The organism is Micromonospora profundi, assembly GCF_011927785.1.
Taxonomy (GTDB): Bacteria; Actinomycetota; Actinomycetes; order Mycobacteriales; family Micromonosporaceae; genus Micromonospora; species Micromonospora profundi.
This window is the reverse complement of sequence record NZ_JAATJK010000001.1, coordinates 2,354,419-2,582,841: the sequence shown is the minus strand read 5'-3', so window position 1 is coordinate 2,582,841 and position 228,423 is coordinate 2,354,419. Positions and strand designations below refer to the sequence as shown.

Sequence of the window (228,423 nt, the reverse complement as noted above, 5' to 3'; positions counted from 1 at the left end):
GCCATCGCGCCGGCCGCCGCCGCCGCGCTGGCCGCGCTTGATCGCGGCGACCTGGCGGCGTACGACGAGATTTTCGCGCCGACCGTACCGTTGGCGCGGCACCTGTTCGCGGCACCGACCTGGCACTACAAGACGGGCATCGTGTTCCTGGCCTGGCTTGCCGGCCACCAGGACCACTTCACGATGGTCGGCGGCGCGCAGTCCGGCCGGTCCCCGGCGCACCTGGCCACCCTGCTCACCCTGGCCGACGCGGCAGCGCTGCTGCCCGACGCCGACCTGGCCGCAGCGCGGGCGCGGGCCTTCTTCACAGTGGCGGGGGTGGCCCAGTGAGCGGGGCGGCGGACCCATCACCGGTCGCCGGTGGGCTGGAGCGGTTCTCGTTCAACCAGGCGACTGCCCAGCGCTGGCCTCTGCCGGACGTGGTGGCCGGTTGCGTGGCCGCCGGTGTGCCGGGTATCGGGTTGTGGCGGGAGCCGGTGGCGGAGTACGGGCTGGCCCGGTCGGCGAAGCTGGTCCGCGACGCCGGCCTCACTGTCACCTCGCTGTGTCGGGGCGGCTTCTTCTCCGCCGACGACTGGCGCTCGGAGAACCTGCGGGCCATCGAGGAGACCGCCGTTCTCGGAGCCGGTGAGTTGGTGCTCGTCTCCGGTGGGCTGTCGCCGGGCAGTCGCGACATCGACGGGGCGCGGCGCCGGGTCGCCGATGCGATCGGCGAGTTGGCTCCGCACGCGGCGGCGGCCGGTGTGCGGCTGGCCATCGAGCCGCTGCACCCGATGTTCGCCGCCGACCGGTGTGTGATCGCCACGCTCGGGCAGGCGCTGGACATCGCCGAGTTGTTCGACCCCACTGCGGTCGGCGTGGTGGTGGACGCGTACCACGTGTGGTGGGACGACACGGTGTATGCGCAGATCGCGCGTGCCGGCGCGCGGATCGCCGCGTTCCAGGTCTGCGACTGGGTGACGCCGCTGCCGGAGGGGGTGCTGCTCGGTCGGGCGTTGCCCGGCGACGGCTGCATCGAGCTGCGTCGGCTGCGCGAGGCGGTCGACGCGGCCGGTTATGTCGGCCCGATCGAGGTGGAGGTCTTCTCCGCCGAGGTCTGGGCGCGTCCGGGCGCGGAGGTGTTGGACGCGGCGGTGACGGGGTACCTGCGCCACGTCGTCTGAGGGAGCCCGCCCGCGCTGCCCGCTGCCCGTCGCTGGCGCCGGGACCATGCTGACGCAGTTGCGGGATTACCTGCCGGCGGATTCCAACATCATCCGGTTCCAGCGGAGGTTCGAGGTGGAGCCACTGCCGGGAACGGTCACCGTCGCCGTCCGGAGGACGCGGCACCAGCTCGCGGCGCTTAAAAGACGCACTTGTCGCACGCACGGTGATCTTGCAGGTACCGGCGTTTCGTAACACCGCGCAAACCCTCGTTTAACCGTGACTGCCTTAGGTGTGGGAGCGCTGACAACGCACAAGTTGTGCAGAATGATCTTCGCTCCACAGGGGAGCACTCGAAAGGAGTCTCGTGACCAACAGCACGAGCAGAGCCAGGCTGCGGCGATTGGCGATACCGACGCTGGTCGTCGCCATGATCACCGGCACAACCGGTGTCGCGGCATCGGCAGCCCCCGGCGACCAGCCGGCCACCAGCGGCCCGGGTTACTTCTCCGCCGGGTCCGACCGGACTGTCACCCTGACCGACGGCAACGACCGCCGGCCCGGCGGCGCCGACGCGGCCAACCGCCAGGCCGCCCCGGGCGAGACCGTCCCCGGCATGTACGTCGTCGAACTGACCGACGAGCCGCTGGCCACGTACACCGGTGATGTTTCCGGGCTGGCCCGGACCCGCCCGGCGGCGGGCGATCGTCTGGACGTGACGTCGGCGCCGTCGAAGGCGTACCGGGGACACCTGGACGCGCAGCGGGCAGCCGTCGCCAAGGCGGCCGGGGTCAAGGTCAACGGGGCCTACACGACCGCCTTCAACGGCTTCTCGGCGAAGCTGACGGCCCAGCAGGTGACCGCCCTGCGGGCGGACAAGCGCGTCCGTGCCGTCACCGCTGCGCGAGCGCTCGACATCAGGACAACGTTGCCAAGCGCGACCGATGCCACCTCGACCGCTGCCGTTCCCCCCGGGGCCGCCGCTGTCGATTCGCCGACGCCGACCACGGGTGCGGACCGTCCCGGGCCGGACAAGCCCGGCAAGCCGGCCGAGCCGGTCAAGCCCGGTCCCGGCACGGGCGCGGGCATGGTGATCGGCGTGCTGGACACCGGCATCTGGCCGGAGAGCGCGTCGTTCGCCAAGAAGATGCCCGCTCCGGCGGGTTGGCGCGGCACCTGCCAGACCGGTGTCGCCTTCGTGGCTGAGCACTGCAACGGCAAGATCGTCGGTGCCCGGTACTTCGCCGACTCGTGGCTCGCCTACGGCGGCTCGATCCCCGAGGGCGAGATGTTGTCTCCCCGTGACATGTCCGGGCACGGCACCCACACCGCCTCCACGGCGGCGGGTCTGCCGGTGCGGAACGTCACGATCGACGGCCGCGACTTTGGTCCCGTCTCGGGGGTGGCGCCGGACGCCCAGATCGCCGTCTACAAGGTGCTCTGGGCCGGCACCGGCCTCGATGCCGACATCATCGCCGGCATCGACGCGGCCGTCGCCGACGGCGTGAATGTCATCAACTACTCGATCGGCTCCCAGTTCGGCGACTTCGAGGCCAACTCCCCGATCAACTTGGCGTTCCTCAACGCCACCGTGGCAGGGGTCTTCGTGGCGGCGTCGGCGGGCAACACCGGCATCGTGAGCGGGGCGATCAGCAACGCGGCGCCGTGGGTGACCACTGTCGGCGCGGCGGTGACGAAGCTCGACGAGGCGACCGCCACGTTGGGCGACGGCACGAAGCTCGTCGGCGGCTCACTCGACGCCATGCCCGGTGGCGGCTCGCGGCCGCTGGTCTTCGGCGAGCAGGCCGGCTCACCCGGGTTGGGTGCGGTCTACTGCGAGCCCGGCAGCCTCGACCCGGCCAAGATCAAGGGCAAGGTTGTCGCCTGCGCGCTCTCCGACCTGTTCGGGTCGGCCGCCGAGATCAAGGCCAAGGGCGGAGCCGCGATGGTGGTGTTCGACCCGGCCGGCAACTACCGGATCAACTCCATCTTCAACTTCCCGGTGCTCTACCTGCCCACCAAGAAGCAGGCCGGCACGTTCTTCACCTATCTGGTGCGCCACCTGACCGACGGGACTGTCACTCTGCGCAACGGCGGTGACGGCTCCAGCGTCCCGGGACTGCCCAGCGTCGCGGACTTCTCCTCCACCGGCCCGACCGGGACGGCCATGGGCGTCTCCAAGCCAGACCTGGTGGCGCCGGGGTCGAACATCATCGCGGCGGTGTCCCCGGCCGGCAACTTCGGGCGGAACTACGACGCGTACTCGGGCACCTCGATGGCCTCGCCGTACGTGGCGGGCGCGGCGGCGATCCTGCGCGCCACCCACCCGGACTGGTCGCCCGGCGCGGTCGCCTCGGCACTGCGCACCACCGCCACCGACACCGTCGGCACCAGCAGCCCTCTGGACCAGGGCAGCGGCTTCATCAACCTGGCCAAGGCCGCCGACCCCGGAGTGGTGATCGAACCGGCGGCGGCTGACCTGGTCAAGTTCAGCCAGACGGCACAGCCCGACGGCAGGGAACTCAACCAGCCGGCCATCTCGTTGCGCGAGTACGACGGCACCCGGCAGGTGACGCTGACCCGCACCCTCACCAACGTCGGCACGGCCCGGGAGACGTACCACTCGTCGGTGTCCGGCCTGGACGGCATGAAGGTCAACGTGACGCCGGCATCGGTGTCGCTGCAGCCGGGCCGGTCCGCGACGGTGACCATCACCCTGCGCCGGGGCAACGCGCCCTGGGACAGGTACGTGACCGGTGCGATCACCTGGAGCGGCAAGGCACACAGCGCCCGGATTCCGGTCGCCGCCCGGCCGTGGGGTATCAGCCCTCGGCCGTACGGCGACGACGGCGAGGAGTTCGGTCGGATGGTCAACGGCGCGTTCGGCTCGATCCAGCCGGGCTTCACGGGGCCGCTCGCCGCCCGCAGCACCGGCTACACGCCGATGGTGCGCAAGGCGTACTCGATGCCGGCCGGCGTCGACGGCGGGGTGTTCGACCCGAACGCCACCGGAGTGAAGAAGGTCGACTTCACCGTGCCGGCGAACACCGCCGGCATCGTCGTCCAGCTCAAGACCGACAACCCGAACGCGAACCTGGATCTGTACCTGTACAAGGGTGACACCCTGATCCATCGCAGCGACAGGGGCTGGACCAGCGACGAGCAGGCGTACAAGTTCCTGCCCGAGCCGGGGCGCTACACGGCGTACGTGTTCGCCCAGGTGCCCGGTGGTCCGGTCGTCAACTTCGAGTTGGCCCACGCCATCATCGGCCGTAACGCCACGTACTCGCCGGCCACGCTGACCGTCCCTCGCACGGCGGAGCGCGGCATGACGACCAACTTCACCCTGACGCCCAAGACGCCGCTGCCCGCCGAGGGCGAAGTCTGGGGCTACACCGAGTGGAGCACCAACGGCACGGTCATCCCCGGAAACCTCGTCTACACGCAACGAAGCTCCTGGGAGTAACAGGTACCGACCGGTGGGGTGGTGCGTCCCGCACGCGCCACCCCACCGGTGTGTCATCCGCGCCAGACCAGCGGCTGCGCCGACCGGCCGCCGTCGACGGCCACGCCCGTGGGCGGCAGTGCGAGCGTCTAGCGCTGCCAGGCGTCGAGGGTCCGCACGCCGTCGCGTACCGCCTGGTCGAGGACTGCCGGGTTGCCGCTGGTGCCCTCCCAGCCCTGGTCGTTGAACACAGCGACCGCGCCGTCGACGCGCGCCACCGCGATCTGGCTGGTGGCGGTGTCACCGGTGCGGTCTCCGTTCAGGCTCGTCTCGGCCCACGTCCGGGTCAGCAGCAGGGCTTCGTCGCCGGCCCCGGGCAGCGCGCGGCTCTCGACCTTCACCGGGTTGTCGCCCTGCTTGTAGGTGGGGCACGCCTGCACGGCGCTGCGAACGCGCTGCATGTAGTCCGAGGCGCCGTCGCCGTCGAAGGTGAAAATGGTCTGGTGGATCATGCCCTGCGGAACGTTGGAGGGTGGTTCGTCGGCCTTCTTGTAGGTGACGGTCATGGCGGCGCTCGCGGTCACCTGCCGCCCGCCCGTGCCGAACTCGTTGGCGCACAACTTCGGTAGGGCGTTGGACACGGGCGTTGTCTGTCGAGGGGACTTGCGCAGCTCGGGAGGCAGCTCGAAGAAGGCCGACGTGGGAATCGTCGTCGGCCGGGCGCTGGCCGTCGGTGATGGTTGGTCGCTCGGGTTCGTCGAGGTCACCACTGCCGTCGGTGACGGCGCCGCCGACCCCGAACCGGTCGGAGGCGCACCGTCGGTGCAGGCCGTGCCCATCGTGACGGTGCCGAGCAGTGGCACGATCAGCGCGAGGACCTTCGTCGCCCGGGTGGTCGGTGGTGCGTACCGGCTCATGGTTACCCCCATCTCCACACCAGCAGTTTCCGTCGATCGGTACGCCGAAACGCGCACGGCCGCATCGACACGCCGCACGACGGCGCGTTCGCGCCTCGCGTCCCCGAGCCCGCCGTCCCGGTGCCTCAGGCCAGTGGCAGCTCTGGGGTCCGCTCACCGTCACCGGTCGCGCGCACCCCGGCCGGCGCCGTGATCGGGGCCGTGATGATGCGACTCGGCAGCACCGGCGCGTCCCGGCCCGTGCCCCGCGGCCCGCCGCCATTGGACTGCTCGTGGTAGTCCTGCTCCACGTTCACCGACCAGACGTCGTGCGTACTGCCGGTGGCGATGTTCTCGACGGTGAGCATCGCGGTGAGCATCGAATGGTCCTGGTTGTTGTAGCGGTGCATGCCGTTGCGCCCCACCGGGTGCACGTTCGGCACAGCCCCGGCCAGCCACGACCGGATCACGTCCACGTTGTGCTGGTAGCGCTCGTCGTACACCGGGTAGGCCTTCGGCATCCGCACCACGTGACCGGCCTCCACCACGCCGGGCCGGACCAACCCCAACCGCTCCAGCTCCGCGCTGGCCAGCGCCACGAGGTCGGCGTCCGGGGTACGCCACATCTCGTCGTCCTCGAACACGAAGTACTCCAGGCCCAGGCAGGTGCGGCCGTCCTTGACGAGGTACGGCGACCAGGAGCCGAAGTTCTGGATCCGGCCGACCCGCACCGCCGGATCGTGCACGTAGATCCAGTTGTCCGGGAACGAGAACTCCGCGGGCACCACCAGTGCGACAGTCAGGAAGTCCCGGTAGCGCAGGTCGGCGGCGCAGGCCAGCACCTCCGGCGGCGCGGCCGGGCGCAGCGCCGCCACCAGCTCCGAGATCGGCATTGACGAGATCACGTCGTCGGTGGGCACTGTGCGCTGCCCGCCCGTGCCGTTGACCGTCACGCTTATCGCCCGCCGTCGCACTGGGTCGCGGTGCACGGCCGTCACCCAGGTGCCGGTGGACAGTTGCCCGCCGCGCTGGCGTACCTGCTCGGCGCAGCGTTCCCACATCATTCCCGGCCCGTACTTCGGGTACTGGAACTCCTCGATCAGGCTTGTCACGTCGGTGCGCCGCCGCCGGGGCAGCACCGCGTTGCGGATCGCCGTGGCCAATGACAGGTTCTTGATTCGCTGCGCGGCCCAGTCGGCCTGCAACCGGTCCGCGGGCATACCCCAGACCTTCTCGGTGTACGTCTTGAAGAAGATCGAATACAGCCGCCAGCCGAACCGGGCCGACACCCAACCCTCGAAGTGCGACTGGTCCTTCGGCGGGCGCAGCCGAGCCCGGGCGTACGAGCCGAGACAGCGTACGGCCTCCGGCAGCCCCAGGTTGCGCAGCGCGTTCGTGGCGCTGAGTGGGTAGTTGAACAGGGCGCCCCGGTAGAAGATCCGGCTCATTCGGGGTCGGGTCAGGAAGTCCTCGTCCGGCAGGATCTCGTGCCAGAACGCCTCCACCCGGGCGACCTTTGTGAAGAACCGGTGCCCGCCGATGTCGAACCGCCACCCGTCGCGCTCCACGGTCCGGCTGATTCCGCCGACCACCTCGTCGGCCTCGAAGACCTGGACCGGCCGGCCGTGTCGGAGCAGCTCGTAGGCGGCGGTGAGCCCCGCCGGCCCCGCACCGATGACCACTGTGCCGTGCTGCTCGCTCATGTCGCCGTACTCCCTGCTCACTGCCGTTGTTGAGGCACGGCGCGTACCCGCTTTGCGGCAGTTGTCACCTTCGCGACGTTGCGGTCCTGAGTTTCCGCTCCGTCCGCGCGCGATGGGGCGTACAACAGAAAGGGGCGAACCCCCGCGCGGCGGATGGGCCGGTCGGACCGGGGGAGCGGGCGGATGCACCGGTGGCGAAGGGGCCGGCGACCGGCGGCGCTGGCCGCGCGGGTGGTCGGCGGGGCCGACGCCGCCACGCGCCTGGCCCGCCGGGTGCCGGCGCCCTGGCCGTACGTGATCGGACTGTTCCTCGGCGCGAAGCTGCTGTTCACGCTCGTCGGGCTGCTGACCCTGCACGCCTGGGACGGCGTCCCCGGAGCGCCGCCGCCGGACGAGACGTTGATGTGGGCGCAGCAGCGGGAGGTCTCCGGGCACCGGTGGATCTCGTTCTGGTTCGCCTGGGACGCGCTGCTCTACCTGCGGCTCAGCGAACTGCCGTTGACCGGAGCGCCGTGGAACGACTTCGGGTTTCCGCTGCTGTATCCGTTCCTGGCCCGGCCGGTCGGCGCGCTGCTCGGCGGCGACAACGCGCTGGCCCTGCTCTTGATCAGCAACGTGGCGTTCCTGCTGGCCCTCTGGTACGGCTACCGACTGGCCGAGGTGCTGCTCGGCGACGCGGACGCCGCCCGCCGGTTCACCAGGTACCTGGTGCTGCTGCCGACCGCGTTCCTGTTCCAGGCGGCGCTCACCGAGTCGCTGTTCGTCTGCCTCGCGTTGGCCGCGTTCTACTACGCCGAGCGGGGCCGGTGGCTGCTTGTCGGCGTGGTCGGCTACTTCCTGGCGATGAGCCGGTCGGTCGGCCTGCTCGTCGCGCTGCCGCTGGCGCTGGTGCTGCTGCGCCAGCACGACTGGCGGCTCGGCCCTCGCAGCCTGCTCGGATACCTGCGGATCGGCTGGCCGTTGCTGCTGCTGCCCGCCGGCTGGTTCACCTTCATGGCGTTCTGCCGGTGGCGTGGCGGGGACTGGTTCGCCTACCAGCACGCCCAGCAGACCGGCTGGGGGATCGAGGTGCAGAACCCGGTGCCGGTGCTGCTTGACGGGTTGACCGGGGAACCGCGCGACGCCGTCCGGGTCGCCTTCGCCGTTGTCGTGCTGGCGATCCTGGCCGCCGGGTTCCGCCGCCGCGACGTGGCCTACGTGGTCTACGGAGTGCTCATGGTGCTGGTGCCGCTGTCGATGGGGCCGCCGGTCTACAAGAGCCTGCTGCGTTACCTGCTCGCGGTGTTCCCGGTCGCCCTGGTGCTGGCCCGCTGGGCACGCCGGGCCACCGTCGACGTGTGGTTGACAGCGGCGCTCGCCGTGGTGCAGGGCGCGCTGTTCGTGCTCTGGCTCAGTTACTGGACCCACATGATCATCTGATTGGACCGCCCTCGGCCGGGGCAGGTTGAGGCGATGACCGAGCCACGGGTGAGCCTCGACGATCTGGGCGCCTGGCTGATCAAGGGCAATGCCGACAGGGTCGACCTGACCAGCCGATTCGCCAGGGATCCCCGGGTGACCAACTGGTGCGTACGTCCCGGCTACCGGGCGCTGTTGATGCGCGCCGGGCAGCCTGTGGTGTTCTGGGCCAGCGGCAGCCGCGCCCGCCTGCCGTACGGGGTGTGGGGGATCGGCCGGGTCACCGGGCCGGCCGAGCCGGACCCGCCCGGGCAGACCTGGTCGGTGCCACTGGACCTGGTGATCCTCGACGAGGCGGACCGGGTGCCCCGGCAGCGACTGCGCGCCGACGACCGGCTCGCTGCCCTGGAGGTCTTCCGCCAGCCGCAGGCCGCCAACCCGTCGTACCTCACTGTCGCCCAGTTCGCCGCCTTGCGGACACACCTGCCGGTCTGAGCGCGGGGGCCGGCGGTGCTGCGGCGTACCGGCCTGTGCGAGTCTGCTACCCGTCGTCCGACGCGTACCTGGAGGCCCGGTGTTCGCCCTGCCGCTGACCGACGAGGTCGAGCTACGCCCGCTGGAACCCTGGCGGGCCGAGGAGTTCCTCGCCAACCTTGACCGGTCGCGGGAGCACATCCTGCCCTGGGTGTCGTCGACATTCGTCGCCACCGACCTGCCGTCGGCCCGCGCGGTCTTGCAGCGCTACGCCGACCGCTGGGCCAGCGACAGCGGCGGCATCTGGGGACTGTGGCGGCAGGGGAGGTTGATCGGCGGGGTCATGTTCGTGTCGTTCGACGTCACCATTGGCGTCTGCGAGGTCGGCTGCTGGCTGGAGCCGGCCGCGCAGGGGCGGGGCTTGATGGCCCCCGCGATCCGCCGGATCATCGACTGGGCGGTACGCGAGCGTGGCATCCACCGGGTCGAGTGGCGGACCAACGCCGACAACGCCCGCAGCATCGCCCTGGCCCGCCGGCTCGGCCTGCGCCACGACGGCACCCTGCGGCAGGTCTATCCGGGTCCGAACGGCCGCATCGACCTGCAGATCTGGTCGGTGCTGGCTCCCGAGTGGCTGGCCCGGCAGGCGGATCCGGAGTCGACCGTCCACTGACGACTGCTGATTTCTGTCGTACCCGGGCGGCACCATGCATCCATGGCCGTTCCCGCGCTCACCCCTCATTCCGACCCGCCGCGTTCCGTGCCGCTGCGTGAGGCGCGCACCCGGTTCAGTCAGCTCGTCGCATTGGCCGAGCTGACCGACGCGGTCACCGTCGTCACCCGCGACGGCGATCCCCGCCCGGTCGCCGCGATCGTCCCCGCCGCAGCCGCCCGCAGTGGCGCCCAGGCCCGCGCCGACGCCGACCGGCTCGCCGCGGTCACCGCCGGTTGGGCCCGCCGCCTCGACGAGCAGCATCGCCGCAGCAGCCAACGGCACGCCGCCGAGTTGGGCGCGGTCCGAGCGGCGCTGGCCGAGGTGTGGGCCGAGCTGGATCGTCGAGTCGTCCCGGGCAGCGACCCGTCATTGGCGCGGCTGCGCGCAGCCCACGCCGACCTGCTCGCCGGCTGACCGCGCCCGAGACCGAATGGGCCGTGCTCGCGCGCGGCTGAGCAGGTCCGCCGTGCCGGGCGTGCGGGTGTGCCGGGTCCGCGCGTGCCGGGTCCGCGCGTGCCGGTTGTGCGGGTGTGCCGGGCGTGCGAGGTGTCAGCCGGTGGCCGGGTAGGCGTTCGTTTCGGCGGCCTTGACCGCCACCCAGACCGGCTGGCCCGGAAGCAGCCGCAGGTGGGCGGCGGCGGCCGGCGTGACGTCGGCTGCCACTCCGATCGGCCCGTCGACCTGCACCCGCACGTTGTCACCGTGTCGTTGGACGCCGACGACAGTGCCAGCCCAGATGTTGCGCGGGCTGCCTTCCGGGCGGGTCGGGTGCAGGGCCACCGCGGCCGGCCGGAACGCGACGAACGCCTCGCCGTCCAGCCGGTCGGCGACGGTCAGGGTCAGCTCCGGTGCGACCCGCACGCGGTGCCCGTCGGCCCGACCCCGATAGAGGTTCAGCCCGACCAGCCGGGCCACGTAGTCGGTGCGTGGGCGGGCGGTGACGCTCGGCCCGTCCCCTTCCTGCACCACCCGGCCACCCTCCACGATGACCAGACGGTCGGCCAGCGCCAGCGCGTCCAGCGGATCGTGGGTGACAAGCACCGTCGCGCCCGGGTGCGCGGCCAGGTGTCGATGCAGCTCCGCGCGGGTGTCCAGTCGGGTACGAGCGTCCAGCGCGGCGAGTGGTTCGTCCAGCAGCAGCAGTGACGGTGTCACGGCCAGCGCGCGGGCCAGCGCGACACGCTGCGCCTGACCGCCGGAGAGCTGCCGGGGCCTGCGGTGCTCCTGACCGGTCAGACCCACCCGGTCGAGCCAGCCCTGGGCCGTGGCACGCGCGGCCCGCCGGTCGACGCCGTGCCGGCGCGGCCCGAACGCCACATTGTCCAGCGCGCTGAGGTGGGGAAAGAGCAGGTAGTCCTGGAAGACCACGCCGACCGACCGGCGTTCGGTGGGCACCCAAGCGCGCGTCGCCGGGCGGTCCAGGTCGACGCCATCGAGGGTGACGTGCCCGTCGGTGAGCGGATGCAGCCCGGCCAGCGCGCGCAACGCAGTGGTCTTGCCGGCGCCGTTCGGGCCGAGCAGCGCGACCACCTCGCCGGGCGCGACCCGCAGCGGCACGTCGAGCCGGAAGGCGGCCCGGTCGACGACGAGCCGGGCGTCGAGCAGCGGCCCGCTCATGCGCTTGTCAACCAGCGGTCCCGCAGCGCCGCCAGGATTCCCACCGAGACGACGAGCAGCACCAGACTGAGCACTATGGCGGCCTCCAGGTCGGTCTCCAACGCCAGATAGACGGCGAGCGGCATGGTCTGCGTCCGGCCGGGATAGTTGCCGGCGAAGGTGATGGTGGCGCCGAACTCGCCGAGCGCCCGCGCCCAGCACAACACCGCACCGGCGGCCAGCCCGGGCGCCACAAGCGGCAGCGTGACGTGGGTGAATGTCGTCCAACGGCTGGCGCCCAACGTCGCGGCTGCCTCCTCGTAGCGGTGGTCGGCGGCGCGCAGCGCACCCTCCACGGCGATGACCAGGAACGGCATGGCGACGAACGCCTCGGCCAGCACGACACCGGCGGTGGTGAACGGCAGCGTGATGCCGAACGTGGAGTCGAGCCAGCCGCCGAGCAGCCCGCGCCTGCCGAAGACCAGCAGCAGCGCCACGCCACCGACCACCGGCGGCAGCACCAGCGGTACGGTGACCAGCGCACGGACCAGCCGGCGACCGGGAAACTCGACCCGGGCGAGCAGCCAGGCCAGCGGCACCCCGAGCAGCAGACAGAGCAGTGTGGCGAGGGTGGCGGTCTGCACCGACAGCCGTAGCGCGGTCAGTGCACCAGGCTCGGTGAGCCGCTGCGGCAATGTCGTCCACGGCGCCCGGATCACCAGCCCGGCCAGCGGCAGGACGAGAAAGAGCAGACCCAGCCCGGCCGGGATCAGCAGCGCCGCCGGCACCCGACCGCGTCGGTGCGGCACGGCGACCGTGTGGACCCGGCTCACGGCGACTGGAAACCGGCCCCGGCGAGGACCACCTGGGCCGGCGCCGAGCGGACGTACGCGACGAAGGCCCGCGCGCCGGCCGGATTCGGCGCGTCCTTCAGCGCGACGATCGGGTAGTCGTTGACCGCCCGCGCCGACTCGGGAAACTCGACGCCCGTCACGTCCGCGCTCGCCGCCCGCGCATCCGTTCGGTAGACGAGGGCGGCGTCGACCTCGCCCAGCTTCACCTTGGCCAACGCGCCCCTGACGTCCCGCTCAAGGGTCACCGGGGTCAACGCGACGCCGGCTGCGTCGAGGGCCGACCGGGCCGCTGCGCCGCAGGGCACCTGGTCGGCGCAGAGCGCCACCTTCACGCCCCGCCGGGTCAGGTCGGCCAGCCCGGTCAACGCCTTCGGATTGCCGGCGGGCACCGCGATCACCAGTTGGTTGCGGGCGAAGGTGACAGGCGTGCCGTCGGCGTTGCCGGCCTCGGCCACCGTCGTCATGTTCCGTGGTGCGGCCGAGGCGAAGACGTCCGCCGGTGCGCCCTGGTTGACCTGGTTGGCGAGGGCGGAGCTGCCGGCGAAGTTGAAGGTCACGGTGGTGCCCGGGTTGGCGGCCTCGAAATCCGCACCGAGCCTGGTGAACGACTCGGTCAGCGAGGCCGCCGCGAACACCGTCACGGTTCCGGTGACCCGGCCGTCCGCGCTGCCGCCCGGCGCGGGATCACCGCTGTTGCCGCATCCGGTCATCGCCAGCCCGGCCACCGCCACCAGGAGGGCCACCACCCCGCGCGTCGCCCGCGTCCTCATCCGTCTGACCTTCCCCTGGTCGGTGAGGGCGCGGCCCGCTCCACCACCACGGTCGTCGACTTGATCACCGCGACGGCCATCGACCCGACCCGCAGGTCGAGCTCGTCGACGGCCTCCCGGCTCAGCAGCGACACGATTCGGAACGGCCCGGCCTGGATGTCGACCTGGGCCATCACTGTGTCCTTGCGGACGTCCACGACGATGCCGCGCAGCCGGTTGCGGGCGGAGGAGAACTCGGCGCCCGCCTCCGGGTCCGCGGCCCGGGCGCGGGCGAAGGCGGCGAGGTCGACGCCGTCGATGACGCGGTGGCCGTGCTCGTCGCGCCCGGCGGGCAGTCTCCCGGCGTCCACCCAGCGACGGATGGTGTCGGCGCTGACCCCGAGCAGGTCGGCCGCCTCACCGATCCGGAACATCGTCACCGGCTCACCCTAGCGTCCGCACCTGCAAGCAGGTAAGGCATGGGACGCCAGCATCCGCAATAGCAAACGGGCTAGGAAGACAGCAGATGCGCCGTCCGGGCCTCGACCCATCCGCATGATCGTTCTTGATCCTGGATCGAAGGGTGCCGGTGAGGCCACCTTCCTGATTCGAGCGCGATCATCAGCGCGCAGCGCAGCGCAGCGGGCGTGGCGCATTGGGGGTCAGGGGCGGCGCGGGTGGCCCTTGAGGTGCCGGCCCAGTTCGCGGGCGATCTCCCGGTTGGCGTCCCGTTCGGCAAGCGTCTGCCGCTTGTCGTACGAGCGCTTGCCCTTGGCCAGGGCCAGCTCGACCTTGGCGTAGCCGTTCTCGAAGTACATCGACAGCGGCACCAGGGTCACCCCGCCCTCGCGGACCTTGTCCAGGATCCGGTCGATCTCGGCCCGGTGCAGCAGCAGCTTGCGGTTGCGGCGGGGAGCGTGGTTGGTCCACGTGCCGTAGGCGTATTCGGCGATGTGTAGGCCGTACAGCACGATCTCGCCGTCGCGCTCGTGGGCGAACGCGTCCACCAGCGAGGCCCGCCCCTCGCGCAGCGACTTCACCTCGGTGCCGACGAGCACGATTCCCGCCTCGTACGTGCGCAGCACCGTGTATTCGTGCCGTGCCTTCTTGTTGGAGGCGATCAGTCGGCGTTGCGGCTGTTGGGACCTGCTCACGCGGTGACGATATCCGGCCGCCGGGTCAGCCGGCGCGCAGCCGGCCGGCCAGGTCCCGTACGGCCGCCGCGAACTCCTCCTGCGACTCGCAGGGCAGGTGCGCGAGGATCGGCGGCGGCACACTGTCGCTCGCCGGCGGCATGACGTCCTGCGGATCCTTCAACCGGCGGTCCACGGTCGCGGGCGGGCCGGTCAGCGTCTCGGTGGTGCCAGGCCGGTGCGCGGCGAAGATCCAGCCGCCGATCGGGTCGGTGTCGCGCCACAGGTTGAGCCAGCGCCAGCCGACCCGCTGACCGACCTCGTGCAGCACCTCCTCGTCGACGTACGCGGGAAACAGCCGCGAGTACAGCCGTTGCAGTGGGGACCCGTACGTCAACAGGGCCACCCGGTCACTGACCCGAGGTGGTAGTTGCAGCACGGTGGCGGCGAGCAGCACCGAGCCGTGACTGTGCCCGGCTAGCAGCACACCGTTGCCCTGGTCCACGAGGTAGGTGATCCGTTTGGTCAGCTCCGGCACGGCCCGCTCGGCGTAGCAGGGCGGGGCGAACGGGTGCGCGGCCCGGGGCCAGAAGGTCCCCAGGTCCCACAGCACGCCGACGTACCGGCGGAACGGCGCCGTGCGGTAGGCGAAGATGCCGCCGAGGACCAGCCCGGCGATGATGAAGGCGATCGCGTAGCTGCCCAGCCCGATCATGAAGTTGACCAGGCCGACGGGCACCCCGATGAAGCGTTGCAGCATGTCGCCGGGCTGGAGCTGCATAATGCCCAGCGCGCTTGTCGCCAGGCCCAGCGCGATCAGGCAGGCGTACACCACTGTCAGCGGCTCCAGCCGCTCGGTGAACCGGGCTCGGGCCACGGCACGCTCGACCTGCCGCAGTCGCCGCCCCGCCTCCGGCGGCGCGTCCGGGAAGTCGGCCGCCACGATCGCGGCCGCCGCCCGCCTCCGCTGCCGCCGAGTCAGCATGGTGATCGCCCAGGCGACCAGCAGCGCGGTCATCACCGCAAGGAAAAACCCGAAGATCGCCCATTTGTACGCCAGCGGTGGGCTGGTTCCCAGGGCGTCGGCGGTGTCCCCGTCGCGGTCCAGCAGGTCCGACACCCGGTAGACCAACTCGGCGGAGAACGCCACGCCGAGCCCGGCGGCGATCGTGACGAACACGGGCGTACCCAGTGCGCGCAACGCCCCACCCCGTTGCCCGGCGCCGCGACCCCAGAGGACGACCGCGGCGAGGATGAGCACCAGCACGGTCTGGCTGACGAACAGGCAGGCCATGATCGCGCTGTATCCGGGGAGTGAACCCCCCTGCGGCCAGGGTGCCGGACTCCTGACGATGTGCGCGATCACCAGGATCGTCAGACCGCAGGTGACTGTGCGCAGCGCGCGGATGAGGCCGTCCATTCGGCGTTCCCGGCCGAGCCTGTCGATGACCTGCACAGAGGTGAGCAACCCCAGACAGGTGAGCAGCACCGCTCCGCACGCCACCAGCAGCACCACCATCACCGCCGAGGAGTGCTGGCTCGACCGGGCGACCAGCAGGCTGCCGTCCAGAGTGGCGAACGCGGCCGCCACGTGCACCGAACGCAGCCGCCCGACCAGCGGAGCGGCGTCCCACTGGCCGACGCCGCTCAGCCGGTGCGCCGAAGTCTGCTGCACCGGGGTCCGGAAGGCATCGAACGACTGGCCCTGGCGCGAACTCAGCCACCAGACGAGTCCGATGGCGGCGACCGGAACCACCGACAGCACCCCCAGCCGTACCCCCGGCGACCGTCCGGAGAGCCACGACAGCCAGCTCCGCCCGTTCGTGCACGACGGGGTGCCGATGCAGCGCCAGGCGACCAGGTCCAGCGCGCCTCCGACGATGGCCAGGACGTAGAGCATCGTGAGGGTCAGCGCGAGCACCCGGCACAGCGCGAGGACGGCACGCTTCGAGGCGTGGCTTCCCGGGCGCATCCACAACGCCACATTGCAGAGCATGAAGGGCAGCAGGAACACCAGCGACAGGGTCCGCATGGCTGTCCCGGACGGCAGGTCACTCCACCGGTACGCCTCCAGCGTCACCCCGCCCGGTCCGGTGGCGCCCGGATAGCCGGCGCGGGGGCGGTAGAAGCCGCCGTTGCGGTCCCCGGCGACCTGCTCGAGGTGCGGACGGTTGAGCACCTGGTCGGCGCCCGCTCTGGAGACGCCGTGTACACGCAGCTCCACGACCTGGCCCGATGTCGTCGGTCCGGTCGGTGACGCGTCCGCCATGGGCCCCCCGAGGTGTGCGCGGCAGTCGGGCGGGTCGGCGGTGTACGCCCGACCGCGCGGCCCACCGTCTTACCCGTCCAGGGCCCGGCCAACCGTGCCTCGCGTCGGTGAGGGTGCGGGCAGGATGACGTGTTCCTGACACACCCGCACGACGCGCCGGTTACGTGAAGACATCGTGTGATTGCCCGCAGTAGTCTCGGCCGGCGTCCGTGCCCCTGCCATCGAGGAGCGTCCGTGGAGTCGATGGCCCGCCAGCGCACCGCTGGCCCGGACGACGATCCGCCGGGCGATCCGTCGGGCGACCCGCCGTCGGGCGGCACCATGCTCCCGGAGTTGGAGGACCGCGACTGGTTGCACCACGCGCAGGAGTTCGCCCACACCAGCTTCTGGGCCGTGGCCCGCCGACTGCCCCGGCTGGTCCGGGAAGCGGTCGGGCTGGCCTGGTCCACCAACCGTCGCGACACCATCGCCTCCATCGGCCTCAACATCGCCGCTGGCGTGATGACCACGTTCGGCCTGCTCGCCACCACCAGCGTGTTGCGTGAACTGTTCGCCGCCGGCCCCACGCCCGACCGGGTTCGTTCCGCTCTGCCGGCGCTGGTCGTGGCCGCGGCGGCGGTGTCGGCGCGTGGCGGCCTGACGATCGCGGCCGGCTGGGCCCAGGCCCGGCTGATCCCGCAGATCAACTACCAGGTGGAGCTGCGGCTGTTCGAGGCCACCACGGCGGTGGACCTGGCGGCGTTCGACGACGCCGGCTTCGCCGAGGAGATGGACCGTGCGCGCGACCGGGGGATGGCCGAGGCGGCGTTCATCGTCGACCACACCGTCAACCTGGTAACCGGTGTGGTCGGGATGCTCGCCACCGCCGTCGCGGTGACAGTCATCCAGCCACTGCTGCTGCCCTGTCTGCTGCTGGCGGCTGTGCCACAGGCGATCACGGCGGTGCGGATGGCCCGCCGGGAGTACCTGGCGATGCTGGCCCGGATCACCCGTCGGCGGCGGATGTGGATGCTGGCCCACCTGATGGCCAACCGGCGCACCGCCGCCGAGGTGCGCGCGTACCAGATGCGCGACTTCCTGCTCGCCGAATACCGCAGCGTGATGACCGTGGAGACCCGTGCCCACCTGCGGTTGGTCCGCGCGCAGACCGGCACGCGGGTGGGCGGCGCCGCCGTGGCGGGGCTTGCCACGTTCGGGGTGTACGCGGTCCTGGGCGGCCTGCTGCTCAACGGGATGGTCGCCCTAGCCGCCGCGGCCACCGCCCTGTTGGCCCTGCAATCCGCGCGGACCAGCCTCGGCGTCGCGGTCGTCTCCACCAACTCGCTCTACGAGGACGCCCTCTACTACCAGGACTACCGCGACTTCCTGGCCCGCGCCCACGCCCGGGTGCCGATCGGCGGCGATCGGGTGACCGACGGCGTCGACGTCATCGAGTTGGACGAGGTGAGCCTGACCTACCCGGACACCGACGCTCCAGCGGTCGACCGGGTCAGTCTGACCGTCCGCCGGGGTGAGGTGATCGCGTTGGTCGGTGAGAACGGCTCCGGCAAGACCACGCTGGCCAAGCTGATCGCGGGGCTCTATCGACCGACCGGCGGGGTGATCCGCTGGGACGGCGTCGATGCTGCCGAACTGGACCCGCGTACCCTCGGCGCGCAGGTGGCCGTGATGACCCAGGAGTGGTGGAAGTTCCCGTTCACCGCCGGGCAGAACATCCGTGTCGGTCGGCACGACCGCCCGCCGGACCGACCCGGCCCGAGCGTGCAGGAGGCAGCAGCCTCGGCGGCGGCCCACGACATGATCGTCGGTCTGCCGCACGGCTACGACACCTTGTTGGACAGGGAGTTCAAGGATGGCCAGGAGCTGTCCGGCGGGCAGTGGCAGCGGCTGGTCGCCGCCCGTGGCCTCTACCGCGACGCCGCCCTGCTCATCTGCGACGAGCCGTCCGCCGCCCTGGACGCCCGCGCCGAACACGCCCTGTTCCAGCACCTGCGCCGTCGACCCGACCGGGCGGTCGTGCTGATCACCCACCGGCTGGCAAACGTCCGACACGCCGATCGGATCTTCGTGATGGAGCGGGGTCGCCTCGTCCAGCACGGCAACCACGACGAACTGATGGCGGCCGACGGCCTCTACCGCGAGCTGTTCGACTTACAGGCCGCCGGCTACCTGGCCAACGCCGAAGCGAGCCGTCCCGCTGACACCCGATAGCCCGCCCTGCTCGGGCTGACCTCAAGATGGTCACACTCTCCGGGGCGCGGTCAGTCAGGCGGTGCGGCGGGCCGTGAGGAAGTCGGCGAGTACCTGCGTGTGGGTGGAGAACGCCAGCTCAACCGGGTCGGTGACCACCAGCCACTCGGTCGCCTCCTCGGTCGGCGCCGACGGCGGCAGTTCCTCGGCTGGCCGCTCGGGCAGCACTCCGAAGATCATCATCGTGCCGCCCGCGGTGGCGCTGTGCACAGCGAAGAGCCGCACGTCCTGGGCAGCTGCGATCAGCCCGGTCTCCTCCCGCAACTCCCGGACCAGCGCGTCGGACCACTCCTCGCCGTACTCGATGAAGCCGCCGGGCAGCGCGAGCAGCCCGCGGGCCGGCTCGATGTCCCGGCGGACCACCACCACGCCCAGGCCGTCGGCGGTGCGGACCGGCAACACCGCGACCGCGACGGGCAGTGGATTGCGCCAGACCGTCTCGCCGCAGACGGGGCAGATCCTCGGCCACCCGGCGTCCGGCCGGTAGGCGGCGCCGCAGTAGGAGCAGTGCGAGTACGGCGTACCGGTCATGCCGCAGCACGTTACCCGGGCCGCCGCCCGCACACCCGGTCGTGCGAACGACGGAAGCCCGCCGCCCGCACGCCCGGAAGCGCCGCCGCCCGCACGCCCGGAAGCCCGCCGCAGCCGCGCTGCGGGCGCGGCAGACCGTCGGGTCGGGCTCAGCTCGCCGGGGCGCCGGTGTAGAAGGAGGTGGTGCGCTCGGCGGCGGCCTTCGCCTCGTCGGCGTCGGTGCCGGCGGCGATGCTTGCCTCGCCCCACAGTTGGCTGCTCAACTCCATGAACCGACGTCCCTCGTCGGAGGCGGTCCACTCGGCGCTGTCCTCCGGGCGGACGCCGCTGCCGTCGCCGGCCAGGTACGAGGCGAGCCCGAGCAGGCCCAGATCCCAGCCCACGCCGACGGCACCCGGCCCGAACTGGGCCCACCGGTCCTGGTCGACGTGCGCGATGTGGTCGAGTTCGAAGCGGGTGCGTTCGGTGTCGACGGGGGTGAGGCGTACCTCGATCCAGCTGACCTCGCCGCCGTACTCCCAGGTTGCGGTGAAGCGGTGCGGCGGGTCGCAGCTCTCGATGGTGCCGCCGGCGTTGTCTTTGAGCTGGTACGTGCCGTGCAGCCGCAGGTCACCGGTGATCGGCAGGAACCAGCGGGGGATGCGTTCGGCGTTGGTGCAGGCGTCCCAGAGATCCTCGACGGTCGTCTGGTACGTCTGGCTGACGGTGCTGACCCGGGCCTCGCCGGCCTCCAGGGTGCGGCTGCCGACAGTGCGCTGAACGGCGTTGATCTGCTCGATGGTGTCCATTATTAGTTCCTCTCGTCGGGTCTATCGGAGGCTTCGCGTAGCCGGCGTTCGCGTCGGCCCCGGGCCAGTTCGGTGGCGAGGGCGGCCAGCGGTGGCGTCCAGAACCGGCGGAAGTGCTCCAGCCAGCCGTCCACCTCGCGCAGCGGGCGCGGGTCGACGGCGTAGAGCCGCCGGGTGCCGTCCGGCCGTACGGTGGCGAAGCCGTTGTCCCGCAGCACCTTGAGGTGCTGGGACACGGCGGGTTGGGAGATGCCGAACTCGTCGCGGATGACCGCGCTGACCGCGCCGGCGGTCTGCTCGCCGTCGGCGAGCAGCTCCAGGATGCGGCGCCGGACCGGATCGCCCAGCACGTCGAAGGCGTGCACGACGACATTTATATCAGCGACGGCTTATTTAAGCCAAGCCTGATGGGCACCTGGCGGGTCGCGTGTCGTCGGCCAGGAACGGAGAAGGCCGCCCGGGGCGCCGACGAGGCACCCCGGACGGCCTGTCTCGCCGACCCCGTTCAGGCCACCGGCGTCACGGCGCCGGCCGCCCCGGCGAGACGCTGGTGGGCGCGGATCAGCTCCGCGTAGCGCAGGCCGCTCGCCTTGACCGTCCGACGCTGGGTCGTGTAGTCCACGTGCACGAGCCCGAAGCGCTTGTCGTAGCCGTACGCCCACTCGAAGTTGTCAAGCAGGGACCAGACGAAGTAGCCGTCCAGCGGCACGCCCCGGGCCACCGCCGCCGCACACGCCGCCAGGTGCTGCTCCAGGTGGTCGGTGCGCTCCTTGTCCTCGACCGTGCCGTCCGCGGTGACCTCGTCCGGCCACGCCGAGCCGCTCTCGGTGACGATGATCTTCCCCGGCCGGTACTCCTCGTGGACCTCGACAAGCAGCCGTTCCAACCCTGCCGGGTACGTCTCCCAGCCCATCGCGGTCTGCACCGCGCCGGGCACCGGCACCTGCCGGGCGTACGGCGGCGGCCCGGCCGGGTCGTCGACAACCAGTTGCCGGAAGTAGTAGTTCACTCCGAGGAAGTCGGTGGGCGTGGCGATGACCGCCAGGTCGTCGCCACGTACCGGGGGCTCGACCCCGTAGGTGGCGATCATGTCGGCGGGGTAGCCACGCCCGTGGATCGGGTCGAGCCACCAGCGGTTGACGTGCCCGTCGGCCCGCAGCGCTGCCGCGACGTCCTCGGGCCGGTCGGTGGCCGCCTCGATCGGGCTGAGGTTGAGCACCAGCCCCACCGACGCCGGCCGGGTGGCGTTGGCCCGGATCGCCTGGGTGGCCAGGCCGTGCCCGAGCAGCACGTGGTGCGAGGTGTGCACGGCCCGGGTCAGGTCCCGCTCGCCCGGGGCCATCTTTCCCTCCAGGTGCCCGATCCACGACACGCAGAGCGGCTCGTTGACGGTGTTCCAGTCCGCCACCCGGTCGCCGAGGCGGGCGGCGACGACCGCCGCGTAGTCGGCGAACGCCTCGGCCGTGGCGCGCAGCGGCCAGCCGCCGGAATCCTGGAGGGCCTGCGGCAGATCCCAGTGGTAGAGCGTCACGAACGGTCGGATCCCGTCGGCGAGCAGCGCGTCGACGAGCCGGTCGTAGAAGTCCAGACCGGCCGAGTTGACAGGCCCGACACCGCCGGGCCGCACCCGGGGCCAGGCCACCGAGAAACGGTACGCGTCGACGCCGAGCCGGCGCAGCAGCGCCACATCCTCCGGCCACCTGTGGTAGTGGTCGCAGGCCACCGCGCCGGTGTCGCCGTTGTCGACGTTGCCGGGCGTCGCCGAGAAGGTGTCCCAGATGGACGGTGCCCGGCCGTCGACGTCGACGGCCCCCTCGATCTGGTACGCCGCGGTGGCCACGCCCCAGAGGAAGTCGGGTGGCAGCTTGGACAGGTCCGGCACGGGTCGGCTCTCCTCTGGGGTTGGGTGGCTCACTTGACAGCGCCGGCGGTGAGACCGGCGACGAAGTACCGCTGGAGGGCCAGGAACCCGGCGACGACGGGGATGCTGACCACAAGCGAGGCCGCCATGATCTGGTTCCAGTAGACGTTGAACTGGGTGGAGTAGCCCTGCAGGCCCACGGCCAGGGTGCGGCTGCCCTCGTCGGTCATCACCGAGGCGAAGAGCACCTCACCCCAGGCGGTCATGAACGCGTACACGGTGACGGCGACGACGCCCGGCACGGCTGCCGGCAGGATGACCCGGAACAGGATGCGCAGCGGCCCGGCCCCGTCGACCTGCGCCGCCTCGTCCAGCCCTCGGGGGATCGAGTCGAAGTAGCCGACGAGCATCCAGATCGAGAACGGCAGCGAGAAGGTCAGGTACGTGATGACCAGGCCGGTACGGCTGGCGTACAACTCGATGCCTGTGGCGTTGCCCAGGTTGACGTAGATGAGGAACAGCGGCAGCAGGAACAGGATGCCGGGGAACATCTGGGTGGACAGCACAGTCACCGAGAAGACGCCCCGCCCTCGGAACCGGTAGCGGCTCACCGCGAACGCCGCGAAGATGGCCACCGTCACCGAGCAGATCGCCGCGACGCTCGACACCACAAGGCTGTTCACCAGGTAGCGGGCCAGCGGCACGGTGCTCCACATGTCGACGAACGGTTGCAGCGTGGGCCGACTGGGCCACCAGGTGAAGCCGTTCTGCACGTCCTGCAACGGTTTGGCCGCCGAGGTGACCATCACGTAGAGCGGGATGACGACGAAGAGGGTGAGCAGGGTCAGCACGATGCGCCGGCCCCAGCGTTCCCCGGCGGTCTCACGCATTGTCGTCCCTCCGACGGTTGGTGATCAGCAGGTACGCGGCCGAGACGACAAGCAGGAACAGCAGCAGCGCCACGGACATCGCCGAGCCGGAGCCGAAGTCCCAGGTCTTGAAGGAGCTGCGGTAGATGTGGATGGAGATCAGGTCGGCCTGTTCCGGCGCGGAGCCGCCGAAGAGGACGTACGGGGTGTTGAAGTCGTTGAACGTCCACAGGAACAGCACGAGCAGCAGCACCAGGTTCACCGGTCGCAGCATCGGCAGGGTGACCGAGCGCAGCCGCCGCCAGAACCCGGCGCCGTCGATCGCGGCGGCCTCGTACAGCTCGCCCGGGACGTTCTGCAGACCGGCCATCAGGCACAGGAACGCGAACGGCCAGTTGCGCCACACCGACACGATCAGCAGCGACCAGAAGCTGTTGTCGCCGATCAGCCAGAAGGGTCGCTCGCCGAGCACACCGAGCTGGTCGACGAGGACGTGGTTGACCAGGCCGGTGTCCCGTTGCAGCAGGAAGCTCCAGGTGATCACGGCGGCGTAGACCGGCAGGGCGTACGGGGTGAGGAAGAGCGCCCGCAGGATCGCCCGACCCCGGAAGGGCCGTTGCAGGACGACCGCCGCCGCGATGCCGAGCAGCCAGGCGAACCCGACCGATAGCACGCTGTACGCCAGGGTGATCCAGAACGAGTGCAGCAGCTCGCGGCCGGCAGCGCTGTTGAAGTCGAGTGTCGCCCGGTAGTTCTCCAGCCCGATGAAGGGCGCGGTTGACCAGTTCCGGATGTGGAACTGGGTGAGCTCCAGCAGGCTCATCCAGACCCCGACCACCATCGGAACCACGTGGATGGCGAGTTCCAGCACGACGGCCGGTGCGAGCAGCAGGTACGGCAGGAGCGATCGGCGGGGGCCACGGGGCCTGCGTGCCGGCGTCCGGGCCGATGACCCGGCGAGGGGTTCGTGCCGGTCGGCGTCCGGCGCGGTGGTGCTGGTTGCCATCGGGGTCCTCTCGGAGGCGGTGGCCGTGGCCGGGCTCAGCACCCGACCACGGCCACCGGTGACGCCTGGGTCAGCGCATCTTCTGCTGCGCGTCGGTCAGCTTCGCCTTCACCGATTCCTCGGTGACCGGCTTGCCGCTGGCCGCGTCGGCGAACAGCTCCTTCATCGCGGTGCCGACGAGGGTCTCGAAGGTGCTCTCGTCGGGCACCTGCGGCAGCGGGGCGGCGGTGGTGGCCAGGGTCTCCTGGATGACCTTCTGCTCCGGAGCGCTGAACGCCGGGGCGGAACTCGCCGTCTTCACCGCCGGCAGCGACCCGTAGGTGCCGTTGAGGATCGTCTGCTCCTCGTCGCTGGTCATGAACTTCACGAAGCTCAGTGCACCGTCGTGGTTCTTCGTGTGCTTGAAGACCGCCATGTTGATGCCGGCGACCATGCTGTTGACCTTCTTGCCACCGGCCGGCGGGTTGGCCAGGAACGGCACCGGGGCCACCCCGTACGCCTCGGCGGGCATGTTCTGCGTCTTCAGGTTCGATCCGGCGGACTGCCACAGCAGCATGGCGGCCTTGCCGTTGGCGAAGTCGGAGACGGACTGGTTCTGCGCGTACTCGGCGTTGCTTGGATTGGTGATCTTGTCGGCGGCCATGAAGTCGATGTACCGCTTGATGGCCGAGACGTTCTGCGGGCTGTCGAATGTCGGCTTGCCGGCCGAGTCGAACCACTCGCCGCCGTACTGCTGGCTGAAGGTGAAGGCGTGGTGGGCGTTCTCCGACGGGTTGGCCCCCTCGATCGCCAGGCCCCACTTGCCTCCGGTGCTGAGCTTCCTGCCGTACTCGGCGAGCTGTTCCCAGGTGGTCGGCGGCGCGGTGATGCCGGCGTCGGCGAACGCCTTCTTGTTGTAGTACAGGCTGTAGGCCATGCTGTAGAGCGGCACGGCGGCCGGCGGCTTGCCGGGGGCGCCGGCGGCGGCGAGCGCGGCGGGCACGATCCGGTCCTTGCCGCCGACGGCAGTCAGGGCGGCGTCGTCGAACTCGACGAGCGCGCCGGTGGCCTGCAGGGAGGCCGACCAGGTGTTGCCGATGTTGACCACGTCCGGGCCCTTGCCGGATGCGGCGGCGGCGAGCAGCCGGTTGAGCAGGTCCGACCAGGGGACGACCTCGACGGTGACCTTGATGCCGGTCTGCTTCTCGAACTTGTCCAGCTCCGGCTGGAGGATCGTCTTGTCGGCCTCCAGGCTGGCGCCCTGGTTGCTGGCCCAGTAGGTGAGGGTCTTGCTCGATCCGGCGGAGTCGTCGCCGGAGCCGCCGCAGGCCGTCAGCGAGGCGGCGGCCAGTACGGCGGCGGCGAATATCCCGAGGTGTCGTCTCGACACGGTCAGCCCTTCCGGTGCGTGGTGGGGGTCCGCCGGCGTCCGTCGTCGATAGGGGTGAGGCGACGGAGGGCCGGCTGCGGACGGAGGTCGGGGCACGTCACCGGAGGCCGGAAGCGTTTCCCCTGGCTTACATCACGGCTTAATGAATGTCGTCATTAAAGTTCCTGTCCAGTGGGTCGTCAAGCACGGGGCGGTTACAGTCGCTCGAACGGCCGAGGGGAACGAGGTGCCGAGTGGAGTTGGCGCGTGCCACCAACCGCAGCGTGCGGCTGCGCAACCGGTCCGCCCTGCTGACCAGGCTCTTCCTCGACGGCCCGCTCACCCGTCAGGACCTGGTTCGCGGCACCGGGCTCAGCCAACCGGCGGTGAGCAACGTGGTGGCCGACCTGATCGACGAGAAAGTGGTCGTCGAGGCCGGCGCCGCCGAATCCGACGGCGGTCGGCCCAGCATGCTCCTGCGGGTCGCCTCCCGGTTCGCGTTCGTGGTCGGTGTGGACGTCGGCGAGACCCGGGTCCGGGTGGAACTGTTCGACTTCGCCATGGCCCTGTTGGCGAGCGTCGAGTACCCGCTCGACCCGGCGCGCACCGAACCTGACGTGGTGGCCGGGCACGTGCTGGCCGGCATCGAGGCCGTGACCGGCCAGGCGCAGGTGGCCGCCAGCGACGTACTCGGCGTCGGCATCGGTGTCTCCGGGGTGGTCGAGCAGGGCGTCGAGGCAGTGGTGCACGCCCAGGCCCTCGGCTGGGACCGGGTGCCGCTGGAGCGACTGATCGGCGCCGGCACCGACCTGCCACTGCACATCGACAACGGCGCCAAGACCCTCGGCCAGGCCGAAATGTGGTTCGGTGCCGGCCGGGGCGCGCGGCACGCCGTCTTCGCGCTTGTCGGATCCGGCGTCGGCGCGTCAGTGGTGACCAACGGCGCCACCTACCGGGGCGCGTCCAGCAGCGCGGGGGAGTGGGGGCACACCACCCTTGTGTACGGCGGGCGTGCCTGCCGGTGTGGCGCACGCGGCTGCCTGGAGGCGTACGTGGGGGCGGAGGCGATCATCGACCGCTACCGGGAGGCGCGCCGAGGTCGAGCCGTGCCGGGTGAGGACGAGGAATCGCAGCTCGCCGCGCTCGTCGCCGCAGCCGGGACCTCGGCCACCGCCCGCCGTGTGCTTGACGAGACCGCCGGCTATCTCGGCGCCGGGGTGGCCAACCTGATCAACCTGTTCAACCCGGAGCGGGTGGTGCTCGGCGGGTGGGCGGCGATGGCGCTGGGCGACCTGCTGCCCGCCGTCCGGGAGGCCGCCGGGCGGCAGGCGCTGCGCCAGCCGTACGAACAGGCGTCGATCGAGCTGTGCCGGCTCGGGGTGGACGCCGTCGCGTTGGGCGCCGCCACCCTGCCGATCGCCCGGTTCCTCACCGAGGGTGGCGTCCGCCGCTGAGGGTAAGGCGCCCAGATCGAACCTGCGGGATAAGAACCTGCGGGATAAGAAGCAGTCACCGTCTCCCTCGGTGGCGTCGGCACCATCAACCGGGTGATCAACAACGCCGGCGGGACCGCGAACGCGGCCAACCAGCAGGTGTACCTGACCACCTACCCCTGACCTGGGCGCCCACCGGCCCGGCACCGCCGAAGCCGGGCCGGCCGGGTCGCACCGTGGGCCAGACCGGCGTCGCACCACCTTCTGCCTCCCCGCCACGGCACGACATCGCAGCCGTACACGCTGGTCATCGGCCATCACCGGCGTACCGCCGAAGCTGTCCGGCGGTCCCGGCGCACGCCCGCGGCCCGGACCGGCGCGAAAGTTCCTGCCGGCGGCCTGTCGTGGTGGGCGGCGGCCGTTCGTGTAGAGGATGGGACATCGGCACCGGGCCGGGTCGTCGCCGCGAGGAGGAACGATGACGCTGTACCTGCTCAGCATCCAGCAGCCCCACGGTGAACAGCCGCCGGAGCCGGAGTTCCTGGCCGGGGTGATGCGCCAGGTCGGCGAGCTGCGCGACGAGCTGTCCGCCGCCGGTTCGTGGGTCTTCGGGCAGGGCCTGCACGGCCCGGAGACCGCCACGGTCCTGCGCGCCCGCGACGGCGACGTGCTGATCACCGACGGGCCGTTCGTCGAGGGCAAGGAGTACCTCGGTGGCATCGTCGTCATCGACGTGCCGGACCTGGACGTCGCCCTGGCCTGGGGTCGCCGCTACGCGCTGGCCACCACCCTGCCGATCGAGGTCCGTCCGTTCCAGGGTGGATCCGGGGCCTGAACGTGCCTGACATCGAGGCGGTGTTCCGGGCCGAGTACGGCCGCGCGGTCGCCGTGCTGGTCCGCCTGCTCGGCGACATCGACCTCGCCGAGGAGGCCGTTCAGGAGGCGTTCACCGTCGCGGTACGGCGCTGGCCGAGCAGCGGCGTGCCGCCCAGCCCGGCCGGCTGGATCATCACCACCGCCCGCAACCGTGCCATCGACCGGCTGCGCCGGGAGGCGACCCGGGCCGATCGGCACGCCGAGGCGGCCCTGCTGTACACCGCCGAACCACCCGTCGAGGAGGGCCCGGTGCGCGACGACCGGCTACGCCTGATCTTCACCTGCTGTCACCCGGCGCTCGCCCCGGCCACCCGCGTCGCGCTCACCCTGCGCCTGCTCGGTGGCCTGAGCACCGGCGAGATCGCCCGCGCGTTCCTGGTCCCGGAACCGACGATGGCGCAGCGGCTGGTCCGCGCCAAGTCGAAGATTCGAAACGCCCGCATCCCGTACCGGGTGCCCCGCGAAGCCGACCTGCCCGACCGGCTGCACGCCGTCCTCGCGGTGCTCTACCTGATCTTCAACGAGGGGTACACGGCCAGCGCCGGCCCGAGCCTTGTCCGCGCCGAGCTGTGCGCGGAGGCGACGCGGTTGGCACGGCTGCTCGTGGAGTTGATGCCCGACGAACCGGAGGCGCTCGGCCTGCTCGCGTTGATGCTGCTCACCGAGTCGCGCCGGCCGGCACGCACCACGGCCGACGGTGAGCTGGTGCCGCTGCCCCGCCAGGACCGTAGCCTGTGGGACGCCGCGCTGATCGCCGAAGGCCAGGCGCTGGTCCGTCGCTGTCTGCGCCGCGATCGGCCGGGGCCGTACCAGATCCAGGCCGCGATCGCCGCCGTGCACAGCGCCGCGCCGCGCGTCGCCGACACCGACTGGGGGCAGATCCTGCGGCTGTACGACCAGCTGATGGTCCTCGCACCCGGCCCGGTGGTGGCGTTGAACCGGGCGGTCGCACTGGCCGAGGTCGCCGGGCCGGAGGCGGCGCTGGTCGAGGTGGACCACCTCGACCTGCCCGGCTACCACGTGCGGGACGCCGTCCGCGCCGACCTGCTGGCCCGGCTCGACCGACGTGGGGAGGCGGTTGAGGCGTACCGGATGGCCGCCGCCGGCACTGACAACGCGGCCGAACGGGCCTTCCTCACCGCCCGCGCCGTGGCGTTGGCGTCGGGCTGACCGGCGGCGGCCGTGCCTACTGGTCGGCCACCGCTCGTCGTCCGGCCAGGCGGACTCCGGCCCGTCCGGGTTGGCCTGCTCCCACGCCCGCAGGCGCCCCGCGACACGACGGACCCGAGCGTGGCGTCCGCCCGCGCGTTTGCCGCCTGCCTTACGCGGGAAACCGGGGCGCCCCGGCCACGGGTCCACCCGTGGCCGCGAAACCGGATGGAGGCGGCCATGGCGTACCGTTCGACGACCGTCGACACCGTGCCCGACCTGGGCATCCTCACGCTCGGCGTGGAGGAGGAATACCTGCTGCTGGACCCGGAGAGCGGGCGGAACCTGCCGGTGGCCGACAAGGTGCTCACCGCGCTGCGCGGATCCGCCCGGGACCAGAGCCGCCAGGAGTTCCGGCACAGCATGGTGGAGATGGTCTCCCCGGTCTGCGCCGACCTCTCCGAGCTGCGTGGTCACCTGGTGGCGCTGCGCCGATCCGCCGGGGAGGCCGCCGCCGCGGCCGGGGCACGGCTGGTGGCGGTCGGTGCCACGCCGGTGGCCGAACCGCACCGGACGGTGCCGGACAAGCCGCGCTACCACGCGATGTCGCGCCGGTACGGGCCTGTGGCGCACGATCCGGCGGTCTGCGGCTGCCACGTGCACGTCGGACTGCCGGACCGGGAGTTGGCCGTGCAGGTCTGCAACCACCTGCGGGGATGGCTGCCGGTGGTGCAGGCCATCACCACCAACTCGCCGCTGCACGACGGGCAGGACACCGGCCATGCCAGTTGGCGGTCGATGCAGTTGGAACGGTGGCCGAGCATCGGACCGACGCCGTACTTCGACTCCGCAGCCGACTACGACCGCACCGTCGACGAGCTGATCGCCGCGGGCATCATGCTGGACGCGGCGATGGTCTACTGGTACGCCCGGCCGTCGTCGGCGTACCCGACAGTGGAGGTGCGCGTCGGTGACGTCTGCTCCGACGTGGATGACGCGGTGCTCGTCGCCGCGCTGGTGCGCGCACTTGTCGCCTCCCTCGCCGACGACGTACGCGCCGGTGTGACCGCACCGCGTACCCGTGACTGTCTGGTGGCAGCGGCGCACTGGCGTGCCGCCCACGACGGCCTGGACGGCGAGCTGATCGATCTGCGGGCCGGCGGCACCCGACCAGCGTGGACGATGGTCGACGACCTGATGGCCAAGGTGGCCCCGGCGCTGCTCCGTCACGGCGACCTCGGGTACGTGCTGGCGCAACTGGCCCGGCTGCGCCGTGATGGCACCGGCGCGACCCGCCAGCGTGAGGTGTTGGCGCGTACCGGCGACCTGCGTGCCGTCATCGACGACCTGGCGGCCCGCACGGCCGCCGACTGAGCCGACCTTGCGCAGTCTCAGCGGATGTCGTGGGTCTGCAACCAGAGCTCCAGTAGGCCGAGCTGCCACAGCTTGTTGCTGCCGGCCGCCGCCTCGGCGCGGTCCGGCTCGGCGAGCAGCCGCGCCACGTACTCCGGGCGGAACAGCCCTCGCTCGCGCGCGGCAGGCGCCTGCAACGCATCGGCGACCAGCCCTCGGACCGGCCCGTCCACATTGCGCAGCGCCGGCACAGGGAAGTAGCCCTTCGGGCGGTCGATCACCTCGGCCGGCACCACCTGCCGGGCGACCTCCTTGAGCACGCCCTTGCCGCCCTGGGCCACCTTGTGCTCCGGCGGGCAGTGCGCGGCAAGGGTGACCAGGTCCTGGTCGAGGAACGGGGTACGCACCTCCAGGCCCCACGCCATGCTCATGTTGTCCACCCGCTTGACCGGGTCGTCGGGAAGCATGAGGTGGGTGTCCAGGCGCAGCACCGCGTCCAGCGCCGACTGCGCGCCGGGTGCGGCGAGATGCCCGGCGAGCAGGTCCCGGCTGGCATCGTGGTCCAGCGCGTACTCCGGGCCGACGACCTGGCGTAGCTCGTCGTGGTCGCGGTCGAAGAACGCGGCGGCGAACGTCTCCTCAGCGCCGTGCCGGGGTGCCTGCACCAGCGGCTGGTGGTAGCCGTACCCGGCGAACACCTCGTCGGCGCCCTGCCCGGACTGTGCCACCTTCACGTGCCGCGCGACCTGCTCGGAGAGCAGATGGAAGGCCACCACGTCGTGACTGCCCATCGGCTCGCTCATGGCAAGCACCGCCCGGCGTGCGGCGGGTACCAGGTCGTCGTTCGACAGGCGGATCCGCTGGTGGTCGGTGTCGTACGCGCGGGCCACCAGGTCGGAGTAGTGGAACTCGTCGCCGGACTCCTCGCCACGGCTGTCGAAGCCGATGCTGAACGTCCGCAGGTGCTGCTGACCGGCCTCGGCGAGCAGCGCCACGATGAGGCTGGAGTCCAGGCCGCCGGAGAGCAGCACGCCCACGGGGACGTCGGCGACAAGCCGTCGGCGTACCGCCGTGCGCAGCGCGTCGCCGACGGCGGCCCGCCAGTCGGCGGCGTCCATTCCCGCGTCGGCCGGTTCCCGTACGTAGTCGGGCCGCCAGTACACCTCCTCCCGGCTGCGCCCGTCCGCCTCGATGACCCGCAGGGTGGCCGGCGGCAGCTTGCGCACGCCGCGCAGAACGGTCCGGGGCGCGGGCACGATGGAGTGCCAGGACAGGTAGTGGTGCAGCGCCACCGGGTCGATGCTGGTGTCCACGTCACCGGCGCTCAGCAGCGCGGGCAGGGTGGAGGCGAACCGCAGTCGTCCGGGGGTCTCGGCGAGGTAGAGCGGTTTGATGCCGAGCCGGTCCCGGGCCAGGATCAGCCGCCGTCGGGTCCTGTCGACAAGCCCGATCGCGAACATGCCCACGAGGTGGTCGACGAAGCGTTCACCCCAGTGCGCGTACGCCACAAGGATGACCTCGGTGTCGCTTGTCGAGTGGAACGCGTACCCGGCGTTTCGCAGTTCCTCGCGCAGTTCCGGGTAGTTGTAGATGCAGCCGTTGAAGACCAGCGCGAGGCCCAGGTCGTCGCGCACCATCGGCTGGCCGCCGGCGTCGGACAGGTCGATGATTGTCAGCCGGCGGTGGCCGAGGGTGACCCAGTCGGCGGTGTAGAGCCCTTCGCCGTCGGGACCCCGGGTGCGCATGGCCTCGGTCATCCGGGTGACCGCCGCCGCGTCGGGCGTCTGACCGTCGAAGCGGGCCTCCCCGCTGATTCCGCACATCAGGCGGCGCGGTGGTGGTGGTTCGGGCGGGACAGCAGCGGCACGAGAGTCCTCCTGTCACGTCGTCCCGGCAGGCGGTAGCCGGTCCCGTCGACCGGACGGGGGCGGCTGGCTACCCCGATACCGGGTGGCCAAACCGTGCGGCAGTGGCTCCCAGCTGTTAGGAAGGGCCCCTTCCTATACACCAGGCGTTAACAAGGTGCCCTTCCTTGCATCAGGCGCGCAGGGTGCGCAGGATGCGGGCCAGCTCGGCGCGGTCGGCGTCGTCGAGGTGCCCGAAGAAGCGGTCCGCCTCGGCGCGGCGGGCGGACCGGATGGCGGTGCTGACCCGCTCGCCCTCCGCGGTGAGGACGACGAGCGTCGCCCTGCGGTCGGCAGGGTCACTGCGGCGTTCGACGAGCCCTCTGGCCTGTAGGTCGTCGATGACCTCGGTGGCCGAGCGAGGGGCGATGCGCAGGTGCTCGGCGAGGGTGCCGGGGCGTACCTCGCCGTGCCGGGCCAGCACGCCGAGCGCCCGGGACTGGCTGGGAGTGATGTCCCAGGGTGCCAAGGCCTCACGGGTCTGCCGGCGCAGCCGGGACGCGACGCCCCAGAACGCCTCCGCGAGGCTCTCGTCCTCGCCGCTGTCGGCGGTGTCCGCGATCACCGGAATACCGTAGCAGGGAATGCTGTTGTTCCCTCATGTTGAGGTAACCTCAGCATATCCGATCGAGAGGTGACACCCCTTGGACCCCACCCCCATGGGCCGCGACCGCGGCCACCGCACCGTCAGCGCCGAGGAGAAGTCGCAGGCCCGTCAGGTTTCCCTGCGCCGCATCGGCCGCCTGTTCACCCCGCACCGACCCGTGCTGGCCATCGTCACCGCGATCATCGTGGTGTCCTCGATCATCGCGATGGCAACCCCGTTCCTCCTACGCGCCGTGATCGACAGGGCCCTCCCGCAGGGCGACCTGACCCTGCTCGTCTGGCTGGTCCTCGGCATGGTCGCCGTCGCCGCGGTGACCGCCGCCCTCGGCGTCGTGCAGACCTGGATCTCCACCCAGGTGGGGCAGCGGGTCATGCACCGGCTGCGCACCGACGTCTTCAGCCACCTCCAGCGCCAGTCGCTGGGCTTCTTCACCCGCACCCGCACCGGCGAGGTGCAGTCCCGCATCACCAACGACATCGGCGGCATGCAGTCGGTGGTCACCTCCACCGCCACCGCCGTCGCCTCCAACCTCACCACCGTGGTCGCCACCGCCGTCGCCATGATCGCGCTCTCCTGGCAGCTCTCCCTCGTCTCCCTCGTCGTGCTGCCGCCGGCCATCTGGCTGACCCGCCGGGTCGCCCGCATGCGCCGCGAGATCACCGCCCAGCGGCAGCGTGAACTGGCCGACCTCAACGTCACGGTCGAGGAAGGGCTCTCGATCAGCGGCGTGCAGCTCGCCAAGACCCTCGGCACCGGCCCGGCGCTCATCGACCGGTTCACCGCCTCCTCGGCCCGCCTCGTCGACCTTGAGCTGCGCAGCGAGCTTGCCGGTCGCTGGCGGATGGCCTCGATGAGCATCATCTTCGCCGCCGTACCGGCGGTCATCTACCTCGCCGCAGGCCTGCCCGGCGCAGCCGGCACCCTGAGCATCGGCACCCTGGTCGCGTTCACCGCCCTCCAGGGCGGCTTGTTCCGGCCACTGATGGGGCTGCTCAACGTGGGTGTGTCGCTGACCGCCTCGCTGGCGCTGTTCGCCCGCATCTTCGAATACCTTGACCTGCCCGTCGACGTGGCCGACCCCGCCGAGCCGGTCGCTGTCGACCCCGCCCGGGTACGCGGACACCTGCGCCTGGACGACGTCACCTTCGGCTACCCCGGCAGCGACACGGCAGCCCTCGCCGGGATCACGCTCGACGTGCCCGCCGGCACCAGCCTCGCCCTGGTCGGCGAGACCGGTTCCGGCAAGAGCACGCTCGCCGGGCTGATCAGCCGCCTGCACGACCCCACCGCCGGCCGGATCACCATCGACGGCGTCGACCTGCGCGACATGCGCCTTGCCGACCTGGCCGCCATCGTCGGCGTGGTCAGCCAGGAGACGTACCTGCTGCACACCACTGTCCGGGAGAACCTGCGCTACGCCCGCCCGGACGCCACCGACGCCGAGATCGAGGACGCGGCCCGCGCCGCCCAGATCCACGACCTGATCGCCGACCTTCCCGACGGGTACGACACCATGGTGGGCTCACGCGGGCACCGGTTCTCCGGCGGCGAGAAGCAACGCCTGGCCATCGCCCGTACGCTGCTGCGCGACCCGCGCATTCTGGCCCTCGACGAGGCCACCAGCGCACTGGACACCGAGACCGAGCGGGCCGTGCAGCGGGCGTTCGACGTGCTCGCAGAGGGTCGTACCACGATCACCATCGCGCACCGGCTCTCCACCGTCCGCGACGCCGACCAGATCGCGGTGCTCGACCACGGCCGGATCGTCGAGTCCGGCGACCACGACAGCCTGCTGCACCGCAACGGCCGCTACGCCACGCTGGCGGCCTGACCGCTGCTCACAACGGTCTCGAAACCGTCGCTAAACCGTCTCATTATTATCGGTCAGGTGCCGGTAGACGGTGGCCCGCGAGACCCCCAGCGTCGCGGCGATCGCGTCCACCGAGTGGGTGCCCGCCGCGTGCATCCGACGCGCCGCCTCGACCTGCTCCCGGGCCAGCGCCGGGGGCCGCCCTGGCCGGCGTCGACCAGCGCCCGCCTGCGGGGCCGGCGACCCCACGGCAGCGCCCGCCGTGGCCAGGTCCCGTGGAGACGGGGGCGCGGCGTCCGGGGTCAGCAGTCGGCGTACGCCGTCGAGCATGTCGGCGCGCAGCACCTCGTCGGGCACGTCGGTGAAGAAGACGACCGGGTCGCTGCACGTGGCCACCGCCTGGACCGCCCGGACCCGGTCCCGGCGACCGCCGTCCGGCCCGGCGATGACGTCGTTGGCGCGCATCGCGATCGTCATCAACCGGTGGTACGTGTCGCCCCGGCCCACAAGCGCGATGTCGTGGAAGAGCATGCCGAGCGGCCGGCGGTGGGCGAGCATGATGTCGACCCAGCCCTCCAGAACCGTCCACCGTGCCTGCTCGGTCGGCTGCCCCTGTGCGGAGTCGAGCAGCGCCTCCAGGTCGGCCACCAACGGTTCGACAAGGGCGCCGAGCAGGTGCTCCTTTGCCGGGAAGTGGTACAGGATGGCGGCCTTGGTCAGCCGCAGCCGTTCGCCGATCTGGCGCAGCGAGGTGCGCTGGTAGCCGTGTTCGGCGAAGAGGTCGAGCGCGGCACGCAGGATCCGGGTACGGGTGTCGTCCGCAGGATCGGCGGTCATTGCGCCAGCCTAGATGAGCGCTTCCGGGTCGATCGCCGACACCGAGTGGAGGTCGCCCTCGTTTCGTGTCTGTGGTCACCGTTGATTCGTCTGACCGTCGGTCAGTACAGTGAGAGTGATCGACGCAGCCAACGGCAGGAGGGGCGATGCCCGTCATCTCGATCGGCAACCTGGTCAAGACGTTCGGTGCCATCCGGGCACTCGACGGGCTCGACCTTCGGGTCGAGCGGGGAGAGGTGCACGGCTTCCTCGGCCCCAACGGCGCCGGCAAGTCGACAGCCATCCGGATCCTGCTCGGCCTGCTGCGCCGCGACTCCGGTGAGACGCTGGTGCTCGACGCCGACCCCTGGCGCGATGCCGTCCGCCTGCACCGCCGTCTGGCGTACGTGCCCGGCGACGTCAGCCTCTGGCCCAACCTCACCGGGGGAGAGGCGATCGACCTGCTCGGTGAGCTGCGCGGCGGCCTCGACCAGAACCGCCGCGACGAGCTGCTGCGCCGCTTCGACCTGGACCCCACCCGCAGGTGCCGCACCTACTCCAAAGGCAACCGGCAGAAGGTCGCCATCGTCGCCGCGTTCGCGTCCAACGTGGAGCTGTACGTGCTCGACGAGCCGACCTCCGGCCTCGACCCCCTCATGGAGGCGGTGTTCCAGGACGAGGTCCGGCGGATCAAGCGGGCCGGCGCGACAGTGCTGCTCTCCAGCCACGTACTCGCCGAGGTCGAGGCCCTCTGCGACCGGGTCAGCATCATCCGCGAGGGTCGGACCGTCGAGTCCGGCACCCTCACCGAGCTGCGCCACCTCACCCGTACGGCGGTGACCGTCGAAACGGCCCGCCCGGCCACCGGTCTGGCCGAGCTGCCGGGCGTGCACGACGTGCACGAGGTCGACGGTCGTACCCACCTGGAGGTCGAGCCGGCGCACCTGGACGAGCTGCTCGGCCGGCTCGTCCACTTCGGTGTCCGGGCGCTGACAAGCACACCGCCCACACTGGAACAGCTCTTCCTGCGTCACTACGGCGACGACCCGGCCGCCGCGAACGGCCGCGCCGACGCCGCCGACGCCGACGCCCCAGGGGCAGGTGCGCGGTGAGCGCCCTCACCGGTACGCCCCGGCTGGCCCGCCTGGTGCTGCGCCGCGACCGGATCCGCCTCGCCATCTGGGTCCTCGGCACACCGCTGCTCGGCTACGCCCTCGCCGGCAGCGTCGCCGGCATCTACCCCGACGAGGCCGCCCGCCAGGGCTACGCCACCACCTCGGCGTCCAGCCTCGTCGCCCGCGCCTTCAACGGCCCGATCGCCGGCACCGACCTCGGAGCCGTGGTGGTCGCCGAGACATACGTGACGCTGGCCCTGATCGTCGCGCTGCTGAGCAGCTTCGCCGTGGTCCGGCACACGCGCCAGGACGAGGAGACCGGCCGGGCGGAGCTGCTCGGCGCGTCAGTCGTCGGCAGGTACGCGCCGCTCACCGCCGCGCTGACGGTCGTCGTCGCGGCTAACGTGCTGGCCGCCGCGCTGCTCCTGCTCGCGCTGGTCGGCGCGGGTCTGCCACTTGCCGGTTCGGTCGCCGCGGCCGGCGCGATCGGTGGCGTCGGGATCGCCTTCACGGCCGTGGCCGCGGTCACCGCGCAGCTCTCGGTGACCGCCCGAGGCGCCAACGCACTCGCCGCCGCTGTCGTCGGGCTCTCCTTCGTGCTGCGCGCCGCCGGTGACGTCCTCGGCGAGCAGAGCGCCGACGGCACCCGGGTACGCAGCGCCTGGCCGTCCTGGCTCTCCCCGCTCGGTTGGGGCAACCAGGTGCGCGCCTTCGGCGACGAGCAGTGGTGGGTGCTCGCCCTGCCCGTTCTGCTGCTGGCGGCAGGGGTGGCGCTCGCGTACGCCCTCGCGGAGCGACGTGACCTGGGCGCCGGCCTCATCGCACCCCGGCGCGGCCCGGCCACCGGCGCGGCCGGGCTGCTCAGCCCCGCCGGCCTGGCCTGGCGTACGCAACGGGGAACCCTGCTGGGCTGGGCGGTCGGAGTGGCAGTCCTCGGCCTGTCGATGGGCGTCGCCGCCGACGAGTTCAACGCGATGATCGACGCGAACCCGGCCGCCGCCGAGGCGATAAACGCGATGGGCGGTGGCGACAACCTGCTCGACGCGTACCTGGCCGCGATGCTGGGGCTGTTCGCGCTGACCATCGGCGCGTACGTCGTGCAGGCCCTGCTGCGCGTACGCGGCGACGAGACCGACGGAACACTGGAGGCGGCGCTGGCCACCGCCGTGGGTCGTACCCGCTGGCTCGGCACCCAGGTGCTCGCCGCCGTGCTCGGCGCTGTCGCGTTGCTGCTGCTCGCCGGCCTGACCACAGGCCTCGGCTACGGCCTGGTCACCGGCGATCCGCTCGGCTCGGCCGTCGAGCTGGCTGGCGCCGCGCTGCTGCGGCTGCCCGCCCTCCTGGTGGTCGCCGGGGTGGTGACAGCGCTGTTCGGTCTGCTGCCCCGCCGGTCGGTGGCGCTGTCCTGGGCGGTGCTGCTGGTCTTCCTGCTGCTCGGGCAGCTCGGCGCGGTCCTGGAACTACCGCAGGCGGCGCTCGACCTGTCGCCGTACACCCATGTGCCGTCCGTGCCCGCTGTCGACCCGGTGGCGCTGCCGCTCGTGGTGCTGACAGCGGTGGCCGCGTTACTGCTCGCGGCGGGCGTCGCCGGTTTCCGCCGTCGGGACGTCCCGAGCTGACAGGCGTTGCCGCGCCTGCTGTTTCTCAACGCAGCGGTATTGACACGTAACGCATTGCATCCCATGGTCGATGGACCCGTTTCTCCGTCGAAGGGTCGCAGGATGGTCAGCAGCGAACACAGGTACGTCATCGTCGGGGCCGGGCCTGCCGGCCTTCAACTGAGCTACTACCTCCAGCAGCAGGGCGCCGACTACCTGACGTTCGAGAGCGGCGACGCGCCGGGCGGGTTCTTCACGCGGTTTCCGCGCCACCGCCGGCTCATCTCGCTCAACAAGGTGCACACCGACAGCACCGATCCCGAGATCCGCCTCCGCTGGGACTGGAACTCGCTGCTCAACGACGACCCGGATCTGTTGTTCCCGAAGTTCAGCGAGGAGTACCTTCCGGCGGCCGACGACCTGGTGCGCTACCTCGCCGAGTTCCAACGTGTCCACAAGCTCAACGTCCGCTACGGCACGACAGTCGAGCGGATCACCCGGACCGACGACGGCTTCACGGTGCGCACCAACAAGGGTGAGGTGCGGGCGCGCTGCCTGGTCGTGGCCACCGGCTGGGGCCAGCCGTTCGTGCCCGCCATCAAGGGCATCGAACACGCCATCGGGTACGAGGACATGGTCGTCGACCCCACGGCGTACGACGGTCAGCGGGTCCTCATCATCGGCAAGGGCAACTCCGCGTTCGAGACGGCGTCGGCAATCCTCGGGCGGGCGTCGATGGTGCACCTCGCCAGCCGGCAACCGTTGCGACTGGCATGGAACACCAAACATCCCGGCGACGTCCGTGGCCAGTACGGCGCGATCCTCGACAGCTACCAGTTCAAGACGCTGCACTCGGTGCTGGACTGCACGATCGACGAGATCCGTCAGGTCGACGGACGGTACGAGGTGTCCATCACGTACACCCACGCCCAGGGGGAGACCGCGGTCCTCGACTACCACACGGTGCTGAGGTGCACGGGCTTCCGGATGAACACCGCCATGTTCGACGAGACGGTCCGCCCCGACATGGTGCGCGACGGCCGCATGCCCGGTCTGCGGCCCGACTGGCAGTCCCGCAACGTCGACGACCTGTACTTCGCCGGCACCATCGCCCAGGACCGGGACGCCAAACACGCCTCGTCGCCCTTCATCGACGGCTTCCGGTACAACCTGCGCACGTTCACGCGGATGCTGCGGGAGCGCTACGACGGCGTGCCGCTGCCGTACGCCACGACGCCCGCCGACCCCGCGTCGCTGACCAAACTCATGCTCGACAGGGTCAACTGGTCCTCGGCGCTGTGGACCCAGTTCGAATACCTGTGCGACGTCTTCGTCCGCGACGACGCCACCGGCGACTTCCACCACTACGAGGACCTGCCGGAGGACTACGCGGTGGAGCGCTTCGGAGCCGCCGCTCAGTGGTACACGCTCGCGCTGCGGTGGGGCCGCGACGACTACGGCGACGTCTTCGCCATCGACAGGCACCCGACCCCCGACCGGGCGAGGGAGAGCGCCTTCATCCACCCGGTGATCCGGCGTTACCGTGGCGCGGAACTGGTCGCCGAGCAGCACCTGCTGGAGGACCTGCTGGCCGAGTGGCGGCGCCCGGACCGCCACGTCGAGCCCCTTGTCGAATTCCTGACCGGGGACCTCACCACCGGATCATGACCTCATCGAGGGGTTTGCGGGTCAGATCGGGCACCTGGGCGTCCGGCGCGGGATACCCGACGGGCATCACCACGTACGGGCGCTCCTCCGGCGGACGCTCGCACACCTCGTTGAGGAACCGCATCGGACTGGGCGTGTGGGTCAGGGTGACCAGGCCGGCGTGGTGCAGCGCGGTGATCAGAAGACCGACGGCGATGCCCACGGACTCCTTGACGTAGTAGGGCTTCGGGCTGTTCGGCCCCTGGTGCACCTCGAAGACGACGATGACGGCAGGTGCGGTCTCCAGGAACGGCTTCCGCCAGTCGGTGCCTAGCCTGGCGATCGCACCCAGCCACTCCGCCGAGGCGCGGCGGTCGTAGAAGGCGCGTTCCTCGGCCTCCGCCGCCTCGCGTAGCCGGCGTTTGCGTGCCGGGTCGGTCAGCACCACGAACCGCCACGGCTGCACGTTCGCACCACTGGGCGCTGTCGACGCGGCCCGGATGGCGGCCTCGATCACCCCGTCGGGAATCGGGTCGCCGGCGAAGTCACGCACGGAACGGCGTAACGCCATCCGTTCGGCGAAGGCCTCCGCCTCGCGCACCATGTCCGCCGGGGGCCTCCGGTCGTGCTGGATGGCGACAGTGGACAGCAGATCTGCGTCGTTCACCTGGGACCTCCCCTGATCCGGTGCACCGGTCTTCACGGGAGGGCACGCCCGCCGTCGACATCCGGTTTCTCAAGCATTTCCGGGGCCGGGCGGCTTGTCGTTACGCCGTTGTGCTTTCTTCGTACATGGGCCGCTTGGACGCGGTCCGGGCGGCGATCTCGTCGACCACGTCGGTGAGGCGCCCGCGTCGCGCTGCGGCGGCCCGCTGCCGGGTCGCCCCGTCGCCGTTCGTGGCCAGCCACCCCAGCCAGGACTCCACAGGCTCCCGGTCGCCCGCGGCGTCCAGCGCCGGCCGGGCCAGCGCCACGAGCCGCTCGGCGAGAGTCGCCGCGGGCAGCAGCCGGCCCGTGATCACGTCGACGCCGTGCCCGCCCATCCCGTCGCGGGCCGCCCGCCAGTACGCGAGCCGCATCAGCTCAGCCGTCGGCTGTGGCCCCTCGTCACCTCTGTCGACGGCCTCCCCGGCGACGACCGCCAGGGCCCGCACCAGTGCCGCCAGCGCCGCCGATTCCACGGCGGTCAGGGGTACGTCGGCCACCCGTACCTCAAGAGTCGGGTGGTTGATCGACAGGCGGAGGTCCCAGAAGATCGTGCCGTGGTCGACAAGCGCGCCCGCGTCCAGGAGCATCGCCACGTGGTCGTCGTACTGCCGTGCCGACCGCAGGAACGGCGGCGGGCCGGCCACCGGCCAGCGCCCCCACGTGACAGTGCGCCAACTCGCGTACCCGGTGTCGCGCTCGGCCCAGTAGGGCGAGTTGGCAGTGAGGGCGACGAACACCGGCAGGTGCTGGCGCAGATGGTTGCCGATCAGCACGGCGCGGTCCCGGTCGGGCTCCTCCACGTGGACGTGGACGGCGCAGATCGCCAACTCGTCATGCAGCCCACGGAACATGGCGGTGCCCCGGTCCTGCCGGGGCCCCTCGGTGATGGGCGGCGGTACGGCACAGCCGAGCACCGGTGAGCCGCTGGCGATCACCCGCAGACCCGCCGACCGGGCCGCTGCCTGGACGGCGGCGCGACCCTCGACCAGCTGCGCGCGGAGATCGTCCACGCTGCGGCACGGGTCGGTGCGGATCTCCACCTGGAACTTGGTGATCTCACCACCGACCCGGGCGCCGAGGGCCGGGCGCGCACCGTCGACCACAGTCGCCGCCTCCGGCACGACCACACCCCGGTCGGCGTCTACGACGAGGAACTCCTCCTCGACGCCGAGCAGGGGAACCGACGATGCCGAACGGTGTCCCGTAGTCATATCGACGCCGACCCCTCGCTGCCGGACGTTCGCCGGCGTTGAGCAGGTTACTGGATGTCGCCGACAGGTTGCGATCCGAAACGCTCCATCGTGGACAGCGCGTCAACGAGCCCGGCCAGGAGCGCCGTCCGCTCCGGCATCCGGTCGAGGCAGACGTACTCGTCGGCGGCGTGCGCTCCGCCACCCACCGCGCCCAGGCCGTCCAGGGTCGGCACGCCCAGCGCGGCGGTGAAGTTGCCGTCGGACGCGCCGGCAGCGGACGCGCCCACCAGCCGCGGAATGCCGAGCTGGCCCGCGATCGACTGAGCCAACTCCAGAAGCGGCCGCGCGAGCTCGGGGGACATGGGGTACCTGTTGATCCCGCCCTGCACCGCGAGCGTCGCCTCGGGCAGGAACGGCACCAACCCACGGATAGCGTGATCGACCCGTTCGAGTTCGTCTCTGGTCCAGGCGCGCACGTCAACGGCCAGGCTGGCATGCTCGGGCACCGTGTTCGTCGTGGTGCCCGCCGAGAGCAGCGTCGGCGTGACCGAGGTGCCGCCGCTGTCCGCCGCGCCGAGCGTCCTCAATGTGAGAACCTGATGGGCGACCTCGACAGTGGCGTTGACCCCGCGCTGCGGTTCGACACCGGCGTGCGCGGCGCGACCCGAGACGGTGAGCCGGTACACCGACCCGCCCTTGCGAGCCACCTTCACGTGCCCCTCCGGGGTGGCCGCCTCGCAGACCAGAACGGCACCTGAGCGCCGAGCCTCACGCTCGATCAACGGCCTCGACGTGACGGAGCCGGTCTCCTCGTCGCAGGTGAGCAGCACACCGACAGCCGAGGTGTCCTCAAGCAGGCGCAGCGCGGTAAACATCTGCACGATCCCGGCCTTCATGTCACACACGCCGGGTCCCGTCGCGACGTCCCCGCGTACGGTGAACGGCCTCGACCGGATCGTGCCGACCGGGAAAACCGTGTCGAAATGCCCCAGGAGCAGCACACGCTGGTCGACGGCCGGCCACAGCAGGTGCGGCAGCCCATCGACAACGACCCGGCGGGCGGGCCGGCCGAGCACCTCCTCGCCCCAGCGGGCAAGCAGGTCGGCGCAGGTTTCCAGGTGGGGCAACGAGCCTGGCGCAGACTCGCACGAGACGAGCGCGTCCAGCCGGTCGACCATGTCGGTTCGGAGCTTCTCGGCGGCGTCAAGCAGACGGAGTGGGTGCTCCATCGATCCCTCCAACCGCACGACCGACGGCCTGGCCGGACGTGCCCATCGACCATCGCAGGAGGCCGGGGCTGTGGTCATCCTTGTCTTTGCTCAGCTGGACGGTGCCTGGCGATCACGTTGGTCGAGCACCGCTTGCCACTTTCCCGACAGTGTTCGGGGTCGCAGCGGCGTACCGTTCGCGGTCGAGCGTAGGGAGGGGCAGGATGAGCCACCTGCAGCAGGCGGAGCAGTCGCCGGAAACCGAGCGGATCTTCGATGCGGACACGAGTGCGATGGGCTACCTGCCCAACTACACAAGGTTGTTCGCCCACAGCCCGGCCGTGTACCTGGCCTGGCAGCAGCTCAACGGTGCGGTGAAGGCCGAGATGGAGCTGCGCCGCTACGAGTTGGCGACCCTCGCCGCAGCCCGGGCCCTGAAGTCCTCCTACTGCGGACTGGCGCACGGGAAGATCCTGCGCGACAAGTTCTTCGACGCATCGACCGTCGCCGCCATCGCGACGGAGCACGGCAGCGCCGACCTCTCCGCGCAGGAGGTCGCAGTCGTCACGTTCGCCGGGAAGGTCGCGACCGATGCGAGCTCCGTCCGCGAGGCCGACATCGAGGTCCTACGCGGTCACGGTCTCGATGACACGGAGATCTTCAGCGTCATCCTCGCCGTTGGTGCCAGATGCTTCTTCAGCACCGTGCTCAGCGCCGCCGGGGCAGAACCCGACCCGCAGTACAACGACAGCCTCGACGAAGACCTACGGCGGGCGTTGAGCTTCGGCGGCTAGACCCAGGCCGACGAGTGGCCCGGATCAACGATGCCGTGCAGCGCTTTGCGGCAGGGGCGGAACCGCTCAGCGTTCGAAGAACTCGGTCAACGCCGGCGCGAGGACGTCGTCGGGAACTCCGTGCCATTCACCGGGCAAGCTCCGGTGCAAACTGTTGGGCATCGCCTTCGCAATGGTGGCAGTCATGCCGGTGAGGTCGTCACCGCTCGCCTCGCTGCCCAGGACGAGGGTCGGCACGCTCACCGACGCCAGGAGTTGGAGCGAGGTGGCCTCGCTGACCATGCAGTCGTAGACCAGGGTGTGCGCGACCGCCTCCATCGCTGACCAGGACTGACTTTCGCGCATCCCGGCCACGACCTCGTCGGGCACGCCGACGCCGGTCAGGAAGTGCTCCACCGCGGCCGTACGGCGTTCCGCCGCTATCAGTTCGGCGAGTTCGGCGGTGAAGGCTGCTTGTGCGGACCTGTCCTCAGTGGTGTCGATCGGCGGCTCGAGAAGCGCCAGCTTGGGGATCGTGAGTCCGTTCGCGGCAGCGTGCAGGGCGAGCAGGGCGCCAGAGGAAAAGCCATAGAGAAAGGCCGAACCGCCGGCTTCGTCGATGAGCGCGGCGAGGTCGTCGACTTCGCGCTCGACGGCGTACGGCTGGGTGTCTGTGCTGTCTCCCCGACCGCGGCGGTCGTAGTGGTAGACGGTGAAGTTGGCAGCGAGCAGGTCGATCAGCCCGCCGAACGAGCTGAGCCCGCGGTAGTGCCCGGCGGCGTCCACAAGGATGAGGGCGGGCCCGCTGCCGGCCTGCTCGTAGGCGATCGAGGTGCCGTCCCTGGACGTCACCGTCCTGCTGGTCGTTGGCTTCGGCATCGCCACTAACGCTCTCCCTCAACGATGGGTGTCCGGCTGATCAGCCCTTGGTGTCTCGTCGGTGAACCAGTTCGCTGATCCAGCGGGCGGCCTCCTTCTGCGCGGCGAGCATGCTCTGGCGGGCCTCGGCCACCTCCTCGTCGGTGTCCATGTCGGGGTACTCGCTCAGGATCGTCACCCACCTGCGGCTCAGCTCCTCGGCGTACGTCGCTCTGCGAAGCTGCTCGTCGAACTGGTACTCCAGTTTTACCATCCGGTCGACGTGCGGTTGGAGCGCCGGCATGATGCGCTCGTCGAGGCGGACAGCAGCGTCGGGCCGGCAGGTGATGAGGACGTCGCCGCGTCGATAGGACCACTCCGGATCCTCGGCGAGCGCCCGCTGCAACGCCACCTCCAGGTCCGCAGCCCGGTGTGGCGGTAGATCCCGGGCTGCGTCGGAGGCGAGCCGGGTCAACCGCTGGACGGCGTTGGGCTGGAAGTACTGCACGTACCAACTCAGCACCTCGGCCCGCAGGCTCGCCGGCGACGACCAGGCGAACGTGGCGCGGATGTAGAACGAGTACACGTAGCCGCGCGCGGGAACCGGGATCAGCCGGGGCGCGTCGCGCTGTTCCACGAGCGGGCCGGACGGCGACGGACCGGCTCCGGCGCCGACGGGTGCCTCGTCCTGGAGCGCGGCGACCAGCCGGTCCCAGCTCCGTGCCCACCAGCGCCACGCGCCGACGCTCACGTTCCGGGTGATGGTCAGCCCACGGATGCCGCGCTGCCGCCACTGGTCCGCGGGGCGCGGCCTCCCGTCGGGAGCGTCCGTCATGGCACCCCTTATGGTCACGGATCCGCGTTTCACGCTAACAACCCGTGACCGATATGCCCGTAGCCACGCCGTCGACCAGGGGAGCGGCGCTGCGGCGCGGGGAGCGGATCGTCCGTAGTTCACCGAGCATTGTGGATGCGTTGAGGCGCGAAGGGGTATCGCCGCGAGCCGGCAGCGGTGAGACTGGTTCCGATCCGACAGTGACGCGGATCGATGCATCGGATGGTCTGGAGGCAGCCTGTGTCCACCCTCGTGTCCCCGCCGGCCACGCTCGGCGCGATCCGCCGGCGTACCACCACCCTCGCCCTTCTCCTCGCCATGGTCGCCGCCGCCCTTGTCGGCCCGTCCGTGGTGGCCCCCCGGTTGACCGGCTCCGCCTCGGCGGCGGTCTACAGCTCCTGCACCATGAGCCGCTGCGCGGACGCCCGCACCGCCCGCTCCGGATGGTCCGCCAAGGGCTTCCCGACCAGCCGCGGCTGGTATTCCTGGAGCGGCGGCAAATCCAACTTCGCCGGCGGCCGGTTCTACAACTACGAGGGTCAACTGCCCACCAACGCCACCTACTACGAGTACGACGTGTACCCGCGCACCCAGGGCGCCGCCCGGGACGCGTACCGGATCGTCGTGAACCGCAGCACCGGCGTCACGTGGTTTTCGCCGAACCACTACACCGACTTCTACCGGCTCTGACCAACGCCGGTGCCGGCCGCCAATCGGCCGGCACCGGTGGTCGAGCCAGATCAGGGGGTACGCGATGGTCGACCGGAACGGTGGCTCGCCACCCGAGTGGTTGACCGTGTGCCGGACGGGGACGCCGACGGTGCCCGGAGCGTCGGTGCTGGACGGCGCGGCAACCCGAACCCGACCGGCGCTCTACGCCGCACTGGCTGCGGCGCTGGCCCTGCCGGCCCACCTGGGAAGCACCTGGGACGCCCTCGCCGACGTGCTGCGGGATCGGCTGGACGCCGGCCCGCTCACCCTGCTGATCGACGACGCCGGCCAACTGCTCGCCGACGAGCCCGCCGGTGAGTACGCCGTGCTCCTCGCGGTGCTGGGCGACCTGGCCGCCACCGCCGCACATCCGCTACGCGTCGTCCTGCGCCATGCCTCGCCCTCCTGAGCGCTGCCGCTGTCGGCGCAGTCCACGAGTCGACCCAGGATCCCGTGCCGCCGCGAACGGAGGATTCCCGCGCACGCGCCCCCTCGCGGCCACGTGCACGGTTGTCGCACCGATGACCGCGGTGCCGCCTCGACGCACTGCCGCCTCGACGCACTGCCACGTCGACCTACTGCCATGTCACCCGACGCCGATCGGCTGACCGGATTCGCGTCATCGCCGCCTGGCGCGCGCCTCCGGAGATTCCGCGACCAGAGGTCCTCCCGGGTTCGGACAGGCGGGCGTCGCCCCACGGAGCGTGAGGGTGCTGGGGCGCACATGCTCCGGTGAACGTGATGACTCTGTGGCATCAAGATGACTGTGCGGTATCAAGCTCAACAGCGACCTCGGCCCCGCGCGTTGACCGGCACGCCGCGTCGGCCGGTTTGGCACCCCGCGTGGTCGGGCACGTCGCGTCAGTCGGTTCGGCACGTCGCGTCGGCCGGTTCGGCACGTCGCGTCGGCCGGTTCGGCACGCCGCGTGGTCGGGCACGTCGCGTCGGCCGGTTCGGCACGCCGCGTGGTCGGGCACGTCGCGGTGACCGGTTCGGAACGCTGCGGTGACCGGCGTCGCGTTGGTAGTGCGCTGCGACGACCCGGCGCTGCGTTCTTATGCGACGTGTTGACGGGCGCTGCGCTGGTGACGTGCGGCGCTGCGGTGGCCGGTGGCCGGTGGTCGGGGCGTGGCGGCAGTCGCTGTGCCGATGCTCAGTTCCCGACACTCGGGGTCGCCCTGGGGTCCGGTGACGGTGGCGGTGACGGTCGGGTGACGGCCGCTTCGCAATTCTCGTGCCGAGCCGGGCGGTAGGCCCCGGCACGGGCAGCGGGGGGAACGTGCGGTGGACTTCGTCGACGGGGTGCTTGTGCGGTTGGCCGATCCGGGCACCCGCGCTGCCGTCTTCGACGACGAGTCGCTGGCCCACCTGGTCGAGGCCGCGTACGACACCGAGGCGATGCCTGTCGCGCCTCCGTACTCGGCGGTGTTCGACGAGCTGACGCTCGGTTTCGCGGCCGCGCCGGTGACCCTGGCCGAGGGAGAATGGCTGGGCTCCGGCGGCACCGCGCGTACCGAACTGCGGGTACGGCTGCACGGCCTCGGCGGGTCGGCGCTGCGCATCGACGCGCTGTGGCGGGGCAGCCTGGTGGTGCGTACCAGCGTGGCCCGGGACCGGGTCGAGGACCTCGACGTGGCGGTGCCCGCCTTCGACGTCGATCCGCAGATCGTCGCCGACCTGGGCGCGCTGCCAACCGACCCGGCGGTGCTGGAGACCGAGCGCCGTACCCGTCTGGTGGCCCGGTTGCGGGCCGGCCTGCACCAGCCGGCCGCGTTCACCGACGCGCACCTGGACCGGCTGCTCGCCGGTGTGGGGGCCGCGACGGCCGGCGACCTGGTGACACGGATGCGCGGGCAGATCGCCGGTGCCACAGTGAAGCTGCGGTACGCGGCCCCGCCAGCCGCGCCGCCCACCCCGCGTCACCTGCCGTTCGCCGCCGCAGTGCTGATCCGCGACCGAGGTTTCTCCCTGGCCGACCTGCTCGTCGAAACCCGGCTCGTGCGGGCTCGCGCCGAGGAGTTGGGGCTGGACGTGCCCGCACCGGACGACGTCCGGCGCCGGCACCGGGTGGTTGCGGTCTGGGTGGTGCCCATCGAGACGTTCGACGACGACGGCTGGCCCGGCGGCGACACCGGGACCGACGCGCAGAAGCGCGCCGCCCGGTTCGCTCGCGCCGGCCAGTGGCTGGCCCGCAGCGGCATCGGGCTCGCCGCAGTGGCGACCTGAAACGCCCGCCCACCGACCACAGCGGCCCGCGAGCCGCCCACCGACCACGGCGGCCGAGGCCGCCCACCGACCACAGCAGCAACTCCGTCCGGGAGGACCCGTGGCACCGACAGCAGCATTCCCGTTCATCGAGGTCCGGATCGTGCCGCCTCCGGCGCCACTGGCCCAGCGCTCACCGGGTGTCATCGCCGTGGTCGGCAAGGCGCCGTCCACGGCCGACGGTGGCTCGGCGCCGGCGAACACGCCGGTCCGGATCGAGACCCTCGACGACGCGGTCACCAACTTCGCCCGCCGGCAGGCCGGCAACGTCGTCCGCAACGCCCTCTACAACTCGCTGGAGTTGGCGTTCCTCCAGGACCCGCGCCCCGCCAAGGTGTACGGGGTCAAGGTGTCCGGCGACGACTACGCCGCTGCCCTCGGCGCGCTGGAGGCCGCCGACGACGTCACGATGGTGTCGCTGGCCAACGAGACGAACGTCGGCAACCCGGCCGGTGCGGGGGCGCCCACCGGCCTGCACGCCCTCAAGGCGCACGTGGAGACGATGTCCGCAGCCGGCCAGCGGCGCATCGGCTTCGCCATGGTCAACCCGGCCACCGACAAGGTGCCCACCTACGTCACCGACATCACCACGGCCGCGAACCCACTCAAGAGCAGCACCAGCCGGATGATGATGATCGCGGCCCGGGGCGCCGACGGCGACGCGGCCACCGCCGCGATGGCGGCCGTGGCCGGGCTGCCGGTGCACCACAGCATCGTGCTGAAGAAGATCCGTGGGGTGGCCATCCCGGTGGCCAAGCAGTACAGCCCCGCCGAGATTAAGGGCCTGTCCGAGGCGAACCTCACGCCGATCATCGACCCGACCCTGATCACCGGGGAGAGCCTGCACTTCGCCGACGGGCGGCTGTTCACAAGCGACGCGAGCCTGCTGCACGTCGACCTGGTCCGCACCCTCGACCAGATCGAGTTCATGCTCCGCGCGGGCCTGATCGGCCTGGTGGGCGACGCGCGGATCACCAAGCCGGGGATGACACTGCTGAAGACCCAGGTCGACGGCATCCTCGGACCCCTCAAGCGGCAGGCGGTGATCGACGACTACCGCATCGAGATCCCGGTGCTGGACATCCTCAGCATCCCCGAGGTCGCCCGTACCGCCACCGACACCTCGATCGTCACCGCCGCCCGGGCCGACCGCACTGTCGACCTGGTCGTCACCGTCACGTACGGCCCAGCCGTGAGCCGCCTGCTGGTCACGCTCGTGGCCAAGTTCTGACCGGAGGAACCAGACCATGGAGTGGAAGACCCGCCTCGCGGTGCAGTACACAAAGGGCACCGAGACGGTGCTGATCAGCCCGATCGACTCGTTCAGCCCGTCCTTCTCGCTCAACGTCGAGGCGCTGCACTCGTGCGAGGTGACCCACCTGGGCGTCATCCACGCGCCGGTGTCGATGAACTTCACGATGACAGTCAAGGCGATCGGTGACGTCGCCGGCCGGCTCACCAAACTGGCCCTCGACGGCGAGCTGTTCGACATCGCGCTGCTGGAGCACACCGGCGACGACTGGGCGTTCTCGTCCTTCGTGTTGCAGGACTGCCTGATCACCAGTGCGACGCCGACGACCGCCACGATCTCCGGCGCACCGGCGGCGACGTTCAGCGGCTTCAGCCTGGCCGCCACCGTCGACCCGAAGACCGGCGACCAGTCCGTGCTGCCCTGACGCGCGACCGACCGACAGTCGACGACAACCCGCCCACGATCAACCGGAGGTAGCAGATGGCGACCGGTGCTGGCCGTGCCGCCCGGGTCACCCGTACCGGGCTGGCCCTGGTGCACGCGGGTGAGCTGGTGTTGCCGGCGGCCGGTAGCGAAGCCGAGGCCGAGCAGGTCGCCGAGGACGATCGCGCTGTCATCGCGTACCACTTCCCGGTGGAGATCGAGGTGGTCTCGGCCGGCGGCGCGGTCGACGTCGACGCCCTCGCCGACCTCGCGCTGGCCCGGCTCGCCGAGCACCTGGACGGGCGGTCCTGACGTGGCCATCTCGGTGCACGTGCCGGTGCGGATCCGGTTGGACGCGCGCTCGGTGACCGGGCGGCCGGAGGCGGTGACCGACGCGCTCGGCGCGGCCCTCGCGCGAGCTCTGGAACGCTCCCGCCGCGAGGTGGTCGCGCCCCGCGGCGGCTACCTGGAGGTACGCGCCGCAGCGCCGGAGTTCCGCTGGACCGGCGCGGGCGGCGAGAGGGTGTCCCCGGACGACAGGCGTGCCTTCGAGGCCCGGCTGCGCCAGCGCATCGACGAGGTGGTCGCTGCCGCCCGGCTGGATCCGGGGCTGCCGGCCGGTGTGGCGGCGCCGCTGAGCCGGCCGGCGGTCGAGCTGTTCGACCCGCAGCGGCTGCGCAGCCTGCTTGCGGTCTACCGGGTGCCGTCCTACGACGACGCCGGCGACGCCGCCGAGGTGCCGGTGGACGGCGACGAACCGCCGCCGATGCGCTACGAGTGGCGGTTACGCCCAGTCACCTACCTCATCGGTCACTTTGACGAACTGGCCCGCGAGGCGGTCCGGCAGCACGGGGCCCTGTCGTCGGGCAGCCCGGCTGGCGTCATCGCCCGGGTTACCGGCCCGGATGGACGGCGGGTGTGGCTGGTCATCGTCGCCACCACCCCGCTGTCCTACCTGACCTTCGACCGGTTCGGCGAGACTGTCTTCCGGGCCACCCCCCGACCGCACTTCCAGATCGTGCCGCGTACGCCAAGCCCGCAACCGGGAACGGTGGACCGTCGGCTCGTCGCCGATCGGGCCGCGCTGGTGTCCATGGTGGACGAGGAGCTCGGCGCCGACATCCGGACCCGCCTGCGCACCGCGCAGCCGCGCGGTGGCACCACCACCGCCGAGGAGTACGCGGCGCAGATCGAGCGGGCCGTCGACGCGGAGGTGAACCGGCGCGTCCAAGGGATCCTCGATTCGCTGGGCGGCGCGACACCGACCAGCCTGGTCATCGTCCAGGTGGGTGGCACGTCGTTGCTGCTGATCGGCACCGAGGCCACCGACAAGACGCTGCACTGGACCGGGCGGGCCAACCTGCTGCCGATCACCGTCGCAAAGCGCCAAACGAGACCGGTCGACCCCAACGCTCCGCCCGGTGCCGGCACCGACGCGGGCGGCGGCACCGACGGCGGCACCGACTCCGGTACCGACGGCGGCACGGGCACCGGGGCCGGCACAGCCTCGGGAACCGGCACGGGTGACGGTGGCGGCACCGGCACCGGCACCGGCACCGGCACCGGTGACGGGGGCGGCACCGGCGCTGGAGCCGGCGATACGGCACGAGGCGGGTTCGTCTTCGACCCGAGCGCCCCGAGCGCGCCGCCGAGCACCACCGCGAGCCGGTTTCCGCTTGTCACCGGTGAGCGGGCGGAGATACCGGCGTGCGGATCGCTCAACGGTGAACTCGACCTCGACGCGCTGGGCGCGGACGCCGACGGTCTGCGTCGCCTGATGGACGACATCGCGTTCCGGCTCCAGATGAACCAGCCCTGCCGCTACCCGGCGACCTTCTGTCTGCAGGCCGCCGCGGTGCTGCGCGCCCGCGCCGCAGCGATCGGCGTGATGGTCGGCTCGGCGGAGCGGGAGGGATTCAGCCGGCCCGTCCCGGAGGGCACCGGTGGGCTCGGACCACTGGACTTCCGGCCGGTCGCCTCGCCCGCCATCCAGTTCCTGCGTCACCTCGCCGGTGTGGTGCCGGGGCTGGACCACCTCGCCCAGCGGATCATGGCCGTCTACCGCAAGCCGGAGCACTGGGCCAGGATCCGCAGCGCCGCGTTCGAGCACCCGGCAGCGTGGAACCTGCACTTCCTGCACGAGTTCACACCGGCAGTGAAGGACGCCGTCGGCACGATCTTCGTGATCGGCAACAAGGCAATGCTCGTGCAGTTGCTGCTCAGCTCCCGGCAGGGCATCCAGACGCGGATCACCAACTTTTCCGCGTACGCGCCGATCTTCGAGCGGCTGATCGTCTCCCAGCTCACCGACTACGTCGAGTTGCAGGGCCTGCGGGACCGGCTGCGCCGGCACGAGACGGCCCGGACCCTCCTGAACGCCACAAGCACCGGGGGAGAGGCGCTCGCCACCGCGAGCATGGCGAACCCGTCCACCGCCTGGTTCGGGGCGGCGCACTCGCTCGCCGGCGCGTTCCTCGCCGCGGAGGCCGCGTTTGCCAGCCCCGGGGCAGCCGGTGAGATCGTCGAACGGGACGGGGTGACCCGGATCCGGGACTCCCACGGGGTGCTCTGGACCGTCGCCGACATCGAACAGGCGATGGTCATCCAGCGTGGCGAGGCCGAGGGCATCGACCCGCTCGTCAAGCAGATCACCGACCTGCCCGACGTGCTGGCTCGCTTCGCCGGTGACCGCAGTGCCATCCGCGACGAGCTGTGGCGGGTGCTCCAGGACATGCGGCGCAACAACGTCGAGATGCTCGACCGCGCCCGGGGAGACGCCGGGTTCGCGTTCCGGGCCAGCCGGATCAGCGAACACATCCCGTCGGCCACCATCCCGGGTGGCCGGTACGCCCTCCAGGGCATCCACCTCGTCACCCACCAGCAGATCGGTGAGTTTTTCGGCGGCAGCAGCTTCTACACGCTCGGCGTCGACGACCTGTTCAGCAGTGAGCTGGGCAGGCAGGCGTTGTCCGCGTTCGCGCTGACCGTCGGCATCATCGCCCTGTCGGTGCTCTGCCCACCGCTGGGCTTCGCGGTCGGGGTGGCCGTCGCGGTGGGCGACGTGGTGCACGCGCACCAGCGCGAGCGGCTGTACGGCGCGTTGATCGACCCGGAGTTGGTGCTCACCCGCGCCGAGGTGGAGGTGGAGCTCTTCGCCGCGTACCTCGGTCTGGCGCTGTCTTTGATCCCGGAGGTCGGCACCATCGGCGGCGCGGCCGTGCGCGGCGGCCGGGTCGCCCTGCGGTACGGGCTGCGTGCCGGACTGCGGTCCGGTGGTCGGTACGTGGCGCGCCGGGTCGCCCGGCAGGTGATCGAGGCGGCTTCCCGGGACCTGCTGCAGGCGTTCGTCACCGAGATCCTCCTCAACGAGGTGTTGGAGCGCGTCGTGCAGAAGCTCATGGAGCCGATCCTCGCGTACGTCGAGCGGGAGGCGATGCTGCGCAGCGCTGTCGGCGGCCCGGAGGGCGCCCGGTTCCTCCTCATGGTGCTCGACTCCCAGCCCACAGCCGCCGGTCCCCGCGTCCCGGTGGTGCGGCCGTGACCCCGCCCCGCCGGTTCCGCGCGGGCCGCTTCCTGGACTCCGCGGCGGTACACGCAGCGGCCGACGCCAACCCGCGGTTGCGCCGGTTCATGCGTACGGTTGCCGGGCACAGCGAGGCCGGTGAGGTGCGGTCCCGCCGGCTGCTGGAGCACCTCATCCGCCGCATCGTCGACGACGTCGGTGACCTGCACCTGGGCAACGCGGTGAGCAGGCTGGAGCGGATCGCCGTGCTGCGGGAGAACATCGCCTCGATCCTCGACCACGTGCTCGACGGCCGCCCCCTGCCCGAAGGGACGCAGGTGGCGGCGTTGGGGGAGTACTTCGACCAGCTCAGAACGGAGATGCGCGACCTGAGCCGACCGCGCGACGGGATCGTGGGTGACGCGCCGTTGCGCCTGGCCGACGACGCCGCCGCGTACGCCGAGTCGTTGCTGCGGGATTTCGAGGCCGGCGGCGGCCGGCACGTTGAGCCGGCCGCCGTGGTCGACGACGCGTTCCGGGCCATGCCGGCAAACCGGAAGGCCGCCGTGCGCCGTGCCGCCGAGCTGGAGCCGCAGGCGCTGTGGCGGGCGGTGGCCAGCGAGACCGAGGGCGGTAAGCGGGCCGCCGTCGCGGACCTGGAGACCCGGCTCGGTGGCCGGCTCACACCCGACGAGCTGGCTCGGCTGCGGACCGCCGTCGACGACCTCGGTCGGGCTCGCTCGCGTGGCCTGCAGATGAGCGAGGCACGCCTCGCCGAGATCCTGGCCCGCATCGCCGACCCGGACCTGCGGGCGGTGGTGGCCAGTGGCGACGTGTGGCTCACCCAGCAGCTCGCCGCGCACAACCCGGAGGCCCTGGCCACCCTGTGGCAGCGCTTCCGGGACCGGGGCGGACGCGCCGACGACGGCCCCGGTTTCCGCTCCTACCTGCGCCACGACATGGTCACCTACGGCCGGGGCGTGCTCGGCGAGTACAGCGCGGCGTTCTCGCTGAGCAGCATCGAGTTGTTCCTCAAGGGGCCGGACGCCAACGTCAAGGTCGCCGGCACCGACCTCGTCGGCATCGGCCACGACGGCTGGGCGTGGCTGATCGACGACAAGTCACACCGGTCGACGAGCGTCAGTGGAGTCAGCGCGCTCACCGAGAACCTGGCCACCAACCTGCGCCGTGACGCCGCCGACTTCCGCGACGGCATCGCACGGCTGCAACGCGGCGACCCAGGCTTCACACCGGACCCACGCATCCTCGACGCGATCTCCCGGATGGAGGACGCCGCCGCCGAGATCGACCGGATCAACCGGCGCGGCTCGGCGGCGACCCGGCCGGCGCGGATCAGCAGGGCCCTCGAAGAGCGTCGACTGAGGCTGCGGGTCACCAGCGCCGCTGGCGAGGTCCGCGAGATCAGCCAGGCGCTGCGCGACCTGGGCCTGGCCGTCGAACGCACCGGTGCGCCGGTGCCGCTGCCACCGACCGGAGGGCGCTGAGCATGGCCATCACCAGCAGCTTCATGCGGTACGGCACGGTGCCGTCGGCGATCATCAGCGACGGGGTCCTGCCGATCCCGCTGTGGGCGGTCACCGCGATCTCCCTCGCGCAGACGTACCACCTGCCGCCGATCGGCTCCACCGCGCACAAGGCGATCGTTGCCACCCACGACGACACCATCACCCTGACCGGCGTGCTCGTCGGCGCGGAACGGTACGCCTGGAAGTTCGCGCTGGAGACGATGGCCGAGGCGAGCAAACGCGGCACCGCGCTGGCCGCGTACTCCGGTGGGAAGTTCGGCGGACTCATCCTCGTCACGTCCATGACGATCCGCACCGACATGCAGGTGCAGTCGCTGACCTTCAACGCGTCGGCGGCCCGCCGCGACGTCCTGGACACCACAATCACCCTCGTCCACGTGCCCCGTCCCAGCCTGCTCGGCAAGCTGCTCGACGTGGCAAGCATCGGAGTCGGCGCGCTCGCCGACGGGTTGGGAAACTGATGCCACCGTTCCCGATCGACCGTTACCTGCTGCCGGAGACACCAGTCGAGGTGCCCGACGGGTTCACCGAGGTGCGGCAGAGCCTCACCGCCGGCCTGCCGCACCGCGTCGAACTCGGCGCGGGCGTCCACGCGGTGCTGATCCTGCCCACCGGCCTGGCCCGGCAATGGCTGAACACTGACCCCCTGGCGGTGGTCAGCAGCTCCGCCGACGACCTGGCACCCCGGCCCGCGCCGCCGGCCACACCCCGGGCCCCGGCGCTTGTCGGCCGGGTGCCGCTGCGCCTGGTCGTCCGCCAGGGCACCCGGATCCTCGGCTCGGTGCCACTGGCCACCGGCCTGCGCCGGGTCTGCCCCGACACCGGCCCATCCACCGGTGCCGGCCCGTCGACCGCCGTGGAGCTGCTTGTGCTGGCCTGGCTGCTGCACGCCGGGACGGTACGCGGCTCCGGCGACTACGGCTCGACGCTGACCCTGGCCTGGCGGCCCGCCGACCGGGCCGTGGACCAGTTCGGACCGCCGCCGATAAACGAGTTCGTCTGGCGTCGCCGCCCACCCGCGCAGCGCGTCGAATCCGAACTCGGCCCCGGCAAGCTGCGCTACCGCTACCTGCTCGACAAGAAGATGCGGAGGGTCCTGCGATGACACTCACGCCGTTCCAGACCGGCCAGGTACGCCAGGGGGCGGTCGGCAACGACGCCGGCTGGACCCTGACCTTCCACCGGGAGACCCCGACCGGGCTCAGCCAGGACGCCACGCTCACGCTGTCCAGCGCCGACTACTACGCGGCCATCGACGCCGCCCTGCCCGAGGGGCTCGGCTCCGGCGCGTACACGATCACCGTGCAGGGGCTGATCGACGAGCACTTCGCGGCGCTGCGCACCGCCGAGGGGCAACCGCCGCTGGTGGCGAAACTGCACCTGTACTGGCGCGACGCCAACACCTCCGTCGGCGCGTTCTTCACCAACCTCGTCGGCGTCAACGCCGGCCCGTCGGCGGCCGAGCTGACGCAGGCGCTTGTCGCCGTCCTGCGGGTGACGAAGGTGCGCCGACTCACCGGCGAGCGGACGTACGACACCGAGCTGACCCTCGTCGAGCAGGCGTACGCCCGGCTCGGGCAGCGGGTCGCCGAACGGTTCGAGGCGGCGAACTTCACCGCCGCCGTCCGGGCCATCGCCGAGCGGACCCGGGTGGACATCACCACCTGGGGTGCCAACCCGGACGGCACGATGACCCGGGGCGCCAGCGAGGCGGCCGGCGACGAGCGTGTCGCCTTCGGCGCCGGGCTGCTCTACCGTGCCGCGCTGGACCGGCTCGGCGGCGCGTTGCAGCAGTCGCTCAACGCGTACGGGCGGGGGATGCTGCTGATCCGCGACGGGACCGTGCACGTCGGCAAGCGCCCCATCCCGTACCCGGAGGGCGAGCCGAAACCGCTCACCCTCGCCACCGGCTTGCTGGAGTGCACCGAGAACGGCAGCCAGGACACCGACCCGTACGCGGCCACCGAGGCGGGGGGCACGGCGCCGCCGCGCCGCCGGGCATGGACGTTGACCCTCAAGGGCCGCCCCGATCTCAAGCCCGGCGACCTGGTGCTCTTCGACCCGCCCGCGGTGGACGAGGCCACCACGCTGGGCAGCGTCGGCGCGGCGCTGCTCGGCTCGTTCGCCGCGCCGTTCGCCCCGTCGACAGGGGAGTTGGGCGCGGGGGCGAAACTGCTCTACCTCAGCGCGGCCCGGCACACCCTGTCGCGTACCGCCGGGTTCGTCACCGTCGTGCAGGGCGTGGAGGTCTCCTCGCCCGCGCAGGCCTGGGACAGCTGGAGCGACGCCTCCGGCGTGGGCGTCGCCGAGCCCGCCGGCCCGGCGTCGTCGCCCGGGGTTGCCGCCGCCGAGGCGGTGCGCCGGGCCGCCCGCGCGGCCCGCGGCGAGACCCGCGGGCTGGAGATCGGCGAGGTACGCGCGGCAGCCACAAACGCCAGCGGCGCTGTCGAGCCGCCCGCGCAGACCGAGACGGTCTGGGAGGGGCTGGTCCGCCCCGACGGCCGTCCCAATGCCGCCCGCCGCCTTCCGGTACGTCGTGAACAACCCGCGCCGCTGCCCGGGGTGACCTACCTGACCCCGTTCGCGTGGGGTGGCTGTGGGCTGATCCTGCCCCGCTACCCGGGCACCCGGGTGGCGCTTGCCTACCGCAACGGCGCACCGGACGATCCGGTTGACGTCGGCGCGCTCTGGCCCACCGGGCACGCCCCGGTGTCGCAGCCGGGGGACTGGTGGCTGTCCCTGCCGGTCGGGGTCGACACCAACAGCCGCTCGTCGATAGGCGACACGGTGGTGCCCGCCGACCACAACGGCAAGGTGACGCACGACCTCACCGACGGCGACGGCAACCGGGTCATCGAGGTGGGCGAGCTGACCGTGCGGGTGGGACGGGACGAGCTGCGCGGCCGGGGCCAGCGCCCGGCACGCGCCGACGACGCCGACAGCATCACCATCGAGCACGCCGCCGGCGGCTCGTCGATCGTCATGAAGCAGGACGGCTCGATCACCATCACCGCCAAGAAGATCGACCTGGACGCCGGTGACGGCGCGGTGAACATCAAGGGCGGCACCGTCACCATCGCCGCCGACGACGTCGACGTCCAGGTCGGCAACGCGATGAACGTCCACTGAGGAGAGCGACATGGCATTCGTGCTCACCACGTCGAGTAACGTGCACTGCCCCAGCCAGGGGACGGTCTCCCCGGCGGGTCAGACGAAGCTGATCGTGGCCGGTGCTCAGGTGACACGCCTCGACGGCATCACTGGTAAGTCGGTGACCGGCTGCACGATCACCGACAGCAACCCCACGATGCAGTGCAAGAAAGTCGTCTCGGCGACCGGCGCCGCCGGAAAGCTGCTCGTCGGCAACGTCGGTGTAGCGCTCGACACCCTCAGCGGCGCCACCAACGGAAGCACCCCCGGCCTGTCCGCAAGCGCCGGGCAGAGCAAGCTGAAGGCGGTCTGAGGTGGACCGGACCGAGCGGGAACGGCAGGCCGCCCAGCGCCGCTACCTCGGCTGGGGCCTCGCCTTCGAACCCACGATGCCCGGCGTCGACCTGGCCCGCGACATCGTCTTCGACGACGGCCCGAACGGCCGGGTGCTGGCGCTTGTCGCCGGCACCCAGAACGTGGCGCAGAGCCTCTCGGTGGCGCTCACCACGCTGCGCGGCTCGAACGTCTTCGACGCCACCTTCGGCTTCGACGGGCTCAACGCCCTCGCCGAGCAGATCGAGCCGAGCCTCATCCGCGAGCAGGTGCGCATCGGCATCATCACGCTGCTCGACCGCGACCCTCGCGTCCGCAAGATCGTGGACGTGAACCTCGACGACGGTCGACTCGGCGCCACAGGCACCGACGACGCCGCCCACGCCGCGCTGCGTGCCTCCCGCACCCTCCAGGTGCAGGTCCAGTTCGAAACCATCACCGACGACAGGCTCTCGGTGCATCTCGGGGAGCTGCCCAGTGTCTGATCCGACAATGCCGGCCGAGCTGGCCGACGTCCTGGCCGTCGACGCCGCCGCCCTGCGGGCCACCGGCTCGACAGGCTTCGGCATCGTCGAAACCGGCTTCGTGCCCAAGTCCTTCGCCCGGCTGCTCGCCGAGAAGCTCGCCACCGCCCGCCTGCTCTTCGGCGAGGACGTCGACCTGACCAGCGGCGCCGTCCTGCGCAAGGTCCTCGAACTGGCCGCCCTGGAGGACGCCCGACTGTGGGCTGCCCTCGGCGCGGTCTACGACAACTCGTACGTGGTGTCGGCCACCGCCGACGCGCTGACCCGACTCGGTGAGGAACTCGGCATTCCCCGGCCGTACCTGCCGGCCCGGGGGACCGTGAAGCTGAAGCTCAAGGCCGCCCTGCCGACCGGTCGTACCCAGCTCACGCTGCCCCGGGGCGCGCGGCTGTCCACCCCCGGCGGGCACCACGTCGCACTCGACGAGACGGTAGTGCTCTCCGCCGCCGTCGCCGAACGGGAACCAGCCGTCGCCGCCTTCTACCCCGGCCCCGCGCACAACCTCGACCCCACCCAGGCCAGCCAGAAGATCGACAGGTGGAACCGGGCCGACACGCTGCTCGCCGACCTGGACGACGCCGAGCAGGCCGCCGGCAAGGACCTCGTCGAGATCACCCACACCGTCGCGCTGACCGGCGGCGAACAGCAGGTCTCCGACGCCCGCTACCGGCAGCTGCTGCTGGCCGCGCCCCGCTCCATCTGGACGGCCGAGGCGATCGGCCTGGCAGTGGCCACCGTCCCCGGCGTACGCCAGGTGCAGGTCTTCGACGGCCGGGGCGGGTTGGACCTCAACCAGTCCATCTTCGGCAACTTCAACTTCATCGAGCGCGTGTTCAGCACCGAACGCGACCTGGGCAACCCGTACTACGTCACGGTGCTCGTCGCGCCCACCGCCGCGGCCATCTGGGACGGCCCCGACGGGCTGCACGCCGCCGTCGAGTCGGTCATCGAGGACCTGCGGCCGGTGGGCATCTTCGCCTCGGTCGACCGGGCCGACGAGGTCGGCATCGGCGTCGAGGCCGACCTGGTGATCCGTGGCCTGCCGCTGCCCACCGGCTCGACGGAGACGGTGAACGCCTCCACGGCCGCCACCGAACTGCGCGCTCGGCTGCACGCCCGGCTCCGCCGCTACGTCGACGAGCTGCCCTTCGGCGAACCCGTCCGGGCTGCCGAGGTGATCTGGACGCTCATGAACGAGCCGGGCGTCGCCGACGTCCGGAGCCTGCGACTGGTGCGCTTCCCCGCCGACTCGGCAGTCGTGGTGACCGGCAGCGCCCCCACCGGCGACGGTGTGCAGCGGCTGCCCGTCGGCGACAACGCGGTGCTCGCCGCCAACCAGGTGCCCGTCTACGTCGACCGGGACGACCCCCGGCCGTTCCGGATCGTCTGAGCGGGGGGCGCGATGACCGACATCCGGGTACCGGTGGACGGTGCCGACCCGTCCGTCGAACGTAACCTCGTCGACCAGTTGGAAGGCCCCTACCCGGGCACTGTCCGGCGAGTGGTCGTACCGATCGCCGCCGCCGGCACCGCAGCCGTGGACTGGACCAGCCGGCATCCGCTGCTCACCGTCGTGCTGAGCCGGGATCTGGTCGAGGAGACCGTCCGGGTGGCGGTCACCGTGGCACCGGGCGCCGAGGACGAGCGGGTGCTGCCGCCCGTGGTGTTCGCGCCCTGGTCGGCCGCCGGCGCGTCGATCCCCGTGTACGCGCCGGACACCGCCGACGAGCCGCTGGTCGCCGCGTTTCCCGTGACCGTGACAGCCGAACGGATCGTCGACGGCGGTTCCGCCACTGCGGTCACCGGAGCGGCGCTCACCGCCCTTGTGGAGCTTGCCGTGCTGGAGGGCAACCTGGGCCGGCTGCTCTACCTGGTGTCGTGCGAGAAGCACCGGTTGCGCCGGGCGGCCCGGGAGGTGCACGCGTACCGGACCCTGGCACACGCCCGGCGCGACGCCCTGGACCGGATCGGCGCCGACGTCGGAGTGGCCCGCTTCGTCGACGAGCTGGTGCACGAGCCGGCCAGCGGCGAGGTGTACGCCCGCCGGTTGGCCCCGCCGGCCCGCGAGCCGGATGCGGCGTACGCCCACCGGCTCGGGCTCTACCGCCGGTTCCTGCTGCCCACACCGGGTGCGGTGCGCCGGCTGCTCAACGGGCCGGGAGCGGACACCGACCCGAACACCGGGCTGTTCGCGGACCTGCCCGGCGGCGCCCGGTTCACACTGCGCGAGGATGACGACCGGTTCGCGGTGGCGATCCGGCTTGTCGCCGCAGGGGACCCGCAGCACCGCACCAACTTCCTCGCTCAACTGCGCCGGGACCGCCTCGTCCTGCCGGCGAACACGCCGGCGAACAACACCACGCACGCCGGCCGGGCGTTGCCGGCGAGCCGGCTGACCGAGATCACGGCGCTGCGGGCCAGCCTGCGCCAGTCGTACGCCTTCGACAGCTCGCACGGCATCGCGCAGCCGCTGGCCGTAGCCCTGGACCGGGCGGGGCGGGTGTGCCGGGCGCTCGGCTCGTCAATCGTGTGGCAGGTGAGCCGGGCGCAGGACGGCGCTGGTGGCAGCCGCTACGAGCTGGGTCTCGGTGTCGACGTGAGTTGGCCGACGCCCGCGCAGGCCACCGATCTGCGCAACCGGGTGCTGGACAGCGGCCGGGCGCTCACCATCGACGGGACAGCCGAGGCGCTGATCTCCGCTGCCCGCGCGCGCGGCGTGCCAACGGTCGGGGCTGATGGCGAGCTGGCGTGGCTGTGGCGGGTGTGCGGGCTGGCGACGACGCACCGGATCAGCACCACGACCATGTACCTGTCGCACCTGCCCACCCGAGGGCTGGCGGTGACCGCGCCGCTGAGCGCGCCGGTCGGCGCCGACACGGCTGTCGAGGCGCAGTTCCACGCTCCGGGTGACCCGGGCGGCAACGCGCTGCTGCTGGCTGGGCTGAGCGCGGCCAGGGCGGCCTGGAACAACGCCGGGGAACCGGCGTGGAACCAGCTGACCGACGCGGCGGCGCGTACCCGGTGGGCGGCCGTGCCGACCCGCCCGGCAGGGCAGCCGGTCGATCAGGTGCTGGCCGCCGCAGGCCTTCCCGCGGTACGGGAGCCGGCGCCCGTGGTGGCCGCGCTCAACCGCCTGCCCGACGAGCTGGTGGAGACCATCGAGCTGCCGGCGGCGCTGGCCTCCGCGCTGATCGCCGGGCAGCCGGCCGCCGGAGACCGGCTGGCCCGGCTCGTCGGGTTGCTACGCGAGCAGCACCTGGCAGCCGCGTTGCCGCTTGTCGAGACGGGCAACCGGGTGCTGCTGGTGTGCAGCGTCATCGGTCTGCCGCAGGCCGGGCTGAACCTGGCCGAGCGCCGGGCCACCGGGTTCCGCTGGTACACCGTCGGGCTCGGCGGCGGCACAGCGGAGATCAAGGCGGTCGGCGCGCGGACCGCCCTGCGACCCACCCACACCGGGCTGGTGGCCGTGGTGGCGCTCTCCTACGTGCGGACCGGCCTGACCGACCCGTACGAGTTCCGGGTGGAGCTGCCCGACGGGGTGGCGCTGACCCTGGCGCAGTACGAGCGGCTGATGAACGCGCTGACGCGGGTCTGCCCCCTCGGCGTGGAGATCAACACGTTCGGCATCCGGCGCGATCATGTCGACCTCGACGGCAACGGCACCGCCGAGCCGCTGCGCCCCGCGGTGGCCCGTACCTTCCGCACCTTCCAGCAGCGCCGGCACCGCGGCGTGTACGACCAGCTCTGAGAGGGACACCACAATGGCGAGCGAGATCAACTACGACGGGATGACCGTCACCGAGCTGTACGAGGTGTTCACCAAGCACGGCATCCCGCCCTCGGACGCCAGCGTGCTGGTCTCCTCCTGGATCTACGAGAACGTGGGCACCGCGAAGCGGGTGTTCAGCTACGCCGAGTCGTTCCCGGCGGTGGAGCCGGGCTGCGCGCCGCCGCCGTTCGCTCGGACCTTCGCGCACACCGACTGGGTCGACGGCGAGGACGTGGTGCAGGCCGGGCAGACCCCCGGCGAGCAGGGCTTCAACGAGCGGTTCCACCGCATCGAGCACGACCTTGACCACCTCGGCACCGACGTGGCCAAGGCGTTCGCGTGCATGGCCGCGATGCGGGTGAGTCTGCGCCGTCTGCTCGACGAGATCCGCGCGGAGATCAACCGGCTGCACTCGACCGTCCACGAAAACAAGATCGCCCCCGGCCCGTACACGTTCGAGCAGATCCCGAACTACATCGGCGCGCTGGACTTCGGCAAGTACATGGGCACCACGATGTTCCTGGACAAGAAGGTGAGCATCTGGCAGACCAAGGCGGGCACGATCGTGCTGCCCGCCGTGGAGACCCTCGGCGTGGACGTCATCGCCGGGCCGAAGGTCCGTGGGGCAGCCCAACTCGCCAGGTACGCCGCCGAGCACGGAGACGTCCGGCAGCGGTTCCCGCGCGAGGTGAAGCTCGATGAGTTCATCCGACTCTTCGGCGACGACGAGATGGCCGACGGTCGACTGATCCGCGACGTGCTCAAGGTGCTGCCGGCGAACACCAGCTACCAGAGCGTGGACGCGATGCTCGCCGAGGTGAGCGAGCGAGAGGCCGTCATCGTCCGCACCACCGTCGGCGCGCAGTCGGCGGTGTCCGCCGCCCTGGGCATCGAAGCCGAGCTGGAGAACGTCGCGGACGCCGACATCGCGATGCTCGCCGGGGTGCCGACCAAGGCGCGGGCGGCGCTGGCCCGCGCCGGGATCAGCACCCTCGGCAAGCTCGCCGAAACGCAGCCTGAGCAGGTACTCGGCATCATGAAGGAAGCCGGGATCCGCGCCGACGTCGGCGACGCCGCCGAGTGGACCGGGTACGCCCAGACGCTGAGCAAGCTGCGCTGAACGGCCGGGGCCGACTCCGGCGAACGGCTGATCCGCGCCGTTCGCCGGGTCGGTGTGACGACATTGCGCTGGCGCGTCGACCATCCACACCCGAGCGTGGAACTCCCACGGGGCGACAGGGTGCGAAGGGCACATCCATGGTTGTTCAAGAGGTGACGCACGACCTCCGGACCGCAGCGGGGGAGACCGATGCGCGGCAGCCACCCAGGTACGCGCTGCGCCTGCTCGGTGGGTTCGGGCTGGAACGCGACGGCCGGACGGTCGCGGTGCCGCAGGGCGCCCGCCGGTTGCTGGCCTTCCTCGGCGTACGCCAGCGCTGTGCCCGCGCGGAGGCCGCCGGCACGCTCTGGCCCGGCTCCCACGAGGAGCGTGCCCGCGCCAACCTGCGCACCATGCTGTGGCGCCTGCACCGGGTCACACCGGAGCCGTTGGTGGCCGAGGACGACCAGCTCGCCCTTGCCGTCGGCGTGACAAGCGACGTGGCCATCCTGGCCGCGGCGGCCGCCGCGTTGCTGGCCGGCGCACCGCCGGTGGGCGCTCCGGTTCCGGCGATGGCGACAGGCGAGCTGCTGCCCGGCTGGTACGACGACTGGGTGCTGACCGAGCGGGAGCGGCTGCGTCAGACCCGGCTGTACGCGCTTGAGGCGCTCGCCGAACGACTCACCGCCCAGGGCCGGTTCGGTGAGGCGGTGCAGGTGGCGTTGACGGCCGTGCAGTTGGAGCCGCTGCGGGAGAGCGCCACCCGCGTGCTGATCAACGTGCATCTGGCCGAACGCAACATCAACGAGGCGGTACGCCGGTTGGAGCTCTTCCGCGCCGACCTGGGCCGGGAGTTGGGCGTCGCCCCGACCCCGTGGCTGGAACACCTGGTGCGGGCCGGCAAGGCCGGTGCCACGGTCCCGTTGCCGTGACCGCCAGAACACCTTCCCGTCACGTCCTTTGCTCTGCTTCAACCAGCGCAACACTTACGCCGTGGAGGTGTAGCGCCGGTTGAAGCAGAGCAAAGGCTGGGCAGGAGGTGGGTGCGGTGGGCGCGACTCGCCCGCCGCGCCCACCGCCCCCAGACCGCGCAGGGGCCGCGTGTGCGGGTGGCGTGGCCTGCGCTTCCGTCGGCTGAGTTACCCGCAGGTCAACGCGCAGGCCGCCGGTCAGTGCGTCGCGGGCGGGATGCTCTGCTCGTACTGGAAGACGTTGTGCGGGTCGTACTTCGCCTTGACCCTGCGCAACCGCGGGAAGTTGTGTCCCCAGTAGGCGGTCTCCCACTCGGCCATGCCGATGTTCGGCACGTTGGCGTAGGCGCCGCACACGTAGGGCCGTAGCGCCAGGCTGAACTCGGCGATCCAGGTCTGGGCGATCGGGGTGAGAGCGTCGTCGCTGTCGGGCTCTCCGCGGGTGCCCCAGCCGACGCCGGGCTCGGAGTAGAGGAGCACGTCGCGGTGCGGGAACGCCGAGCCGCCGAACGGCTCCTGTGTGTGCGCACCCGTACCGAACGCCTGCGAGAAGAAGTTGGTGTCGTCCGTCGGGGCGCTCTCCATGAACGTGCGAACGATGTTGATCGCCTGCTTCGGGAGCGGTTCTCTGACGAACTGCGAGTAGAACTTCCACTTGCCGGGGTCGTCCGCGCTGGGGACCTGGAAGTCGGTGTAGACGTCGCCCCAGCCTCCGATCTGCACGGTCACCTCGGGGTTGCCGATTGACAGGATCGGCGCCAAGAGCCTCCTGGCCTCTTCCTCTGTGCCTTCGGCGAGCACCCCGAACATCAGGATCTCGTTCCTGTGGACCTCGAGTTGGCTGCCGAGCCGGGGGTCGGTGAAGGGTGTGGTGCGCTGCCAGGTGTCGAAGACCGGGTGCAGGTCGTCGAGGCCCGGCCAGGTCGCCTGGAGGTAGGCGACGCTCTTGAGTGGGGCCACCTTATAGGTCAGCGAGGTGACGATGCCGAAGTTGCCGATGCCCGCTCCGCGCAGCGCCCACAGCAGGTCCGAGTGGTTCCACGGGTCGACCTCGAGCACCTTCGCGCCGTCGGCGCCCGCCGCGACGACGATCTCCGCCCCGATCAGGTTGTCGCAGGCCATCCCGAGGTAGCGGGTGAGGAAGCCGAGCCCGCCGCCGAGGGTCGCCCCGGACAGGCCGACGGTTCCCTCTGTTCCCGTCGTCGCCGCCAGGTCGTACTCGCCGAGCGCGGTGACGGCCTCCAACTGGGTGAGCCCCGCGCCGACCTTCGCCGTACGGCTCGCGGTGTCGATGTGGACGTCCTTCAACTCGCTGACATCGATCACGATGCCGTTGTCGACGTTCGACCAGCCTTCGAGGTTGTGGCGACCACTGCGTACCCGAAGCGCGACGTTGTGCTGCCGCGCCCACGTCAGGGCGTTGACCACGTCCTGGGTCTCCTGGGCGAAGACGATGACCAGCGGATAGTGCACGAAGAGCTCGTCCCAGCCGAGGCTCGCGTCGGCGTAGTTGGGGCTCTGCGGGCGGACGATGCGCCCGGTCAGCTCCGCCGGGGGGTACTTCATGCCGGACCCGGGGCCATCGGCCGCGATCGCCGAGCTGCCGGCTAGCACGACCGGGATACCGACCGCTCCGGCGCCAACGGCCGTCGCCTTGAGCAGATCGCGACGAGAAAGGTCACGCATGGTCAGAGTCCTCTCGATCGGAGTGCGCCGAAATCGGTCAAGAAGGCTTATTGCTTCTCATCTGGCGCAAACAAACCGTAAGTGCAGAGGGCTCCTCGAAGATCCGAGAACTTGTCGCAGAACCCGGTCGAGTGACGCGGCGGCAGGGTCAGTTCGGGTGGGCGGGCTGATCGAGGATGGCGCTGAACCGCTCCTCGGCCAGGTCGAGCTGGCCGAAGATGTGCCGCTTCACCGCCGGTGCGAGCGGCGTGTCCGGCCGGCCGATCAGGTCCCGGAAGAGCGGCACCAGGGGCCGGTACTTGCGGGCCGACGAGACAACCTTCGGTCCGATCGTGTGGATCACCCCGACGCCGTTGTCGGTGAAGTCCGACACCTTGATCACCCGGGCCCAGGGCTCCCGTTCCAGGCTGACCGCCAGGTGCTCCCGGTACTGCGTGTTGCGGTCCCGCTCGGGGTCGTACACCGGGTTGGTGACGGCGGCGACCAGGGTGGCCACCCGAGGCCCGAACCGCGCGGCGAGCGTGGCGAGCGCCGCAGCGGTCGGGTCGGTGTCCGTGCCGGCGTCGCCGTCGGCAAGCTCGACCGGGTGGTCCTCCACCGCGTCGTGCAGCAGACCGGCGACGATCACATCCACGTCACGCACCTGGTAGTGGTGCATGAGCCGGATCGCCACCCGCAGCAGGTGGTTGAGGTACGGCTCGCGGACCCGCCGGTCGTCCCGGTGCAGTTCGGCGGCGAGGTCGAGCGCGGCGCTCAACCGCGCCCGGGCGTCGTCGTCGAACTGGGCGACCTCCAGCCGGAAGCGTTCCAGCAGGCCCGGTTCGCCGTGGATCTCGGTGATCGCGTGCATCGGCATGCTGCCCAGGTGCGGCGGGAAGTCCATGCGTCACTTATAGCCGATCTTCACCACATCGATGACCCCCTACGTCGGCTGTCGGTCACAGCGGTAGCCGATCGGCGCCCGCCAGCGGGCCCACCAGGAGCGGGACCATTGGCGTCGGCAGGACGGGATCGCGGCGCAGCGTGGGCGTCCACCCGGCGTCGGCGCCCAGGTCCGGATCGTGCGCCGCGTTGTACGCCGCCAGCAGGTCGACCGGCCGGGCCGGACCCGCGCCCTGGCGGACCCAGCTGCCCCGCTCGGTGAGCGCGGTACCTCCCCAGTCGTAGAGCAGATCGGCCGGGTCGACCGCCGCGTCGAGGGTGAAGAAGTTGTTCTGCGCGTAGATCGCCGACTGGACGCCGACGCCGAGCGCGTACTCGAAGTCGTCCCCACCGAGCCGGTAGTGGTTGTTGTAGACGTCGACCTGGCCGAACCGCACACGGGGCAGCCGTTGCAGGACGCCGTCGAAGAGGTTGTGGTGCAGGGTCACCTTCAACCGGCCCACGTCCGGGCCGACGGTGTTCGACGAGCCGATCAGCATCAGCTTGTCGCGCCCGGTGAAGCGGTTCCAGGCCGCGGTGACGAGGCTCGCGGTGTGCGTGACGTCCAGCGAGCCGTCGTGCACCTGGTACGGCCGCCCGAAGTAGGTCGGCTGCGCGCTGTCCGGATTGTCGCCGTCGGTGAACGTGTTGTGGTCGATCCACACGTGCTCGCTGCGGCGCACCGAGATCTGGTCGTACTGGCTGTTCCAGTTGCCGGTGTCGCCGTCGGTCGGTGACCAGGCGGGGAAGCAGTCCCGGGCGTCGACGAAGGTCAGGTTGCGCACGATGACGTTCGACGCCCGGTCGATCATCAGGGTGAGACCGGTCAGCCGGGCACCCCGCAGCCCGATGATCGTGGTGTTCGGGCCGACGTTGATCTGGGTCTGCCGGGTCTGGTTGGCAACCGAGCGCACCCGGGCCTCCTCCAGCGGCCCGGCCGGCGTCACCCGACCCCACACCGCCGGGTCGTACGCGGCCAGGTAGGCGTCCAGCCGGTACCCCGGGTCGGCCAGGTCGGCGCAGCTCAACGGCGTGCCGTCGGGTCCTTCGAAGCCGTCGACGACACCGTCGACGTAGATCAGCTTCGGGGTGGCGTCGGTGGCGTTGCCAGCGTTGTCGCCGCCCAACGCGGCGACCAGTTCGGCCCGTGTGCGGACCACCCGGGTCCGGTCGGGTGCCGCGGTCGAGCCACCTGTGGTGCCGGCGCCCTCGGCCGCCCAGCCGTCCCGTTCCGGCACCGCTTGCCGGCCGAGGTGACGGGCCGCCCAGGAGAGACGGTCGGCGGGGTCGGGACGGTCGGCGGCCAGGGCCGGTGCGATCGGTGCGGCACCGAGCAGGAGGGTGACAAGGGTCGCGACGGTGAGTGTTCTGCGCATCGATTCTTCCCATTCGCTGGTGGTGGAGGGGAGGGTCTGTCCAATGCGGCCCGTCACAGCTCGGGCGGGGTGCGCGCTCCGGTGCCCGGCGCCTCCCTTCAATCCGTCAGTTCGGCGCGGTACGCCGGTGCTGCCCACGGCACCGCCAGTTCGCTCGGCAGCGCTCCCCGCTCGACCGCCCGGCGCAGCACGTCGACAACGCCCCGCAGGTGCAGGACGCGGCTCTCGCCGTCGCCCACCGCCGTCACCAGGTCACCGTCGAGCAGCAGGGGTTCCGGAGCGCCGCGTAACGCGTCGAGCAGCGCGGTGAACGGCGCGGTACGCGCCAGCGGGGCGATCAACGGCACCCCGGCCGGGTCGGCGCGGTGGGCGAGCAGGTTCTCCAGCAGCCCGCGCCGGCCCGGGACCAGGCGGGTCGCCACGTCGCCGGGCAACCGCAGTCGGTCCGTCGGGTACTCCAGCACCGCCTGTCCGGTCTCGCCGGTGACCACGACCTCGCCCGCCACGAACTCCTCGGCGGCGAGGGTGACCGCCACCAGGACCGGCGGGCCGGCTCGGAACCGGACCCGCAGCACCGCCGTGTCCTCCACCTCGATCGGCCGCACCCGGTAGCGCTCCACCTCGATGGCGGCCGGCCACTGTGGAGCGCCGCCCAGCGCCTCGGCGACCGCCAGGCACTGCATCACTGCGTGCGCGAGCGGGTTGGCAAGCGCGCCGTCCAGCACCGGCCGGCCGTCCAGGCTCCGCCGGCCTGCCCATGGGGAGCGGGCGTAGTACGCGTCCGGCCGCTGCCACGCCGCCACTGTCGCTATGCGGGTGACAGTGCCGAGTCGGCTGGCCGCCAGCGCGTCGGTTAGCGCGGTCAGCGCCGCCGAGCCGAGCGCCTGGAAGCCGACCTGCGCCACCCGCCCGGTCGCAGCGAGCGCCTTGCTCAACTCCTCGTGCTCGGCCATCGACAGCACCGGAGGCTTCTCCAGCAGCAGGTCCGCGCCGGCGGCCAGGGCGTCCCTGGCGATCGGAAGGTGGGTGTGCGGCGGGGTGCAGATCACCACCACGTCCGGCCGGGTGGCGGCGAGCATCGCCCGGTGGTCGGTGAACACCTGCACGCCGGGCGGCACCGGCGCCGCCGGCTCGTCCTGCACCGGGTGGACGTCGACGAGGGCGACCAGCCGTACCTGCCCGTCGGCGTGCAGAGGTGCGATCACCCGCCGATGCCACCGGCCGTGCCCGTTCGCCCCGATCACCGCCACCCGTCTCACCGGGCACCGGCCAACGTGGCCTCGACGCCGTGGCGCTCCAGCGCGGTCAGCCAGGTGATCACCTCGGTGCGTACCTCGTCGTCCTCGGCCACCTCGGCCGGGATGACGTCACGCAGCGCGAAGATCGCGTCCACGGTGCCCGCCGGGCTCTGCGTCCCGGCGTCCAGCGCCGCCCGGATCGGCCCGGCGAGCGGATCCTGGAACGGTAGCGGCCGGCCGTCGTCGGCGTACCCCAGCGCGAAGCGCAGCCAGGCCGCCACGACAAGCGCGCCCCAGCGCGCGGGCCGGCCGGCGGCCCGCAGGTCGGCGATGGTGTGCAGGACGCGCTGCGGCAACTTCTGCGACCCGTCCATCGCCACCTGAAGGGTGCGGTGGTGGATCGCCGGGTTGGCGAACCGGCCGAGGGCCTGCTCGCCGTAGTCGACGACCCGGACCCCGTCCGGCGGGGTGAAGCTCGCCGCGACGTCCTCGGCGATCAGCCGGCGCAGCACGTCAGTGAGGTGCGGGATCAGCAGCGCGTCGGCGATCGTCTCGCGCCCGGCCAACGCACCCAGGTACGCCACGGCCGAGTGCACGCCGTTGAGGGTGCGCAGCTTCAGCCGTTCCCACGGGCCGGCGTCGTCGGTGAGCACCGCACCGGCGTGCTCCCAGCCGGGCCGGCCACCGGGAAAGTCGTCCTCGATGACCCACTGCATGTACGGCTCGGCGGCCACCGCCGCCAGGTCGGTCACGCCGAGCGCCCGCCGGACCGTCTCGATCGTCTCCGGGGTGCTGGCCGGCACGATCCGGTCCACCATGGTGCCCGGGCAGGTGACGTTTCCGGCCACCCAGTCGACCAACCCGGCGGGCACACCCAGCGCCTGGCCGACCGCCTGGTCGACCATGCCGCGCAGCCGCCTGCCGTTGGAGGGCAGGTTGTCGCAGCTCACCAGGGCGATAGGTCCGGCGTCAGCGGCGGCGCGTGCGGCCAGCCCGCGCAGCAGCAGCCCCGGCACTGTGCTCGGCGGACGGCCTCCGGCCAGGTCCGCCGCGAGCTGCTGGTCCGGGCACAACCGGCCGGTCACCGGGTCGAGTTGGTACGCCTTCTCGGTGACGGTGAGCGTTACGACCCGTACCGCCGGGTCGGCGAGCAGCGCCACGACGGCGTCCGGGTCGCTCGCGGCGTGGCGTACGCCGCTCAACGCCCCCACCACCCGCGTGGCGCTGCCATCGGCGGAGAGGGTGCTGACGCTGAACAGGTTGTCCTGCGCGGCGATCGCCTCAACCAGGGCGGTGCTGCGCGGGGCGACGGCCACGATGCCCCAGTCGCCGCCGGCAGCGCCGACCGCCGCCTCGGTGTAGACGGCCTGATGCGCCCTGTGGAACGCGCCAAGCCCGAGGTGGACGACTCCGGTCGGCACGGTGCCCGGCCGGACGATCGGTCGGGCCTCGACGGGCAGCCGGCGCAGCACACCCATGCCGAGCCGGGACGCGCCGACGGTCACCGCCATGCCGGGCCGTCCGGGAAACGGAACTCGGCGATCGACTCCTGCTTCATCGTGGCGCTGTAGCCGGGCCGCTCGGGCAGCAGGTAGCGGCCGTCGCGGGTGCGGACCGGGTCGACGAAGTGCTCGTGCAGGTGGTCGACGTACTCGACCATGCGCCCGTCCAGCGCGGTACCGACCCGCAGGTAGTCGAAGATCGCCAGGTGCTGGACGTACTCGCAGAGACCGACGCCGCCGGCGTGCGGGCAGACCGGCACCCCGAACTTCGCGGCCAGCAGCAGCTCGGCCAGGACCTCGTTGACACCACCGACCCGGCACGCGTCGATCTGCATCACACCTATCGCGTCGGCCTGGAGCAGCTGCTTGAAGATCACCCGGTTGGCGGCCACCTCGCCGGTGGCCACCCGGCACCGGCCGCCGGTCAGCTCGGTCACCGCGCGGGCGATCCGCGCGTGCCCGAGGATGTCGTCGGCGTGGGTGGGCTCCTCGATCCAGTACGGGTCGACCTCGGCCAGCACTGTCATCGCGGCGATGGCCTCGTCGACGTCCCAGACCTGGTTGGCGTCCATCATCAGCAGCGCGTCCGGGCCGATCTCGGACCTGATGATCCGGGCCCGGCGCAGGTCGTCGGCGAGCGGGCCGCCGACCTTCATCTTCATGGCCCGCCAACCCTCGTCGTACGCCTGCCGGGTCAGCGCCCGCACCTTGTCGTCGGGGTAGCCGAGCCACCCGACGGAGGTGGTGTACGAGGGGAAACCAATCTGCTTGAGTTCCGCGAGCCGGCCATCGGATCCGATCAATCCCTTGTCGAGGATGGCGGCAGCGTCGTCGGGGGTGAGCGCGTCGGTGATGTGCTTGAAGTCGATGCTTGCGACAAGCTCGTCGGTCGGCAGGTCGGCGAGGAACCGCCACATCGGCTTGCCGGCGAGGGTCGCCCGCAGATCCCAGACGGCGTTGACGAGCGCGCCGGTCGCCATGTGGATGACGCCCTTCTCCGGCCCGAGCCAGCGCAACTGCACGTCGGCGCTGAGTGAGCGCCAGAACGCCACAGGTTCGGCGGCGATCTCCTCGACCGTGCGCCCTTGTACGTGATGGGCGAGCGCGCGTACCGCCGCGCAGGTGATCTCGTTGCCCCGGCCGTTGGTGAAGGTGAACCCCGCGCCGGTCGGCCCGGCGTCGGTGCCCAGCTCCACGTACGTCGCCGAGTAGTCACCCCGGTTGATCGCGTCGGAGCCGTCGCCCCGCGCCGCGGTCGGGAACCGCACGTCGTGCACCTCAACGGAGGTGATAGTGACACTCACTGGACCTGCCTTTCGTTTGCGACTGCGGGGCTCCGCTGCGCTGCGCTCCTCGCGCTCACCGGGCCTGCCTTTCGTTTGCGACTGCGGGGCTCCGCTGCGCTGCGCTCCTCGCGCTCACCGGGCCTGCCTTTCGTTTGCGACTGCGGGGCTCCGCTGCGCTGCGCTCCTCGCGCTCACCGGTCGCCCCGCCCGAAGTTGAAGACCTGCCTCGGCAGCCGGTACGCCAGGTCGACGATGGTCTCGGCTGCCTCGTCCATGGGCAGCCGGTGCTCGGCGACGAGCCGGGCCAGGAAGCCGGCGTCGACCCGGCGCGCCACGTCGTGGCGGACCGGGATGGAGCAGAACGCCCGGGTGTCGTCGACGAACCCGGCCGTGTTGTAGAAACCGGCGGTCTCGGTGACCGTCTCCCGAAACCGGCGCAGCACCTCGGGGGAGTCCAGGAACCACCAGGGCGCGCCGAGGAGCACTGCCGCGTAGCCGCCGGCCAGAGGCGCCAGCTCACGGGTGAAGGTGTCCTCGTCGAGGGTGTAGAGCACCACCCGCAGCCGGCTGTCGTTGCCGTAGCGCTCCAACAGCGGGGCGAGCGCGTGCACGTACTCGGTGACCTGCGGGATGTCGCCGCCGACGTCGCGGCCGTGCCGGGCGTACAGCCACCGGTTGTGGTTGCGGACCGCGCCGGGGTGCAGTTGCATGACGAGGCCGTCGTCGAGCGACATCCGAGCGAACTCCACGAGCATGTGCGCCCGGAAAGCCTCCGCGTCGGCCGCGTCGGCCTCTCCGCGCAGGCCCCTGTCGTACAGCCGGGCGGCTTCCTCGGGTGCCAGGTCGAGCGTCCGCGCGGTGGGGTGCCCGTGGTCGGACGAGGTCGCCCCCGCGGCGATGAACGCGGCCCGCCGGCTCCGCAGCGCCGCCAGATAACCGGCGTACGTGCCGGTGTCCTCCCCGGCCAGCGCGCCGAGGCGCTGCACGTTCGTCGACCAGCCCTCGAACTCCATGTCCACCACGTCGTCCGGGCGGAAGGTCGTGACCACCCGGCCGCCCGGCCCGCCCCACCCGTCGGCGGCGAGCTTGGCGTGCTGCCCAAGGTCGTCCAGCGGCGACTCGGTGGTGGCGAGCACCTCGATGTTGAACCGCTCGAACAGCGCCCGGGGCCGGAAGTCCGGCTCGGCCAGCCGCGCCGCCAGCTCGTCGTAGACGTCGTCGGCTGTCGACGGGCGCAACGGGGTGTCCACCCCGAACACCGTCCGGAACGTCCGCTCCAACCAGAGCCGCGAGGGGGTGCCCCGGAACAGGTGCCAGTGCGCGGCGAAGCGCCGCCAGATCACCCGACCGTCGGTCTCCGCCGGGCTGCCGTCGCGGGTGGGCACACCCAACTGCGCCGGGGGTACGCCCTGGCTGAGCAGCATCCGGGTCAGGTAGTGGTCGGGCACGATGAGCAGCCGCGCCGGATCGGGAAACGGCTGGTCCTGTGCGAGCAGTGCAGGGTCGACGTGCCCGTGCGGCGAGATGATGGGCTGCTGCGCGGCGAGGGCGTACAGCTCCCGGGCAAGGGCGCGCTGGCCCGGGTCCGCGGGCAGGAGCAGGTCGGTCTGGTCGGCTATCGGCACGGGGACGGACTCCTCGTCGGTGGGTCAGTGGAGGGCGAGCGGGTCGGCCACCGGTCAGCGGGGGGTGAGCAGGTCGGCCACCCGGACCGGCTGGCCGGTTTCGAAGGAGCGGTTGGCGGCCAGGCCGGTGAGCAGGGCCAGCGCGCCGTCCTCGGCGGTCGCGGCGCGATGCAGAGGGTCGGGTTGGCCGCCGAGGAGGACCCCTGTCATTCGGACGTCCGCGCCGCCGTGGCCGTGCCGGCTGCGACCCTCCACGGGGATCTGCCGGGGCGGTTCCCAGAACGGGCGCACTGTGAGCGTCGCGCCGCCGCCCTCGGGTGCCGCCTCGACGCCGTGCAGGGCGGCGCCCTTCACCGCGCCGGCGGTGCCCCGGTCGACGAAGTCGTTCTCGGTGACCTCCAACTCCAGCCGGCCCCGACTGCCGTTGACCATCACCCGGTAGCCCTCCCAGGGCGCGTACGCGGTGAGGTGGTAGGTCATCGTGGCGCCGGTGGAGTAGCGGGCCAGCACTGCCATGTCGTCCTCGATCGTCACACCGGGGGCGAAGACGTTGCGGTCGCGTTGGTAGCCGTCCTCGGCCTCGGCGTCGAGGTACAGCTCCCGCAGCCGGGGGTGCGCGTCCAGCCGCAGCGCGAACGGGTCGTCGGCGGCGGCGGGGGAGCCGTACGCCCTGTCGTAGTCGCGGGCGTAGCCGTGCCGGCGGCCGTCCTCGCCGTAGAAGAAGAGCCGGCCGGCGGCGTACACCTCGACGGGAGTGGCGTCCAACCACCAGTTGACAAGGTCGAAGTGGTGGCTGGCCTTGTGCACCATCAGCCCGCCCGAGGTGGCCTTGTCGCGGTGCCAGCGGCGGAAGTAGTCGGCGCCGTGCCGTACGTCGAGCAGCCATTCGAAGTGCACCGAGCCGATCTCGCCGACCGCACCCTCGGCGAGCAGACGGCGTACCTGCTCGTGCAGCGGGTTGTAGCGGTAGTTGAAGGCGACGTTGACCTGGCCGCCGGTCTCGGCCACCGCGTCCAGGATCCGCCGGCAGCGTGGTGCGTCCACTGTCATCGGCTTCTCGGTGACGACGTCCCGGCCGGCGCGCAGGGCTGCCACCACGTACTCGTCGTGGGTGACGTCCACACTGGTGACGAGTACGACGTCGACGCGCTCCTTGTCCAGCATTGCGGCGAAATCGGCGGCCGGGTACGTCGGCACCGGACGGTGGCCCAGCTCGGTAAGCCACCGGTTGTGCGCGTCCATCCGGGCCTGGTTGACGTCGGCGAAGGCGACGAGGTCGGTCGTGTCGGCGTGGTCGAGCACCAGGGCGCGGACGAACATCTCGGCCCGCGCGCCGGTGCCCACGACGGCGTACCGGACCCGTCCGTCGGATCTCGGTGACATTCGGTCGCCTCCCGGGGTGATCCTGCAAAGGTTTGCAGTGAAGTAACCACGGTCGATCCGATGTCGTCAACGACGGCGGCACAATCGGCGGTAAATGTCAGTGTTTGCGGGCTTGAATGTCACCCCGAGGGACGTTGGCGCAACAGAACCGCAATCATTGACCGTTGACACTGGAGCAACCGTTTGCATTAATGGGCGGCACCTGCGTGACCGCCGCCACATCGGACGAAGGGGCCGCCGTGCCAGTCACCATCCGGGACGTCGCCCGTGCCTCCGGCGTGCACATCTCCACCGTGTCCCGCACCTTCTCGGCACCGCACCTGGTCAACCCCGAGACCCGGGTCCGGGTGCTGGCCTGCGCGGAGGATCTGGGTTACCGGCCCAACCGGGCCGCCAGAGCCCTGATCACCGGGCGGACGCACAACATCGGCCTGATCATCGCCGACATCGCGAACCCGTTCTTCCCGCCGCTGATCAAGGCGGCGGAGAGCCAGGCCCGCCACCGCGACTACCACGTGTTCGTGGCCGACACCAATGAGGACCCGGCGGCCGAGGAGGAGTTGGTCCACGCCCTCGCCAAGCAGGTGGACGGGGTGCTGCTGTGCAGCCCGCGGATGAGCAACAGCCTCATCGAACAGCTCAGCCGCGAGGTGCCGCTGGTAGTGGTGAACCGTCAGGTGACAGGCCTGCCCTGCGTGCTCATGGACGTCGGGCAGGGCGCCCGCGCCGCGATCGAGCACCTGGTCGGCCTGGGCCACCGCAGCATCGCGCTGCTCGGCGGGCCGCGCAGCTCGTGGACCAACCGCGAGATGCGGCGGGCGGCAACAACGGCAGCCCGGGCCGTCGGCGCGGAGCTGACGGTGCTCGGCCCCAACGCTCCCACCGAGATCGGCGGTTCCGCCGTCGCCGAGCAGGTACGCCGCAGCGGCGTGTCGGCGGTGCTCGCCTACAACGACCTGATGGCGATCGGCCTCATCGAAGGGCTGGACGCACTCGGGGTCCGGGTACCGCAGGAGGTGAGCGTCGTCGGGGTCGACGACATCACCCTGAGCCGGCTCACCCGCCCCAAACTGACGACGGTGGCCACACCCACCGGGGCCGCCGGCCGGACGGCCGTCGACATGCTGCTGCAACAGGACATCGAGTCACCGCGCGGTGCGCGGGGATCCGGTGCCGGCACGGCGCTCGGCGTCCGTCGCACCACCGCACAGGTAATGCTCCAGACCGACCTGGTCATCCGCGACTCGACCGGCCCGGGCCCACACGCCCGACCGGCACGTCCCCTGGCCGCACCACGTGGCCCGGACCCGCAGCGCCCTGCGGGCACGGGCATCCCGACTGCGACCACCGGTGACGCCGTCGCCTCCTAATGCCGAGGAGTGAGCGCACATGCACCCCGCAATGCCCCCCACCACTGGCGCGCCCGCCGGGCGCGCTCGCCGTACCGCCGTACCGAGGCGGCGGCTGCTGCGCGGCCTGCTGGCCGTGACGGTCGCCGCACCGCTGATGTTCGGTGCCGCCGCCTGCGGAGACGACGAATCCGCGGCCGACCCGAACGCCCCGATCAAGCTCTCCATCTTCTGGTGGGGCGCCGACGCGCGGGCCAAGCTGACCGAGGACGCCCTGGCCCTCTACACCAAGAAGAACCCGAACGTGACGTTCGAGAAGACCTGGCAGGCCAACCAGGGCTACTTCGACAAGCTGGCCACGCTCACCGCCGGCGGCAACCCGCCGGACCTGTTCCAGATCGACGACAACTACCTGTCCGAGTACGCGGCCCGCAACACCACGCTTGACCTGACCCCGTACCAGGAGTCCGGCAAGCTGGACACCTCCAAGTTCCCCAAGAGCCTCTGGCAGTACGGCGTTGTCGACGGCAAGCTCGCCGGCCTGGCCGCAGGGGAGAACACGCAGGGTCTGGTCTACAACAAGACGCTGCTGATCAAGAACAACCTGCCCGAGCCCACCACAGGGATGACCTGGGAGCAGCACATCGCCTGGGCCGAGGAGGTGGCGAAGAAGACCGGCGTGCCCGGCACCCAGGACCCTAGCGCCGACTACAAGGCGTTCTGGGTCTGGCTGCGCCAGCAGGGCAAGGACCTCTACAAGGGCAAGGAACTGGGCTTCGGCGCCGAGGACGTGGCCAAGTGGTTCGAGCTGTGGAAGGGCGCCCGGGATCGCAAGGCCACCCCGACCGCTGACGTCATCCACGAGGGCAACTCCAGCGACATCAGCAAGCAGCTGGTGGTCACCGGAAAGTCGGCGACCTCCTGGGTCTGGGCCAACCAGATGCCCGACCTGAAGAAGAACACGAAGGACGAGCTGGGCGTGATCGCCTACCCGGGTGACCCGAGCGCCCAGTGGGCACGGGCCTCCATGTACTGGTCGGTGTTCAAGGGCAGCAAGCACAAGGACGTCGCGGTCGACGTGATCAACTTCCTGAACAACGACACCGAGGCCGTCAAGCTGCTCGGCACCGACCGGGGCCTGCCGTCCAACCTGGACCTGCGCCGGGTGGTCAGCGACGACACCACCGATCCGGCCATGAAGCAGTCAATCGCCGTCGAGGCGGAGCTGACCGAGAAGTTCGGCGAGTCCCCGCAGGTGCCGATCAAGGGCCACAGCAAGGTCAAGTCCGAGCTGATCAAGGCTGCCGAGAACGCCCAGTACGGCCGGGCCACCCCTGCCCAGGCCGCCGCCCAGTTCGTCGAGGCGTGCAAGGCCGCCATCGCCTGACCGCCCCACAAGGCGAGGAGAGGAGCCGTTCGTGGCGTTGACCACGGCGCCCGACCCGACCCGACGCGGCCCCGGAACCGACCGGGCCCACGCTGAGAAGCGTGGGCCCGGGCGTATCCGGCACAGCGAAGGTCTGGCGGGGTACGTCTTCCTGTCGCCGTGGCTCATCGGCCTGATGGGCATCACGGCGGTCCCCATGCTGCTGTCGCTCTACCTGAGCTTCACCAACTACGACATCCTCACCCCGTTCTCCGAGGCGCAGTGGGTGGGGCTTGCCAACTACGAGCGGATGTTCACCGCCGACCCGTCGTACTGGCACTCGGTGCGGGTCACACTGACGTTCGCGCTGATCGCCGTGCCGTTGAAGCTGGCCGCCGCGCTCGGTGTGGCGCTGCTGCTCAACCGCGCCTGGCGCGGGGTGGGGCTGTTCCGTGGCCTGTTCTACCTGCCGTCGTTGCTCGGCGGCAGCGTCGCGCTGGCCATCGTCTGGGTCAACATGTTCAACCGCGACGGCGCGTTCAACTCGCTGCTGAGCCTCTTCGGCATCGAGGGCAAGCCGTGGGTCAACGACCCGGACTGGGCCCTGCAGACGCTCATGGTGCTTGCCATCTGGCAGTTCGGCGCGCCGATGGTGATCTTCCTGGCCGGGCTCAAGCAGGTGCCCACCGAACTGTACGAGGCCGCGTCCGTCGACGGGGCGGGCCGGTTCAGCCAGTTCCGCAACATCACCCTGCCGATGCTGTCACCGGTGATCTTCTTCAACCTGGTGCTGGAGACCATCAACGGCTTCCAGGGCTTCACTGCCGCGTTCGTGCTCAGCAACGGCACCGGCGGCCCTGTCGACTCCACGCTGATGTACACGCTGAACCTCTACATCACCGGCTTCACCGACCTCGAAATGGGCTACGCCTCGGCGATGGCCTGGGTGTTCCTGCTCGCCATCGCGGTGATCACCGCGATCTTCTTCAGCACCGGACGGTTCTGGGTGCACTACTCCGACGGGGAGGACCGGTGATGGTGGCGGTGACCCCGACCGCAGCGGCGCCGAACGCGCGCCGACGGCCCGGCGGCCGGCCCGTACTGCGACTGCTGATCCTGGTGGCGATCGTCGCCGTGGTGCTCTACCCGCTCATCTGGATGGTGGGCACTTCGGTGAAGTCCCAGGAGGAGATCGTCAACAACATCGGGCTCCTGCCCGAGCGGTTCACCCCGGGCAACTACACCGACGGGTGGTCCAACTTCGACGTCAGCTTCGGCCGGTTCTTCCTCAACAGCGCGATGGTCAGCCTGCTCACCGTCGTGGGCAACGGGCTCTCCTGCCTGCTGGCCGCGTACGCCTTCGCCCGGCTGCGGTTCCGGCTGCGCGGCATGTGGTTCGCCGTCATGATCGGCACGCTGCTGCTGCCCGGGCACGTGCTGATCGTGCCGCAGTACATCCTGTTCCGGACGCTGGGGCTGGTCGGCGGCGAGTGGCCGTACCTGCCGCTGCTCATCCCGCAGTTCCTGGCCACCGAGGCGTTCTTCGTGTTCCTGATGGTGCAGTTCATGCGGGGCGTCCCGCGCGAACTGGACGAGGCGGCCCGGATCGACGGCGCCGGCCCGTACGGCATCTTCCGGTACGTCATCCTGCCGCTGAGCCGTCCCGCGCTGGTCACCACGGCGATCTTCTCGTTCATCTGGACCTGGAACGACTTCTTCCGGCAGCTCGTCTTCCTGTCCCAACTGGAGGACTACACGGTGCCTGTCGCGCTGACCCTGTTCATCGACTCGACAAGCCAGAGCGCGGTCGGTCCGATGTTCGCCATGTCGGTGCTGTCGCTGCTGCCGGTCTTCCTGTTCTTCGTGGCGTTCCAGCGGATGCTCGTCGAGGGGATCAACACCAGTGGCATCAAGGGCTGAACCGGAGGGTGGCCGCCGCGACTGGCGTGACGTCGCCCGCGACGCCGCCGACCTGGCGCTGCTCGGCATCCTGCTGACGCTCGCGGCGGCACCTGTCGTGACCGCCGCCGCGGCGGCCGGCACGGCAAGCGCCGCAGTGCACGACTGGACGCGTACCGGTAGCTGGCCGTCGGCACGGACCACAGTGCGCCGGTACGGCCGGTCGGTGCTGCCCGGAGTGCCGGTCAGCCTGCTGGCGCTCGCCGTGACCGGGCTGCTCGCCGTCAACCTGGCGGCGCTGGCCACCGGGCGGGTGCCCGGCGGGGTGGTGGCGCTGGCGGTGACCGCCCTGGTCGCCGCCGGCCTGGCCGGGTACGCGGGGCTTGTCGTCGTCGAGGTCGGCGGCTGCCGGCGGTGGCGGGCGGCGGCCCGCCGCGCCGCCCGCGCCTGCCTGGACGCGCCCACCCGCTGGGCGGCGGTGAGCGGGGTGACGGCGCTTGCCGGGCTGCTCGCCGTCCTGGTCACGCCGGTGGCGGTGCCGATCCTCGCCGGCTACACGGTGGCAGCCCTGCACGCCGTCGCCGGCCGCTGGCCGGCCCTCGCCCGAGCGGAGCTGCCGTGAGCACCGAGCCGGAGCCCGCACGGCTGCTTGTCGGCCCGACGGAGGTGGCCCGGTACGTGGTCGACCCGCCGCTGGACGCGCGACACGGGCCCCGCCCCTACCTGCACCCGGTACGCACCATCGCCGGCACTGTGGTCACCGGCGCGCTGCCCGCCGACCACGTGTGGCACCTCGGCGCGTCCCTCGCCGTGCAGGACGTCAACGGCGCCAACCTGTGGGGCGGGCGCACCTACGTCCGGGACGTCGGCTACACCTGGCGTGACGACCACGGGCGGATCGCGCACACCGGCTGGACCGAGCAGGCCGCCGACCGGCTGGCGCACGACGCGCAGTGGCGCGACGCCCACGGACGGGTGCTGCTCACCGAGCGCCGGCGGCTCGCCGCGTCGGCAGTCGCGCCGGACGTCTGGCGGCTCGACCTGACCTGCGCGCTCACCGCACCGCCCGGTCACGAGGTGCGCCTCGGCAGCCCGGCCACGAACGGGCGCCCCGGCGGGGCCGGCTACGGCGGGTTCTTCTGGCGGGCCGTCGCCGACGGTGAGCCGACGGTGTTCGCCGCCGACGCCACGGGGGAGGAGACGCTCAACGGCAGCGCGGTGCCCTGGTTGGCCATGGCGGGTGTCGGGGCGGGCGGTGCGGCGTACACACTTGTTTTCGCGGGCCTCGGGCCCGGCGACAGGTGGTTCGTGCGGACCGCCATGTACCCGGGTGTCTGCGTGGCGTTCGCGTTCGACAGGCCGGCAGTGGTGGCGGCCGGCGACACCCGGCACGGCCACTACCGGGTGTGGGTGGCCGACGGCACCCTCGACCGGGACCGGGCCGCCGCCCTGGTCGCGGCGGCCCCGTGAGCCCTACCCACCCGTCACCGGGTGGGTAGGGCGGCTGTCACCCGCACCGACTTGACGATGGCCGGGATCGAGCCGATCAACAGCACCAGACCCCACACGATGGCGATTATGGCGAAGACCAGCGCGCCCACGTCGTCCAGGATGCTCACCACGACCACCGGCACGAGCCGGTGCAGGAACTCCAGCACGACAGTGCAGAGCAGAGTGGTGAGCGCCAACAGCACCAGGCCCTTGTTCTGGAGAAAACGGGGCTGGGCCAGCAGCAGCATCGCCACCCACACCAGTTTCAGCACCAGCACCAACCCCAGCAGCAGGCTCGCCTCGCCCACAGGGAAGAACCCCCACAGCGCCAGGTACGCCAGCGTGCCGAACGGTACGGCCACGAACAACGACACCATGATGGTCAGCTCGACGAAAGCGATGATCAGCAACACCAGCGAGGCCAGGAGAAGCAGGATCGAGAAGATCAGGGTCGCCACGCCCTGGATCCGGCCCTGCGTCCGCTCGGGCAGCACAAGGCTCAGGCAGAACAGGCCTGTCGTCCAGAGCGCCACCGCGTCGATGAGCGCCAGATAGCTCGTCCCGCGCCCGGAGGGTTCGCTTATCGCACCGGCGTCCACCTCGACCCCGAGGTCCACCGCTCCGGCGCGCAGCGCGCCGGTGGCGTCCCCGCCGCCGGTGAGCAGCGACGACCCGACCTCGACAAGCACCACGAGGGTCACCGCGACCAACGCCAGCAGGAGGAAGGGCTTGCGTAGGTCACCCATGTCGGACCTCCTCGTGGCCGCTGTCGGCCGGTAGGTGGATCAGGTGGCGGCGATGGTGACAGTGCATGCCACACCTCCCGGACACCTGAGCAGCACGACTGCCGCATCGTCGACGGCGATCCGGGCGACAGCCTCGCCGTCGTCGCCCGGCTCGGCGTCGGCCCGGACGGTGAGGTCGGCGTCCCGGGGCGCCGGGGCGGTCACCGTGAAGGCCCGACCGCTGCGCAGCACCAGCGTCCTGAGCCCGCCCGGGTCGGCAACCCGCAGCTCGCAGCCACCGACGAAGCTGAGCACGTCGGCGGTGCGGTCGCAGCCGGCCCGTACTGTCGCCGGGTCGACGGTGCTGCTCCCGCCGGCCAGCCCACTCAGTCGCCCGACCACCCCGGACGGTTCGCCCGCGCGTCCCCGCTCGCCGCCGCCCACGCCGACGGCAAGCGCGAACGACGCCACAAGCAGCACCGCAAGCGTCACCAACAACAGCTTCTGCCGGCCGCTCATCGTTGCGCGACCGTCCCGCTGACCTCGGTGAAGCGGATCTGGTCGACACCGGCGAAGTAGCGGTTGACGCCCTGGGTCCGGCCCACCGCCACAAGCGTGAGCGTGTGCCGGCCCGCGCCGAGCCGGATCGTGCCCACGTCGGTGAAGTCCTGCAGGACCACCTTCGGCGTGAAGCCGAAGAACGTGCCGCCGAGCTGCGTGCCGTCGACCTGCCAGATGGTGTTGGCGTAGTCGAACGAGGTGGTGCGGGCGGCGGAGAAGAGCCAGACCGCGTCGGCCGGCAGGTCGACGGTGAGGCTGACCCGGTCGCCCGGCGCCAGGCCCTGGAAGAACAACTGCTTGTCGTCCGACCAGGTCACCGCGCAGCAGTTCGGCTGCGACACCACAGTCGCGCCGGTTCCGGCCGGTGACTCCACCTGCGCGCCGTCGACAAGGCTCTCCGCCTCCACCGTCACCACCCGTGGCGCACCGGGCGTGGTGCCGTCCGGCCGGGTCAGCAGATAGCCGGCCACCCCGCCCACCACCAGCACCAGCACCACCGCCGCCGCGGCGATCCACGGCCACGGCGTCCGCTTCGGCGCGGCCACCGCCTGAACCTCGTACGTCACCCGGCCGCTGGAGCGGGAACTCTCCTCCGGCGCGGTGTTCGCCGAGTACGCGAAGCCGGTCATGTCGTAGCGGCGGGGCGCGGTGCCGACCGGAACGGCGAGCCGCACCAGGAACGAGACCGAGCCCGGCCCGGGCACCACCCGCTGCGGCTCTGTCACGTCGAACCAGGCACGCTGGCTGCCCTCGCCTGGCGCGACGTCGAAGACCACTGTGTCCGGCGCCTGGTGCGGATTCGAGACGGTGAAGGTCAGCTCGCCCCGGTTGCCGGCGTCCAGTGTGAACTGGGAAGCGGCGGCGGCGACGGTCCATTCGGTGGTCATGACGGCTCCTCTGCGGAAGATGGGTGCGAGACGGGGTGGTGCGGCACCGCCGCCCGGCCGATCGCCGGGCCCGGCGTCGGGGTCGCCGCGTCAAAGTCGCCGTCCGGGGCCGGCGCCGGGATCGCCGCGTCGGAGTCGCCCTCCGGGGTGGGCGAGGGCGGGCCGTCCAGGGCGACCTCGGCGGTCACCGCGACGGGCTTCTCCGCCTCGACGATGCGGGTGACGAGGGCGAGCTGACCGCCGGCGGTCGCCGGTACCCGCACCACGATGTGAAAGGGCTGCTCCGCCGGTTCGTCGATGACGAAACCCGGCACGCCGGTGGCCAGCTCAAGGGCCCTGCGCATCCCGTACGGGGTGCCACGCCACCGGGCCAGCAGCGCGGCGTTGGCCACCAGGTCACGAAGCCGGCCCAGCGGCAACGGCAGCGGGGCGTCCGGCCGAGGTGCGGCCACCACGTGGTCCATCGCCACCCAGCGGGTCAGCCGCACGACAAGCCCGTCCGGCGCCCGGTACGGATCGAACAGGGCGTCCACCTCGGCGAGGATGGCCTCGTCCGGGGCGTGCAGCCCCTCCATCACCTCCAGCAGCGCCCAGAGCACGCTGCCCGGCACGCACGCCCGCTGGTAGGCGGCGGGCAGCAGCCGCTCAATCGCCGAGCGTCGCATCCTGGCGCACCACCTCGATGTCGTGCTCGCCGGAGCAGAGCAGCCACGTGTCCGGGACGGTCACCACGTCGGCGGTGGCCTGGTTGGCGCTGGCGGTCCAGTCGATCGCGTCGGCGCTGCGGTACACCCCGCGTTCGCCGCCGGCCAGGACCAGCCGCTCGGCCGCCGCGGCGCCACCGGTGGGGCTGGTCGCGGGACCGCTCACCGCGATGGCGTCGACAGGTACGAACCGGTTCCTGTCGCGCAGCGGCAACCCGCAGTTGACCATCACCGGTTGCCACTGCGGCTGCGCGGCGAGGGTGTCCAGGCGTAGCACGCCACCGCTCTGCGTGGCCGCAAGCGCCAGCGGGCCGGCGAACGCGAGATCCCGGCAGGTGCCGCCGATCCACCCGGCCTGCATCGTCTGCCACTGCACGTCCGACTCGAACAGTCGCGTGCGGTGGCAGCCCTGGCCGGGCTTCTTCGGATCCGGCTCACCCGCGCCGCTCCACAACAGCGTCGCGGGGCCGTCGTACTGCACCGACAACACCCGGTTGTCCACATTCGACAGACCGACGTGCGCGAAGCTCCCCGGCCGGCCGCCGGCAGTCGACAGGTACACCCCGAAGCCGGCCTGCGCCGCCACCGCCACACCTGGCGCACCCCGCTCGGAGACGAACGCCCGCACCGCGTAGAAGCCTCGATCGGCGTCGGACGGGTCGACGAGGATCTGCAACGGCACCGCGCCGGGCAGCAACGACACCTCGTACAGGCCGGTGTCGGTGGCCACCAGCAGCGCACCCGCGCCGTCGCGGTCCAGCCATGCCACGTCGGAGATGCGCGAGTCCAGGTCGGTCAGCAGCGACCAGGTCTCACCCAGGTCGGTGCTCAGGTGCACCCGGGAGCCACCGGACGCACGCAGCGTCACCACTGCCACCGAACCGGGACGCGGCACGATGCCGGGCCGCACCGGAGCGGGCGCGGGCGCCACCCGCAGCACCGTCTCGTCGTCGAACCGGCCGGTCGGCTCCCAGCCCGCCCCGGCATTCGTGGACCGGAACAGCACCGGACCGCGCCCGGCGTACCAGGTGCGGGGCTGGTACTTGTCGACGGCGAGAGCGCGTACCTCCGCGTCGGGCGCCTCGTCGACAACGAACCGCACCGACTCGACGTAGCGCACGCCCGGCTCGGCGTGCTCCAGCAGCCGGTAAACGTTCGACGCCCGCAGCGGCTCGCCGAACGGCCAGCCCGTCGGGTTGAGCGCGGTGGGCAGCGGGCTCAACGTCTGGTGCAGCCGGTCGTGGATGCGCCGCCGGACCGCGTCCACGTCCTCCTCGCGCCGCACCACCACGCGCGCCCGTACCGACACCGCCTTGAACCGGGCCCACGTCGCCCGGGACCGGACTCCCATCATGCGGCGCTGCTCCAGGTCGGCCTCCACGCGATGCCGCGCCTCGGGCACCTCGTGCTCGCGCAGCACCGCCACCGACAGCCGGTCACCCGGGCGGGCCGCCGGCGGGACGTACGGCACCAGCACCACCTCCACCTCGCCCGGCCGGGCGAAGCTGTACACAGCGGCGCGGGTGAACGCCCGCGCCCGCGCCACAGCGCCCGAGGCCGTGGCCAGCACCTCGAAGTCGCGGGCGGTGACCGCGCGCTGCTGGGCGAAGAACTCGTACGGGCCGCGCAGCAGCACCGACTCCAGCGCCTCCACCTCCCGCCCGCCGGCGGCCGGCGTGGGGTTGTCCACGCGTACCCCGGGCAGGGGATCGCGCAGGCTGGTGAGCGTGCCCGCCGCCACGTTGCCGGTCGGCCCGCCGCCGGCCCGGTACCAGAGCCGGACCTGCCGCCCGGCCGGCGGCACCGCCGCCACCGTCCCTGAGGGCACGCCGGTCCGGGCCGGGTCCGCGGGCGCGTCGGCGGGCGTCGCGTCGGCGGGCGTCGCGTCAGCGGGCGTCGCGTCGGCCCGGGTCGCGTCGGCGGGCGGACGCAGGTCGAGGGCCGGGGCGAAGGTGATCGTGCCCGAACAGCGGTCCACGAGGTACGCCTTGGCCTGCCTGCCGAGCCCTGCGAAGCTTTCCACCGGCTGCCAGATCTCGAACGTGCGGCCGTCGTGCTCGCGGGCCGCCGCCCCCAACTCCACCGAGCCGGCGGGCACCTCCACACCGAGCAGCAGGTCCAGCGCCTCGGCGGTGTGCGCCAGCGGAGCCCGGGACGCCCGCAACACCTGGCCCGGCTGGCCGGTGCCGACACCAAGCATCTCCGCCTCCACCGGCTCGCAGTGGTGCATCCGGACCGTCACCGACGCCTCGCCGGCCGCCAGCAGCGCCGGCTCGGTGGTGACGAACACGACAGGCCTGGGGTCCGCGCCGCGCGCCGCCGCGACCCGCAGACCCGCCGGGATCCGTACCGCGCCCCGATCGGTGCCGCTGCGTGTGAAACGGACGTCCGCCCAGGCCGCCGTCGGCGCGTGCCGGGTCACCCCGAGCAGGTTCAGGAACGAGACGTACGCCTTCTCCGGCAACTGGTTCAGCCGGTAGATCATCACCTCGGTGAGGTGCGCGAACGCCTCCACGAGCGCCATGCCCGGGTCGTGCGCCGACAGGTCGGTCCAGGCCGGGCAGGACTGGCGGATCCGCTCGCGGGCCTCGGTGACCAGGTCGAGAAACCCCCGGTCGTCCAGGTGCGGCACGGGCAGCGTCATGACGGTCCTCCCGGGTCGTCGGCGGCGAGCAGGTCCACGGAGAACACCAACTGCCCGGGCGTCAGGCTGGCCCGCACCCGGTAGTCCAGCCGGATCACCAACCGCCACGCGTCGTCCGGGTCCGGCCCGGCGTCCACGTCGATCACCTCGACCCGGGGCTCCCAACGGGCGATCGCCTGCCGGACGTAGTGGATGGCCAGCCCGGCCGTCGTGTCGTCGTTCGGCGCGAAGATCAAACGATGCAGCCGTGACCCGTACCCGGGTCGCATCAGCCGCTCGCCCGGGGTCGTCGACAACAGCAGACACAACGCCTGGCGTACGCTCTCGTCGCCGTCGGTCATCGCCAGGCCACCTGCGGCGGTGAGCGCCAGCCCTCCGCCCCGCCCGGCGTCGAAGCCCGCGCCGACGAACCGGAACGCCCTCACCGGTCCGCCCCCAGGAACGCCTGGCGCGCATCGCGCACCGTGTGGTGGACAGCGCCCGGCGGCGTGCCGTTTGTGAACCCCTCCAGGTGCGACAGCACCACCCGGTGCCCGTCGACGCGTACCCAGTCGCTGTAGCCGACCCGGACGGTGAGCGTCTTCGTGCACGGCTTGATTGTCGGGCCGTAGTTCGGGCAGGCGACGATCTTGCGACCTTCCGGGTCGTCGTCCACCAGCACCGGTACTGCGGTGACGGTCACCCACTCCTGCGACGGCCGGTTCTCGACCCGGCCGTCGTGATCGCAGGTGATCAGCGAGTCGCGGTGGATCCAGCGCATCAGCCGCCTCCTTCGTGATGGGCGCGGGCCAGCGAGGCGGCCTGCCGCGCCGCAGTGGCCGGGTCCTCGGTCGACTCGGCGTGCAGGAAGTCCACGCTGCGGGCGCGGACCACAATGGCCCGCCCGGGCGCGGAGATGACCAGATCGGTCGCCGCGTGCAGGGTCGCCAGATCGGGGGTCAGCTCCAGGAAACTTCCGCCCTCGGTCGCCAGACGCAGGCTGCGCCGTACGTCGTCCACGACGATCGACTGCCCACCCGCCGTCCGCAGCGACCAGCGGCGGGCCCGCCCGTCGTCGACACCCGCGTCGTACGGCTCGACCGCGCCGAAGAGCGAGCCCAGGACGATGCCCGAGGCCGGCTCGCCGCCAGGCAACACCACAAGCACCGTGTCGTCCGGGTCGGGCAACGCCACAAGCCCCTTGCCGCGCCCCGCACCGGGGCACAGAACGCCGAGCCATCCGGCGTCCAGATCCCCGTACGCCGGCAGGGTCAGCCGTACGCGGCCCAGCCCGTCCGGGTCGGCGACGTCGGTGACGGTGCCCAGCGTCACAGTGGTACCGGCACCCGCCGGACGGGCTGGTGCGGCCGGCGGCACCGTGGAGAACCGGGTCAGGTGCCCGTTGCCGTCGACCGTGTGCACCACCTCGGTCAGCACGTACGCGCCGGCGACCGGGTCGGGCACACCGGACAGCGTGATCCGTCGGCCCGGCCGCAACGCCGGATCGCCCTCGGCCACCCCCTCGGCGGTGACCAGCGCGGCGGCGCGCGTGTCCAGGCGGGCCTGGGCCAGCGCCGCCAACTCGTCGTCGCTGCGGCCAGGCTGGTCCACCGCGGTACGTACCCCGTCGGCGCCCACGTCGGCCGGGTCCGGACGGTCGCCTGCCGGTCGGCCGCAGCGCGCCTCGTCGACCCGCTGGCTGATCGGCTCGGCCCGCTGCGGATGCCAGCCCAACGCCGCGCTGGCACCGCTGGCCTGGTCGGAGTTCGTGGCCAACCGCAGCGTGTGCACGTCCACGCCGAGAGCCAACGCGACAGGCTCGCCGTAGCCGGCCAGCGAGACCAGACGTACCCCGTCGCCGTCGGCGGCCAGGTGCAGCCCCGCCCGGCCGGTCACCTCACGCAGCAGTTCCAGGTCGCTGTGCCGGTGCTGCACCAGCCGCTCCAGCCGTGGCCCGTCGCACTCGACGGTCACCGTCAGCCCCACCTCGCCACACAGTTCACCGGCCAGTTCGGCGGCGGTCACCGACGTGAAGACCCGAAGCCCCTGTCGCTTTCGCAGCCGGTGCAACGCGTCGTACGCCCGCAGGCGCAGCACCGCCGCGCCATCAGCGGCGTACTCCACCTCCACACAGGTGACCTCCCCGGCGAACAGCGCGTCGGCATGGTCGGCGAGACGCACGCTGAGCGACGTGCCCGGCCGTACCGGGGGATCGAAGGCGCCGCTGCCGGCACCGGTGGCGAGCACCAGTTCGGCCTGGGTGGGCTGGTCGAGCCGCGCCGCCACCCGCAGCGAACGGACCCGCTGGCGGGCCGGTGCGCTCAGCTCCACGCCGTCGAGCAGCACGGTGAGCGCCCGGGGCGCGATGCTCGTCACGGCGTACCCCCCGGGTTGGTGGTGGGAGACCAGGTGGCGGCGCTGGTGGCGAGCGACGTGCCCACGAACGACGCGCCGGAGCCCACCGCACCGGCCACGGCGCGGGCGATCCCGGCCAGCGCCGCCCCGCCGGCGTCGGTGCTCGTGCTGCCGCCGCCCGTGGTGCCGCTGCCTCCGATGCCGCCGGTCGGCGGCGGGACGGCAAGCGTGGTGCCCGCAGGCACCGCCAGGGGGTCGGTGATCCGGTTGTGCTCGGCCAGCAACCGCCAGCGCAGCGGCGACCCGAGCGCGTCGTTGGCCAGCAGATCGAAGCGCACCCCGGTGCTGCCCGCCTCGGCCGCCCCGTCACCGGCGGCGACCACAGCGCTGCCGGGTGCGGCGGTCGGGGTGCTCGCCGCGGCCAGTTCCTCGGCGAATCCGGCCTCCGCCTGGTCGGCCGTCTCGGCGGCCCGAACCAGCTTCAGCCGCAGCCAGGAACGCCGCGGCGAGCCGGTACCGGTGAACGCGTCGAACCGCTCGGCCACCGCGATGATCACGCCGGGCACGTTCCAGGTCTTGCCCCAGACCAGCCGGACGAGCGGAGGCCGCAGCCACCCGTGCTCGGCGCTGGAGTTCTCCGCAAGCATCCACAGCGGACGGGTGAGCACCCGTACGTCGGGCGGACGGACCTGCGCCTGCACGAAGTCGACGTCGAAGAGCAGGTCGAGCACCAGCTCGGTCCGACCGCCGCCGGTGAAGACCAGCGGGTCGTCGGCAAGCCCGGCCCCGGTGAGCTGACCGCCGGCCGCGCCCCGATGGCGTACGCCGGCGAGCCGTGTCACCTGCACGGTCTCCGGGTTGAGCAGGCAGTCCACCCGCTCCCCGGAGGAGTCGATGAGGAAGGCGACGCGCTCCATCAGTCGCTCGCCTGTTCCCGGTCCAGCCGGTCCACCCGGGTGGCGTCCAGCGCCTCGCCAGGCACCGCCCACAGCGATCGGTCATCCGGCAGCGTCGGCCACGGGTCGGAGGTCCTGGACGCCCATCCGTCGTCGCGATGCCCGTGCCCCGGTCCAGCGGCCCGACCAGTTGTCGCGGCCGGCTGTCCGGGCCACGCCATCTCGTCCGGAAGCGCCGGCCAGGGCCCGCTGCCGGTGGAGCGAGCCACCTCAATCGGTCGACCGCCAGCCGCGCCTCCGGCATCCGCTGCGGCAACGCCGCCACCCGAGCGGTCACCTGCCACGAACCGAGTCCGCGAGGCCGCGTCCCCGCCGGCCACGACCCCCGTCGCCCCCGCCCTCGTCGCCCCGGCCCCCGTCGCCAACGCGGTGCCCGTCGTCAACATGGCTTCCGCTCGCGGGTCGGCGCTTGTCGCCCCGGAGCCCTCGGTGACCCTCGCACCTGTCGACCGCGCGCCCTCCGTCAACGCGGCAGGCGCGGAACCGCCCCGCCCGTCGGACCAGGCGGCATTGCTCAAGCCCTGTTGAGACGAGCGGCCGACCACGACCGAGCTGTTGGAGTTCCTCCAAACGCTGGGACTGCCCGGCGCGAACCGGCCACTCTCGACGCCGCGTTGGTCAGCCCGGGCTCCGCGCCGGTCGCCGCCGGTTGCGAGTTGGTCGTCCGCAACGCTCCGCTGGTCGCCCCCATGCCCTCGCGGGTCATCGTGGAAAGCGCGCGGATCGCCTGCGAGCCCATCACCGGTGGCTCCGAACGCGTTACCTCCCACACGCTGCCCTCGACCACCCGACCCGGACCGCCCTCCACCCCGCGCAGCAGTCGCAAACCAGCCCCAGACGCCCTGGTGCCGGCCGCCCACCCGCGTCGTAACGGATCTTGGAAGGAAACTGCCCCTGGAAGGGCCGAAATCTTCCAAGATCTCTGCTGGCGGCCACGAGCCGCGCCCGGGACGGGTGCTGGTCGTGAGGTGGGGGACCGCAGGGCGGATCAGCGGCCGGGCTCCCTCGACGGATCTTCCGGCTCGGGTGTCAGGACGATGCGCTCCTGTCGCGCTGCCACGCCCGGATGACCTGCCCGCGCCACGGTGCCCTCGATCCGGCTCTCCGCCGCTCTCGCGGTTACCTGGCCCCGCGAACCTGTCAGCTCCACCACCAACAACCCAGCCGGTAGCACCGAACGAGCCGCTCGCACCGACTGAACCGCCTGCACCGAGCGAGCCGGCCGTACCGAGCAAGCCGGCTGTACCGAGCGAGCCGGCCGTACCGCGCGAGCCGCTGGCCGCACCCACCGAGCCGGCGGCGCCCGCCTGCGGCCCGTCGGCCGCCGCCGCACCATGGACCGTCGCGCTGCCAGTGAACGCCCGCCCCGGACCCGTGCCGTCGCCGGCCCATTCGACCGGATCGGGGACGTCCCGAGCGTCGTCGTGTCGGTCTGTCGGGGCCCTGTCGAGATCCAGCTCGCGCAGCAGCCCGGGGGCGTGGGCGGCGACGAGGTCCAGCCAGTGCCGAGGCGGCTCCCCGAACCGACGCGGCGCCGCGTCGCCGACCGGCGCCCGTCGATCGACCGGCCGGTCCTCCGACAGCCATTGCTCCACAGGCCCGTGCTCCGACAGCCGCTGCTCCAAAGACCTGTGCTCCGACAGCCGCTGCTGCGACCGCTGGTCCGAACGGTGGCCCGGCCGCGGGTCCACCGGCCCTTCGTCCGACGAGGCATGTGGTGCGTCGGCGTGCTCGACCTGACGGGCGAGGCGCAACGTCGCCCCGGCGGCCGAGCGCAACCGCCCCGCCAGCCAGCTACGCGGGGGTCGGCGCGGTGGCACTGCCGGACTCCAGCTCAAGGCCCTCGTAGCGCAGCGTCAGCGACGCGATGGCGATCTCGTGGCTCAGGGTGTTGAGGTGCGCGCCGCGCCACCGGGTGGGCCAGGCGTCGATGAGGTTCCAGCGCAGCACCTCGGCGGTGCCCACCGAGTCCAGCAGCACCACCGACACGTTGCGGCGGTTGAGGGTGCCCTGGGCGGTGGCATTCACCCAGTCCCACAGCTCGCGGGACGCGGTGAGGCCGAAGTGCAGCGTCACCGGCTCGTACTCGGCCTGGCCCGGGACCATCCGCATCCGACCGAGGCCGTGCTCGCGGTACGGCTGCCCGGGGATGTTCACCTCCAGCCCGCTCATCTCCGTGAAGTGGCCGTTGGTGACGCCGTTGATGAGCAGCCGGAAGTTGTACGCCCGGTACGGGTCGACCGGGGCGCCGGGCTGCGGGGTGGCTGTGGTGGGCATGGGTCAGCCTCCGATCGTCTCGGTCTCGGTGCCGCCGGCCCACTGGCTCAGCTTGAACACCACGAACTCGGCGGGCTTGACGACAGCGATGCCGATGTGGGCGATCACCATGCCGGCGTCGCGGACGTCCGGCGGGTTGGTCTCCTCGTCGCACTTGACGAAGAACGCCTCTTCCGGGCTGCGCCCGAGCAGCGCGCCGTCGCGCCAGACCCGGGTGAGGAACGCCCCGATGTCGCGTCGGATCGAGCGCCAGAGGGTGAAGTCGTTGGGTTCGAACACCATCCAGCGGGTGCCGTTGGCGATGGCCTGTTCGATGGCGATGCTGAGCCGCCGTACGTTGAGGTAGCGCCACTCACTGGCTTCGGCGGCGAGCGTACGGGCGCCCCAGACGCGGATGCCCTCGCCGGCGAAGTAGCGGATCACGTTGACGCCCTTGGGGTTGAGTACGTCGTGCTCGGGTCGGGTGACGAGGTAGCCCAGGTCGACGGCGCCGCGGACGGGTTCGTTCGCTGGTGCTTTGTGGACGCCGCGCAGGGCGTCGGTTCGCGCCCAGATGCCGGCGAGGTGCCCGCTGGGCGGGGTGAGTTCCAGTTCTCCGCTGATCGGGTCGCGTACCCGAAGCCACGGGTAGTAGAAGGCGCCGAACTCGGACTGACGGGGCCGGTACGCAGCACCCTCAGGCCCACCGGAGCCAGCGCCGCCGCCCGAGCCGGAGCCGCCGCCAGCGCCGCCGCCCGAGCCAGCGCCAGCGCCAGCGCCGCCGCCCGTACCCTCGGCGGGTTTCGGGGGTTTGCCTGACGACGGCGTGGCGACCTTCGTCAGCGCGGCGATGTCGTCGATGTCGGGCGCCGGGTCGCAGATCGCCACCATGGTGCGGGTCCGCTCGGCCATGCTGAGCAGAGCCTCGTGGGACACCACGTCGTGGAAGCCGGGAGCGGCGATGATGGAGATCTCGTCGACAGCCTCCAGCAGTTGCAGGCCGGCGCGGCGCTGGCCGGTGCCGGTGATGGCGCCGCCCTCGCCGACGTTCACCACCCAGCAGCGGGCGCCACCGTTGTCCAGGAAGCCGAAGACGGCCCGGGCCAGTGGGGTGCTCTCGGTCTGGTCGCCGTCGGCGAAGAGCCGCAGGAACTCGGTCCAGTTGTTGACGGGCACCGCCCTGCCCAGTTGGGCGGTGCGGTTCGGGGCGACGCCGACGAACGCGGCGATGCTGGTGCTCGCCGGTCCGATCGGTCGGGCGCCGCTGGGGACCTCCTCGACATAGATGCCGGGGGAGAAGTAGCTGGGCATCGGTCCTCCTGTGCGGGTGTGCGTCAGTGGGTCGGTGGCGCGCAGACGATGACGATGTCGTCCTCGCCTGGGTCGACGTCGGCGGTGAGCACGAGACCGCGCCCGCTGAGTCGGAGCCGTACCGGGCCGGGGTTGTCGGGGTCGTGCGGGACCCCGACGATGAGGAACCGCCCGTCGGGGCCGGTTCGGGCGGCGGACGCCGTGGCGGGCAGTTCGACGCGCATCGCGGCGAGAGGTTGGTCGTCGGGGCCGACCACACGGCCGGTGAGTGTGCGGACCTCCAACTGACGCAGCCGCAGCGGTTGCAGCACCGGTGGCGCGGCAGGGGTCGGGTGGTCCACCTGCGCCGGTACGTCGAACAGCAGCGCCGGGCGGGGCGCGACGCCGAACGCGCTCCACAGCGGAGCGTCGCCGGCCTCCAGCACGATCGGGTAGCTGCCGTCGCTGGTGGCGGCGGTGAGCACCCGGTCGAGGTGGTCCAGCCCGGCCGGCCCGGTCACGCTGAGCAGGTAGCGGATCGTGAACCGGTACGGTTCGCGGACCGCCCCGCTGGAGCGGGTCTGCCGGGCCGGGCGCAGTTCGAGGGGCCAGAGGGTGAGCCCGGCGGCGTCGCCGTCGGTGCGGGGCGGGCCGATCGGGACGGGTTCCCCCGCCGCGCCGGCAAGCCAGGCGGCCAGCTCGGCGGTGGCCGTCGCGATCGGTCCGCGCCCGTCGCTGCTCATCGCGGTGGCGTTCCCTGGATCCGGTACGCGATGGCCTCATTCCACACGTGCGGGTAGACGCCGATCTCGAAGTACCTGGTGAAACGGTTGATCGGGGCGTTCGTGTGGTCGTGGTAGAGCAGCCAGATCGGGGCGATGGTGAACAGCACGTAGTTCGCCAGCACCAGCGGGATGTAGAGCGGCCCGAGCAGGCGTGCCTGGAAGATGTGCACGTCCTCGTGCCGCTGGATGCCGGAGCTGGAGCCGGCGCAGACGGTGCCGAGGGTGGTGGCGTAGCGCGGTGAGACGCCCTCCACCACGCTGACCCGGCCGCTGCCCAGTGAGGTGGGCCTGTCCAGCGAGTGCCCGAAGATCAGGTGCACGGCCAGGTAGATCGCCCCGACCACTGTGTTGAGCAGGCTCCACGTGTGGTCGACGACGAAGAGGAAGATGCCGCGGGCGTCCGAGGCGTACACCCCGGCGGAGGCCACCGCCCAGCCGAACACCGCGCCGACAAGCAGGCCCACGACGGCGCCGATGAGCAGGCCGACCGGACCGCCGGCCAGGAGGCCGAAGACGGCGCTGGCGCCGACCAGGACCACCGCGCTGAGAATTCCGAAGATCATGACGACATCCCCTCAGACCCACGAGCGGAAAACACGGGGCTCACGACCCTGCGCGACCTGCGTCGGCGACGCCTGGGTCGCCTGCCGGTTGCCGGGCGGGAACTGGTTGACGCCGAGCGCGGCGGAGAAGACGACGAGCGCGTTGAAGAACGCAATGATCCACTTCTCGCCGCCGGCGTCGTCGGCGAACGCCGCCGTCACGTAGGACAGCAGCAGCGCGATGGCGATGGCGATCCACTTGCGGAGCTTGTCGCCGCTCGGGCCGATCAGCCCGCCGATGACGTTCGTGGCCAGCAGGGTGGCGGCGCTCGCGCCGGCCATGCTGCCCAGGGCTGCCCAGGTGAAGAGATCGTTCACGGCGATCCCCCTTTTCTGCGATGGTGCGACCGGATTGTGGTGGGTGGTGAGGTCCGGTGCTCCCGGGTGGGAGCCCCGGTGTCGGTCGCCGTCGTCGCGGGGCGACGCCGTCGGCGAGGTCGGCGCGGCCGGCAGGGCCGGCCACCGGATGGATCAGCCGGGTGAGCCCGCCGTCGGGCCCGGCACTGTTGGAGCGGGCCCGGCAGGTGCGGCGGCGGCCGGCGCCGTCGGGCGTCGGCGTCGCAGCAGGAGTACGCCCACAGCGGCGAGCAGCAGCACCAGGAGTACGCCGCCGCCGACGAGCAGCCACGGGAACCCGCCCGAGTCGACGGCGGCGACCGGCGAGCCGGAGGGGCGGGGCGGCGCCTCGGCGACGGCCCGCAACTCGGCCGGCTTGTCCTTGTTGGAGTCCACAGTCCAGGTGACCGACCGCCCGTTGACGGTGCCATTGGTGTCGATCACCCGACCGGGAAATGTCACCGAGATCTCGAATGACATCAACTTGAGGAAAGCCTGCTGTTGTTGCGGATTCTGTTGGGCGATTTTTCCGCCGTATCGCTTCGGGTCGAGCGGCAACGTGAAGCGGTAGAAATCGCCGTCCCGGACGAGTTTGACGCTCTCGCTGTCGAAGCCCGCCAGCGGTGCTCTGCGATAACTGATCTGGGTGCCGAAGAGTTGGCTGTCCTCGTAGCTGGTCTCCTCGCCCGGCGGCAGCGCGGGAATGTTCTGCCGCAGCTCCGCGAAGGCCGCCGGAACGTTCTTGTTCCGCGAGGTCAGCACGGACTTCCGGGCGGTCAGCAGCAACTGCCCGTCGACAGTGTCGTCGGCGTTGACGGTGAGCCCCATGTTGAGCTGCATGCAGCTGCTCAGGGCGGCGAGAAGAAGGAGGCACACCGCGACGCGGAGTGCCCTACCGCGGTTGAATCTCCTGTTCATGGAGTCAGTGTGTGTGATCGCTTTCACCACGAGCAGTCAGCGATCGGTCACAACGCAGTCGCCGATCTTACCGGCTGGCTGTCACATTCGGGTGAGGTCGCTCCCAGCGCGAATGTCTATCCTGGAGCTTTTGGGCAGGTGCCATTTTCGGCGCCGCCTGGTCCGCCCTCGGGGCTCCCGTTGGCATAGGCTGCCGGGGTGGCCATGAACGCGTGCGTGCTGCTTGTGGATCCCGACGGGCGGCTGCTGCTGCAACTGCGCGACGGCAACGCCACCTTCTACCCGAACGTCTGGGGCCTGCCCGGTGGGTACGGCGAGGCGGAGGAGACCCCGCAGCAGACCGCCGAGCGCGAGCTGTGGGAGGAGACCGGCCTGCGCGCCGACGCGCCGCTGCGCCCGCTCGCCGTGCAGTCGATGCCCGAGCTGAACCTGGAGGTGCACTACTTCCTCGGCGCCACACGAGCCCGGCAGGAGGACGTGGTGCTCGGCGAGGGCGAGGCGATGGTCTTCGTGCCCGGCGACGAGGTGCTCGACGGCCGCCCCTACACCCCGGGCACCGTCGAGGTGCTCACCGAGTTCCTCGCCTCACCCGAGTACGCCGCTGTGGCCTCCCGCCGCTGAGGTCCGACCACGGAGGCGCCTGTGAAGCTCCTGCGGACGTCAGGCGCTGACCCGGGCCACCAGGGCGGACGGGAAGAGGGTCAGCGGCGCGGCCGGACGCCCGGCCAGCACGGCGGTGGCCGCGGCGGTGGCGATCGTGCCCACCGGATGGCTGGCGGTGGTGAGCGCCGGAGCGGTCATCGCGGCGAGGGGGATGTCGTCGAAACCGGCCACCGACACATCGCCGGGCACCCGCACTCCCTCGTCACGAAGCGCCGCCATCACCCCGAGCGCCGTCTCGTCGCTGATCGCGTAGATGGCGTCGACGTCCGGCCACCGACGCAGCGCCTCGCCGGCCGCCACCCGGCCACGCGCGGCGGTGAAGTCACCGGGCACCACGCGTTCAGGTAGGCCGGCCTGGCGCATCAACGAGCGGTACGCCTGCACCGGGCGTCGCGAGCACGGCAGCCAGTGCGGCCCGGCCACCATGGCGATCCGGCGGCGACCCGTGGCGTACAGGTGGCGCAGCACCTCGCCCGCGCCGGCGGTGTTGTCGACGTCGAACGACGGCACCGTCGCCGAGCCGATGCCGATCGAAGCCACCCGACCACGCAACGACCCGGGTACGGCGTCCAGCACGTCCTCGGTGGTGTTGACCAGCACCACTCCGCAGACACTGCGGTCCCGGGCGAGCTGGTCCAGGCCGGTCAGATCGCCGAGCGGCAGCCAGTGCAGCGCCACACCGACGCCGGCTGGCCCGCAGACCCGGGCGGCCGAGCCGACGACCCGGTGGACGTACGGGTCGTCGAGCACCGCCTCGCTCGTTCCCGCGACGGCCACCACCAGTCGTACGCCCCGGCCCCGGACGAGTGCGCGCGCGGCCTGGTTGGGCACGTAACCGAGCTGGTCGACAGCCGCAATGACCTGCTTGCGCGCCTGTGGCGACGCGAACCCCGTACCGGCGATCACCCGGGAGGCTGTGGAGCGTGACACCCCGGCGGCCCGTGCGACGTCGTCAAGCGTGGCCGAGCGGTGTGCGGCTGTCGTCATGGTGCCCTCCCCGTGGCGCCCGTCCCGGGCAGACGTGCGCCTGCATGGAATCATCCTCCGGCCGTGGCGTTGCTGGTAAGGGCGGTCACACGCTTGTGGTGGAAGCGCTCTCAGGTGTGCGATCGTGCCAGGAGATCACCGTCGAGGAAGAGGAACCACCCCCCGTGAGCGCCCCCATCAGCTCGGTTGCCGGCCCGGCCACCGGCCTGCCGCCGCAGGCCGTCAAGCTCGCCCGAAACGGCGTCGCCGTCACCTTCAGCCTGAACGGACTCGCCGTCGGCAGTTGGTTCTCCCGGGTGCCTGCGGTCCGTGAGTCGTTGGACCTCTCCGCCGGGCGGCTCGGTCTGCTGCTGCTGGCGATGAGCATCGGCGCGCTGCTGGCCATGCCCACGTCCGGGCTGCTCGCCCAGCTGCTCGGCACCGCCCGCACCGTACGGCTGGCCACGGTGCTGGTCGCTGTCGGCCTGACAGTGGCGGGGTTGGGCGCGACCCTGACCGGTTCGTTCGTCGTCGTCGCGGTCGGGTTGGTTGCCTTCGGCTACGGATCAGGTGCCTGCGACGTGGCAATGAACGTCGAGGCCGCTGCTGTGGAACGGCGTCTGGGACGCACCATCATGCCCCGCTTCCACGCCGGGTGGAGCCTCGGTTCGGTGGCCGGCGCGGGCCTCGGCGCCCTGGCGGCACGCCTGGACGTGGCGGTCGGCGCGCACCTCTGCGCGGTGGCGGTGGTGGTGCTGGCCGGCACTGTGCTCGCCACGCGGGCCTACCTGCCGTCGTCGGCCCACACCCCGGAGGGCGACACGGCGGACGCCACTCCGGCGGGCCGTCGTCGTGCCCAGCTCGCCGCCTGGCGGGAGCCCCGCACCCTGCTGATCGGGCTGTTCGTGCTGGTGGCGGCGTTCACCGAGGGCGCCGCGAACGACTGGCTGGCTGTCGCGTTCGTGGACGGCCGGGACCTGAGCGAGGCAGCCGGAGCGGCGGTCTTCGGCGTCTTCGTCGTCGGCATGACCCTCGGGCGTACGGCGGGCACGATCGCGCTGGACCGCTGGGGCCGGGTGCCGGTGCTCAGTACCACAATCGGGCTCGCCGTCCTCGGCGCGTGTCTCGCGGTGCTGGCCGGCTCGGGGCCGCTGGCGATCGTCGGCGTCGCGCTGTGGGGGCTCGGTGCGTCGCTGGGCTTCCCGGTCGGGATGAGCGCGGCTGCCGACGAGGAGGCCCACGCGCCCGTGCGCGTCAGTGTGGTAGCGGTGATCGGCTACACGGCGTTCCTGGCCGGCCCGCCGCTGCTGGGGCTGCTCGGTGACCACGTCGGCATCCTGCGCGCCCTGCTTGTGGTGCCGGTGCTGCTGCTGCCGACATTGGCGCTGCTGCCGGTGCTGCGCCAGCCACGCTCCGGTTCAGCACATCAAAACTAACCCGGATCGACGCTCGGCGGTATCGGGTGCGTGGCCGACTGCGCACCGCACCCGTGCTGGCTAACCTCGCCAAATGCCAACCGACGAGATCAGTGCCGCAGCGGCGGGCAGCTGGACGCTGGGCGACCGTACTGTGCACCGGATGGGCTTCGGCTCCATGCGGATCACCGCGAATCCCGACCGGAACCACGCCATCGCCCTGCTGCGTCGCGCCGTGGAGTTGGGTGTCAACCACATCGACACTGCCGCCTTCTACGTCTCACCCGGCGGCACGCTGCGGGTGGGCACCGGCCCCGCCCGGTACGCCACCGAGCTCATCCGCGCGGCGCTCGCCCCGTACCCGGAGGATCTGGTGGTCGTCACCAAGGTCGGCTTCGGGTACGACCCGCAGGCCGGCTTCACCGAGGCGTACACCCCGGCGCAGTTGCGGGCCCAGGTCGAGGAGAACCTGCGCCGACTCGGCCGCGACCAGCTGGACGTCGTCAACCTGCGCCTCGGCCGGGGGCCGGGGCCGGTGCCGTTTGTCGACCGCTTCGGCGCGCTGGCCGAGCTGCGCGCCGCCGGGCTGATCCGGCACCTCGGGCTCTCCAACGTCCGACCCGAGCAGCTGGACGAGGTGGCGGGCATCGCGCCGGTGGTCTGCGTGCAGAACAACTACGGCGTGGACGCCTACCGGGAGCAGGACGCGTTCGTGAAGCTCTGCGGTGAGCGGGGGATCGCCTACGTGCCGTTCTTCGCGCTTGCCGGCACCGGTCGGGAGGCGGGTGCGAGCGCCGAGCAGGGCGAGGCGGTCGAAGCCGTCGCCCGCGTCCACGGCGTCACCCCGCACCAGGTACGCCTGGCCTGGACCCTGCACCAGGGCCCGCACGTGCTGGCCATCCCCGGCACCAGCGACCCGACACACCTGGAGGCGAACATAGCCGCAGCCGCCCTGAACCTGACCACAGAAGACCTAAGCCTCCTCAACTGACCCCGCCCCGCCCCGCTCTCGTCCCGCTCTGGTGATCATGAGGTTAGCGTCCGTCGATGCCGGCGTGTCGTGCCGCTAACCTCATGATCACCGGGGCTGGGGAGGGCTGTGGAGCCAGACTCGCAGGGGTGCCACCGCTGTGAAGCCGGCCTTGAGGGCGGAGGTGAGATCCGGGCCGGATTCGTAGCCGACAAGCGGCAGCCCGGGCAGGGTGGCGAGCACGCCACGCCAGATCTCGTCAGGCCCACCGGTACCGGCGAACAGGTTGGAGACGCCGAGTACGCCATCGCCGCTGACCACCGCGCCGCCGGCGACCTCGCCCCGATCGTCGTACCGAGCCAGCACCCGTACCCGGGGGTCGGCGAGCACAGCGGGCCGGAACAGGTCCCCGCCGCCGTGCGCCGCCGCCCACGCGGCCAACCCCCGCGCCGTCGTGACCCTGCTGAGCAGCCGTCCGGCCGGAGGGTCCGTCGGTGGGCGGTGGATCCACTGGGCGTCGAAGAGCACCTTAAAGCCGTACCCGGAGAGGTCGAGGTCGGAGAAGCTGTCCTTCACCGACGCACCGGGCCCTGCGTCGATCCGGGCCAGCAGGGCGTCGGCGTCGACGCCGGGGCGCAGCGTGACTGCGTCCGGGTACCAGGTCGGGGAGCGGCGGGGCGCCGACCAGGCGTCGGCGTCGAACCAGCCGGCCACCCCGTGACTGCCGCAGACGACGTCGCACCACTCGGCGTTGTTGCGCGCCGCGGCTTTCCGCACGTCCTCGTCCACGCCCGCAGCCTAGGAGCTTGTGAGGATGACGAGTTGCTGGGTCGCTCGGGTCATGGCGACATAGCGGTCGACAGCCCCTTCGATGCCCTCGCCGAACGACTCGGGGTCGACGAGCACGACCAGGTCGAATTCGAGGCCCTTGGCCAGTTCCGGGGTCAGCGACCGGACGCGGGGTGTCGCGGTGAATGTGGGATCGCCGATGACGCAGGCGACGCCCTCGTCGTGGGTGGCGAGCCAGGCGTCGAGGACCGAGCCCAGATCAACAGCAGATCCGTGTACGACGGGGACGCCGTCGCGCCGGATCGACGTCGGCACGTTGGCGTCCGGCAGCACGGCCCGGATGACCGGCTCGGCCTCCGTCATGATCTCTGCCGGCGTCCGGTAGTTGATGCTCAGCGAGGCCAGGTCGACGCGGTCCAGTCCGATTCGTTCGAGCCGTTCCCGCCACGACTCGGTGAACCCGTGCCGGGCCTGCGCGCGGTCCCCGACGATGGTGAAGCTCCGCGACGGGCAGCGCAGCAGCAGCATCTGCCACTCGGCGTCGGTCAACTCCTGTGCCTCGTCCACGACGATGTGCGCGAACGGGCCGGCGAGCAGGTCCGGCTCGACGGTGGGCAGCGCGGCCCCGTCGACAAGGGCGTCCTGGAGGTCCAGTTGACGCAGGCTCGACAGCACCCCTTCACCGTCGTCGTAGGTGTGGGCCTCGATCAGGTCGTCCACGACAGCGGACATGCGTTCGCGTTCGACGGCGATGGTGGCGTCGTGCCGGCGTCGGCGTCCGGACGCCTCCCGGTCGCCGAGTCGCTGTCGTGCCGCGTCCAGGAGTGGCAGGTCCGACACCGTCCACGCTTGGGCGTCGCCGCGCTGGAGCGTGCGGACCTCGTCGGGGCTGAGCCAGGGCGCGCACCTGCGCAGGTACGCGGGCACCGACCACAGGTCTCCGACGAGGTCGGCCGCGTCGAGCAGCGGCCAGGCTCTGTTGAAGGCCGTCCGCAGGTCCCGGTTGCGTGCCAGCGAGCCGCGGACGAGATCCTCCGACTCGTCACCGTCGTACCTGTCGACGAGGATCGTGAGCAGCGCCTCCCAGATATCGTCCCGCGCCTCGTTGTGCGGCGTGCCCGGTCCCGCCGCCTCGAACGCCTCGGCCCAGTCGTCGGCGCTCAGCCGGAGGTCGGCGTCCTCGGTCCCGACAGTCATCCCCGTGGCCGGTGGCTCCTCGTAGAACCGGACGGCCGCCTCGATCGCCGTCACCATCTCCACTGACGACTTCAACCGGGCCACGTCGGGGTCGGTCTCGACCGTCGCCCCGGCGCCCTGCGGGACGAGGTCGCGCAGGGTGCAGGTCTGTACGTCCTCCTCGCCGAGGCTGGGCAGGACGTCGGCGACGTACGCCAGGTAGGGCTGGTGCGGCCCGACGAACAGCACGCCGCCCCGGCGGTGACCGAGGCGCGGGTCGGCGTAGAGGAGGTAGGCGGTGCGGTGCAGCGCGACGACTGTCTTCCCCGTGCCCGGACCGCCGTCGACGACGAGCGCGCCGCTGGATCCGGCGCGGATGATGGCGTCCTGGTCGGCCTGGATGGTGCTCAGGACGTCCCGCATCCGGCTGGACCGGCTGCCGCCCAGACTGGCGATGAAGGCGGACTGGTCGTCGAGGGCGACGTGCCCCTGCAACCCGTCGGGAGTGAACACCTCGTCCCAGTAGTCGGTGATCCGGCCCAGCGTCCAGCGGTACCGGCGGCGGCTCGCCAGGCCCATCGGGTTGGCGTGGGTCGCCCCGAAGAACGGCTCGGCGGCGGGGGAGCGCCAGTCGAGGAGCAACTGTCGGCCGTCGCTGTCGGTGAGGCCGCGTCGTCCCACGTACACCGGTTGGAGGTTGTCGGCGCTCACCATGCGTCCGAGGCACAGGTCCAGGCCGAAGCGCCGCAGCGTACGCAGCCGGCTTGTCAATCGGCGGACCTCCTGGTCGCGGTCCGACGCCTGCCGGCCCTTGCCGGCGGGTGCCCTGCGCGCCGTGTCGAGGCGGTCGGACAGGTCGGCGGCCGTCTCCTCCAGGCTGTGCGCGATGGCCGTGAAGTGCTGCTCGTCCGCGCCGATCAGAGTCGTGTCGGCCTTGGCGCGCAGGCGGTCGGGAAGGTCGAACACGCTTGTGGTCGAGGGCTTCACGGCATCAGGCCGCATTCTCGTGGCTCCCATTTCCGCAGGTTAGGGCGTCGGCCGGGCAATTCTGGGGCATCACCCGGGTCTTGCCACAAGGCCCCGCCTGCGATATATGTTGAGAGTGGCAGGGAGTGAGTAGTACCTCCTGCTTCTCAATCAGGGCACCTGTTCGGCGTACACGAGGGTCATCGTGTCGGTGTGGCCGGCCCAGCGGAGGTCGAGACGCCAGCAACCGGCCCGCGGCAGGTCGATGATCGACGGGCCGGGACCGCCGGCGACCTCCCGGACCACCCTGGTGTCGGTACCGTCGAGAGTCGCGGTGATCGCCAGCGGCGCCGATGGCGCGTCGGTGGACGTGCGGGCAACCCAGAGGATCTTGTTGCTCGACCCGTCCTGCCTGACCTGCGCCAGTGGGTGGCCGAACAGCACGGCCACGATGTGGCCCTTCGCGCCGAGGACGTGCGGAGCGTGGGCGTCACCGCTGAACCCGGCGTCCGCCCAGTCGGGCAGGGCACCCGTCTCGACCCGCGAGCCGCAGCTTGTTGCCCCCGGGCCGTCCGGTGTGGCCGGCTGGCCTGTCGTGCAGCCCGCCAGCAGGACGACCGACGCCAGCAGAACCATGCCCCTGGAACCCATCTCGCTCCTTCCCGGCACACTTCGATGCACGTCTCACCAGGACGACACCGGCCGGACGCGGCGGGTTCCGGCTAGCGCAGCGACTCGGCGATCCCGACGGCCTCGGCCCTGGTGAGATCGCCCTCGATCCGGTAGCTCACGCCACGGTCCTGCCAGATCAGGGTCGAGGCCGCGAGCCGGGCGGTCGACATCCGGACCGTCCCCGCCCGGTCCACATAGGCGAGCGTGTGCGGGCCGTCGACCCACACGGCGAAGTCGCCGTGGACCTGCGTCCACTCCACGATCGGGCCGCTGACCCGCTTGTAAAAGGCCACGTCGAGACGACCGTCGAAGGCGTCGACGCGCAGCGCGCCCCCGTCGTAGAGCAGCGTCGCCACCCGGTACCTGCCCGCGCCGTCGGGGTCGGCGACAAGCACCTGCTCGGGTACGCCGAGCTTCGCCGGCAGTCGGATGGGGAAGCGCGCCACCCGTTGTGCCTCGTCCACTGTGGTGGTCCGCTGCGCCGGCAATGGCGACGGAGTGCCGGTGGGCGCCTGCGGGCCTGGCGACGTGGCGACGGTGACTCCCGCGAAGCGCAGCAACCCGGCGACGGCGTCGGCGAGCGCAGCCCGTCCCGGCGGCAGCACCGCCACCAGCACGGCGACAAGCGCTGCGGCGACGTACCGGCGCCACCGGCGTCGGCGGGGCACGGGCGGCGTGAGCTGTGCGCGTACGCGCGCGGTGACGTCGGGCGGGTCGGGTGTCTCCAGCCAGGCCGAGAGGTCGCGTAGTTCCCTTTCGAGGTCATCCATGGCGGACCTCCGCACCGTCGAGCAGGCGGCGGAGCTTCGCCAGTGCCCGCGACGTCCGCGACTTCACAGTGCCCCGGGGCCAGCCAGCATCGCCACCGTCTCCTCCTCGCTGAGGTCGAGGAAGAACCGACAGACGATCACCTCGCGGTCCCGGCCCGGCAGTTGGCGTAGCGCCCGCACAAGCGTGGCGCGGCGCTCCCCGGCCAGCACCGCGTCGACGGCGTCATCCCCGGTGATCTCGGACCCCGGGTGTGCCGCCGCGGCCCGCAGGACGAGCCCGTCGCGGCGGGAGCGCGTCCGGTGCAGGTTCCGGGTCTCGTTGGCGACGATCGCCAGCAGCCACGCCCGGAAGGACGACTCGCCCCGGTAGCGGGCAAGGCCGTGGTGGGCCTTCACGAACGACTCCTGGACGACGTCCTCGGAGTCCGATCCCGCCCCGAGCAGCACCGCCGTCCGGTACGCGGACGCGGTGTGCCGGGCGACCAGGAGGTCGTACGCCTCCAGGTCACCTGCCCGAGCGCGGGTGACGAGCACGTCGTCGTCCAGGAGGGCCTCCGGTGGGGATCACACTCATGACACCGCCCGCGCCCGGGAGGTTCCATCCGCGGCTTGACCAGCTCACTCCCACCCGGCGTGCAGCATATTGCCAGGATTCGGTGGTGCACTGGAGGTCGTCGAGGAGAGGGGTGGGGCATGGGCTGGTTCAGTCGACGGTCCCGGGACGCCGGAGCGACCCCGACGAAGCTGGATCGGGAGGCGACCCGGGAGGACCTCGCGGCGCTGGAGGCGTTCGTCACCAGCCGGCAAGGTGTGGAGTTCTACCTGGAGCCGGAGACCACCGCTACCGACACTACGGTGATGGCTATCGCGCACGACGGTGAGTGGATTCGCCGCCGGACGGGCACGCCCCGCGCGGCGGGCGACATCGCCCGCAAGCACGCGGTGCCGCTGTACGAGGCCGCCCGCACCGGCTACCCGGAGCGGATGCGGGTGTGGAACCGGGCGCACCCGGAGCGCCACGCCCGCTGAGGCGCCTACGTCATTGGCCCGGTGGTCGCTCTCCCGACCGCCGGGCCAATGACGCTCATTCGCTGCGGGCTGTCTGCGGCCCGGTGAGGCGTTCCAGCAGTGGCAGGGTGGAGGCGATGATGCCGAGGCACGCCGCCAACCCGACGACGACGATCACGTAGAAGCCGGGCCCCGGCGCGACGAGCGTGTAGCCCATCTGTGCCCGCAGGAACAGGTGCGCGGCGACCAGGCCCATGCCGATGGCGACCGCGGCGACGGCGAGCATCGGTACGGCACTCTCCAGCGCCACCACCCGGCGTAGGACCCGCACCGGCGCCCCGCTGAGGCGCAGCAGGCTGAACGGGCGTCGGCGCTCGCTGAGGCCGCCGATCACGCTGACCGCGAGGCTGCACCCGGCCAGCGCCAGGCTCGCGATGATTGTGACGTTTGCCAGCTGCCCCCAGCCGCGCAGCGTGTCGGCGAAGCTCGACTCGAAGTCACCTGGCACGTTCGGCGCCACCAGGAAGGCCGGTAGGGCGGTCTCCAGGACGGTACGCGAACGCTCGACGGCGGCGGCGGAGCCGTCGGTGTTGACGACGATCGACATCACCGGCAGCCGTTGAAGCTCACCGAGCGGGACCGACGCGGCCTGCCAGACCCTTGTGGACGATGCCGTCTCCCGGAAGGGGACGAGGCCCGTCGCCACCTCGGCGACGTCCGCGCCGTCGGGGCACCGCCCGTACGCGCTCGGGAGGTCGGCGCACGCGATCAGACCGGGCTCGCTGGCGGTCCGCATGTCCGGGTTCTCCAGCACCACTGAAGCGTGCCGTACGCCGGTGACCGAGCGCAGGTCGGTGAGCAGCGTGTCGGGCATTGTCGGTGCCTTCTCGCCGAAGTCCATCGACACCGTGCCGGCTGCCGTCGAGCCGATCGGCGCCGGCCCACGGTTGTCGACGATCGTGGTGATCACGCCGACGGCCACTGTCGTGACGAAGAGCGCGAGCATGATGCCACTGATGGCCCGGAACCCGGCCTTCGGGTTGTCGGCGAGGCGTCGCGCGGCGATGAGGGTGGCCGGGCGGCTGGCGTACCGGGCCATGACGCGGGCGCCGACCATCGTCAACCAGGGGCCGGCCAGCACCAGCCCGGTCATGATGAGCAGCAGACCGGGCAGGAACACCGCCGCCTGACCGTCGGAGGTCGGTGGCCGGTAGCCCAGCGCGAACACCAGCACGCCGACGCCGAGCAGGAGCGGGATCAGCCGGTACGCGCGAGGTGGGCGTGGCGTGACCCGGCGGGTGACGCCCAGCGGCGAGATCCGTACCCGGCGCAGCGACACCGCCGCCGCCACCGCCGCGCCAGCGGGGACGCCGAGCGCGACGAGCAGGACGTCCAGGATGCCCAGTGACATGTCGCTCGGGAAGAACGGCATACCGGTGAACGGGATGCTCGCCAGCGATCCCCGGAATGCGAAGAACAGCAGGAAGCCGACGGCGGTGCCGGTGACGGCCGCTGTGGTCGCCTCCACCGCGGCGACGACCCCGATCTGCTTCGGTGTCGCGCCGACCAGGCGCATCGCGGCGAAGCGCTGCTCCCGGCGGGCGGCGCTGAGCCTGGTGGCGGTGCCGATGAAGATCAGCACCGGGAACAGCAGCCCACCGGCGACCACGCCCAGGATGAGGTTCACCGTCGTCTCGGGCAGCGCGGGCGCGTCACCGACGGTTGTGACCTGCCGGGCCAGCGGCAACTCAGCGACCTCATCGGGGGTGCCGCCCATGACGACGAGCAGGGCGTCCGGTGAGGCCAATCCGGCCGGGCCGACGGTGCCGAGGTCGCGCCCCGGATAGCGGTCGCCCAGTTGGTCGGCCGGGTGCGTGGCGAGCAGTTCCCGCAACGCGGGCGAGGTGTAGAACTCCCCGGGCCCGGGGACGGTCGGGATGCCGACCGGCGTCGGCGCGCCCGCCCCGGTGGCGGCGACATCGATCCGGGTGATCTGCTTACCGTGGAAGAAGTCGTCCCGGGTCGACCACCACAGCGGGTCGGCGTCGCCGCCCGTGGAGGCGCTGGGATACATCGACGCGTACCTGGTGAGCTGGGAGTTGACGGCGTTGACCCCGGCGAGGGTGGCGAGCAGCAGCCCGCTGCCGACAGCGACGGAGGCGGCGATGATGGCCAGGCGGGTGAGTGCCTCCCGGCCGCCGGCCACGGCAAGGCGCAGCCCGAAGCCGATCACGAGGCGATCCGGTCCGGCGCGTTCACGCGCCCGTCGCGGACCATGACCTCACGGTCGGCGTACGCGGCGATCCTGGGTTCGTGGGTGACCAGGATGACCGTGGTGCCCTGCTCGCGGGCGGCGCTGACCAGCAGGTCCATTACCTGCTCGCCGGTGAGCGAGTCGAGCGCGCCGGTCGGCTCGTCGGCGAAGAGCACCTGCGGTTCGGCGACCAGGCCACGGGCGAGGGCGACGCGCTGCGCCTGCCCACCGGACAACTCGCCGGACCGGCGCTGCTCCAGGCCGTCGAGGCCGAGGCGTTCGAACCAGGCGTACGCCCGGCGCAGCGCCTGCGGTCGACGGACGCCGCTGAGCAGCAGTGGCAGGGCGACGTTCTCCGCAGCGGTGAGCTCGGGCACGAGCTGACCGAACTGGAACACGAAGCCGAAGCGGTCCCGGCGCAGGCTGCTGCGCGCGGCTTCGGTGAGGGTGTCGACCCGGTTGCCGGCGAAGTGGATCTCGCCGGAGTCGGGCACGAGGATGCCGGCGAGGCAGTGCAGCAGTGTGGACTTGCCCGAGCCGCTCGGACCCATGACGGCGACGATCTCGCCCGCGCTCACGCTGAGGGTGGCGCCACGCAGCGCGGGCGTCCGGCCGAAGGAGAGCTTCACGTCGCGTGCTTCGATCACCACGCTCATTGCCGTACCGCCTTTCGCAGGGCGTCCAACCGGGCGTTTGTCATCTCGATCCACCGGAGGTCGGCCTCCAGGTGGTAGAGGCCGTGGTCGGCGAGCAGCGCGTCGACCAGACTGCCGGCGCGCTTGACCTCGGTGAGCTCACGCATCCGTTGCAGGTGCGCACTGCGCTGCATGTCGAGGTACTCGCCGGCCGGCCGGTCCAGCATCAGCGCGAGCACGACCTTGGCGAAGAGGACCGTCTGAAGGTGCGGCTCGGGCTCGACCGGCTGGGTCAGCCACTGCTCGACCTCGGTCGCACCGAGGTCGGTGATGACGTAGCGCTTGCGGTCGGGGCCGGCGCCGGGGGCCACGTCACTGATCACCACCTTGCCGTCCCGGGCCAGGCGGCTGAGGGTGGAGTAGACCTGGCCGAACGGCAGCGGCTTGCCCCGGCCGAAGAAGGCGTCGTAGTCGCGCTTCAGGTCGTAGCCGTGGCTGGGCTCCCGTTCGAGGAGGCCGAGAAGGGTCAGTGGGACACTCATGTCAGGAGGCTACCCCGGGTGTATACCTCGCGTATATACCCTCGGTGTATTCGATGCGGTGGGGCACCGTTGCCTGCGGGCCAGGCGGCTGTTGTGGTCAGCCGAGCAGGGCGTGGGCCAGGGCGTAGCCGGCGACGGCGGCGGCGAGCCCGGCGGCGACGCTGAGCATCACGTTCGCCAGCGCGAGGAGCCGCTTGCCGGTCTGCGCGAGGCGCAGCGTCTCGTAGCTGAATGTGGAGTAGGTGGTCAGCGCACCGCAGAACCCGGTGCCGAGCAGGGCGCTCACCGCCGGACCGGCAGGCAGGCCGACGAGGACGCCGAGCAGCAGTGAGCCGGCCACGTTCACCGTCAGCGTCCCCCACGGAAACGCCGAGTCGTGCCGGGACTGCACGGCCCGGTCGACGAGATAGCGCAGCGGGGCCCCGACGGCGGCGCCCAGCGCGATGAGCAGCACTGTCATCGGGCCACCCGACGCCGCAGCAGTCCCGACGCGGCCGCGTCGCCCACGGCGACCGCCGCGAGCGCCCCGAACACCGTGGCAGCCAGGTAAGCCACGGCCGTGCCCGGTGCGCCCGCGACAAACGCCTCCTGGACGTCCACCGCGTAGGTGGAGAAGGTGGTGAAACCGCCGAGCACCCCGACACCGAGAAACGGGCGGGCCAGGGGGTGCCCGACGCCGAGGTGCCCGAGCACCGCCATCAGTACGCCGACGAGCAGGCAGCCGGACAGGTTGACCGCGAAGGTCGCCCACGGGAAGCCGGTGGGCGGATGCGGGGCGGCGTGTTGCAGACCGGCCCGAGCCAGCGCGCCGAGCACCCCGCCGGCCGCGATCGCGGCGAGCACCGCCAGGGGATGGACGGCCAACTCCTGTCGGTCGGCGGGGACCCGCAGGTCGACGTCCGGATCGGTACGCGGCTCGGGCGGCTCTGGCACGACTGCTCAGCGTACTGCCGCCACGGCGGCGTCCGAGCCGCCGCGCCACACCGTCCCGACCTCGGTGAACCCGGCCTCGGTGAGTGTCTTCACGTGCCAGGACACCGCAGGGGCCCACTCTGGGCTGTGCCCGGTCGGGTAGATGGCGTGCCGCTCGGCGACGAGCGGGGCCAGCGTCGGGTCGGCACCAGCCCGCGCCCACCAGTCCGACCAGGAGAGCATCGAACCGGTGGCGTACCGCGCCTGGCGGCGCTCGCGCGCCCGTCCGGTCATCCGCTTCGTCAGCTCGGGCAGGGCGTCGTCGGGCATGTGGTCGGCGTTGACGAAGATCCCGCCTGGTCGCAGGACGTCGCGGATCTCCGCGTACAGCTGGCCGAGCCGGTCGCCGGGCAGCCAGTGCAGGGCGGTGGCGGTGAGCACGCCGTCGTACTCCTGGTGGGGGAGCGCGGAGCGCCACTCGGGGGTACCGAGGTCGGCCGTGACGATCTCGGCCCGGTCGCCCAGCGAGGCGCCGGCGATGGCAAGCAACGCCGGGTCCAGGTCCAGCAGTGTCACCTCGGCGTCGAGGAAGCGCGCCAACGCCCGCAGCGAGATGGTGCCGGTGCCGCCGGCCAGGTCGAGCAGGCGTGGCGGTCGACGATCGAGTACGGCGTCGAGGGCGTCGAGCATGGCGGTGAACCGGTGTTCCCGGTCCGGCATGTACGCCTCCTGCTGACGGTCCCAGCTCTCCTGCCAGGCCCACGGTTCCACGAGGTAAGGAGTCATGGCGAGCAGACTAGTTACCGCTGCGGAGCGCTGCCCAGACCTTGTTGCACATTCTTGGCAACTGCTAAAGAATGGCAGGGCGATGATCAGAGATGCGCCGGGCTGGCCGGATAGCCAGCCCGGCGCACCGCGTACAGCCGGATCTGGCGGCCTGGCCGGCAGGGTTGCCCCGGGCCGCACGGGCATTCGGCTCCAGCTCTGTTGACATAGGATCAGCGTCCATGCGCGTGCTGGTGGTCTCCGCCCCGCTGGTCGGGCACGTCTTCCCGCTCGTGCCGCTCGCTCTCGCGCTACGCGACGCCGGCCATGACGTACTGCTGGCCACCGGTGGCGGCGGGCTGGCAGCCGCCGACGCCGGCCTGCCGGGGCACGACATCGCGCCGGGGTTCGACTTCGGCCGGATCGCGCTGCGGGTCTTCCCCCGTCATCCGCTGATCGCGCGCGCCGAGCTGGCCGGCACCGCCGGCACCCGGGGCGCCGGCCTGCTGTTCGGCAAGCTCAACGACCACCTCACCGATTCGGTGGTCGCGCTTGCCACCCGGTGGCAGCCGGATCTGGTGTTGCACGAGCCGTTCGCCGTCGCCGGAGCGGTCGCCGCCGCGCGGCTCGACATTCCGGCCGTACGCCAGGAGAACGCCCTCTTCGACGGCCGGGAACTGGTCCGTGCCACCACCGCCCGGCTCGGCGCCGCCCTGCGCCGGCACGGCCTGGCCGAGCTACCGCCGCCGGCCGCCGCGCTCGCCGTGGCTCCGCCCAGCGTGGCCGCCCAGAGCGGCTGGCCGATGCGGTACGACTCCTATGCCGGCGGCGGCGAGCTGCCGGCGTGGCTGCGTGAGCCGGGTGAGCGGCCCCGGATCCTGGTCACCCGCAGCACCCTCACCGGCCCCGGCGACCGAGGGCCGATGCCCGCCGTGGTGGCCGCGGCCGCCGGGGTGGACGCCGAGATCGTGCTGGTCCGGCCCGATGCGCGGTCGGCTCGGTCGCTGCCCGGCAACGTGCGGGTGGTCGACTGGATTCCGCTCGACGAGGCGTTGCCGGCGAGCGCGGCGCTGGTCCACCACGGCGGTGCGGGCAGTGCCCTCGGTGCTCTCGCCGCCGGCCTGCCCCAACTGGCCACCGTGGGCGCGGGGGACCGGCGGCACAACGCCGAGCTGGTGGCCCGTCGAGGTGCCGGCCTGGCCCTGCGCCCCCGCGACATCACCGCGCTGACGCTCACCCGCCTGCTCACCGACGACGGCCTCCGCATCGCCGCCGCGGAGGTCAGCCGGGAGATCGCCGCCATGCCGCCGCCGTCGGAACTGGTGGACCGGCTGACGGCGTTGGCCTGACCGCGCTCCCGCGTGGCCGCACCGGAATCGTCGTCGCGCTGCGGCAGGATGACCTGATGCGACACGTCGTGCTGTTCCATTCGGTGTACGGGCTGCGACCCGCCGTACGCGCCGCCGCCGACCGGCTGCGCGCCGCCGGGCACCGGGTCGTCACCCCCGACCTGTACGGAGTGCCCGCCACCGAAACCGTCGAGGAGGGCTTCGCGCTGCTCGACAAGGTCGGCCACGAGGTGGTGCTCGACCGGGCCCGCACAGCGCTGCGGGACCTCCCGCCGGAGACCGTGCTCGCCGGCTTCTCGATGGGCGCCGGTGTCGCAGGAGCGCTGCTCGCCGAACGCCCCGACGCCGCCGCGCTGCTCCTGCTGCACGGCACCGGTGGCGCGCCGGACGCGGTTCGACCCGGGTTGCCGGTGCACCTGCACCTCGCCGACCCGGACCCGTACGACGCGCCGGACGAGGTCGACGAGTGGCAGCGGGCCATGACCGACGCCGGTGCCGACCTGACGGTGTTCCGCTACCCCGGCGCGGGGCACCTGTTCACCGACCCCGACCTCGACGAGTACGCCCCGGACGCAGCCGACGCGGCCTGGCCACGGGTGCTGGCCTTCCTGGCCGCCGGCTGAACGATCGACAGGTAACGCTGCCTCCCACCGTGGCGCGCGGTCCGTGTCCCGTCCGCCGCGGGGGGTCCGCCTCGCCGCACTGCCCCGTGATGCCGGGCGTTCAGGCGGAGGCGGCCAGGCCCTCCAGCGGACGGACCGGCACCACAGCGGGTACGCCGTGCGCCGCACCGGGTAAAGCGCCGACGCCGGCCCGGGTGAGGCGTCCCGCTGGCCCCGGCACGGCGGGCGCCGCACGGTTCGCCGCAGGGAGCCGGTCGGCCCGCAGGGGTAACTGAGTGAGCGTGCCGGTGTGCGACACGGACCCCGGCAGGGTCCGGTCCGACGGCGCATGACCGGCCGACCCGACGGCTCGGAGCCGTCGCACGCCCAGCGGACTGCTGATGTCGTGGATCGCCGCGGCCGATGGGGTGCCCGCCGAGACGGGAGTGCGGCGGGGCACCGGTGCCGAGCCGGCCAACGCGGTGTCGAGACGCACGACCTCGGCGTGCCGCGCGGGCGAGCCGCTGACAGTGCCAGCGCTGACAGTGCCAGCGCTGACGGCGCTGACGGCGCTGACGGCGCTGACGGCGCTGACGGCGCCAGGGTGGACGGCGGCAGCGCGGCTGTCGGGCTGCCGGGCCAACGAGTGGACGCTGTGCAGGCGCGGAGTGCCGGCGGCCCGGCGGGCGAAGACGGCCCGCAGCGCGCGGGGCAGCCGCTCGGCGGCAACCTGGCGCAGCGCGGGAGCGGTGAACGCGTACCCGCCGCCGCGGCGGGGGAGCAGCAGCCCGGCGGCGACCAGATCACGCAGCGCCGCGGCCGATCGCCCGGGCGCCCAGTCGAGCGCGCGGTCGATGGCCGCGCCGGAGATCCCGCCGTCGAGGGTGCCGGCTGCCATCAGCACCGCACGGTGCTCACCGCCGAACCGGTCCAGCTCCGCGCCGGCGGCCCTGCGCACCGCGTCGGGCAGCCCGCCCGCCGTCGGGTCCGCACACGTCGTGATCGCTGCCACGTACGCGGCCGCGTGCCCGGGTCGTCCTCCGACCAGCGGCAGCAGCCGGTCGACAAGGGCGACCGGCTGGCCGGCGCGGGCCAGCAGGTGGCGCAGCAGCCGACCGGACTGCACGGTGGCCAGCGGCCGGATCGCCACCCGGCGGGCCGGGCCGGGTCGGGTGTCGGCCCACTGCGGCTGGTGCACGGTGAGCACCGCCAGCGGGAGCTCGCGCGCCGTCGCGGTGCTGAACAGCGCGTGCAGGAACCGGCTCACGGCCGGCGCGGCCCGGTCCACGTCGTCCACTGCGACGACGAGCGGGCCGTCGGCGGCCAGGCGCAGCAGGACGTCGCGGCAGATCGCTGCGCCGGTCAGGGCGTCGGCGCCGCCGTCTGGAACGGCAAGCAGCTGCTGCAACGCCGGCACCGCCGCTGCGACCCGGTCCGGTGTGAACAACGGCGTCAAGGTGTCGGTCAGGCGTTTGCGGACCGTGGCCGGGCCGTCACCGTGCCGGATCCCGGCCAGGTTGCGGACCAGCTCCGCGACCGGCGCGAGAACCTGATCGGGGTACGGCGGGCAGCCCACCACGCACCACCGCACCGACACGTCGTCCATCGTGGACAGCGTTCGGGTCAGCTCGTGCAGCATGCGGCTACGGCCGCTGCCGGTCGGGCCGACCACTGACACCCAGCGGGGCGAGCGCTCCCGCAGCGCCCGGGTCAGCTGCTCGGAGATGGTGGCCAGCTCGCGGCGGCGGCCGATCAGTGGGCCGTCGTGCCGGGCGACGCTGGGGCGTATCGGGCCGACGGCATGCCAGACCGGCATCGGCGACACCCGGCCGGAGACCGGCACCGATACCAGTTGGCGTTGGGCGATCAGACCGGCGGTGGCCCGGGCCGTGGTGGCGCAGAGCGCGACGGCGCCGGGAGGCGCGTACTCCTGGAGGCGGGCCGCCGTGGTGATCACCGCGCCGCTGGCGACGCCGTGGCCCCCGCTGACCGCGTCGCCCAGGTCGACCACCACCTCGCCGGTGGCGACGCCCACGCGGACCCGCAGCCGGATGTCGCCGACCGTCGAGCGACGGTCCAGCGCGGCCTGGATCTCCAGTCCCGCGCGCACCGCCCGGTACGCGTCGAAGCCGTCGGAGTGCCGCGCCCCGAACAGTGCCATCACCGCGTCGCCGACGTACTTCTCGACAACGCCCTGCCAGCGGTGCAGCACTCCGGCGACGGTGTCGAAGTACGCGCGTTGCAGGGCGCGGACGTCCTCGGGGTCGAGCCTGTCGACAAGTGCTGTGGAGCCGACGATGTCGACGAACAGCACGGTGACTGTGCGTCGTTCCGCGGGTACCGGCCAATGTGGGTAGTCGGTCCGCGGCCTGTCGGCGACGATAGTGATCATGGGTAGCGCACCGGCCCTTTCCTGCTGACGGCTGATGACCCTCCGGACATTGGCATTCGTGGGCTGACCGGGGATCTGCCGAACGACGTATGTCGGCCACCCGCAACCTTTAGTCGCAATCTCGACGCGACGAGTACCACAAGCGGCAAGTGGTTGTAGAACGGTCCAGGGGCGTGTGATTAGGCTGCGTGCCATGGCCAGCGATGTGGACACCGCACCGCTCGTGGGCCGGGCCGGGCTGGTGCAGACGGTTCGGTCCGCCCTGATCGGTGACGTGGCACAGGGGCAGACGGCCGCCGTCTTCCTCACCGGCGAGAGCGGTGTAGGTAAGACCCGCCTCCTCGGCGAGATCGGTGCCCGGTTGCGCGACCAGGGCGCACTGGTGTTGACCGGCGGTTGCCTGGACATCGGCGATGCGTCCCCGCTGCACCCTCTCCTGCAGGCGTTGCGGCGTTTCGACGCCGACCTGCCTGCCTCGCAGGCGCGCACCTCCTCGGCCGTGCGGAGCCTGTTGCAGATGTTCGCCGAGGAGACCGGCGGCCCGGACGGCGCGAGCGCCCTGCTGGAGCGGGTGTCACGCGGGCTGCATCTGATCGCCGAGGGGCGACCGCTGGTGCTGATCCTTGACGACCTCCAGTGGGTCGACCGCAGCACCCGGCAGCTCCTGCTCTACCTGCTCGCCGGTCTCGGTGACCTTCAGCTGTCGGTGCTGGCCGCGGTGCGCGCCGAGTCGTTGCAGGGCGCCCACCCGCTGCGTCGGGTGCTCACCGAGCTGCGCCGGCTGCGCTCGGTGCGGGTGCTCGACCTGGCCCCACTGGATCGCGCCGACACGGAGAAGCTCGCCGCCGCGGTGCTGGGCGGTGACCTGCCCGCCGAGGCGGCCGACCAGGTGTGGCAGCGCAGCGGCGGCAACCCGTTCGTCGTCGAGGAGTTGGCCCGTGACCTGCGCGATGGGCGCGACGGGCTGTCCGAGACGCTGCGGGAGATCTTCCTCGACCGGGTCGACGCGCTGCCGCAGCACGCGCACGCAGTGGTGCACGCGGTGGCCGCCGGTGTGGAGCCGGTGCAGCACTGGCTGCTGGCCGAGGTGTTGGGGCTGCCGGAGGGGGAGCTGATCGACGCGGCCCGCGCCGCCGTGGCTCACCGGCTGCTGGTCGGCGCCGACGACGGCTACCGGCTGCGACACCGTCTCGTGGCCGAGGTGCTGGCGCACGAGTTGCTGCCGGCCGAACGCTCTGGCATCCACCGGCGCTACGCCGAGGCGCTGACCGCCGCGCCGGGCGAGCTGCAGCAGGCCAGGTTGGCGCATCACTGGCGCCTGGCCGGCGAGCCGGCCCGTGCCCTGCCGGCCGCTGTGGCCGCGGCCCAGGAGGCCGAGCGGCTGCACGGCTACGCCGAGGCGCACCGGCACTGGTCGGCGGCGTTGCAGCTGGCCGAGGACTCCGGCTCGCCGGCGGCGGACCGGGTCGAGCTGCTCGGCCATGCGGCCGAGGCGGCCCACCACTGCGGGGAGCACGCTCGTGCGTTGGCCCTGCTGGAGGAGCTTGCCGAGTTGCAGGGCGGGGAGCCGACCTGCGCACTGCACATCCAGCGGGCCCGTTACCTGGCGGCGGCGGGGCGCTCCGCGCTGGCCGAGGAGGAATACCAGCGGGCGCTGGAGGCGGCGGACTGCTCGCCGCGCGACCGGGCCACCGCCGCGGCACGCCTCGCCGAGCTGCTGCTGCACCTGGGCCGGTACGCCGACGCCGGACAGCGTGCCCGGGAGGCGCTGGCACTCGCCGCCGACGTGGAGGGCTCCGCCACCGAGGTGGTGCTGGCCAGCTCGGCGCTGGGCTTCAGCGACGCCTGCCTGGAGGACCCGGACGCCGGGTTGGCGGTCATGCGCCAGGCTCTCGAAACCGCCGAGCGCGCCGGTCAACCGGAGGACGTGGCGTGCGCGTACCTGCACCTCGCTGAGCTGCTGACCGGGCCGCTGAACATCCTCGAAGAGGGGGTGCTGGTGGCCCGGCGGGGTGCCGAGCGGGTCGCCGAGCTGGGTCTGGGCCGTACCTGGGAGACGCGGCTGCTTGCCATCGCCACCAATGGACTGTTCCGGGTGGGCCAGTGGGCCGAGGCGGAGAAGGTGGTGGCCGCCGCGCTGCGGCACCGACCGTCCGGGGCGGACGCCGTCGAGCTGCTGCTGGCCCGTTGCCGACTGTCGGTGGGCTACGGCGACATCGAGGCCGCCGACCGGGATCTCGACGCCGTGGCGACGGTGCTCGCCGGCGGTGGTGCCCGGCACGTCATCCCGCTGCTCACCCTGCGCGCCGGGCTGGCGATGTGGGAGGGCCGGCACGATGTGGCACGCCAGGCGGTCCAGCGTGGCCTGACCGAGAGCCGTTCGGACGACGTGACGATCCTGTCCGCGCTGGTCTGGCACGGCCTGCGCGCCGAGGCCGAGGCGCACGCCAGTCGTACCGTGGCGGTGGACCCCACTGCGGTGCGTCGTCTGCGTGGTGTGGCCGATCGCGTCGCGCGCAAGAGCGAGTCCGCTGCCCCGCCAGTGCGGTCGGTTGTGGACGGCTTCCTGGCGCTGTGCGCCGCTGAGGTGAGCCGCCTCGACGGCAGCGATCCGGAGCTGTGGGCTACCTCGGCCGCCGAGTGGGACCGCCGCAACCATCCCTACCCGGCGGCGTACTCGCGGCTGCGGCAGGCCGAGGCGCTGCTGGCCCGGCGTAGCCGGCTGGCCACCGCGGGCCGGCTGCTGCGCGAGGCGCACCAGATGGCGCAGGGGTTGGGCGCGGTTCCGCTGACCTCGGAGATCCGGGGGTTGGCCGGGCGGGCCCGGGTGCCGCTCCAGGAACGCGACGATCGCGCTGGCCGGGGTGCCACGCCGGCTCAGCCTGTCGACGACGAGTTGGCCGCACTCACCGCGCGTGAGCGGGAGGTGCTCGCCCTGGTCGCCGAGGGTCTGACCAACAAGGAGATCGGGCAGCGTCTGTTCATCAGCGAGCGGACCATCGGCGTGCACGTGTCGCACATCTTCGACAAGCTCCAGGTCCGCACCCGTGTTCAGGCCAGCGCGATCCAGCTGCGCATCGGGCGCGCCTGACCGACGTACGTAGTCCGCGCGGCGCCTGTGCGCGCCGGATACGTCGTTTTACTGATTCCGAGGGTGGGTGCCTGTTGAGAGGCTGAGCCCCGTCGACGGCGGTACGGCCGTGAACCAGCATGGAGGAGAGATGACCGAACCGGTCTGGGGACCTGTCCACGGGGACATCGTCGACCTGCTCGCCGATCACCCCGCGGACGTGCCAGCGGTGGTCGATCACCTCACCAAACTCCAGGACATGCTGGTGCGGCTGCCGCCGTTGGAGGAGAGCTGCCCGCTTGCGGACTTCAACAAGCTCTACCTGACGATCACGAGCAGCGTGCTCGACGGCCTGTACGACGACCGTTTCATCGACCCGGTGTTCCTCGCGCGGCTGGACGTCGAGTTCGCCGCCCGCTACTTCGACGCGTTGCGGTTGTGGACCGACTCCAGCCCCGGCACCCCGAAGGCGTGGTCGTGTCTCTTCGAGCGCATGCGCGGGCCGGACGCCCGACCGTTGCCGTCGGCGGCGGCCGGGGTGAACGCGCACATCAACTTCGACCTGCCGTTCGCGCTGGTGACCACGTTCGACCACCTGGAGTCGGAGCCTGTCGACGGCAGCGACCAGCACCACGACTACCTCGAAATCAACAACATCTTCGCGGACAAGATCCCCGGTCTGCGTCGCGGCTATCTGGAGCAGTGGCAACTGCTCATCGACATGCTCAACGGCGACATCGACGACTGGTACCAGGGGGAACTGGTCGAGTACACCCGCGATGTCGCCTGGCGCAACGCACAGAAGATCTGGCGGTGCCGGCACGATCCGGCCGCCCACGAGAGTGAGCGCAGACGGTTGGACAAGAACGCCGCCGCGCTCGGCCGGCTGCTGCTCTCGCCCCTGGGGGCGTTTCTGCAATAGCCGGGGACGGGGGGTCCCCGCGCTCTGCCCGGTGGTGGGGCGGCGGAGCGCGGGGACACGTCCCGCACGTTCCACCCACCCCGTGTGGCCGTCTGACGGCCGCGTCGGGGAGGCGGCCGGTCGGCTCCGGGGGGTGTCGACCGTCTGCCGCCGTCGGCCGGCTCGGGGGGTGCCGGCCGGCGGTTGGGGGAGCGGCGGGAATTCCGAGGGTGTCGGCGGGCCGGTACGGGGTACGCCCGCGCCATGACCGTCCTGGCCCGGCGCCGGCCCGCCGCCCGACCTCGGCCCTCCCGACCCCGCCGTGCGCGACCCGGCCCGTTGCGGCCGGGTGACCCGGTGCCGCGACCCGCTGCCCGGCCGGGTGCGCGTTGACCGGCGTACGGCGTCAGCGGTGACCGCTGTCGGCCCACCCGCGCCGAGCCGGTTGCCAAGCGGACCGGACCACCCCTGAGCAGGTCATCCACGTCCCCGGTTCCGCCGCTCGGGTCGTGGGCGACCACCTACCGTCGGATCAGAACCTGCGAGGGTGGGACGGGCGATGGCTGACGAGCACCGGGCGAGGCCGCGACGCTGGAGCGGCCGCCGCCACACACCGACCGGACCGGATCCGGCGCTGCGCGCCGCCCGCGACCCGGCCCGCCCGCACCGGGGCGGTCGCAGCGGTGTCGTGGTGCCCGAGCGGGTCGCCAGCCCGGCCCGGCCGGGGCCGCCGACGAGTCCGCTGCGCCGGTGGCTCTTCGAACACCGGGTGCAGCCGCCCGGCCCGGAGACGGCCGAGGGGCAGAACCGCAGGCACGCGTGGTGGCAGGTGATGTGCCTGACCGGCGTGGACTACTTCTCCACCCTGTCGTACCTGCCGGGCATCGCGGCGGTGGCGGCCGGTGCGCTGTCCCCACTGGCGACCCTGCTGATCGTCGCGCTGACCCTGTTCGGCATGTTGCCGATGTACCGCCGGGTGGCCCAGGAGAGCCCGCACGGGCAGGGCTCGGTGGCGATGCTGGAGCGGTTGCTGCCGTTCTGGCGGGGCAAGATCTTCGTGCTGGTGCTGCTGGGGTTCGTGGCCACCTCGTGGATCATCACGATCACGCTGTCGTCGGCCGACGCGACAGTGCACCTGCTGGAGAATCCGTACCTGCCGGACAGCATGCACGACCCCGTGGTCCCGGTCGTGGTCACTGTCGTGCTGCTGCTCGTCCTCGGCGGGGTGTTCCTTCTCGGGTTCCGCGAGGCGGTGGTGGTGGCCATCCCGTTGGTGGCGGTGTTCTTGCTGCTCAACGCGGTGATCGTGGTGGTCGCGGTGTCGCGGATTGTCGCCGATCCGACAATCGTGTCGGACTGGACTGCCGCGTTGACCGAGGGCGGCGCCGGCCCGGGCGAGGTGCTTGTCACCGCGGTGCTGGCGTTCCCGTTGCTGGTGCTGGGGCTGTCCGGGTTCGAGACCGGGGTCAGCATGATGCCCCTGGTGGCGGCCGACGGGCCGGATCGGCAGGCCCGCCTGGCGGCCCGGATCCGCAACACCCGGCGGCTGCTCACCACCGCCGCGCTGATCATGTCGGTCTACCTGATCTCGACGACGTTCGTGACCACAGCGCTCATCCCGGCCGAGGAGTTCCGCCCGGGCGGCGGCGCGAACGGTAGGGCGCTGGCCTTCCTGGCACACACCTATCTGGGCGAGGTGTTCGGCACTGTCTATGACGTGAGCAGCGTGTTCATCCTGTGGTTCGCGGGCGCCTCCGCGATGGCCGGGCTGATCAACATCGTGCCGCGGTACCTGCCCTCGTACGGCATGGCCCCGGAGTGGGCGCGGGCGGTGCGACCAGTGGTGATCGTCTACACCGTGGTCAGCGTCGCCATCACGATCGCCTTCCGGGCCGACGTGAACGCCCAGGCCGGCGCGTACGCGACGGGCATCCTGGCGATGATGGTCTCCGGTGCGGTGGCGGTGAGCATCTCGGCGGTCCGCCGCCGCCAGCGTGGCGCTGCCGTCGGCTTCAGCGTGCTGAGCCTGGTTCTGCTGTACGCGCTGATCGAGAACGTCTTCGAGAAGCCGGACGGGATCACCATCTCGGCGCTGTTCATCCTCGGCATCATCGCGGTGTCGCTGGTCTCCCGGGTCACCCGCACCACCGAACTGCGCGCCGAACGGATCGATTTCGACGAGCCGGCCCGCCGCTTCATCACCGAGTCGTTGGCGCACGACGGACAGCTGCATCTGATCGCGAACAAGCGGCAGACGGGCTCGCTGAAGGAGTACACGATCAAGGAGCGCGGGCAGCGGGGGATCAACCCGGTGCCGGGGGCCGCCGACGTGCTGTTCCTGGAGATCGACGTGGGGGACCCGTCGGAGTTCAGCCAGGTGCTGGAGGTGCGCGGGATCGAGGTGGGCGGGTTCCGGGTGCTGAGGGCAAGCAGTTCCGCCGCGCCGAACGCGATAGCGGCGATCCTGCTGGCGATGCGCGACGCCACAGGGGTCCGGCCGCACGCGCACTTCGAGTGGTCGGAGGGGAGACCGCTCGCGCACCTGCTGCGGTACCTGATCCTCGGCCGGGGCGACACCCCGCCCGTCGTACGGGAGATCCTCCGCCGTACCGAGCCGGATCCGTTGCGACGACCGGGCATCCACGTCGGGGGGTGAGGCGCGCACCATCTGATGATGTAAAAGATGAATGGCAGCGTTATTCACGTTCACACCTTCCTGTCCGTATTGCAGCCCTATCGTGACCTTTGGTGGTCGGCGGCACGTCGAGCACCCCGCGCCCGGATCGGCGCGCGGTCACGTTGAGCAGTCAGGAAGGCAGGCACCACGATGTCCACGTACCGAGGAGGAGACCCGGCACGCCCCAGACGGCGATCCCGATGGTTCTTAGCCGGCGGCTTCCTGGCCGGGAGCCTGGTGGTGGGGGCGGCCGGCGTGGCGGGCGTCGCCGCGGCGGCCGACCGCGACCTCTCGCTCCCGGGCCTGGCCAAGCTCAGCACCGCGGCCAGCGACGACGACCGGCGGCCCGGCGACCGGCCGGAGCGGGAGCGGGACCGGGACGACGCCGGGCGGGCCCCACGGAACACCCCCGGCACCGGCAAGCGCGGTGTGGTCGAGGTGCCCTGCGACTCCGCGAAGCTGGTGGCGGCCCTGGTGACGGCCAACGCGCAGGGCGGCGGCGAGCTGCGGCTCGCGCCCCGGTGCCGCTACGTCCTCAGCGAGGCGTTCCACGAGACGGACCAGTACGACGGCGGGATCCGCGACGCGCGCGAGGCCGCCGACGCCGCCGAGACCCCCGGTGACGCCGAGGCGCCGCCGCACAACCCGGCCGACGACACGGCCGGCCTGCCGGTGATCTACCAGCCCATCACCGTGGACGGCGTCGGTGCCACCATCGCCCGCGACGCCCAGGCCGCGCCCTTCCGCTTCTTCACAGTCCGCGACGGCGGCGAGCTGACCCTGCGCGACGTCACGCTGCACAACGGTCGCTCCGCCATCGAGGGTGGCAGCGTGCACGTGGTGCACGGCGCGACAGCCGTCGTGGACCGCGTCACCGTCACCCACAGCACGTCGCTGTCGCCAGAGGGCGGCGGCGGTGGCATCTTCAACGACGGCAACCTGGTGGTCACCGACTCAACGTTCATCGGCAACAGCGCCTCCGGCGCCGCGGGCAAGGGCGGGGGCCTGCTCAACGGCGGTGTGCTGACGTTGAAGCGTTCCGAGTTCCGTAACAACAGCGCCAACGGCTACGGCGGCGGGCTCGGCAACTACCGAGGCGCGGCCGAGGTGGAGAGCGTCAGCTTCACGCAGAACAGCGCCGCGCAGGGCGGCGGCATGGCCAGCTTCTCGGCCCGGACCAAGGTCTCCGACACCGAGCTGCTGAACAACACAGCGCAGATCGGTGGCGGTGCCGCCAACTCCGACGCGGTGCTGGTGATGCGCAAGATGACCATCCGCGGCAACACCTCCACCATCAACGGCGGCGGCATCTCCACCGTCAAGGGTCTGCTGCCGCTCGACGACAGCGTGGTCGACGGCAACACCACCCACGGTCTCGGCGCCGGCATCTACGCCGAGAAGTCCAACCTGCTGGTACGCGGCAGCGACGTCACCGGCAACGAGGCGGTCGGCGCGGCGTCCAAGGGCGGCGGCATCTACGCCACGGCGGGCTCGTTGGCGCTCTACACCACGAAGGTCACACACAACGCCGCCACCGTGAAGCCGGGCGGCATCTTCGCCCAGCACGCCCAGGTCAAGATCGACGACGAGAGCGTTGTCGTCGAGAACGAGCCGACGAACTGCGACGGTAGCGCGGTGCCGATCGCACGCTGCTTCCGCTGAGCGTCAAGCCCAGACGACCATCCCGCGAACACCGCCTGCCGCCCGGACGAGCCCTCGCTCGTCCGGGCGGCAGCAAACGGCCCGCGCCCTTCGCAGGGGTGCGGGCCGGTGGTGCTCGGTGTCCTACTTGGACGGTTCGGGCAGCTTGCAGTCGACCTTGGGGTTGGCGCCGATGTAGTTCAAGGGCCCGGCCACGATGGTGACCAGGATGGTGCCGGCCTCGGCGCAGTTGGTGTCGTCTCCGCTGTAGTAACCCCGCTGGCCCGCGGCGACAGCGCCGATCACCAACCAGATCACGACGAGAACTCCGAGTATCGAGGTGCCGCGCATCGCTGCCTCCTGAAGGAATGTGGTGGATCTGAGGTGCACCGGTTGTACCCAATCGGGTCGCGCGGCTAACGGCGGTCGCCCGCGACCCCGGCGGGTCGTCCGTCCGGCTGATGTCAGTGGCCCGTCGGTACCGCACCGGCATCGGCCACCCGCACCACGTACCGACCGGCGGCTATCGGATCGCCGACCGTTCCCGCCGCCGCGCGGGCTGCCGGACGTAGAACTGCGTGAGGCCCCGCCGAGGAGGACTCATGGACGCCCGGACACCGCCCCTCTACATCGACCGCCCCGAGGACGTCGCGGTCGCCGCCCGCGCGCTGGCAGGTGGCGCGGTCGTCGCGGTGGCGTTCGCCAACTTCTACGCCATCGTCAGCCGTCCGGACGCCGCCACCGTGCGTCTGGTCAACCTGGCCAAGGGCCGCCCGATCGACCAGGTAGGCAGCATCACCACAGGCGTCTGCCGCATCCCGGCGATGTTCGACTGGTCGCGGGTCTCGCCCCGGTTGCCGGCCGGGCGGGTGCTGGCCCTGATGGACGCCCTCTACGGCGCCGGGCCATTCGGCTTCCGGGGCCCGGCCGCCGACCGGCTGCCCGAGCACCTGACCCAGGTCGACAGTGGGCTGCGCACCACCCAGGTCATCGCGCCCGGGCTGACCTGCCCGTCGAACGCCTTCTTCGAGCGGGCGCTCGCCGAGACCGGATCGGATCACCTCTACATCACCTCGGCGAACCGGTCCCGGCACCGCACCGGCCTGCCCGACGAGCCGGCGCACTGGAAGTCCGGGGCGCTCGCCGCCGACTTCGCCCACCTGACCGACCTGGTGGTTCTCGTGCACCGCGACGAGGCGGCGGCCCGCGCCGCCTACCCCGGCTACCGCACCACCTCGGTGACCCTGCTCTCCTTCCACGCGCCGGAAGGCGAACTGGAGGAACCGCCGGTGCTCACCGTGGACCGGCACGGCTCGCTGCATCTGGACGACGTACGCCGGGCGGCCGCGCCGCTGGGCCTTCAGGTCCGCCTCGGCGACACCGCCGGGCAACGGCTGCGGGTCCGGGAGTACGCGGGTGCCCTGGTGTGAGCGGGTCCGGTGGCGCGGACCCCGCATCAGTGCGGTGGCGCAGGCGCCTCCGGAGGTCTACCCAGACTGCGGCGGTAGTCAGCGTAGGCAACGCCGGCCAGCACCAGCATCGCGCCGAGGGAGGCGAAGAACGACGGCAGGAACAGCGCCCCTGACGCGATGGTCAGCAGCGCCAGCACACCGCCCGGCCGGGACCACGACACCCGGCTGAACACCTCGTACTCGAAGGCGGCCCGGCCGACCAGGAACAGCGCCGGACCGCCGAGGATCACCGCCACCCACGCCGGTGGTACGCGGCCGGGATGTTCGTGCAGCAGCAGTTCGAACCCGGAGGCCGTGGTCACCACTCCGGCGATCATCACCAGGTGGGTGTAGGGCGCGCTCAGCAGGAACCTGCTGGGCAACCTGGCCGACTGGATGGCGAGCGGCAGGAGTTGGCCGGACTTGTGGACGTAGATCCGCCACAGCAGCAGGGTGGTCGCGAAGGCCACCGCGAACGCGCCGATGTTCTGCCACTCGGAGTGCGCCAGGCTGAACATGGTGCCGATGGTCAGGATGGCGTCGCCGAGGGCGATGATGAAGAACTGCTGGTACCGCTCGGACAGGTGCTCGGCGGTGACGTTGCGCTGCTCCTCCGGCACCACCCCGAGGCCGGGCACCGGGTACGCGAGCCGGAAGCCCACGTAGTCGATAGCGAGCGCGAGGGCCCAGCAGGCCAACCGGGCGTCACCGCTGACGAACGCGCCGACGATCCAGGGTATCGCCGACACCGCGAACCAGGTGACGATCCGTGCCGCCCGGCGCTGGAACTCCGGCTCGTGCCGTACGGCGGGCATCAGGAACAGTCCGCGCCCGAGGTGGATCGCCACGTAGGCGCCGGCGAAGACGATCCCGCGGGCACCGAACGCCTCCGGGATCGCTGTCGTCATCAGCAGCGCGCCGAACATCACCGCGCTGATCAGCATTTTGATCTCGGTGCGTTCCGGGTCGTACAGGTCGGTGACCAGTGTGGTGATCGCCCACGTCCACCAGACAGCGGCCAGCAGGACCAGTGCCTGGGCGGCTTGGCGCCAGTCGAGCTGCTGCACGAGCCCACGGGAGATGAGGGCGAGCGCGACGACGTACACCAGGTCGAAGAAGAGTTCGAGCAGCGTCACCCGGCGCGAGGCCTCCGGGTCGCGTGCCGGCGCCCGGGCTCCGCGTCGCCCGGGCTCCGACGCGGAGAGGGACACGGTCGCTCCTGCGGTGCCGACGCGGCGGACCGTGCGGTCCACCTCGACCGACGCTAGCGAGCAGCCGGCCGCGCCGCCCGGACTCGTCCATGTTCTCCCTCGACCGGGGTGATCCGCCCCGTCGCCTGGGCTTCAGGGGCTCCTCCGTTGTGTGGCGGCTCAGGGCCACCGAGCCGATCGTGGACGGCAGCCCGACAAGGATCGAGCCCCTGGCCGGCGTCCCCGTGGGAACGCCGGCCAGGGGCTCGATGTCGAAACGTCAGCCCTGGTCGCCGCCGGGCAGCACCGCGACCGCCTCGTCGGCGGCACCGGCCAGCACCCGCGCCTGCTGGGGCCAGGTGGCCAGGCTGGGCGCGGCACGCAGGCCGGCGGCCCGGATCAGGTCCCGCAGGGCCGCCTCGTCCAGTTCGGCGAGCTGGCCGTAGGTGCGTACTCCGGCGGTCTGCAACGCCGCCGCCATCTTCGGCCCGACGCCCTGGATCCGGCGGAAGTCGTCGGCCGGGCCGGCGTCCGTGGAGTCCGGCGCGCTGTCGTCGGCCGACTGTGCCAGCGGGGCGTCGGCCGGTCGGACCGGCGGCGTGGCCCGCGCCGGCTCGGTGGCCTGGGCGTCCGCCGACGACACGCCCGCGGCGACGGCAGCCGCCGTCGCGGCAGAGGTGTCCTCGGTGTACGCGCCGTCGGCCGCCGTGGTCTCGGCCGGAGGCGCGTCGGTGGTCGTGGTCTCGGCCGGCGGGATGTCGGCGAGGGTGGTCTCCGCCGGCGGGACCTCGGCCTGCGGGACCTCGGCCTGTGAGGTGTCGTCCTGCGGGGCGTCAACCTCCGAGGTGTCGTCCTGCGGGGCGTCAACCTCCGAGGTGTTGGCCTGCGGGACCTCGGCGTGCGGGGCGTCGGTGAGCGGGAGGTCGTCCGCCGGCTCGCGGGGAGCGATGACGGACGCCGGGGCGGCCTGCTCGGCGGGCTGCTCCTCGGGCGCGATCGGTTCCGCCGTGGGCTCCGGGCGGACGTCCGCCGCGTCGGCGGGCTCGGCGGCGGGGACCGGCGGCGGGGCTTCGGTGAGGGCCATGTCGCCCACGTCGAACGTGTTCGGGGTGTCCGCCGGGGCGGGTTCGTCCGACGTGGTCACCGCAGCCGGTGCGCTGACCGTGTCCACGGGGGCAGGCCCGTCGACGACAGCGACCGGAGCGGGGTCGACGGTCGCCGCCGCCCGATCCTCGTCGATGGTCGCCGGTGTCGCCGGAGGGGCCACCACGGCCAGGCCGGCGACGGGGTCACCGTCCACCATCGACGGACTCTGCCCGTTGGACTGCGCGCCCTGCCGGCCGCGCAGCAACCATCCGGCGGCCAAGCCCAGCAACAGTGCCAGAATCACTATCAGTGAGTGTCCGATAGACCACTCCACGGCGAACCTCCCTCTCACGTCGTCGGAAAAGTCACGAGAAAAACTCGCCGCAGCTTCGCACATGCGCTGCGGCGACGACAGGCAGGATCGGTCAGGGAGGGTGTGGGTGGGACGGGCACCTCGCGGGGTGCGTGACGGGTGACGCAGCGTCGCGACGGACCGCCTCGCACAGCAGTCGACCCGGACACGCGCGGGGCGTGTGCCCGGGTCGGTGACGGCGGAAGTTCAGTCCTGGTCGCCCTCGTAGGTGTGGAAGTCGTTGACGAATCGGCGGCGCAGTCTCGGCACCCGGCTGGTCACCCCGAAGTAGCCCCGCGCCCCGAGCAACGCGAGCCGACCCACCACCGGCCGGTACATCCGGTCGTCGCCGCTGGTACCGCTGCGGTTGAGCGACTCGGCGACCCGTGCGAAGCCGTACGGCACCATCGTTGCCTCGTAGTCGGCCACCGCCTGCACCAGCGTCTTGTCGCCGTCGACGGCGCGGGCGAGCTGCTCGCAGAGCAGACGGGCGTCGCGCAGCGCGGTGTTCGCTCCCACCCCACGCCCCGGTGTCATGGTGTGGATGGCGTCGCCGAGCAGCGTGACTGTCGTGCTCTTCCAGGGCGGCGTCGGCTCGGACGTGCTCACCCTGATCGGCAGGGCACTGCCCGGATCGGCGCGACTGAGCAACTCCCGCAGGTGCGGATGCCAGTTCGGGGTGAGGTCCAGGGCCAGTCCGATCAGGTCGTCGCCCCGCATCCGCATGACATCGGCGGGAAAGCGGCGGGCCGTACTCCAGATGATCAGGTTGATGTGGTCGGTGCTGGTGTCCTGCGACAGGCCGGGCCAGGCCCGCAGCAGGGCGGCGCGGTCGGCGCTGACACCTTTCTTGATCGTCCGGTCGGTGTGCCAGGGGAACTCCATGACGTGCAGCACGCCCATGGTGCCGCCGGTGCCGAAGATGAGCGAGATGCCCGTACGGACGCGCTCGGCCAGGAGGTCACGGGTGTGCGGGGTCAGGGGGATCCGCGTGGCGATGTTGATGGTGCCGGCGTCCCGGATGACGGCGTGCGGCAGGTACTGCCGGCGTACCGCCGAGTGCGTGCCGTCGGCGGCCACCAGCAGGTCACCGGTGGCGGTGGTGCCGTCGGCGAAGTGCGCGGTGACGTCACCGTCGTCGTGCTGCTCGTACCGGATGAAGGTCTTGTCGAAGTGCACCACGTCGGCCAGGCCGGTCAGCAGTACCTGGCGCATCGTCATGCGACTCACCGAGTGTTCGGTGTGCACCGGGTCGACGGCGGGTCGCAGCTCGAACGAGGCGGTCTCGGTCAGCTTCTGTGTGAGCACGTTGAAGTAGCGCGGCGCCTGGGCGCAGGTGGCCAGGAAGGTGGCGAACACGTCCGGTGGCAGACAGTCGCGCAGCGCTCGCGTGCCGGTCGGACCGATGCCCACCCGGTAGCCGAGCAGCCCTCCGGAGCGGTGCTGGTGCCGTTCGTAGACGGCGACGCTGATCCCGGCGCGACGCAACCCGTGCGCCAGGCACAGCCCGCCGGTGCCAGCTCCGATGATCAGGACGTGTGGCGGCGCGGTGGGCACGTCAGCCGGCCGGGTGGGCGGCGGTCGCGTCGGCAGCGTCCCATTGGTAGAAACAGTCGGCTATCGCGTCCTTGGGGGAGCGCCAGGTCGACAGGTACGGCGAGGTGTGTGCGGCGAGCCGCTCGTTCACCTGCCGGAACAGCGGATGGTTGCGGGCGGCAGCGAGCGCGTCCGGGTCGACGTCCGAGGTCTCGATGAGATGCACGTACAGGTCGTGCAGGCTGTAGAGGGATCGGTGGACGACACCGGTGAGACCTGGCAACTCGGTGGCGTCGGACTCGGCGAAGATCTGCGCGACGCGCCCCTCCTCGCCCGGGACGATCCGGCTGACGATCAGCAGACGACTCATGGAACCCCTTCCCCCGGTGACCGTTTCCGACCCTCGGGTCAGTGGCCACGTGCTCGATTCGCCAACCGTGGCGCACTGTGTGTCACGTCGCCGTCACGTGCGCCGGACGGCCGGTGACGGCCACCCGCCGACCTCCGGGCCGGTGCTCGTCGGGCGGGTGGCCGCGCGGATCGGGCCGAGCGTGTCGTCGAGCAGCGCGCTCATCGCCGGGCTGGGCTCCAGCCGCAGCTCCCGACGCAGCAGGTCGCGGTAGACGTAGAAGGCGTGCACGGCCTCGAAGGCGTTGCCCTCGGCGAGGTGGATGCGGACCACCAGCCGGTGCGGTGTCTCGCGCAGCGGCTCGGCGGCCATCGCCTCCAGCGCGGCCTGCAACGCCTCGCCGTGCCGGCCCGCGGTGAGGTGCTGCGTGGCCACCTGCTCCAACATGTGCAGGCGCAGCTGACGCAGCCGTTCGCGTTCCAGGAGCACCCAGTCGTCGTACCAGCCGGGCAGCAGGTCGTGCCGGCCGGCAGCGAGCGCCCCGGCGGTGGTCCGTACGTCGGCGCCGTCGCGGACCCGGGCGGCCGTGCCGACCAGATCGTCGACGTCCAGTCGGACCGAGGGGTGCAGCCGGACCGTGTCGCCGGCGACGGTCATCGGGCAGCACGGGTCCTGCCGCAGCCGCCACAGCGCGGTCCGCAGCGCCGACAGTGCCCTCTCCTCCGACGCGTCGGGCCAGAGCAGCCCGGCCAACTGACTGCGGGGGGCGCCGGGGCGCAGCCCGATGAGCGCCATCACGCGTTGCAGACCGCGCGGCACCACGACCGGCGCGGAGCCTCGCAGGAGTCGGAAGCCGCCGAGCAGGTGCAGCGAGATGTCGGCGGCTGCTTGGGAACCTCCGGCGGTCGGCCTGGACGGGTCAGCGGTCACGGCGGCACCCCCTGCGGAACGCTGGGTCCCGACTGTCTGCTGTGTCCGGATGGTTGCCCGTGACGCCGCTGTCGACCCCGTCGGTGGGGCGCCAACACTGCCGTCCGGGCGCGGCGCCGCCCGCCGGAGCCGCCGGGCTGACCACGGTGAAGATTATCAATCATGGTCACGGTGAGTCAACGACAGGGCACACTTCTGTCAATGCCGCCTACCGTGAGATCGGTTCTGAACTGCTGAAACCCTATAGCCGGGATGCCGGCGGACGCATAGCTGACACACAGGTTGAATCGACGCAGCGTCACCGCTCAGCGTCGCTGACCGGCCCGTCACCGTGACGCCGTGGTGACGAAGGCTGCCGCATCGTGTCGGCAGTCGTCCAGCGTCCGGGAGTTCCCCGCCGACCGGACGCCGTGGGGGGAGGCCCAGACATGGACCGATCGTTGATCGTCGCGAAGGTCGTCCCGACCGCCGAGGTACAGGTGGCCGAGATCTTCGCCGAGTCGGACGCGACGGAGCTGCCGCGCCTGGTCGGCGTCCGGCACCGCTCGCTGTACCGACTGCACGACCTCTACGTGCACCTGCTCGAAACCGAGCGACCGGCGCCGGACGCCGTGGAGGCCGTCCGGGAACACCCCGAGTTCGTACGGGTCAGCGACCGGCTCCGGCCGTACGTCTCGCCGTACCTGCCGACCTGGCGCTCGCCGCGCGACGCGATGGCGCAGTGCTTCTACAGGTTCGACGCCACCGACGCCGGGCGGCGCTCGTGACCGCCACCGCGCCCCGGGAGGAGCGGCTGTGGTCCCGCTGCGCCGGCTGCTCCAGCCTGCTCTACCGCAAGCGGCTGCGGCGCAACCTCGACGTCTGCCCGGAATGCGGTGCGCACGCCCGGCTCGGCGCCCCGGAACGGCTCCGGCAACTCGTCGACCCGGGGTCGCTGTGCCTCCTGCCCGACCTGCTGCCCGCGACCGACCCGATCGACTTCGTCGACGTGCTGCCGTACCCGCACCGACTCACCGCCGCGCGGGCCGGCACCGGTCTGCCCGAGGCGGTGGTCTGCGGCACCGCCACCATCGGTGGACACCCGGCTGCCCTGGCCGTGATGGACTTCCGCTTCCTCGGCGGCAGCCTGGGCAGCGCGGTGGGTGAGCTGATCACCCGGACCGCCGAACGGGCGCTTGACGACCGGATCCCGCTCGTCCTCGTCACCGCGTCCGGCGGTGCGCGCATGCAGGAGGGCGCCTTGTCGCTGATGCAGATGGCCACCGTCAGCCAGGCCATCGCCGGGCTGCGCGAGGCGGGTCTGCTCACTGTCAGCGTCCTCACCGACCCGACCTACGGCGGGGTGGCGGCGTCGTTCGCCACAAACACCGACCTGGTGCTCGCCGAGAGCGGCGCGCGGATGGGCTTCGCCGGCCCCCGGGTGATCCGCCAGGTCACCGGCCGGGAACTGCCCGAGGGCTTCCAGACCGCCGACTTCTTGCTGCGCCACGGCCAGGTGGACATGGTGGTGCAGCGCCGGTCGCTGCGGGGGCGACTGTCGGCGCTGCTCGCCGCCGCCGACCACTGCCGTCCGAGCCGTCCGCCCGTACCCCGGCAGGAGCCGTCGCCGTACCGCGAGCGCGGCACCGGTGACGGCCCGGCACCGGCCGCCGACGCTGTCGGCGCGGCGGCCGTCGGAGAGCCGCAGCCGGCGGTACGCGACGCGTGGGACACCGTGCGGATCGCCAGGCACCCGGGTCGACCGACCACACTGGACTATCTGGACTCCGTCTTCGACGGGTTCGTCGAGTTGCATGGCGACCGTCTCGGCGGGGACTGTCCGGCCGTCGTCGGCGGCCTGGCCAAGCTGGCCGGTCGACACGTGATGGTGATCGGTCACCAGAAGGGCCACACCACAGCCGAGCTGGTGGCCCGTAACTTCGGTATGGCCAGCCCGGCCGGACACCGCAAGGCGTTGCGGCTGATGCGCCTGGCCGCCCGGCTCGGCCTGCCGGTGGTCACCCTGGTCGACACCCCGGGCGCCGACCCGGGGGTCAGCGCCGAGGAGCACGGGCAGGCGGCGGCGATCGCGGAGAACATCCTGACCCTCACCATGCTGCCGACCCCGGTGCTCGCGGTCATCACCGGTGAGGGCGGCAGCGGTGGCGCGCTCGCCCTCGCGGTCGCCGACCGGGTGCTGATGCTCCAGCACGCCGTCTACTCGGTGATCAGCCCGGAAGGCTGTGCGGCGATCCTCTGGCCGGACCGGCGCGCGGCGCCGCAGGCCGCCCGCGCGCTCCGGCTGACCGCACCCGAGCTGTGCCGCCTCGGCGTGGTCGACGAGATCGTGCCGGAGCCGGCATCCGCCGCGCACGACGACCCGGCGGAGACGGCCGACCGGCTGCGTGCCGCGTTGCTTGCCAACCTGCTGCCCCTGCTGGACGTGCCGCCCGCGACCCTGGTCCGTCGGCGCAGGCAACGGTTCCGGCGCTTCGGTGCGGCCCGCGCCGGCACCCGGGCGGGTGCCCGGTGACCGCCGGACCCGACGCCGCCGCGCCGCCTGATGTCACGCCGCTCGCGGCTGCGCCGCTCGCGGCCGCGGTGCCCGACGAGGAGGTGCTGGTCGGGCTGCGCCGGCAGGTACGGCAGCTGATGGCCGAGCTGGCCGGACCGGTGCGCCGCATCCGGCTGCACAGTGGGTCGACGGTGCTGGAGGTGGAGTGGCACCCCGGCGAGGCGTCGACGATGCCAGGCGTACCCCCGGATCTGCCGCCTGCCGCGCCACCGCAGGCGACCGCTACGGCCTCCGGTCCGACGGCATCGCTGATCCGGCCGCCGGTCCCGGGTCGCACGGCGGTCCGGGCGCCCGTCGTCGGCACCTTCTACCGGGCGCCGGAACCCGGCGCCGGGCCGTTCGTCGTTGTGGGTGACCTGGTCCGTCCGGGACAGCCGGTCGCCATCGTCGAGGCGATGAAACTGATGAACGAGGTGACCGCCGACCGCGCCGGTCGCGTGGCCGCGATCCTCGTCCAGGACGGCCAACCGGTGGAGTACGACCAGCCGCTTGTCGAGCTGGATCCGGCCTGACGGCGCGGATGGGGTGGCCATGTTCGAGACCGTGCTGATCGCCAACCGGGGCGAGATCGCGCTGCGGGTGCTGCGGGCCTGCCGGGAACTCGGCGTCCGGACGGCTGTCGTCTACTCCGCCGCCGACGCCGACTCGGCGGCGGTCCGCCTCGCCGACCAGGCTGTCCGGATCGGCCCGGCGTCGAGCCGGCGCAGCTACCTCAACGCCGCCGCCATCGTGGAGGCCGCCCGGCAGGTGGGCGCCCAGGCCGTGCACCCCGGCTACGGCTTCCTGTCCGAGGACGCCGACTTCGCCGAGATCTGCGCGGACAACGGACTGGTCTTCATCGGCCCGCCGCCAGCGGTGATGGCGGCGCTCGCCGACAAGTCGTCGGCGCGGGCCCTCATGAGCCAGGCCGGCCTGCCGCTGTCGCCGGGCAGCATCGCACCAGTCCCCACCGCCGCCGCGGCGGCCGAGGTTGCCGACGCCATCGGCTACCCGGTGATCGTGAAGGCCGCCGCCGGGGGCGGTGGCAGGGGAATGACGGTGGTGCACGCCCGGGGCGAGCTGGCCCGGGCGTACGCGCGGACGAGAGCCGCCGCGCAGGCCGCCTTCGGCGACGACCGCGTGTACGTCGAGCGGTACCTCACCACAGCCCGGCACGTCGAGGTGCAGGTGCTCTGCGACGCGCACGGCAACGGTGTGCACCTGGGCACCCGGGACTGCTCGGTGCAGCGACGGCACCAGAAACTCGTCGAGGAGGCGCCCGCCCCGGCGCTGCCTGCCACCACCCTCGACACCATCGCCCGGACCGCGCTCCGGGGAGCGTTGGAGGTCGGCTTCGTGGGCGCCGGCACCCTTGAATTCCTCGTCGACGCCGAGGAGCAGTTCCACTTTCTGGAGATCAACTGCCGGATCCAGGTGGAGCACCCCGTCACCGAGATGATCACCGGGATCGACCTGGTGCACGAGCAGTTGCACATCGCCACCGGGGTGCCGCTGCGCTGGCGGCAGGAGGAGATCCGGCTGCACGGCGTCGCCGTGGAGTGCCGGGTCAACACCGAGGACCCCGACCGCGACTTCGCACCCACCCCCGGCCGGCTGGACCGGTTCACCCCGCCCGGCGGCCCGTTCACCCGTGTGGACACCCACGCCCACGCCGGTTACCTGATCGGCCCCTGGTACGACTCCCTGCTGGCCAAGGTGGTGGTCTGGGCGCCCGACCGGGAGTTGGCGCTCAACAGGCTGGAGCGCGCCCTGGAGGAGTTCGACGTCGCCGGGCCGGGCGTGCACACCACCATCCCGTTCGTCCGGCGGGTCCTCGACGACGCCTCCTTCCGCAAGGGCCGCTACACCACAGGCATCGTCGACCGCCTGCTCGCCACACCACCTCCGACGCCCGCGCAGCGGTCGACGGCCACCACCGCAGCACGCACCGCGCCCGCCGCGGAGCCCGACGTTCCCCACAGGAGGACCCGATGACCGTCACCCATGGTCGCCCGCTGACCGCCGAGATCACCGACATCCTGGTGGCCCACTGCGGACTGGACGCCGACGCCGCGGCCCGCGCCCCCGCCGCCTCGCTTGAGGAACTGGGCATGGACTCGCTCGCCCTGCTGGAACTCTCCGCCGTCGTCGCCGACAGGTGGCAGGTGAGCATCCCGGAGCAGGCCGGGCAGCTGAGCATCCCGGCGGTCGCCGACCTGGTGGCCCGCCGCGCCGACCCGCCCGGTCACACCGAGAACGGCATCGTCATCGACGCGCCACTCCCACTGGTCTGGGAGGTCACCAACGACGTGGCGAACTGGACCGAACTGTTCACCGAGTACGCGGTGGTGGAGATCCTGCACCGTGACGGGCACACGGTGCGGTTCCGGCTCACCATGTACCCCGACGAGAACGGTGTGTCCTGGAGCTGGGTGAGCGAACGCACCGCCGACCCGGTGAGCCGGCGGGTCCGGGCGCACCGGGTGGAGACCGGGCCGTTCGAGTACATGCGGATCCACTGGCGCTACACCGAGGAGGCCGGCGGCACCCGGATGACCTGGACGCAGGACTTCGCCATGAAGCCGACCGCGCCGGTCGACAACGCCGCGATGACCGAGCGGATCAACACCAACAGCGTCGTCCAACTCGCCGTGATCAAGGACCGGGTGGAGCGGATCGCCAGGCAACGCGCCGAGCAGAGCGACACCGACAGCGACGAGCCGACGGGAGCAGGCGATGAGTGACCTGAGCACCCGACCGATCGCCGCCGGGGACGTCCCGGCCGACCGTCGGCGCGGTGGCGAGCTGCGGGTACTGCTCGGCCCACGCACCGTCGGCAGCACATCGGGCTTCCTCGGGGTGGCGACGCTCGCGCCGGGGGAGCGGATCGCCGAGCACTACCACCCGTACAGCGAGGAGTTCCTGTACCTGACCCGCGGCGCGATCATCGTGGACCTGGACGGCGAGCCGACGTCGCTGGCGGCGGGTGAGGCGCTGTTCGTGCCGGTGAACGTGCGGCACCGGCTGCGCAACACGGGCGTCGAACCGGCCGAGGTGGTCTTCCACCTGGGCCCGCTCGCCCCCCGCCCTGAGCTGGGGCACGTCGACACCGAGCTTGTCGAGTCATCGTGACCGGGCGGCGCACTGTGGTGACAGGCGTCGGGGTGGTCGCACCCGGCGGCGCGAGCCGGGACCGCTTCTGGAAGACCATCACCGAGGGGCGTACGGCCACCCGGCGGATCAGCTTCTTCGACCCGTCGGCGTTCCGCTCGCAGATCGCCGCCGAGTGCGACTTCGATCCGGTCGCCGCCGGGCTGACCGACGCCGAGCGACGCCGGGCCGACCGGTACGTGCAGTTCGCGCTTGCCTGCGCGGCCGAGGCGGTCGCCGACGCCGGCCTGGAGTTGACCGACGCGCAGCGGGATCGGGCCGGGGTGGTGCTCGGTACGGCGGTGGGCGGCACGACGGCCCTGGAGCAGGAGTACGTCCGGGTCAGCGAGCACGGGCGACGCTGGCTTGTCGACGCGGCGCGCGGTGGCCCGTACCTCTATCAGGCGCTGGTGCCCAGCAGCCTGGCCGCCGACGTGGCCTGCCGGCACGGCCTGCACGGCCCGGCGCAGGTCGTCTCCACCGGCTGTACCTCCGGCATCGACGCCATCGGCTACGCCCATCAGATGATCGTCGACGGTGAGGCCGATGTGGTACTGGCCGGCGCCGCCGACTCGCCGATCTCACCTGTCACCGTCGCCTCGTTCGACGCCATCAAGGCGACAAGCCCGGACAACGACGACCCGGCGCACGCCTCCCGCCCGTTCGACGCCGACCGGCACGGGTTCGTGCTTGCCGAGGGCGCGGCGGTGCTGGTGCTGGAGGAGGCCGGGCACGCCCGCCGGCGCGGAGCGCACGTCTACTGCGAGGTCGCCGGGTACGCCAGCCGCAGCAACGGCTACCACATGACCGGGCTGCGCCCGGACGGGCTGGAGATGGGCCTGGCGGTCACCGACGCGCTCAAGCAGGGCCGGATCGCCCCCGAGCAGGTCTCTTACATCAGCGCCCACGGCTCCGGCACGCGGCAGAACGACAGGCACGAGACGGCAGCGTTCAAGCGGGCGCTGGGCCAGGCCGCGTACCGGGTGCCGATCAGTTCGATCAAGTCGATGGTGGGGCACTCGCTCGGTGCCATCGGGTCCATCGAGATGGCCGCGTGTGCGCTCGCCATCGAGTTCGGCGTGGTTCCGCCCACCGCCAACTGGAGCACCCGCGACCCCGAATGCGACCTCGACTACGTACCGAACGAGGCACGCGAGGTCCCGGTGGACGTGGCCCTGTCGGTGGGCAGCGGCTTCGGTGGCTTCCAGTCGGCGATGGTGTTCCGCCGCCTGACCGGAGCGGTGGCGTGACAGCCCGGGCAGTGGTGACCGGCATCGGCGTGGTCGCGCCCAGCGGAATCGGCGTGGACGCGCACTGGCGTACGGTCCTCGCCGGCACCCGCCGCACCGGACCGATCACGCTGTTCGACCCGTCGGACTACCCGACCCGGTACGGCGGGGAGGTGCCAGGCTTCGCCGCCGACGCGTACGCCGGCAGCCGGCAACTGGTACAGACCGACAGGTGGACGCACCTCGGGTTCGCCGCCACCCGACTGGCCCTGGCCGATGCCGGCCTGCCCGAGCGGGCACCCGACCCGTACGGCTACGCCATGACCCTGGCCAGTTCGTCCGGCGGCAACCTGTTCGGCCAGCGGGAGCTGCAACGCCTCTGGGGCGGTACGTCGCGCACTGTCGGCGCGTACCAGTCGATCGCCTGGTTCTATGCGGCAAGCGTCGGGCAGCTCTCCATCCACCACCAGTTCAAGGGCCCGAGTGGCGTGCTTGTCGCCGAGGCCGCCGGTGGGCTGGACAGCCTCGCGCACGCGGCCCGTGCGGTACGCCGGGGCACGCCTGTGGTGATCGCCGGGGCGACCGAGTGCCCGCTGAGCCCGTACGCGCTGGCCTGCCAACTGCGCTCGGGACTGCTCAGCGACGTCTCCGACCCGGAGCGGGCGTACCGGCCGTTCGACGCCACGGCCAGCGGCTACCTGCCGGCCGAGGGCGGCGCGGTGTTCGTGGTGGAGGAGTTGGGGCACGCTTTGGCGCGCGGCGCCCGGGTCTACGGCGAGGTCAGCGGCTGGGGCTCCACCCACGACGCTGCCCACACCACGGCGGACAGCGCGGGCGATCCGATCCAGTACGCCCGCGCCATGCGACTGGCCCTGGACCGGGCGGGCGTCTCGGCGGCCGGGATCGACGTGGTGGTGCCCGACGCGCTCGGCGTGCCCCGCTACGACCGCAGCGAGGCCCAGGCGCTGCGCGCGGTGTTCGCCGACCGGCCGCCTCCGGTGACAACGCACAAGTCGTTGACCGGGCGCGCACACCAGGGCGGGTCGGCGTTGGACGTGGCCACCGCGCTGCTCGCCTTCGCGCACGACACACTGCCCGCGTCCGCCGGCCCGGATCAGGTGGCCGACGGGTGCGAACTGGACTTCCTGCGGGAGCACCGCCGGCCGAACCGCCGGTTGGCGCTTGTCTGCGCGCGGGGCTTCGACGGGTTCAACAGCGCGCTGGTCCTGCGGGGGGCCGCGCCGACGGCGGGAGGAACGTCATGAGCGAGCAGCGAGCCCGGGTGGTCTTCCTGGTACGGGTGCCGGAGCCGCGTACGGAGGCGTTCCTTGCCGCGTACGAGCAGGTGCGGCACCTGGTGGCCGGTGGGGTGCCGGGGCACCTGGTCGACCAGGTGTGCCGCTCGTCGACCGACCCGGAGCAGTGGTTGATCACCAGCGAGTGGGCGAGCCTCGCCGACTTCGAGACCTGGGAACGCAGCCCTGAGCACCGGGACCTGGTGCGGCCCATGCGGGAGTGCTTCACCGACGCCCGCTCGCTGCGCTTCCACATCCACGCCCAGACGCCCACTGTCGCGCCGGCTCCCGTCCGCTGATCGCCGGCGGGTCAGTCATGTTGACGCAAAGCTGTCATCCGATGGCGAAGAGTGACTGTCGGTGTCCCGCCGTCCTGGATGGACGGTCATAATGTATCCATGGTTGCCTGGGAGTACGCCTTGCTCGTCCGCCGCTATCAGGGTCAGGGCCGCAATTTCCACGTCTCGTTCGTCTGGTACGGCCCCGATGGGTCACGCAAGGACATCACGGCCTTCGGCGACACAGCGATCGCGCACCTCAACCGTGCCGGCCGCGAGGGCTGGGAGCTGGTGGCCGCCGCCGAGGACGTCAACAACGTCCAGGGCAGCACAGAAGTCCACCGCTACCACCTGAAGCGCCCTCTGAACTAACCCCGCTGCCCTCCGTCCCGGTCCCACCTGCCACACGGGTCGATCATGGAGTTGTGGTGCCCGATACGGGAGGGTGGACCGCTTTCGTCCACCACCACAACTCCATGATCGACCGCGATGGGTTGCGCGACCGGGACAGGACAGCTCAGGCCAGGTTGATGCCCGGGTAGAGGGGGTGTGGGGCCAGCAGGTCGGTGGCCTGGCGGGACACCTTGTCGGCGAGCGCCGGGTCGAGGGTGTACTTCGCCTTCGACGGGGTGCCGTCAGCGTTGGCGCCAGCGGTGGTCTGGGCCAGCACGGTGTGGATCAGCTCCGCGGTCTGGTCCATCTCGGCGGTGCCGAGGCCCCGGGTGGTAAGCGCCGGGGTGCCGATCCGGATGCCCGACGTGTACCAGGCGCCGTTCGGGTCCTGCGGAACGGAATTGCGGTTGGTGACGATGCCCGAGTCCAGCAGCGCCTGCTCGGCCTGGCGGCCGGTGAGCCCGTAGCCGGACACGTCGATCAGCACCAGGTGGTTGTCGGTGCCGCCGGTGACAAGCGCCGCGCCGCGCCGCAGCAGACCCTCGGCGAGGGCCTGCGAGTTCGCCACGATCCGCGACGCGTAATCGGCGAAGTCGGGGCGACGGGCCTCGGCGAGGGCGACCGCCTTGGCGGCCATCACGTGCGGCAGCGGGCCGCCCAGCACCATCGGGCAGCCCCGGTCCACCTGGTCGGCCAGCTCCGGGCCGCAGAGCACCATGCCGCCGCGCGGGCCGCGCAGCGACTTGTGGGTGGTGGTGGTGACGATGTGCGCGTGCGGCACCGGGTCGAAGTCGCCGGTGAAGACCTTGCCCGCCACCAGGCCGGCGAAGTGCGCCATGTCGACCATGAAGGTCGCGCCGACCGAGTCGGCGATCTCCCGCAGGATCCGGAAGTTCACCTTCCGGGGGTACGCCGAGTAGCCGCCGACCAGGATCAGGGGCTTGAACTCGCGGGCGGCCTCGGCCACCCGGTCGTAGTCGATCAGGCCGGTGGCCGGGTCGGTGCCGTAGCTGCGCTGGTCGAACATCTTGCCGGAGATGTTCGGCCGGAAGCCGTGGGTGAGGTGGCCGCCCGCGTCCAGCGACATGCCGAGCATCCGCTGGTTGCCCAGCTCACGGCGCAGCGCGAACCAGTCGGCCTCGGTGAGGTCGTTGACCTGGCGGACCTGTGCCTTCTTCAGGGCGGGGGACTCCACCCGGTCGGCGAGCACCGCCCAGAAGGCCACCAGGTTGGCGTCGATGCCCGAGTGCGGCTGCACGTACGCGTGCGCGGCGCCGAACAGCTCCCGGGCGTGCTCGGCGGCGAGCGCCTCGACGGTGTCGACGTTCTGGCAGCCGGCGTAGAAGCGGCGCCCGACGGTGCCCTCGGCGTACTTGTCGCTGAACCAGTTGCCCATCGCCAACAGCGTCGCCGGGGAGGCGTAGTTCTCGCTGGCGATGAGCTTGAGGGACTCCCGCTGGTCGGTCAGCTCGGCGCCGATGGCGTCGGCTACCCGTGGCTCGACAGCCCGGATCACCTCAAGGGCACTCCGGAATGCGGTGGATTCGGCGTTTTGCGACATACGACCTCCTACAGACGTGCGGAAGGCCCAGGCGCTCGGCAAAAACGTCCTCGTGACGGGGCCGCTCCCTGATGGTTGTCCATCCCCACGCGCCAGTAACGGCCCGCGCTGATCCTACCGGGCCGGCCGGGGCGGACCCGGTCGACCTCCGGACCCGACCCGCCGAGGTTGCTTGGACGGTCCGTGGCGGGGCATTTGGTGGACGGCTGCCGCACGGGGTGCGCAGGCGGCGGCAGCGCCGTACGAGAGGAGTCAACCATGACCACACCGACCACGGACCGGCCGCTGGCCCTGGTGACCGGGGCGTCCAGCGGGATCGGATACGAGTTGGCGGTCCAGTTCGCCGAGCACGGGTTCGACCTGATCGTCGCCGCCGAGGACGAGGGCATCGCGACGGCGGCCGAGAAGCTGCGCCGCGACGGTGGGCCGCAGGTCTGGTCGATCCGCGGCGATCTGGCCCGCGAGCAGGACGTGCGGGAGCTGGTGGCGGCGGTCGAGGCGACCGGACGCCCGCTGGAGGCGCTGGCACTCAACGCCGGCCGCGGCGCCGGCGGGGAGTTCGTCGGGGGCACCGACCTACGCGACGAGCTGGAGATCGTGGATCTGAACGTGCGCTCGACGGTGCACCTGGCCAAGCTGCTGCTGCCCGCAATGGTCCAGCGCGGCGCCGGTCGGGTGCTGTTCACGTCGTCGATCGCCGCCACCATGCCGGGACCGTTCCAGGCGGTCTACAACGCGTCGAAGTCGTTCGTGCAGTCCTTCGCGGAGGCGCTGCGCAACGAGCTGAAGGACACCGGCGTCACGGTGACCGCCCTGTTGCCCGGGCCGACCGACACGGCGTTCTTCGAGCGCGCCGACATGGAGGACACCCGTGTGGGCTCCGGGAAGAAGGACGACCCGGCCGAGGTCGCGGCGCAGGGCTTCGCCGCGCTGATGAGGGGCGACCAGACCGTCACCGCGGGATCGTTCGTGAACAAGGTGCAGACGGCCGCCGGGAAGCTCGTCCCGGACAAGCTCAAGGCCGCGCAGCACCGTCGGATGGCCGAACCCGGCTCCGGCGACTGACCCCGCCGAACGTCGTCCACGACGAGGGGCCCGGCAGCGCCGGGCCCCTCGTCGTACGGTGTCGGCTCAGGCGGTCACCGCGTCGCGTGCCTTCTTGATCGCCTTGGGTTCGGTGGGGGTCCGGGGCGCGTCCGCGCGCAGCGCGATCATCTTCTCCCCGATCTCCTGGAGCTGCTTACGCCCCAGCGCCTCGCGTACCTTCGGGAACCACTCCTCTTCCTCCTCCTCGACGTGGTGCGTGACGGTCTCGATCAGCACCGTGGTCTTGGCGTTGAAGCGCTCGTCGTCGGCGTCCATCCTGGTCAGCTCGAGGCAGAGCACGTCGGCCACGTGGTGCTCCTCGTACGACTCCAGGATGTCGTCCTCCAGGTCGGGCAGGAGCCGGCGGACCTCCGGGTACATCACCTCGTTCTCCAGGTAGGTGTGCACGGTGAGGGCCTCCAGGATCTGGTCCACGAGCTTCTGCCGCTTGCTGGCTGGGCCCTCCTCGGCGTCCTGGAACGCCTTGAACAGGCGGCGCATCTCCTTGTGGTCCTCTTTGAGCAGGACGATGGCATCGGTCGACACCGGCTGACCCCCTTTGGTGGCTCGTCTGGTGTCGATCCGGTACCCGGATGCTGAACTGCGGAAACGAGTGGAATCGGCCGAAGTGTCTGGTCAGGCGACGGTGGCGAGGGTGCGCGGGATCTCGTCGAGCAGTTCCCGGGCGAGGAAGCCGATCCGGCCGTACCGGGGGATGAGCCGCTGACCGCTGACCGCGTGCGCGAAGGCACCCCAGCAGGCGGCCTGCGCCGGGTCGGTGCCCCGGGATAGCAGCCCGGCCAGCAGGCCGGCGAGCACGTCGCCGCTGCCGGAGGTGCCGAGCCCGGCGTCCCCGCTCTCCTCGCGCCACCGGCGCCCGTCCGGGGCGGCCACGTGCCCGTAGAGCGACACGACGGCCTCGTACCGGGCGGCCAGTTCGGCGGCCTCGGCGTCCAGGTCGTCGCCCGGGTCCCGGCCGAGCAGGTGCCCGGCCTCGGTGACGTTGGGGGTGAGCACCACCGGCCGGCCCGAGCCGACGAGCAGCTTCGGCTCGTGGCTGAGCGCACCGAGGGCGTACGCGTCGAGCACCAGCGGCGTTCGCGGCCCGGCCGTCTCCAGGACGAGGTTGAGCAGCCGGACGGTCTCGTCGATGTCCTTGAGGCCGGGGCCGAGGGTGACCACGTCCGCCTGAGCGATCAGGTCGTCGAGCTGGCCGCCACGGTCGGCGACGACCGCGCCGTCGGAGGTCTCCGGCAGCCCGATCACGAGCGCCTCGGGCACCTGGATGCTCAGCGTGGCGGCGGTGGACTCGGCGGCGGCCAGCTGGAGCACCCCGGCGCCGGCGCGCAGCGCGGCCACACCGGCGAGCAGCACCGCGCCGGGGGTGAAGCGGGAGCCGCCGATCACCAGCACTGTGCCTCGGCTCTCCTTGCCGCCGGTCGGAACGGGCAGTGCCCAGTCCCGCAGCAGGCCCGGCGTGATCACCTGCACCTCAGACCGGTTCGGCATGGACCTCGTCCTCCCTGGTCGGCTCGGCGCCCTGCCGTCGCAGGTGACCGATCTCGTTGAACCCGCCCAGCACCAGCCGGCCGTCGGCGTCGGCGGACCAGTCGGTGATCGAGCAGTTGGCGATGACGTGCTGGCGGGTCAACTCCATCAGCTCCGGTTCGGTCAGCCCTTCGACCAGGTAACGAAGCAGGAAGACAAGCGCGTCGTGGCCGAAGAGCAGCACCCGCTGACCGGCGTGGTCCCGGCGCAGGTCACCGAGGAGGGCCCGCAGGCGCAGCGCCACATCGGTCCAGGCTTCGCCGCCGGGCGGCCGGTAGTAGAACTTGCCCAACCGGGCGCGGCGTTCGGCCTCGTCGGGGAACCGCTGACGAACCCCGTGCGCGGTGAGGCCGTCGAGGATGCCCAGCTCCCGGTCGCGCAGCCGCTCGTCGCGGCTGACCGGCACCCCCGTGCCGTGCAGCGCCAGTTCGGCGGTGGACACCGCCCGCAGGTACGGCGAGACAACGGCGACGTCGGGGCGGCGGTCCTCGGGCAGCCCGGCGAGCCAGCGACCGGTCGCCCGGGCCTGCTCCTCGCCGGTGGGGGAGAGCGGCACGTCGGCGTCGCGGTGGCTGAGCTCGATCAGCTCCGAGCCGGTGGTCTCGGCCCGGGTGGCCGCAACGTTCGCGGTGCTCTCGCCGTGTCGGATGATCCAGAGGGTCGACAGTTCCGCCATGCCGGACCCCCTACCCGGGCGTCGCCGGGGGTAACCGTGTCACGGCCGGCGCGGTGCCGGCCGTGACACCGCTCAGCCGCGTCGTTGCAGCAGCGCCACGGTCAGGCCGGTCACGTGGGTGACGCTGACCACGTCGTAGCGGCCGGTCAGCGCGGCTGCCTGCTTCTTGGGCAGCCCGTTCAGCGGCGCGTCGGTGATGGTCGGCAACAGCATCCAGAGGCGGGGCTCGTCACGCAGGCAGCGGGCCGGGTCGGCGCAGTCGGAGCCGAACAGCTCGTCGCGCTGGACCGCCGACCGCTGCTGGAAGACGTTGCGGGGGGACACGTCCGCCGGGAGGTAGTAGCGCACACCCGGCTCGTGCATCCACCACCAGGGGCCGCCCGCCACAAGTCCGTCGCCGGGCTGGTAGCCCGCCTCGATGACCCGTGCCGCCTCGGAGTAGGACAGCGGCGCGAACGCCCGCGCCTGCGGATACGTGTACCAGCCGTGCGAGAACTCGTCGCGCAGTGCGAGCTGACCGGGCACGGACAGGGCGGCGATCACCACAAGCGTGGCCGCCACCAGCGGTGGGCGGCGCAGCGCGGCGATCCCCGCACCGGCGAGCACCGCCCAGGCGGGCACCAGGAAGAGCAGGTACTTGGAGAAGAAGTAGTTGATGTCGCCGGTGGAGGCCAGCAGGATCACCGGCAGCGGCAGGACGGCGACCACCGCCGCCATGACGGTCCGGGCCGCGACGTCGCGCCGCAGGTGGGTCAGGATGCCCCCCACAGCCAGCGCGGTCACCGCGACGGCGAGCAGCGTCGAGCCGAGGGCCTGCTCCCAGACGATCCAGGGCGCGCTGTCGGGGATCCAGCTGATCTGCCGGCCCGCCTGCTTCATGCCCCGCAGGATCACCGGCGAGGCGATGCCCGCCCCGGCAGCGGCGGCGAGCGTGAACCAGAGCAGCGACCACCATCGGCGCTCGCGCCAGCAGTGGACGAGGACGGCCACGCCGTGCCCGAGCAGCAGTGTGAGCGCCACCACGTTCACTAGGCCGATGCCGGCCACTGCGAGCACGTACGCCGCCCACCGCAACCACCCGGGTCGCTCCAACCCGCGGAGCAGGAACAGCGTGGCCGCGGCCGCGGCGAGGACGACGAAGGCGTACGAGCGGGTCTCCTGGCCGAACCGGGTGACGGTGGGCACCAGGGCGAAGACGAAACCGGCGGCGACCCCCGCCGTCTGACCGAAGACCCGCCGCCCGACAAGCGCCACGCACACCGTCGCCAGGATCATGGCCAGCGCCGACGGCAGGCGTACCGCGGCCGGTGAGGTGCCGAACAGCGTGGTCCAGCCGTGCATGAACAGGTAGTACGTCCCGTGTACGGCGTCGACGTTTGCCAGCATCCCGATGATCTGCCGAGTGGAGCGGGTCGCCACGTCGACGGTCACCAGCTCGTCGTGCCACATCTCCGGGCTGCCGATACCCCAGCCGACCGCGAGGGCCGCGAACGCCGTCGGCCAGAACCAGGCGCTCAGCGCCACCCGCTTGACGAACGGTCGACGGTGCTCCCCGGGGCTCGGCGGGGGTGGACCCGCGTCGGTCCTCGCGGGGAGCGCGTCCGTGGTGACGGCGCGATCTGACATCGGCATCCGATCGGGGGGCGTGCGGTGCGGGCGCGACGATGATAGCCGTCGCCGAGGTCGCCGTCGGACCGGTCACAGGGCGGTCCGGGCGGTGGCGCGACGCGCCGCGCGGCCGGTTCGCCGGTAATCGATCCGAGCGCGATGCCTGATAATGTGGCCCGCGCCTGTCGCGCACTTCCACCACGCACAGTTAGGCCCGCGCACCGATGATTGTCGACATCATGCTGCCGTACTACGGGAGTGTGCCCCTCATGCAGGCGGCCGTCCGCAGCGTGATGGCGCAGAGTGACAGTGGCTGGCGCCTCACGGTGGTCGACGACGGCCAGGAGCCGGGGGTGCCGGAGTGGTTCGCGGGCATCGCCGACGAGCGGGTCCGCTACCAGCGCAACGAGCGCAACCTCGGGGTCACCAGCAACTACCGCAAGTGCGTCGGCCTCGCCGAGCACGAGTACCTGGTGATGATGGGCACTGACGACATCATGCACCCCAACTACGTCGCCACCGTGCGATCGGTGATCGAGGAGTACCCGGGCGTCTGCATGATCCAGCCGGGGGTCGAGATCATCGACGCCGAAGGCACCGTGGTCAACACGATCGTCGACGAGGCCAAGCGGCGGCTCTACGCCCCCAAGGTCGAGTCCCGGCAGCTGATGGGCGGCGAAGACCTCGCGGCCAGCCTGCTGCGCGGCTGCTGGTTCTACTTCCCGTCGATCTGCTGGCGGACGGACGCGCTGAAGGCCGTCGACTTCCGCGACGAGTTCCAGGTCATCCAGGACCTCGCCCTGGTGATCGACCTGATCGAGCGGGGAGAGCAGATGGCCGTCGACAACACCCTGTGCTTCCAGTACCGGCGGCACACGGTCAGCAAGTCCGCAGCCGACGCGGTCACCGGCTCCCGGTTCACCGAGGCGCGGGCGTTCTTCGTCGACGTCGCGCGGCGGATGGACGAGCAGGGATGGCCCCGGGCGGCGCGGGCCGCCCGCCGCTACACCTCGTCCCGGCTGCACGCCATCACGCTGCTGCCGGCGGCGGTCCGGTCGGGCACGATGACCGGTGTGCGCAGCCTGTCCCGGCACGCGTTCGGGCCGGGCCGATGAGCGACGACACCCAGGGGTACGCCGTGCCAGCCACGTCAGCAGTTCCGTCCGAGGATGCCGGCTCGTCCCTGCGGGTGACGGTGCTCGGCGGTACGGGCTTCCTCGGTCGCCCGATCTGCCGCGCACTCGCCGACCAGGGGCATGCCGTGGTGGCCGTCGCGCGCCAGCCGAAGGATCTCGGTCCGGGGGTGGCGGTCCGCGCACTCGACCTGGCCGCCGCCGACGTCGACGAGATCACCGACGTGCTGCGCGAGCTCGACCCCGACGTGGTGATCAACGCCGCGGGTGGGATGTGGGGGCTCACCGACGCGCAGATGCTCGCGGTGAACGTCACGCTTGTCGAGCGGCTCATCGAGGCCGCCGGCAGGCTGCCCCGGCGGGTCCGGGTGGTCCAGCTCGGCAGCGTGCACGAGTACGGGCTGGTCCCGGTGGACACCTCGATGCCGGAGGACCTGCCCGCCGCTCCGGTGATGCCGTACGGCGAGTTCAAGCTGCGCTGCACCACGGCTGTCGCCGAGGCCGACCGGCGTGGCCTCGTCGACGGCGTCACGCTGCGGGTCGGCAACGTCATCGGCGCGGGCCAGCCCGGGCACAGCCTGCTCGGCGTGGTCGTGGGAAAGCTGCGCGACGCCGAGCGGGCCGGTGAGCGCGCCCGGCTGGAGCTGGCACCGCTGGGCTCCCGCCGTGACTTCGTCGGGCTCAGTGACGTCGTCGCGGCCGTGCTGCTGGCCACGACTCGACCGCAGGTCGCCGGTCACGTGATCAACATCGGGCGGGGAGTGGCGGCCAGCGCGCGTGACATGGTCCAGCTCCTCATCGATGTGAGTGGAGTCCCGACCGACCTGGTCGAGGCCGAACGCCCCGGCCCCGCCGAGACGACCTGGCAGCGGCTGGACGTCGGGTTGGCCGCCGAGCTGCTCGGCTGGTCGCCAAGCGATGATCTGCACACCGAGATGAAGCAGTTGTGGGAGCACGCCGGCGCCGAAGTGCCCGCCTGATGGTCGAGAGGTTCCTGGCCGCATGACTACCCCCGCCCTCCTCCGCTCCCGTGGCACGCTTGCCGACCTGCTCTCCGGTCGCAGCAACGGCATCGGGCTGATCCGACTCTGTCTCGCGGTGGGCGTCGTGCTGTCGCACTCCAAGCCGCTCGGCTTCGGCGCGAACGACCTCGGCTACCACCTGACCGGTCGGCAAACCAACGTCGGCACGATGGCCGTGTACGGCTTCTTCGTGCTCTCCGGTCTGCTGATCACCCGCAGCGCACGGCGTACCGGCATCATCCGCTACGCGTGGCACCGGGCCCTGCGTATCTTCCCCGGCCTCTGGGTCTGCCTGCTGATCACCGCGCTGGTGGTCGCCCCGCTCGTGGCGTTGCGCGAGCACGGCACCACGAGCGGCTTCTTCGACAACGCCTGGGACCGGGGCGGCCCACTGGCCTACCTGCAGGCCAACTGGTGGACCGGCGTCCGCCAGTACGGCATCCAGGACCTGCTCAAGGAAACCACCCCGTGGGGTGAGAAGAGCAATTCCAGCGTCTTCAACGGCGCCCTGTGGTCGCTCAAGTACGAGATGTTCTGCTACGTCGTGGTGGGCGTGCTTGCCGTGACTGCGGTGCTGCGCAACGCCCGCCGGTTCGTGCTCTTCCTGACCGTCGCGCTCTACCTGAGCATCCTCCAGGACTGGGTGAGCTCCGGTCGGGTGAGCGGCCCGGCATCGACGGCTGCCTGGACGTTCGACTCGCCCCTGGTGGGCGTCATGAGCTTCCACTACATCGTCTACCTGGGCTTCCTGTTCGCCTTCGGCGCGACGCTCGATCTCTACCGGGAGCGGGTGCCGATCAACGACGCGCTCGGCATCGGGTCGGCGCTGGCACTCGGGCTGTCGCTGCTCTTCGGTGGCTTCTTCGTCATCGGACTGCCCGCGTTCGCGTACCTGCTGGTCTGGCTGTCGGTGCGGATGCCGCGCCAGGTGCACTGGGTGGGCCGCAAGAACGACTACTCGTACGGCATCTACATCTACGGGTTCATCTTCCAGCAGGTGATGGCGAGCCTGGGTTGGAGCCGCTGGGGGTACGTGCCGTTCGCGGCGATGTCGGTCGCGGCCGCCTTCGCTGCCGCGTTCGTGTCCTGGAAGCTCGTCGAGCAGCCGGCGTTGCGGTTGAAGGACTGGACACCGCGCTTCGTGGCACGACGGTCGTCGCAGAAGGTGCCGGTCGAGCAGCAGACCGCGGTGGCCGAGGAGCCGCCCTCGACGCCAGAGGTGTCGGTCGGTGGCCCGACGCAGGAGCTGCCGCAGCAGCGCGCCACGCTGGTCCCGGGGCGGTAGCCCGCCGGCCGGCCGTCGGCGTCGTACCCTCGGGGCGTGGCCACGGCGGCGCAGGAGATCCAGGTGGGGGAGCGGCTGGTCCGCGTCTCCAGCCCCGACAAGCCGTACTTTCCGGAGCGCGGGCTGACCAAGCTCGACGTGGTCCGCTATTTCCTGGCGGTGGGTGACGGCATCCTGCGCGCGTTGCGGGACCGGCCGACGATGCTTGAACGCTGGCCGCGCGGCGTCTTCGAGGGCGCGACGATCGCCACCCGGCAGACCAACCGCGGTGACGCCTTCTACCAGAAGCGGCTGCCGGCTGGTGCTCCCGACTGGGTGCGCACCGCGCACATCACCTTCCCCAGTGGCCGTACCGCCGACGAGGTCGCGCCCAGCGAGCTGGCAGTGGTGATCTGGGCGGTCAACCTGGGCACCCTGCGGTTCCACCCGTGGCCGGTCACCGCCGCCGACGTGGAGCGCCCCGACCAGTTGCGCATCGACCTGGATCCGATGCCGGGGGTCGGCTTCGAGCAGGTGGTGCCGGTGGCCCGGGAGGTGCGGGCGTTCCTCGCCGAGCTGGGGCTGACCGGCTATCCGAAGACCACCGGTGGGCGTGGCCTGCACGTCTACCTGTCGATCGAGCCGCGGTGGAGCTTCGGCGAGTGCCGCCGCGCGGTGCTGGCGCTGGGCCGGGAGATGCAGCGCCGGCTGCCGGAGCTGGTCACCACCACCTGGTGGCGCGACCAACGGGACCGCCCGGTCTTCGTCGACTACAACCAGATGGCCCGTGACCACACGGTGACCTCGGCGTACTCGATCCGGCCGACGCCGCAGGCGCTGGTGTCGGCGCCGCTGGCCTGGGAGGAGTTGGACGACGCCCGGCCGGAGGACTTCGACGTGCTGTCGATGCCGGCCCGGTTCGCCGAGCGGGGTGACCCGCACGCCGGTCTCGACGGCGACCGGCATTCGCTGGAGCCACTGCTGGAGCTGGCCGACCGCGAAGGGCTGGAAGCCCCGCCCGAGCGGTAAGGAAGGGCCCCTTATTAGACACCAGGCGTTAGTAGGGGGCCCTTCCTTACACGTCAGGCCCAGGGGCTGCCGGCTCCGTCGAACTCCTCGAAGACCAACCAGGTGCGGGTGGACAGCACCCCGGCGATGCTCTGCACCCGGCCCAGCACCAGGTCCCGCAACGCGGCGTTGTCCGGCGCGCGGACAAGCGCGAGCACGTCGTGGTCGCCGCCGAGCAGCGCGGCGTGCTCGATGTAGCGCACCTGGGCCAGCTCCGCGGAGACCTCCCGCCAGGTGTTCTGTTCGATCGTCAGGGCGATGTACGCCGATGTGCCGAGCCCGGCGGCCTCGGGAGCCACCTGGGCCCGGAACCCGGTGATGACCCCGTCGCGCAGCAGGCGCTCCACCCGGGAGTACGCGTTGGTGCGGGAGATGTGGATGCGCTCAGCGAGGGTGCGGACCGACGTACGGCCGTCACGGACCAGCTCGTCGAGGATCCGCCGGTCCACGTCGTCGAGGGCGCGGACCGATCGTCCCGATCCCGCCGCCCGGCCGGCGTCCTCGGTGGCCTCCTGGCTCACTGGTGGGCCCCTGTCATGCCAATCGTCCCGCCTTCTGCGTGGATCTTGAGTCAATCATCCGTTAGGGGGAAGCATAGGCCCACCACACGTCCCAGGAGGTCCCGCCGTGACGACCACACCCCAGGCGGTCCGCAGGGCATCCCCCCGCACCCGCCGGACGGTCACCCCGCCCGACCCGGCCCGCCCGCTGCTGCCGGACGCCGAGCCGGTCCGCCTGCTCGACCAGCGCGGCACACCGCTGCCGGCCCGCACCGACTATCCGGAGCCACCAGTGGAGGCGCTGCGTGAGCTGTACCGCCGGATGGTCCTCGGTCGCCGGTTCGACACCCAGGCGACCGCGCTGACCAAGCAGGGCCGCCTGGCCGTCTACCCGTCCTCCCGGGGCCAGGAAGCCTGCCAGGTCGCCGCCGTGCTCGCCGTCCGCGACACCGACTGGGTGTTCCCCACCTACCGGGAGTCGATGGCGCTCGTCGCCCGGGGCATCGACCCGGTCGAGGTGCTCACGCTGCTGCGCGGCGACTGGCACTGCGGCTACGACCCGACCGAGGTACGGACCGCACCGCAGTGCACCCCGCTCGCCACCCAGTGCGTGCACGCCGCCGGTCTGGCGCACGGTGAGGCGTACCAGGGGCGCGACACCGTGGCGCTGGCCTTCATCGGTGACGGCGCGACAAGCGAGGGCGACTTCCACGAGGGCATCAACTTCGCCGCCGTGTTCAAGGCACCGGTCGTCTACTTCGTCCAGAACAACAGGTACGCCATCAGCGTCCCGCTGTCCCGGCAGACCGCCGCGCCGTCGCTCGCGTACAAGGGCGTGGGCTACGGGGTGCCCAGCGAGCAGGTCGACGGCAACGACCCGGTGGCGGTGCTCGCCGTACTGACCCGCGCGGTCGCGCACGCCCGCGCCGGCAACGGGCCGTTCCTGGTGGAGGCGCACACGTACCGGATGGAGCCGCACACGAACGCCGACGACGCCACCCGCTACCGCGACGGCGCCGAGGTCGACGCCTGGCGCGACCGCGACCCGGTCGCCCGCCTGGAGACCTACCTGCGCTCGCGCGGGGTGCTCGACGACGCGGCCGTCGCCGAGATCGCCGAGCAGGCCGAGGCGTACGCGGCGGACCTGCGGACCCGGATGAACATCCAGCCCACAGTCGACCCGCTGAGTCTCTTCGACCACGTCTACGCCCAGCCCACCCCGCAACTGGTGGAGCAGCGCGAGCAGGTGCGCGCCGAACTGGCCGCCGCGAACGACGAGGACGGTGCCGCCTGATGGCCACCACGATGGCGAAGGCGCTCAACACCGCACTCGCCGACGCTCTTGAGGCCGACGAGCGGGTAGTCGTCTTCGGCGAGGACGTCGGCCAGCTCGGCGGCGTCTTCCGGATCACCGATGGCCTCCAGGCCCGTTTCGGCGAGAAGCGCTGCTTCGACACTCCGCTCGCCGAGGCCGGCATCGTCGGCTTCGCCGTGGGCCTTGCCATGTCCGGGCTGCGGCCGGTCGTCGAGATGCAGTTCGACGCGTTCGCGTACCCGGCGTTCGAGCAGATCGCCTCGCACGTCGCGAAGCTGCGCAACCGTACCCGCGGCGCGCTCAGCGTGCCCATCGTCATCCGGGTGCCCTACGCCGGTGGCATCGGCGGGGTGGAGCACCACTGTGACTCGTCCGAGGCGTACTACGCGCACACCCCCGGGCTGAAGGTCGTCACCCCGGCGACGGTGGCCGACGCGTACTCGCTGCTGCGCGAGGCGATCGACGACCCCGACCCGGTGGTCTTCATGGAGCCCAAGAAGCTCTACTTCGCCAGCGCCGACGCGGAGTTGCCGACGCGCGCCGAGCCGTTCGGCCGGGCCGTCGTGCGCCGGCCGGGACGCGACGCCACACTTGTGGCGTACGGGCCGGCGGTGCCTGTGGCGTTGGAGGCTGCCGAGGCCGCCCGCGAGGAGGGCTGGGACCTTGAGGTGGTCGACGTCCGTACCATCGTGCCGTTCGACGACGCCACAATCACCGCATCGGTACGCCGTACGGGGCGATGCGTGGTGATCCAGGAGGCCCCCGGCTTCGCGGGTGTCGGCGCGGAGATCGCCGCCCGGGTGCAGGAGCGCTGCTTCCACGCGCTGCACGCGCCGGTGCTGCGCGTGGCCGGGCTGGACATCCCGTACCCGGCGCCGATGCTCGAGCACACCCACCTGCCCGGCGTGGACCGGGTGCTCGACGCGGTGGCCCGCCTCCAGTGGGACGACCAGCCGGACGCGCGCTGGGCGGCGGCATGACCACAGTCGAGCGCACGCAGGTCTTCCTCCTGCCCGACCTGGGTGAGGGGCTGAGCGAGGCGGAGATCGTCGAGTGGCGTGTCGCAGTGGGCGACGTGGTCACAGTGGACCAGAGCGTCGTGGAGGTGGAGACCGCCAAGGCGGTCGTCGACGTGCCCTGCCCGTACGCCGGACGGGTGGTGACCCTGCACGGCGCGGCCGGTGAGGTCCGTCCGGTCGGCCAGCCGCTGATCACCATCGCGCCGCTGGACGGCGACGGCGACGAGCCGGCCGGGCACGCCACCTACCGCGAGGAGGAGCGGGCCGGCTCCGGCAACGTCCTGATCGGGTACGGCACCGGGCACGGCGGCGCGACCCGCCGCCGACGTCGCCCGAGGCTGGCGGTGGCGCCCGAGCCGACCGACGCCCCGCAGGGCGCGGCTGACACTGCCGTCGGGAGCAGCCCGACGGACGGCGCCGGCCCGGTCGCCGCCGACGCGCCGGCGAACGCGGGGTCGACGCCGGTCGTCGCGCTCGCCGGCCCGACCGCGAGCACCGCGTTGGCCGGCACGGCGCTCGTCATCTCGCCGATCGTGCGGCGGCTGGCTCGGGACCGTGGAGTCGACCTGAGCACGGTACGCGGCAGCGGACCCGGTGGTGTGATCCGTCGCGCCGACGTCGAGGCGGCGCTCACCACCCCGGCGGCCCGGCTCGCCGCGGCGCCGGACCCGCAGGTCGCCCTTGCCCCCGCCGGGGACGGCGACGTGGTCGTCCCGCTCACCGGGGTGCGCAAGGTGATCGCGGACAAGCTGTCCCGCAGCCGGCGGGAGATCCCCGAGGTGACCATCTGGGTCGACGTGGACGCCACCGGCCTGCTGGAGACCCGGGCCGCGATAAACGCGGCGACGCCGGACGCGCCGGTGAGCATCCTGGCTTTGCTGGCCCGGATCTGCCTCAGCGGGCTGCGCAGGTTCCCGCAGCTCAACGCCCGGGTCGACACCGAAGGGCAGCGGATCGTCCAGTCCGCCGGGGTGCACCTGGGCATCGCCGCGCAGACCGACCGAGGGCTGCTCGTGCCGGTGCTGCGTGACGCCCAACGGCTCACCACCGCCGAGTTGGCCGCCGAACTGTCGGCCACCACCGCTGCCGCGCGGGCGGGAACGCTGCCGCCGGCCCGGCTGACCGGGGGTACGTTCACGCTCAACAACTACGGGGTGTTCGGCGTGGACGGCTCCACGCCGATCATCAACCACCCCGAGGCGGCCCTGCTCGGCGTCGGCCGGATCGTGGACAAGCCCTGGGTCGTCGACGGGCAACTGGCGGTCCGCAAGGTGACCCAGTTGAGCCTCACCTTCGACCACCGGGTCTGCGACGGCGGGGTGGCTGGTGGCTTCCTGCGGCACGTCGCGGACTGCGTGGAGCGCCCGGCGCTGCTGATCGCGGCCACCTGATACGACGTACCCCCGGCCCCGGCCCCGCCCTGTGCGGGCGCCGGGGCCGCCGCGTGCCAGAGGTTTCCCGGACCTCGGATCGGGAAGTCGACCCCGCCGGAGTGCACCAGAGCGTCGGAGGGAGCCCGTCCGTGACGTACGAGGTGCTGTCCAACGTCGTCCGGGAACGACGACCCGCCTCGGCCGGGGCGCCGCTGTACTGCGACGCGCGGGAGTACGGGTTGCGCGGCGACGGCGAGACGAACGACCAGCCGGCGCTGGCCGCGCTCGTGGACCGCCTGGGCGCAGGCTACGCGGCGGACGGCCGCGCGCGGGTCATCTACTGCCCGCCGGGCATCTACTCGATCCGGGACGCCGGCACGGCGTGGCGCAGTGGCGTCTCGCTGATCGGCGCGGGCCCGGCGGCGACACGGTTCCTGCTCAGCAACGAGGGAAACCGGACCGACCCCACCCCGCTGGCGTTCTGGACCACCCTGCAACACGGCGCCGACCGGGACCGGCACATCGCCGACTGCACGTTCGCGGACTTCGAGATCGACGGGTCCGGTGTGGCGATGGCCGAGTACAACTACCTCGCCAAGGGCCTGGGCCTTCAGTACGTGGTGCGCGGCGTGTTCCGCAACCTCTTCATCCACCACACCGCGGCCACCGGCCTGGGCTGCGACTTCCTCCAGGACAGCCTGATCGACGGCTGCGTGGTGGTCGGCTGCGGCCGGCTGGACAACGGCGAGCAGATGGGCGGTGCCGGCATCGGCGTGGGCATCGGTGGGTGGGGCGACATGGAGCGGCTGACCATCGCCAACTGCACCACTGTGGCCAACGGCACCAACGGTATTTTCCTGGAGCTGCAGAAGGACTACTGGACGCCGCCGCGCGGCTACCGCATCGTCGGCTGCCACAGCCAGGGCAACAGGTTCGGCATCTCCGACTGGGGCGCCGACGGTCTCATCGTCTCCGCCTGCACGATGACCGGCAACCTGGAGGCCGGCTTCGACGTCTCGGCGAAGGGCACGGCGGGCGTGGCCGGACGCGGCGGGCTGCTCAGCGACTGCGTCGTCGACGGCAACATCCGCGACGGGGTCAGCATCGGCAACAGCCCCGGCCCGTACTCGATCCGGGGTAACCGGATCAGCGGGAACGGGCGCAACGGCTACCACGGTCACGACCTCGGGCAGGGCTACTCGGGGCCGGTCCGGGACGTGGTGATCGAGAGCAACGACTTCTGGAACAACGGGCTGGACGCCATCCGGATCGACCATCCGATGACCGACGCGGTGGTGCTGAACAACCGGATCCGCAACAACGGTCAGCAGCGGGCGGCCGGCACCACCGGCGCCGGTGAGGCTGTGCGCTACGCCGAGCGGTCCGTGGTGGACCGGACCGCCGACTGGCCGCCCGACGGGCACCGGGGCAAGGTCCTGCGGGTCGGACGGTCCGTCGCGGTGGTCGCCTCGAACACCGGCGAGGAGCTCGTCCTCGCGCCGGTACGCCCCGACGCCATCAGTGCGTGGAGCGGCGACGTCCCACCACCGGGCTGCCGATACGAGCTGTCCACGGCACCCGAGCGGCGGGCCGGCATCGCCATCGACGCGGCGTTCGACTCGGCCACCATCCGCGGCAACCGGATCTGGGACAACCACGAGGACAAGACCCAGACCCACGGATTGTGGATCACCGAGCGGGGCAGCTGCGTGGACTGCCGGGTCGAGGACAACGACCTCGCCGGCAACGCCGACGACGGAATGCTGCTGGACACCCCGCCGGTGGGCGGGCGCTGGCGGGACAACCACGTCGACAGCGGCTGGGGCTGAGCGGGCGCCGACCCTGGGCGACTCGACCGGGGCGGATTGTCCGGCGGTGGCTTGGGGTTGAGCGGCGGACGGGTGGAGTGGCGTGACGTTCGGTGGCGGCGGCCGGAGTGCTCCGGGCCGCCGCCACCGTCAATCCGCGTCGGTCAGCCGGCCAGGCCCGCGACCGGGTCGGGATCCAGCACGACCGTCGCCGTACCGGTCTGCGCCGGCACACCGGGATCGGTCGGCGCGTCGGTGTACTCCGCGACGAAGACCGCCGTCAGGTTGTCGGCCCCACCGTGCCCACCGTCGACGAAGGTGGCGATGGTCCCGGAGCATCCGGTAGCCGAGGAGAGCGGATGTCCGTGCTCGTCGTGGCCGAGCACGTAGGTGACCTTCACCCGTGAGCAGTCCACCGGCAGGTCGTCGGTGACCCGCACCTCGTACGCGACCGTCTGCCCGAACTGGAAGGGCTGCCCGGCCACCGGAGCGACGAACTCGACGACCGGCGCCCGCGGCCCGACCAGCAGAGGCAGGGTGGCAGCTGCCGACCGGCCGGTGCGGTCGGTCACCTTCAGCGTCGGGGTGTACGAGCCGTTCTCCTGGAACGTCCACGTGGGGTTCGCCTCGGTGCTGTCCACCGAGCCGTCCGCGTTGAAGTCCCACGCATAGCTGAGCCGGTCGCCGTCCGGGTCCGTGGTGCCGGCGCTGGAGAACGCCACGGTCAAGGGCGCCTGCCCGGCGGTCGGGGTCGCGCTGATCTTCGGGATCGGCGTGCGGTTGCCGCGGACGAAGTCGATCCGGGACAGCTGGGCGTCCGGGTTCTCGGCGAAGTAGCCGTCGCCGTACTCCAGCACGTAGAGCGCCCCGTCCGGGCCGAACTCCATGTCCATCGGGTTGTCCACCACTATCGACGGCACCACCGACCGGATGTCCTTGACGTCGCCGTCGGAATCGAGTCGGAACTCCTTGATGTAGTCCCGGGTCCACTCGTAGAACAGCGGCACCCCGTCGTAGTAGGCCGGCCAGCGGGTCCGCGACGTGCTGGTCCCGTCGTAGTCGTACGCCGGGCCGCCCATCGGGCCGATGCCACCGGTGCCCAGTTGCGGGAACTCACCCGACGCGGCGGACGGGTACCAGACCTCCGGCTGCTCCACCGGCGGCAGTTGCCGCTTGCCCGTGTTGTGGGGCGAGTCGTTGACCGGGCGCTTGCAGTTGAACTTCGGGCCGGACTGGCCGGTCGCGAAGTCGTAGTCGCGGTAGGCGATCGTCGGCGTCACGCAGTACGGCCAGCCGTAGTTCGCGGGCTTGTCGATGAGCATCCACCGGCCGTGCCCGGCGGGCCCGCGCTCAGGGTTCGACGAGGACGCGTCGGGCGAGTAGTCGCCCAGGTACACGTTGTCGGTGCGCCGGTCGACGGCGAACCGGAACGCGTTACGCAGGCCCATCGCGTAGATCTCCGGGCGGGTCTTCGCCGTACCCGGCTTGAAGAGGTTGCCGGCCGGCACCGTGTAACCCCCACCGGCCTTCACCTTGATGCGCAGCAGCTTGCCGCGCAGGTCGTTGGTGTTGGCCGAGGTGCGCTGGGCGTCGAACGCCGGGTTGCGGTCGGCCCGTTCGTCGATCGGGATGTAGCCGTCGGAGAAGAACGGGTTCGTGTCGTCGCCGGTCGACAGGTACAGGTTGCCCTTGCTGTCGAAGTCGATCTGACCGCCGACGTGGCAGCAGATCCCACGGTCGGTGGGTACGTCGATGATCTGCTGCTCGGTGCTGAGGTTGAGCTTCATCCCCTCGAGCTTGAACCGGGACAGCCGCAGCGCGCCTCGGAACCGCTGCCAGTCGGCCTCGGTGCCGACAAGCGGCGCGTCACCCTCGTTGACGTCGGGGGTGGCCGGGTCGTCCACAGGGGTGTTCATCGGCGGCGAGTAGTAGAGGTAGACCCACTTGTTCTTGGCGAAGTTCGGGTCGATGGCGACCCCCTGCAACCCCTCCTCGTCGTGCTCGTACACGGGGATGTCAGCGGCGAGGGTGTTCAGCCCGGTACGCGGGTCGTGGATGCGGACCTCACCGGTGCGGGAGGTGTGCAGCACGCGCAGGTCGGGCAGGACGGCGAGGCTCATCGGCTCGCCGGGAAAGTCGTTGAGCGTCACCTTCTGGAAGCTGCTGTCCGGCGGCGCTGCGGGAGCTGCCGCCGCTGCCGTCGGTGCGGCCAGGCCGGCCGTCACCAGGAGCAGGGCGGACACGAAAGCGGTCCTGTTCATCAGGTAGTCCCCCGAGGTGGTGGTCAGTACCGGAGTGAGGCGAGATAGTCGAAGCCGACCCGGGCGGTGTCCAGGGCGTCGGCGGGGGCGCGCGGCGGGGTGCCCGCGTCGTCGCGCTCCACGATGTACTCCTCGATGCCTGCTTCTCGCTCGTGCGCGAAGATCCGGCCGAAGTCGATGACGCCGTCGCCGAGGTCGGCGAAGCCACCCTCGACGTCGAGGTCCTTGACGTGCACCTGGCGGACCCGGCCACGGTTGGCCCGGATCACGTCGACCGGGTCGTGCGCGCCCCGCCAGGTCCAGTAGAGGTCGAGTTCGAAGTGGACCAGCCGGGGGTCGGTCTGCCCGGCGAGGATCTCGAAGCCCGTCGAACCGTTGGTCAGCGGTACGAACTCCAGCTGGTGGTTGTGGTAGCCGAAGTCCAGCCCGGCGCGCTCGGCCAGCCTGCCGGCCTGGTTGAGGTCCCGGGCCAGCGCACGGTAGACGGCGGGGTCCCGAATCGGGCGTCCCTGCGCGTCGCGGCCGAAGTACGGGTGGACGACCTTCTTGCAGCCCACCACGTTCGCCTCGGCGAGGGCGCGTTCCCAGGTGGCGGCGTCGAACGGCTGCGGGATGCCGACGTGCCCGGAGGTGGAGCGCAGCCCGGCCGCGTCGAGTGCGGCGCGGAACTGCGCGGCCGTACGCCCGACGAAGCCGGCGTGCTCCACGCGGCGGTAGCCGATCCGCCGAAGGGCGGTGAGCGTGCCGGGCAGGTCGGCGGCGAGCTGGTCGCGCAGCGTGTAGAGCTGGATGCTGATCCGGTCCACCGGCACCCGGCGGCGGCCGGGGGAGTGCGCTGCCGGTGCGGCGCTGGCCGGGCCGGTGAGCAGGCCGGCGGTGCCGACGGCGGCGGCGGAGACGGTCGCGGCGCGGAGCACTCCGCGCCTGCTGAGCGGCTCGGACGCCACTGGCGGCACCGGCTCGTTGGTCTGGTGATCCATGGTGGTGGTCCCTTCCTGACGGCTGGTGTGCCGTCTGCGGCGTCGACCGGCTGCCGCCGTCCGGGCGCGCCGAACCGGCCGGAGGCGGACTCCGGCTGGACGGTGAGGGACGGTGCGCGGGTGCGGCCCGGACCCGTGTGGGCCGGAGCGCGGCGACCCGGTGCGGGCGGCGGCAGGCTGATCGACGGATGGGCAACCCTCTATCTGAATCGCGACCTTACCCTTGCCTCCGGACGAAGGCAAAGCTTCGTCTCGATTGGCAGAAGTTTCGCTCCACCTGACAAAAGTGCGCTCACCGGGTGCGGCGGTCGCCCGCTCTCCGGCTCCGTACGCCGGCCGGTGCCGTCACGCTGTTCCGTCGCCGGAAAGTCGCACACCAGTGGTCATAGGTGCGAGCCCGGCGTGGCGAGGGCGGGACGGGACGTTGCGGCCCGGGTGGGCCGGGGCCGGTCGGGTGAGGGCCACAGGCGGCAGTTGTGCGCTTTATTCGTCAACGGCACAACGTCGGAAAATGTGCCGATAAATGCGCGGCCGATTATTTCCGAATGGCCCGGACGACCGTGGCCAGGCCGCGAGAATATGGCGGAGGGAAGTCGAAAACGGGGGGACTGAACATGACGCCTAGGCGGCGATTGACGCTGTTGGCGGTAACCATCGCAGCCGCACCGCTCGTGCTGGGTGGGTGCACCGCCGACCGGAAGCCGGCGGCCGAATCGGCCAAGGAACACGCCCCGGCGCCCGAACTCACAGTGACGCCGGGGGACAAGACCCGCGACGTTCCGGTCAGTGCCGAGGTCGGCACGGCGGTCAAGGGAGGACGGGTCACCGCCGTCCGGCTCACCGACGACAAGGGCAAGCAGGTCGAGGCGGAGCCACGGGAGGACGGCTCGGGGTGGGTGCCCAGCAAGCCGCTGCAACCCCGGCGTACGTACACGGCGGAGGTGACAGCGACCGGCGACTCGGGCGCGACCACCACCCGGACCACGACCTTCACCACGATGCCCAAGTCCACGAAACCGCAGATCACCAGCACCCTCTATTTCGTCGGTAACCGGACGTACGGCACGGCGATGCCGGTAACCGTCGCGTTCGACCCGGCAATTCCGAAAGAGGCCAGGGCGGATGTGCAGCGTCGGTTGTTCGTAAAGACGAATCCGCCGCAGCCGGGGACGTGGTCGTGGCTGGAGGACGGTAGTCAGGTCTATTACCGGGCACCCGATTTCTGGCGGCCGGGGACCACGATCAGCGTGCGGGCCGGGCTGGAAGGGCTGCCCATCGGCAAGAAGCTTGTCGGCGACGCGGAGCGGACCGCGACCTCCAAGATCGGACGACAGGTCTCCCTGGAGATCGACAACGCCACCAAGCAGATGACGGTGCTGCGCGACGGCAAGCAGATCCGCCGTATCCCGGTGAGCCTCGGCAAGCCGAGTACGCCGAGCTCCAGCGGCAAGATGGTGATCATGGAGAAGCATCAGCGGACCACCTTCGACACCCGTGGTGAGCCAAACGGTGGCTACGTGGTCGACGTGGACGACGCCCAGCGCTACACCTGGGGCGGCGAGTTCATCCACTCCGCCCCGTGGTCGGAGGGGGACCAGGGCAACACCAACGTCTCGCACGGCTGCGCGAACGTCTCCGCCGCAGCCGCCGACTGGCTGATGGGAGTGACCCAGGTCGGTGACCTCGTCACCGTCAAGGGCACCGAGGTCGAGTTGCAGCCGGGCAACGGCTGGACGGCGTGGAACGTGAGCTGGGACGAGTTCGTCAAGGGCAGCGCCCTGCCGGTGCCGGCCGGGCTCGGGCCCGCGCCGGCCGCGCCGGCCCACCCGGGCGCGGTGGCCGGTGGCTCACCCGCTCCGGCACCTTCGGTAAGCGGTCGCTGACACACCATCGACCGGGCCGGGCCGCCTCGCTGGCGGGCCGGCCCGGTCGCTGCGTCCACCGCCCGCCGTCCCGGCGTGGTCCAGGTCCGCCGTCCCGGTCGCCGTCCAGGCTCTGCCGGGCTGGTCGCCCTCCAGGGCGCGCCTGCCTGGTCGCCGTCCAAAGGCCCGCCGGGCAGCCGGGATCGCCGCCCCGGCACGGCACGGGCGTCGTCGCATGCTCAGTCCAGCGGTACGCGGGCCACCCCGGACCCGGTCAGGCTGCCCAGCCAGAGTTGGTCGCCGTGCTGGCGTACCCCGGTGATCATGGGATAGTGCCCGGTCGGGCCGTGCAGCGTCCGGCGGACCGCGCCCTGTTCGTCGACCAGGGCGACCAACCCGTAGCGGCGCGGCTGCGGCTGCATCGCGTCGGGCAGCAGCGCGGCGATCTGGCGCAGCCGGGGATGCGGCAGCAGTCGCTCGGCGATCGGCACGCGAGGGCTGGGCAGCGCGATCCAGTACGTCCCGTCGCCCACCGCCGAGAGATTGTCCGGATACGCGGGCAGGTCGGCGAGCACCCGGACGCCACCGCCCAACTCGACGCGGAGCAGCCGGTGGGTGGAGGTCTCCACGAGCATCAACGCCGACTCGTCCGGAGTCAGCGCGATTCCGTTGGGGAAGTACAGCCCGTCGGCCACCAGCTCGGTGTGCCCGCTGCCCGGGTGATGGGCCAGTACGCGGCCGTTGGGGCGGTGTTCCAGCAGGTCCCGTTTCCAGTGCGAGACGGGGAACCGGTCCGAGCTGTCGGTGAAGTAGACGGTGCCGTCGCGGGCCACCGTCGCGTTGTTGGCGAGGTGCACCGGGGGTGCCGTCCCGGTCAACTCGCGGACCGCGCCGTCGGGCGTGACCCGCAGCAACCCGCGGTACGCGTCACAGACGACAAGCGCCTCACCGGACGTGTCCACCTCGATGCCCAGCGGCCGGCCACCGGTCTCGGCCAGCAGCCGGGGCCGGGTGCCGGCCGGAGCGTCCGTCGGCCACCACCAGAGGTTGCCGTCCTCGTCGCCGCTGATCACCCGGCCGACCGCGTCGACAAGGACGTCCTCGGGGCCGACCGCGCCCTCTGGCAGGGGCAGCAGGTCGACGTGGTCGAGTCGGCGGTCGGTGGCGGCCCACGCTCCGGTCAGCGGAGGCGCAACGGTGGCCGGCTCGCGGACGGGCCGGATCAGCCGGGGCGGCCGGGGTCGGGGAATCACCATCCGGTCATTCTCCACCCGGGCGGGTGGCGCTGGCGTGATCCACTCGGTTCCGTGGAATCGGGGTGTCCAGGTCGGCGGGACACCCCGGTTTCACCGAAGCCGAGTGGGTCACGCTCCGGCTGGCGGATCCCGGCGCGGTACCCCTGAGGGGGATCAGGGGTACCCCGGGGGTTGACCCTGGACGTACCCGGAATCACCGCGTGGAGGGACGAAACTGTCGGGGGTGGCGGCTAGATTTCATGGCATGGAAGATCGCAGCGACCGGCTCGACGTGCAGCTCAACGTGGGTGACCGGGTGGTCCAGGTGCGGGTGGCCGGCGAGGTCGACATCGCGACGGTGGCCGCGTTCCGATCCGCGCTGTGGTCCGCGCCAGCCCGGCCGGTCGTCCAGCTGGAGATGTCCGAGCTGCGACTGCTGTCCGCCGCCGGGGTGCGCACGTTGCTCGCCGCACATCTGCGGATCCGGGCCCGGGGCGGCGAGCTCGTCCTTGTCGACCCGACGCCGATGGTGGCCCGGGTGCTGCGCGCCACCGGCCTGCACCGGGTGATGACGATTCTGGAGCCGACCCGGGTTGTCGAGGCCGCGCGTCGCCCGGTTTCCGCCGGCGTGGTCGGTGCCCCGCGTCGGTCGGTCCCCGTCGCCGCCGCACACCGCCCGCAGGCCGTGACCGCGCGCTGTCTGCCGTGCGCGGCCTGACCGTCGGGCCGCGTCACTCATGATCACCGGGTCTCTGTCGGCCCTGGGCTGACTGTTCGCGCCCGTGGTGACGTCGGGCGCGGGGCCGCCGGTTCGAGCCGGCGACCCCACCGACGATCGGTCAGCGCACGCCGAGCAGGTCGACGACGAAGACCAGCGTCTCGCCCGGCTTGATGACGCCGGCCGCGCCGCGGTCGCCGTACCCCAGGTGCGGCGGGATGGTGAGCCGGCGGCGACCGCCGACGCGCATGCCGACCACGCCCTGGTCCCAGCCGGCGATGACCTGACCGCCGCCGAGCGGGAACTCGAACGCCTCGCCCCGGTTCCAGGACGAGTCGAACTCGCCGCCGGTGGAGTGGGCCACTCCGACGTAGTGCACGCTGGCCAGCTGACCCGGCTGGGCCTGCGGGCCCTCGCCCACGGTGATGTCCTCGATCACGAGGTCGGCCGGCGGGGCACCCTCGATCGGCCCCACCTCGGGCTTGCCCGAACGGGCGTCTGCTGCCTGGTTCATGCGGGAACTCCTGCCGTTTGGGTGATGTGTCCGGTCACCGTCGATCCTGCCGGATCGTCTGCGGCGAATGTCCGGCGGACCCGTCACCTGCCCAGCCGGCGCGGCGAAGCCCTCGAAACACGCCCGGAGGGGATGAAGTCCGGGCACACGCTTGCGGGCGTCACCGATGGTGACGCCCGCTGTGGGGATGGTGCCGTGTTCGGTCATCGCAGCCAGGGCAGCTGTCGGACGATCGGCAGCTTCGCCCACACCCGGCCGAGGCCCCAGGTGTCACCGGCGTTGACCAGCGCCAGGACTGCGAGCACCGCGGCGTAGATCAGGTGGTCGTCCATGAAGGGGTTGTTCTCCGGAGGCAGGACGGCGGTCCACATGAGAACCAGCAGCAGTCCACCGGCGACGGCGGCGATCCGCATCCCGATGCCGAGCAGGAGAGCGATGCCGATGCCCGCCAAGCCGATCATGAACAGCCAGTCCGCCCAGGCGGCGCCGGCGATCCCGGTGTAGAGGTCCTTGAACGGCCCGGTCACGCCGAAGGTGAGGAAACCCTTTGTGGGGCTGCCCCCGTTGATCCAGGCGTTCTTCGTCTCGGTGGCGAGCCCGAGGCCGAACAGTTTGTCGATGAACGCCCAGAGGAAGATCCAGCCGAGTGCCATCCGGGTGCCGGCCAGGATGTAGCGGGTGGCCCTCTCCCGGGTGGTGTCGGCCGCCGGAGCGGTGGTCTTCGCGGTGTTCCGCTCGATCGTCGCGGTCATGATGTCCACGTCCCTTCTCTGCTTCGCACCGCGCTTCCCGGTGGCATCTCAATTGGACACTTGCGGCGTCGGCGCTGGCAGGGCCGACCGGACCGCGATGGCCCGGGACCTTCGACCCCTTCCGACCCGGTCCGTCGGCACTGACCGCCGTCACTGTCTGTCAATAACGTGCGGGGTGCAGGCGTACGAGGGAGGCCGTGATGAGGACCTGGCAGGTGGGCGATGTGATGACCCGGGAGGTCGTGACAGTGGAGGCCACGACTCCGTACCGGGAGATCGTCGATGTGGTGTTGCGCCGCGGGGTCAGCGCGGTGCCGGTGGTCGACGGGTCGCTCCGGGTGTTGGGCGTGGTGTCCGAGGCGGACCTGTTGCACCGGGTCGAGCGTGCCGGTGAGCCGGCGCAGCGGCGGGTCTTCGAGAGCCGCCGTCGGCGCGGCGCGCGCGGCAAGAGCGAGGCGCTGCTGGCGGGCGGCCTGATGACCGCGCCGGCGGTGAGCACCCACCCGGAGGCGCCGTTGTCGGCCGCCGCACGGCTGATGGACCGCGAGCAGGTCAAGCGGCTGCCGGTCCTGGACGACCTGGGCCGGCTGGTCGGCATCGTCAGTCGCGCCGATCTGCTGCGGGTGCACCTGCGTTCGGACGCCGAGATCCGCGAGGACGTGGTCCAGGAGGTGCTGCGCCGGGTGCTGGCAGTGCGGGACGGCCTGGTGACGGTCACCGTACGCCACGGCGAGGTGACACTTGCCGGTCGACTGGACCGCCGTTCAGCAGTCGACCTCGCGGGACGGCTCGCGGGCCAGGTCAGTGGTGTCGTAAGGGTGGTAAACGCCATCGCCTACGAGGCTGACGACACGGTCACCGATCCCGCTCAGATGATGCCTGTCGCCTGAGCGTCCACCGGTGCTGGGTCGTGAACTTCGGCCGGAGCACCGACGACAGGCCGGCCGTTCGCCTAGGCTCGAAACGGCCGGCCGGCGGGCCGGATCCCCTGTCAGCGGCGTACGAGCGAGGTAGCGGGCGGTTCGGCGAGGCGGTGGGCACGGGTGGATGACGTGGTCGCGGTACCGCTGTGGGCGTGGGTGGTGGTCGGTGCGGTGATCACCGCGCTGCTCGCGGTCGACCTGGTGTCGCATCGGGACAGCCACGTCATCGAGCTACGTGAGGCGCTGCTGTGGAGCGCCGCCTGGATCGCTGCGGGACTGCTGTTCGGGGTGGGCGTCTGGTGGGGCCTCGGCGGCGACGCGGCCATCGCCTACTTCTCCGGCTATCTGCTGGAGAAAGCGCTCTCGGTGGACAACGTATTCGTCTTCGCCCTGCTCTTCGGCTACTTCCGGGTGCCGGCGGGCTACCAGCACAAGGTGCTGTTCTGGGGGGTTGTCGGGGCGCTCGCCTTCCGCCTGCTGTTCGTTGTGGCGGGCGCGCAACTGCTGGAGCGGCTGGCCTGGGCCGGTTACGTGCTGGGAGCATTCCTGGTCTGGACCGGCTGGCGGCTCGCCGTACGCGGGAAGCCCGACGTCGACCCGGACCGCAACGTGGTGGTCCGGGTGTTCCGCCGGGTGGTGCCCACCGAGGCCCGTTATCACGGTGACCGCTTCACCGCCCGGGTCGAGGGCCGCCGGGTGGCGACGTTGCTGCTGGTGGCGCTCGTGGCGATCGAGGCCACCGACGTGGTCTTCGCGATCGACTCGGTGGCGGCAGTCCTGGCCATCACCACGAACATCTTCCTGGTCTGGACGGCGACCGCGTTCGCCGTGCTGGGACTTCGCAGCCTCTACTTCTGCCTCGCCGGTCTGCTGCGGCACTTCGGCTACCTGCGCTACGGCCTGGCGCTGCTGCTCGCGTTCGCGGGAGTGAAGCTGATCCTCGCCGGGACACCGGTGGGCGAGCTGCCGATCTGGTTGACGCTCGCCGTCGTGGTGGTGACCCTGACTGTCGCCGTCGGGGCGAGCATCGTCCACCGCGACCGAACCGCCCGCTGAAAAGGCGTGCGCGGATCAGGGGCTACCGGGTTGGATGCGGGCTGTCACGTCGAGGTGCGCCGGTTGGCAGCCGGCGGTCACGGCGAAGCGGCGGACTGCTGCGTCGACGTGTTCGCGGGCGCCGCCGCAGATGTCGGCGGCGAGGTCCACGCTTATCCACACGTCGGGGTGCGGCGGCGCGCCAGTCAGCACGACCCGTGCCCGGCGTACGCCGGGACCGCCGGTGAGGTCGCGTTCCAGTGCGTGGGCGAGCACGTCGGCGGGCAGTCGGGTCCGGCCCGGGCGTCGACCGGGGTGGCTGAGCGTTCCGCGCAGTGCGGTGCCGGGCTTCCGCAACTCCCGGGCGAGCAGTCGTTGCCCGGCCAGGGCGAGCAGCAGGCCCGCGACCGCCGCGGCCAGGGTGCTCCACGGGGCGGCCTGCCGCCACCCGTCCAGCAGCGCGGGGCTGAGCACCATCGCGTCCGGAGTTCCGTACGTGAGGGCCAGCGTCGCCGTACCGCCAGCCACCAGCAGCAGCGCGACGACGGTCCAGAGCAGCCGGTGCGCGGCGTTCGTCATGCGGGCCGTCCACGAGGTGGCAACCGGACCTCGATCCGGCCGGTCGCTGGCGCGGCCAGCCGGCGCAGTTCCTGGCGCACGGCGTACTCGACCTCCGGGCGGGCCGCGGGGTCGCCGGTGGCGCGTACCCGGTGACGCCACCGGCCGTCGCGCCGCCGGACCTGGACTCGGGCGCGGCGTACGCCCGGAACGGCGCCCGCCACGTCGGCGAGTCGCCGCTCCACGCTGCGGCGGTGCAGGTGCCAGCCGTCGGCGTCGTCCAGCCGCAGCCGTACCGGCGTCCACCGGCGTAGTTGGGCGACGAGGATGGCAAGGCCCAGGAACACTGCCGTGGCGGCGACCACCCGGACCGTCGGGTCCCGCCACCGGGTGGTGGTCAGCGTGTCGTACCAGCCGGTCCGATCCAGCACCGACGCCGGGCGGTGCAGGCTGACCAGCAGCGCCTGCACGGCCAGCAGGGCGCCGCCGAGGGCCAGCGCGACGGCCAGCAGCAGCGAGGCGACCCGGTTGACGGTACGCATCTCAGCCGCCGTCCACGCCGGGGACGAGCAGGTCGTCAACGGTGACGGTCACTGTCACCACGGTCAGGCCGGTGCTCGTGGTGATCCGGTCGGCCACCGCTGCCCGTACCGTCTCGGCGACGGCGGCCACGTTGTGCCCGTACCAGGTGATGAGGTGCAGGTCGAGGCCCACGGACTGGTCGTGCAGGCGTACGGAGGCCGGGTTGACCGCGCAGACTCCGTCCACCTGTCGGGCGGTCTCCGTCGCGATCCGCGCGACTGTCGCCGCGTCGATGATCGGCTCGGGCAGGGCGACGCCCGGCACGGTCGGCGGGTGGGCGGTCATCGGTGACGCCGGGAGTCGGCGCGGTCGCCCAGTCCGGTGACCGCGAGGTCGCCGTCGAGCACCCGGACCACGAGCCAGCCGAGCAGGCCGGCCAGCACGGCGACGGCGGTCACCTCGACGCCGGCGAGCGCCCAGACCGCCACTCCGAGGAAGCCGGCGAGGAAGCCGAACTGCTGACGCGACATGTCACCTCCCGACCGGCGGTACCGGCGATGCCGCTGGATACACCCGGAGGCCACCTCTGGAACGTCAGCCGGATGTGATCCACGTCACAGCGCGTCGCGGCCCGCCATGATCGACCACCTAGACTCGGCCGGTCCGAGCGACCGGGGGATGGCAGATGACGAGCAGCGACGAGCGCGGCTGGCTGCGGCCCCTGCCCGCCGACGGTGGGCGCGACGCGCTGTTCACCCGCGCCGGTCACCGGGTGTACGCCGACCGCCGGCTCAGCGAGCTGGTCCAGGGGCGTCCGCCGGGCGTCACCGGCAGCCAGTGGAGTTCGGCCAGCCGGGCGTCCTTCGACCTCGTGGTCTGCGCCGCCGACTCCGGCCGGCCCGTCGTCGCTGTGGAGATCGGCCCGCCCGCGCTTCCAGGCTCGGCCGAGCAGCGCGCCGAGCGACTGAAGGACGCCGTCAGCGCGGCCGCCGGGCTGCCCGTGCTGCGGGTCGGTTCGCCGACGCTGCGGGCCGCCGACCAGGGCCGGCGTCTGGTCGAGTACGTCATCGACGCGCGCGACTATGCCTCAGGCGCCGGGATGGGCGGTACCGAGGACGACCCGGCCCCGGTGGGTTTCCGGGACATCCTCGGGCGGCTCCCGGACGGGCGTACCGGCCCGGTCAACGACCTCGGCGCTTTGAGTCGCGCGGCGGCGGTCGACGCGTACGTGGCGGGACGGGTGGCCGACCCGATCGTGCGTGCGCTGCACGTGCGCTGGGCGGACGGCCGGGCGGAGGGGTGGAGCTGGTTGCAGGTCCGCCCGGACGTGTGTCTGGTGGAGTGCGTCTCGGTGACCGAGCAGCGGTTCTCCTGTGGCGTCGACGCGGCCCGGTTGGCCGAGGATCTCGCGGCGGTCGCCGTCGGTGTGCGGCTGCGAGGGCTGGAGCCCGACGACCCGGCACTGCGGGCGCGGGCCGATCTCACCGCGGAGATCGTCGCGTTGAGCCGGCGTCGCCACGAGTTGGTCGGCGGTTTCGCGTTCGACCATCTCTGCGTCGACTGATCGGCCGTTTCCCCTCTGACCTGCTGCGCCTTCGATCAGCGTCGGGTCGGGGCAATTTTCTCCGCGCCGGTTTGAACCTTCCCGGACGCGGTCCCGTACTCCTGCGCGAATGAAGAGGATCTCCCCATCCGCGTCGACCGGGCGCGGGAGACGGTGCGGAAAGGGCATCGTCGGCCATCGACACGTTACCGGGTAGGTCGCGGTGGTCGCCGCCGTGGCGTGCCATCTCACATCCGTCGGTCCGCCGAGGGCAGGAATCCACTACCGGATCGAGAAGGAGAGCAATTCGATGCGCAGGTCCACTCGGGCACGCCGGCCATCCGGCATCGCGCGGAGCAAGCGTCTGCTGGCCGTTGTCGGCACGCTCGTGGTCTTCGGCGGAGTAGTCGCCGTCACCCAGATTTCGTCGGCCCAGGACCGGCGGACGAACAAGCCCCGGCCGGCCGCCGGACAATGCGTGGAGCCGAGCCCCGGATCGACCGCGCCGAGCGGCAACTCGACAAGCCGAACCTGGCAGAACGGCCGGTGGGTACGCAATCACTGGGGTGACGGGCAGCAGTCGGTCGCGGAATGCGAGGACGGTAAGGACGGCACTGTCGGCACCGGTTCGGCAATCGCCTGCCCGGATGTGGCGGCGCGGCTGCCGCAGGTGCCGGACCGGGCGCGTGCAGAGGTCGACCGCAATCTGGCGCAGTTGCAGACCCAGATCGCGGATGCCGACCGCCGGCTGGCCGCCGAGGGCAACAAGGGCGAGGCGTTCATCCGCAACGCGATCCTGCAGCCGTTGGCCGCCAAGCGGAAGGCGGTGTTGGACCGGATCACGCTCGCCATCGACCGGGTGGGACCGCGTCCGCAGGGTCTGGCGCAGCTCGCCGGGTGCCAGGTGCAGCCGACCGGCAACACGGGCGGCAACAACGGTGGCGGTAACAGCGGCGGCGGGAACACCGGCGGTGGCAACAATGGCGGCGGGAACACCGGCGGTGGGAACACCGGTGGCGGCAACAACGGCGGTGGGAACAACGGCGGTGGCAACAACGGTGGCGGCAACGCCCCGGGTGCCGGCCTCGGTGTGCTGGCCAACAACTGCGACGAGAGCCAGTTGCAGGCGCACGACGGCTTCCAGAACGGCAACCGCTGCGTGAGCACGGCGTTCGGTGAGGTCGGCGCCGCCGCCAACAACCCGTCGCTGCTGATCACCCAGTTCCCGCAGCAGGTCGACCGCAACCAGACCTTCACCCTGCGGATCAGCACCCGCAACCTGGTCCGGGACCGCTTCCTCGCGGCCGGTCAGGGCGGGTACTACGTGGAGAGTTCGCTGCTCAACGCCCAGGGCCTGGTGCGGGGGCACTTCCACACCGCCTGCCGGATGCTGGACAGCCTGACCGCGCCGCCGGAGCCGCAGGAGGTGCCGGCGTTCTTCGTCGCCACCGAGGACGGTCGCGGCGGTGCCCAGCCGGACGAGGTGACCATCCAGGTCCCGGGCCTGCCGGAGTCGGGTACGGCGCAGTGCTCCGTCTGGGCTGGCGACGGGTCGCACCGTCTGCCGATGATGGAGCGGGCCAACCAGACCCCGGCGTTCGACGCGGTGCGCATCGAGGTCAACTGATTCGGAGTTCGACCGGCGGCGGCCGGCCACCCGGGGTGGGTAGCCCCGAGTGGCCGGCCGCACACAAACTGACGGGGTCACGCCGTTGCCGGCGGGACCCCGTCGTTGTGTCGCCCGATCAGCGGTTCTTGTACGCCTCGACGACCTCGACCGGGATCCGACCCCGCTCGGAAATCTTGTAGCCGTTCTTGACGGCCCATTCCCGGATGGCGCGGTTCTGCTCCCGGTCCATTCCCGCGCCGCTGGGTCGTCCAGGGCGCCGAACGGTCCGCGTGCTCTCCACCGGCCCCCGACCGATGCGCCGGCCGGCATTGATGTACGGATCCAGAGCCTTGCGCAGGACGCCGGCATTCTCGTCCGAGACGTCGATCGTGTAGGCCGCGCCGTCGAGGCTGAACTCGACGGTCCGGTCGGCCTTCCCGCCGTCGAGGTCGTCCGTCAGCACCGTGATTACTTTTCTCGCCATTGCCAATTACTCCCTGTGTGTGGCGGGATGTGCCCAAAGTCTGACCTATCATCCGGGGAAACCGCAACAATATGCGTCCCATTCATTTCGGCGCGTCGCGATTGGGGGACGCGCAAAACCGGGAACAGCTGCTGAATCAGCGGCGCTGGCGCAATGTCATTCGGTGAGGAGACCGGTCTGACCGGCGACGGCAGCGGCCTCCGCCCGGTTCGACACCCGCAGCTTACGCAGCAGCGCGGCGGTCATCCGTTTCACCGTCCGCTCCGACACGTGCAGTTCCTCGGCGACGTCGAGGGTGTTGCGTCCAGCGGCGATCGCCCGCAGCAGTCGGCATTCCTCACTGTCCAGGTCGACGGGCGCGGGCCGGGTGGGTCGCAGCAGTGCGCGCAACAGGTCGGCCGGCAGCACCGCCCATCCGTCGAGGATGGCCAGCAGTGGGGGCAGTAGCTCCTCCGGCTCGCTGGTCTTCGGCAGGAACCCCTCGGCGCCGGCCCGCAGCGCCTCCAGCGCGGGCGCGGGGTCGGTGGAACCGGACATCGCGATCACCCGTACCCGGGGGGTGGTCCGGCGGATCGCGGCGATCGCCCGGATGCCGCCGGGCGGCGGCATGTGCAGGTCGACGAGCGCCAGGTCGGGGCGGCAGCAGCTGACCAGTGCGGCGGCACCGGCGGCGTCACCTGTCGACGCGATCACCTCGGCGCGGCCGTCGGTCGTCGCCGGGATCCGGGCCCACGCCGGACGGCAAGGGCGAGTTCCGGTACGACGACAACCCCGTCGCGAACGCCCCGGAGCCGGCGCTGGCCCCGGGTGACCCGCGGCTGTACGGCACCAACCCGGGCATGGTCGGCGGGATGGTGAACACGGTCAAGAGCAAGCTCACCTGATGCCTTCTCGTCGGGTCGCCCGGGGTTCCCGTGCGGCCCGACGGCGGGTGTCAGCCCGCGTCCGGAGTGGCGCCGGCAGTGGTCTGGGTCACATGACGGAACAAGGGGAACGTTTTGTTACTTGAGTGGTACACGCTCAAGTCAACGCGATAGCAGGTGTTCGATGGCAACTCTTCCGGTACTTCCCCTGACCGACGCCGTTCTCCTTCCCGGCATGGTCATCCCGGTGACCCTCGACCCGACCACCCAGGCCGCCATCGACGCGGCGCGGGCGACCGGCGACCGCAAGCTGCTGGCCGTGCCGCGCATCGACGGCGAGTACGGTCCGGTTGGCGTGGTCGCCACCATCGAGAAGGTCGGCAGGCTGCCCGAGGGTGAGCCCGCCGCCGTCATCCGTGGCCTGTCCCGGGCCCGCATCGGCTCCGGTGTGCCCGGTCCCGGCGCGGCGCTCTGGGTCGAGGCGACCGAACTCGACGAGCCGGCACCCGCCGGCCGGGCCCGGGAACTCGCCCGCGAGTACCGCGCCCTGGTGACCTCGGTGCTCCAGCAGCGGGGTGCCTGGCAGGTCATCGACGCTGTGGAGCGGATGACCGACCTCTCCGAGCTGGCCGACTCGGCCGGGTACGCGCCCTGGCTGACACTGGACCAGAAGAACGAACTGCTCGCCGCGCCGGACGTCACCGCCCGGCTGGAACTGCTTGTCGGCTGGGTGAAGGACTACCTGGCCGAGCAGGAGGTCACCGAGCAGATCAACAGTGACGTCCGAGAGGGGCTGGAGAAGTCGCAGCGGGAGTTCCTGCTGCGCCAGCAACTCGCCGCGATCCGCAAGGAACTGGGCGAGGACGAGCCCGACGGTTCGGCCGACTACAGGTCCCGCGTCGAGAGCGCAGACCTGCCGGAGAAGGTCCGCGAGGCCGCTCTGCGCGAGGTGGGCAAGCTGGAGCGGTCCAGCGACGCCTCCCCGGAGGCCGGCTGGATCCGTACCTGGCTGGACACCGTTCTCGAAATGCCGTGGGGCACGCGTACCCAGGACAACACCGACCTGGCCGCGGCCCGGGAGGTGCTCGACGCCGACCACGCAGGCCTGGCCGACGTGAAGGACCGCATCCTGGAGTACCTCGCGGTGCGCAACCGGCGGGCCGAGCGCAACCTCGGCGTGGTCGGCGGGCGCGGCTCCGGCGCGGTGCTGGCTCTCGCCGGCCCTCCCGGTGTCGGCAAGACCAGCCTCGGCGAGTCCGTGGCCCGGGCGCTCGGGCGCAACCTCGTCCGGGTCTCGCTCGGCGGCGTGCGCGACGAGGCCGAGATCCGCGGTCACCGCCGCACGTACGTCGGTGCGCTGCCCGGTCGGATCGTCCGCGCGCTGCGGGAGGCCGGTTCGATGAACCCGGTCGTGCTCCTCGACGAGGTGGACAAGCTGGCCGCCGGCTATGCCGGTGACCCGGCCGCCGCCCTGCTGGAGGTCCTCGACCCGGCGCAGAACCACACCTTCCGGGACCACTACCTGGAGGTCGACCTCGACCTGTCCGACGTGCTCTTCCTGGCCACCGCCAACGTGGTGGAGTCCATCCCCGGCCCGCTGCTGGACCGGATGGAGCTGGTCATGCTCGACGGCTACACCGAGGACGAGAAGGTCGCCATCGCCCGGGATCACCTGCTGCCCCGGCAGCGGGAGCGGGCCGGGCTGACGGCCGAGGAGGTGGAGATCGCCGACGAGGCGCTGGCGCTGGTCGCGGGGGAGTACACCCGGGAGGCCGGCGTCCGGCAACTCGAACGGGGCCTGGCCAAGATCCTGCGCAAGGTGGCGGTGACACTGGCGACCGACCCGTCGCCGGTACGCGTCGACACCGGCAACCTCGCCACCTACCTGGGACGGCCGAAGTTCACCCCGGAGTCGGCCGAGCGCACCGCCGTCCCGGGCGTGGCGACCGGGCTCGCCGTCACCGGCGCGGGTGGGGACGTGCTCTTCATCGAGGCCACAAGCATGGAGGGCGAGCCGGGGCTGACCCTGACCGGCCAGCTCGGTGACGTGATGAAGGAGTCGGCGCACATCGCCCTGTCGTACCTGCGCTCCAACGGGCGGCGGTTCGGCATCGACCCGAACGTGCTGGCCGGACGCCGGATCCACGTCCACTTCCCGGCGGGCGCGGTGCCAAAGGACGGCCCGAGCGCCGGCATCACGATGGTGACGGCCCTGGCGTCGCTCGTCACCGGCCGCCCGGTCCGCCCCGAGTTCGGGATGACCGGCGAGGTGACGCTCTCCGGACGGGTGCTGCCGATCGGCGGGGTGAAGCAGAAGCTGCTCGCCGCGCACCGGGCTGGCCTCACCGAGGTCATCATCCCGGCCCGCAACGAGCCGGACCTTGACGACCTGCCGGCCGAGGTGCGCGAGGCGCTGACCGTGCACACCCTGGCCGACGTGGCCGACGTGCTCGCCCTGGCGCTGCGCCCGGCCGACGTCGAGGCGCTGGACGGTCCGGCGCTCGCCGCGGCCTGACGCTCCACCGCAACGGCCCCCACCGTCTCGTGTAGACGGTGGGGGCCGTTGACGTACTACTGTCTCGGTTGAACTCTCAACAACCCTCACCGCCGCGAGGCGGCGCCCCCCGGAGGAACCCCCGTGAACACCGTGCTCTGGGTCATCCAGATCCTGCTCGCCGCCGTCTTCGCCGGTGCCGGCCTGGCCAAGCTGACCCAGCCGAAGGAGAAGCTGCGCGACCGGATGGGCTGGGTCGACCCCGTCCCGCCCAGCCAGGTCAAGGCACTCGGTGCCGTCGAGGTGCTGGCCGCCCTCGGGCTCGTACTGCCCGCCCTCACCGGCATCGCCACCGTCCTCACCCCGCTGGCCGCCGTCGGGCTGGTCATCGTCATGATCGGCGCCATACTGGTGCACCTGCGCGACATGAAGAAGCAGGACACCGACGACAGGCGCCGCACGGAGATCCAGGGCGCCATCACCTGCGTGGTGCTGCTCGTCCTCGCCGCCGTTGTGGCCTGGGGTCGCTTCGGCCCGTACTCCTTCTGATCCGTGCCGGCGGCGTGCTCAGCGCTCGTCGCCTCCACGGTCGCGACGCACAGTGGCCTTGCGGCCCTTGATCGTGCTCTGGCGCAGTCCGGAGATCACCTCGTCGGCGACCCCCTGCGGCACCTCCACCAGCGAGAACCGGTCGGCGATCTCGATCGAGCCGATGTCCCGGCCGCGGATACCGGTCTCGCCGGTGATCGCGCCCACCAGATCCTGCGGGCGTACGCCGGCACGCCGGCCCAGGCCCACGAAGACCTGGACGGTGTTGCCGCCGCCCGGGCGCGGTCGGCCCCCGCCACGACGATCGCCGCCCCGGCCACCGGTCTCCGGCCGACCCTCGCGGGGGCCGCGCACCGGCGCCTGCGGGATCTCCTCCTCGTCGTCGGAGCCCGGCGAGGTCACCTCGTGCGCGAGCTTCACGGCGGCGAGGGCGACCTCCATCAGGTCGAACTCGTCGGTAAGCGTCTCCACGATCACCCGGTACGGGTCGAGGTCGTCCTCCAGCAGGCTCTCCCGCAGCGCCGCCTGGGTCAGCTCCAACCGGCGGGTACGCATGTCCGCAACCGTGGGGATCTTGTCGATGGTGATCCGCTGGCCGGTCACCCGCTCGATCGTCTTCAGCATCCGGTGCTCGCGCGGCTCGGCGAGGGTGATCGCCACGCCCTCACGCCCGGCCCGACCCACCCGCCCGATCCGGTGCACGTACGACTCCGGCGCCGACGGTACGTCGTAGTTGACCACGTGGGTGAGCTGCTCGACGTCCAGCCCTCGGGCCGCCACGTCGGTGGCCACCAGCAGGTCGGCGGTGCCGGCGCGCAGGCGTCCCATCACCCGGTCCCGCTGCTCCTGGCTCATCCCGCCGTGCAGCGCCTCGGAGCGGTAGCCCCGGCCGTTCATCGTCTCGGTCAGCCGGTCGACCTCCTCCCGGCTGCGGCAGAACACGATAGCGGCCGTCGGCGACTCCACGTCCAGCACCCGACCCAGCGCAGCCGGCTTGTGCGCCCGCGTCACGATGTACGCGCTCTGCCGTACCCGGGGCGCCTCACCTGCGACCTGCTGCTCCCGGCCGATCTCGATGCGGACCGGCTCGCGCAGGTGCTGGCGGGCCATCCCGTCGATGCGCGACGGCATGGTGGCCGAGAAGAGCACGGTCTGGCGCTGCGCCGGAGCGTGCTCCAGGATCGCCTCGATGTCCTCGGCGAAGCCCATGTCGAGCATCTCGTCGGCCTCGTCGAGCACCACGGTGGCCAGGCCGCCGAGGCGCAGGGTGCCCCGGGCGATGTGGTCCAGTGCCCGCCCGGGGGTGGCCACCACCACGTCCACCCCGCTGTCCAGCGCCCGCAACTGCCGCCCGATCGGCTGCCCACCGTAGATCGGCAGCACCCGCGCGCCCAGGTCCTTGCCGTAGCGGTGGAACGCCTCGGACACCTGCACCGCCAGCTCCCGCGTCGGCACCAGCACCAGCGCCACCGGGTCGCCGCCCTGACGGTGCGCCGTCATGAGGTTCAGCAGCGGCAGCGCGAACGCGGCCGTCTTGCCGGTGCCGGTCGCTGCCTGCCCCAGCAGGTCCCGACCTTCCAGCAGGGGCGGGATGGCCTCCCGCTGGATGGGAGTTGGCTCCTCGTAGCCGAGGGCGGCCAACGCGCCCAGCAGCTCGGAGCGCAGCCCCAGCTCCGTGAAGGCGTTCGCCTCGTCGGTGCCGTCGGGAGCGTTGTCGGTCGGGGCGTCGTGCTGTGCAGGTGCGGAACTCATGCGTCAAGCTTTTCATCAAGCCGCCGCGCCCGCTGCGCCGCCCGGCACAACATCAGCGCCCGTTGGCATGCGACACCGCCGAGGACGGACGCCAGGGCCGCCCGCCGCCCCGTGTCGGCGGGCGGCCGGATCAGCCGCCGATGCTCAGGAGCGCGAAGATCATCGTGGCGGCGATGGCCGCGTCCAGCACCCCGCACCACTCCGAGAAGGCGCGTGGCACCACCCGTCCGGTGCGGTGATGCGCAAGATCCCAGCCGGCGTGCGCCAACCAACCGAAGGCCACAAGCCAACCGGCGGTCCGCCCACCGGCCGCCACCGCGACCAGCGCCAGGCCGACCCAACCGGCCAGGCCGAGGAGCTGCGTGGCGAGCACCCCGGGCCCGCGCAGGGTCCGCCGTGCCACACCGATCAGCAGGTACGCCCCGGGCAGCACCAGCATCGTCCACGGGCTGAGCAGAGCCGGGTCGACCCACATGTCCACGGTCATCAGCAGGGCCAACCCGGTCGGCCAGCGGCGGGCGAGCGCCACGACGGCCGGGTGCCGGCGTACCGCCACAGGTGTCGCGTGCCGGTGTCGCAGCGCCACCAGCACCATCGCCGGCACCATCAGCAGGTGACCGCCGAGCAGCATCGCGTCGGCGTCCAGCAGACCGGCCCACATCGGCGCGAACAGCAGGAGGAACGGGACGTACATCGCGGCGGCCATCTCGCCGACCGCGTCCCATCCGTGCGCCCGGTACCGCATCCAGACGCTCATACCGATTGTCATGTTGGTGGCCATCGCCAGCGCGCCCACCTCCGGACGGGCCAGCGTCCCCGTGATGCCGAGCAGCGTGCCGGCCGTGTCCCACGCCGGGCCGAGCAGCAGCATCCCGGCGATCATGGCGATCGCCATCTCACCGAGGTGCCACAGTAGGCGCCGGGTGCCGCCGCCCGGTGGGTCGCCGTCCAGCGGTGCGTCGTCGGGAGGCGCGTTGCCCGACGGCGGGTTGTCCAGCGGCGTGTGGTTCGCCGGCGTGCGGTTCGGCGGTTTCGTAGGCGGCTGCGGTGCGGTCGGCGGTGCGACGAGAGTGTCGGCGTGTGTCTCTGTCTGTCCCATGACGTTCACACTGCCGGCGCCGCCGCGCTGTGGGCAGGCGCATTCGTCACCGGAAGATTGTGCGGACCGCACGGGTCGACCGTGACATCTCGCAGGGGTGGACCGGGCGCGGGCCGGTCCTAGGATCGGTGCGTGGCGATGGAGGCGGTGATCCCCCGGGCGGACCGCCGGCTGCACCGGGCCCGGCAGGCGACCCTGCTGTCACTGGCCACCGGTGTCTGGGCGAGTGTCCTGCTGCCCGCGGTCGGCCTGACCCGCGAGCCCGACCCACGCCGGGTGGCGCTCGGCGCGGCCGGCATCCTCGCCTTCATGATCGCTCAGACCGCCGTGCTGTACGCGGCCGTGACGCCCTGGCTCGACCCACTGTGGCGTCGCCGCGCCCAGCTGAGCCTGGTCGGGGCGGCGGTCCTGACCGTCCCGCTTGTGGGGCCGGTGGCGGCAGGGGTCTGGCCGACCTGGGCCTGGTTGGGGGCGGCACTGATCGGCATGGCACCGCTGCTGCTCCGACTGCGGGCGGCACTGGTGATGGCGGCCGGCGTCCTGCTGGTGACGGTGGCTGTCGCCGTGTGGACGGGAGGTTCCGTCGCGCGTCACCTCGCCGTGACCGGCGGAGTCGGTGTCGGCGTCGCCGCCGTCAACGGATTCCAGGTCTGGTTCTGGGATCTGCTCGTGGACGCCCGGCAGGGGCAGGCCGCCCAGGCCGGACTTGCCGCCGCCGAGGAGCGGCTCCGCTTCGCCCGCGACGTGCACGACGTCCTCGGGCACAGCCTCACGGTGATCGCGTTGAAGGCCGAACTCGCCGCGCGGCTGGCCGCTGTGGACCCGGAGCGGGCCGGCCGGGAGGCCACCGAGGTGCAGCGGCTCGCCGCGTCCGCCCTGGCCGAGGTGCGGGAGACAGTGCACGGCTACCGGGCCGTCGACCTCGGCGAGCAGTTGGAGGCCGTGGTGGGCGTCCTGCGCTCCTGCGGTGTGCGCTGCACTGTCGTCCCACCACCGGCGGACCTGCCGCAGGGCGCTGCCACCGAACTGGCGGCCGTGCTGCGGGAGGCGGGGACGAACGTGCTGCGGCACAGCCGCGCCGACTGGTGCCGGATCCAGTTCCAACGGGAGGACGACGTGGTCAGGATGACTGTGGCAAACGACGGTGTCGACGACCGAGGGCCCGACGGTTACAGCCACGGGCTGCGCGGGCTGGGTGACCGGCTCACCGCCGCCGGCGGCGAACTGCGGGTACGCCGGGACGACGCGGTCTTCACCATCGAGGCCGCCGTGCCGGTGACCTCGTGATCCGCGTCCTGCTCGCTGACGACGAGGACCTGATCCGGGTCGCCGTCGGCGCGCTGCTCGCTCTGGAGCCGGACATCGAGGTGGTGGGACACGCCGCCGACGGCCCGGCGGCGGTCACCGCGGCACTCGCACACCGCCCCGACGTGGCAGTGGTGGATCTGGAGATGCCCGGCCTGGACGGCATCGCTGTCGCCGCCGAGCTGACCCGCGTCCGTCCCGCCTGCGCTGTGGTCGTCCTCACCGGGCACGGCCGTCCGGGTCACCTGCGCCAGGCGTTGACCGCCGGCGCCCGGGGGTTCCTGCCCAAGGGCGCCCCCGGCAGCGCGCTCGCCGACGTGATCCGCCGGGTGCACGCCGGCGGCCGGTACGTCGACCCGTCGCTCGCCGCCGACGCGCTCACCCTTCCCACCTGCCCGTTGACACCCCGCGAGCTGGAGACGCTGCGGTTGGCGGAGTTCGGCGCCCCGGTCGCGGTGATCGCCCGCCGGGTGCACCTGTCCACCGGCACGGTGCGCAACCACCTCTCCGCCGCAGTGCAGAAAATCGGCGCGGCAGACCGGGCCGCAGCCGTGCGCACCGCCCGGGACAACGGCTGGCTCTAACCCACCCACCGGCCGCCTGCACCCCCTCCCGGTGATCATGAGGTTGGCGGGGTTCGAGCGGCATATCCCACCGCCAACCTCATGATCGACCCGGGAGAAGGCGGGGGCGACGGCCGGGGGATAGCTTTTCGGGGTGCGGACGGTGGAGTTGGTGTGTTCGGGCGGGTTGGACGGTGCGGTGCGGGCGGCGTGGGACCGGTTGGCGCAGGTCGGGCTGCCCAGCCTGGCCCGCAACACCCACCCCACAAACCGGCCGCACCTGACGGTCGCCGCTGTGGACGAGTTCCCGCCCGGAGTCGAGCCCCGCTTGGCCGATCTGCTGGACGCCGCGCTTCCGCTGCCGGTCATGCTCGACCGGGTCGTGGTCCTCGACGGCAGCGCGCCGCTGGTCTGGCTGGTACGCCCCACTCCGGCGCTGACAGCGCTGCACGCCGCCGTCTGGGACGTTCTCGCCGACGCCGACGGGCACCGCCCGTGGCACGCGCCGGGGGCGTGGGTGCCGCACCTGAGTCTGGCCCTGCGGTTCCGCGACGCGGACCTGCGGCTGGCCCGCGCCGTCACCGGTGGACAGCGCCCGACGGGCTCCTTCGTCGCGGCCCGCAGCTACGACGGCACGGACCGATCGGTGACCGCGTTGACCGGCCAGCAGTGCTGATGCCTCCACGGCCGTCCGGCCGGACGGCCGTGGAGGCAGGGGCTTCTGCGCCGGTGGGGCGAGGCCTCAGTTGCTGCCCTCGCCGTCGCCGTACAACTCGCCGCCACCCCCGCCGCCTGCGCCGCCGGCGTAGCCGTGACGGCCGTCGTTGAAGGGCAGGTCACCACGGATGCCGGGCGCCCTGGGCCGCTTGCCCGGCCCTCCGAGGTGTTGCAGGCAGAGAAGGCCGGCGCCCGGGAAGCATTCGCCGCGCCCGCCGCAGTCGGCCAGGTAGCGGTTGCCCTGCGGGACGCCGACTTCCTGGTCGACCCGGAAGAGCAGCGGCAGACCGGTGGGGCCACAATCCTCGTCCCGGCGGCTGTGGCTCAGAGTGGCCAGCAGCAGAGGGATGCGATCGGCGTCGACCGCGCCAGCACTCGCCGCAGACCTCGGCCGGTGGTGCAGAAGGCTCCCGAACGCGGCGTCGCAGAAGGCGGCGTAATCCTGCGCGTGCAACGTCATTTCCTGCCACAGGACGTCCACAGCGACCGACGGCATTGTGACCTTCGTACTGGAATGGCGGACGACGAGTCGGAACCACTGTCGGGTAGCGGATTCGACCAAGTGAATGTCGTCGTCGCTGAGATGGGGAAACTGATTGCGTAGCCGCTGCCGCCCGCTTGCAGGAAACTGCAGGTCGTCCACGGCGCGAAGTCGGTGAGAGGTGCGGTCGCTTCTGAGCTTTGACCAGATCATGCGGCTGCTTCAATCCGCCCGCGGTGCGAGCGCTGGAGCCGCGACTTGCCACAATGGCGTCGCGGCTCCCTCATCGTACGACAGCCCGCAAACAGGCAATTTGATCAGGAATGCTGTGTCGGCCCTCCTCGGAAAGCCTGACCCGAAACGAAGTGCCCCCTGGACCATCCAGGGGGCACTTCACCTCAGCGGTAGAAGCGCAGGTAGTCGAACTCGGCGGTGACCGCCGGCTCGGCGCCGCCGTGCGCGACGAGCCCGATCCGGGGGGTGGTGTCGGCCGGGAAGGTCCACACCGCACCCCACGTCCAGGTACGCCCGTCGCGGCTGGAGCCGGCCCGGAACTCGTGTTCACCGGTTGCCCGGTCGACGTGGTGCGCCAAGCGCAGCCAGGTGGTGGTGGCCGGGGTGCCGACGATGCTGCCGCCGTAGACCGGCTGCCCGGCGTACGGCAGCTCGTAGCCGTACTCGACCTGGCGGGTGTTCCAGATCGCCACCTGGGCCAGCCGGGCGAACCGGTCGTCGTCCACGTAGGCGACCAGGCCGGCCTGCTGGTAGTTGCGGACGGTCTCCTCGCCGAGGTCCAGGGTCACAGTCGTCTCGACGACGTAGTCGCCGGTGGGCGCGTCGCGCAGCAGCACACCCGCCGTGTTGCCGGTGCCGGTCAGGTCGGCGGCCTGCACCGGCCAGCGCAGCGCCCCGCCGGAGACGGTGGCCGCGGGGTCCTCGCGTACCCACCGCCAGTCGCCGTCGAGCCCGTCGTCGAACTCGTCGGAGTACGCCCGCAGCGGCGCACCGGTCACGCGGGGTTCGGGCACCGCCCGCTTCGCCGGCTGGTACAGCCGGGCCACGCTGACGTTGTCGAACTCGGCCGGGCCGCCGGTGGCCGTCAACCCGACCGGGCCGGCCGCCGGGCGGTCCAGCCGCAACGACACCACGGCGAGCTGGTCACCCAGCCGGGCCGGGCTCAGCTCGGCGACGAGCTGCCGCCCGCGTACCTCGATGGCCAGATTGTGCCGGTCGGCCGGTGCGAAGCCGGCGGGCAGCGGCGCGCTGGCGCTCCTGCGGCCGTCGCTGGCGACGAGACGGCCGCCGACCACCCGGACCGCTACCCGGTCGTCGAGGGTGACCCCGGCGCTTGTCGCGCCGGTCAGCCGCAGGTCGGCCTCCGCGCGCACGTCTCCGCCGACGGTGGTACGGCTGGTCAGTGCGCCGCTGCCGGTAAGCCGGCCGTCGGCGACCCGCCACTGGCCGGTGCGTCGCCAGCGGGCCAGGTCGGTCGTGTCGAACCGTTCGTCGACTCGCCCGGTCGTGACCGGCGCGGGCCGGAGCCCGTCGGACGGGCCGGCGCCCGCGTTGACAGTCGGCCAGCCGTCGATCCAGTCGAGCCGGTCCAGCAGCATCGGGCGTTCGTTGATGCCGAACGGCTCGTCGAGGTACGGGTCGGCGCGGTCGATGGCGTGGTAGACGATCCAGTCCTGCCCGGACAGGTCGGTGACGAACCCGTTGTGCCCGGTGCCGATCCACCGGTTGCCGTTCTGGGTGAGGCCCGGGGTGCCGCCGGCCCGGGACGCGGTGAGCGCGACACCGTCGCGGTCGGTGAACGGGCCGCGTGGGCTGCGCGCGCGTCCGACCTGGACGGAGTAGCCGGTGGCCGGCCCGGCGCAGCAGTTCGCTGTGGACGCGAACAGGTAGTACCAGCCGTCGTGGCGCAGCACGTAGCTGCCCTCGAACTTGTTGTCGACTGCCACCAGCGTCGGAGCGCCGACCGCCCGCAGCCCGTCCGGGCTCAATTCGGTGACCGAGATGCCGCCGTAGTAGCTGCCGTAGTAGAGGTAGTTGCGTCCGTCGACGTCGGTGAACTGGCTGGGATCGATGGTCCACAGGTAGCCGCCACCGCCGCCGGGGCGCGGCGCGACGACGGGCTGCGCGGCGAAGGTCCACGGCCCGGTCGGGCTGGGCGCGGTGGCCGCGCCGATGGCGTAGTCGCTGCCCTCGGCCGAGACGATCGTGTCGGTGACCGTCACGTACATGACCCACTGGTCGCCGACCCGGCGCACGTCGGGTGCCCAGAACGCCGCACCGGGTGCCGCGTACGGCGGGCGCTGGTCCGGGCCGAACGCGTCGCCGACGTACGTCCAGTCGACAAGGTCGGCCGAGCGGGCCGTGGGCACCCGGTGGAACTCGTGTTCACCCTCGCGCAGCGGGTCGGTGGTGCCGTAGGCGTACCAGAAGCCGTCGTCGCCGCGGACGATGACCGGGTCGGCGAAGGTGTCGCCGACGGCGGCGGAGACCGGGTTGCGGTAGCGGGACGGGCCGGGGGAGCCGGCGACGGACGGGGACGGGGTCGCGGCCAGGAGCAGAAGGAGCACTGTGGCGAGCGCGCCGCCGCGGCGGAAATGTCGCATGGGGCCTGCCTTCGCGAGAGTGGGTGGCGGTGTGGCGACAGGGGACGGTGTGCGCCTCGTTTCTACAACGATGGATACAACGTTGTAAAGAGCGCGCGTGCACGACCGGGGAGCCGCCCGACCGGTGCGACGCGGGTCGCGGCGATGATGGGGGGCATGAGTGGTGTCACCGAGGGACGGCCGATGGCCGAGCTGGCCGCGCTGCTTGCCGACGGCACCCGCGCCGACATCTGCGTCGCGCTGCTCGACGGCCGCGCCTGGACCGCCGGCGAGTTGGCCCGCCGGGCCGGCGTCGCCCCGTCGACGGCGAGCGACCACCTCACCCGACTCGTCAGGGGTGGACTGCTTGTCGAAGAGCGGCAGGGCAGACACCGGTACCTGCGCCTCGCCGGCCCGTCGGTGGCCCAGCTGATCGAGGCACTGGCCGGCCACACGCCCGCCGCACCCCGTCCGGCCACGTCGCTGCGCGCTGCCACCACCGCAACCGCAATGGCGTACGCCCGGACCTGCTACGACCACCTGGCCGGGCGGCTGGGCGTGCTGATGTACGACGCGCTACTGGCCGGCGGGCGACTGGACCGGGCCAGCGGCCTGACGCTGACGCCCGATGGGTGGGCCTGGGCCGCCGGGCTGGGCGTACCCGTGGATGTGCTGCGCGCCGCGCGGCGTCCCGTGGTCCGCGACTGCCTGGACTGGACCGAGCGCCGCCCCCACCTGGCCGGTGGCCTCGGCGCGGCACTCTGCCGCCGCTTCGCCGAGCTGGGCTGGACCACCCCGGGTGTCGGCCGCGCGGTCCGGTTGACGTCTGTCGGCCGCACCGCCCTGGCCGAAACCCTCGACGTCAGCGAAGAGGCCCTCGCCCCTGCCGGCCCTCCACCGCAGGGCAGCGGCCGGGCCTGATGCCGGATGGCGTCGCGCGCGCCCGCGTGACGGGCGAACTGACCGGCCGGGCTCACCCGGTCCAGCGTGGCCGGGCCGGTTCCCCCACCCGCACCAGCGGCCGGCCCTGCATCCGGCGCCCTGGCGCGGCCCTGTGCCTCGGCCGCTGGCGCCCGCCAACGGTGCCACCGAGCCGGCCGGGCGCGGTGGTCCGTGCCGCCTGGTGCCGGCGCAGCCACGCCACCGCCGCCATCAGCAGCACGAGCACGACAACCATCCGCAGCGTGGTGATGACGGTCTGCGGGCCCGACCCGTACTGCAGGGCACACTGCCCAAGCCCCATCGCGAACACCACCCGCACCGTGCTCATCGAGCGGAGTGCGAACACCTCCACGGCCCCGAAGGCCAACCCGAGCAGCAGGGCGATGAGCAGCAATCCCACCGGCCCGTAGTACGCGACCACGGACCCGAGGATGGTGGGCAACCAGTCGACGTACTGACTCAGCCCGTGTGCCGAGTCGATGTACGCCTCTTCGCTGCGCTGCTCCAAGCTGCGGTTCTGTAGCTTCTCGGGGGAGAGGAAGCTGGGAACGAGCATCGCCAGGTTGTTGCCAATCGTTTCCAAGCCGATGGGCTGGCCCGCGCCGCGAAGGCTGTCGAACACGAGAGCCCCGAAGGTGTTCCCGTCGAACCTGTAGATGACGTCGTTGGTGATTGCTTCCCGGCTCTCCGCAGTGTGGATAGACGTCGCGCCGTCCAGTAGCGCCTCGACGCGTTGCCCGCTACCGGCGCCCGCGTCGAAGACCTCCCGGCCGGCGACCGCGCGGGTGGAGGAGATCAACGCGGTGAACGCAGCGACGACGACCACGACGAGTGCCACCTGCCGTCGAGACGGTCGGAGACCGTGCAGCGCTGCGCCGATCAGGGTGAGGACCGCCGCGAAGACGATCATTGCCCGCGTGCCCGCCAGCGCGAGCAGCACCCCCTGCACCGCCAGGACGGGCACAAGCCACCGCATCCCCCAGCGCACCAGGATGACCGCCCCGATGACGCCGACCACCGGCACCAGGAACTCACCGGCCAGGTCGACGAGCACGCCGCCACGCTCGGGGATGTCACTCTCGGCGGCCACCGGTGCCAGCGGTTGCAGCGCACCTTTGCCCTGCCCGGTCGCCACGAGGAGCGGCAGGACCAGAAGGAGCAGCCACGGTAGGCGCAGCCGTGCGAGACCGACCTCGTCGTGGGCGTGGGCGGCCGGCTTGCGGCGCCGCGAGTGCATCACGACCGACCCGTAGGTGACGGCGTAGCAGGCGATGGCGACGGAGACGAGCAGTATCCAGTTGTCGATCAACTGCTGATCGACGTACGTGCGGAAGAAGTTGCGCCCCGGCCACATCGCCTGCATGAGCTCTGTGACGCCGTGGAAGACCACGGCAGCGGCCAGCATCAACGCCCCCGGCCTGCGCCCCCATTCACCTCTGACCAGGGTGTGCACCCAGATCAGGGCCGCCGCCTGGATCGTCAGACCCGCCCACACCGCCACCGTCACAACTGGTTCCCCCGAACCTGCACACGGGCTGGTTGCCGATCTCCGGCGGCCCGCACCAGCCCCAACCACCAGACCGCCGCACTACTCAACGCACCGGCGCGCGTCACGTAACCGCCCCGACCCGAACGGCACCAGTTCGCGCCACGGGGGCGTTCCCCCGCCCGAAAGCGGGCACACGATCCAGGATGGAGTGGTATCGCTCGCGGTCGAGGCCACAGGATCCTGGATCGAGCACGATCACGCGGGCGCAGGGCGGGACTGTTCGGTCGGGGGCGAACGGTTCGGGTCCTACGGTCGGGCGGTGACCGACACCTGGCCCGTCATCGCGCCCGCCGCCGCAACGCCGGCATGTGGCCCACCCTCGTTCGCGCCTGCCCGTGGCTGGTGGGTGACCCGCCACGTCGACGTCCGGGCGGCGCTCACCGACCCGGCCTTCCAGGTGCCGGCCGTCGACACCGGTCCGGTCGGCACGCTCGCCTGGCTGCGCTCCGAGGTCAGCCGGTTCAGCCCGCCGCAGCGCCACGCGGGGCGGCGGGCGATCGGTGTGGACGCGTTGGCCGCCCTCGATTCGGACGACCTGCGACACGAGGCGGGCCGCCTCACCACCGGTGTTCTGGACGCCGCCGGTGACCGCCTCGACGTGATGCGTGACCTGGCCCGGGCGGTGCCGCTGCGGGTGCTGGCACGGCGGCTCGACTACGCCGATCCGGTCGCCGCCGCGTCGGCGGTCGAGTTCGTGGCTGCCGCATACCACCCGGGGGTCGACCCGGCGCTTGTCGAGCGGGCCGACCGGGCGGTGGCGGGATTGCTGACTCTGGCGCCGGCCGGCCCGCCGGAGGTGCGCGCGAACCTGATCGGCTTGCTCGTCCAGGCGTGCGACGCGACCGCCGGTCTGATCGGCGCCGCCACCCACCATCTGCTGGCACCGGCCGCGCCGAACCCGCCCGGGGCTCTGGAGACCGCCGACATGCTGTCCGAGGTGCTCCGGCTCGACCCGCCGGTGCCGGCCACCCGTCGGGTGACTGTCACCGGTGTACGCCTGGGCGGTCAGCATCTTCCGCCGGGCAGCCCGGTGCAGCTGCGCTTCGACGCGGCCAACCGCGACCCACGGGAGTTCACCGACCCGGAGGCCTTCCGGCCGGGCCGACCCGGAGCGCGGATGGTGACCTTCGGCGCGGGGGAGCGCGGCTGCCCGGGTGACCGGCACGCCCTCGCCCTCGCCGCCGGGGTGTTCGACGTGCTGCGGGAGCGGTGCCGGCGTACCGATGCCGTGCTGCGGCACGAGCCACACCTCACCCTGCGCGTGCCGACGACCTTGGAGGTGACCGTCCGATGACCGGAACCACTGCCCACACCGAGCGACGTGCGGCGTTCCGCGCCCTGCACGACGCCGGCCGGAACGGCCGGCCGCTGCTGCTGCCCAACGCCTGGGACCACGCCTCGGCGGCGGCCCTCGCGGCACGCGGCCATCCAGCGATCGGCACCACAAGCCTCGGCGTCGCCGCGGCCGCCGGTCGACCCGACGGCATCGCGGCCACCGCCGCCGAGACGCTGGCTCTGGCCCGCCGGATCGCCCGGCTGCCGCTGCTGCTCACCGTCGACGTGGAGGCCGGGTTCGGCGACGACCCCGCGACCGTCGCCGGGTACGTGTCGGAGTTGGCCGGGCTCGGCGTGGTCGGGATCAACCTGGAGGACGGACGCCCCGACGGCACCCTCGCCGACCCCGACGGCACGGCCGACACGATCGCGGCCGTGAAGGCGGCCGTACCGGACCTGTTCGTCAACGCCCGTACCGACGCGTGGTGGCTGGGCGTGGCAGACCCGCTGCCGCAGGGTCTGGCCCGCGCCCGGATCTACCGGTCAGCCGGAGCGGACGGGATCTTCGTGCCCGGCGTCGTCGACGAGGTGACGCTGCGTGTCCTCACCGGGCGGATCGACGCGCCGGTGAACGCGCTGTACCAACCGGGTGGGCCGAGCGTGGCCGAGCTGGGCAGCGCCGGGGTCGCCCGGGTCAGCACCGGCTCCCTGCTGTTCCGCGCCGCGTTGGCCGCCGCGCTCGACACCGCCGACGTGGTGCGCTCCGACGGGGTCGTCGACCCGGCGGGCCTGCCGTCGTACGCCGAGGTGCAGGGCCTGGCGACGGCGGCCGGTGCCTGACGGCGCGGCCCGCCTGACCCGCTCCCGTCTGTCGCGCCTGCGCCGCCTCGCCCCGCCCGCTCCCGTTCGGGGCAGATAGGAGGATTGTTCGGTCCATGCCGGTCCCGATGATTACGGTGTGTTTCAGGGCGATCTGCCAGTGCCGTGACCGGAGAAGGGACCCCGTCATGCGAGTGCCCAGTCGTAGCCCGGGACAGCAGCCCGGCACGCCCGCGTCGCCCACCGCACCGGCCCGCCGCCAGCCCTTCGGCAGCAGCCCTCGACGGCTTACCGCCGCAGCCGCACCCGACCTCGCCGCCTACCGGGCGGCCGTGGCCGAACTGCTCGTCGAGGTGGGCGCCCTGGCCGACGCGGCCAGCACCCGGGCCCGGCAGGTGCTCATCGACCAGCGGCTGCGCGAGCCCGCCCTGGCGGCGGTGCTCGACGCCACCCCGCAGGGTCTGCTCGGTGCGCGCGAGACGCTGCTGCTGGAGATGGCCCGCTACCAGCCGAACGACCGCACCTCGGCGCGGGACCTCACCGCGCTGGTCCGCATCTACCTGCTCTCCCGCATCGACGTGCTGTGGTGGCAGGACGCGCCGGCGTTCGTCACCGACGACCAGGTCAACGGCAGTGCCGAGCTCGTCGACCTTGAGTGGCTGCGCCGCCGTGACCTGCTGCGCTTCCGCTACCAGGAGCAGCCGGCCACCGTGCTGGGCCGCGCGGCGCGGGGGCTGCGCCGCCGACTGCGGCCGGACGCGACACCGCGCACCGCCGGACTGCTGTTCCGGCGCGCCCGGCGGGAGGTCGTGGCGCTGCTCAACGACCTCGGGCGGGAGTTCGCCGCCACCGCGCCCCCGGCCACGCCGCCACTGTGGGTGACAAGCCTTGTCCGCAGTACGGAGCACCAGTACCGCCTGCGCCGCCTGGGCTACGCGGCGATGCTGCCCAGCGGGCACTGCCTCGGCTACTCCGTCGACGTCGAACTGGCCTGGTTCGAACGGTTCGGCGCGCGGGAGGCCCTCGCCGAGCTGCTGCTGGCCCGGCAGGGGGCCGGAGAGCTGAACGTGATCGACGAGGGCCAGGCCTGGCACCTGTGCCTGGCACCCACCGCCCGGCGTCGACTGCGCCGGGCGTACGAGGCCGAGTTGGGGGTCTGAGCCCGTGTGTGGCATCGCGTTGAGTATCGGCACCGAGGCTGACCCGGCCACCTTCCGGCGGATGCTCGCCGCCCTCGCCGCCCGAGGTGAGGTCACCGAGACCCGCTCCGAGAACGGGCTGCTCGCCGGCACCCGCCGACTGCGGATCGTGGACCGGGATCGGGCCGTGCAGCCCTGGACCTCCACAGACGAGCGCTTGTTGCTCTGCTTCAACGGCGAGATCTTCAACCATCTCCAGTTGCGCGCCCAGCTCACCCGCCTCGGGCAGGTGTTCCGTACGCACAGCGACACCGAGGTGCTGCTCGCCGCGTTCCAGCAGTGGGGCGAGGCGGCGGTGACCCGCCTGCGCGGCGAGTACGCGTTCGCCATCGTCGAGCGGGCCACCGGCCGGGTGTACCTGGCTCGGGACCCGCTCGGGGTGAAGCCCCTGTACTGGTCGCGGCGACCCGGCTGTCTGCACGTGGCCTCCGAGGTCAAGGCGCTCGTCGGGCACCGCGCCCCGATCGTCGAGGTGCCGCCGGGGCAGCACGGCTGGGCCGAGCCCGACGGGCAGGTGCGCCTGCGCCCGTACGTCGACCTGCTCACCATCGGTGAGGGGCTGCCGGTCATCGACGATCCGGACGAGGCCACCCTGCTTGTCCGCGCCGCGTTGACCGACGCCATCCGGATGCGGGTGGACACGGACCTGACAGTGGGGGTGGTGCTCTCCGGTGGGCTGGACAGCTCGCTCACACTGCGGCAGGTGCGTGACATCCATCCGGATTGTGTGGCGGTGACCGTCGGCGTGCCGGACAGCCCCGACGTGACGTACGCCCGGCGGCTCGCCGCCGACCTCGACGTGCCGCACGTCGTTGTCGAACTGAGGCCGCGGGACATCCGGCTGGCCGACGTGCGCGAGGCCATCCGGATCTCCGAGCTGACCGAGTACGGCGACATCATCAACGCCGTCGTCTCGGTGCCGATCTTCCGGCGGCTGCGGGATCTGGGCGTCAAGGTGGTGCTCACCGGGGACGGCTCCGACGAGCTGTTCGGCGGCTACTCGATGTATCACCAGGTCGACCCGGTCGCGTCCCGGCGGCTGTTCCTGCATCGCATCCGCAACCTGTGCCGCACCGAGTTGCAGCGGGTCGACCGGGCCGCCATGGGCCACGGCGTGGAAGCTCGGGTGCCGTTTCTCGACCTCAGCGTCGTGGAGTTGGCGATGCGGCTGCCGCTGGACCTGAAGCTGCGCGACGGTCAGGAGAAGTGGATCGTCCGCCGGGCGTTCGCCGACGTCCTGCCCGACTATGTGCTGCGGCGGCCCAAGAACCCGATGTCGTACTCGTCAGGGCTGCACGAGCGCGTCCGCCTGTACAAGCCGCTGTTCGCCCGCATGCACCGCGCGTTCGGCTACGACCTGCTGGAGCCGGTCCGCCGGGACTTCGACACGGTGCTGAGCCGGTGCGGCAACGACCTGGACCGGGCCATCGCCGACGGGATGAACCGGCCCGACTACACAGTCCTGGAGCACGCCCGCGACCTGGTCGGTGCGGCCAAGTGGAACGCCGCGCCGATGGTCCGCAGGCTCGTCGGCCCGCGCCCACCCCGCCGCTGAGCGGTGCCTCCACCGGGCCGCGGGCCGGTGCGGTGCGCTTGACTCTGACACGATGTCAGGGGCGAGTGTGGGGGGACCATGTTCACCATCGGAGACTTCGCCAGACTCGGCCGGGTGTCGGTGCGGATGCTGCGCCACTACGACAGCATCGGGCTGCTCCGCCCGGCAAGCGTCGACCCGCACACCGGATACCGGTTCTACCGCGCGGACCAGTTGCGCCGGCTCAACCGGGTGATCGCCCTCAAGGACCTGGGTCTCACTCTCGACCAGGTGCGGGCGATCCTCGACGACGCCGTCGACGTCGCCGAGCTGCGCGGCATGTTGCGGCTGCGCCGCAGCCAGCTGGCCGAACAGCTGGCCGCCGACACCGCGCGGTTGACCGCCGTCGAGGCGAGGCTCCGCATGATCGAATCGGAGGGTCGGATGACCACCCAGGACGTCGTACTCAAGGAGATCGCGCCGGTCCGCCTCGCGGAACTGACCGCCGTCGCACCCAGCTACCAGGCCGAGGACATCGGCCCGGTGATCCAGCCGCTCTACCCCGAGCTGTTCGGCCGGTTGTCGGCTGCCGGTGTCACCCCGACCGGGCCGGCCATCGCCTGGTACGAGCCCGCCGACCCGGAAGGCGACGCCGTCGTCGTCCACGCCGGGGTCATTGTCGACGCCGAGCCGTCCGCGACCTTCGACGTCACGATGCGGGAGCTGCCCGGGCTGCGCAGCGCGGCGACCATCATCCACCACGGCGCGATGGACGACGTCGAGTCGAGCATGCAGACGCTCGCCCGGTGGATCGATGAGAACGGCTACCGCACCGACGGGTTCGCCCGGGAGCTGTACCTGGAGTATTGCCCGGACACCCCGGAGAAGGGCATCACCGAACTCCAGCTCGCCGTGTACCGGGACTGATCCGCCCAGCGCCAGGTCCGATTGCCGCCAGCGTCCGTGCGGCCGCCGGGCAAGGCTGGACGGATGACGAACAGCTCATTCCGCATCCACGCCCTGCCGGCCGCAGCGCTCGACACCGTCCGCCGTACCGGCCGCGACGCCGCCGACCGACCGATCGAGGCGCTCGCGGCCGGTGGCGGGGAACCGCTGCGCTGCTGCCTGCGCGACGCCGAACAGGGGGAACAGCTGCTCCTGTTCGGTTACGCGCCGCCGGTCGCTGCCGGCCCGTACCGGGAGGTCGGCCCGGTCTTCGCGCACGCCGCCGCCTGTCCGGGCCCGGACCCCGCGGGCGTCCACCCGCCTGCGTGGCGGGGACGACCCCAGGTCCTGCGGGCGTACGACCGGCAGGGCCGGATCTGCGGCGGCCGGTTGCACGACGGTACGGACCCGGAGGCGGTGATCGTCGAGCTGCTCGCCGACCCGGCGGTGCACCAACTGCACAGCCGCAACGTGGTGTACGGCTGCTTCATGCTCGCCGTGCAGCGGTCGGCCGTGTGACGCGAGCGCGACCGCTCGCCGCTCAGCTCACCAGCAGCAGCGCGCCGACCGCGGCGAGCGTGCCGGTGACGGCCAGCAGAGCGCTGCTCAGCACGAACCGGCGCATCGGCACCGTCACCCAGGCCGCCCGGCACCGCTCGAACCAGAGCAGTGTGGCCAGCGACGCCCAGGGCGCGGCCAGCGGGCCGATGTTGGTGCCGATGAGCAGGGCCAGCAGACGGGTCTCGTCGCCGGCAGGCAGCACCGACTCGCCGGCCAGGTACGCCGGCAGGTTGTTGACAGCGTTGGCCAGCAGCGCCCCGGTGCCTCCGGCGCGCAGCGCACCGGCCGTCCCGCCGTCGGTGCCGAGCAGCCGGGCCACCAGGTCGTCCAGCCCGTGGCGGCCCAGGGTCTGCACCACCAGGAACAGGCCGGTGACGAGCAGCAGCAGGCGTACGGGCACCAGGGCGGGACGCAGCGTGGCGGGGGAGCGGACGAGGAATCCGACGAGCACCAGCGCGAGCGCGACGGTGGAGGCGACACCGATCTCCACACCGGCGAGGATGCCGGCCACGAACAGCATGCAGCCCGCGAGGGCGGTGCGGTACAGCACCGGGTCGGCGGGTACGTGCCGGGCGGGTGGGACGAAGCGCCCGCCGACCGGCCGTTCTCGCCGCCACCAGGCGTACCAGAGCAGCGTCATGGTGACCGCCACGGCGGCGGCCTGCGGCAGCGCCATCCGCGCCGCGTACGCCAGCGGGGGTAGCCCGACCCGGTCGGCGGCCAGCAGGTTGGTCAGGTTGGACACCGGCAGCAGCAGGCTGGCGGTGTTCGCCAGCCAGACCGTGGTGACGGCGAGCGGGCCGGCCGGGACGTGCAGGCTGCGGGCCAGCGCGAGCAGCACCGGGGTGAGCAGCACGGCGGTGGTGTCCAGGTTGAGCACGAGGGTGGTGGCCGTGGCGAGGCCGCCGCAGAGCAGGAACAGCGCCGCCCAACTGCCACGGGAGGCACCGGCCAGCCGGCTGGCCAGCACGTCGAAGACGCCGGCCACGGCGGTCAACTCGGCGAGCACGATCACGGTGCCGAGGAAGAGCAGCAGCGGCAGGACGCGGTGCAGGGTGGCGGCCGTCTCCGCGCGGGGGAGCAGCCCGCCGAGCGCGCAGGCCGCGCCGGCCACGGCGAGGACGGCAGCTACCAGGTCGAGCGGATGGGGACGCCAGCGCCGGGTCGGCCCGGGTGGGGGGAGGGGCGCGTCGGAGAGGGGCGCGTCGGCGACGGCGACAGACTTCACGTCTGACCACGTTCTCACCAACGCTGGTCCGGCGCCCGCGCTGGCCCCGTCGTGGTGACCAGTCCCACCAGCGCACCGGGTGCTCGCCTGCCGTCCGGCAGCGGCACACCCGTACCTCTGGAACGTGGCCGGGCCCGGCCCCCGAGGTTCGGGGACCGGGCCCGGCGTCCTGCGCGGTGCCTGCCAGATCAGTGCGTGACGACTACCAGCTCAGGTAGCTGGGCTGGGTCTGCACGTTGAGCTCCTTGTACTTGACCAGCTTGGCGGTCCAGGTGCGCCAGTCGTTCAGCTCCAGGACGTCCAGGCCCTTCACCATGTCGTTGGAGTAGATGTACCCGTTGTAGTAGTACGCCGACCAGGTGCCACCGCCGACAAGCGTGTCGGCCGAGAGCGGACCGCGCTCCCAGAAGGCGATCTCCTTCGGCTTGGCCGAGTCGGTGAAGTCCCAGACCGAGATGCCGCCCTGGTACCACGCCTGGACCATGATGTCCCGCCCGAGCACCGGGATCAGCGAGCCGTTGTGCGCCACGCAGTTCTCGGTGTCCGCGTTGTTGCGGGGGATCTTGTAGTAGCTGCGGAAGTTCATCTTCCGGGCGTCACCGCGACCGGTGATGTCGTAGATGGCGTCCGCGCCCCGGTTCGGGCCGATGGCTTCGTTGCAGGTCGCCGCGCCGCCGCCACCCAACTCGTCGGTGAAGATCACCTTGGTGCCGGAGTTGTTGAACGTGGCCGAGTGCCAGAACGCGAAGTTGGTCGTGTCCCGCACTCGGTTGAGCACCCGGGGCGCCTCCCGGTTGCGGATGTCCATCAGGATGCCGTCACCCATGCAGGCGCCGGCGGCCAGGTCCTTCTCCGGGTAGGCCGTGATGTCGTGGCAACCGGTGGTCGCCGAGCCGCTCGTGCTGCCCGGGAAACCGCCATCCGGGAACAGGTTCGGCGTGGCGACCACGGCAGCGTCGGTGGGCTTCTTCAGCGGCACCTTGACGATGGAGATGGAGTCGTGCGGCGGCTGGCAGTCGGGGAACTCGGCCCGCGGGCTGTACGACGAGACGTACAGGTAGACCGCCTTGCGGTCCTTGCCCGGCACCAGGGTGTGGGTGTGCGAGCCGCAGGCCGTCTCGACGGACTTGATGTACCGCGGGTTGGCCTTGTTCTTGATGTCGAAGATCTTGATGCCCTCCCACGACTCCTTCACGCTGGCCGCCTGCGTAGTGCTGTTGCAGGAGTCGTCGCTGCGGGACGAGTCGGTGGAGAGGAAGAGCAGGTCACCGTGGACGGAGATGTCGTTCTGCGACCCCGGGCACAACACGCGCGACGTGACCTTCGGCGCGCTGGGCCGCGAGATGTCGTAGATGACGAAGCCGTTGTAGTTGCCCGCGAAGGCGTACTTGCCCTGGAAGGCGAGGTCGCTGTTGGTCCCGTCGAGGGGCGCGACCTTCGGGATGTTGGCGATCTGGCGGAGGTTGGGGCTGCTCACGATCTCGTCGACGCCGGGGATCGTGTTGGCGGCAGCGGGCGCCGGAGCCGACTGTGGAACGACCTGGGCGCTGCTTGCCGGTGCGGTGAGGACGCTGGCGACGAGGAGGCCGGTGGCGGCGAGCGCCACGATCCGAATCTGTCGGATCTGTGGTTTGTGGAGTCTGATCATCGGCGGGGCCCTTCGCACGGGGGAGACGATGGTGCGCACATTACCGCCGGAAGAAGAGTGTCGATGTGAGCCGCGTCACATCACAACGCCTTTGTCAATGGATAGCATCGCGACTACCTCGACCCCAGGGAGTGGCCCATGACGAGTCGGCGCGCACGGTTGCTGGCGCTTGTCACACTGGTGCTCCTGCTGCCCGTGGTGGCGTTCGTCGTCCTCCGCGCACGGGACACCTCCGGGACGTCCGCCGCGCAGCCGGTCTCGGCACCCACCACCGCCGCGCCGACCGTCAGCCCGGTACCCACCGACCTCACGGTCATCGCACCCGGCCGGCCCGGCGAGCCCGCGGCCACCCGGCCGGCCCACGAGGTCCGCGACGCCGGCGCCGCCCCACACAACTCGTTCGACGTCTGGTTCGTCCGGATGATGATCCCGCACCACGCGCAGGCCCTGGAGATGGCGCAACTGGCGCCCGACCGCGCCGCCAACCCGGCCGTCCGCGCCCTCGCCGACCGGATCCGGGCGAGCCAGGGCCCGGAGATGGGCCTGATGCGCGGCTGGCTGAAGACCCGTGGCATCCCGGAGGACGCCCCGGGGCACGACCACGGCACCATGCGCGGGATGCAGTCACCGGAGGCGTTGCGGCAACTGGCCGCCGCCCGCGGGGCCGAGTTCGACAGGCTCTTCGTCCGGATGATGACCGAACACCACGAGGGTGCCATCGAGATGGCCACCAACCTCCTCAAGGTCGGCTCCGACCTGACGCTCGGCGAGTTCGCCAACTCCGTCGCCACCGAACAGACCGTCGAGATCGACCGCATGCGCCAGGCCCTCGCCGGCTGAGCGAAAGGGCGGCCAGCCAGCGCGTACGCTGGGTGACCGTGAGTCGCACGCTGTTCGGTCGCCCGCTGCGCGGTGTCGCGTTCGACGTCGCCGTTTCGGCCGGGGTGCTGCTCTTCGGTCTTGCCGGGGCGACCAACCAGCCGGGCGGCTGGGCCGCCAGCGGCGTCGGAGCGGCGATGGCCGTGGCGCTGCTGTTCCGCCGCATGCACCCGTGCGCGGTGACAGTGGTGGTCGGGACGCTCGCCCTGTTACAGGTGATCGCCGGGTGGGGTCCGCTCGCCTTCGACGTCGCCGTCCTGATCGCGCTCTACAGCGTGGTGAAGTACGGCAGGCGCCTGCGCGACGGCGTCCTGGCCGGCGCGGTAGCCGCCGTGGGTGTGCTGCTCGCCGCCGCGCAGACCCCCGCCGGCATCAGCTGGTGGGGCACCGCGATGTGGTACGCGCTTGTCACCGGAGCGGTGTGGCTCGTCGCGCTGAACGTGCGCACCCGCCGGCTGTACGTGCTCAGCCTGGAGGAACGCGCCAACACCCTGGAACGCGAGCGGGAGGCCGAGTCCCGGGCGGCAGTCGCCGAGGAACGCACCCGGATCGCCCGCGAGCTGCACGACGTGGTGGCGCACAGCATGGCTGTGATGATCGTGCAGGCGGACGGGGCACGGTTCATGCTCGACCGCGACCCCGAGCAGGCGCGCACCGCCGTGAAGGTGGTCGCCGACACCGGTCGGGCGGCGCTGGAGGAGATGCGGCGACTGGTCGGGGTGCTCCGCGATGCCGGCCCGTCCGACGCCGGCGGGTCGGCGGTGGTGTCCGACCCGGAACACCGCCGCCTCGCCCTGGCCGAGTTGCCCGATCTGCTGGCCCGGTTCCGCGACGCCGGGCTGCGCGTGCGCGACACCGTCACCGGTGACGCGCCGGCGCTGCCGCCCGGCCTGGAGCTGACCGTCTACCGGGTGGTGCAGGAGGCGCTCACCAACGCGCTCAAACACGCGGGCGTCGGCGCCGACGTCGAGGTGACCCTCGCCTACACCGACGACGTCGTCGTGGTCCGGGTCGTCGACGACGGCCAGGGCCGCCCGGCCGTGGGCCCGGCGCCGTCCGGCGGGCACGGCCTGCTCGGCATGCGCGAGCGGGTGACTGTGTACGACGGCACCCTCACCGCCGGCCCCCGACCGACCGGGGGCTGGCAGCTGGAGGCCCGGCTACCGCTACGGTCGGAACCCGCAACGGAGGTGATCGCGGCATGACGGTCCGGGTGGTGATCGTGGACGACCAGGCGCTGGTACGCGCCGGGTTCCGGATGGTGCTGGACTCCCAGCCCGACCTGGAGGTGGTCGGGGAGGCCATCGACGGCGCCGACGCGCTGCGCGTGCTCGCCCGCACCGAGGCCGACGTGGTCGTGATGGACATCCGGATGCCCACCATGGACGGGGTGGAGGCGACCCGCAGGCTCTGCGCCGAGCGTCCCACCGGCCCGCCCCGGGTGCTGGTGCTGACCACCTTCGACACCGAGGCGGACGCGTTCGCCGCGCTCCAGGCCGGGGCGAGCGGCTTCCTGCTCAAGAATGTCCCACCGGAGGAACTGCTGGCGGCGATCCGGGTGGTGGCCCAGGGCGACTCGGTGGTCGCGCCGTCGATCACCCGTCGGCTGCTGGACCGCTTCGCCGGCCAGCTCGGCGCCGGCCCCACCGCCGACCCCCGGCTGGCGCAGCTCACCGACCGGGAACGCGAGGTGCTGCTGCTTGTCGCGCAGGGGCTCTCCAACGCCGAGATCGCCGCGAAGGTCCACGTGGCCGAGGCGACCGTGAAGACCCACGTCGGTCGGATCCTGGCGAAGCTCCAGCTCCGCGACCGCGTCCAGGCAGTGGTGCTTGCCTACGAGAGCGGACTGGTGACCCCCGGCCGGTGACCTGACGTACGACCCGGGGCGTATGGCCGGCGGGCCGAGGGCTACTCAGGGCGTACGCGGGTCGAGCGCGCAGGTGGAGAACGATCGGAGCGCACCGGCCATAGCGTCGAGGGGACCGATCCACGCCTGTACCGGGAGCCTTTCCATGATCCGAATGACGCTGCGCTCGCTGCGCGCCGAAGCCCTGCGCATGCTGCTCTCCGCGCTGGCCGTCGTGCTCGGCGTCGCGTTCATCGCTGGCACTCTGATCTTCGCCGACGGGATGCGTGCCGGCGCGTACGACCGGGCCGGTGTGTTCGACAGGCACACCGACCTCGGTGTCTATCCGCGCGGCGACACTCCACTGCCGGCCAGCCTGGTCGAGCGGGTCCGGGCTGTCGACGGGGTGGTCGCGGCGGCCGGGGAGTTGACCGGCACGGCGGGGGTTCTCGGCGTCGACGCCCGGCCGGTGCTCGGGTTCGCCGTGCTCGCCGCCATCCCCACCGAACCAGCCCTGCGCTCGTACGACGTGGTCGCCGGCAGGCTGCCCGACAGCGCCGGGGAGGTGGTGCTCGACGCACCCACAGTTGCCGAGGAGGGCTTCACCCTCGGCGCCCCGGTCCAGATCGGCGGCACCGGTGACGCCGCCCGCCCGTACACCCTTGTCGGGACCGTCGACGTGGCCGGCACCACCCGCGACGTCGGCGGACCGTTCATCGGTCTGGTCGGGTCCGACGCCCTCGCGGTCACCGACGGGCGCGGCTACGGCCGGATCATGGTGGCGGCGCGGGCCGGGACCTCCGGTGCGGCGCTTGCCGAGCGGGTACGCGCGGCCGTCGGCGCCGACGTCGAGGTGAAGGGCCGCCAGCAGATCCTCGACGACGCCGTCGACGACGCGGTCCGTGACCTCAACCAGTTCACGATGCTGCTGCTCACGTTCGTCGGTGTCGCGGTGGTGGTGGCCGGCTTCGTGATCGCCAACACCTTCGCCATCGTGCTGGCCCAGCGCACCCGGCGGACCGCGCTGCTGCGCCTGGTCGGCGCCACCCGGGGGCAGGTCTTCCGGGCCGCCCTGCTGGAGTCGGCGCTTGTCGGGTTTGTCGCCTCCGCGCTCGGTGTGCTGCTCGGTGTGGGCCTCGCCGCCGCGATGCGGCTGCTGATGTCCCGGCTGGACGTGCCGTTCACCGGCGGGCTGACAGTGGCCGGCTCGACAGTGCTGACCAGCCTGCTCCTCGGCACCGCGCTCACAGTGGCCGCCGCGCTGCTGCCGGCCTGGCGGGGCACCCGGGTAGCGCCGGTGGCCGCGCTCACCGACGCCGCGGTGCAGCCCAGCCAGGGCGCCGGCCTGCTGCGACTGGCCCTCGGCGCGGTGGTGCTCGGCCTCGGCATCGCCACGCTTGTCGGTGCCGCCAGCGCTGGGCAGGTGCTGCTGGTGGCACTGGGCGGAGTGCTCGCGTTCTTCGGCATCGTGCTGTTCGGGCCGGTGCTCGTACCGGCGCTGGTCCGGGTGATCGGCTGGCCCGTCCGCCGGCTGGTCGGAACGACAGCAGGGCTGGCGGTCGAGAACGCGGTCCGTAATCCGCGCCGGGTCGCCGCGACCGCGACGGCCCTGGTCATCGGGATCGGGCTGGTGTCGGCGTTCGTTGTCGGGGCGCGCAGCACCAAGGACGGCATCGAGCGCAACGTGGACGCCCAGATCGGTACGGACTTCGTGGTCACCGGCATCGGGCAGGACCTGCCCGCGCTGCTCGCCGCCGAGCTGGCGGCACTGCCAGAACTGGGCGTCGTGCACGAGCAGCGCACCATGATCAGCGACGACGTCCGGATCCGCACCGCCCATCCGGCGCTGGCCGGCCGGACGCTCAGCGGCGACGTCGGGCGGCTCGGGCCGGGGCAGGCGCTCGTGCACAGGGAGTTGGCGCAGGCGCGCGGCTGGCAGGCGGGCTCCCCACTCACCATCGCGGGACGGTCGTTCCAGGTGGGCGCTGTGGTCGCCGACGACGGGACCGCCCCGGTCGCCGGTGCCGTGCCCGCGGGACACGTCATCTACCTGACCGGCGCGGACTTCACTGCCCTCTTTCCCGACCAGCGGGGCTTCCTCGCCGAGATCGACCCCGCTCAGGGCGTGAGCGCCGAACGGGCCCGCGACGCGATCGAGGCGGTGCTGGCCCGCTACCCGACGGTCAACCTGCTGGACCAGGGCGCGTACAAGAAGATGCTCACCGGCACTGTCGACATGCTGCTGGCGTTCGTCACCGCGCTGCTCGGCCTCGCCGTGGTCATCGCCCTGGTGGGCGTGGCGAACACGTTGAGCCTCTCGGTGGTGGAGCGCACCCGGGAGAACGGCGTGCTGCGGGCGATCGGGATGACCCGGAGCCGCATGCGGGCCATGCTCGCCGTGGAGGCGGTGCTGATGGCGCTGGTCGGCGCGGTGCTCGGCATCGGGCTGGGCACCGGGGTCAGCGCCGCGGCGATGGCAGTGCTCGCCCGCCTGGGTGGCGACTTCCATGTGGTGCTGCCACTGGGTCAGCTCGGGCTGATCCTCGGCGTCGCGGTGCTGGCAGCCCTGCTCGCCTCGGTGCTGCCGGCACGCCGGGCGCTCTCCCGACCCGTGGTCGAGGCGCTCGGCGAGCAGTGACCGGCGCCTCAGCGGCCCCGTCGGCAGGTGTCGACACCCGCCGGCCGGTCCCGCCGTCTTCCCCGGCGGCGGGACCGGCCAGCGGTGCCGGGCCTAGAGGCGCTCGACCATCGGGCCGACGCACCGGTTGCGGGTGTCGAAGACGTACCGGGCGTGCTCGACCACCAGGTCGTAGTCGAAGCTGTCGTGGTCGGTGACCACCACCACCGCGTCCGCGTCCCGCACCTCCCGCTCGGTCAACCCGACCACTGTGATCCCTGCCGGGATGTGGTGCGCCTCGGCGTACGGCTCGACGGCGTGGACCTCGGCGCCGAGCGCCTGGAGGCGGAGGGCCACGTCGACAGCGGGGGAGTCGCGCATGTCCCCGGTGTTCTTCTTGTACGCCAGCCCGAGCAGCAGCAGCCGAGCGCCGTTCACCGCCCGACCGTCCCGGTTCAGACCCGCCGTGATCCGCTGCGTGACGTGCTCGGGCATCTCGTGGTTGACGTCGTTGGCCAGCTCGATGAACCGGAACTGCCGGCCCAGGCGTCGCTTGACCTGCCACGACAGGTAGCACGGGTCGATCGGCAGGCAGTGCCCGCCGACACCTGGGCCCGGCCGGAACGGCAGGAAGCCGAACGGCTTGGTCTCGGCGGCCTCGATCGCCTGCCACACGTCGATGTCCAGGTGGTGCGAGAGCATTGTCAACTCGTTGATCAGCGCGATGTTGACCTGGCGGAACGTGTTCTCGATCAGCTTGGTCAGCTCGGCGACCTTTGTGGAGTCCACAGGCACCGTGTGCTCCACCAGGCGCTTGTAGAAGCCGTCCACCCGGGCCAGCGACGCCGGGTCCACACCGGAGACCACCTTCGGGGTGTTCTCCAGACGCCAGGTCGGGTTGCCCGGGTCGATCCGTTCCGGGCTGTAGCCGAGGTGGAAGTCGCCTGGGCTGGTCAGCCCACTGGCCGCCTCCAACAGCGGGCGCAGCAACTCCTCGGTCGTGCCCGGATACGTGGTCGACTCCAGGATCACCGTGCAGCCCGGCCGCACGTACGGGCCGATGCCGACGCCGGCCTGCTCGACGAAGCTCAGGTCCGGGGTGCCGTCGCGCAGCGGCGTGGGGACGGTGATGACGCAGATGTCGAAGCCCTCGGCGTCGGTGTACTCGGTGCTGGGGTGGTATCGGCCGCTGCCCAGTGCCCGGCCCAGCCGATCGGTGTGGATGTCCTCGACGAACGACTCGCCCGACGCGAGCCGCTTCACGCGGTCGGCGTCGACGTCGAGGCCGACCACGTCGAGTCCGGCCTCGACGGCGCGCATCGCCAACGGCAGTCCGACGTACCCCTGGCCGATCACGACCAACTTCTCAGCACTCACGCAGGCTCCCGCAGCAGGTGGAAATGACCTGCTCAGAGCCTAGAGAGAAGAACGGCGACGTAAGTCCGTTTTGGGGATATTGGTGCTCGTGGGAATCAGAGACCGGCCGGAGGAGCGTCCGGATCGGTCGGCGCGGTCGTGGTGGGCACCGGGTCGGGCGGGGCCTGCGTCTGCGTCGGCGCTGGCGGGACGCTCGGCGTGGTTGGCGACGTGCCGGGGGGACTCGCCGTCGGCGACGGGCTGGTGGCCGGCTCGCTGGGCTGCGTGCTCGGCGTCGGGGTGATCGAGGTCGAGGAGGTGGGATCCGGAGTGTTCGGCCGGCTCGGGCGGCCCGGATCCTCGGTGATCTGCTCGTTGGCCGCCGGCACCTCCACCTGCTCGGTCGGCCTCTGCGACGGTGCGTTGGTCGGTAGGTTGACCGCCGGCTCGTCGCCGGCGTTGCCCACCGCGCTCAACGCCGCCCCGAGACCGACGAGCGCGACAAGGACCGCTCCGGCCGCACCGACAAGCGGCCCGCGACGCCGCCGCCGCCCGGACTCCGCCGCGGTCGCCACCGCCGCGCCGAGCGGCACGTCGGTGCTGGTGCCCGGCCCGGCCCCGCGCAGCGGGACCGCCGACGCCATCGCCGTCGGCGGCTCGCCGCCGGTCACCGCCGTACGGGCTGCCTCGGCCATCGCCGAGCCGCTGCTGAACCGGTCGGCCGGATCCTTCGCCAGAGCCCGCGACACAAGGGCGCGAACCGCCTCCGGGATGTCGTGCGGCAACTCCGGCGGCTCGTCGTCCAGGTGCCGGACCGCCACCTGGAGGGGGTTGTCGCCGGTGAACGGCGGACCGCCGGTGAGGCAGCAGTACGCGACAGCGCCCAGCGCGTAGATGTCGGTGGCGCCGCTGACCGGGCGACCCGCAGCCTGCTCGGGCGCCATGTAGAGAGCCGTGCCCGGCACCGCGTTGGTGCTGGTGATGCTTGTCACGTTCGTCGAACGGGCCACGCCGAAGTCGACGAGGACGACAGTGCCGTCCTCCTGGACCAGCAGGTTGCTGGGCTTGACGTCGCGGTGCACGATGCCGCCCCGGTGCGCCGCGCTCAGGGCGTGGGCCGCCTGGGCCACGATCGACATCGTCTCGGCCACGTCCAGCCGACCGGCCGCCTCGATCCGCTTGGACAGCGGCTCGCCGTCGACGAACTCCATGACGAGATAGTCCGCCCGGCCGCCGGAGGGCAGGTCGTCCTCGCCGACGTCGTACACCTGGACGATGCCGGGGTGCCGCAGCGCCGCCATGATCCGTGCCTCGGCCCGGAACCGAGCGATGAAATCGGGGTCGGAGACAAGCGCCGGCAGCAGGACCTTGACCGCGACCTGTCGGCCGAGGACCAGGTCAGTGGCACGCCAGACGTCACCCATGCCGCCGGTGGCGACACGTTCGTCCAGGCGGTACCGCCCGCTGAGCACAACCTCCGATGACAACACAGCCTTACCGTACCCAGAGTGGCGCGGAACGGCGCGCCGCGACCGGGTGGCCAGGTGGCCGTACTCACCGGCAACAGCGCCCCGACCTCTGTGGACGTGGCCGGTGTGTGACGCCACGACAGCATCCCGTGAGAATGTGCGACACAGTCCTGCGTGCCGCCGGCCCGATCGCCACCACTCGGCGCCCGCGACGGTGCGAAGCGTCCGTTCCGTACCGTCTGTTACGGCGGCACGCCGGTGGAGCGGCTTGAGAATTGTCACTCATCCGTGACACGGCCCCAACTTGTCGCCCCGGTGGTCCCCTCCTACCGTTAGCCCGGCTCGGGCCGCCCGGCGGGCAGCGCGTCGAGAGCTGACCACCGTGGCGCTGGCCCCGACACCTCGCCCGGCCGGCCCGGAGGCGGGCAGGATCGGACTTCGGCGGAGGGCGGTGCGGGTGCGGGAGCTGTCCCAGACGGTCACCGCCGCGCAGGCCGGGGACGAGGATGCCTTCCGCCTCCTCTACCGGACTCTCCAGCCGGGGCTGCTGCGCTATCTGACAGCCCTGGTGGGCGCGGACGCCGAGGACGTCGCCTCGGAGACCTGGTTGCAGATTTCGCGCGACCTGCCCAGCTTCACCGGCGGCGAGTTCCGCGCCTGGACGGTCACCATCGCCCGCAACCGGGCGATGGACCACCTGCGCCGGCTGCGCCGCCGGCCATCGCTGCCGGTTCCGGTGCAGGCGCTCACCGAGTTGGCCGGCGACGCCGACACCGCCGAGCGGGCGGGCGAGACGATCGGCACCGAGGCGGCCCTGGCGCTCATCGCCACCCTGCCGCCCCGCGAGGCCGAAGCCGTCCTGTTACGGGCCGTGATCGGACTGGACGCGGAGTCCGCCGGTCGGGTGCTGGGCCGGCGGGCCGGGGCCGTCCGCACCGCCGCGCACCGTGGTCTGCGACGGCTCGCCGCCCTGCTGGACCAGTCGGCGACGGCCACAGCGTCGCCCGCTGCTGTCGCGCTTCCACCGACGGTTTGCCCCTCGGCCGACGCCACGACCATGCCGAGGGCCGACACGACGGCCCGCTCGGCCGCCGAGGGTGTCGCGCCGGAGACGGTCCAGGCGTCGCCCGCACCCCGCACGCGGACCGGCAGCTCCCGGCCGACGTCGCAGGCCGAGCAGGCGGACGGCTGACGTGAGGGGATTCCCGATGAACCCGTACCGGCCGGATCGGCGTGCCGACCGCGCCGAGACCGAGCGGCTGCTCGACGCGGCCCACTCCGAGGCGACGGCCGAAACTGCCTCGACCGAGCCGGTGGCCCGGCTGCTCGCCGCCGCTGCCGCGCCGGCCCGACCAGAGGAGTTGGCCGGTACGGAGGCCGCCGTCGCCGCGTTCCGGGCCGCCCGGGCCGCGGAGGGCGTCACCGCTGCGCCACCGGTGGCCCGCCGTCCGCATGGCCGCCGGTTGACCACCGGAGCGCTGGCCTGGATCGGCGCGGTGGCCGCGACCGCCACGGCGGGTGCCGCGTTCGCTGCGGCCGGCCTGGACCTGACGCCCGATCCGGAGCCGCCGGCACCCACCAGCGCGCCGTCCACCTCCGGCGGCACCGCGGCGTCGCCGTCGGTCGCGCCGAGCCGGCCGACGCCGTCGACCACGCGGCCCGGCGTGCAGCCCGCCCCGCCCACGCCGCAGGCCGGGGCGTCGCCGAACAGCCACCTGCACGGGTTGTGTCGCGCCTGGCAGGCCAAGAAGCCCGGGCAGCGGGAGAAGGCCCTGCGGACGCCGTCCTTCCAGCGGCTGGTGACCGCCGCCGGAGGGGCCGCCGAGGTCGAGGCGTACTGCCAGCGGCTGGTGCCGGAGGCGAAGCCCGGCAAGTCCACGCCGCCCACGCCGCCCTCTCCGCCCGGCCCGTCGACGCCGCCGGAATCGGCGAAGGTCAAGCCGTCGCGGCCGGCGGAGTCCAGCCCGGCCTGAGCGGCGACCGGCGGGGTTCGTTCCGCCCTGCACCGGGAAATTCGTCTGTTAGACAGGGGTTGGTGGCGTCGTCGACGCCGCGACGGTGTCACAGGGTGGATTTACGGTGGCAGAGTGTTTCGGACGTGGCGCACGCAGAGGAGGCACCCCTGGTGGTGACATCGCCCGAGTTGGACCGCAGCGCGATCCTGCGTGAGTCCGCTGCGGCGGGCCGGCACCTCGCCCGAATCTGCTTCAAGACCGGTCCGCCGACGCATACGGGTGTCGAACTGGAATGGACCGTGCACGACGCCGACGATCCCGCTCGGCCGGTCGACCTGAGGCGCCTGCGGGCGGCGCTGGGCCGACACAGCCCCGTCACGCTTGACGCGACGAGCCCCGCCGAGCCGCTGCGACACGGCGGCATGGTGACGCTGGAGCCGGGCGGCCAGCTGGAGATCTCCACCCCTCCGCGGTCCTCGACCGCCGCGCTGATCCGCGCCACCGAGGCCGACATCGCCCAGGTCACCGACCTGTTGGCCGCCGCCGGTCTGGTCCTCGGTCGCAGTGGCATCGACCCGCACCGCAGGCCCTGCCCGGTGCTGGAAACTCCCCGCTACCGCGCGATGCGCGATGCCTTCGACAGGCGTGGTCCGGCCGGCCGGACGATGATGTACAGCACCGCCGGCCTGCAGATCTGTCTCGACGCCGGCGAGCCCGACCAGGTGGAGGCACGGTGGGCGGCGGCCCACGCTGTCGGCCCGCCGCTGCTTGCGGTGTTCGCCTCGGCCGACCGCCACGCGGGCCGACGCACCGGTTGGGCCTCCGCGCGGATGGCCGCCTGGCTGGCAATCGATCCGGCCCGCACCCGTCCGGTCTGGGTGCCGGGTCAGGCCGACGACGATCCGACGGCCACCTGGATCCGGTACGTGCTCGCCGCGCCGTTGCTGTGCCTGCGCCGTCAGTGTGGCGACTGGGCGCCGCCGCCGGGCGTGACGTTCGCTGACTGGATCGACGGGGCACTGCCCGACCCGCCGACCACCGATGACCTCGACTACCACGTCAGCACCCTCTTTCCGCCTGTCCGTCCGCGCGGCTACCTGGAGCTGCGGTATCTGGACGCCCAGCCGGGCGGGTCCTGGCGTCTGCCGCTTGCGGTGCTGAGCGCCTTGTTCGCCGATCCCGGCACTGTGCGTGCGGCGTACGCGATCGGTGCCCCGACGGCGCACCGGTGGTCGGCCGCGGCCCGGCAGGGCCTGGCCGACCCCGAGCTGGCCGCCGCGGCGGCGGAGCTGCTCGACCTGGCTCTGACCGCACTGCCCCGGCTGGAGCTGCCGGGCGGCATCCACGACGAGATCCGTGCAGGAGTACGGCGGCGGTTGGCCGCCACAGAAAGGGGAGTCCGGTGACCGCGAGGAGTGAGCCGGGGTTGCGAGCCCCGCAGTCGGGAGCGGAGGGCGGCGCGGTGACCGCGAGGAGTGAGCCGGGGTTGCGAGCCCCGCAGTCGGGAGCAGACCAGGTGGGGGGTGAGCGGTTGCGGGGGCGGATCGCTGCGGAGTTGGCGCGCGCCCGGTCCCGCACGGCTCTGTTGACGGAGGCGGTGGATGACGATGACCTGATGCGTCAGCACTCGCCGCTGATGTCGCCGCTGGTCTGGGACCTGGCGCATGTCGGTAACCAGGAGGAGCTGTGGCTGGTCCGTGATGTCGGCGGTCGGGAGCCGGTCCGGTGTGACATCGACGAGTTGTACGACGCGTTCAAGCAGCCCCGCCGGGATCGTCCGGCGCTGCCGTTGCTGCCGCCGGCGGAGGCGCGCGCCTATCTGAGTACGGTCCGCGACAAGGTGCACGACCTGCTCGACACTGTGCGTTTCGCCGACCGGCCGCTGGTGGCCGACGGGTTCGCGTTCGGCATGATCGTCCAGCACGAGCAGCAGCACGACGAGACGATGCTCGCCACCCATCAGTTGCGTTCGGGGCCGGCGGTGCTGCACGCCCCGCCGCCGCCCGAGCCGCGCGTGGCTGTCGGCGGGGAGGTGCTGGTGCCGGCCGGCGAGTTCACGATGGGCACCGACACGGACCCGTGGGCGTTGGACAACGAGCGGCCCGCGCATCGTGTCGACCTGCCTGCGTACGTCATCGACGCGGCGCCGGTCACGAACGGCGCGTACCAGGCTTTCCTCGACGACGGGGGCTACTCCGATCCGCGCTGGTGGAGTGCGGCCGGCTGGGAGCACCGGGTCCGGGAGCAGCTCGTGGCGCCGATGCACTGGCGTCGGGACGGGGCCGGCTGGGCGTACCGGCGGTTCGGCAGGTGGGACCCGGTCCGCGCCGACGAGCCTGTGGTGCACGTGTGCTGGTACGAGGCGCAGGCGTACGCCGCCTGGGCTGGTAAGCGTCTGCCGACGGAGGCGGAGTGGGAGAAGGCTGCCCGGTGGGATCCGGTGACCGGACGGTCCCGGCGGTACCCGTGGGGCGACGAGGACCCGACCGAGGCGTACGCCAATCTGGATCAGCGTCATCTGCGGCCGGCGCCCGTGGGCGCGTACCCGGCGGGGGCGTCGCCGTTGGGTGTGCACCAGCTCATCGGGGACGTCTGGGAGTGGACGTCGAGCACGTTCGACGGGCATCCGGGCTTCACCGCGTTTCCCTACCGGGAGTATTCGGAGGTCTTCTTCGGCGACGACTACCGGGTGTTGCGCGGTGGCTCGTTCGGCACGGACCGGTCCGCCTGCCGGGGGACGTTCCGTAACTGGGACTATCCGATCCGGCGGCAGATCTTCAGCGGTTTCCGCTGCGCCCGCGACGCCGGTCCGGGCGAGTCGGGCCGGTGAGGGGGCGTCGGGCGGGTGGGGCGCGCTGATGTGTCGTCACCTGGCCTACCTGGGTCCGCCGGTCACGCTGGCTGAGGTGCTGTTCGACCCGCCGTACTCGCTGATGCGTCAGTCGTGGGCGCCGCGCGACATGCGGGGTGGCGGCACGATCAACGCCGACGGTTTCGGTGTCGGCTGGTATCCGGGCGATGGTGATCCGGTGCGTTACCGGCGTGCCCAGCCGATCTGGAGCGATCCGACGATCGCCGATCTCGCGGCGGTGACGCGGGCCGGCGCGGTGCTGGCGGCGGTCCGTTCGGCAACGGTCGGGATGGCGGTGCTCGACGGGGCTGCCGCGCCGTTCGCCGAGGGGCGGTGGCTGTTCAGCCACAACGGTGTGGTCCGGGGCTGGCCGGACGCTGTGGTGCCGCTCGCCTCCGGCCTGCCGGTGCGTGACCTGTTGACCTTGGACGCGGCCACCGACTCGGCGCTGCTGTGGGCGCTTGTGCGGCATCGGCTGCGTGCCGGTGACGATCCGGCGGAGGCGGTCGCGCGGACGGTGGCCGACGTCGCTGCGGCAGCTCCGGGGTCGCGGCTGAACCTGCTGCTCACCGATGGGCGGCAGGTGGTGGCGAGTGTGTTCGGGCACGCGCTGTCGGTGCGCGCGCAGCCGGGTTCGGTGCTGCTCGCCTCCGAGCCACACGACGACGACCCGGGGTGGCGACCGGTGCCCGACGGGCAGTTGGTCGTCGCCACCGTGGACGAGGTGCGGGTACGCCCATTGCCGGCCCGGTGAGCCGGCCGTGCGGCACGTGTTGATGAGCAGAGAGGCAGGACCGATGACCGCTGAGCCGTTGGAGATCTACCTTGAGCAGCAGGATCTGGAGCGTGGCCTGCGCGAGGACGTCCGGGCCGGGCTGACCGCGGCGGCGAAGTGGCTGCCGCCGAAGTGGTTCTACGACTCCCGGGGCAGCGAGTTGTTCGAGGAGATCACCCGGTTGCCCGAGTACTACCCGACGCGGGCCGAGCGGGTGGTGTTGGCCGAGCACGCCGACGACATCGCGGCGGTGACCGGTGCCAAGACCCTGATCGAGCTGGGCTCGGGTTCGTCGGAGAAGACCCGGCTGCTGTTGGACGCGTTCACCCGCCAGGGCGGGCTGGGCACGTTCGTCCCGCTCGACGTGTCGGTGAGCGCGCTGGCAGGGTCGACAGCGCAGATCGCCGCCGACTATCCGGGGCTGCGGGTCCGGGGCATCGTCGGAGACTTCACCCGCCAGCTCGATCGGCTGCCCACCGGCGGTCGGCGGCTTGTGGCGTTTCTCGGCGGCACCATCGGCAACCTGCTACCTGCTGAGCGGGCCGAGTTCCTGGCCGCGATGCGTGCCGCGCTGGAGGCCGGCGACTGGCTGTTGCTCGGCACCGACCTGGTGAAGGACCCGGCGGTGATCGTGCCCGCGTACGACGACGCGGCGGGGGTGACCGCCGAGTTCAACCGCAACGTCCTGCACGTGATCAACCGGGAGTTGGGCGCCGATTTCGACCCGGACGCGTTCACGCACGTGGCGCGCTGGGATCCGAGCCACGAGTGGATCGAGATGCGGCTGCGGGCGACGCGACCGATGCGCGTCCGGGTGCTGGACCTGACAGTGGAGTTCGCCGAGGGGGAGGAGCTGCGTACCGAGGTGTCGGCGAAGTTCCGCCCGGAGGGGATCGCCGCTGAGCTGGGGGCGGCCGGCTTCGTGGCGTCGGAGTTCTGGACCGACCTGCAAGGGCTGTTCGGGGTGACCCTCGCCCGGGCGTGCTGAGGCGGGGTCACCCGTCTCGGCGGGGCCGGCGGTGATCGGCTAGGCTGGTCGCGCGAAGGGGAGTAGCCCCCAATGTCGTGGTCGACATACTGGTGCGTTCCGCACCCGGCCATGCGGCCTCGGTTTCCGAGGCGGGCGAGACCTTCGACTCAGGCTGTTGCAGCCGGGTCGAGGGCGCCCCTGTACCTCCTCCCGGTGTGATCGGGAAGGACGTCATGGAGGGTTTCCTCGTCGCGCTCGTCGTCAGTTTCGGCGTCATCTTCGTCGCCGAGCTGGGAGACAAGTCCCAGCTGATGGCGTTGACCTTCGCCACGCGGTTCAAGCCCATTCCGGTGCTGATCGGCATCACTGTCGCCACGGCGGTGGTGCACCTGGCGTCGGTCGCCATCGGGTCGGGTCTGGGCGCCGTGCTGCCCACGGAGTGGATCTCCCTTGTCGCCGGTGTGGCGTTCCTCGGCTTCGGCGCGTGGACGCTGCGCGGCGACAAGCTCACCGATGAGGAGAAGCAAAAGGCCGAAAAGACCGACAAGACCGCCATCGTTGCGGTTTCGGTGGCCTTCTTCCTGGCCGAGTTGGGCGACAAGACGATGTTGGCGACGATCACCCTGGCCACCCAGTACGGCTGGTTCGGCACGTGGCTGGGCTCGACGATCGGCATGGTGGCAGCGGACGCGCTGGCCATCCTTGTGGGCCGGATGTTGGGCCGCCGGCTGCCGGAGAAGACCATCAAGTACGTCGCGGCGGTGCTCTTCGCCATCTCGGGCCTGTGGCTGGTCCTAGAGGCGGTGAAGGACCTGACCTGAGCAGGGTGCCCGGCTGCGGCGAGCCGGCGCGCGGTGGCCGCACCGACTACCTGACCCGGGGGCGGGTAGTCGGCACCCTGTGGAGCCGGCGGAGCTGCTACGTCAGGGCGACGAGGTGCTGGTCGCCGTGGTGGAGGTCGCCGGAGCCCTGGTGATCTTCGTGGGTGCGCTCTGGGCGGCGGTGCGGTTCGTGGTCGAAGGGCTGCGACACCGCACCGCCGCCGTGTTCACCCCGATCCGGCTGTCGCTGGGCCGGTTCCTGACCCTCGGCCTGGAGTTCCAGCTGGCGGCGGACGTGCTGCGGACCGCCGTGTCGCCGTCATTCGCCCAGATCGGCCAGTTGGCGGCGATCGCCGCGATCCGGACGGCGCTGAACTATTTCCTGGGCCGGGAGATCCGCCAGGAGCAGCGGCAGGTGGCCGAGGGAAAGCACGGCGCGTGACGGCTGGTCGCGGTGCGGCGGCGGTCAGTCCCGGTCCGGTTCCTGGAACACGTCGGGCACCCCGTCGCCGTCGGCGTCGACCTGTTCCCGCAGGGCCACCTGTCGGTATGCGGCGTTGCGGCGGACCAGCACGGCGGCGGCCAGACCGGCGGAGATCACCGAGCCGATGAGCACTGCCGCCTTGACCCGGTCGTCGGCAATGCTGCCGGCGCCGAAGGCCAGGTCGCCGATGAGCAGCGAGACGGTGAACCCGACGCCGGCCAGCAGGGCGATGCCGAGTAGGTCGGGCCAGGTGATGTCCTCGTCCAGCTGGGCGCGGGTGAACCGGGCCAGCAGGTAGGTGGAACCGAAGATGCCGATGCTCTTGCCGAGCACGAGGCCGGCGACGATGGCGATCACCACCGGGTCGGTCAGCAGGGCGCCCAGGTCGGTGCCGCGCAGTGTCACACCGGCGGCGAACAGGGCGAAGACCGGTACGGCGACGCCGGCGGACACCGGGCGCCACCGGTGCTCCAGGTGCGCGGCGAGTCCGCCGTGCCCGCTGTCGCCGCCGGCAGGTCGGTGCCCGCTGTCGCCATCGGGCGTGGCGCTGCCCCGTCGGCGGGCCAGCACCGGCACGGTGAACCCGAGCAGGACGCCGGCGACCGTGGCGTGCACCCCGGAGGCGTGCACCAGCGCCCAGGTGACAAGCGCGAGGGGGATGAGCGCCCACCACCAGGTACGGCCGCGTTGTACGAGCCACGCGAAGAGCCCGATGGGTGCGAGCGCGACGAGCAGCGGCAGCGGGTGGAAGTCGGCGGTGTAGAAGACGGCGATGATGGTGATCGCGAACAGGTCGTCGACCACGGCGAGGGTGAGCAGGAAGGCGCGCAGCCCCTGGGGCAGGTGCGAGCTGATCACCGCGAGCACGGCAAGGGCGAACGCGATGTCGGTGGCGGTGGGTATCGCCCAGCCGCGCAGACCGTCGCCGCCCGCGGTGAGGATGACCGCCACGTAGATCAGGGCGGGCAGCGCCATTCCGCCGAGCGCGGCGACCACCGGCAGCGCCGCGCGTCGCGGATCGCGGAGGTCGCCGGCGACGAACTCGCGCTTGAGTTCCAGCCCGACCACGAAGAAGAAGATGGCCAGCAGGCCGTCGGCGGCCCAGGTGGCCAGGGACAGGTCGAGGTGCCAGCGCGCGCCGCCGGGCCACGGCACCCAGTCGGAGAGCCTGGTGTACGACTCGGCCCACGGCGAGTTCGCCCAGACCAGTGCGAGGACGGCGCCGACAAGCAGCAGGGCGCCGCCGACGGTTTCGGTGCGCAGCACGTCGGCCACGTGTCGGGCCTCGGGCCAGGACGATCGTGTCAGCAGCCGGCGGCGCGGCGGGGTGTGGTCGTGCATCGGGCGGTGTCACCTCGGGCATCGGGACGGCAGGGATCCACTCGCCGACCAGGCTTCCCGGCACACCTCCGTCGACCCTATCCGTGCTGTCGGCGGGTGGCGACCGCGGGGCCACGTGTCGTTGCGGCTCGATCCGATGGTGGTCCGGCACCTGAGCCGATCGGTTGCCGCTTGATCGGTTGTGGACTTTTCCGCGTTGTCACCGCTGCCGAATGGCCGTTTCTCGGGTTGGGCATGCGAGCACACTTGCCGTCGCCGAAAATACATAACTCCGGACATAAGGCGTATGAGCGGCTTTAATGGTTTCACGAGTTAACAAACGACCTTGGGGGTTTTCGTGAAGTTCTTTGGCGTAACCGGACCGGCACGGAGGCGCTCCTGATGGACCTGCTCCGCCAATTGCGCCACGTGCGTCGGCACTGGTGGGTCGTACTGGTCACGGTCATGGTGGCCCTGGGCGTCTCGGCGTTCCTGACCGTACGGGCCCAGCCCCGGTACGTCGCCTCGGTGACCTTCTTCGTCACCACCCCCAACCAGGGCGTCAGCGAGGCCTACCAGGGTGGCCTCTTCCTGCAGCAGCGCGTCAAGTCCTACGCCGACCTGCTCAGCAGCGACCGCCTGGCGCAGAGCGTGGTGGCCGAGACCCCCGTCGGGCTCACCGCGGACGAGGTGCAGCGTCGGGTGAGCACCTCCACCGAAGCCGGCACGGTCCTGCTGCGCGCCTCGGTGACCGACACCGATCAGACCCGCGCGTTGCGGATCACCGAGACCCTGGCCGCGAGGTTCGTCGACCTCGTACAGAAGGTCGAGACGCCGCCCGACGGCAAGACGCCGATCAAGATCGAGGTGGTGAGCGGCCCCCGGGTCAGCGCGAGCCCCGTTTCCCCGCAGCCGGTGCGCAACCTCGTCCTGGGTGGACTGCTCGGTCTGCTGCTCGGCGTCGGCCTGGCGATCCTGCGGGGCGTCGCCGACATCCGGCTGCGGGACTCCGCAGGTCTGCAACGCGCCACCGGAAGCCCGCTGCTCGGCGAGATCCCGTTCGAGGCCACTGCCCGCACCGCTCCACTGATCGTCGGTGAGGCGGCGACCTCGGCGCGGGCCGAAGCGGTCCGTAAGTTGCGAACCAACCTGCGTTTCGTGGACGTGCACGAACCGGCCCGCGTCATCGCCGTGACCAGCGCGCTGCAGGGCGAGGGCAAGACCACGCTCTCCTGCAACCTGGCCATCGCGTTGGCCGAGGCGGGCTGGAGGGTGCTGCTTGTCGACGCGGACCTGCGCCGCCCCAAGGTCGACGACTACCTCGGCCTGGACGCCGGTGTCGGCCTCACCGACGTGCTGGTCGGCGACGTGCAGGTCGGGGACGTCGTGCAGCGCTGGGGCGACAAGTCCCTCCTCGTGCTGCCCAGCGGCTCCGCACCGCCGAACCCGAGCGAACTGCTCGGCTCCAAGGCCATGGCGGACCTGCTGCTCGCCCTGCGCGAGTCGGCCGACATCGTCATCATCGACACCGCGCCGCTGCTCGCGGTGACCGACGGTGTCGTGGTGGCCGTCCAGGCCGACGGCGCGCTGTTGGTGAGCCAGCAGGGCCGTACCTCACGGACCCAGGTCGCCGCCGCTGCCCGCTCGCTGCACTCGGTGTCGGTGCGGTTGCTCGGCTGTGTGCTGAACATGGCCAAGGTGCCCAAGGCCGAGGCGTACCAGTACGAGGCCTACCGGGTGGTCGCCTCCACGGCGACGCCGTCGGTGCCGACCGACCGGGCCACGTCCGCCCGGCACAGCGAGGACGCCGGAGTCAACGGTGTCAGCGACCGCACCCAGGAACTCACCCGGTTGCCCCGATGAGCGCGGCGAGGGGTCGTAGCGAACGTTCGATCTCCTCGGCGCAGCGTCGGAAGTCGGCGGTCGTACCGCCGATCGGGTCCCGCAGGTCATCGGCGTCGGGGGCGGCGGGTTGCAGCCGCCCCCGGGCCTCGGCCGCGGCGGCGATCGCGGCCCGCAGCGGGTCGACGGCCGGCTCAGCGGGGGGCTCGGCCGCCGAGGCCAGCCGCCCGAACTGGCGCAGCGTGAACGTCCGGTGCAGAGCACCGGGCGCCAGCGCGGTGCAGACCGAACGCTGGCGCCGGGTCGCGGTCAGCACGAGCGTCGCCTCGGTCAGGTACTCAGGGCGCAGCGTCCGGCTGGCGAACGCCGCCGGGTCCGCGCCGTGCTCGGCCAGGACCTCCATGGCGTACGGATGCATGGCCATGCCGTCCATCGCGTCGGTGCCGGCGCTGGACACCAGCACCGGCCGGTCGGCGAGCAGGCGACGGGCCACGTATTCGGCCATCGGTGAGCGGCACAGGTTGGCGTGGCAGACGAACAGCACGCGGTCGACCATCGGGAGCCCTCTCGTCGGTGCGGACGCGGGTCGCCGCACCGCGAGGGTGGTGCGTCGACGCCGGTGGCCGCGCGGTGAGGGGTTGTCGGCATCGTACGCGGGCCGGGTGCCCTCCGGTCGCGGTGCCGCGCCGACCTTCGTCGATCCGGGACCGACGGCGGTGGCGTCGTGAAGGTCGGCATCCTGTCGTACCACTTCCCGCCCGAGCCGGCCTTCATCCCCGGCAGCCTCGCCGAGGAGTTGTCCGCGCGGGGCCACGACGTCAGGGTGCTCACCGGCTTTCCGGACTACCCGGGCGGTCACGTCTACCCAGGCTGGCGGCAGCGCTGGCATCACGAGACGCACAGCCGGCGGCTGTCCGTCCGTCGGGTGCCGCGCTACTCCGGTCGTGGCGGGTCCACCGGGGCGCGGATGGCCAGCTACCTCTCGTTCGCCGGCAGCGCTTCACTTGCCGCTCGCCGGTTCCTCGGCGACGTGGATGTGCTCTACGTCTTCCAGTTGCCGGCCACCACGTTCGCCACCGCCGCCGTACTCCGGCTGCTGCCGAAGGTGCCGGCGGTGCTGCACGTGCAGGACGTCTGGGCGCGCGACGGCGCGGACGATGCGGGCGACGACCGCTGGTCGGCACGGTTGGGCACCGCGATGACGCGGATCTACCGGTCCGCCGCGCGGGTCGCGGTGACCGCGCCGTCGATGCGGGACCTGGTGGTCGCCGCCGGCGCCGACCCGGCCCGGGTCCGGCTGGTGCTGAACTGGACCGACGAGCGGATCTTCCATCCGGCGACGCCAAGCGCGGCGGCCCGCCAGATGGTCCGCCGCGACGACCGCTGCGTGGTCATGCACGCCGGGACCATCGGCGCCCGCCAGGGCCTGGAGACGGCGGTACGGGCCGCAGCGGCCCTGGACCGCACGATGGATCTGGTCCTTGTCGGTTCGGGCGCTGACGAGCGGCGGGTGCGGGGGCTCGCCGCCGAGTTGAGCGCGGAGAACGTCCGCTTCCTGGAGCGGCGCTCGCCTGTCGACATGCCCGAGTTGTACGCCGCCGCCGACTACCAGCTGGTCATGCTGCGCGACCTGCCGGAGCTTCGCGGCATGGTGCCGGCCAAGCTCCAGGCCGCGCTCTCCTGCGCCGTGCCGGTGGTCGCCTCGGCCGGTGGTGACACCGCCGAGCTCGTCGAACGTACGCGAGCGGGCCTGTCCTGCCCGCCGGAGGACTGGGCGGCGCTGGCCGACCGGTTCTGGCTGGCCGCCACCATCCCGCCGTCGGCACGCACCGAGATGGGGCGCCGGGGCCGGGAGGCGTACCTGCGGGAGATGTCCCTGCCGGCCGGGGTGGACCGGATCGAGGGCCTGCTGCACGAGGCGGCCGGCCGGACCCCGCAGGTAGTGGGGCAGCCGCGAGAAGACCTCGCGTAAAGGACGAAAACTGCCATAAGCGCACGAGCTTCCCCCAGGCATGTTAAGAACGTCAGGGAATCAGACCTACTGTCCGATTCCGCGAAATGGAGTGTGGTGTGACGGAGAGCGAACAGCCACGTCGACGGCGAAGCCGATCCCGGCGTCGCCGCCGGGCGCGACTGCGCCGGGCGCTGCTCGCTGGCCTGGTGGCCGGCTGCCTGCTGCTGGCCAGCGGCGGGTGGGTGGGCTTCCGGGGCTGGCAGGCGCGCGCCCACCTGATCAACGCCGCCGGCCTGGCCCGGGAGTTGAGCGCGCAGGTGGTGGGCGGGGACACCGACCGCGCCCAGCGCACCCTCGCCGCCCTCCAGGAGCAGGCCGGCGCCGCCCGGTCCGCCACGACTGACCCGAGCTGGCACGTCGCACGGCGGACCCCGTTCGCCGGCGACGACCTCGACGCCGTCCGGCGGATCGCCGTCGCCATCGACGACCTGGCCCGGCACGCGTTCCCCACGCTGCTGCGCGCCGACCTGACCAGTCTGGTGCCCTCCGGCGGCCGGCTGGACCTGGCGAAACTCACAGCGGTCTCCGCCGAGCTGTCCCAGGCCGACGAGGCCGTGCAGAGCACCCGCCGTGACCTGGCCGCCGTGCCGGCCGACCGGCTGGTCAGCCAGATCCGGCAGGCGCTCACCGACCTACGCGGCGAGATCGACCGCCTGGCCAGCCTCACCGCCGCCGCCGACCAGGGCGCCCGGCTGCTGCCGCCGCTGCTCGGCGCGAACGGCTCGCGGCGATACCTGCTGGTCTCGCAGAACCTGGCCGAGCTGCGCGCCACCGGCGGCATGTTCGGCGCGTACGCGCTGATCGAGGCCGACAAGGGCTCGGTCCGGATGGGCCGCCAGGGCAGCAGCGCCTCCTTCGGCCGGTTCGTTCCGCCGCTGAAGCTGTCCGCCGAGACCCGGGCCCTCTGGACCGACCTGCCCGGCATGTACCCGGCCGACGTCAACCTCACCCCGCACTTCCCGACCGCCGCATCCCTGTACCGGGAGATGTTCCGCCGCAAGACCGGCACCACTGTCGACGGTGTGCTCGCTGTCGACCCGGTGGTGCTGTCGTACCTGCTCAAGGCCACCGGCCCGGTAGCGGTGCCCGGCGGCGTTCCCCTGGCCAGCGAAAAGGTCGTGCAGACCCTGCTCAACGAGAGCTACCAGCGGCTGGACATCAAGCAGCAGGACGAGTTCTTCGCCTCCTCCGCCGCCGCTGTGTTCGACGCCTTCTTCACGAAGAATGTCAACCCACGGGTGTTGTTGTCCGCATTCGACCGTGCTATCACCGAACGCCGGATATTGTTCTGGAGTGCCCGACCGGAAGAACAGCGGACATTCAGCGACAGCCGGATGGCCGGGACGCTCCCGGAACAGGACACCGTGCCGACGGTCGGCGTCTTCCTCAACGACGGCAGCGGCGCGAAGCTCGGCTACTACCTGCGGCCGACGGCGAACCTGACAGTCGGCGAATGCCGGCCCGACGGCCGCCGCGAGCTCCGGCTGCGGGTGACCCTGCGCTCCACGGCGCCGAAGTCAGGACTCAGCGAGTCCGTCCTCGGCCTCGGCATGGCTGGCGACCCGTACACCGCTCGCACGTTGGTGTCGGTCTTCAGCCCGGCAGGGGGCGCCGTGCTCGACGCCCGGCTCGACGGGTCGGAAACCGCGCTCGGAAGCGGCACCGAACGACGCCGCCACGTTGCCACGGCCAACGTCGAGGTCGGCCCCGGCGCTGAACGGACGTTGGAGATGACGGTCTTGACCGCCAAAACCAGCGTGGGGCAGGCCGAGTTGTGGCTGACTCCGACCGCCAGCCCATGGACCACCCAAGTTCATTCCGCACCACGATGTGACCAGTAGGAGGGAACCAATCATGCGGCTATCCCGCATCATCATGGCGCTCACGGTCGGTCTGGCCGTGGTGGCCGTGCCGACCGCAGCGGGGGCGGCACAGCCGCAGCCGACGCCGTCCGCGACCACGGATCCGACCCAGCCGCCGGCGTACACGCCGCAGCTCGCGTCGCTGACAGTCAACCGTCCGACGATCTACCTCGGCGAGACGGTCGTCCTCACCGGCACCGGCTTCGGTCCGAACGAGACAGTCGACATCACGGTGACCGTCACCCCGCTGGCGGCCCCGGCTCCCGGCCAGGCGCCGGCCCGCCGCAGCGACGGCAGCACCGTGGCCATGGCCCCGGTCGCGTACCAGGCGAGCGCACCGCTGAACTTCACGGCGCGTACCAACGCCCAGGGTCGGTTCACCAAGTCCTACCGGCCGTCGGTGACCGGTCTGCTGACCTTCACCGCCACCGGCCGGGAGTCCGGCCGCACCGCCACCGCCGAGCTGCGGGTGCTGCACAAGAAGCAGCCGCTGCCCGTCACCGGTGACAGCATGGGTACGCCCATGAAGCTCGGTGGCGGCCTCGTCGGCGCCGGCGCGATCATGCTGCTGCTGACCCTGGCCTGGCGTCGCCGCCAGCGCTTCGGTGGAGCCGCGCACTGATCCGCATGACCCGCCGGGCAGTGCCCGGATAGCACCTGAGCTGGCGCCCGTCGGAACACTCCGACGGGCGCCAGCCTCGGTTGTCGGGCGTGGTAGGGGCCGGTCGCCGTCGGTGGAGGGCTGTTCGGTGGGTGTGCCCCCTGCTTGGTGGTGTGCTCCCTGGGAGGGCGGCTGGCGGATGGGCGCAAAGCGGGCGGTAGAGGTGGGGTCCGGGGCGGAGGCCGGAGCGACTCGGCGTTTCTGGTGTTTGATCGACTCGGGTTCCTTGTAATCGGTGTGTCCGGCTGGGGTGGATGCCCCGGTTTCAAGGAACCCGAGCCGGCTCATCGCCTGGGTGCCCGGTTCGGCCGGCGGCCGGCGACGCGTATGGGGGGTATGTCCGTTGGCGGCGGGTTTCTGGGTGTGACCGGTGGCATCCTCAGGCCGGAATCGTGGCGGCCCCGGCCGGGTTACATACCCTGACGGTCGCAGTACCACCGGCCGCAGGCGCGCCCTCGTGGAGGTGCATCGCCTGGCCCGCTCGGCGCCGGGTTGCGTGACTGCTCGGCCCGCTGGACGCCGGGTTGCGTGACTGGCTGGCGCGGGTGGAATGCCTGGCCCGGCCCTGTGGTTGTAGACCTCCGAACGACCGTGGCGCCGGCTCGACGCGGCTGCCGATGGATGGCCCGCCCCCGGGAATGGTCCCGGCCCCCGGGTGGTTACACATGGACCGGCCGCTAGAGGCGCCCCCCGCGCCCGGCCGCCGTGATGACTTTCCCCCCTTTGTTGTTTTGTGCAGTGCCGGACGAGGTGCTGACACCTGTGCGCCGTCCCCCTGGTGTGTGGGTGTTTCCTACCCCCGAAGGAGCTACCCCCATGAACACGATCATTCGTAAGAGCATGCTGTCCGTTGCTGGTCTCGCGTTCGCCGGTGGTGTTTTCGCCGGCCCCATCGCCGGCCACAACGCCGCCGACGCTGCGGTGGGTGTCAAGCCGGTGGCGGTGGTGCAGGCCGACAAGCCTGATACCGGCAAGTTGATCCCGCACGGTACGCAGGGCGCGCAGTCGCGGATCGCCCTCAACGACGAGCAGACCGCGAATGTGAAGGCGATCATCGCTGCGACGAAGAAGGCCGGCATGCCTGAGCGGGCTGCGGTGATCTCGATCGGTACGAGTCTGCAGGAGTCGAAGTTGGAGAACCTGGGTCACCTGGGTGACCGCAACGATCATGACTCGCAGGGTTTGTTCCAGCAGCGTCCGAGCTCGGGTTGGGGTACGCCGGAGCAGATCACCGACCCCGACTACTCCACCACCGCCTTTCTGAAGGGTTTGAAGCAGGTTGACGGGTGGCAGGACATGCCGTTGACCGTGGCCGCGCAGACGGTGCAGGTGTCGGCGTACCCGGACGCCTACGCGCAGTGGGAGCAGCAGGCCGCTGACCTGGTCGCCCAGTACTGGAACAGCTGACCCACCACAGAACCCCAGCACACCGAACTGATGGCCGGCACCCCCAACACGGGGTGCCGGCCATCGGCATTGCAGCCACAACTGATGGCCGGCACCCGAACACGAGAGGTGCCGGCCAACGGCACACGCAAGGTTCCGACGCAAGCCAACCGGCACACACCCAGAGGTGTGGACGCCGGCCGGCGGTACCACGCCCGAAGGTGGGGACGGCGCTGGCGGCGTACACCTGGGGTTGTCAAGTCTTTGTGTGGTTGTGGCTGCGGAAGATGTCGATAAGCGCGGCGACAAGCGCGAGCGCGATGATCCCGGTGGCGAGCAGGAGGGACATCTCGAAGGCGGTGGTCCAGTTGCCGCGGCTGTCGGCGAGCGACGAGAAGAACATCGACCCGACGGCGGCGATGCCGGCGGCCGCGCCGATGCGCTGACCAGTTTGGAGCATGCCGGCGCCGCTGCCGGCCTGGTGTACGGGCACTTGGGCGAGGGTGAGTGTCTGGTTGGGGGCGATGACCAGGCCGCTGCCGATGCCGGCGACGAGTAGCGGCCCGGCGGTGACCAAGGGTGCGGGGGCGTGCGGCCAGAGGTGCAGCGCGAGGGCTGTGGCGGCCAGCCCGAGTACGACGGCGAGCAGGCCGATGGCGACCAGAGGTCGGCCGAAGCGGTTGACGATGCGGCCGCCCAGTGCCGACGCGGCGGCGGAGCCGAGGGCGAACGGGGTGATGGCGATGCCGGCGACGAGCGCGCTGTAGCCGAGGCCGTTCTGGAGGAACAGCGTGAAGATGAAGAAGATCGCGGTGAAGCCGCCGAAGTAGACCAGGGCGATGATCGATCCGAGTGTGTACGACTGGAAGGCGAACAGCCGCAGGTCGAAGAGGGGTTCGTGGTGGCGCGCGTACCGCCGCTCCCAGAGTCCGAAGGCGACGAGGACCGCCAGGCCGGCGGGGATGAGCGCCCATTTCCAGGGGGTCCGCCACTGTTGCTCCTGTACGAGTGGCAGCAGGACCAGGACCACTCCTACGCCGAGCAGCAGCACTCCGACCGGGTCGAGCCGGCGTCGGCCGATCCTTCCCGGGGGGCGCGCGGGCAGCAGGCGCCAGCCGAGGATCATCGCGATGATGCCGACGGGCACGTTGACGAAGAAGACCCACCGCCATCCGTGTGCCTCGCCGCCGAGGGCGATGAGGAGCCCGCCGAGCAGTGGCCCGACGGCGGTGGAGATGCCGATCGTCGCGCCGAGCAGCCCGAACGGGCGGGCCCTTTCCGGCCCTCGGAACAGTTCCTGGATGAGCCCTGTCACCTGAGGGTTGACCACGCCTGCGGCGGCACCCTGGAGCAGCCGGGCGGCGACCAGCCAGGTGGGGGAGGTGGCCAGGCCGGCGAGGGCGCTGGTGGCGGTGAACAGCCCGATGCCCAGCACGAATGCGTTGCGCCGGCCCCGGGCGTCACCGAAGCGGCCGGCAGGCACGAGGACCAGGCCGAAGGTGAGCGCGTACCCGGAGAGGACCCACTGGAGGTCGCTTGGGGAGGCGTGCAGCGCGCGGTCGATGGAGGGCACCGCCACGTTGACGATGCTCACGTCGAGCAGCGTCATGAACGCGGCGACGAGTCCGACGCCGACGGCCTGCCAGCGTCTGCGTTCGTCCACCGCGTCACTCATCGTGCCCCCCGCTGATGGCCGATCACGCTTGCCTGACCGCTACCCGGGTCAACGGGGGGCGAACCGTCGCGGGTGGAGCGACGGATCACGCCATCTGGCGGGCGCAGAACCGGGGGCCGAAGTCGAGCCCTGCCATCGGCGAGTCCTCGCGGTGCAGCAGGCCCTTCTCGGTGAGCATGTGCAGCGGTTCGTGCACCTGCTCCTCGGTGAGCCCGGACCCTTCGGCGATCAGATCCGGATAGGGCACCTGGCCGCGTGCTTCGAGGGTGGTGACCGCCTGGAACACCCGTTGCTCGATCTCCGACAGCTGCACCTGCTGCATGATCGCCTCCTTTGCTCGCCCGCCTCAGCGCGGACGGTTACGCCGCGTCGGTTACCCCCTGGGTGGCCGAAAATGCCCACCCGATCGGGCGGTCGGCGGGCCTGCCGTACCCCGTTCGGGTGGCGGGTGGTGCCCTAGGCTGCATCAGTGATCGTCTGGGATCTCGTCGTCGTCGGCGCCGGCCCCGCCGGGCTCTCCGCGGCACATGCCGCAGCCCGGGCCGGCCTTCGTACCCTTGTTGTCGAGCGGGCCGCGCACCCCCGGTACAAGACCTGCGGCGGCGGCCTGATCGGCACGTCCCTGGCGGCCGTACGGGACCGCATCGAGGTGCCCGCGGCCGACCGGGTGGACCGGGTGACGTTCACCCGCGACGGCCGCCGGGAGTTCACCCGCCGCAACGGCAGCCCGGTGCTGACGATGGTGCGCCGCGAGGAGTTCGACGACCGGCTGCGCGCGGCGGCGGTCGCCGCCGGCGCGCAGATGCGGGAACGGGTCGCGGTCCGCGCCATCGAGCAGGACCCCGAGGGGGTACGCCTGCGACTGGCCGACGGTACGACGCTCACGTCCCGTGTGGTGATCGGCGCGGACGGGTCGTCGGGGGTGACCGCCCGGCATGTGGGTGTGCGGTACCGGCAGGTGGATCTGGGGCTGGAGTTGGAGGTGCCAGTGCCGCCCGCCGAGCAGGAGCGCTGGCGGGGGCGGCTGTTGCTGGACTGGGGCGCGCTGCCCGGCTCGTACGCCTGGGTGTTCCCGAAGGGCGACCGGCTGACCGTCGGCGTGATCGCGGGCCGAGGTGCGGGGGAGGGGACCCGCGCCTACCTGCGGGAGTTCGTCGACAGGTTGGGGTTGACCGGGCTGCCGGCGGAGCACGACTCGGGTCACCTGACCCGCTGCCGCGAGGAGGACTCGCCGTTGCGGAGGGGCCGGGTGCTCGTGGTGGGGGACGCGGCCGGGCTGCTGGAACCGTGGAGCAGAGAGGGCATCAGCTTCGCGCTGCGCTCCGGTGAGCTGGCTGGCGCGGCGGTCGCCGACGGGGACCTGGCCGGCTACGAGCGTGCGGTCGCCGAGCGCCTGGTGCCGTCGATGCGGGCGGGGTTCCGGCTGCTCGACCTGTTCACCGCTCGCCCGACGGTGTTCCACGCCCTGCTGGCGACCCCGCCGGGGTGGCGGATGTTCGTCCGGTTCTGCCAGGGGCGGGCGGGCTTCGACGAGATGATGGACCGCCGACCGGTCCGGGTGGCGCTAGCGGCGCTGGAGCGGCTGCCGAACCCGCGCCGCGCGCAGCTCGCCGACGCGCGAGGCTGATCTCGCCCAACTGATCCTGGTCAGCGGCGGCTCTTCAGTCGGCCCTTCACCAAACACCCAGGATCCTAGGACGCCTTACGCGACGTGCGCGGCGCCACGGCACAGCGCAGACCGCGCCAACCTGAAGTACTGGCGCGACGCAGGTGGGTCACCTGACAATGAGGCGGAGCAGGGGAGGTGCTGATGGCCGAGCAGCCGTTCACCGACGACGAGTACGCGTTCCTGCGCCACATCCGCTTCGGGGAGTTGCCGCCCGCCGTCCGTCCGGACGAGCGTGTCGCGCTGACCGAGACCGATCCCGGGCGTGACTCCCCACAGGGGTCCGAGGATCCGGTGCGCTGGAACGTGCAGGGCTGAGAAACGCGCGACGGGCCGGAGGTGTCGCCACCCACGGCCCGCCGATCGTGCCCTGCTGTCAGAAGACCGGTACGCCCTCGCGTACCAGCCGCCAGTTGGGCTGGAAGAAGTCGGCCGGGTCGATAGTGCCCCTGGCCTGCGCCCAGTCGATGAGCAGTTGGCGGATCTCCTGCTGCGCGTTGTAGACCTGCGTCTTCACGATGCCCGGGAAGTTGCCGCCGCCGCTGCGCCGGTAGTTGTTCACCGCCACCACGAACTGCGCGTTGTCAGCGACGGGGGTGTCGGTGCCCGGCAGCATCAGGCGGGTGATCCGCTGACCCACCGGCCGGGAGATGTCGATGTCGTAGTCCAGGCCGGAGATCACGTCGTAGTTGTAGTCCGGCACCGCAGGGTCGCTGATCTGCTCCGGGTCCACCGGGGCGCCCGGGGCGAGGGTGCGGAAGTACTTCGCCGAGAACTCCAGGTACGCGCGCACCTCGGCTCCGCTGAGCACGACCGCCTCGAGGGTGTTGTCGTACACGTACAGCCCTGCCACGTCGCGGATCTTCACGTCGCCGGCGGGGAAGACCGCCGTGCGACTAAACGGCGCCGCGATCGACAGCACCGGCAGATCGGCGTACGGGGTGCCGGCCAGCGCCGCGCCGACGACCTCGGTCTGCACGTGGTTGATGAAGTCAAGGATCGGCGTGTCCTTGTACCGTGACTCCGCCGCCGACAACTCCACCGTGGACTGGGCGACCACCTGGTTGACGTACGCCACGGTCTTCTGGTGTTGCCTGCGCACCGCGGCGAGGACCTTCGGGTCCTCGACCACGGTGTTGGTGTTCAGCATGGTGGCGGTCTTCCTGGTGATCGCCCACCGGCCACGCTCACGGGCGAGGGTGAAGTCCATCCGGGTGAGCCGCTGGCCCCACTTCGACGGCTCGGAGAGCAGCACCTGCGCGCCGGTCCGCTCGTTGGTGACGAACCGTTCCACCACCTCGTTGTGCGCGTGACCGAAGAGGATCGCGTCGATCCCCGGCACCTGCTGGGCGATCAGGGCCACCGGGTTCTCGTTGGGCAACTCCGGACCGTAGCTGGAGGTGCCGCTGTCGCCGCCGTGCGCGGAGATCAACACCAGGTCCGCGCCGCGCGCACGCATGAACGGCACCCACTTCGCCGCAGTGGCGATCATGTCGTCGAAACGCAGCCTGCCTTCGACGTTGCCCCGGTCCCAGATGGCCACGCCGGGGTTGGTGAGGCCGAGAATGCCCACCCGCAGGGCCGGCGCGGCGAAGCCGAGGGAGACCTTCTTGATGACGTACGGCAGGAAGGCCGGCTTGCCGGTCTTCGCGTTGACCGCGTTGGCGGCGAGAGCCGGGAAGCCGAGCTGGCGGATCCACAGGTCCAGCAGCGGCAGGCCGTAGTTGAACTCGTGGTTGCCGAGCGTCACCGCGTCGTAGTCGATGATGTTCATCGCCCGGGCCATCGGATGCTTCACGCCGGTCTCGGTGATCGGCTCCTGCTTGGCGTAGTACGTCGCCAGGGGCGTGCCCTGGATGGTGTCGCCTGCGTCCAGCACCAGCGTGGCCTTGCCAAGTCGCTCGGCGCGGATCTGGTTGATGAGGGTGGCCAGCTTCGCCACGCCGACGTCGTTCTGCCTGCTGTCGTCGTACTCGGCGTCGCGGTAGTAGTCCCAGTTGTAGACGTTGCCGTGAGTGTCCGACGTACCCAGCAGTGTGAGGTCCCAGGTGCGCGGCCGGGCCGGGCCGCCCGCCTGCGCGGGGGCGGCGGCGATCAGCGGCGCGCTCGCCGCCGCGGCCGCGGCGGCGAGCACCCGGCGACGCGACGGGCCGGAGGGAGAGGTCATGTCGTGCCCTTCCATGGGGGTCGATGCGCCTCGTGAGCGCCTCGCGCACCATAACCAGAGCCGGTGGCTCCCGCCACGCCTGCCCGCCGGCCCTTGCGGTTTCCGCAGGCCACCGCGGGGTAGGGCAGTCAGGGACCGGAGCAGCGCCGCAGGAGGAGATGTCGGTGAGCAACGACCAGCACACCCCACAGGACCCGGCCAGCCAGTACGGGCAGCAGTCCGGCCAGCCCGGCCAGCAGCAGACGCCGCCCGGCTCGACCGGCGAGATGACGCCCAAGCCGGACCACGGGGAGGAGTCGTACCGGGGCAGCGGCAAGCTCGACGGCAAGCGGGCGCTGATCACCGGCGGTGACTCGGGGATCGGCCGGGCTGTCGCCATCGCCTTCGCCCGCGAAGGCGCCGACGTGCTCATCTCGTACCTGAGCGAGGAGGAGGACGCCGACGCCCGGGAGACCATCCGACTCGTCGAGGCCGCCGGCCGCCGGGGCATCGCCGTCCGCGGCGACATCACCGACGAGGCGCACTGCCAGGAACTGGTCGACCGGACGGTACGCGACCTGGGCGGCATCGACATCCTGGTCAACAACGCCGCCTACCAGATGTCGCAGGACAAGGGCATCCTCGGCATCAGCACCGAGCAGTTCGACCGCGTCCTCAAGACCAACCTGTACGCGATGTTCTGGCTGTGCAGGGCCGCCGTTCCGCACCTGCCCGAAGGGTCGGCGATCATCAACACGGCGTCGATCCAGGCGTTCGACCCGTCGCCGCAGTTGCTGGACTACGCCACCACCAAGGCGGGGATCGCGAACTTCACGAAGGCGCTCGCCGCCGACCTGGCCGAGCAGGGCATCCGAGTCAACGCGGTCGCGCCCGGTCCGATCTGGACGCCCCTGATCCCGGCCACCATGCCGAGGGAGAAGGTCGAGCAGTTCGGCACCGACACCCCGCAGGGCCGGCCCGGTCAGCCTGCGGAACTCGCGCCGGCGTACGTCTTCTTCGCGTCCCAGGAGTCCAGCTACGTCACCGGCGAGATCCTCGGGGTCACCGGCGGTCGACCGACAAAGTGACCTGCTGCCGGGTGGGCGTCCGCAGGGCTGCCCACCCGGGCAGGCGCGCGTTCCGTCGGGTCGTTCGACTGTGGCCGCGTTCGCCCCGGTCGGGCCTCAGCAGGTGTCGGGCCTCAGCCGATCTCGCCGTCAGCGTGGCCAGGCGGCGAAGCGCTGCCGGACCTGGGCGACGTCGGCAGCGTTCAGCCCGTAGCGGCCGAAGCGCTGGTCGGACAACCGGTCGAGGTAACGGCCGGCGGCCCGCACGTCGGCCGGGTCCAGGGCCGGATCGACCTGCCGGGCCAGCACCAGCAACTCCGTCACGTCGTAGTGCTCCAGGGCCGCCGCCACGTCGATGAAGTCACGGACCTCCCGCCTGTTGACCAACGCCGCGATCTTGTTGGCGACCAGGTCACGGACGTCCATCACCGGCCCGAGATCCATCACCACCGGGCTCTGCCGCCGGTCGAGCCGGGCCAGGCTGAGCCGGATCTGCCGCCCGTCCCGGCTCACCACGAAATCCTTCATGTCCTGGTCGTACCCGTCGAACAGGTCGGCCAGCTCACTGTCCGGGTCAGCGTCGGTGACGGTGAACCCGGCCCGCTCCAGCGCCACGCGTACCCCGGTGGAGGCAGCCGCGGCAGCGCCCTCCACGTCGGCGAACAGGTCGACGTCCTCCGTCGGGCGGGCGACCAACCCGTGCGCGGCCCAGGCCACCCCGCCACCCAACACGAACCGGTACGGTCCGGCGGCAGTCAACGCGACCCGGGCCACCTCCCGGTAGAACTCGTGCAGGTGTGGGGCGATCACGCCGCGCGCAGGCCGCGGTGCCGGCTCTCCCACGCCAGGCGTACGCCCCGGGGCAGGTTCAGCAGCCGCCACACCCGACGCAGTGTCCGCCCGTTGATCAGGACACGCAGGTCCTCGGCGCGGGTGGTCTCGCGCAGCACGTTCTCGTACATCCAGAGGAGCTGGTCCGGGTCGCCAAGGTCGAAGGTGCGCTCGGCGTTCCACATCAACCGCACCGGTAACTCCACCACGCCCCGGGTCGGGCCGGCCAGCTCCGCAAGCGTCCGCGCCACCACGGCAGGGCGACCCGGGCGGGCCAGGAAGGCCACGTCGGTCGCGGTGGGGGAGACGGCCTGCATGCTGTCAGGGTAACGCCCCGCCAGTCCGGGTG

Annotated in this window: 208 protein-coding genes and 1 riboswitch (1 of these 209 only partly in view); of the genes, 109 read left to right on the top strand and 99 right to left on the bottom strand. The window is 71.9% G+C overall.

What is annotated here, in order from left to right:
- From F4558_RS11460 to F4558_RS31935, 4 genes are all read left to right on the top strand, one after another.
- Positions 1–330 carry the final stretch of a dihydrodipicolinate synthase family protein gene (locus F4558_RS11460; protein ID WP_167944006.1) on the top strand. The gene continues 825 nt to the left of window position 1, outside the view, so only the last 330 of its 1,155 coding nucleotides appear in the window; its start codon lies off the left edge, out of view; it ends in the stop codon at positions 328–330.
- A 35-nt stretch (positions 331–365) separates the two neighbouring features.
- On the top strand, positions 366–1,163 hold the full coding sequence (locus F4558_RS11455) for a sugar phosphate isomerase/epimerase family protein (RefSeq protein ID WP_167947386.1): 798 nt from the start codon (positions 366–368) through the stop codon (positions 1,161–1,163).
- A gap of 46 nt (positions 1,164–1,209) precedes the next feature.
- A complete protein-coding gene (locus F4558_RS32335) occupies positions 1,210–1,398 on the top strand; it encodes a hypothetical protein (RefSeq protein ID WP_167944005.1) in 189 nt (62 codons plus the stop codon).
- Positions 1,399–1,510: 112 nt separating this feature from the next.
- Entirely contained in the window at positions 1,511–4,609 is a 3,099-nt protein-coding gene (locus F4558_RS31935) for a S8 family serine peptidase (RefSeq protein ID WP_312877313.1), read from the top strand.
- Between the two features lie 128 nt (positions 4,610–4,737).
- On the opposite strand, the gene F4558_RS11440 is transcribed toward F4558_RS31935, so the two are convergent.
- Positions 4,738–5,505 carry a hypothetical protein gene (locus tag F4558_RS11440; RefSeq protein ID WP_167944004.1) on the bottom strand — a complete coding sequence of 256 codons (768 nt, stop codon included), beginning with the start codon at positions 5,503–5,505 and terminating at the stop codon, positions 4,738–4,740.
- Positions 5,506–5,630: 125 nt separating this feature from the next.
- Positions 5,631–7,187, bottom strand: coding sequence for an NAD(P)/FAD-dependent oxidoreductase (locus F4558_RS11435; protein WP_167944003.1), 1,557 nt, complete (start codon positions 7,185–7,187; stop codon positions 5,631–5,633).
- A gap of 183 nt (positions 7,188–7,370) precedes the next feature.
- Here F4558_RS11435 and F4558_RS11430 point away from each other — a divergent pair, with 183 nt between their 5' ends.
- The 4 genes from F4558_RS11430 to F4558_RS11415 all read left to right on the top strand — a co-directional run bounded on the left by F4558_RS11430 (position 7,371) and on the right by F4558_RS11415 (position 10,188).
- Complete coding sequence (locus tag F4558_RS11430) at positions 7,371–8,606, top strand: hypothetical protein (RefSeq protein ID WP_053659721.1); 1,236 nt, start codon at positions 7,371–7,373, stop codon at positions 8,604–8,606.
- Between the two features lie 33 nt (positions 8,607–8,639).
- Positions 8,640–9,080 (top strand): EVE domain-containing protein, encoded by a 441-nt coding sequence (locus F4558_RS11425; protein WP_053659724.1) that lies wholly within the window; start codon positions 8,640–8,642, stop codon positions 9,078–9,080.
- Between the two features lie 79 nt (positions 9,081–9,159).
- Entirely contained in the window at positions 9,160–9,732 is a 573-nt protein-coding gene (locus F4558_RS11420; protein ID WP_053659726.1) for a GNAT family N-acetyltransferase, read from the top strand.
- 42 nt (positions 9,733–9,774) lie between these two features.
- Entirely contained in the window at positions 9,775–10,188 is a 414-nt protein-coding gene (locus F4558_RS11415) for a hypothetical protein (protein ID WP_053659728.1), read from the top strand.
- Between the two features lie 135 nt (positions 10,189–10,323).
- Here the strand turns inward: F4558_RS11415 and F4558_RS11410 are convergent, their stop codons facing one another.
- From F4558_RS11410 to F4558_RS11385, 6 genes are all read right to left on the bottom strand, one after another.
- On the bottom strand, positions 10,324–11,391 hold the full coding sequence (locus tag F4558_RS11410) for an ABC transporter ATP-binding protein (protein WP_053659730.1): 1,068 nt from the start codon (positions 11,389–11,391) through the stop codon (positions 10,324–10,326).
- Entirely contained in the window at positions 11,388–12,203 is an 816-nt protein-coding gene (locus tag F4558_RS11405; RefSeq protein ID WP_053659731.1) for an ABC transporter permease, read from the bottom strand. Before F4558_RS11405 ends, F4558_RS11410 begins: the two co-directional genes overlap by 4 nt.
- Positions 12,200–12,994 (bottom strand): molybdate ABC transporter substrate-binding protein, encoded by a 795-nt coding sequence (modA, locus tag F4558_RS11400; protein WP_053659733.1) that lies wholly within the window; start codon positions 12,992–12,994, stop codon positions 12,200–12,202. The genes F4558_RS11405 and modA overlap by 4 nt, the downstream gene beginning before the upstream one ends.
- Positions 12,991–13,413: a TOBE domain-containing protein gene (locus tag F4558_RS11395; RefSeq protein ID WP_053659735.1), complete on the bottom strand. Its 423-nt coding sequence runs from the start codon at positions 13,411–13,413 to the stop codon at positions 12,991–12,993. The genes modA and F4558_RS11395 overlap by 4 nt, the downstream gene beginning before the upstream one ends.
- A gap of 222 nt (positions 13,414–13,635) precedes the next feature.
- A complete protein-coding gene (smpB, locus tag F4558_RS11390) occupies positions 13,636–14,127 on the bottom strand; it encodes an SsrA-binding protein SmpB (protein WP_053659737.1) in 492 nt (163 codons plus the stop codon).
- 25 nt (positions 14,128–14,152) lie between these two features.
- A complete protein-coding gene (locus tag F4558_RS11385; RefSeq protein ID WP_231640195.1) occupies positions 14,153–16,330 on the bottom strand; it encodes a hypothetical protein in 2,178 nt (725 codons plus the stop codon).
- Between the two features lie 288 nt (positions 16,331–16,618).
- Between F4558_RS11385 and F4558_RS11380 the strand changes: the two genes are divergently transcribed.
- Entirely contained in the window at positions 16,619–18,586 is a 1,968-nt protein-coding gene (locus F4558_RS11380) for an ABC transporter ATP-binding protein (protein ID WP_167947382.1), read from the top strand.
- A 54-nt stretch (positions 18,587–18,640) separates the two neighbouring features.
- On the opposite strand, the gene F4558_RS11375 is transcribed toward F4558_RS11380, so the two are convergent.
- The 7 genes from F4558_RS11375 to F4558_RS11345 all read right to left on the bottom strand — a co-directional run bounded on the left by F4558_RS11375 (position 18,641) and on the right by F4558_RS11345 (position 25,049).
- Positions 18,641–19,156 carry an NUDIX domain-containing protein gene (locus tag F4558_RS11375; protein ID WP_167944002.1) on the bottom strand — a complete coding sequence of 172 codons (516 nt, stop codon included), beginning with the start codon at positions 19,154–19,156 and terminating at the stop codon, positions 18,641–18,643.
- Positions 19,157–19,305: 149 nt separating this feature from the next.
- Entirely contained in the window at positions 19,306–19,944 is a 639-nt protein-coding gene (locus F4558_RS11370; protein WP_209273261.1) for an SRPBCC family protein, read from the bottom strand.
- 2 nt (positions 19,945–19,946) lie between these two features.
- Entirely contained in the window at positions 19,947–20,309 is a 363-nt protein-coding gene (locus F4558_RS11365) for an ArsR/SmtB family transcription factor (protein WP_053659745.1), read from the bottom strand.
- Positions 20,310–20,449: 140 nt separating this feature from the next.
- Entirely contained in the window at positions 20,450–21,826 is a 1,377-nt protein-coding gene (locus F4558_RS11360) for a GH1 family beta-glucosidase (protein WP_053659748.1), read from the bottom strand.
- Between the two features lie 29 nt (positions 21,827–21,855).
- Positions 21,856–22,695 (bottom strand): carbohydrate ABC transporter permease, encoded by an 840-nt coding sequence (locus F4558_RS11355; protein WP_053659749.1) that lies wholly within the window; start codon positions 22,693–22,695, stop codon positions 21,856–21,858.
- Positions 22,688–23,680 (bottom strand): carbohydrate ABC transporter permease, encoded by a 993-nt coding sequence (locus F4558_RS11350; RefSeq protein ID WP_167944001.1) that lies wholly within the window; start codon positions 23,678–23,680, stop codon positions 22,688–22,690. The genes F4558_RS11355 and F4558_RS11350 overlap by 8 nt, the downstream gene beginning before the upstream one ends.
- A 70-nt stretch (positions 23,681–23,750) precedes the next feature.
- The gene (locus tag F4558_RS11345; protein ID WP_167944000.1) at positions 23,751–25,049 is read right to left on the bottom strand and encodes an ABC transporter substrate-binding protein; all 1,299 of its coding nucleotides are present in this window, start codon (positions 25,047–25,049) and stop codon (positions 23,751–23,753) included.
- 233 nt (positions 25,050–25,282) lie between these two features.
- Here F4558_RS11345 and F4558_RS11340 point away from each other — a divergent pair, with 233 nt between their 5' ends.
- The 4 genes from F4558_RS11340 (at position 25,283) to F4558_RS11325 (ending at position 29,860) form a co-directional block, all read left to right on the top strand.
- Positions 25,283–26,482 carry an ROK family transcriptional regulator gene (locus F4558_RS11340; protein WP_167943999.1) on the top strand — a complete coding sequence of 400 codons (1,200 nt, stop codon included), beginning with the start codon at positions 25,283–25,285 and terminating at the stop codon, positions 26,480–26,482.
- A 457-nt stretch (positions 26,483–26,939) separates the two neighbouring features.
- On the top strand, positions 26,940–27,296 hold the full coding sequence (locus F4558_RS11335) for a YciI family protein (protein WP_053659755.1): 357 nt from the start codon (positions 26,940–26,942) through the stop codon (positions 27,294–27,296).
- A 2-nt stretch (positions 27,297–27,298) separates the two neighbouring features.
- Positions 27,299–28,507, top strand: coding sequence for an RNA polymerase sigma factor (locus F4558_RS11330; protein ID WP_167943998.1), 1,209 nt, complete (start codon positions 27,299–27,301; stop codon positions 28,505–28,507).
- Between the two features lie 219 nt (positions 28,508–28,726).
- Positions 28,727–29,860 carry a carboxylate-amine ligase gene (locus F4558_RS11325; protein ID WP_167943997.1) on the top strand — a complete coding sequence of 378 codons (1,134 nt, stop codon included), beginning with the start codon at positions 28,727–28,729 and terminating at the stop codon, positions 29,858–29,860.
- Positions 29,861–29,877: 17 nt separating this feature from the next.
- Here the strand turns inward: F4558_RS11325 and F4558_RS11320 are convergent, their stop codons facing one another.
- The gene (locus F4558_RS11320) at positions 29,878–31,662 is read right to left on the bottom strand and encodes an N-acetylglutaminylglutamine amidotransferase (RefSeq protein ID WP_167943996.1); all 1,785 of its coding nucleotides are present in this window, start codon (positions 31,660–31,662) and stop codon (positions 29,878–29,880) included.
- A gap of 214 nt (positions 31,663–31,876) precedes the next feature.
- Positions 31,877–32,308 (bottom strand): MarR family winged helix-turn-helix transcriptional regulator, encoded by a 432-nt coding sequence (locus F4558_RS11315; RefSeq protein ID WP_231640196.1) that lies wholly within the window; start codon positions 32,306–32,308, stop codon positions 31,877–31,879.
- A gap of 94 nt (positions 32,309–32,402) precedes the next feature.
- Between F4558_RS11315 and F4558_RS11310 the strand changes: the two genes are divergently transcribed.
- Positions 32,403–34,181, top strand: a complete 1,779-nt coding sequence (locus F4558_RS11310; protein WP_209274137.1) for an ABC transporter ATP-binding protein — start codon at positions 32,403–32,405, stop codon at positions 34,179–34,181.
- A 30-nt stretch (positions 34,182–34,211) separates the two neighbouring features.
- Here F4558_RS11310 and F4558_RS11305 read toward each other — a convergent pair whose 3' ends face one another.
- Positions 34,212–34,997 (bottom strand): TetR family transcriptional regulator, encoded by a 786-nt coding sequence (locus F4558_RS11305; protein WP_167943994.1) that lies wholly within the window; start codon positions 34,995–34,997, stop codon positions 34,212–34,214.
- Positions 34,998–35,143: 146 nt separating this feature from the next.
- Here F4558_RS11305 and F4558_RS11300 point away from each other — a divergent pair, with 146 nt between their 5' ends.
- The 3 genes from F4558_RS11300 to F4558_RS11290 all read left to right on the top strand — a co-directional run bounded on the left by F4558_RS11300 (position 35,144) and on the right by F4558_RS11290 (position 39,357).
- Positions 35,144–36,088 (top strand): ABC transporter ATP-binding protein, encoded by a 945-nt coding sequence (locus F4558_RS11300; protein ID WP_167943993.1) that lies wholly within the window; start codon positions 35,144–35,146, stop codon positions 36,086–36,088.
- Positions 36,085–37,710 carry an ABC transporter permease gene (locus F4558_RS11295; protein WP_053659767.1) on the top strand — a complete coding sequence of 542 codons (1,626 nt, stop codon included), beginning with the start codon at positions 36,085–36,087 and terminating at the stop codon, positions 37,708–37,710. Before F4558_RS11300 ends, F4558_RS11295 begins: the two co-directional genes overlap by 4 nt.
- Positions 37,711–37,812: 102 nt before the next feature.
- Positions 37,813–39,357, top strand: a complete 1,545-nt coding sequence (locus F4558_RS11290; protein ID WP_053659769.1) for an NAD(P)-binding domain-containing protein — start codon at positions 37,813–37,815, stop codon at positions 39,355–39,357.
- On the opposite strand, the gene F4558_RS11285 is transcribed toward F4558_RS11290, so the two are convergent.
- The 3 genes from F4558_RS11285 to F4558_RS11275 all read right to left on the bottom strand — a co-directional run bounded on the left by F4558_RS11285 (position 39,341) and on the right by F4558_RS11275 (position 42,466).
- Positions 39,341–39,940, bottom strand: coding sequence for a nitroreductase family protein (locus F4558_RS11285; protein WP_167947380.1), 600 nt, complete (start codon positions 39,938–39,940; stop codon positions 39,341–39,343). The genes F4558_RS11290 and F4558_RS11285 overlap by 17 nt on opposite strands.
- Positions 39,941–40,103: 163 nt before the next feature.
- Positions 40,104–41,255, bottom strand: coding sequence for a carboxylate-amine ligase (locus tag F4558_RS11280; protein ID WP_167943992.1), 1,152 nt, complete (start codon positions 41,253–41,255; stop codon positions 40,104–40,106).
- 47 nt (positions 41,256–41,302) lie between these two features.
- Entirely contained in the window at positions 41,303–42,466 is a 1,164-nt protein-coding gene (locus F4558_RS11275) for a M20 family metallopeptidase (RefSeq protein WP_167943991.1), read from the bottom strand.
- Between the two features lie 203 nt (positions 42,467–42,669).
- Here F4558_RS11275 and F4558_RS11270 point away from each other — a divergent pair, with 203 nt between their 5' ends.
- Positions 42,670–43,239, top strand: a complete 570-nt coding sequence (locus F4558_RS11270) for a carboxymuconolactone decarboxylase family protein (protein WP_245241305.1) — start codon at positions 42,670–42,672, stop codon at positions 43,237–43,239.
- A 66-nt stretch (positions 43,240–43,305) separates the two neighbouring features.
- Here F4558_RS11270 and F4558_RS11265 read toward each other — a convergent pair whose 3' ends face one another.
- Together F4558_RS11265 and F4558_RS11260 are read right to left on the bottom strand one after the other, a co-directional pair.
- Complete coding sequence (locus tag F4558_RS11265) at positions 43,306–44,070, bottom strand: alpha/beta fold hydrolase (RefSeq protein ID WP_209273260.1); 765 nt, start codon at positions 44,068–44,070, stop codon at positions 43,306–43,308.
- A 67-nt stretch (positions 44,071–44,137) separates the two neighbouring features.
- Positions 44,138–44,911, bottom strand: a complete 774-nt coding sequence (locus F4558_RS11260; protein ID WP_053659772.1) for a hypothetical protein — start codon at positions 44,909–44,911, stop codon at positions 44,138–44,140.
- Positions 44,912–45,151: 240 nt separating this feature from the next.
- On the opposite strand from F4558_RS11260, the gene F4558_RS11255 reads away from it, so the two are divergent.
- From F4558_RS11255 to F4558_RS11175, 17 genes are all read left to right on the top strand, one after another.
- Entirely contained in the window at positions 45,152–45,601 is a 450-nt protein-coding gene (locus tag F4558_RS11255; RefSeq protein WP_231640197.1) for a ribonuclease domain-containing protein, read from the top strand.
- 64 nt (positions 45,602–45,665) lie between these two features.
- Positions 45,666–46,031, top strand: coding sequence for a barstar family protein (locus F4558_RS11250; protein ID WP_167943989.1), 366 nt, complete (start codon positions 45,666–45,668; stop codon positions 46,029–46,031).
- Positions 46,032–46,906: 875 nt separating this feature from the next.
- Positions 46,907–47,848 carry a hypothetical protein gene (locus F4558_RS11245; protein WP_167943988.1) on the top strand — a complete coding sequence of 314 codons (942 nt, stop codon included), beginning with the start codon at positions 46,907–46,909 and terminating at the stop codon, positions 47,846–47,848.
- A gap of 100 nt (positions 47,849–47,948) precedes the next feature.
- On the top strand, positions 47,949–49,118 hold the full coding sequence (locus tag F4558_RS11240) for a hypothetical protein (RefSeq protein ID WP_053659777.1): 1,170 nt from the start codon (positions 47,949–47,951) through the stop codon (positions 49,116–49,118).
- A gap of 16 nt (positions 49,119–49,134) precedes the next feature.
- On the top strand, positions 49,135–49,563 hold the full coding sequence (locus F4558_RS11235) for a hypothetical protein (RefSeq protein ID WP_053659779.1): 429 nt from the start codon (positions 49,135–49,137) through the stop codon (positions 49,561–49,563).
- A 56-nt stretch (positions 49,564–49,619) separates the two neighbouring features.
- On the top strand, positions 49,620–49,874 hold the full coding sequence (locus tag F4558_RS11230) for a hypothetical protein (RefSeq protein WP_053659781.1): 255 nt from the start codon (positions 49,620–49,622) through the stop codon (positions 49,872–49,874).
- Position 49,875: 1 nt separating this feature from the next.
- On the top strand, positions 49,876–53,103 hold the full coding sequence (locus tag F4558_RS11225) for a hypothetical protein (RefSeq protein WP_053659783.1): 3,228 nt from the start codon (positions 49,876–49,878) through the stop codon (positions 53,101–53,103).
- The gene (locus tag F4558_RS11220; protein WP_053659785.1) at positions 53,100–54,569 is read left to right on the top strand and encodes a hypothetical protein; all 1,470 of its coding nucleotides are present in this window, start codon (positions 53,100–53,102) and stop codon (positions 54,567–54,569) included. The genes F4558_RS11225 and F4558_RS11220 overlap by 4 nt, the downstream gene beginning before the upstream one ends.
- Before the next feature lie 2 nt (positions 54,570–54,571).
- Entirely contained in the window at positions 54,572–55,072 is a 501-nt protein-coding gene (locus tag F4558_RS11215; protein WP_053659787.1) for a hypothetical protein, read from the top strand.
- Entirely contained in the window at positions 55,072–55,716 is a 645-nt protein-coding gene (locus F4558_RS11210; RefSeq protein WP_053659789.1) for a hypothetical protein, read from the top strand. Before F4558_RS11215 ends, F4558_RS11210 begins: the two co-directional genes overlap by 1 nt.
- The gene (locus tag F4558_RS11205) at positions 55,713–57,740 is read left to right on the top strand and encodes a hypothetical protein (RefSeq protein WP_167943987.1); all 2,028 of its coding nucleotides are present in this window, start codon (positions 55,713–55,715) and stop codon (positions 57,738–57,740) included. The genes F4558_RS11210 and F4558_RS11205 overlap by 4 nt, the downstream gene beginning before the upstream one ends.
- 10 nt (positions 57,741–57,750) lie before the next feature.
- Complete coding sequence (locus F4558_RS11200) at positions 57,751–58,074, top strand: hypothetical protein (RefSeq protein ID WP_167943986.1); 324 nt, start codon at positions 57,751–57,753, stop codon at positions 58,072–58,074.
- 1 nt (position 58,075) lies between these two features.
- Positions 58,076–58,579, top strand: a complete 504-nt coding sequence (locus F4558_RS11195) for a GPW/gp25 family protein (protein ID WP_167943985.1) — start codon at positions 58,076–58,078, stop codon at positions 58,577–58,579.
- On the top strand, positions 58,572–60,008 hold the full coding sequence (locus F4558_RS11190; RefSeq protein WP_167943984.1) for a baseplate J/gp47 family protein: 1,437 nt from the start codon (positions 58,572–58,574) through the stop codon (positions 60,006–60,008). The genes F4558_RS11195 and F4558_RS11190 overlap by 8 nt, the downstream gene beginning before the upstream one ends.
- Positions 60,009–60,020: 12 nt before the next feature.
- Positions 60,021–62,366, top strand: coding sequence for a hypothetical protein (locus F4558_RS11185; protein WP_167943983.1), 2,346 nt, complete (start codon positions 60,021–60,023; stop codon positions 62,364–62,366).
- A gap of 13 nt (positions 62,367–62,379) precedes the next feature.
- The gene (locus F4558_RS11180) at positions 62,380–63,507 is read left to right on the top strand and encodes a hypothetical protein (RefSeq protein ID WP_167943982.1); all 1,128 of its coding nucleotides are present in this window, start codon (positions 62,380–62,382) and stop codon (positions 63,505–63,507) included.
- 137 nt (positions 63,508–63,644) lie between these two features.
- Positions 63,645–64,418 (top strand): AfsR/SARP family transcriptional regulator, encoded by a 774-nt coding sequence (locus F4558_RS11175; RefSeq protein ID WP_167943981.1) that lies wholly within the window; start codon positions 63,645–63,647, stop codon positions 64,416–64,418.
- Between the two features lie 237 nt (positions 64,419–64,655).
- Here F4558_RS11175 and F4558_RS11170 read toward each other — a convergent pair whose 3' ends face one another.
- The 8 genes from F4558_RS11170 to F4558_RS11135 all read right to left on the bottom strand — a co-directional run bounded on the left by F4558_RS11170 (position 64,656) and on the right by F4558_RS11135 (position 75,474).
- Positions 64,656–66,143 (bottom strand): FAD-binding oxidoreductase, encoded by a 1,488-nt coding sequence (locus F4558_RS11170; RefSeq protein ID WP_167943980.1) that lies wholly within the window; start codon positions 66,141–66,143, stop codon positions 64,656–64,658.
- A 148-nt stretch (positions 66,144–66,291) separates the two neighbouring features.
- Positions 66,292–67,026 (bottom strand): HD domain-containing protein, encoded by a 735-nt coding sequence (locus F4558_RS11165; protein ID WP_053659806.1) that lies wholly within the window; start codon positions 67,024–67,026, stop codon positions 66,292–66,294.
- Positions 67,027–67,081: 55 nt separating this feature from the next.
- Complete coding sequence (locus F4558_RS11160) at positions 67,082–68,440, bottom strand: pectate lyase family protein (RefSeq protein ID WP_167943979.1); 1,359 nt, start codon at positions 68,438–68,440, stop codon at positions 67,082–67,084.
- A gap of 98 nt (positions 68,441–68,538) precedes the next feature.
- A complete protein-coding gene (locus tag F4558_RS11155) occupies positions 68,539–69,699 on the bottom strand; it encodes a Gfo/Idh/MocA family protein (protein WP_167943978.1) in 1,161 nt (386 codons plus the stop codon).
- Positions 69,696–71,189, bottom strand: coding sequence for a mannitol dehydrogenase family protein (locus F4558_RS11150; protein ID WP_167943977.1), 1,494 nt, complete (start codon positions 71,187–71,189; stop codon positions 69,696–69,698). Before F4558_RS11150 ends, F4558_RS11155 begins: the two co-directional genes overlap by 4 nt.
- A complete protein-coding gene (locus F4558_RS11145) occupies positions 71,180–72,484 on the bottom strand; it encodes an enolase C-terminal domain-like protein (protein WP_167943976.1) in 1,305 nt (434 codons plus the stop codon). Before F4558_RS11145 ends, F4558_RS11150 begins: the two co-directional genes overlap by 10 nt.
- Before the next feature lie 173 nt (positions 72,485–72,657).
- Positions 72,658–74,091: a glucuronate isomerase gene (gene uxaC, locus F4558_RS11140; RefSeq protein WP_167943975.1), complete on the bottom strand. Its 1,434-nt coding sequence runs from the start codon at positions 74,089–74,091 to the stop codon at positions 72,658–72,660.
- A 54-nt stretch (positions 74,092–74,145) separates the two neighbouring features.
- A complete protein-coding gene (locus F4558_RS11135; protein ID WP_167943974.1) occupies positions 74,146–75,474 on the bottom strand; it encodes a Gfo/Idh/MocA family protein in 1,329 nt (442 codons plus the stop codon).
- Positions 75,475–75,713: 239 nt separating this feature from the next.
- Here F4558_RS11135 and F4558_RS11130 point away from each other — a divergent pair, with 239 nt between their 5' ends.
- Genes F4558_RS11130 through F4558_RS11105 form a run of 6 tightly spaced genes read left to right on the top strand, consistent with a single transcriptional unit; the run spans position 75,714 to position 81,558 of the window.
- Entirely contained in the window at positions 75,714–76,844 is a 1,131-nt protein-coding gene (locus F4558_RS11130) for a LacI family DNA-binding transcriptional regulator (protein WP_312877311.1), read from the top strand.
- 19 nt (positions 76,845–76,863) lie between these two features.
- Complete coding sequence (locus F4558_RS11125) at positions 76,864–78,210, top strand: ABC transporter substrate-binding protein (RefSeq protein WP_167943973.1); 1,347 nt, start codon at positions 76,864–76,866, stop codon at positions 78,208–78,210.
- Between the two features lie 31 nt (positions 78,211–78,241).
- Positions 78,242–79,225, top strand: a complete 984-nt coding sequence (locus F4558_RS11120) for a carbohydrate ABC transporter permease (RefSeq protein WP_167943972.1) — start codon at positions 78,242–78,244, stop codon at positions 79,223–79,225.
- Entirely contained in the window at positions 79,225–80,109 is an 885-nt protein-coding gene (locus F4558_RS11115) for a carbohydrate ABC transporter permease (protein ID WP_053659824.1), read from the top strand. Before F4558_RS11120 ends, F4558_RS11115 begins: the two co-directional genes overlap by 1 nt.
- Positions 80,093–80,710, top strand: a complete 618-nt coding sequence (locus tag F4558_RS11110; RefSeq protein ID WP_167943971.1) for a hypothetical protein — start codon at positions 80,093–80,095, stop codon at positions 80,708–80,710. The genes F4558_RS11115 and F4558_RS11110 overlap by 17 nt, the downstream gene beginning before the upstream one ends.
- Entirely contained in the window at positions 80,707–81,558 is an 852-nt protein-coding gene (locus F4558_RS11105) for a DUF6807 domain-containing protein (RefSeq protein ID WP_312877310.1), read from the top strand. The genes F4558_RS11110 and F4558_RS11105 overlap by 4 nt, the downstream gene beginning before the upstream one ends.
- A gap of 14 nt (positions 81,559–81,572) precedes the next feature.
- On the opposite strand, the gene F4558_RS11100 is transcribed toward F4558_RS11105, so the two are convergent.
- From F4558_RS11100 to F4558_RS11025, 16 genes are all read right to left on the bottom strand, one after another.
- Positions 81,573–82,325, bottom strand: coding sequence for a hypothetical protein (locus F4558_RS11100; protein ID WP_167943970.1), 753 nt, complete (start codon positions 82,323–82,325; stop codon positions 81,573–81,575).
- Positions 82,326–82,364: 39 nt separating this feature from the next.
- The gene (locus tag F4558_RS11095) at positions 82,365–82,823 is read right to left on the bottom strand and encodes a hypothetical protein (RefSeq protein ID WP_053659830.1); all 459 of its coding nucleotides are present in this window, start codon (positions 82,821–82,823) and stop codon (positions 82,365–82,367) included.
- Positions 82,820–83,752 carry a carbohydrate-binding protein gene (locus tag F4558_RS11090; RefSeq protein ID WP_167943969.1) on the bottom strand — a complete coding sequence of 311 codons (933 nt, stop codon included), beginning with the start codon at positions 83,750–83,752 and terminating at the stop codon, positions 82,820–82,822. Before F4558_RS11090 ends, F4558_RS11095 begins: the two co-directional genes overlap by 4 nt.
- Positions 83,749–84,417: a phage tail protein gene (locus F4558_RS11085; protein ID WP_167943968.1), complete on the bottom strand. Its 669-nt coding sequence runs from the start codon at positions 84,415–84,417 to the stop codon at positions 83,749–83,751. The genes F4558_RS11090 and F4558_RS11085 overlap by 4 nt, the downstream gene beginning before the upstream one ends.
- Entirely contained in the window at positions 84,398–87,100 is a 2,703-nt protein-coding gene (locus F4558_RS11080) for a putative baseplate assembly protein (RefSeq protein WP_167943967.1), read from the bottom strand. The genes F4558_RS11085 and F4558_RS11080 overlap by 20 nt, the downstream gene beginning before the upstream one ends.
- Positions 87,097–87,525 carry a GPW/gp25 family protein gene (locus F4558_RS11075; RefSeq protein WP_053659838.1) on the bottom strand — a complete coding sequence of 143 codons (429 nt, stop codon included), beginning with the start codon at positions 87,523–87,525 and terminating at the stop codon, positions 87,097–87,099. Before F4558_RS11075 ends, F4558_RS11080 begins: the two co-directional genes overlap by 4 nt.
- Entirely contained in the window at positions 87,522–87,860 is a 339-nt protein-coding gene (locus F4558_RS11070) for a hypothetical protein (RefSeq protein WP_053659840.1), read from the bottom strand. The genes F4558_RS11075 and F4558_RS11070 overlap by 4 nt, the downstream gene beginning before the upstream one ends.
- Complete coding sequence (locus F4558_RS11065; RefSeq protein ID WP_167943966.1) at positions 87,860–89,455, bottom strand: contractile injection system protein, VgrG/Pvc8 family; 1,596 nt, start codon at positions 89,453–89,455, stop codon at positions 87,860–87,862. The genes F4558_RS11070 and F4558_RS11065 overlap by 1 nt, the downstream gene beginning before the upstream one ends.
- Positions 89,452–90,351, bottom strand: coding sequence for a CIS tube protein (locus F4558_RS11060; RefSeq protein ID WP_167943965.1), 900 nt, complete (start codon positions 90,349–90,351; stop codon positions 89,452–89,454). Before F4558_RS11060 ends, F4558_RS11065 begins: the two co-directional genes overlap by 4 nt.
- Positions 90,351–90,599: a hypothetical protein gene (locus F4558_RS11055; RefSeq protein ID WP_167943964.1), complete on the bottom strand. Its 249-nt coding sequence runs from the start codon at positions 90,597–90,599 to the stop codon at positions 90,351–90,353. Before F4558_RS11055 ends, F4558_RS11060 begins: the two co-directional genes overlap by 1 nt.
- 1,585 nt (positions 90,600–92,184) lie before the next feature.
- Positions 92,185–92,667: a phage tail protein gene (locus tag F4558_RS11050; RefSeq protein WP_167943963.1), complete on the bottom strand. Its 483-nt coding sequence runs from the start codon at positions 92,665–92,667 to the stop codon at positions 92,185–92,187.
- 3 nt (positions 92,668–92,670) lie between these two features.
- Positions 92,671–93,957 carry a phage tail sheath family protein gene (locus tag F4558_RS11045; RefSeq protein WP_167943962.1) on the bottom strand — a complete coding sequence of 429 codons (1,287 nt, stop codon included), beginning with the start codon at positions 93,955–93,957 and terminating at the stop codon, positions 92,671–92,673.
- Between the two features lie 23 nt (positions 93,958–93,980).
- Complete coding sequence (locus F4558_RS11040) at positions 93,981–94,679, bottom strand: carboxypeptidase-like regulatory domain-containing protein (RefSeq protein ID WP_167943961.1); 699 nt, start codon at positions 94,677–94,679, stop codon at positions 93,981–93,983.
- Positions 94,676–95,284 (bottom strand): glycine zipper family protein, encoded by a 609-nt coding sequence (locus F4558_RS11035; RefSeq protein WP_053659857.1) that lies wholly within the window; start codon positions 95,282–95,284, stop codon positions 94,676–94,678. The genes F4558_RS11040 and F4558_RS11035 overlap by 4 nt, the downstream gene beginning before the upstream one ends.
- Before the next feature lie 12 nt (positions 95,285–95,296).
- The gene (locus F4558_RS11030) at positions 95,297–95,641 is read right to left on the bottom strand and encodes a hypothetical protein (RefSeq protein WP_167943960.1); all 345 of its coding nucleotides are present in this window, start codon (positions 95,639–95,641) and stop codon (positions 95,297–95,299) included.
- 153 nt (positions 95,642–95,794) lie between these two features.
- Positions 95,795–96,577, bottom strand: a complete 783-nt coding sequence (locus F4558_RS11025) for an LppM family (lipo)protein (protein ID WP_167943959.1) — start codon at positions 96,575–96,577, stop codon at positions 95,795–95,797.
- Between the two features lie 204 nt (positions 96,578–96,781).
- On the opposite strand from F4558_RS11025, the gene F4558_RS11020 reads away from it, so the two are divergent.
- Complete coding sequence (locus tag F4558_RS11020; RefSeq protein WP_167947372.1) at positions 96,782–97,198, top strand: NUDIX domain-containing protein; 417 nt, start codon at positions 96,782–96,784, stop codon at positions 97,196–97,198.
- Between the two features lie 39 nt (positions 97,199–97,237).
- Here F4558_RS11020 and F4558_RS11015 read toward each other — a convergent pair whose 3' ends face one another.
- Positions 97,238–98,227, bottom strand: coding sequence for a LacI family DNA-binding transcriptional regulator (locus tag F4558_RS11015; protein ID WP_167943958.1), 990 nt, complete (start codon positions 98,225–98,227; stop codon positions 97,238–97,240).
- 176 nt (positions 98,228–98,403) lie between these two features.
- Between F4558_RS11015 and F4558_RS11010 the strand changes: the two genes are divergently transcribed.
- Positions 98,404–99,642, top strand: a complete 1,239-nt coding sequence (locus tag F4558_RS11010) for an MFS transporter (RefSeq protein ID WP_312877432.1) — start codon at positions 98,404–98,406, stop codon at positions 99,640–99,642.
- 73 nt (positions 99,643–99,715) lie between these two features.
- Complete coding sequence (locus F4558_RS11005) at positions 99,716–100,612, top strand: aldo/keto reductase (RefSeq protein ID WP_167943956.1); 897 nt, start codon at positions 99,716–99,718, stop codon at positions 100,610–100,612.
- An 87-nt stretch (positions 100,613–100,699) separates the two neighbouring features.
- Here the strand turns inward: F4558_RS11005 and F4558_RS11000 are convergent, their stop codons facing one another.
- The 5 genes from F4558_RS11000 to F4558_RS10980 form a co-directional block, all read right to left on the bottom strand.
- On the bottom strand, positions 100,700–101,380 hold the full coding sequence (locus F4558_RS11000; protein ID WP_167943955.1) for a hypothetical protein: 681 nt from the start codon (positions 101,378–101,380) through the stop codon (positions 100,700–100,702).
- 9 nt (positions 101,381–101,389) lie between these two features.
- Positions 101,390–103,558 carry an RNA polymerase recycling motor ATPase HelR gene (gene helR / locus F4558_RS10995; protein WP_209273258.1) on the bottom strand — a complete coding sequence of 723 codons (2,169 nt, stop codon included), beginning with the start codon at positions 103,556–103,558 and terminating at the stop codon, positions 101,390–101,392.
- Positions 103,559–103,693: 135 nt separating this feature from the next.
- Entirely contained in the window at positions 103,694–104,173 is a 480-nt protein-coding gene (locus F4558_RS10990) for a hypothetical protein (RefSeq protein WP_167943953.1), read from the bottom strand.
- Positions 104,174–104,244: 71 nt separating this feature from the next.
- Positions 104,245–104,964, bottom strand: coding sequence for a hypothetical protein (locus F4558_RS10985; RefSeq protein ID WP_167943952.1), 720 nt, complete (start codon positions 104,962–104,964; stop codon positions 104,245–104,247).
- A gap of 63 nt (positions 104,965–105,027) precedes the next feature.
- Positions 105,028–105,498 (bottom strand): RNA polymerase sigma factor, encoded by a 471-nt coding sequence (locus tag F4558_RS10980; RefSeq protein ID WP_312877308.1) that lies wholly within the window; start codon positions 105,496–105,498, stop codon positions 105,028–105,030.
- Between the two features lie 159 nt (positions 105,499–105,657).
- On the opposite strand from F4558_RS10980, the gene F4558_RS10975 reads away from it, so the two are divergent.
- Positions 105,658–105,993 carry a hypothetical protein gene (locus F4558_RS10975; protein ID WP_167943951.1) on the top strand — a complete coding sequence of 112 codons (336 nt, stop codon included), beginning with the start codon at positions 105,658–105,660 and terminating at the stop codon, positions 105,991–105,993.
- Between the two features lie 55 nt (positions 105,994–106,048).
- Here F4558_RS10975 and F4558_RS10970 read toward each other — a convergent pair whose 3' ends face one another.
- From F4558_RS10970 to F4558_RS10945, 6 genes are all read right to left on the bottom strand, one after another.
- Positions 106,049–108,205, bottom strand: a complete 2,157-nt coding sequence (locus F4558_RS10970) for an FtsX-like permease family protein (protein WP_167943950.1) — start codon at positions 108,203–108,205, stop codon at positions 106,049–106,051.
- Positions 108,202–108,882, bottom strand: coding sequence for an ABC transporter ATP-binding protein (locus F4558_RS10965; RefSeq protein ID WP_167943949.1), 681 nt, complete (start codon positions 108,880–108,882; stop codon positions 108,202–108,204). Before F4558_RS10965 ends, F4558_RS10970 begins: the two co-directional genes overlap by 4 nt.
- On the bottom strand, positions 108,879–109,403 hold the full coding sequence (locus tag F4558_RS10960; protein WP_053659885.1) for a PadR family transcriptional regulator: 525 nt from the start codon (positions 109,401–109,403) through the stop codon (positions 108,879–108,881). Before F4558_RS10960 ends, F4558_RS10965 begins: the two co-directional genes overlap by 4 nt.
- Positions 109,404–109,500: 97 nt before the next feature.
- Positions 109,501–109,863: a fluoride efflux transporter CrcB gene (crcB, locus tag F4558_RS10955; protein WP_053659887.1), complete on the bottom strand. Its 363-nt coding sequence runs from the start codon at positions 109,861–109,863 to the stop codon at positions 109,501–109,503.
- A complete protein-coding gene (locus F4558_RS10950) occupies positions 109,860–110,336 on the bottom strand; it encodes a fluoride efflux transporter FluC (protein ID WP_053659889.1) in 477 nt (158 codons plus the stop codon). Before F4558_RS10950 ends, crcB begins: the two co-directional genes overlap by 4 nt.
- A 6-nt stretch (positions 110,337–110,342) precedes the next feature.
- Positions 110,343–111,101, bottom strand: coding sequence for a class I SAM-dependent methyltransferase (locus F4558_RS10945; RefSeq protein ID WP_167943948.1), 759 nt, complete (start codon positions 111,099–111,101; stop codon positions 110,343–110,345).
- 221 nt (positions 111,102–111,322) lie between these two features.
- Here F4558_RS10945 and F4558_RS10940 point away from each other — a divergent pair, with 221 nt between their 5' ends.
- Together F4558_RS10940 and F4558_RS10935 are read left to right on the top strand one after the other, a co-directional pair.
- Entirely contained in the window at positions 111,323–112,429 is a 1,107-nt protein-coding gene (locus F4558_RS10940) for a nucleotide disphospho-sugar-binding domain-containing protein (RefSeq protein WP_167943947.1), read from the top strand.
- Between the two features lie 56 nt (positions 112,430–112,485).
- Positions 112,486–113,052 carry a dienelactone hydrolase family protein gene (locus F4558_RS10935; RefSeq protein WP_053659895.1) on the top strand — a complete coding sequence of 189 codons (567 nt, stop codon included), beginning with the start codon at positions 112,486–112,488 and terminating at the stop codon, positions 113,050–113,052.
- 100 nt (positions 113,053–113,152) lie between these two features.
- Here the strand turns inward: F4558_RS10935 and F4558_RS10930 are convergent, their stop codons facing one another.
- The gene (locus F4558_RS10930; protein WP_376767512.1) at positions 113,153–115,345 is read right to left on the bottom strand and encodes an adenylate/guanylate cyclase domain-containing protein; all 2,193 of its coding nucleotides are present in this window, start codon (positions 115,343–115,345) and stop codon (positions 113,153–113,155) included.
- A gap of 271 nt (positions 115,346–115,616) precedes the next feature.
- On the opposite strand from F4558_RS10930, the gene F4558_RS10925 reads away from it, so the two are divergent.
- The 4 genes from F4558_RS10925 to F4558_RS10910 all read left to right on the top strand — a co-directional run bounded on the left by F4558_RS10925 (position 115,617) and on the right by F4558_RS10910 (position 123,733).
- Positions 115,617–118,514: a helix-turn-helix transcriptional regulator gene (locus tag F4558_RS10925; protein WP_167943946.1), complete on the top strand. Its 2,898-nt coding sequence runs from the start codon at positions 115,617–115,619 to the stop codon at positions 118,512–118,514.
- Positions 118,515–118,644: 130 nt separating this feature from the next.
- Positions 118,645–119,415, top strand: a complete 771-nt coding sequence (locus F4558_RS10920) for a DUF5995 family protein (protein WP_053659900.1) — start codon at positions 118,645–118,647, stop codon at positions 119,413–119,415.
- Positions 119,416–119,953: 538 nt separating this feature from the next.
- Positions 119,954–122,050: an APC family permease gene (locus F4558_RS10915; RefSeq protein WP_209273257.1), complete on the top strand. Its 2,097-nt coding sequence runs from the start codon at positions 119,954–119,956 to the stop codon at positions 122,048–122,050.
- A gap of 171 nt (positions 122,051–122,221) precedes the next feature.
- The gene (locus F4558_RS10910) at positions 122,222–123,733 is read left to right on the top strand and encodes a right-handed parallel beta-helix repeat-containing protein (RefSeq protein WP_167943945.1); all 1,512 of its coding nucleotides are present in this window, start codon (positions 122,222–122,224) and stop codon (positions 123,731–123,733) included.
- A gap of 123 nt (positions 123,734–123,856) precedes the next feature.
- Here the strand turns inward: F4558_RS10910 and F4558_RS10905 are convergent, their stop codons facing one another.
- A complete protein-coding gene (locus F4558_RS10905; protein WP_053660102.1) occupies positions 123,857–124,063 on the bottom strand; it encodes a hypothetical protein in 207 nt (68 codons plus the stop codon).
- A gap of 251 nt (positions 124,064–124,314) precedes the next feature.
- Between F4558_RS10905 and F4558_RS10900 the strand changes: the two genes are divergently transcribed.
- Positions 124,315–125,142: a hypothetical protein gene (locus F4558_RS10900; protein ID WP_053659905.1), complete on the top strand. Its 828-nt coding sequence runs from the start codon at positions 124,315–124,317 to the stop codon at positions 125,140–125,142.
- Between the two features lie 26 nt (positions 125,143–125,168).
- Here the strand turns inward: F4558_RS10900 and F4558_RS10895 are convergent, their stop codons facing one another.
- The 5 genes from F4558_RS10895 to F4558_RS10875 form a co-directional block, all read right to left on the bottom strand.
- Positions 125,169–126,416, bottom strand: coding sequence for a low temperature requirement protein A (locus tag F4558_RS10895; RefSeq protein WP_231640202.1), 1,248 nt, complete (start codon positions 126,414–126,416; stop codon positions 125,169–125,171).
- A 217-nt stretch (positions 126,417–126,633) separates the two neighbouring features.
- A complete protein-coding gene (locus tag F4558_RS10890; RefSeq protein WP_312877307.1) occupies positions 126,634–127,743 on the bottom strand; it encodes a helix-hairpin-helix domain-containing protein in 1,110 nt (369 codons plus the stop codon).
- 255 nt (positions 127,744–127,998) lie between these two features.
- Positions 127,999–129,348, bottom strand: a complete 1,350-nt coding sequence (locus tag F4558_RS10885) for an FAD-dependent oxidoreductase (protein WP_053659909.1) — start codon at positions 129,346–129,348, stop codon at positions 127,999–128,001.
- Between the two features lies 1 nt (position 129,349).
- Positions 129,350–129,697 (bottom strand): TcmI family type II polyketide cyclase, encoded by a 348-nt coding sequence (locus tag F4558_RS10880; RefSeq protein WP_053659911.1) that lies wholly within the window; start codon positions 129,695–129,697, stop codon positions 129,350–129,352.
- Positions 129,698–129,790: 93 nt separating this feature from the next.
- Entirely contained in the window at positions 129,791–130,606 is an 816-nt protein-coding gene (locus F4558_RS10875; RefSeq protein WP_053659914.1) for an AfsR/SARP family transcriptional regulator, read from the bottom strand.
- 428 nt (positions 130,607–131,034) lie between these two features.
- Here F4558_RS10875 and F4558_RS10870 point away from each other — a divergent pair, with 428 nt between their 5' ends.
- From F4558_RS10870 to F4558_RS10825, 10 genes are all read left to right on the top strand, one after another.
- The gene (locus F4558_RS10870) at positions 131,035–131,373 is read left to right on the top strand and encodes a TcmI family type II polyketide cyclase (protein WP_167943943.1); all 339 of its coding nucleotides are present in this window, start codon (positions 131,035–131,037) and stop codon (positions 131,371–131,373) included.
- Positions 131,370–133,118 (top strand): acetyl-CoA carboxylase carboxyl transferase subunit, encoded by a 1,749-nt coding sequence (locus tag F4558_RS10865; protein ID WP_053659918.1) that lies wholly within the window; start codon positions 131,370–131,372, stop codon positions 133,116–133,118. Before F4558_RS10870 ends, F4558_RS10865 begins: the two co-directional genes overlap by 4 nt.
- Positions 133,115–133,672, top strand: coding sequence for an acetyl-CoA carboxylase biotin carboxyl carrier protein (locus F4558_RS10860; RefSeq protein WP_312877306.1), 558 nt, complete (start codon positions 133,115–133,117; stop codon positions 133,670–133,672). Before F4558_RS10865 ends, F4558_RS10860 begins: the two co-directional genes overlap by 4 nt.
- Before the next feature lie 19 nt (positions 133,673–133,691).
- Positions 133,692–135,134 carry an acetyl-CoA carboxylase biotin carboxylase subunit gene (locus F4558_RS10855; protein WP_167943942.1) on the top strand — a complete coding sequence of 481 codons (1,443 nt, stop codon included), beginning with the start codon at positions 133,692–133,694 and terminating at the stop codon, positions 135,132–135,134.
- On the top strand, positions 135,131–135,883 hold the full coding sequence (locus F4558_RS10850; RefSeq protein WP_167943941.1) for an SRPBCC family protein: 753 nt from the start codon (positions 135,131–135,133) through the stop codon (positions 135,881–135,883). Before F4558_RS10855 ends, F4558_RS10850 begins: the two co-directional genes overlap by 4 nt.
- On the top strand, positions 135,876–136,271 hold the full coding sequence (locus F4558_RS10845) for a cupin domain-containing protein (RefSeq protein WP_053659923.1): 396 nt from the start codon (positions 135,876–135,878) through the stop codon (positions 136,269–136,271). Before F4558_RS10850 ends, F4558_RS10845 begins: the two co-directional genes overlap by 8 nt.
- Complete coding sequence (locus tag F4558_RS10840) at positions 136,268–137,539, top strand: beta-ketoacyl-[acyl-carrier-protein] synthase family protein (RefSeq protein WP_053659925.1); 1,272 nt, start codon at positions 136,268–136,270, stop codon at positions 137,537–137,539. The genes F4558_RS10845 and F4558_RS10840 overlap by 4 nt, the downstream gene beginning before the upstream one ends.
- Entirely contained in the window at positions 137,536–138,783 is a 1,248-nt protein-coding gene (locus F4558_RS10835; protein ID WP_167943940.1) for a beta-ketoacyl synthase N-terminal-like domain-containing protein, read from the top strand. The genes F4558_RS10840 and F4558_RS10835 overlap by 4 nt, the downstream gene beginning before the upstream one ends.
- A complete protein-coding gene (locus tag F4558_RS10830) occupies positions 138,780–139,112 on the top strand; it encodes an antibiotic biosynthesis monooxygenase family protein (protein WP_053659929.1) in 333 nt (110 codons plus the stop codon). Before F4558_RS10835 ends, F4558_RS10830 begins: the two co-directional genes overlap by 4 nt.
- Before the next feature lie 99 nt (positions 139,113–139,211).
- On the top strand, positions 139,212–139,463 hold the full coding sequence (locus tag F4558_RS10825) for a hypothetical protein (protein ID WP_053659931.1): 252 nt from the start codon (positions 139,212–139,214) through the stop codon (positions 139,461–139,463).
- Positions 139,464–139,608: 145 nt separating this feature from the next.
- Here the strand turns inward: F4558_RS10825 and F4558_RS10820 are convergent, their stop codons facing one another.
- Positions 139,609–141,045, bottom strand: coding sequence for a glycine hydroxymethyltransferase (locus F4558_RS10820; protein ID WP_167943939.1), 1,437 nt, complete (start codon positions 141,043–141,045; stop codon positions 139,609–139,611).
- A gap of 18 nt (positions 141,046–141,063) precedes the next feature.
- Positions 141,064–141,155, bottom strand: a riboswitch (ZMP/ZTP riboswitch).
- 148 nt (positions 141,156–141,303) lie between these two features.
- On the opposite strand from F4558_RS10820, the gene F4558_RS10815 reads away from it, so the two are divergent.
- The gene (locus tag F4558_RS10815) at positions 141,304–142,110 is read left to right on the top strand and encodes an SDR family NAD(P)-dependent oxidoreductase (protein WP_167943938.1); all 807 of its coding nucleotides are present in this window, start codon (positions 141,304–141,306) and stop codon (positions 142,108–142,110) included.
- Positions 142,111–142,176: 66 nt separating this feature from the next.
- Here the strand turns inward: F4558_RS10815 and F4558_RS10810 are convergent, their stop codons facing one another.
- The 4 genes from F4558_RS10810 to F4558_RS10795 all read right to left on the bottom strand — a co-directional run bounded on the left by F4558_RS10810 (position 142,177) and on the right by F4558_RS10795 (position 145,981).
- On the bottom strand, positions 142,177–142,677 hold the full coding sequence (locus F4558_RS10810) for a hemerythrin domain-containing protein (protein WP_053659936.1): 501 nt from the start codon (positions 142,675–142,677) through the stop codon (positions 142,177–142,179).
- Positions 142,678–142,767: 90 nt separating this feature from the next.
- The gene (locus F4558_RS10805) at positions 142,768–143,640 is read right to left on the bottom strand and encodes an NAD(P)H-hydrate dehydratase (protein ID WP_053659938.1); all 873 of its coding nucleotides are present in this window, start codon (positions 143,638–143,640) and stop codon (positions 142,768–142,770) included.
- Positions 143,624–144,355: a histidine phosphatase family protein gene (locus tag F4558_RS10800; RefSeq protein ID WP_167943937.1), complete on the bottom strand. Its 732-nt coding sequence runs from the start codon at positions 144,353–144,355 to the stop codon at positions 143,624–143,626. The genes F4558_RS10805 and F4558_RS10800 overlap by 17 nt, the downstream gene beginning before the upstream one ends.
- Before the next feature lie 72 nt (positions 144,356–144,427).
- Positions 144,428–145,981: a glycosyltransferase family 39 protein gene (locus F4558_RS10795; protein ID WP_167943936.1), complete on the bottom strand. Its 1,554-nt coding sequence runs from the start codon at positions 145,979–145,981 to the stop codon at positions 144,428–144,430.
- 206 nt (positions 145,982–146,187) lie between these two features.
- Here F4558_RS10795 and F4558_RS10790 point away from each other — a divergent pair, with 206 nt between their 5' ends.
- From F4558_RS10790 to F4558_RS10775, 4 genes are read left to right on the top strand one after another with little or no spacing between them, the layout of a single operon-like run.
- Positions 146,188–147,078: a glycosyltransferase family 2 protein gene (locus F4558_RS10790; RefSeq protein WP_053659944.1), complete on the top strand. Its 891-nt coding sequence runs from the start codon at positions 146,188–146,190 to the stop codon at positions 147,076–147,078.
- Positions 147,075–148,076, top strand: coding sequence for an NAD-dependent epimerase/dehydratase family protein (locus F4558_RS10785; RefSeq protein ID WP_167943935.1), 1,002 nt, complete (start codon positions 147,075–147,077; stop codon positions 148,074–148,076). The genes F4558_RS10790 and F4558_RS10785 overlap by 4 nt, the downstream gene beginning before the upstream one ends.
- A 22-nt stretch (positions 148,077–148,098) precedes the next feature.
- A complete protein-coding gene (locus tag F4558_RS10780; protein WP_053659948.1) occupies positions 148,099–149,403 on the top strand; it encodes an acyltransferase family protein in 1,305 nt (434 codons plus the stop codon).
- Between the two features lie 36 nt (positions 149,404–149,439).
- Positions 149,440–150,411, top strand: coding sequence for a DNA polymerase domain-containing protein (locus F4558_RS10775; RefSeq protein ID WP_053659949.1), 972 nt, complete (start codon positions 149,440–149,442; stop codon positions 150,409–150,411).
- A 53-nt stretch (positions 150,412–150,464) separates the two neighbouring features.
- Here the strand turns inward: F4558_RS10775 and F4558_RS10770 are convergent, their stop codons facing one another.
- A complete protein-coding gene (locus F4558_RS10770) occupies positions 150,465–150,899 on the bottom strand; it encodes an Lrp/AsnC family transcriptional regulator (protein ID WP_376767592.1) in 435 nt (144 codons plus the stop codon).
- A gap of 145 nt (positions 150,900–151,044) precedes the next feature.
- On the opposite strand from F4558_RS10770, the gene pdhA reads away from it, so the two are divergent.
- The 4 genes from pdhA to F4558_RS10750 all read left to right on the top strand — a co-directional run bounded on the left by pdhA (position 151,045) and on the right by F4558_RS10750 (position 156,486).
- Positions 151,045–152,244, top strand: a complete 1,200-nt coding sequence (gene pdhA, locus F4558_RS10765; protein ID WP_370469218.1) for a pyruvate dehydrogenase (acetyl-transferring) E1 component subunit alpha — start codon at positions 151,045–151,047, stop codon at positions 152,242–152,244.
- Positions 152,241–153,245: an alpha-ketoacid dehydrogenase subunit beta gene (locus F4558_RS10760; protein ID WP_197281645.1), complete on the top strand. Its 1,005-nt coding sequence runs from the start codon at positions 152,241–152,243 to the stop codon at positions 153,243–153,245. The genes pdhA and F4558_RS10760 overlap by 4 nt, the downstream gene beginning before the upstream one ends.
- Positions 153,242–154,675: a dihydrolipoamide acetyltransferase family protein gene (locus F4558_RS10755; protein WP_376767510.1), complete on the top strand. Its 1,434-nt coding sequence runs from the start codon at positions 153,242–153,244 to the stop codon at positions 154,673–154,675. The genes F4558_RS10760 and F4558_RS10755 overlap by 4 nt, the downstream gene beginning before the upstream one ends.
- Positions 154,676–154,806: 131 nt before the next feature.
- Positions 154,807–156,486: a right-handed parallel beta-helix repeat-containing protein gene (locus tag F4558_RS10750; protein ID WP_053660110.1), complete on the top strand. Its 1,680-nt coding sequence runs from the start codon at positions 154,807–154,809 to the stop codon at positions 156,484–156,486.
- Between the two features lie 143 nt (positions 156,487–156,629).
- Here F4558_RS10750 and F4558_RS10745 read toward each other — a convergent pair whose 3' ends face one another.
- Together F4558_RS10745 and F4558_RS10740 are read right to left on the bottom strand one after the other, a co-directional pair.
- Positions 156,630–158,726, bottom strand: coding sequence for a PQQ-dependent sugar dehydrogenase (locus F4558_RS10745; RefSeq protein WP_167943932.1), 2,097 nt, complete (start codon positions 158,724–158,726; stop codon positions 156,630–156,632).
- A 23-nt stretch (positions 158,727–158,749) separates the two neighbouring features.
- Positions 158,750–159,706 carry a sugar phosphate isomerase/epimerase family protein gene (locus tag F4558_RS10740; RefSeq protein WP_167943931.1) on the bottom strand — a complete coding sequence of 319 codons (957 nt, stop codon included), beginning with the start codon at positions 159,704–159,706 and terminating at the stop codon, positions 158,750–158,752.
- A gap of 614 nt (positions 159,707–160,320) precedes the next feature.
- Here F4558_RS10740 and F4558_RS10735 point away from each other — a divergent pair.
- Positions 160,321–161,589, top strand: a complete 1,269-nt coding sequence (locus F4558_RS10735) for a L,D-transpeptidase (RefSeq protein WP_053659960.1) — start codon at positions 160,321–160,323, stop codon at positions 161,587–161,589.
- A 218-nt stretch (positions 161,590–161,807) separates the two neighbouring features.
- Here F4558_RS10735 and F4558_RS10730 read toward each other — a convergent pair whose 3' ends face one another.
- The gene (locus F4558_RS10730; protein WP_167943930.1) at positions 161,808–162,824 is read right to left on the bottom strand and encodes an SMP-30/gluconolactonase/LRE family protein; all 1,017 of its coding nucleotides are present in this window, start codon (positions 162,822–162,824) and stop codon (positions 161,808–161,810) included.
- 244 nt (positions 162,825–163,068) lie between these two features.
- Between F4558_RS10730 and F4558_RS10725 the strand changes: the two genes are divergently transcribed.
- A complete protein-coding gene (locus F4558_RS10725) occupies positions 163,069–163,521 on the top strand; it encodes an STAS domain-containing protein (RefSeq protein ID WP_167943929.1) in 453 nt (150 codons plus the stop codon).
- A gap of 121 nt (positions 163,522–163,642) precedes the next feature.
- Here F4558_RS10725 and F4558_RS10720 read toward each other — a convergent pair whose 3' ends face one another.
- Together F4558_RS10720 and F4558_RS10715 are read right to left on the bottom strand one after the other, a co-directional pair.
- On the bottom strand, positions 163,643–164,035 hold the full coding sequence (locus F4558_RS10720) for an FKBP-type peptidyl-prolyl cis-trans isomerase (RefSeq protein WP_053659963.1): 393 nt from the start codon (positions 164,033–164,035) through the stop codon (positions 163,643–163,645).
- Positions 164,036–164,238: 203 nt separating this feature from the next.
- Positions 164,239–164,796, bottom strand: a complete 558-nt coding sequence (locus tag F4558_RS10715; protein ID WP_197281640.1) for a DoxX family membrane protein — start codon at positions 164,794–164,796, stop codon at positions 164,239–164,241.
- Between the two features lie 191 nt (positions 164,797–164,987).
- Between F4558_RS10715 and F4558_RS10710 the strand changes: the two genes are divergently transcribed.
- Complete coding sequence (locus F4558_RS10710; RefSeq protein WP_053659965.1) at positions 164,988–165,677, top strand: CBS domain-containing protein; 690 nt, start codon at positions 164,988–164,990, stop codon at positions 165,675–165,677.
- 162 nt (positions 165,678–165,839) lie between these two features.
- A complete protein-coding gene (locus F4558_RS10705; protein WP_312877431.1) occupies positions 165,840–166,766 on the top strand; it encodes a TerC/Alx family metal homeostasis membrane protein in 927 nt (308 codons plus the stop codon).
- 15 nt (positions 166,767–166,781) lie between these two features.
- Here F4558_RS10705 and F4558_RS10700 read toward each other — a convergent pair whose 3' ends face one another.
- From F4558_RS10700 to F4558_RS10685, 4 genes are read right to left on the bottom strand one after another with little or no spacing between them, the layout of a single operon-like run.
- Complete coding sequence (locus tag F4558_RS10700) at positions 166,782–167,324, bottom strand: hypothetical protein (RefSeq protein WP_167943927.1); 543 nt, start codon at positions 167,322–167,324, stop codon at positions 166,782–166,784.
- Positions 167,321–167,845 carry a hypothetical protein gene (locus F4558_RS10695; protein ID WP_053659971.1) on the bottom strand — a complete coding sequence of 175 codons (525 nt, stop codon included), beginning with the start codon at positions 167,843–167,845 and terminating at the stop codon, positions 167,321–167,323. The genes F4558_RS10700 and F4558_RS10695 overlap by 4 nt, the downstream gene beginning before the upstream one ends.
- 1 nt (position 167,846) lies before the next feature.
- Positions 167,847–168,170: an Asp23/Gls24 family envelope stress response protein gene (locus F4558_RS10690; RefSeq protein WP_167943926.1), complete on the bottom strand. Its 324-nt coding sequence runs from the start codon at positions 168,168–168,170 to the stop codon at positions 167,847–167,849.
- Positions 168,167–168,355 carry a hypothetical protein gene (locus F4558_RS10685; protein ID WP_167943925.1) on the bottom strand — a complete coding sequence of 63 codons (189 nt, stop codon included), beginning with the start codon at positions 168,353–168,355 and terminating at the stop codon, positions 168,167–168,169. The genes F4558_RS10690 and F4558_RS10685 overlap by 4 nt, the downstream gene beginning before the upstream one ends.
- Before the next feature lie 155 nt (positions 168,356–168,510).
- Between F4558_RS10685 and F4558_RS10680 the strand changes: the two genes are divergently transcribed.
- Positions 168,511–169,389 carry a DUF2726 domain-containing protein gene (locus tag F4558_RS10680; protein ID WP_167943924.1) on the top strand — a complete coding sequence of 293 codons (879 nt, stop codon included), beginning with the start codon at positions 168,511–168,513 and terminating at the stop codon, positions 169,387–169,389.
- A gap of 289 nt (positions 169,390–169,678) precedes the next feature.
- Positions 169,679–170,995: a hypothetical protein gene (locus F4558_RS10675; RefSeq protein WP_167943923.1), complete on the top strand. Its 1,317-nt coding sequence runs from the start codon at positions 169,679–169,681 to the stop codon at positions 170,993–170,995.
- A 118-nt stretch (positions 170,996–171,113) separates the two neighbouring features.
- Here the strand turns inward: F4558_RS10675 and F4558_RS10670 are convergent, their stop codons facing one another.
- Both F4558_RS10670 and F4558_RS32115 read right to left on the bottom strand, forming a co-directional pair.
- Positions 171,114–171,461 (bottom strand): histone-like nucleoid-structuring protein Lsr2, encoded by a 348-nt coding sequence (locus F4558_RS10670; RefSeq protein ID WP_053659978.1) that lies wholly within the window; start codon positions 171,459–171,461, stop codon positions 171,114–171,116.
- A 156-nt stretch (positions 171,462–171,617) separates the two neighbouring features.
- Positions 171,618–172,154 (bottom strand): response regulator, encoded by a 537-nt coding sequence (locus F4558_RS32115; RefSeq protein ID WP_312877305.1) that lies wholly within the window; start codon positions 172,152–172,154, stop codon positions 171,618–171,620.
- A gap of 354 nt (positions 172,155–172,508) precedes the next feature.
- On the opposite strand from F4558_RS32115, the gene lon reads away from it, so the two are divergent.
- Together lon and F4558_RS10655 are read left to right on the top strand one after the other, a co-directional pair.
- Entirely contained in the window at positions 172,509–174,839 is a 2,331-nt protein-coding gene (gene lon, locus F4558_RS10660) for an endopeptidase La (RefSeq protein ID WP_167943922.1), read from the top strand.
- A 123-nt stretch (positions 174,840–174,962) separates the two neighbouring features.
- Positions 174,963–175,367: a DoxX family protein gene (locus F4558_RS10655; protein ID WP_053659983.1), complete on the top strand. Its 405-nt coding sequence runs from the start codon at positions 174,963–174,965 to the stop codon at positions 175,365–175,367.
- Between the two features lie 18 nt (positions 175,368–175,385).
- On the opposite strand, the gene F4558_RS10650 is transcribed toward F4558_RS10655, so the two are convergent.
- Complete coding sequence (locus tag F4558_RS10650; protein ID WP_053659985.1) at positions 175,386–177,119, bottom strand: DEAD/DEAH box helicase; 1,734 nt, start codon at positions 177,117–177,119, stop codon at positions 175,386–175,388.
- 130 nt (positions 177,120–177,249) lie between these two features.
- Positions 177,250–178,218 (bottom strand): hypothetical protein, encoded by a 969-nt coding sequence (locus F4558_RS10645; protein ID WP_245241303.1) that lies wholly within the window; start codon positions 178,216–178,218, stop codon positions 177,250–177,252.
- A 138-nt stretch (positions 178,219–178,356) separates the two neighbouring features.
- Between F4558_RS10645 and F4558_RS10640 the strand changes: the two genes are divergently transcribed.
- The 3 genes from F4558_RS10640 (at position 178,357) to F4558_RS10630 (ending at position 180,762) form a co-directional block, all read left to right on the top strand.
- Positions 178,357–179,505, top strand: a complete 1,149-nt coding sequence (locus F4558_RS10640) for a sensor histidine kinase (RefSeq protein WP_167947358.1) — start codon at positions 178,357–178,359, stop codon at positions 179,503–179,505.
- On the top strand, positions 179,502–180,107 hold the full coding sequence (locus F4558_RS10635) for a response regulator transcription factor (protein WP_167943921.1): 606 nt from the start codon (positions 179,502–179,504) through the stop codon (positions 180,105–180,107). The genes F4558_RS10640 and F4558_RS10635 overlap by 4 nt, the downstream gene beginning before the upstream one ends.
- 133 nt (positions 180,108–180,240) lie before the next feature.
- A complete protein-coding gene (locus F4558_RS10630; protein WP_167943920.1) occupies positions 180,241–180,762 on the top strand; it encodes a 2'-5' RNA ligase family protein in 522 nt (173 codons plus the stop codon).
- Positions 180,763–180,828: 66 nt separating this feature from the next.
- On the opposite strand, the gene F4558_RS10625 is transcribed toward F4558_RS10630, so the two are convergent.
- Positions 180,829–181,497, bottom strand: a complete 669-nt coding sequence (locus tag F4558_RS10625) for a UCP032817 domain-containing protein (RefSeq protein ID WP_512699259.1) — start codon at positions 181,495–181,497, stop codon at positions 180,829–180,831.
- A 185-nt stretch (positions 181,498–181,682) separates the two neighbouring features.
- On the bottom strand, positions 181,683–183,902 hold the full coding sequence (locus F4558_RS10620; protein WP_167943918.1) for a glycoside hydrolase family 43 protein: 2,220 nt from the start codon (positions 183,900–183,902) through the stop codon (positions 181,683–181,685).
- 156 nt (positions 183,903–184,058) lie between these two features.
- On the opposite strand from F4558_RS10620, the gene F4558_RS10615 reads away from it, so the two are divergent.
- Positions 184,059–184,802, top strand: a complete 744-nt coding sequence (locus F4558_RS10615) for an ArsR/SmtB family transcription factor (RefSeq protein WP_167943917.1) — start codon at positions 184,059–184,061, stop codon at positions 184,800–184,802.
- 52 nt (positions 184,803–184,854) lie between these two features.
- Here F4558_RS10615 and F4558_RS10610 read toward each other — a convergent pair whose 3' ends face one another.
- Positions 184,855–186,330 (bottom strand): hypothetical protein, encoded by a 1,476-nt coding sequence (locus F4558_RS10610; RefSeq protein ID WP_245241302.1) that lies wholly within the window; start codon positions 186,328–186,330, stop codon positions 184,855–184,857.
- A gap of 301 nt (positions 186,331–186,631) precedes the next feature.
- Here F4558_RS10610 and F4558_RS32110 point away from each other — a divergent pair, with 301 nt between their 5' ends.
- The 6 genes from F4558_RS32110 (at position 186,632) to F4558_RS10580 (ending at position 192,663) form a co-directional block, all read left to right on the top strand.
- Positions 186,632–187,666, top strand: coding sequence for a cytochrome P450 (locus F4558_RS32110; RefSeq protein ID WP_312877303.1), 1,035 nt, complete (start codon positions 186,632–186,634; stop codon positions 187,664–187,666).
- On the top strand, positions 187,663–188,487 hold the full coding sequence (locus F4558_RS10600) for an isocitrate lyase/PEP mutase family protein (protein WP_167943914.1): 825 nt from the start codon (positions 187,663–187,665) through the stop codon (positions 188,485–188,487). The genes F4558_RS32110 and F4558_RS10600 overlap by 4 nt, the downstream gene beginning before the upstream one ends.
- Positions 188,488–188,654: 167 nt before the next feature.
- On the top strand, positions 188,655–189,626 hold the full coding sequence (locus F4558_RS10595; RefSeq protein WP_167943913.1) for a DUF5715 family protein: 972 nt from the start codon (positions 188,655–188,657) through the stop codon (positions 189,624–189,626).
- A 4-nt stretch (positions 189,627–189,630) separates the two neighbouring features.
- On the top strand, positions 189,631–191,220 hold the full coding sequence (locus F4558_RS10590; protein ID WP_167943912.1) for an asparagine synthetase B family protein: 1,590 nt from the start codon (positions 189,631–189,633) through the stop codon (positions 191,218–191,220).
- Positions 191,221–191,298: 78 nt separating this feature from the next.
- The gene (locus F4558_RS10585; RefSeq protein ID WP_053660003.1) at positions 191,299–192,126 is read left to right on the top strand and encodes a MerR family transcriptional regulator; all 828 of its coding nucleotides are present in this window, start codon (positions 191,299–191,301) and stop codon (positions 192,124–192,126) included.
- Between the two features lie 63 nt (positions 192,127–192,189).
- Positions 192,190–192,663, top strand: a complete 474-nt coding sequence (locus tag F4558_RS10580; RefSeq protein WP_167943911.1) for a DUF1203 domain-containing protein — start codon at positions 192,190–192,192, stop codon at positions 192,661–192,663.
- A 22-nt stretch (positions 192,664–192,685) separates the two neighbouring features.
- Here the strand turns inward: F4558_RS10580 and F4558_RS10575 are convergent, their stop codons facing one another.
- Together F4558_RS10575 and F4558_RS10570 are read right to left on the bottom strand one after the other, a co-directional pair.
- Positions 192,686–193,933 (bottom strand): SLC13 family permease, encoded by a 1,248-nt coding sequence (locus F4558_RS10575; protein WP_167943910.1) that lies wholly within the window; start codon positions 193,931–193,933, stop codon positions 192,686–192,688.
- A gap of 202 nt (positions 193,934–194,135) precedes the next feature.
- Entirely contained in the window at positions 194,136–195,581 is a 1,446-nt protein-coding gene (locus tag F4558_RS10570; RefSeq protein ID WP_167943909.1) for an LVIVD repeat-containing protein, read from the bottom strand.
- A 138-nt stretch (positions 195,582–195,719) separates the two neighbouring features.
- Here F4558_RS10570 and F4558_RS10565 point away from each other — a divergent pair, with 138 nt between their 5' ends.
- From F4558_RS10565 to F4558_RS10550, 4 genes are all read left to right on the top strand, one after another.
- Positions 195,720–196,421, top strand: a complete 702-nt coding sequence (locus F4558_RS10565; protein WP_167943908.1) for a DUF305 domain-containing protein — start codon at positions 195,720–195,722, stop codon at positions 196,419–196,421.
- A 32-nt stretch (positions 196,422–196,453) separates the two neighbouring features.
- Positions 196,454–197,665 (top strand): sensor histidine kinase, encoded by a 1,212-nt coding sequence (locus tag F4558_RS10560; RefSeq protein ID WP_167943907.1) that lies wholly within the window; start codon positions 196,454–196,456, stop codon positions 197,663–197,665.
- A complete protein-coding gene (locus F4558_RS10555; RefSeq protein ID WP_053660016.1) occupies positions 197,662–198,327 on the top strand; it encodes a response regulator in 666 nt (221 codons plus the stop codon). The genes F4558_RS10560 and F4558_RS10555 overlap by 4 nt, the downstream gene beginning before the upstream one ends.
- 145 nt (positions 198,328–198,472) lie before the next feature.
- A complete protein-coding gene (locus F4558_RS10550; RefSeq protein WP_167943906.1) occupies positions 198,473–200,944 on the top strand; it encodes an ABC transporter permease in 2,472 nt (823 codons plus the stop codon).
- A 93-nt stretch (positions 200,945–201,037) separates the two neighbouring features.
- Here the strand turns inward: F4558_RS10550 and F4558_RS10545 are convergent, their stop codons facing one another.
- The gene (locus tag F4558_RS10545) at positions 201,038–202,300 is read right to left on the bottom strand and encodes a nucleotide sugar dehydrogenase (RefSeq protein WP_167943905.1); all 1,263 of its coding nucleotides are present in this window, start codon (positions 202,298–202,300) and stop codon (positions 201,038–201,040) included.
- Positions 202,301–202,395: 95 nt separating this feature from the next.
- The gene (locus tag F4558_RS10540) at positions 202,396–203,769 is read right to left on the bottom strand and encodes a protein kinase domain-containing protein (protein ID WP_167943904.1); all 1,374 of its coding nucleotides are present in this window, start codon (positions 203,767–203,769) and stop codon (positions 202,396–202,398) included.
- A 361-nt stretch (positions 203,770–204,130) separates the two neighbouring features.
- Between F4558_RS10540 and F4558_RS10535 the strand changes: the two genes are divergently transcribed.
- The 8 genes from F4558_RS10535 (at position 204,131) to F4558_RS10500 (ending at position 211,562) form a co-directional block, all read left to right on the top strand.
- The gene (locus F4558_RS10535) at positions 204,131–204,940 is read left to right on the top strand and encodes an RNA polymerase sigma factor (protein ID WP_231640207.1); all 810 of its coding nucleotides are present in this window, start codon (positions 204,131–204,133) and stop codon (positions 204,938–204,940) included.
- Between the two features lie 16 nt (positions 204,941–204,956).
- Entirely contained in the window at positions 204,957–205,721 is a 765-nt protein-coding gene (locus tag F4558_RS10530) for a hypothetical protein (protein WP_167943903.1), read from the top strand.
- 152 nt (positions 205,722–205,873) lie between these two features.
- Entirely contained in the window at positions 205,874–207,109 is a 1,236-nt protein-coding gene (gene egtA, locus F4558_RS10525) for an ergothioneine biosynthesis glutamate--cysteine ligase EgtA (protein WP_053660121.1), read from the top strand.
- An 80-nt stretch (positions 207,110–207,189) separates the two neighbouring features.
- Entirely contained in the window at positions 207,190–208,533 is a 1,344-nt protein-coding gene (gene egtB, locus F4558_RS10520) for an ergothioneine biosynthesis protein EgtB (RefSeq protein WP_209274109.1), read from the top strand.
- A 28-nt stretch (positions 208,534–208,561) separates the two neighbouring features.
- Positions 208,562–209,308: an ergothioneine biosynthesis protein EgtC gene (gene egtC, locus F4558_RS10515; RefSeq protein WP_167943901.1), complete on the top strand. Its 747-nt coding sequence runs from the start codon at positions 208,562–208,564 to the stop codon at positions 209,306–209,308.
- 43 nt (positions 209,309–209,351) lie between these two features.
- Positions 209,352–210,317, top strand: coding sequence for an L-histidine N(alpha)-methyltransferase (gene egtD / locus F4558_RS10510; protein WP_167943900.1), 966 nt, complete (start codon positions 209,352–209,354; stop codon positions 210,315–210,317).
- Between the two features lie 215 nt (positions 210,318–210,532).
- On the top strand, positions 210,533–211,120 hold the full coding sequence (locus F4558_RS10505) for a TMEM165/GDT1 family protein (RefSeq protein WP_053660148.1): 588 nt from the start codon (positions 210,533–210,535) through the stop codon (positions 211,118–211,120).
- A 79-nt stretch (positions 211,121–211,199) separates the two neighbouring features.
- Positions 211,200–211,562 carry a DUF1622 domain-containing protein gene (locus tag F4558_RS10500; RefSeq protein ID WP_053660132.1) on the top strand — a complete coding sequence of 121 codons (363 nt, stop codon included), beginning with the start codon at positions 211,200–211,202 and terminating at the stop codon, positions 211,560–211,562.
- Positions 211,563–211,586: 24 nt separating this feature from the next.
- Here the strand turns inward: F4558_RS10500 and nhaA are convergent, their stop codons facing one another.
- Complete coding sequence (gene nhaA / locus F4558_RS10495) at positions 211,587–212,945, bottom strand: Na+/H+ antiporter NhaA (protein WP_167943899.1); 1,359 nt, start codon at positions 212,943–212,945, stop codon at positions 211,587–211,589.
- A gap of 381 nt (positions 212,946–213,326) precedes the next feature.
- Here nhaA and F4558_RS10490 point away from each other — a divergent pair, with 381 nt between their 5' ends.
- Complete coding sequence (locus F4558_RS10490) at positions 213,327–214,787, top strand: tyrosine-protein kinase domain-containing protein (protein ID WP_167943898.1); 1,461 nt, start codon at positions 213,327–213,329, stop codon at positions 214,785–214,787.
- On the opposite strand, the gene F4558_RS10485 is transcribed toward F4558_RS10490, so the two are convergent.
- The gene (locus F4558_RS10485) at positions 214,768–215,322 is read right to left on the bottom strand and encodes an arsenate reductase/protein-tyrosine-phosphatase family protein (RefSeq protein WP_167943897.1); all 555 of its coding nucleotides are present in this window, start codon (positions 215,320–215,322) and stop codon (positions 214,768–214,770) included. The genes F4558_RS10490 and F4558_RS10485 overlap by 20 nt on opposite strands.
- 168 nt (positions 215,323–215,490) lie before the next feature.
- Here F4558_RS10485 and F4558_RS10480 point away from each other — a divergent pair, with 168 nt between their 5' ends.
- The 4 genes from F4558_RS10480 (at position 215,491) to F4558_RS10465 (ending at position 220,710) form a co-directional block, all read left to right on the top strand.
- Entirely contained in the window at positions 215,491–216,738 is a 1,248-nt protein-coding gene (locus F4558_RS10480; RefSeq protein WP_167943896.1) for a glycosyltransferase family 4 protein, read from the top strand.
- Positions 216,739–216,836: 98 nt separating this feature from the next.
- Complete coding sequence (locus tag F4558_RS10475; protein ID WP_231640213.1) at positions 216,837–218,621, top strand: DUF4012 domain-containing protein; 1,785 nt, start codon at positions 216,837–216,839, stop codon at positions 218,619–218,621.
- A gap of 13 nt (positions 218,622–218,634) precedes the next feature.
- A complete protein-coding gene (locus F4558_RS10470; RefSeq protein ID WP_053660146.1) occupies positions 218,635–219,264 on the top strand; it encodes a hypothetical protein in 630 nt (209 codons plus the stop codon).
- 855 nt (positions 219,265–220,119) lie between these two features.
- Positions 220,120–220,710: a hypothetical protein gene (locus F4558_RS10465; RefSeq protein WP_167943895.1), complete on the top strand. Its 591-nt coding sequence runs from the start codon at positions 220,120–220,122 to the stop codon at positions 220,708–220,710.
- Positions 220,711–220,945: 235 nt separating this feature from the next.
- On the opposite strand, the gene F4558_RS10460 is transcribed toward F4558_RS10465, so the two are convergent.
- A complete protein-coding gene (locus F4558_RS10460; RefSeq protein WP_167943894.1) occupies positions 220,946–222,364 on the bottom strand; it encodes an MFS transporter in 1,419 nt (472 codons plus the stop codon).
- An 85-nt stretch (positions 222,365–222,449) separates the two neighbouring features.
- Positions 222,450–222,686 (bottom strand): hypothetical protein, encoded by a 237-nt coding sequence (locus F4558_RS10455; RefSeq protein WP_053659566.1) that lies wholly within the window; start codon positions 222,684–222,686, stop codon positions 222,450–222,452.
- Positions 222,687–222,833: 147 nt separating this feature from the next.
- Between F4558_RS10455 and F4558_RS10450 the strand changes: the two genes are divergently transcribed.
- Both F4558_RS10450 and F4558_RS10445 read left to right on the top strand, forming a co-directional pair.
- Entirely contained in the window at positions 222,834–223,991 is a 1,158-nt protein-coding gene (locus F4558_RS10450; RefSeq protein WP_167943893.1) for a geranylgeranyl reductase family protein, read from the top strand.
- 183 nt (positions 223,992–224,174) lie between these two features.
- Positions 224,175–224,348 carry a hypothetical protein gene (locus F4558_RS10445; protein WP_167943892.1) on the top strand — a complete coding sequence of 58 codons (174 nt, stop codon included), beginning with the start codon at positions 224,175–224,177 and terminating at the stop codon, positions 224,346–224,348.
- 58 nt (positions 224,349–224,406) lie between these two features.
- On the opposite strand, the gene F4558_RS10440 is transcribed toward F4558_RS10445, so the two are convergent.
- Complete coding sequence (locus F4558_RS10440) at positions 224,407–226,197, bottom strand: bifunctional metallophosphatase/5'-nucleotidase (RefSeq protein ID WP_167943891.1); 1,791 nt, start codon at positions 226,195–226,197, stop codon at positions 224,407–224,409.
- Positions 226,198–226,361: 164 nt separating this feature from the next.
- On the opposite strand from F4558_RS10440, the gene F4558_RS10435 reads away from it, so the two are divergent.
- Positions 226,362–227,264, top strand: coding sequence for an SDR family oxidoreductase (locus F4558_RS10435; protein WP_167943890.1), 903 nt, complete (start codon positions 226,362–226,364; stop codon positions 227,262–227,264).
- A 129-nt stretch (positions 227,265–227,393) separates the two neighbouring features.
- Here the strand turns inward: F4558_RS10435 and F4558_RS10430 are convergent, their stop codons facing one another.
- On the bottom strand, positions 227,394–228,053 hold the full coding sequence (locus F4558_RS10430; RefSeq protein ID WP_053659570.1) for a nucleotidyl transferase AbiEii/AbiGii toxin family protein: 660 nt from the start codon (positions 228,051–228,053) through the stop codon (positions 227,394–227,396).
- Positions 228,050–228,391, bottom strand: a complete 342-nt coding sequence (locus F4558_RS10425) for a hypothetical protein (protein WP_053659560.1) — start codon at positions 228,389–228,391, stop codon at positions 228,050–228,052. The genes F4558_RS10430 and F4558_RS10425 overlap by 4 nt, the downstream gene beginning before the upstream one ends.
- Positions 228,392–228,423 lie beyond the last annotated feature (32 nt).

What these genes read in the sequence shown, in the direction of transcription:
- F4558_RS32335 (WP_167944005.1), top strand. Translation starts at nt 1,210, where the DNA reads ATGCTGACGCAGTTGCGGGATTACCTGCCGGCGGATTCCAACATCATC.
- F4558_RS11440 (WP_167944004.1), bottom strand. Translation starts at nt 5,505, where the DNA reads ATGAGCCGGTACGCACCACCGACCACCCGGGCGACGAAGGTCCTCGCG.
- F4558_RS11435 (WP_167944003.1), bottom strand. Translation starts at nt 7,187, where the DNA reads ATGAGCGAGCAGCACGGCACAGTGGTCATCGGTGCGGGGCCGGCGGGG.
- F4558_RS11430 (WP_053659721.1), top strand. Translation starts at nt 7,371, where the DNA reads ATGCACCGGTGGCGAAGGGGCCGGCGACCGGCGGCGCTGGCCGCGCGG.
- F4558_RS11425 (WP_053659724.1), top strand. Translation starts at nt 8,640, where the DNA reads ATGACCGAGCCACGGGTGAGCCTCGACGATCTGGGCGCCTGGCTGATC.
- F4558_RS11415 (WP_053659728.1), top strand. Translation starts at nt 9,775, where the DNA reads ATGGCCGTTCCCGCGCTCACCCCTCATTCCGACCCGCCGCGTTCCGTG.
- F4558_RS11410 (WP_053659730.1), bottom strand. Translation starts at nt 11,391, where the DNA reads ATGAGCGGGCCGCTGCTCGACGCCCGGCTCGTCGTCGACCGGGCCGCC.
- modA (WP_053659733.1), bottom strand. Translation starts at nt 12,994, where the DNA reads ATGAGGACGCGGGCGACGCGCGGGGTGGTGGCCCTCCTGGTGGCGGTG.
- F4558_RS11380 (WP_167947382.1), top strand. Translation starts at nt 16,619, where the DNA reads ATGGCCCGCCAGCGCACCGCTGGCCCGGACGACGATCCGCCGGGCGAT.
- F4558_RS11375 (WP_167944002.1), bottom strand. Translation starts at nt 19,156, where the DNA reads ATGACCGGTACGCCGTACTCGCACTGCTCCTACTGCGGCGCCGCCTAC.
- F4558_RS11370 (WP_209273261.1), bottom strand. Translation starts at nt 19,944, where the DNA reads ATGGACACCATCGAGCAGATCAACGCCGTTCAGCGCACTGTCGGCAGC.
- F4558_RS11355 (WP_053659749.1), bottom strand. Translation starts at nt 22,695, where the DNA reads ATGCGTGAGACCGCCGGGGAACGCTGGGGCCGGCGCATCGTGCTGACC.
- F4558_RS11350 (WP_167944001.1), bottom strand. Translation starts at nt 23,680, where the DNA reads ATGGCAACCAGCACCACCGCGCCGGACGCCGACCGGCACGAACCCCTC.
- F4558_RS11335 (WP_053659755.1), top strand. Translation starts at nt 26,940, where the DNA reads ATGACGCTGTACCTGCTCAGCATCCAGCAGCCCCACGGTGAACAGCCG.
- F4558_RS11325 (WP_167943997.1), top strand. Translation starts at nt 28,727, where the DNA reads ATGGCGTACCGTTCGACGACCGTCGACACCGTGCCCGACCTGGGCATC.
- F4558_RS11320 (WP_167943996.1), bottom strand. Translation starts at nt 31,662, where the DNA reads ATGTGCGGAATCAGCGGGGAGGCCCGCTTCGACGGTCAGACGCCCGAC.
- F4558_RS11310 (WP_209274137.1), top strand. Translation starts at nt 32,403, where the DNA reads ATGGGCCGCGACCGCGGCCACCGCACCGTCAGCGCCGAGGAGAAGTCG.
- F4558_RS11305 (WP_167943994.1), bottom strand. Translation starts at nt 34,997, where the DNA reads ATGACCGCCGATCCTGCGGACGACACCCGTACCCGGATCCTGCGTGCC.
- F4558_RS11300 (WP_167943993.1), top strand. Translation starts at nt 35,144, where the DNA reads ATGCCCGTCATCTCGATCGGCAACCTGGTCAAGACGTTCGGTGCCATC.
- F4558_RS11290 (WP_053659769.1), top strand. Translation starts at nt 37,813, where the DNA reads ATGGTCAGCAGCGAACACAGGTACGTCATCGTCGGGGCCGGGCCTGCC.
- F4558_RS11285 (WP_167947380.1), bottom strand. Translation starts at nt 39,940, where the DNA reads ATGGTGCGCGAGGCGGAGGCCTTCGCCGAACGGATGGCGTTACGCCGT.
- F4558_RS11280 (WP_167943992.1), bottom strand. Translation starts at nt 41,255, where the DNA reads ATGACTACGGGACACCGTTCGGCATCGTCGGTTCCCCTGCTCGGCGTC.
- F4558_RS11275 (WP_167943991.1), bottom strand. Translation starts at nt 42,466, where the DNA reads ATGGAGCACCCACTCCGTCTGCTTGACGCCGCCGAGAAGCTCCGAACC.
- F4558_RS11270 (WP_245241305.1), top strand. Translation starts at nt 42,670, where the DNA reads ATGAGCCACCTGCAGCAGGCGGAGCAGTCGCCGGAAACCGAGCGGATC.
- F4558_RS11260 (WP_053659772.1), bottom strand. Translation starts at nt 44,911, where the DNA reads ATGACGGACGCTCCCGACGGGAGGCCGCGCCCCGCGGACCAGTGGCGG.
- F4558_RS11250 (WP_167943989.1), top strand. Translation starts at nt 45,666, where the DNA reads ATGGTCGACCGGAACGGTGGCTCGCCACCCGAGTGGTTGACCGTGTGC.
- F4558_RS11235 (WP_053659779.1), top strand. Translation starts at nt 49,135, where the DNA reads ATGGAGTGGAAGACCCGCCTCGCGGTGCAGTACACAAAGGGCACCGAG.
- F4558_RS11230 (WP_053659781.1), top strand. Translation starts at nt 49,620, where the DNA reads ATGGCGACCGGTGCTGGCCGTGCCGCCCGGGTCACCCGTACCGGGCTG.
- F4558_RS11215 (WP_053659787.1), top strand. Translation starts at nt 54,572, where the DNA reads ATGGCCATCACCAGCAGCTTCATGCGGTACGGCACGGTGCCGTCGGCG.
- F4558_RS11210 (WP_053659789.1), top strand. Translation starts at nt 55,072, where the DNA reads ATGCCACCGTTCCCGATCGACCGTTACCTGCTGCCGGAGACACCAGTC.
- F4558_RS11205 (WP_167943987.1), top strand. Translation starts at nt 55,713, where the DNA reads ATGACACTCACGCCGTTCCAGACCGGCCAGGTACGCCAGGGGGCGGTC.
- F4558_RS11200 (WP_167943986.1), top strand. Translation starts at nt 57,751, where the DNA reads ATGGCATTCGTGCTCACCACGTCGAGTAACGTGCACTGCCCCAGCCAG.
- F4558_RS11185 (WP_167943983.1), top strand. Translation starts at nt 60,021, where the DNA reads ATGACCGACATCCGGGTACCGGTGGACGGTGCCGACCCGTCCGTCGAA.
- F4558_RS11180 (WP_167943982.1), top strand. Translation starts at nt 62,380, where the DNA reads ATGGCGAGCGAGATCAACTACGACGGGATGACCGTCACCGAGCTGTAC.
- F4558_RS11175 (WP_167943981.1), top strand. Translation starts at nt 63,645, where the DNA reads ATGGTTGTTCAAGAGGTGACGCACGACCTCCGGACCGCAGCGGGGGAG.
- F4558_RS11170 (WP_167943980.1), bottom strand. Translation starts at nt 66,143, where the DNA reads ATGCGTGACCTTTCTCGTCGCGATCTGCTCAAGGCGACGGCCGTTGGC.
- F4558_RS11165 (WP_053659806.1), bottom strand. Translation starts at nt 67,026, where the DNA reads ATGGACTTCCCGCCGCACCTGGGCAGCATGCCGATGCACGCGATCACC.
- F4558_RS11160 (WP_167943979.1), bottom strand. Translation starts at nt 68,440, where the DNA reads ATGCGCAGAACACTCACCGTCGCGACCCTTGTCACCCTCCTGCTCGGT.
- F4558_RS11150 (WP_167943977.1), bottom strand. Translation starts at nt 71,189, where the DNA reads ATGGCGGTGACCGTCGGCGCGTCCCGGCTCGGCATGGGTGTGCTGCGC.
- F4558_RS11135 (WP_167943974.1), bottom strand. Translation starts at nt 75,474, where the DNA reads ATGTCACCGAGATCCGACGGACGGGTCCGGTACGCCGTCGTGGGCACC.
- F4558_RS11125 (WP_167943973.1), top strand. Translation starts at nt 76,864, where the DNA reads ATGCACCCCGCAATGCCCCCCACCACTGGCGCGCCCGCCGGGCGCGCT.
- F4558_RS11115 (WP_053659824.1), top strand. Translation starts at nt 79,225, where the DNA reads ATGGTGGCGGTGACCCCGACCGCAGCGGCGCCGAACGCGCGCCGACGG.
- F4558_RS11100 (WP_167943970.1), bottom strand. Translation starts at nt 82,325, where the DNA reads ATGGGTGACCTACGCAAGCCCTTCCTCCTGCTGGCGTTGGTCGCGGTG.
- F4558_RS11095 (WP_053659830.1), bottom strand. Translation starts at nt 82,823, where the DNA reads ATGAGCGGCCGGCAGAAGCTGTTGTTGGTGACGCTTGCGGTGCTGCTT.
- F4558_RS11090 (WP_167943969.1), bottom strand. Translation starts at nt 83,752, where the DNA reads ATGACCACCGAATGGACCGTCGCCGCCGCCGCTTCCCAGTTCACACTG.
- F4558_RS11085 (WP_167943968.1), bottom strand. Translation starts at nt 84,417, where the DNA reads ATGCGACGCTCGGCGATTGAGCGGCTGCTGCCCGCCGCCTACCAGCGG.
- F4558_RS11080 (WP_167943967.1), bottom strand. Translation starts at nt 87,100, where the DNA reads ATGACGCTGCCCGTGCCGCACCTGGACGACCGGGGGTTTCTCGACCTG.
- F4558_RS11070 (WP_053659840.1), bottom strand. Translation starts at nt 87,860, where the DNA reads ATGCGCTGGATCCACCGCGACTCGCTGATCACCTGCGATCACGACGGC.
- F4558_RS11060 (WP_167943965.1), bottom strand. Translation starts at nt 90,351, where the DNA reads ATGGAGCGCGTCGCCTTCCTCATCGACTCCTCCGGGGAGCGGGTGGAC.
- F4558_RS11050 (WP_167943963.1), bottom strand. Translation starts at nt 92,667, where the DNA reads ATGCCCACCACAGCCACCCCGCAGCCCGGCGCCCCGGTCGACCCGTAC.
- F4558_RS11045 (WP_167943962.1), bottom strand. Translation starts at nt 93,957, where the DNA reads ATGCCCAGCTACTTCTCCCCCGGCATCTATGTCGAGGAGGTCCCCAGC.
- F4558_RS11040 (WP_167943961.1), bottom strand. Translation starts at nt 94,679, where the DNA reads ATGAGCAGCGACGGGCGCGGACCGATCGCGACGGCCACCGCCGAGCTG.
- F4558_RS11035 (WP_053659857.1), bottom strand. Translation starts at nt 95,284, where the DNA reads ATGATCTTCGGAATTCTCAGCGCGGTGGTCCTGGTCGGCGCCAGCGCC.
- F4558_RS11025 (WP_167943959.1), bottom strand. Translation starts at nt 96,577, where the DNA reads ATGAACAGGAGATTCAACCGCGGTAGGGCACTCCGCGTCGCGGTGTGC.
- F4558_RS11020 (WP_167947372.1), top strand. Translation starts at nt 96,782, where the DNA reads ATGAACGCGTGCGTGCTGCTTGTGGATCCCGACGGGCGGCTGCTGCTG.
- F4558_RS11015 (WP_167943958.1), bottom strand. Translation starts at nt 98,227, where the DNA reads ATGACGACAGCCGCACACCGCTCGGCCACGCTTGACGACGTCGCACGG.
- F4558_RS11005 (WP_167943956.1), top strand. Translation starts at nt 99,716, where the DNA reads ATGCCAACCGACGAGATCAGTGCCGCAGCGGCGGGCAGCTGGACGCTG.
- helR (WP_209273258.1), bottom strand. Translation starts at nt 103,558, where the DNA reads ATGCGGCCTGATGCCGTGAAGCCCTCGACCACAAGCGTGTTCGACCTT.
- F4558_RS10990 (WP_167943953.1), bottom strand. Translation starts at nt 104,173, where the DNA reads ATGGGTTCCAGGGGCATGGTTCTGCTGGCGTCGGTCGTCCTGCTGGCG.
- F4558_RS10985 (WP_167943952.1), bottom strand. Translation starts at nt 104,964, where the DNA reads ATGGATGACCTCGAAAGGGAACTACGCGACCTCTCGGCCTGGCTGGAG.
- F4558_RS10975 (WP_167943951.1), top strand. Translation starts at nt 105,658, where the DNA reads ATGGGCTGGTTCAGTCGACGGTCCCGGGACGCCGGAGCGACCCCGACG.
- F4558_RS10965 (WP_167943949.1), bottom strand. Translation starts at nt 108,882, where the DNA reads ATGAGCGTGGTGATCGAAGCACGCGACGTGAAGCTCTCCTTCGGCCGG.
- F4558_RS10960 (WP_053659885.1), bottom strand. Translation starts at nt 109,403, where the DNA reads ATGAGTGTCCCACTGACCCTTCTCGGCCTCCTCGAACGGGAGCCCAGC.
- crcB (WP_053659887.1), bottom strand. Translation starts at nt 109,863, where the DNA reads ATGACAGTGCTGCTCATCGCGCTGGGCGCCGCCGTCGGGGCCCCGCTG.
- F4558_RS10945 (WP_167943948.1), bottom strand. Translation starts at nt 111,101, where the DNA reads ATGACTCCTTACCTCGTGGAACCGTGGGCCTGGCAGGAGAGCTGGGAC.
- F4558_RS10940 (WP_167943947.1), top strand. Translation starts at nt 111,323, where the DNA reads ATGCGCGTGCTGGTGGTCTCCGCCCCGCTGGTCGGGCACGTCTTCCCG.
- F4558_RS10935 (WP_053659895.1), top strand. Translation starts at nt 112,486, where the DNA reads ATGCGACACGTCGTGCTGTTCCATTCGGTGTACGGGCTGCGACCCGCC.
- F4558_RS10925 (WP_167943946.1), top strand. Translation starts at nt 115,617, where the DNA reads ATGGCCAGCGATGTGGACACCGCACCGCTCGTGGGCCGGGCCGGGCTG.
- F4558_RS10920 (WP_053659900.1), top strand. Translation starts at nt 118,645, where the DNA reads ATGACCGAACCGGTCTGGGGACCTGTCCACGGGGACATCGTCGACCTG.
- F4558_RS10915 (WP_209273257.1), top strand. Translation starts at nt 119,954, where the DNA reads ATGGCTGACGAGCACCGGGCGAGGCCGCGACGCTGGAGCGGCCGCCGC.
- F4558_RS10910 (WP_167943945.1), top strand. Translation starts at nt 122,222, where the DNA reads ATGTCCACGTACCGAGGAGGAGACCCGGCACGCCCCAGACGGCGATCC.
- F4558_RS10905 (WP_053660102.1), bottom strand. Translation starts at nt 124,063, where the DNA reads ATGCGCGGCACCTCGATACTCGGAGTTCTCGTCGTGATCTGGTTGGTG.
- F4558_RS10900 (WP_053659905.1), top strand. Translation starts at nt 124,315, where the DNA reads ATGGACGCCCGGACACCGCCCCTCTACATCGACCGCCCCGAGGACGTC.
- F4558_RS10880 (WP_053659911.1), bottom strand. Translation starts at nt 129,697, where the DNA reads ATGAGTCGTCTGCTGATCGTCAGCCGGATCGTCCCGGGCGAGGAGGGG.
- F4558_RS10870 (WP_167943943.1), top strand. Translation starts at nt 131,035, where the DNA reads ATGGACCGATCGTTGATCGTCGCGAAGGTCGTCCCGACCGCCGAGGTA.
- F4558_RS10855 (WP_167943942.1), top strand. Translation starts at nt 133,692, where the DNA reads ATGTTCGAGACCGTGCTGATCGCCAACCGGGGCGAGATCGCGCTGCGG.
- F4558_RS10850 (WP_167943941.1), top strand. Translation starts at nt 135,131, where the DNA reads ATGACCGTCACCCATGGTCGCCCGCTGACCGCCGAGATCACCGACATC.
- F4558_RS10845 (WP_053659923.1), top strand. Translation starts at nt 135,876, where the DNA reads ATGAGTGACCTGAGCACCCGACCGATCGCCGCCGGGGACGTCCCGGCC.
- F4558_RS10830 (WP_053659929.1), top strand. Translation starts at nt 138,780, where the DNA reads ATGAGCGAGCAGCGAGCCCGGGTGGTCTTCCTGGTACGGGTGCCGGAG.
- F4558_RS10825 (WP_053659931.1), top strand. Translation starts at nt 139,212, where the DNA reads ATGGTTGCCTGGGAGTACGCCTTGCTCGTCCGCCGCTATCAGGGTCAG.
- F4558_RS10820 (WP_167943939.1), bottom strand. Translation starts at nt 141,045, where the DNA reads ATGTCGCAAAACGCCGAATCCACCGCATTCCGGAGTGCCCTTGAGGTG.
- F4558_RS10815 (WP_167943938.1), top strand. Translation starts at nt 141,304, where the DNA reads ATGACCACACCGACCACGGACCGGCCGCTGGCCCTGGTGACCGGGGCG.
- F4558_RS10805 (WP_053659938.1), bottom strand. Translation starts at nt 143,640, where the DNA reads ATGCCGAACCGGTCTGAGGTGCAGGTGATCACGCCGGGCCTGCTGCGG.
- F4558_RS10800 (WP_167943937.1), bottom strand. Translation starts at nt 144,355, where the DNA reads ATGGCGGAACTGTCGACCCTCTGGATCATCCGACACGGCGAGAGCACC.
- F4558_RS10795 (WP_167943936.1), bottom strand. Translation starts at nt 145,981, where the DNA reads ATGTCAGATCGCGCCGTCACCACGGACGCGCTCCCCGCGAGGACCGAC.
- F4558_RS10790 (WP_053659944.1), top strand. Translation starts at nt 146,188, where the DNA reads ATGATTGTCGACATCATGCTGCCGTACTACGGGAGTGTGCCCCTCATG.
- F4558_RS10785 (WP_167943935.1), top strand. Translation starts at nt 147,075, where the DNA reads ATGAGCGACGACACCCAGGGGTACGCCGTGCCAGCCACGTCAGCAGTT.
- F4558_RS10780 (WP_053659948.1), top strand. Translation starts at nt 148,099, where the DNA reads ATGACTACCCCCGCCCTCCTCCGCTCCCGTGGCACGCTTGCCGACCTG.
- F4558_RS10755 (WP_376767510.1), top strand. Translation starts at nt 153,242, where the DNA reads ATGACCACAGTCGAGCGCACGCAGGTCTTCCTCCTGCCCGACCTGGGT.
- F4558_RS10745 (WP_167943932.1), bottom strand. Translation starts at nt 158,726, where the DNA reads ATGAACAGGACCGCTTTCGTGTCCGCCCTGCTCCTGGTGACGGCCGGC.
- F4558_RS10740 (WP_167943931.1), bottom strand. Translation starts at nt 159,706, where the DNA reads ATGGATCACCAGACCAACGAGCCGGTGCCGCCAGTGGCGTCCGAGCCG.
- F4558_RS10735 (WP_053659960.1), top strand. Translation starts at nt 160,321, where the DNA reads ATGACGCCTAGGCGGCGATTGACGCTGTTGGCGGTAACCATCGCAGCC.
- F4558_RS10730 (WP_167943930.1), bottom strand. Translation starts at nt 162,824, where the DNA reads ATGGTGATTCCCCGACCCCGGCCGCCCCGGCTGATCCGGCCCGTCCGC.
- F4558_RS10725 (WP_167943929.1), top strand. Translation starts at nt 163,069, where the DNA reads ATGGAAGATCGCAGCGACCGGCTCGACGTGCAGCTCAACGTGGGTGAC.
- F4558_RS10720 (WP_053659963.1), bottom strand. Translation starts at nt 164,035, where the DNA reads ATGAACCAGGCAGCAGACGCCCGTTCGGGCAAGCCCGAGGTGGGGCCG.
- F4558_RS10710 (WP_053659965.1), top strand. Translation starts at nt 164,988, where the DNA reads ATGAGGACCTGGCAGGTGGGCGATGTGATGACCCGGGAGGTCGTGACA.
- F4558_RS10700 (WP_167943927.1), bottom strand. Translation starts at nt 167,324, where the DNA reads ATGACGAACGCCGCGCACCGGCTGCTCTGGACCGTCGTCGCGCTGCTG.
- F4558_RS10695 (WP_053659971.1), bottom strand. Translation starts at nt 167,845, where the DNA reads ATGCGTACCGTCAACCGGGTCGCCTCGCTGCTGCTGGCCGTCGCGCTG.
- F4558_RS10690 (WP_167943926.1), bottom strand. Translation starts at nt 168,170, where the DNA reads ATGACCGCCCACCCGCCGACCGTGCCGGGCGTCGCCCTGCCCGAGCCG.
- F4558_RS10685 (WP_167943925.1), bottom strand. Translation starts at nt 168,355, where the DNA reads ATGTCGCGTCAGCAGTTCGGCTTCCTCGCCGGCTTCCTCGGAGTGGCG.
- F4558_RS10680 (WP_167943924.1), top strand. Translation starts at nt 168,511, where the DNA reads ATGACGAGCAGCGACGAGCGCGGCTGGCTGCGGCCCCTGCCCGCCGAC.
- F4558_RS10675 (WP_167943923.1), top strand. Translation starts at nt 169,679, where the DNA reads ATGCGCAGGTCCACTCGGGCACGCCGGCCATCCGGCATCGCGCGGAGC.
- F4558_RS10670 (WP_053659978.1), bottom strand. Translation starts at nt 171,461, where the DNA reads ATGGCGAGAAAAGTAATCACGGTGCTGACGGACGACCTCGACGGCGGG.
- lon (WP_167943922.1), top strand. Translation starts at nt 172,509, where the DNA reads ATGGCAACTCTTCCGGTACTTCCCCTGACCGACGCCGTTCTCCTTCCC.
- F4558_RS10650 (WP_053659985.1), bottom strand. Translation starts at nt 177,119, where the DNA reads ATGAGTTCCGCACCTGCACAGCACGACGCCCCGACCGACAACGCTCCC.
- F4558_RS10645 (WP_245241303.1), bottom strand. Translation starts at nt 178,218, where the DNA reads ATGGGACAGACAGAGACACACGCCGACACTCTCGTCGCACCGCCGACC.
- F4558_RS10640 (WP_167947358.1), top strand. Translation starts at nt 178,357, where the DNA reads ATGGAGGCGGTGATCCCCCGGGCGGACCGCCGGCTGCACCGGGCCCGG.
- F4558_RS10625 (WP_512699259.1), bottom strand. Translation starts at nt 181,497, where the DNA reads ATGATCTGGTCAAAGCTCAGAAGCGACCGCACCTCTCACCGACTTCGC.
- F4558_RS10620 (WP_167943918.1), bottom strand. Translation starts at nt 183,902, where the DNA reads ATGCGACATTTCCGCCGCGGCGGCGCGCTCGCCACAGTGCTCCTTCTG.
- F4558_RS10615 (WP_167943917.1), top strand. Translation starts at nt 184,059, where the DNA reads ATGAGTGGTGTCACCGAGGGACGGCCGATGGCCGAGCTGGCCGCGCTG.
- F4558_RS10600 (WP_167943914.1), top strand. Translation starts at nt 187,663, where the DNA reads ATGACCGGAACCACTGCCCACACCGAGCGACGTGCGGCGTTCCGCGCC.
- F4558_RS10595 (WP_167943913.1), top strand. Translation starts at nt 188,655, where the DNA reads ATGCGAGTGCCCAGTCGTAGCCCGGGACAGCAGCCCGGCACGCCCGCG.
- F4558_RS10585 (WP_053660003.1), top strand. Translation starts at nt 191,299, where the DNA reads ATGTTCACCATCGGAGACTTCGCCAGACTCGGCCGGGTGTCGGTGCGG.
- F4558_RS10580 (WP_167943911.1), top strand. Translation starts at nt 192,190, where the DNA reads ATGACGAACAGCTCATTCCGCATCCACGCCCTGCCGGCCGCAGCGCTC.
- F4558_RS10570 (WP_167943909.1), bottom strand. Translation starts at nt 195,581, where the DNA reads ATGATCAGACTCCACAAACCACAGATCCGACAGATTCGGATCGTGGCG.
- F4558_RS10565 (WP_167943908.1), top strand. Translation starts at nt 195,720, where the DNA reads ATGACGAGTCGGCGCGCACGGTTGCTGGCGCTTGTCACACTGGTGCTC.
- F4558_RS10555 (WP_053660016.1), top strand. Translation starts at nt 197,662, where the DNA reads ATGACGGTCCGGGTGGTGATCGTGGACGACCAGGCGCTGGTACGCGCC.
- F4558_RS10550 (WP_167943906.1), top strand. Translation starts at nt 198,473, where the DNA reads ATGATCCGAATGACGCTGCGCTCGCTGCGCGCCGAAGCCCTGCGCATG.
- F4558_RS10530 (WP_167943903.1), top strand. Translation starts at nt 204,957, where the DNA reads ATGAACCCGTACCGGCCGGATCGGCGTGCCGACCGCGCCGAGACCGAG.
- egtC (WP_167943901.1), top strand. Translation starts at nt 208,562, where the DNA reads ATGTGTCGTCACCTGGCCTACCTGGGTCCGCCGGTCACGCTGGCTGAG.
- egtD (WP_167943900.1), top strand. Translation starts at nt 209,352, where the DNA reads ATGACCGCTGAGCCGTTGGAGATCTACCTTGAGCAGCAGGATCTGGAG.
- F4558_RS10505 (WP_053660148.1), top strand. Translation starts at nt 210,533, where the DNA reads ATGGAGGGTTTCCTCGTCGCGCTCGTCGTCAGTTTCGGCGTCATCTTC.
- nhaA (WP_167943899.1), bottom strand. Translation starts at nt 212,945, where the DNA reads ATGCACGACCACACCCCGCCGCGCCGCCGGCTGCTGACACGATCGTCC.
- F4558_RS10490 (WP_167943898.1), top strand. Translation starts at nt 213,327, where the DNA reads ATGGACCTGCTCCGCCAATTGCGCCACGTGCGTCGGCACTGGTGGGTC.
- F4558_RS10485 (WP_167943897.1), bottom strand. Translation starts at nt 215,322, where the DNA reads ATGGTCGACCGCGTGCTGTTCGTCTGCCACGCCAACCTGTGCCGCTCA.
- F4558_RS10470 (WP_053660146.1), top strand. Translation starts at nt 218,635, where the DNA reads ATGCGGCTATCCCGCATCATCATGGCGCTCACGGTCGGTCTGGCCGTG.
- F4558_RS10465 (WP_167943895.1), top strand. Translation starts at nt 220,120, where the DNA reads ATGAACACGATCATTCGTAAGAGCATGCTGTCCGTTGCTGGTCTCGCG.
- F4558_RS10460 (WP_167943894.1), bottom strand. Translation starts at nt 222,364, where the DNA reads ATGAGTGACGCGGTGGACGAACGCAGACGCTGGCAGGCCGTCGGCGTC.
- F4558_RS10455 (WP_053659566.1), bottom strand. Translation starts at nt 222,686, where the DNA reads ATGCAGCAGGTGCAGCTGTCGGAGATCGAGCAACGGGTGTTCCAGGCG.
- F4558_RS10445 (WP_167943892.1), top strand. Translation starts at nt 224,175, where the DNA reads ATGGCCGAGCAGCCGTTCACCGACGACGAGTACGCGTTCCTGCGCCAC.
- F4558_RS10440 (WP_167943891.1), bottom strand. Translation starts at nt 226,197, where the DNA reads ATGACCTCTCCCTCCGGCCCGTCGCGTCGCCGGGTGCTCGCCGCCGCG.
- F4558_RS10425 (WP_053659560.1), bottom strand. Translation starts at nt 228,391, where the DNA reads ATGCAGGCCGTCTCCCCCACCGCGACCGACGTGGCCTTCCTGGCCCGC.